A 172,520-nucleotide genomic window follows, 5' to 3' on the forward strand; every position below is an offset into this window, starting at 1 on the left:
AAAATTTGGTTCTGGTGGAGGAAATGTAACTGAAAGTTTTGGAAATGTTGTTTCAATAGCTGGTAAATTTGGAATGAGAAAAGAAGAAGTACCTGTTCTTGTAAAAATGGCAAAGGAATGGGTTGGAAAATCAGTTGAAGATTTAGGATTTCACTATGAAAAGATGATGCCAGATTATGATTTAAAAGAAAATTTAATGAGTACACTTATATGTATGTTTGATTCAGGATATACACTTCCTCAAGGTAGAGAAGTTATAAACTATTTTTATCCTTTAAATTATGGATTAGATGGAATTATAGAAATGGCAAAAGAATGTAAAAAAGCAGTTGCAGGAAATGCATCTGGAGATGGGCTTATCGGAATGGATCGTCTATATTTTTATGAAGCTGTTATTCAAGTCATTGAAGGGTTACAAGCTTGGATTTTAAACTATGCAAAACATGCAAAATATTTAGAGAGTATAGAAACAGATTTAGAATCAAAAAAAGAATATTCAGATTTAGTAGAGATATTAGAACATATTGCACATAAACAACCTCGTACATTTAGAGAAGCTCTTCAATTGACTTATACAATTCATATAGCATCAGTAAATGAAGATGCTATATCTGGTATGTCTATAGGTCGTTTTGGTCAAATTTTATATCCTTGGTATGAACAGGATATGGAAAAAGGACTAATTACAAAAGAAGAAGTTATTGAATTATTAGAACTTTATAGAATAAAAATCACTTGTATTGACTGTTTTGCTTCAGCAGGTGTAAATGGAGGAGTCTTATCAGGAAATACATTCAATACTTTATCTATAGGTGGGTTAAGAGAAGATGGTTCTACAGGAGCTAATGAATTAGAAGAATTATTATTAGAGGCAAGTATGAGATGTAGAACTCCTCAGCCTAGCTTAACTATGTTATATGATGAAAAACTTCCAGAAGATTTTTTAATGAAAGCTGTTGAATGTACAAAACTTGGTTCTGGTTATCCAGCATGGGTAAACAATTCAAATGGGACAACATTTATGATGAAGCAATTTGCTGATGAAGGAATGACTGTTGAAGAAGCTAGAGCATTTGCATTAGGTGGATGTCTGGAAACATCTCCAGGATGCTGGAAACAACTGACTTTAAATGGAAAGACATATTCTATTGCAGGTGGAGCAGGACAATCTGCTGGTTCTGGAGTTCACTTTATTGCTAATCCTAAAATATTAGAACTTGTTCTTATGAATGGTAAAGACCATCGTATGAATATACAAGTATTTGAACCTCATAATAAGCCATTAGATACTTATGAAGAAGTTGTAGAAGTATTTAAAGACTATTATAAACAAGCAATAAATGTTCTTGAGAGAGCAAATAATATTGAGTTAGATATATGGAGAAAGTTTGATACTTCTATAATAAATTCTCTATTAAAACCAGACTGTTTAGATAAAGGTCAACATATAGGAAATATGGGATATCGTTATAATGCAACATTAAATGTAGAAACTTGTGGAACTGTTACTATGGTTAACTCATTTGCTGCACTTAAAAAACTTGTATATGATGACAAAGCTTTTACAGTTGAAGAAATGAAGGATGCTGTATTAAATAATTTTGGATTTAAAGATGCATTAGAAGTTGGTAATTATTCTATGGCAGACCAAGTAAAAGTGGATAAGACTGGCAAATATGATGCTATTTATAAGGCCTGTCTTGATGCACCTAAATATGGAAACAATGATTTGTATGCAGATATGATTCTTAAAAATTATGAAATATGGCTAGCAAAAGTGTGTGAAGAAGCACAATCTTTATATGCTAAAAAAATGTATCCTTGTCAAATTTCTGTATCTACACATGGACCACAAGGAGCTGCTACTTTAGCTACCCCAGATGGTAGATTAAGTGGAACAACATATTCAGATGGTTCAGTTTCTGCATATGCAGGAACAGATAAAAATGGTGTGTATGCATTATTTGAATCTGCGACTATTTGGGATCAAGCAGTAGTTCAAAATTCTCAAATGAATTTAAAACTTCATCCTACAACTATTAGAGGACAACAAGGAACAAAAAAATTGTTAGATTTAACAAGAAGTTACTTGAGAAAAGGTGGATTCCATATTCAATACAATGTTGTGGACTCAGAAACTTTGAAAGACGCACAAAAAAATCCTGATAATTATCGTCAACTAATGGTACGTGTTGCTGGATTTACTCAATACTGGTGTGAACTAGGTAAACCAATACAAGATGAAGTAATTGCTAGAACAGAGTATGAAGGGGTGTAAAATATGAGAAAACATAGTGATTGTATGAATTTTTGCGCAGTAGATGCGACTAAAGGGATTTGTAGATTATCAAAACAAATGATTAATTTAGATGATGAAGCATGTTCAGAAATAAAAGTAATGCCAAAATGTAAAAATTGTAAAAATTTTGTTGATGCTAATGATGAAGGTATAGGTAAATGTGTTGGGCTAGAGAATGAAGATTGGGTATACTCAACATTAAACGCAATTACTTGTGAAGGGCATGTGTTTAATGAATAGTCAAAGACAATTAGAAGGAATGATTTTTGATATACAAAGCTTTTCAGTTCATGATGGGCCAGGTTGTAGAACAACTGTGTTTTTAAATGGATGTCCACTTAGTTGTAAGTGGTGTGCAAATCCTGAAAGTTGGACTGTTAGACCACATATGATGTTTAGTGAGTTGTCTTGTCAATATGAAAATGGATGTACTGTATGTCATGGTAAATGTAAAAATGGTGCATTGAGTTTTGACCTTGACAATAAGCCAGTCATAGATTGGGGCATATGTAAGAATTGTGAGAGTTTTGAATGTGTCAACTCGTGTTATTATAATGCGTTTAAATTATGTGCAAAGCCCTATACTGTAGAGGAACTTGTAAAGGTGATTAAGCGTGATTCTAATAACTGGAGAAGTAATGGAGGAGTAACATTTAGTGGAGGAGAGCCACTACTTCAACATGAATTTTTACATGAAGTGCTATTAAAATGTCATGAAACAAATGTGCACACTGCTATTGAAACGAGTGCATGTGTTTCGAATGAAATTTTTAATAATATATTTAAGGATATCGACTTTGCATTTATTGATATAAAACATATGGATAGAGAAAAGCATAAGGAACAAACAGGTGTATATAATGATTTAGTATTAGAAAACATATCAAATCTTGTAAACTCTGACTGGGGTGGAAGATTAGTACTTAGAGTACCAGTTATTTCAGGATTTAATGATAGTATAGAAAATATAAATGATATTATATCTTTTATGCATAAAAATAATTTAGTAGAAATCAATCTGTTACCATTTCATAGACTAGGAGAGTCAAAATGGATTCAATTAGGTAAAGAATATGAGTATTCTGATAAAGGAGATGTTGATGAAGAGCATCTTGAAGAATTACAGGACATATTTTTAGATAATGGCATAGCCTGTTATGTTGGGCATGAGACTGCTTTTTAGAAATAAATATCATGAAAATTAAATATTAGTTTGTAGAATGGAGTTATCGCATGAGTAAATTAAATTTGTTCTGTGATAGCTCCTTTTTACGTATCTTAATTAAGTATATTTTAACTTATTTTATATAAAGTTTATACTTTAAGTTAAAAATATGTACGAGAATAAAGGTATAAAAATACTCTTTTTTAGGTAATATTTGAGTATAAATAATATATTTAGAATATTTTTTTTTATAAGGAAATATCAACAAAAGGGAAAATACTAAGAATATAACCCTTACTATTCATGTTTTACTATGTAGTTCATCAAGTATTAATTAAAAATATAATGGACATAAAAAATATCATAAATATGTGATAAGATAAATATATAGAAATATTTTACTTATTTTTGGGTTGTTATATATTTAGGTACTGGGGTGATATAGTTGAACCAAGAAATATTTTTTAAAGTAATGAATGAAATATTGGAAAATATTGATGAAGGGGTACATTTTGTTAATAAAGAAGGGAAAACTATAATCTACAATGATTCTGTACAAAAAATGGAAAAAATGAATAGACATGATGTTTTAACTAATTCATTTTTTGATATAGTCAGCAAAATGAAAATAAATAGAAGTACACTAGTAGAAGTTTTGGAAAAAAGGGAAATTATTAAAGATAATATTCAAAAATATCTAGATAAAAATGGAAAAGAAATAACAGCAATAAATACTACGATACCAATTGATATTAAAGGAGAATTTGTAGGGGCACTTGAAATATCAAAGAATATGACAACTATAGAAAATTTATTAAACAGAAGCTATAAAAAAAATTTAATTAATAAAGTTGACAATAAACAAAAAAAGGGCTATGAATTTGATGATATTTTAGGGGAAAGTAATCTGATTAAAGAGGCAATAACAAAATCTAAGAAAGCTTGTAAGTCTGATGCCTCAGTATTTATATATGGTGAAACTGGGACAGGCAAAGAGCTATTTAGCCAGTCCATTCACTATGGAAGTAATAGAAAAAATTATCCATTTATAGCACAAAATTGTGCAGCTTTACCAGAATCATTATTCGAAGGAATACTATTTGGAACTGCTAAGGGAGGATTTACAGGGGCAATAGACAGGCCGGGTTTATTTGAGCAAGCTAACAAAGGGACATTATTATTGGATGAAATAAACTCCATGCCTATTATGTTACAGGCTAAATTGCTAAGAGTTTTGCAGGAAGGTTATGTAAGAAGAGTTGGAGGGACTAAGGATATACCTGTTGATGTAAGAATTATTGCAACAACAAATGAAAGTCCAAAAGTTATTTTAAATGAGAATAAAATGAGAAAAGATTTATATTATAGGCTTAACATAATAGATATAAAAATTCCTCCTCTTAGAGATAGAAAAGAGGATATATCTGTATTATGCAAAAAATTTATTTCAAAGTATAATAAAAAGTTAAATAAAAAAGTAGTAGGTATTTCAGATGAAGCTATCAGGGTTTTAAAAAATTATGACTGGCAAGGGAACATAAGAGAACTAGAAAACATAATTTATTGTACTATGAGTATGATGGAAAACGAGATACAAATAGAAACAAGCATGATTAATTTAAATGACTATTACAATCTTAAAGAGAATAAAGAGGGGAATACTTATTCTTTAAATGATTTAGAGAATAAGACACTTAATAATGTTCTCAGTGAGATAGAAGAGAAGTATATATATGAATCATTAGAAAAGGCATCATATAATATAACTAAGGCTGCATCAATTTTAGGTATGAATAGGCAAAATTTACAATATAAAATAAAAAAATATAATATTAAAGTCCTATAAAGAAGTAAAATAAAAAAGAAAAATAAAGGCGCAAAATTATTATAAAAGAGCAAATTTTTTTGCTCTTTTTTTATTTCTCAGAAAAAATATTATTTTTTATTTATGAAAATACATAACAAGATAATTATAGTTTCAACGTTCTAATAAATATTTATTTTTGTTTTGAAGTTGGCACGATTCATGCTTTAACTAATAATTAAGAATATAAATTTTTAGGAGGGTGTATATATGAGAAAAGTAAGAGTTGGTATATGGGGATTTGGAGCTATGGGGATAGGCATGGCTAATATGATTTTAAAAAAAGAAGGTATAGAAATAGTATCTGTTTGCAGTAGAAGTACTTCAGGTAAAAGTATGTATGATGTCCTAGGAATTGAAAGAGGAGAAAGAACAGAAGTTATTATCAATGGAAATTATGAAGAAGTTTTTAAAGAAAAAAGTGTAGATGTTGTTTTATTAGCAACTGATTCATTTACTAAAAAGGCTTTTGATAAAATAATGTTCTTATTAAATAGAAAAATAAATGTTATATCAACAGCAGAACAAATGGCATATCCACAAGCTGATGATGCAGACTTGGCTAAGAAAATGGATGAAGTTGCAAAAGAGAATGGAGTAAGTATTCTTGGAACAGGAATCAATCCAGGGTTTGTACTAGATTTACTAGTATTAGCGCTTTCAGGTACTTGTGAAGAAGTTAATAGTATAAAAGCGAAGAGGGTAAATGATTTATCACCATTTGGAAAATCTGTTATGGTAGAACAAGGTGTTGGAGTAACAAAAGAAGAGTTCATAAAAGGTGTAGAAAATAATACTATAGCAGGTCATGTAGGATTTGTAGAATCAATAAATATGATAGCTGATGGATTAGGGTGGAAACTAGATAAGATAGAACAAACAAAAGAACCAATAATGACTACAGTAGATAGAAAATCTAAGTACGGAGAGGCATTGGCTGGAAATGTTGCTGGTTGTAGACAATGTGGATATGGATATGTAAATGGAGACGTTTTAATTGAAATGGAGCATCCACAACAGATAATACCTGAAGCAGAAGGTATTAAAACAGGAGACTATGTATCAATAAAAGGGATACCAAATATTGATTTACAAATAAATCCTGAAATACCTGGAGGGGTAGGTACTTATGCAATGATAGTAAACTCTATTCCATTAATAATAAATGCTAGACCAGGCCTTAAAACTATGTTGGATATACCAGTACCTAGAGCAATAATGGGAGATATAAGAAATCAGATAGAAATTGAGTTAGAAGAAGAGTCAAAAGCAAATTAATAAAATAACAGTTAGCTGATAAGGGGATGAAAAAATGGATGCTAAAATTAATGATTGGGTTATTATACACAATATAGTGTTGACTCCAGAAGAAAGAGCTCCACAAGTTCCAGAGGATACTAAGAAAGTATCCTTAGAAATGTGGGTTAAAGGGTTTATACAAAAGGATGCCTCTATAGGTGATTTAGTAGAAGTTAAAACAATTACGGGTAGACTTGTAAAAGGTAATTTACTTAAAGTAAATCCATATTATACTCATGATTATGGTAAATGTATACCTGAGTTACTCCAAATAGGAATACAGGCTAAAGAAATATTATTTGGAGGTGTATATAATGAATAATGCAGCATCAATGAAAGATATGAGCTATCAAGCTGTCATGGGAAGAAACAATGAAATAATGAAAAACGCAATTGGATTGGATTACTCATCTTTTGAACAAGAAGGAATAGGATTTGACTATGAAAAAATGATGGGTGAAACAGGATATACATTACAAGATATTGAAGCAATTCAATCACAATATGCTGTTGGAAATACTCCTATAATAGAACTTAAAAATTTAACTAAGTTGGCTAGAAGATGTGCTCCAGAAGGTAAAGGTGCTAGAATATTTGTAAAAGATGAAGCAATGAATGCATCTGGTAGTTTTAAAGCAAGAAGAGCAGCTACTGCAGTATATCATGCTAAAAAAATGGGATATAAAGGTGTAATAGCAGCTACTAGTGGTAACTATGGAGCAGCTGTAGCATCTCAGGCAGCAATGCAGGGTTTAAAATGTATAATAGTTCAAGAATGTTATGATTCTAATGGTCTAGGTCAACCTGAGATTATAGAGAAAGCAAGAAAATGTGAGGCATATGGTGCAGAAGTTATTCAATTAACTGTTGGACCAGAATTATTTTATACATTCTTAGTCCTACTAGAAGAAACAAGCTATTTTAACGCATCGTTATATTCACCATTTGGAATTGCAGGTGTAGAAACTTTAGGATATGAGCTAGCTATTCAATTTAGAGAAAAATATAAAAAAGACCCTGATGTAGTTGTTTGTACAAATGCAGGTGGAGGTAATCTCACTGGAACAGCAAGAGGACTAATAAAAGCTGGTTCTCTTAATACAAAAGTAGTTGGAGCAAGTGTTGATTTAAAAGGATTACACATGGCTAGTGATAGTCAATTTAATAAAAAATCATTTACAACAGGACATACAGGTTTTGGTATACCATTCTGTACATGGCCTGATAGGTCAGATGTACCTAGGTCTGCAGCTAGACCACTTAGATATATGGACAGATATGTGTTAGTAAAACAAGGAGAAGTTTTCTATACAACTGAATTATTGGCACAGTTGGAAGGTATAGAAAGAGGACCTGCTGGAAATACATCTTTAGCAGCAGCATTTTCCTTAGCACAAGAATTGGATGAAGATAAAGTTGTAGTAGTACAAGAGACAGAGTATACAGGTGCAGGTAAACACATATGTCCACAGCTTACATTTGCAAAAGAAAATGGAATAGATATAAAATTTGGAAATCCAAGAGAAGAAATTGCAGGAGTAAACTTAATATTACCAGAAAGACCAGAATTATTAAAATGTGTTGATATCGACATAAATAAAATAAGAAAATCATTTATAAAAAATTGTATATCTCATAATGGTATTGATAATGTTAATAGTCTAAGTAATGAAGATATAGAATTTCTAATGAAAGAAGTAAAAAGTTCAAGAGATTTTGTTATTGATACGTTAGATAATTTATAATAATTACTATTTTTTAATTTAACATGAAATGAATAGTTGGAAAATTCACTTAAATTAATATGAATGGGGGAATGTTCATGAAAAAAAGAGAGGATGATTTTGAGGTTAGAAGAAAACATCTTCAGAAATTGAGCGATGATGAGTTAAAAGAAAGATTTTGGAGTTTAGCTGCCCAGATAGTAGAACCAATGATAGACCTTGGCAAAAAGAATACAACGCCATCAATAGAAAGGTCTGTTTTGTTAAGAATGGGATTTTCTTCTCTTGAGGTAAAACCTATTTTAGAAGGTGTTATGGAAAGAGGTCTTATAGGTAAGGGAGCAGGGCATGTAGTTTATAAGCTTGCTAAATCTAAAAATATATCAGTTAGAGAAGCTGGTTTATTATTAGTTAATGGTGAATATTGGGATGAAGTTACATGTTTATTTAGAGAAGGGGTAGAATCATGTTAAAGGAAAATAAAAAATTAGATATAGACTATATATTAAAAGATTTGGATAAATATAAACCAAAAAGAAGAGGTTGGGTTTGGAGAGAACACTTGGAAAATCTTGAAATGGGACCTTTTGAATATAAAGACTGTACAAAACCTTTAAAGAAGAGTGTAGGGTTACCATCATCTAAATATTTTAATAATATAGACCCTCAACCAAGCCCAATTATTACTACTGAAATAGCTTCTGGAAGATTTGAAGATGATATAAGAAGAATGAGGATGGCAGCTCATCATGGTGCTGACCACTTAATGGTCATTAGAACTGCTGGGCAATCACATTTTGACGGACTTATAGAAGGAACCCCTCAAGGTATAGGAGGTGTTCCAATAACAAGAAAACAAGTAAGAGCTCAAAGAAAAGCTCTTGACTTTATAGAAGAAGAAGTTGGTAGACCTATTAATTACCATTCATATGTAAGTGGTGTTGCGGGTCCTGAAGTAGCAGTAATGTTTGCTGAAGAAGGGGTCAATGGAGCACATCAAGACCCACAATATAATGTTCTATATAGAAATATAAACATGGTAAGATCTTTTGTAGATGCTTGTGAAGCTAAGCAAATAATGGCTTTTGCAAATATAGCTCAAATAGATGGAGCACATAATGCTAATGCTACTGCTAGAGAAGCATGGAAGGTAATGCCTGAACTTATGGTTCAACACGCTTTAAATTCTATATTTTCAGAAAAAATAGGAATAGATAAAAGTAATATATGCTTATCAACAGTGCCACCAACAGCCCCTCCAGCACCATGTTTAAGAATAGACTTACCTTATGCTGTTGCACTTAGAGAATTATTTAGTGATTATAAGATGAGAGCTCAAATGAATACTAAATATATGGAATCATCAACTAGAGAAGCAACAGTTACTCATGTATTAAATTTATTAACATCAGTCTTAACTAGAGCTGACATACAATCAACTATAACACCTGACGAAGGTAGAAATGTACCTTGGCATATATACAACATAGAAGCATGTGATACAGCAAAGCAAGCTTTAGTTGGCATGGATGGTCTTATGGATATGATAGAACTTAAGGATGTTGGAGAATTAAGATACAAAGCAAGAGAGCTTAAAGAAAGAGCTGTACTATATATGGAAGAAATCTTTGAAGTTGGAGGATATTTTGAATCAGTAGAACAAGGATTCTTCGTTGACTCAGGAAATTATCCAGAAAGAAATGGTGATGGTATATCTAGAAAAATAAAAGGCGGAGTTGGTGAGGGTACTGTTTATGAAAGAGATAAAGATTATTTAGCACCTGTAACTGCTCACTTTGGATACAATAATGTAGCTCAATATGATGAAAAAGCTATAGATAATCCATCAATATTAATAGATGGATGTACATTTGAAAATCCAAACAAAATAATATATATCGATGAACTTGATGATTTTGATAATGTAGAAAATAGACTAAAAGAATCAGAGGAATACAGAGGTGGAACTAAAATCAAACCTGAAATGGAATGGTGTGCAGATGGAATTGTGATGATAACAATGATGCTTCCTACTGATAAAAGAACAGCTGAGTTTGCAGCATTGGAATTTGTCAAAAAAATGAATTTACAAGAAGTTGAAGTTATAAGTAGAGAAGTTATGCATGAATCCGAAGGCACTAGGATAGAAGTGAAGGGAAGAGTTCCATTTGATATAGATTTAAATGACTTAGTAATACCAGAAGAACCTAAAGTACTAACTGATGAAGAAATAAGAGCAGATATAGAAGAAAAGCCTATGAAAATAGTTTCAGCTACAGTTGGAGAAGACGAACACTCAGTTGGTTTAAGAGAAATAATAGATATAAAACATGGTGGTATTGAAAAATATGGTATAGAATGTCATTACTTGGGAACTTCTGTACCTGTAGAAAAATTAGTAGACGCAGCAATAGAGCTAAATGCAGATGCAATACTTGCATCTACAATAATAAGTCATGATGATATTCATTATAAAAATATGAAGAAATTACACGATTATTGTGTAGAAAAAGGTATAAGAGATAAAGTAATGATTGCTTGTGGAGGAACACAGGTAACACCTGAAATAGCCATTGAACAAGGAATAGATGCTGGATTTGGAAGAAACAGCAAAGGTATACATGTAGCCACTTTCTTAGTTGAAAAAAGAAGAGAAATGAATAATAAATAATGGAGAATAAAAAAGTTTCTTTAAAAATAGATGTGTTGGTAGCTGAAATAGGAAGTACTACCACTGTAGTAAACGCTTTCCATAATATTGATTCTGATAATCCTGTATTTTCGGGTCAAGGTCAGGCTCCAACAACAGTATTTGAAGGTGGCGATGTAAGAAATGGCTTATCGGGTGCTATTAAAGATTTAGCTAATAAATTATCTGTAGATGATATAAAGTATAATGATATGTTTGCAACTTCTAGTGCAGCTGGTGGATTAAAAATGACTGTTCATGGATTAGTGTATGATATGACAGTAAAAGCAGCTAAAGAAGCTGCTCTAGGAGCTGGAGCTGTTATTCGTCAAGTAACATCAGGTAGAATTAAAAGAACTGATTTAAAGAAAATAAAAGAAATAAATCCCAACATAATCTTAATAGCTGGTGGAGTTGACTATGGAGAAAGAGATACAGCTATTTATAATGCTGAAATGATAGCTTCTATGAGTTTAGGTATACCAGTTATATATGCTGGTAATGTTGAAAATCAAGAAGAAGTAAGGTTAATATTTGAAGATACGAATTATAAGCTTTATATAACAGAAAATGTATACCCTAAAATAGATTTATTGAATATAGAACCTACAAGAAAAATCATTCAAGGTGTGTTTGAAGACCACATAACTACAGCGCCAGGAATGAGGTATATCAAAGAAATGGTTAATGAAAATATTACCCCAACTCCAGGGGCTGTAATGGAAGCTTCTAAACTTTTATATAAAAATATTGGAGATTTATTAACTCTAGATGTAGGTGGAGCAACTACTGATGTGCATTCTGTTACATATGGGAGTGACTATATTAATAAAATATTAGTTAATCCTGAACCTGTAGCTAAGAGAAGTGTTGAGGGAGATTTAGGTGTATATGTAAATATGAAAAATATAGTAGAAGTTATAGGCAAAGAAAATTTACAAAATGAATTATCTATAGATATTGATAAAGTAATAGATAATTATCCACCAATACCAAAATCAAAAGAAGAAATATTATTTGTGGAGAGATTGACAAAAGAAGCTGTTATTAAAGCTATGTTAAGGCATTCAGGGAAAATAAGAAATATTTATGGAACAACTGGAAAAACCAAAATTGCAGAAGGAAAAGATTTAACAGAAGTAAGATATATAGTGGGTACAGGGGGAGCACTTACTAGGCTCCCTAGTAGAATTAAAATATTAGATGGTATAACTAAATACAATAAAAATAAAGAATTACTATTTCCAAAGGAAAAAACAAAGATATTGATAGATAATGACTATATTATGGCATCTATAGGGGTTTTATCTAAAAAATACGAAGAAGCATCTCTTAAGCTCCTACTAAAAAGTTTAAACTTCAAGGAGGAAGGACTATGTACCCTAGATTAGAAATAGATATAGAAAAATTAAGACATAATGCTAAAGTAATTTTACAGAGTTGTCATGAAAGAAACATTAAAGTATCTTTCGTAACTAAATCATTTTGTGCACGAAAAGAAATAGTAGAAGCAGTATATAATGAAGGAATAGATCATATAGCAGATTCAAGAATACAAAACTTAAAAAAGTTACAAAATATAAATTTACCTAAAATACTAATTAGAATACCCATGATAAGTGAACTAGAAGAAGTTATCAATTATTGTGATATAAGTTTTAACTCAGAATTAGAAACTATAAAGAAATTAAATGAATTATGTGAAAGTAAAAATATTATTCATAATATAGTTCTTATGTTTGACTTAGGAGATTTACGAGAAGGGTATTTTTATGAAGAAGACCTCTTTAATAGTATAAAAGAGATAGTAAAACTAAAAAATATTAAAATAATTGGTATAGCTACAAACTTAACTTGTTATGGAGCTATTATACCATCTAAAGAAAATACAGGTAGGCTAGTAAGTATAGCTCAAAAGATAGAAGGTAAATTTGGAATAAATCTAGAAATAGTATCAGGAGGTAATTCAAGTTCTATACATTTAATGACAAGTAATAATATGCCAGAAGGTATTAATAATTTGAGAATAGGTGAATCTATTTTACTTGGTAGAGAAACGGCATACGGTAAAAATATAAATGGGACATATCAAGATGTATTCAAATTAATATGTCAAATAGTTGAATGTAAAGAAAAACCATCAGTTCCTATTGGAGAAATAGGAGTTGATGCGTTTAGAAATAAACCTGTTTATGAAGATAAAGGAATCTTAAAAAGGGCAATTATAGCCATAGGTAAACAGGACATAAATATTGACTCTTTAATTCCAATAGACACTGATATAGAGATATTAGGGGCAAGTTCAGACCACATGATATTAGATATAAGTAATACAAAATGTGATTATAAATTAGGCGACAATGTAGATTTTTTATTAACTTATGGAGGTATCATGTCATCTAGTACAAGCGAATATGTTTCAAAGAAAATTATAGTATAGTGTTCAAATAATTAGGAGGAAATTATTTTATGAAAGAGCGAGAATGTAGAAAAGCAAATCTGTTTGATGCAATGATACCAATTACTTGCTTGATATTATTTTTAAGTTTAGGGGTATTAATGTATGGCTCATCACCTCATGTACCACTAATAGGAGCTGCAGCAGTAGCAGGCCTTGTAGCTGTATATAGGCTTGGATTTAAATGGAAAGACCTAGAATTAAGTATGTTTAATAGTATAAAGATGGCAATGCAAGCAATCTTAATCATAATTATAATAGGTGTGCTTATAGGAACTTGGATAGTAAGTGGAGTAGTTCCATGTATGATTTACTGGGGACTAAAAATTTTATCACCAAATATTTTTTTAGTAGCATCCACATTAGTCTGCTCAATAGTGTCTCTTGCAACAGGGTCATCTTGGAGTACAATGGGTACAGTAGGCGTGGCACTTTTAGGAATTGGGCAAAGTTTAGGTATGCCAACTGGATTAATAGTGGGTTCTATAATATCTGGAGCTTACTTTGGAGATAAACTATCACCTTTATCTGAAACGACTAACTTAGCACCAGCAATGGCAGGAACAGATTTGTTTACACATATAAAATATATGTTATATTCAACTATACCATCATTATTAATTTGCCTAGTAATTTATGGTGTAATCGGAATGAAGTATTCAGGTCAAGCATTAGATATAAAACAGATAGAGCTAATTAGGTCTACATTAGATTCTACATTTAATACTTTATCACCAGTATTATTATTAGCTCCAGCAATAGTAATTGGATTGGTTATATTCAAAGTTCCTGCTATACCAGGGCTTATAGTAGGTGCTGTATTAGGAGTATTGTTTGCAGTAGTTTTCCAAGGAGAATCTATGAATGTAATATTAGATGCAGCACAAAATGGATATGTTTCATCAACACAAGTAGAAGAGGTAGATGCTTTATTGTCTAAAGGTGGGATTATGAATATGATGTCTACTGTATCTTTAACAATATGTGCCTTATCTCTTGGAGGTATTTTAGAAAAAACAGGCATGCTTGAAGCAGTAGCTTCTTCTTTACTAAGGTTAGCAAAGGGTGTATTTGGAACAGTATTATGTACAATGGTAACTTGCACAGTTACTAACATAATAGCAGGAGAACAATACTTGTCTATAGTTATACCAGGAAGAATGTATAATAAGGAATATAAAAAGAGAGGTATACATCCTAAGATGTTATCAAGAGCTTTAGAAGATAGTGGAACTTTAAGTTCTCCATTGGTACCATGGAATACATGTGGAGCGTATATAACAGCAACATTAGGTGTATCTGCATTAACGTATGGTCCATATGCATTATTAAATATCATAAATCCATTGGTATCTCTAGCATTAATTGCATGTAAGTTTAAAATAGCAAAAATAGAAGATGAACCTGAAACTTGTTTGAATTTTGATGTTTGATTATAGTATTTGATATATGTTACTTATTATAAAAAATAAAGGCCTAAACTTTGTGTAAATAATAAAGTTTAGGTCTTTATTAACTTTTTCTATAGATTTTAAATAAAAAAGAATGTCAAGCAATCTATAAAATATTACTGAATTTTTTCTCTTGGAATATATAATTTTGAATCTTCTGACTTATCTTTGCACTCACATTCAATTTTTTTATTTTTTTTCATAAGTACATATAAAGGTACTATCAATAACATTGCTCCTAATCCTATCAAAACCCTATTTTGAGTTATAGGTTTTGACATATCTTCAACCCAAGCTTGTTGTAACAGCCATAAACTACCTAATATAGCTACTGTTGGTATAACAGGGCCAAAAGGAATTTTAAATGAAGCCTAGATATCTGCTTTTTTTCTTAAAACTATTACGGCTAAACAAGTTGGTATGTATTGAGCAAATCTGGCAATTACACTCATTACTGCAAGCTGTTCAAAACTTCCAGTTAATACAAGTGGTATGCAGAAGATTAAAGATATTATTATTGCTACATATGGAGCATCATATTTATTTGTTTTTCCTATAAATGCTGGAAGAGAGCCTTCTTCTGCTAGAGCAGAACCACACTTGGGAGTTACTATTGAAGAACCTATATTTATTCCAAATATAGATATTAATGTTGCTACAGATATAAATACTTTACCATAATTGCCTAAAAATACGCTTGAAGCGTCTGCGATTGGAATACTATTTTCAAATAATTTGTCTCCAAGTATACCCATACAGACAACTTGAATTAAGATATAAATTATTGCACATATAAATATTGTAGTTATTAATGCTATTGGAAGATTTTTTTTAGGATTATCCATTTCTCCACTTGCTACAACAAATGATTCAAATCCAGTAAACGCGTAAAATACTAATATTATAGCTGGTCCTATACTAGAATTTACAACATTGCCTGAAGGAACAACATTACCAAATTTTATAAAGAATATTCCTACTATTACAAAAACTATTAATGGTACTAATTTAGCTATGGTTATTACATTATTCATTATCTTTGTACTTTTAATTCCAAATAAGCTGTTTATTGAAAGTAATGTTACTAATGCCACTGCGATATATCCTTTATATTCAGTAGCAGCTTCTGGCCAAAATGCACCTAAAGCTGTTGCAAATCCTACTGCTAGTGTAGACCATGATATGATTCTAATAACCCAAGACATTGTACCAACTTCAAAACCTATAAAATCACCAAATGCCTTTTTGGAGTATAAATATGCACCTCCATTTTTGTCAAACATACTTCCAGCCTCTGCAAAACATAAAAGTATTGATAGAACCAGAAGTGTAGCAAAAATATATATAAATATACTATTTTGGCTCGCTAGATTGTAAACTTTACCTGGTAGTAAAAATATACCTGAACCTATGATACTATTAATTCCTAATAATATCATACTAAATAACCCTAATTTTTTAGCTTTTTCCATATTAATTTATCTCCTATTCTTTTATTAATTACCATATTAATTAAAATATAAAGTATTCATTACATGCATCATAACTCCTATTGGAAGACAATCCTCATCTACATTAAATTTAGAGGTATGAAGAGGTGAAGTCAGTCCTTTTTCCTCGTTTTTGCACCCTAAATGGAAGAATGCTCCTTTGCAATGTTCTGTATAAAAAGAAAAATCTTCACCACCTAATGAAGGGTTTGCTCTCAGTATAAATTTTTCTTCTCCAAGTAATTCCTTAGTACTTGAAATAACAGTATCTACTAATTCCTTTTCATTTATAACAGCAGGGTAATTTTCATCGCTCACGTGTAATGTTCCAATACATCCAAATGCAGATGCTGTATCTTCAACAATTTTAGTAATCTTATTAATTACAAAATCTCTTGTCTCACTATTTAAAGTTCTCAATGTACCCTCTAATTTTACATCTTCACATATTACATTATGTGCATCACCACCATATATTTTGCCTATAGTCAAAACTGCAGCATTATTTGGTTCTAGGTTTCTACTTATTATGGTTTGTAGTGATGTAACAATTTGTGAAGCTGTGACTATTGCATCAATACCATTTTCAGGATACGCACCATGAGCTCTTTTACCCTTAACACTTATTTCTATAGTATCAACACTTGCATTTAATGTGTCGTATTTCGTTTCAATAAATCCTGTTTTAATGTGTGGCATGACATGAAGCCCAAATATATAATCAGCTTTAGGGTTTTCTAAACACCCATCCTCAACTAAGAACTTTGCTCCACCAAAACCTTCTTCTGCTGGTTGAAATAAAAATTTTACATTTACATTTAGATTATCTTTCATTGAATAGAGTACTTTGCATGCTCCAAGTAACATTGTTGTATGCGCATCATGACCACAAGCGTGCATTTTTCCATTATGTATTGATTTATAAGGTATATCGTTTTCTTCTTCTATAGGAAGCGCATCCATATCTGCTCTTATACAAATAGTTTTATCTGCATTTTCTTTTAAAATGTATGCCATAATTCCATTGTGTTTTGTAAATTCCATATAATCAATTCCTATTTCTTTTAAATAAGAAATGACTTTTTGTTTTGTAAGATTTTCCTCAAGAGCTAATTCTGGTATTCTATGTAATTCTCTTCTAACATCTATTAACCAAGGTTTTATAGAATTACAACTTTCTATTACAAAATCTTTTTCTAATTCTTTAACTTGATTTTTTAATTTTAAAGCTGGTTGCATTTTTATTCCTCCAATTACTTTTTATTGTCTTGTTAATATAGTTAAGCAATTATTATGCCATGTTTTTTTACTTAAGAATTTTGTTTTTTATAAAAATATTGAATAAAAAAAATCATTGCATTGTATGAAAAGTATGAAAAATAAATATTATATTGCAATTTTCAGTAAAAAATTTTGTTTTGGATAAAGATTGCACTATATATGAGTATTTATAAAAAAAATAGGAAAATTGTTATTTATCCTATTCCTATTAATTCCTATTAATTAGATAAAAATAGACTATAATTTTGATGTATTTAGCAAACAAAAAAATCTACTAAGGAGACAAACTATTCCCTAATAGATTTTTTATTTAATAGTTGATAAACTTATAGAGTTTCATACTTTAATTTACTATAAAAGATTTCTCCTTTTTGAGTTATTTTACTTCCATATCTTCCCGAATTACAAATTATAAATTCTTCTTTTTTTAGATATTCAAATATTTTTTTTATTTTACCTTCAGTAATTTGAATATTTTTATCTAGTAATCTTTGCAAAATTAGTCCTCTACCAATACCAACATCTGATTCTTTATTTAAAATCAACAATTCTAGTATATTTAAAATATCATTTTTATTATACTTTAGTTTTAATGAGGAATTCTTATTATCTAAAGTCCTTAAGTTTGGAGGTAAGTCCTTTTCAAGTACAATATCATCACACATAATATTTAAGTAAGATGTTACATTTTGGAGTTCTCTTATATTACCTTTCCATTTATAGTTTTGTATAAGTTCTTTTGCCTCTGGTGTAATCAATAACTTTTTATTAATTAAATCTTCCATAATAATTAAGATATCTTCTTTTCTCTCCCTTAAAGGAGGTATATTTATTGGAATTGTATTTAATCTATAATATAAATCCTCTCTAAATCTACTATTATCAATCATTTGTTCTAGGTTTTTATTAGTAGCTGATATGATTCTAACATCTATGTTAATTATATTATGAGAACCAACAGGCATTATTTGTTTTTCTTGGAGAACTCTAAGTAGCTTTGTTTGTAGTTCTAAGGGCATGTCGCCAATTTCATCTAAGAATATAGTTCCATTATTTGCTAATTCAAATAATCCCTGTTTTCCTTCTTTTAGCCCCCCAGTAAAAGTACCTTTATCATATCCAAATAACTGACTTTCTAGTAAGTTTTCAGGAACAGCTGCGCAATTTACTGCTATAAATGGCTGATTTTTTCTAGTTGAATTATTGTGTATAGATTGGGCTATGAGTTCTTTACCAGTTCCACTTTCACCTCTAATAAGTATACTTAAATCAGATTTAGAAACTTTTTTAGCTAAATCTATGCATTCAAGCATCTTTGGGCTATTTGTTTTTATATCTTTGAATGTATATTTCGCTATTTGCCCTTTTTCTCTTAATTTTTTAGTTAAATTTTGTTCCAGCTTTTTTATGTATGTTATTTCTTGTAAACTGTAATATGTACCCATTTTTTCATCTTTATTGTATATGTTTTTTTTATTTACATTTATATACTTTTTATCAAATATAATAACCTTGTCCAATATCTCTTTTTCATTTAATAAAACCTTTAAACTATCTATAAACACTTCTTGAATATATTTACCATAGATATCCTCTTTTATGTTTAAGATGTCTTTTACTTTACTATTATATGTATTTATTACACCATCTTTTGAAGTAAATAATATTCCATCTTTTGATAAGTTCAATATTGTATCTAATTCTTCTATCTTTAAAAACAGTTCTTTATATTTATCTTTTATACCTGTGTCTAAACTTATTATTTCTTCTGAGTATTTAACCAGATTAGATTGTATTTCTTTTGAGTCTATTTGTAATAAGTTTATTATTTCTATAAAGGTAGAAATATCTATATATCTATGACCTAAATCAAAAATATCTGAGATAGAACTAGGGACTTTTTCTGGAACTCCTGGAGTTATAGCTATCTTTATATCTTTATAATTATTTTCGTTCATATATGGAACTGGTCTAATATTAGTTACTCCAATCTTATAAAATAAGCTTATAGTCTCTAAAGTAGTTTCATCAGAATCATTTACAATTAAAGCATTTGTACCTTGTGGTAAGGATAATAAATCATATACTTTATCTTCCTTAAAAGTTCTTCTTATTACAATAACTTTTTTCTTGTCTAATATATTATTTATAATTTTGTCTAATCTTTCTACAGACATTACCAATATTACATCATCATTTATAATATCATCATTATTTATTTCATCTATAAAGTATCTGTTAATTTTTATGTAATCTCCAAAAACTAACTTTAAGTTATTTTCCAAAAAATCTATTAAATCTTTTCTGCTATCATTTACTAAAGCTACTGATTTTTTCATTGATTTCTCCTTATTTATATAATAAATAGTTTTTAATAATATTTACAGGAAGGTTATTTCCATAATCAATATATCTTATTGTATCTAAAATTGTACAAAACTTATATAATATTAATACTTAAACTATTAAACATTATTAATACTATAAAATAATTTAATTTTAATATCTTTTTTATATAACATCAATAACTTTATATCTAACCTTTTAAATTTAATAGCGTTTTATACAAAAAAGAAGGTGCCTAGATATGATTTTTTGAGAATCATACATAGAAACCTTCTTCCTTATAATTAAATCTTGTCACCAAATCCCCCTAATTGTTGCTTAAAATTCAAAATGTATGTATATTTTTCATTTCTATTCGATTAAATTATAATATACATCTAAAAAATTTATTTTAACAAATTCTATTGATAATACAATTTCATAAATATAGAATTATATTAAAATAAATAATATATGAAAATATATATGTATAAGTTTATTCTGCTTGAGTAGAATAGATTTGTCAAGATTAATTTAATTGTTATATTATCTTTTGTTAAAAATTAATCTAAATTAAAATATATAAATAGAATATTTTATACAATATATCATAAAAGGAGAATTTAATGAAAGCAGAAGAGACGAGCATATACCCAATTATTAAAAATAATTTAAATCAAGTATCCATTGTTGAATATAAAAAAGGGCAAAGATTTGTAGCATCAGATGAAGATTTGCAAGAAGTCTTTTTTATAATAGAGGGAGTTGCATTAGTAGAATGTTCCACTAGAGGAGGAAATAAATTTCTTGTTGATATTGTACCAGAAAATGAATTTATAGGTAAAATTAGTTATATATATGAACATAACTTGAAATGTGATATATTTGCAAAAACTAATATAAGATTATTTAGATTTAAAAAAGATGTATTTGATGAGTTATATCTTAAAAGAGATTTTATTGAATTATTTCACAGTAAATGTACAAGAAGAATATATGAGTTGTACAAAACTAGAATGGTAAGAGAATTATTTTCTTGTACGGAAGTTATTGCTTATTGTATCTTAAAAAAACAAGAGCATAGTATATGTAAAGCAAAGCATATTCGTAATTTTAGTGAAATTTATTCAATCAGTAGAAAGAGTAGATACCACTCCCTATTGAATTTAATTGAAAAGGGTATAATTAAAAAAATAGATAGCACATATGAAGTTTTGAATTATGATAAATTACATAGATTAGCCTTTGAAGTAAAGGAATTTTTAGAAGATAAATAGTTATTAATATTATTGTTATTTAATTAAAATATAATATAATAATTTATATAAAAAATAAAAAATAGCTTCACTGAAAACTAGAAATAATTTAGCTGTTTTCAGTGATACTATTTTAAAGTAATATATACTACTAAAATACACTATTGTTATTAATCAATTTCCTTAACTATGTTAATAGCCCATTTTTTAGATAATGCTCTAGGTACCCCAAATATAAATTTTACAACTTCTTCACTGTAAGTGAGTAGAACAAGGATGAATATAGGTGCACCTTTAAATGCAGCTATAAAAGTTAAAGGAAGTGAAGCTAACCACATACATCCTAATTCTAAAAATAGAGCATATTTAGTATCTCCACCACTTCTCAAAATACCAATTATAATTAATGTATTAAATGATTTTAGAGCCATTAGTATACCCATTATAAAAAATATTTTAGTTATATCAGAAGACAAGCTATCAGAAACACTGAACATCTTTAATAATAATGGGATATTTAAAATTAAAATAATTCCAAGTATTAAGCCAGCTAAAAACACTAGTATAGAAAATTTCTTAGCATATTCAATGGCTCTTTTGATATGGTCAGCACCAAGTTCATTACCAAGCATAATAGATGCACCAGATGCAATACATACAGCAGTCATTATAAAGAAGTTACCTGTACTAGTTGCTATTTGGCTTGCTGCTATAGCGGATGTACCTGCCCTTGAATAAGCAACAGAATACAGGACAGTTCCAACTGCCCATGCAGAGTCATTTACAAATATAGGGAAACTCTTTGATGAAAAAGATTTGATAAAAATCTTATCGATAGCCTTTAGATTTTTCAACCCAAATTTTAATATATAGTCTTTTTTATAAAAATACACATAAGTAAGCATTAAAATTAATTCGCATATTCTTGCAATTACAGTTGCTAAAGCAGCTCCTTTTACGCCTAATGCAGGAAGCCCTAAATTACCAAATATAAATCCATAATTTAAAATAACATTTGTTACAAGAGCAAATGCACTGCAAATCATACCCAACTTAGGATTCCTAACACCTCTAGAACCAGTACTAAACACTGTACTTATAGCTATCAATGGATAACTAAATACTGCGATACTAAAATAGTCTATACAAAGTCTTACAACCTCTGAATCATAAGAAAATATGTGTATTATTGGTTTTGGTGTTAGTAGAGCAGGGATAACAAATACAAAGCTTAAAGCAAGTGCTAATATACAGGTAAGACCTGTAACCTTTCTTATATTACTAATATCTTTTTTTCCATAAAACTGTGAAATAAAAACTCCAGCCCCGCCTGTAATACCAGACAGAGACATATTAAAAAGAAAGAAAAATTGGTTTGCAACTCCAACTGAAGCTACAGATACTTCACCTAAACTACTTATCATAACTGTATCTATTACATTTACAGATGTAGAAATTAAGTTTTGTATGATAATAGGTATACATAAAGATAGAAGTATCTTGTAAAACCTTTTATTTTCATCCTTTAAAGAAAACAATGCTTGCAAATAATCCTCTCCTTTTTACATAAACTCTTCCCACTCATCATATAGAGAGGAAAGTTCATTTTCTAAACTGATTTTTTCTTGACTGACTTCTTTAGCTTTCTCAGGATTAGAGTATACTTCTTCTTGACACAATAGCACATCTAATTCTTCAATTTTAAGTTCTAGTTTTTCAATTTCTTTTTCTATACTTTGCCTTTTTATCCTATTTTTCTTTTCTGATTCTCTTTGTTCTCTTTCTTTTCTTTTTTCATCTTTTATTTGAGTCCTTGTTTTTTCTTCTTTCTCTTCAACAATACTCATTTCTTGAACTTGTCTTTTCTTATCAATATAATAATCATAGTTACCTAAATATTCAGTAACTCCATCTTCATCTAAAACAAGAATCTTATCTACAACAGTATTTAGAAAATATCTATCATGTGATATTGTAAATATAGTACCATCATAATTAGTTAATGCTTCCTCAAGAACCTCTTTAGAATCAATATCTAGGTGGTTAGTAGGCTCATCTAACAATAAGAAATTTGCATTTGATAATATAAGTTTAAGTATAGCCACTCTAGCTCTTTCTCCACCACTTAATGTAGAAATTTTCTTGAAAACTTCTTCATCAACAAATAAAAATGCTCCTAACATATTTCTTAAAGTGGTTTGAGTAAGATGATTATTGTTTTCCCAAATTTCATCAATTATAGTGTTATCCAAATTAAGAGTTTTTTGTTCCTGATGGAAGTAAGAAACATGGACATTAGTTCCAAATTTAATATTACCATTAATAGGTTGTAGCTCATTAGTTATTATTTTAAATAATGTAGACTTACCAATGCCATTTGCACCTATAAGAGCAACTTTTTCTCCTCTATATATGTCTAAGTTTAAATCTTTAAAAAGTATTCTTTTTCCATATCCCATAGAGACGTCTCTAATTTGAAGGACATCATTCCCACTTTGAACAGATGGAGTAAATTGTATACGAGCTTTTTTTCTATAAGCTTCGGGCTTATCTAAAACATCCACTTTATCCAATGCTTTTTCTTTGCTTCTTGCACGTTTTAGGTGCTTTTCCCGACCATACGCTTTTAGTCTTTCAATAGATTCTTCTTGTTTTTTTATTTCTTTTTGTTGGTCTTCGAATTTTTTTAGTTCTAGTTCTTTTTCTATTTTAGACAGTTCAACAAATTTAGAATAGTTACCATTATATACTCTAAGTCTTTTATTGTGAATTTCAAAAATTCTATTTACAGCTTGGTCTAAGAAATATCTATCATGAGATATTAGCATAATAGTACCTTTGTATTGTTTTAAAAATACTTCTAACCATTCTATTGCTTCAGAATCTAAGTGGTTAGTAGGCTCGTCAAGTAATAATAAAGTTGGTTTTTTAAGAAGTAATTTTCCTAAAAGAACCCTAGTTTTTTCACCACCAGAAAGTATACTTATTGGTTTATCCATATCATTGTCACTAAATCCTAATCCTTTTAAAACTCCCTTAGCTTCAGACTTATATCCATATCCATTTAAATCTGAAAATAATTCCAACTTATGTGAATATTCATCCATGATTTTTTCTAAAATTGGAGAGCTTGTTTTTGTGCTTTCCTCAGATATTTTAACTTCCAATTCTCTTAAATAGGACTCCATATCTATCAAATCTTTAAAAACTTCCAACACTTCTTCTAAAATGGTATTATCCGAATAAAAATTGGTATTTTGTTCTAAATATCCGATTTCACAATCTTTAGAAGTGTAAATATCTCCACTATCATAGCCATAAATTCCTGATATTATTTTAAATAAAGTAGTTTTTCCAGTACCATTAATGCCAATTATACCAATTTTATCGCCTTCATTTACTGTAAAACTAATATTTTCCAATATAGAATCTATACCAAAACTTTTATTTAAGTTGTTACATGACAAAACAATCATAAATTTCTACCTCCTTGAACTATCTAAAATTATAATGTTTTGATATAATATAATCAAGGTTATATGTATTAGTTTTGAAAAAGAAATATTTTATTGTGAATCAAACAAAAAAGAGGACACTTTTAGGAGGTGAAAATGTTGGGAAATAAAAATATATCAATGGCAGTTATAAGAAGGCTCCCAAAATATCATAGATATCTTGGAGACTTATTAGATAGGGATATACAAAGAATATCTTCTAAAGAATTGAGTGATATAATAGGTTTTACTGCTTCTCAAATAAGACAAGATTTGAACAACTTTGGTGGATTTGGACAACAAGGGTATGGTTATAATGTAGAGGCCCTTCATACTGAGATAGGTAAAATACTTGGATTAGACCGACCATATAATGCAGTTCTTGTAGGAGCAGGTAACTTAGGACAAGCTATAGCCAATTATGCAGGATTTAGAAAAGCTGGATTCGAGATAAAAGCTTTATTTGATGCAAATCCTAGAATGATAGGTTTAAAGATAAGAGAATTTGAAGTGTTAGATTCAGACACTTTAGAAGAGTTTATAAAAAACAATGATATAGATATTGCTGTATTATGTATACCTAAAAATGGAGCACAAGAAGTTATTAATAGAGTTGTAAAAGCTGGAATAAAAGGTGTATGGAATTTTGCACCATTAGATTTAGAAGTTCCGAAAGGTGTTATAGTTGAAAATGTAAACCTAACAGAAAGCTTATTTACTTTATCATATTTGATGAAAGAAGGAAAGTAGACAACTTAAACATATTAATAATAAGTAACTATGAAGAGTATTGAGAAAGTCAGAAGATTTAATATTAAATCATCTGGCTTTTTAAAATATTAGGATAAAAGTTTAAATAATGTATGCAAATAAATAATATTAGGGAGCGTGAGTTTTGTGGAGGAATTATGGAAAAAAGCAATTGAATTTCATGGTCATGAATGTCCAGGTTTAGCTATAGGATTTAAAGCGGCACTTGCAGCAAGAGAATATTTAGGATGTAAACAATCAGGAGATGAGGAAATTGTATGTATTTCTGAAAATGATGCATGTGGAATAGATGGTATACAAGTTGTATTAAGTTGTACAATGGGTAAAGGGAATTTGCTGCTTAGAATGACAGGGAAATCAGTATACCATTTTTTTAATAGGGAAAATGGAAAGTCTATAAGAATATATGTAAAGTCAAAACCATTTGATATGGATAGAGAAGGGTATAAAAAATACTTATTGGAAAGTGAATTTGAAGATATATTTGAAATTACAGACACAAAATTAAGACTTCCAGAAAAGGCAAGAATATTTAAGTCTCTTAAATGTGAAGTGTGTGGAGAGTTTGCACCTGAGCAATATATAAGAATTCAAGATAGTAAGAAGGTATGTCTTGATTGCTTTAGCAAATACGAAAGATTTTATGAAGAGGGAAAAGAAACATCAAATTAAAGATATTAGGTTTATACATAACAATAAAAGAGTCAAAGAAAAGGATTATATACAATACTATTAAATTTATACAATAGAAATAAATGCTTTATTTCAATGGAGTAAAGTAATGATATTTAAAAGTAAATATTATTTAATTTATATATAATAAAAAGAGACTGATTAATATTGATAAAATCAAATTAAGCCAGTCTCTTTATGAATAACCAATTATTATTCTGGTTGAGGTGCATCTACAGGACAAGCTCCTGCACAAGAACCACAGTCTATACAAGAACCAGCATCTATAACATATGCGTCGTCTCCAGCTGATATACAGCTAACAGGGCATTCAGCCTCACAAGCACCACAGCTTATACAAGCGTCAGTAATTTTATATGCCATTTTGAAATCCTCCCTTTTATATGTATTGTAATTCAATAACATTATAACAAATATTATTGAATATAACAATTAAATTAATTCTACAACAAAAACTTTATTATGATATTCTTATTTTAAAGTTTTACAATAAAGTTTAATCTGCTTATATTTTTATTTATCTTAGAGAAGTTTACCTTAAAAATAAAATTAAAGTTTAAAAGCTATGTATGGAGTACATTTAAAAATGTTATACTTTTAAAAGAGTATATTTTATTAAGAATTTATTGCTTTAAAGGAGATTTAACATGAAAAATAAGTTAGTTTACATATGTATTATGAGTTTATTGTTATTTGTAGTAGGGTGTTCTAATAATTCTGAGAAGGAAAATAACATTAAAAAAGATTCTAATAATAATCAAAGTCAGGTTGAAGAACAAAAAAGAGAGCCTGTAAAACAAGATATAACTATAAGTTTTGCTGGTGATGTAACTATGGGAAACTATAAAGGTTCATCATACTATGGTAGTTTCGACCATGAATTTGAAAGACAAGGAAAAGATTATGATTATTTTCTTAAAAATGTAAAATCTATATTTGAAAAAGATGATTTAACAGTAGTTAACTTAGAAGGTCCTCTTACTAATGCATCAAAGGCGAAAGAGAAGAAGTTTGCATTTAAAGGCAAACCAGAATATATAAACATTTTGAAGTCTGGAAGTGTAGAGGCAGTAAGTGTTGCAAATAACCATTCAGAGGATTATTTTGAAGAAGGTATGAAAGATACAAAGTTCATACTGGATGAAAATAAGATAAATTATTTTGGTTTAGGTAAAGACGCAGTAATAGATGTTAATGGAATTAAAGTAGGTTTATTGGGATATAATGGATTGTCAACTGAATACAATGAAAAAAACTTAAAACAAATGGAAGATGATATTAAAGCCATAAAGGAGAAGTCAGATGTTGTTATGGTTTATTTTCACTGGGGAATAGAACTGGAATATTCTCCAGATAAAAAACAAAAAGATTTTGCTCATTATGCAATAGATAAGGGTGCAGACCTGGTTATAGGTTCTCATCCTCATGTAGTTCAAGGGATAGAAAAGTATAAAGATAAGTATATAGCTTACAGTTTAGGAAATTTTTGTTTTGGAGGAAATAAGAATCCTTCTGATACAGATAGCTATATATATCAACAAACTTTTACCTTCTCAGATAATAAACTATCTTCAATTAAAGAGCCAAATATAATACCAACAGCAATAACATCTAGTAGTTCTAGGAATAATTATCAACCAAAAGTACTAGATGGAAGTGAGAAAGATAGAGTTTTAAATAAGCTAGAAAAAATAAGTAAAGATTTAAATAATTAAAAGTGTAAAAAAAAATAAATATATATATTTATTTTAATAATTTATATTTTGTTTTAAAGTTGGGAAAACGTGGTATTAAATAAGTAGATTTTAATAGTTAAATTATAGTCAATTGCTATAATACTATCAAATCTACTTTTTTAATATAAAAATATAAGGGGGAATTTGTAATGGCTTGTAACACTTGTAAAATGTGCGAAAGTGCGGACAAGAAATTAGAAAGTTTTGTAGCTTCAAAGGATGTTGAAACAGCATTTCATAGAACAGAAGATCAAAAGGTTAAATGTGGTTTTGGACTTCAAGGAGTCTGTTGTAGACTCTGTTCAAATGGACCATGTAGAGTAACTCCAAAATCACCAAGAGGTGTATGTGGAGCAGATGCAGATACTATAGTAGCAAGAAACTTTTTAAGAGCAGTAGCATCAGGAGCAGCTTGTTATTTACATGTGGTAGAAAATACAGCTAAGAATTTAAAAAATGTTGGAATAACTAAAGGTGTTATTAAGGGAGAAAAAACATTAAATCAATTAGCAGAGATGTTTGGAATAGAAAGTGATGAAAAATACGATAAATGTATAAAAGTAGCTGATAAAGTTATAAATGATTTATATAAATCAAGAGATGACAAGATGGAATTAGTAGAAAAAATAGCTTATGCACCTAGAGTAAAAAAATGGAAAGAGTTAGGCATAATGCCTGGTGGTGCAAAATCAGAAGTATTTGATGCAATAGTAAAATCATCAACAAACTTAAACAGTGACCCAGTAGACATGTTAGTTAACTGTTTAAATTTAGGAATATCAACAGGGTTATATGGTCTTACTCTAACGAATCTTTTAAATGATGTTATGTTAGGAGAACCAGTTATAAGAATGGCTCCTGTAGGATTTAATGTAATAGATCCAGACTACATAAATATAATGATAACAGGTCATCAACATTCAACATTTGCAAATTTCCAAGATAGATTAAAAGATGAAGATGTTATAAAGTTAGCTCAATCTGTTGGGGCAAAAGGATTTAAGTTAGTAGGATGTACATGTGTTGGTCAAGACTTACAATTAAGAGGAGAACATTATCAAGAAGTATTTGCTGGTCATGCGGGTAATAACTTTACAAGTGAAGCTGTTTTATCAACTGGAGCAATAGATATAGTTCTTTCTGAATTTAACTGTACTATACCTGGACTTGAGCCAATAGCAGATAAGTATAAAGTAAAAATGGTTTGCTTAGATGATGTTGCTAAAAAAGCAAATGCAGAATATATAGAATTAGATAGAAGTAATTTAGATGAACTTAGTAATTCATTAATACAAAAATCACTAGAATCTTATAAGGAGAGAAGAGGAAGTGTTGAAATAGATATACCAAAAGACCATGGATTTGAGCAGTCTTTAACTGGTGTAAGTGAAAAGAATTTAAAAGCATTTTTAGGAGATTCATGGAAACCTCTTATTAATTTAATTGCAGAAGGAAAAATTAAAGGGGTTGCAGCTGTTGTAGGATGTTCAAATATGACAGCAGGAGGTCATGATATAAATACTGTTGAATTGACTAAGGAGTTAATTAAAAAAGATATTATAGTACTTTCAGCAGGATGTTCTACTGGAGGATTAGAAAATGTTGGTCTTATGTCACCTGGAGCAGAAGAATTAGCAGGGGAAAACTTAAAAGAAGTATGTAAGACTTTAGGAATACCACCAGTATTAAATTTCGGGCCATGTTTAGCTATAGGTAGACTTGAAATAGTAGCAACAGAGTTAGCGGCTGAGCTTGGAATAGATTTACCACAATTACCATTAGTGCTTTCAGCTCCACAATGGTTGGAAGAACAAGCATTAGCTGATGGAGCTTTTGGACTTGCTCTTGGTTTACCTCTTCATTTAGCATTACCTCCATTTATAACAGGAGGAAAGTTAGTAACAGAGGTATTAACAGAAAAATTAAAAGACTTAACAGGAGGACATGTTATAGTGAATCCAGATCCTAAATCTTCAGCTGATCAATTAGAACAAATAATAATAGACAGAAGAAAAAATTTAGGGTTAAAGGATGTGGAATGTAATGCATAGAATTTTTATAAATAAAGATTTATGTACAGGCTGTAAAAGTTGTGTATTAGCTTGTATGTTAAAGCATAATAAAGATTATAACATGTATACTCTTGATTTAGAAAATGTAGATAATGATAGTAGAGGGCATATAGAACTAGATAGCAAACATAATAATCCAGTTCCAATTCTTTGCAGACACTGTGATGAGCCAGAATGTGCTTTAGCATGTATGAGTGGTGCAATGCATAAAGATAGTCAGAGTGGAATCGTTTCATATGATGAAGAAAAATGTGGTTCATGTTATATGTGTGTAATGTCTTGTCCATATGGATTATTAAAACCAGATGATAGAAGCAAGCAAAACATACTTAAATGTGATTTATGTAAAGATGAAGAATATCCTAGATGTGTAGCTAATTGTCCAAGTGGTGCAATTGAATTACAGAAGGAGGAAAATGATGAATTATGTAGTGTTAGGGGCTAGTGCTGCTGGTATAAATGCAGCAAAAACATTGAGAGAATTAGATAAAGATTCTAATATAGTGGTAATTTCTAAAGATGAAAATATATACTCAAGATGTATGCTACATCATGTTATATCTGAACACAGAACTTTAAAGCAAATAAACTTTGTTGATGAAGACTTTATGGAGAAAAACAACATAAACTGGATTTCAGGTAAAACGGTTAAAGGAATAGATACAGATAAAAAACTAGTTCAAATGGAAGACATCGCTGTAAATTATGATAAGCTTTTAATAGCTACAGGTGCATCTTCTGCTATTCCTCCTATAAAGAATTTAAGAGAAGGAAATTTTGTATACTCTGTAAGAAACATAGATGATATTTATAAAATAAAAGAGAAGGCAGAAAAATCAAAGAAAGTTGTTATAATAGGGGCAGGATTAGTTGGAATAGATGCTTTAATTGGTCTATTTAAATATGAACAGCTGGATATTTCAGTGGCCTTTATGGAAAAATATATTCTAGATAGACAATTAGATGAATATACAGCATCAGTATACGAAAATAAATTTAAAGAAAAAGGCGTAAAATTTTATCCAAGTGCATCAATACAAGAAATTGTTTTAGATGATAGTAAAGATGTTAAAGGTGTTGCATTTTCAAATGGAGAAATTCTTGATGCAGACATGGTAATCGTAGCTACAGGAGTGAAACCTAATGCTGACTTTTTAGATGAAACAGGAATAGAATATGATAGAGGCATAATAATAGATGATAGATGCCAAACAACGCAAAAAGATATCTATGCAGCAGGGGATGTTGTAGGTAAAAATGCTATCTGGCCTATAGCTGTAAAACAAGGAATTATAGCTGCACACAATATGGTTGGAAAAGATAAAAAGGTAGAAGATGAATTTGCTTTTAAAAATAGTATGAATTTTATGGATATACCAACCATTTCTATAGGCATGAATACACCTGTAGATGATAGTTATAAAGTATTAACTAGACATGGAAATGATTGTTATAAAAAGTTTATTTTTAAAGATAATATAATCTATGGAGCAGTTATACAAGGAGATATTTCATATGTAGGTGTATTAACTTATTTGATAAAAAATAAGGTTGAAATATCTGATTTAGAAAATAGGATATTTGATGTGTGTTATGCAGACTTCTTTAACATAAAAGAAAATGGAGAGTTTTGTTATAGTGTATAATACATAGCTGAATAGAAGCTTATAAAGAATATAATAAATAGAGCTATTTTAATATAGAGAATTTTTACTTTATAAAAATCTTTACTTAAAGATAGCTCTATTTTTATAATTAAGTTCAAAATTTGATTAATTTATAAAAATATCTATTTTGAACAAGAATACATGTAATCTCTAGTTAGAGGTAAATCATTTTTTATGCCTTTAGTGAAAAGTATTTGATGTATATCTATAATGCCAGTATTAAAAGCAGCAGCACAAGAACAAAGATATAAATCCCACATTCTTATAAATTTATCATCAAACATTTCTTTAATCTTAGGAAGATTATCATAGAAATTTTCATGCCAAGATAATAAAGTTTTTACATAATGTAATCTTAAACTTTCAACATCTATAGTATGATAGTTATAATCGCTACAAATATGTATCATTTCTCTTAAGCTAGGGATAACTCCACCTGGGAAAATATATTTTTTTATCCAAGGGTCTCCATAAGATTCTTTTAAGCCACTTATATAGTGAAGCAAAAATAATCCACTATCTTTTAGGACAGCATTTACATTTTTAATAAAAAGTTCATAGTTTTCTCTGCCAACATGTTCAAGCATACCAACGCTAACAACTCTATCAAATGTAAGGTTTGATTCTTTAAGTTCTCGATAGTCCATAAGTTTTACTTCAAGGTAATCTTGAAGATTCTCTTCTTTAATTCTAGTATTAAACTCTTTAAATTGTTCTTCGCTAAGTGTAATTCCCACACCATGAATTTTATATTTTTTTGCAGCTTCTATTAATAGAAATCCCCATCCACAACCAATATCAAGAAGACTCATACCTTCTTCTAAATTTAGTTTAGTTAATATGTGATGAACTTTATTAACCTGAGCCTCGTAAAGATTATCATTATCATCTTTAAAATATGCACAAGAATAACTAAGTGTTTTGTCTAGCCATAAACTATAAAAATCATTTCCAATGTCATAATGAGCGTGTATTTCCTTCTTTTGATGTCTCATCGAATTAGATGAATGTAGCAAATGTTTTACAGCTGAGTTATCAATACTAAATTTGTCTATTTGTTTTAGAAGTAGATTTAAGGTTAAAAATAAATCTCCTTCAATTTCAATGTCTCTATTTATATAGGCCTCTCCAAGTGCTAAAGATGTACTTTTTAATAATTCAGATTTGCTAATATCATTATTTACAATAACTTTAAATTGAGGAGAGCTATCTCCAACTAGAAATTCTTCCCCGTCTTTAAGCCTAACTAGAAATGGTGTTTCATTAAATTTTTCTAAATAGTCTTTTAAAAAATTTTTTGTAATGTTCATATTACCAGCTCCTTTTAATGTAAATCCAGTAAGTTTTCCTTGCTTTAAAGTATATTATATTCCTTTTTTTTAAAAAGTAAAATTTTTTTTGTTGATTTTTCGTTGAATCAACTTTTTACTTTATAAAGGAATCTTATCTTTTAGTATTTTATTTATTTTATAAATTTTAGTATTGGATATAATATTCAATTAGTAGTGATATAATAACTTTAATTAATAATAAAGTTTTGAAGCAATTAGTCTGAAACTATTTAATAAAGGAGATATCAAATGGAAGTATATGCTTTAGTTGGGTCAAGTGGTACAGGAAAAAGTTATAAGGCACTAGAGTTTGCATATGAAAATGACATAGATTATATAATTGATGATGGTATTTTAATATATAGAAATAAAGTTTTAGAAGGTATATCAGCAAAACAAGCAAAGACTACTGTTGAGGCAGTTAAAAGAGCTATTTTTTATAATTTAGAACATCGGCAGAAGGTTAGAGAGGTAATAGAGAAGGAAAATATAAATAAGATTCTTGTTATAGGAACTTCAAAAAAAATGATTAATCAGATTGTAGATAGATTATCAATCGGAAAAGTTTATAAATTTATAAATATTCAAGATATAAGTACTAAATATGAAATAGAAATAGCAAAACAATCTAGAAAAGAAGGAAATCATGTAATTCCTGTTCCAGCAGTTGAAATAAAAAATATGACAAGTGGTCTTAGTATAAATCCATTAAAAAGGCTTTTTAGAAAAGGAAATAATATAAATATGGTCGTTTTAGAAAAGACAATTATAAGACCTACTTTTAGTTATATTGGCAAAGTTTATATTGATGCAGATGTAATTAAACAAATAATTGAATATGAAGTGTACAACTTTGGAAGCATTGATAGAATAAATAAAATCAATATAGAGAATTGCAATAATTTTATGAATATTTTTGTAAGTATAAATATCAATGATTTAGAAATTATAAAAAAAATTGAAAGTATGCAACAGATAATAAAAAAGTCTATTGAGAGAATGACTTTAGTTAATGTACAAAAAATAGATATTAACATTCATAAAATTAAAAAAATAAACTTCCTCCCATGTTAAAAAATAAACTGAAAAAATGATATACTAATTTGCAATAAAGTGTGCTATAATTAAACTGTAAATTTAGGAAATGGTTTTTCTAAATGGAGTATACATAATTATAACGTATTTATAAGGGGGCTTTCAAATGTCAGGAAAAGATGTAAATGTCTTCGAGATGGCGCAATCTCAAGTAAAAAATGCATGTGATAAATTAGGTATGGAACCAGCAGTTTATGAATTATTAAAAGAACCTATGAGAGTTATTGAGGTTTCAATTCCAGTAAAAATGGATGACGGTTCTATAAAAACTTTTAAAGGATTTAGATCACAACATAATGATGCAGTAGGGCCAACAAAAGGTGGAATAAGATTCCATCCAAATGTTTCAAGAGACGAAGTAAAAGCTTTATCTATATGGATGACTTTCAAATGTTCTGTAACAGGTATACCATATGGTGGAGGTAAAGGTGGAATAATAGTAGATCCATCAACTTTATCTCAAGGTGAATTAGAAAGATTAAGTAGAGGATACATAGATGGAATATATAAATTAATAGGTGAAAAAGTTGACGTTCCTGCACCAGACGTAAACACTAATGGACAAATAATGTCTTGGATGGTTGATGAATATAATAAATTAACTGGACAAAGTGCTATAGGTGTTTTAACTGGTAAACCAGTTGAATTTGGTGGTTCTTTAGGAAGAACAGCTGCTACTGGATTTGGTGTTGCTGTAACTGCAAGAGAAGCTGCTGCTAAATTAGGAATAGATATGAAAAAAGCTAAATTAGCTGTTCAAGGTATAGGAAACGTTGGTTCTTACACAGTTCTTAACTGTGAAAAACTTGGTGGTACTGTTGTAGCTATGGCTGAATGGTGTAAATCAGAAGGTTCTTATGCTATATACAATGAAAATGGTTTAGATGGTCAAGCTATGTTAGATCATATGAAAGAGCATGGTAACTTATTAAACTTCCCAGGAGCTAAGAGAATATCTTTAGAAGAGTTCTGGGCTTCAGATGTTGATATAGTAATCCCAGCTGCATTAGAAAACTCTATAACTAAAGAAGTTGCTGAATCTATAAAAGCTAAATTAGTTTGTGAAGCTGCTAATGGACCAACTACTCCAGAAGCTGATGAAGTATTTGCTGAAAGAGGAATAGTTCTTACTCCAGACATATTAACTAATGCTGGTGGAGTTACAGTTTCTTACTTCGAGTGGGTACAAAACTTATATGGATACTACTGGTCAGAAGAAGAAGTAGAGCAAAAAGAAGAAGTAGCTATGGTTAAAGCATTTGAATCTATTTGGAAAATCAAAGAAGAGTACAATGTTACAATGAGAGAAGCTGCTTATATGCATTCAATTAAGAGAGTTGCTGAAGCTATGAAATTAAGAGGATGGTACTAGAATTTACTCTTAATAAATAATAGGATATAATTATTTAATATATAAAAAGGGCTGTACTATGTACAGTCCTTAAAAGTTATATGACTCAAAGTGATTTGGGTCATTTTTTATTTTGTAGAACATATTAATGTAACTTATGAAAAAAATTAAATACAATTAGAAGCAATAAAACTAAAGTTGATGCAATTAAAATTATTTACTTTCAAAACATTTACAATGTAATATTAATGGGTTTTAGATAGAGTCTATATTTATGACTTAAACTAATTCTTGTCAATTGACGTGCTAATTATGAATAAGCTATAATTAAATAAAAATAGTTTTATAAACTTAATTGAAAAAATATTAAATAAAAATAAATATATTTCTAAAATAAATATGATTTAAATAAAAGAGGTTTTGTAAAGGAAATCAAAAACTAGTTTAACTTTAGTTAAATCTCCATGTTTATATATAATCAATACACATTGAAGTAAGATGGACATTTATTATTACATAAAAAGTCATAGAAAGAACTTAGAGAGCTAATTAAATTCAAATACAAAATACTAATAAATAAGTTAGGTGAAAATATATGGTTAATTCAATTCTAAATGGTATTTTTAGAACTGTTATAGTAAGTAGTTTAAGTATTCTTCTGATATTGATTTTCAAGAAAAATGTATTTAAAAGATTTAGTAAAAAATTTAATTATTACATATGGATGATAGTTGTTATTAAGCTGTTATTGCCCTTTACATACTATACCTTTACAATAAACATCTTGAGAAGCAAAGAAAATATCAATATTAATAATATTAATTTAGAGGGATTCAATAATATTTCAACTTTAAAGAATAGCATCTTATTGTATGCTTGGCTTATAACTGTAGTAATATATTTAATTTATAATATCTTTAAATACATAAAACTTAAAAACTTAATAAATGATTTATCCTATGATGTTGAGGATGAAGAAGTAATAAATCTTTATAAAGATATATTAAAAGAATTTAATATAACAAAAGATATAAAATTAAAATATTCTTATGAAGTTGAAACACCAGCATTTTTTGATTCATGTGTACTTTTACCACCACATGACTATAAGCTAAAAGAACTTGATTGGATTTTTAGGCATGAACTTATGCATTTCAGGAGTAAAGACCTTTGTCTAAAGTATGTAATGATATTTTTGAAAATAGTATATTGGTTTAATCCATTTGTATATATAATGGACAAACATATAGATTTAGATTGTGAACTTTATTGTGATGAAAGAGTTTTAAAGAATCGTAGTGAAGAAGAAAAACAAGATTATGCTCTAACAATTATAAATGCAATGAGAAGAGGTTCAAACATTTCAAATAAATTTGTGGCTGGATTACATAAACAATCTGATATTAGAAAAAGAGTAATGAATATGTTTAATGAAAAATATAAAAATGGTATTCTAATGGCATTAACTTTATGCTTATTATCTTCTATTACTTTTTTAAAGCTTAGTTCAACCAGTATTGTTAATTTAAATGTATTACCTAAAAATATGGAAGAAACACAAATTATTGGTAGTACAGTAGTTTTAACTTTACCATTTACATATGCAGATGCTCCTGAAAAAGTTAGAGAAAGATATAAAAAAAATTGTGAAGCATTGGGCATGATTCCTAAAGATTCTGATATTATAGATATCCCCATACAATATAATGATGTATTAATGAAATAGTTAAATTGTCTAGAGTTATCAATCAAATCTTCTTATAGATGCTCAATTATGATATGGGTATAGGAATTTATCCATATCAAATAATAAAATATAATTATTTAAGGTATAAAAAAGTTGTATTGTGTACAACCATTAAAAATTAGATGAATCAAAATTATTTAAGCCATTTTTCATCTGTTATTTATAATATTATGATACAACATCAAAAATAAAATTTGTAGATAATTATTTTAATTAACTAATGAAAATTGTGAGCTAATTATTGCTAAGTTATAATTAAACAAAGATTATTTATTATTATAACTTATGATAATTCAAAACAATAAGAAATAGATATATTAAAGAGTAAAGAATATCTAATAAAAACAAGAAATAATATATATTTAATATAATATTAAATGTATATAAATATTAAAATAATTTTATTAAATAAACATTTAAATTGAAAATTTAAAAACATTTTATGAAAAATTTAACAAATAATTAAACTTAAATATAAAATATTAAAAAATAAGATGGGTGAGAATTAATGACTAACTTAATTCTAAATGGGATTTTTAGAACTACTATAGTAAGTAGCTTAAGTGTTTTTCTGATATTGGTTTTTAAGAAAAATGTATTCAAAAGATTTAGTAAAAAATTTAATTATTACATATGGATGATAATAGTTATTAAGCTGTTGTTACCTTTTACATACTATACCTTTACAATAAATATCTTGAGAAGCAAAGAAAATATCAATATTAATAACATAAATTTAGAAGGCTTTAATAATGTTTCAAATTTAAAGAATAATATTTTTTTATATACTTGGCTTATAACTGTAGTAATATATTTAATTTATACTATATTTAAATACCTAAAACTTAAAAATTTAATAAATGATTTATCTTATGATGTTGAGGATAAAGAAATAATAAATCTTTATAAAGATATATTAAAAGAATTTGATATAACAAAAGATATAAAATTAAAATATTCTTATGAAGTTGAAACACCAGCATTTTTTGATTCATGTGTACTTTTACCACCACATGACTATAAGCTAAAAGAACTTGATTGGATTTTTAGGCATGAACTTATGCATTTCAGGAGTAAAGACCTTTGTCTAAAGTATGTAATGATATTTTTGAAAATAGTATATTGGTTTAATCCATTTGTATATATAATGGACAAACATATAGATTTAGATTGTGAACTTTATTGTGATGAAAGAGTTTTAAAGAATCGTAGTGAAGAAGAAAAACAAGATTATGCTCTAACAATTATAAATGCAATGAGAAGAGGTTCAAACATTTCAAATAAATTTGTGGCTGGATTACATAAACAATCTGATATTAGAAAAAGAGTAATGAATATGTTTAATGAAAAATATAAAAATGGTATTTTGATGGCATTAATTTTATGTTTATTATCTTCTATTACTTTTTTAAAGGTCAATTCAACTAGTATTACTAATTTAAATGTATTACCTGAAGAAGTATACTATTCAGAAACTACTAATAGAGCAATCATTGGATTTGTATCATTTACATATGCAGATGCTCCTGAAAAGGTTAGAAAAGAGCATAAAGAAAACTGTGAGAATTTAGGGAAGATTCCAAAAGATTCTGATAAAATAGAAGTTCATATAAAATTCTATAATAAATTAAAACCATAATCAAATTTAAAACAAATTATAATCAAAAAGTCACTTTTATATAAGTGACTTTTTACTTAGAATAAGTTAAAAAATTCACTATATTTCTAACTTTATAGAAGTTTTATTAAAAAATATACGATGCATAAAAACGCACAAAAAAACACATAAAACAATATTTATGCGTACTTTAGCTTCAAAAGGTACAAAATTCTTTACTTTTACAAACTCATATTATATAATGAAGTAAATAATGTATATTTAGGTGACATATTGGATAAACTAATTAATTATTATTTATTAATATAATGATACTATAAAAGTTATATAAAGAGGTTTACAAAAAAGTTACAGATAGAGCTTTTATTAATGTATTGTGTATTAGTATTTTATCCTTAGGTACTCTTCACCTACAAAATAGAATCATAAGATAATTATGGGAAAATTTTAGGAGGTTTATCGTGAAGAAAAAGATATTAATACCAGTATTTGCATCAGTTATGGCATTATCAGTAAGTTCAATTGTAAATGCAGATGAAATAAATGATTCATCTCAAAATAAAGATGATAAAACAAATACTGAATTAAATTTAGGCGAATATAAAGAAGTAAAATATAAAGTTGCAAGAATAAAAGATGGAGTAGCTATAAAGATAAGAGAAGAAGGTCAAGTTCAAAATATAGCTTATTCTGGAGATGAATTTACAGTTCTAGGAATTCAAGGAGAATGGGTTAAAGTTAAAGTTGAAGATGGCGAAGGTTGGTTAGCTACTAGATATGTAGATATATCTGAAGGGGTAGGATACACTAACGCTGATAAAGTAAACTTAAGAAAAGATAAAAGTGAAAATTCAGAAGTAATTGGAGAACTAGAAAAAGGAAGCTCTTTATTGGTTTTAGAGGAAAATGGAGATTGGTTGAAAGTTAAAGATGGAGAAACAGAAGGATATGTAAAATCATCTTATGTAACTGATAAAGCTCCAGTAATAGAAGAACCGCAAGTAGATCAAAATGTTACTCAAAATGGAGATTCTACAAACACAAATAACACTCAACAAAACAACACAAATAATAATCAACAAAATAATAATTCAAATGTGCCAACAGCTAACTCTAATGCAGTTCAAGCTGTACTTAATTTGGCTTATTCTAAGCAAGGTTGCCCATATGTTTGGGGAGCAGAAGGGCCAAATACTTTTGACTGTTCAGGATTTACACAATATGTGTACAGAAATGCAGTAGGAAAGAAGATACCAAGAACATCTAAGGCACAATCTAATTATGGACAAACTGTAAGTAAGGCAAATTTACAGCCAGGAGACTTAGTATTCTTTACAACTAATGGTTCTGGTTCTGTTAGTCATGTTGGTATATATGTAGGTGGAGGTAATATGATACATTCACCATCAACAGGAAAAACAGTTCGTGTAACTAGTATAAATTCAGCATACTATACAGCGAGATTTGTTACAGCAAAAAGAATCTTATAATCTATTTGTACTATAACAAATTGATAAATACATAAATACAAATGCTCTATATTATATTTAATTTAATCAGGAAATATAAAATGATTATATGTTAAATGCAATATAGAGTGTTTTTGTATTATCTTAAATTTTGATGTGGATTTATATTAATATTACTATTAAATAGTATTCTTTCCAGATAATGATTATTTGCGCAATACCTTGACAGGATAAGGTAAAGGTGATAAGCTACTAACAGTACAAAAATACTTTTAATTTTAGTTCAGAGAGGCTAAAAAAGGAGGACGAAAGATGTTAAAATCAAGAAATTTAATCCAACCAGAAGACTTTTCTATAGAAGAAATAGATGAAATATTAGAATTAGCTCAAAAAATAATTGACAATCCGTCAAAATATTCTCATATATGTGAAGGTAAACTATTAGCTACATTATTTTATGAACCATCAACAAGAACAAGATTAAGTTTTGAATCTGCTATGAACAGACTAGGAGGTCGTGTCGTAGGTTTTTCAGAGCCAAATTCATCATCTGCATCAAAGGGTGAAACTTTAGGTGATACGATGAGGATAGTATCTAGTTATGTTGATATAATAGCTATGAGACACCCTCAATCAGGTGCAGCTACAGAAGCATCAAAATTTACAGAAGTACCATTTATAAATGCAGGAGATGGCGGAAATCAGCATCCAACCCAAACACTTACAGATTTACTTACTATAAAATCATTAAAAGGAACTTTAGAAAATCACACAATAGGATTATGTGGTGATTTAAAATATGGAAGAACTGTACATTCTTTAGTTAAGGCTATGGCGAGATACAAAAATACTAAGTTTGTATTTATAGCACCTGAAGAACTAAAAATGCCAGACTATATAAAAGAAGCTATAAAGGGACATGCTTACTATGAAACTAATAATTTAGATGATGTTATAGGAAGTTTGGATGTTTTATATATGACTAGAATTCAACAAGAAAGATTTGAAGATAAATCAGAATACGAAAGACTAAAAAACTATTATATTTTAAATAAAGCTAAATTAGAAAAAGCATCTGAAAGTATGTTAGTAATGCATCCACTACCAAGAGTAAATGAAATAGATGTTGATGTAGATACAGATGATAGAGCTGTTTATTTTAAGCAAGCTAAATATGGAATGTTCGTTAGAATGGCATTAATAATAAAGCTTCTAGGTGTAAATGAAGGTTAGTAGTTACATTATATAATAGTGAAGTAAAGGAGATTTTGGGATGTATAAAATTCTAGAAAATATATACATAGGTGAAGATATGTATAGAATGAAAGTAAAAGGCGCTTTTGAAGGTAAGATGGGGCAATTTTATATGCTAAGAGCATGGGATACTTATCCAGTCCTTTCAAGACCTATAAGTATACATGATATAGATGAAGAAGGTATAACTTTTCTTTATAAAGTAGTAGGAGAAGGAACTCAAATTATTAGTAATCTAAAAGTAAACGATACTATAAAACTAGAGGGTCCTTATGGAAATGGATATAGTAAAGTTGATGGAAAAGTAGCTCTAGTAGGTGGTGGAATCGGTATAGCACCATTATATTTAGTTGCTAAAAACATAAAAGACTGCGATGCTTATCTTGGATTTAGAGAAGATGTTATATTAGAAAATGAATATAGAGAAGTTTGCAATGAGGTATATACAACAGTAGGAAATAAGTTTGTAACAGACATAATTGATGTAGAAAAATATGACTATATATTAACATGTGGGCCAACTCCAATGATGGAAAAATTGGTTAAAATGGTAGAAGGTACTAAAACAAGGATTATGGTGTCACTTGAAAATCATATGGCATGTGGAGTAGGAGCGTGTTTAGTATGTACATGTAAGACTACTAAAGGAAATAAAAAAACTTGCAAAGACGGTCCAGTATTTTGGGGAGAGGACGTGATTTTTAATGGCTAATTTAAACGTAAAATTTGGAAATATTGATTTTAAAAATCCAGTAATAATGGCGTCTGGGACTTTTGGATTTGGAAGAGAATATAATGAAATTTATGATATACAAAAACTTGGTGGTATAAGTAGTAAAGGTCTTACTTTAAATAAAAAACCTGGTAACAATGGTATGAGAGTTCATGAGACACCATCAGGTATGATGAACAGTGTTGGACTTGAAAATCCTGGAGTTCAAGGATTTATAGACAGTGAACTTCCTTTCTTCAGTGAGTTAGATTTAGTTAGAATTGCTAATGTTGGAGGTGGAACATTAGAAGATTATCTACTTGGGGTTAAGCTGTTAAATGATAAACCTATAGATATTATTGAATTGAACATATCTTGTCCAAATGTCAAAGCAGGAGGAATGGCTTTTGGTATAAAAAATGAAGTGGCAAGAGAAGTTGTTCGTGAGGTAAGAAACGCAACTAAACTACCTCTAGTAATAAAATTATCACCTAATGCTGAAGATATTGTGGGTATGGCAAAAGTTTGTGAAGAAGAAGGTGCTGATGGAGTATCTTTAGTTAATACTTTTAAAGCAATGTCAATTGATATAAAAAATAGAAAGCCAGTATTTGAAAATGTATATGCTGGATTATCTGGACCAGCTATAAAGCCTATAGCTCTTAGAATGGTACATGAAGTTTGTAAAAATGTAAATATACCAGTAATGGGAATGGGTGGAATAACTAAAGCTACAGATGCGATAGAATTTATAATGGCAGGAGCTACTTGTATTCAAGTTGGAACTGCAAATTTCATGAATCCTAAAATTGGGCTTGAGATAATAGATGGAATCAATGAATTTATGGATAGAGAAGGAATAAAGAATTTAGAAGAAATAAGAGGAATTATATAGGTTACAGGTATGACAAATAAGTACAATTAAAGCAAAGAATATAAATTAAAATAAATATAATTTTATAATATTTAACATGGAGGAAAAAATAATATGAGTAAAGTAGATGTAGTAGATATATTAAAGAAAAGTGATGCATTATTAGAAGGACATTTTTTATTATCTTCAGGAAAGCACAGTAACAGATATGTGCAATGTGCAAAGCTATTAAGATTTCCAGAGTATGCAGCTGAGGTATTAAATACAGTTGTTGAACAAATAAAAGATTTAGATATAGACTTAGTAGTTGGTCCAGCTATGGGTGGAGTAGTAGTTTCTTATGAGCTAGGAAGACAATTAGGAAAAGAAGCTATATTCACTGAGAGAAAAGATAATACAATGGAGTTAAGAAGAGGATTTGAAGTTAAAAAAGGTGCAAAGATAATAATTGCTGAAGATGTTGTTACTACTGGTAAGTCAACTATGGAAACAAAAAGAGTATTAGAAGCGTTAGGTGGCGAAGTTATAGGTGTCGCTTGTATAGCTGATAGAACTAATCATGACATAGGTATGCCTATATATAGTGCAATAAAACTTGATATTCAAGTTTATGAAGCTGATGAATGTCCTTTATGTAAAGAAGGAAAATTACCAGTTGTTAAACCTGGAAGTAGAGAATTTAAAGAATTAGGAATGTAATAACCAATTAATTAAATTTAACATTATTTTAGTAAATACAAATTTTTTTACTAAATAAATATCAATTTAAATATATAAATAAGATATAATAAACAGCTAGCTTTCATTTAAAAAGCTAGCTGTTTTTTGTTAAAAATATATTTACAAAACAGTAGCTGGTAGCAGTACAATATAATTATAAGATAAAAAATTATTATATATATTGGGGAGGGTTTCGGTATGAGTAATCAATTAAAGAAAAATCAAAAAAAGGTTGTATTTTTTGGTGTTGGTGCTGTTGGAGCTACCTTTGCAGAACAATTTTTAAATTCTAAATATGATTTTAAAATTCTTTGTGACCAAAAAAGAAAAAAAAGATATTTAGAAGAGGGTTTTATAATAAATGGAAAAAGATATGACTTCGATTATATAACTAAAGATGAATATAAACAAGAAGCTGATTTTATAATTATAGGTTTAAAATATAATAACCTAAAAGAAAATATAGAAGAGTTAGATGGATTAGTTGGAAAAGATACAGTACTAATGTCTTTACTAAATGGAGTTAATAGTGAAGAGATAATAGGAGAAAGATTTGGAATTGAAAAAATGGTATATTCATATGTAACAAATATAGATGCAAAAAAAATAGAAAATAATATTATACATACTACAGATGGAATAATTGTATTTGGAAATAAAGATAATAGTGAAGATAGAAAAACAGATATAATAACTGAAGTTTTTGATAGTGTAAATATAGAATATGTATTATCAAAAAATATTCAACGAGACATGTGGTGGAAATACATGGTTAATATTGGGGTGAATCAAACTTCAGCTATACTTGGCGCTTCTTATGGAGTATTTCAAGATTCTGAATATCTAAGAGAGTTAGCAAAATCTGCAATGAGAGAAGTGGTTGATATAGCTCGAGTAAAAGGTATATGCCTTACAGAAGATGATGTAGAAAATTCATTACATAGAATACTAGAACATTCAAGAGAAGGTAGAACATCAATGCTTCAGGATGTAGAGGCTCATAGACTTACAGAAGTAGATATGTTCTCTAAGAATATTTGTGAGCTTGGAAGAAAGTATAACATACCAACTCCTATAAATCAGACTTTTTTTTATATGATAAAAGTAATTGAAAGTAGATTTTAGAAAATTTTTAGAAAAAATTGAGGCTGTAAGTAAATCTGTGCAAAACAAATTTATCTACAGCTTTTTTAGTAGACATAATTGGTAAAAATGGAAGCAAACTGTCTTTTAGTAGAGTATCATGAAGCAAAAGTAAAAATCAAAGGTTTTATCAACATGGTTGTGTTCGCAGCTGTTATTCCTTCTTTAGCAAAAGTTTCTTTGACAGATTTAATCAGTCTTTTTGTACCAATTGTAGGTATGTTTGCAGTTTCTATTATTGGTATATTCCTTATGATGAAGGTGCTTCCAGGTTGGAAAATCATTGGTTCTAAACCTCTTGCTTTTGGAGTAGGATTCTGTCAGATGTTAGGATTCCCAACAACATATTTGATTTCAAATGAAGTATGTAATGCTATTGGAGAAACAGAAGAAGAAAGAACATATTTGATGTCTAAAATAATGCCTAAGCTAGTAGTTGGTGGTATGATTTCTATAGTGGTAGCTGGTATTATTGCACCAATGTTATAAATAAATTTTGTAATTGAATAGGAAGTAAGAAAAGGGATAACTATTTATTGAGGATAGGTTACAATATAAAAAGGATTCTAAAAGTCATAAAAGGCTTGTAGAATATTTTTTTATGTTAACTTAAATAATGAATATATCAAATGCGAATTAAAAAATATTTTTAATAGCTACAACTATTGGGATTACTTATTTTTATATTAAATACTATATCATAAAATAACAAAAAAATCAAGTCGAGTAATCTCTCTATTTCAGTGATATACTAGGTTTTAATAGTTTTTGATAAATATAATGTAACTAGAGGACAATCTATGTTTTTTAATTTTTTTGATTAAATTTACCTCTAGTTCAATACTTATAAGGAGAAATATTATGAATTTAAAAAAAGGATTAGATATTTTAGAAATTCCATCAAGTATATTAGGCAAAGATAAAGTTATATATATTCCAGTAATCTATACAGAAGATGAGGTAACTCTTGTTGATACTGGACTTCCAGGTCAAGGAGATTTAATAATTGATGCTCTTAATAATAGTAATACAAGTTTTAATAAATTAAAAAATATAGTAATAACTCACCATGATATAGACCATATAGGAAATATAAAATATTTAAGAGAAAAATCTAAAAATGATATAAAGGTATATGCATACAAAAGTGAAGTCAACTATATAACAGGGGAAGAAACCCCATTTAAACTTTGCATGTTAGAACAAGAAATAGATAGTCTTAATGATAAAATGCTTGATATGTTAAATGCTATGAAATTTGGATTTAAGTCATCATATACTACAGTAGATGTATCTTTAAACAATCATGAAGTTTTAAATTTAAGTGAAGAAGTAGAGGTTATACACACAGGTGGTCATACTAGGGGTCATATATGTCTTTATTTAAAAAAATCTAAAGTACTTATTGCTGGAGATTTATTAGAGATAAAAGATGGTAAACTTAGACCAGTTGATGTAATGCATAGTGATAAGCAAGAATTGATAAAAGCTATTAAAAAATTAAGTAACTATGATATAGAGGAAATAGTTTTTAGTCATGGTGGATTATATAAAAAAAACATAATAGAAACATTAAAAAATATAGTTATTGAATAATGTTACATGATTGAAAATACTATCCAGTTCTTTATGAAAAGTTTATTTAAACAATAATTAAATATGAATAGGAAAGAAACAAAAAATTTATAAATAATTACTTACTTAATATTTTGAGAATAAAAATATTACTGGAATCAGAAATTTCCAGTAATATTGAGTAAGAAAAAATATATTTACACAAATCTATAAACATTCTCAAAAAACTTATAATTTATTGTTAGCTTTAAATTATATTAATCTTTTATGCTATTTAAATTACTAAATACTTTTAACTCTTCAATGAAAATACTTGCTGCTTTTGATAAAGTTATATCTTTTGGAAAGATATATGAAAAATGTCTGTTATAGTTGCTTCCAAGTTCTATGACAGACAGTTCGTTGTTTAAAACAGGTAAGCTTGTTACGAGATTAGATACTATTGTAATTCCTAAATTATTTCTAACTGATTCTTTGACAGCATAATTACTTTCAAAGACCATCATACTTTTTGGAATAATTTCCTTAATGCTTAAAAACATATCTAAATAATCTCTAGTTCCAGAACCGTCTTCTCTAACTATCCATTTTTGATTTTGAAGCTTATCAAAACTAAAATCTTTTAATAAAGGGCTATTATACGGAAGTGCTAAAACCATCTTATCTTCAAAAAAATATTCTTGCATAAATGAGGGAGAAGAACAAGTCCCTTCAATAAGTCCAATATCTAAAATATAATCCTTAACATGAGAAGATACAATGGATGTATTTTCTATGAAAATTTCTACATCTATATCAGGATACTTTTGAGAAAATAGTGCAAGAAAATTAGGAAGAATATATTCTCCAATAGTTAAACTTGCGCCAATCTTTAAACGCCCAGTTATAGCATCTGAAACCTGATTTACATCGTGATATGTAACACTTAAAAGATTTAGTATTTCCTTGGCTCTTTTATATAATATTTGTCCACTTTCTGTAATAAAAATAGTTTTCTGTTTAATAGATCTATTTATAAGTACAACCTTAAAGTAATTTTCTAAGTTTTTAATATGTTTACTTACACTTGGTTGTGATAAATTTAGGTATTCACCAGCTTTGGTGAAGTTTTTATATTCAACAACAGCAACAAATGTTTTTAATTCTTCAAACAATTTTTTACATCTCCTTTGCATAATAAAAATTTTGTATTTTTTATCAGTTACTTACAGATAATTGTAATATATACATTAATCATTAAAATTATTAATCATTACGATATTATATATTTATTTTACTTATGGTTATTACAATTATATACTATTATTGTAAAGAAAACTATATTAATTAGAAGGTAGGTATATTATGTTAAAGAATAAAAGCAGTTTTACATTAAAGAATATAAAAGAAATATTACCTGGGTTGGTTGTATCTGTATTAGTAGGTTATATTAGTATATTTATTTCAACATTAATACCTAAAGTAGGAGCAGCATCAATTTCTATATTTTTAGGTATGTTTGTAGGAAATTTATTTTTAAATCAGAAAGTCTTTCAAAGGGGCTATAAATTTTCAGAAACAGATTTGCTATCATATTCAATAGTATTATTAGGAGCAACCCTTAGTATATCTACTCTAATAGATTTAAAAATTTCAGGTATATTGTTTATAATATTACAAATGACAATAACAATAGTATCAGCACTTTATATAGGTAAAAAGCTAGGTTTTGGTGAAAACTTTAGATTTCTTATGGCAAGTGGGAATGCAGTATGTGGTTCTTCTGCTATAGCAGCAACAGTTCCAGTAGTTAATGCTACAGACAAAGAAAAAGGAATAGCAATAACTATTGTCAATGTTACTGGTATATTTCTTATGTTTTTACTTCCAATAATATCTCAATTCTTATATAGTCATGAGCTTGTAAAAACATCAGCAATGATAGGTGGAACATTACAATCAATTGGTCAAGTTGTGGCAAGTGGAGCTATAGTTGGGGAAAATGTAAAGGATTTAGCAACTATTTTCAAAATAGTGAGAGTAATATTCTTAGTTGTAGTTGTTTTAGTATTTGGACATTTGAAAAATAAGTCTAACAGTGAAATTATTGAAGAAGAAAAAGATGAAATAAAAAAGAAAAAAATAAATATACCATGGTATGTAATTGGTTTTTTCATAACTTGTGCACTTTTTTCAATTAATATTATACCAAAAGAAGTATCTGTATTGTGCAAAGAAATAAGTAATAAATTTGAAATAATAGCACTAGCAGCAATTGGATTAAAAGTTAATGTAAAAGACTTAGTAAGACAAGGTAAAGCAGTTTCTTTATATGGTCTATTTGTAGGAACAATACAAGTTATATCAGCGATAGTTTTGATAAAAATATTTATATAGAATAGAAGTATTGATTATAATATCAATTTACTTAATCAAAATAATATGTTATTAATAACTGATAATATAAATAAAAAATGAATTCTAATAAGTGTAGATGGGTATAAGCTTATTGGAGTTCATTTTTTATTTATAGTGAAAATTTAAAGTAAAATATTATTTTACATAATAATAACATTATAAATTTTGAAATTACTTATCTTTGTGTTAAAATAAGAAAAATGCACATATCACAGTTAAGTATTTAAGTAGATAAATAAAATAAAAATATAAATATTAAGGAGATTTTTTATATGAATGTTTATGAAAAGAATAATGTAGTTATACTAGAAGGAGTAACAGATTTTGATCCAAAACATATATTTGAGTGTGGTCAATGTTTTAGATGGCATAAACAAGAAGATGGCTCATACACAGGAGTTGCAAAAGGTAGAATATTAAATGTAAAAAAAGAAGATGATAAAGTATATTTAAATAATACAAATTTAGAGGAGTTTAATAGCATTTGGTATAATTACTTTGATTTAGGGACTGATTATACAGAAATAAAAAACAATCTAAAAAGTATGGATGAATATTTAAATAAAGCTACTGAATTTGGATGGGGAATAAGAATTTTGAGACAAGATGGATGGGAAATGCTTATATCATTCATAATTTCTTCTAATAATAGAATTCCTATGATACAAAGAGCTATAGAAAACTTATCAAAAAGTTTTGGTAAATACATAGGTGAGTATGAAGGTAAAGAATACTATGCATTTCCAACACCAGAAGAGTTAAATAAAGCCTCACAAGAGGAAATAAGAGCATGTCAAACAGGTTTTAGAGACAAGTACATAAAGAGTACTACACAGGCAGTTATAGAAAATAATGATAAGGTATCTGAATATGTAAATTTAAGTACAGATGATTGTAGAAAAGAGCTTTTAAAATTTAATGGAGTAGGTCCAAAGGTATGTGATTGTATTGCGTTATTTGGTATGCAAAAATATGATTCTTTTCCAGTTGATGTGTGGGTTAAGAGAGTTATGCAAGAGTTCTACATAAATGAAGATATGAGTTTACCTAAAATGAGAACTTATGGGATTGATAAATTTGGAGAAATGTCTGGGTTTGCACAACAATATCTATTTTACTATGCAAGAGAGTTGGGTATAGGAAAATAGACTTAAGGGGGAAGGAATTATGGGAGTGATAGGCACAATATTTCTGTTCTATTTAATTATATCATATCTAGCTGGAGCCATAATTTCTGTAATTATATTACTTGAAAATAGAGATCCTGCAAAAACCATGTCTTGGTTATTGATGTTTATCATATTTCCTGGGATAGGGTTAATTATATATGCTATTTCGGGTAGAAATATTAGAAAACGAAAATTATTTAAAACTCAAAAACTAGCTAATAATATAAAAGAAAAGAAACTTTTTGATACATTAGAAAAGATAACAGAAATTGTTGAACTAGAAAAAGAATCTATAAGGCAAAATAAGCTTTTAAGAGATGAGGAAGATGGTAGCTATAGAAAAAGAGTCATAAGTATGCTACTAAAGACTGGGATGTTTCCATTTACTAAGAACAATAAAGTAGATGTTTTTGTAGATGGAAATGAAAAATTCAAGAGACTTATAGAAGATATAAGAGAAGCTAAAGACCATATTCATTTAGAGTACTTTATAATCAAAGACAGTGAAATAGGTAGGGTGTTAAAAGAAGAGCTTATAAAAAAAGCTAAGGAAGGTATTAAAATAAGAATTTTATATGATGATGTAGGGTGTTGGAGATTTTGGTTTAATAGAAAATTTTTCCGAGAAATGAGAGAAGTAGGTATAGAAATAGCAGCTTTTTTACCTACAAAATTCCCTATAATAGGAGGAAAGTTAAACTATAGGAATCATAGAAAAATTGTTGTTATTGATGGAATAATTGGATATACAGGTGGAATAAATATAGGAGATGAATATTTAGGAAAAAATGAGAAGTTTGGGTATTGGAGAGATACTCATATTAGAATTAAAGGAATTTCTGTATATATGCTTCAAATGACATTTTTGATTGATTGGTACTATACAACAAAAGAGGTTTTAGTTACTAAAAATTACTTTCCAAGTGTCGGAAATGTAGGTGAGAGTATGATACAAGTTGTAGCTAGTGGACCAGATAGTGATTGGGAAGACATTCATTATGCTTATTTTTCTGCTATATGTCAAGCTAAACAAAGTGTTTATATAGAGACTCCATATTTTATTCCAGATGAGAGTCTGCTGAAAGCTATAAAAAGTGCTGCGCTTAGTGGTGTAGATGTAAGAATAATATTTCCTAAAATTGCAGACCACAAAATAGTTAATATAGCATCTTATTCATATTTTGAAGAAATATTAAGAGCAGGTGGTAAAGTTTATTTGTATAAAAAAGGATTTATACATTCCAAAGTCGTAATAATAGATGATAAAATTGCTTCTGCAGGTACAGCAAATATGGACCTAAGAAGTTTCATGCTTAATTTTGAAGTAAATGCTTTTATTTATGATGAAGATGTTATTAAAGTAATGACAGATGATTTCTTTGAAGATTTAAGTCATTGTGAAGAACTTAATTTGGAGGTATTCAAGAACAGAAATATTGTACAAAAAATTAAAGAATCTGTAGCCAGATTGTTTTCACCAATATTATAAAAAATTATTAAAAAAGGTATTGAAAATTATGTGTGATTGGTATATTATAATAGTTGTTAGCACTCTAGTAGATAGAGTGATAATAAATAAAAAGTATATATATAAATCTACATATAAAAGTAGTATTAATTTAAAAATAACTAAAAACATAGGCAAACTAGTCTATACTTAATATTTTAGGAGGCGTGAATAATGAAAATAAGACCATTAGCTGACAGAGTAGTAATTAAAAAAGTGGAAGCAGAAGAAAAAACTGCAAGTGGAATAGTTTTACCAGGAGCAGCTAAAGAGCAACCTCAAATAGCTGAAGTTGTAGAAGTTGGACCAGGTGGAATAGTTGAAGGAAAAGAAGTAAAAATGGAATTAGCAGTTGGAGACAAGGTTATATTCCAAAAATATTCTGGAACAGAAGTTAAAATAGAAGGACAAGAGTATACAATACTAAGACAAAGTGATGTATTAGCTGTTATTGAATAAATATAGAATAAATTTATTAGGAGGGGTTTAAAATGGCTAAAGAAATTAAATTTTCAGAGGAAACAAGAAGAGCTTTAGAAGCTGGTGTAAATAAATTAGCAGATACAGTAAAAGTAACATTAGGACCTAAAGGAAGAAATGTTATATTAGATAAAAAATTTGGTTCTCCACTTATAACTAATGATGGTGTAACTATAGCAAAAGAAATAGAATTAGAAGATAGATTTGAAAATATGGGTGCTCAGTTAGTTAAAGAAGTAGCAACTAAAACTAATGATGTAGCTGGAGATGGTACTACAACTGCTACAGTTTTAGCACAAGCTATAATCAGAGAAGGTTTAAAAAATGTAACAGCAGGTGCTAACCCAATACTTTTAAGAAAAGGAATACAAAAAGCAGTAACAGTAGCAGTAGAAGAATTAAAAAATCAATCAAGAATAGTAGAAACACAGGAAGCTATATCTCAAGTTGCTTCTATATCTGCTGGTGATGAAGAAGTTGGAAAATTAATAGCAGAAGCTATGGAAATAGTAGGTAAAGATGGAGTTATAACTGTTGAAGAATCTCAAACTATGAATACTGAATTGGATGCTGTTGAAGGTATGCAATTTGACAGAGGATTTGTTTCTGCATATATGGTTACAGATGTAGACAAGATGGAAGCAGTTTTAAATGACCCATATATATTAATTACTGATAAAAAAATATCTAACATACAAGAGCTATTACCAGTTCTTGAACAAATAGTTCAACAAGGTAAAAAGCTACTAATAATTGCTGAAGATGTAGAAGGTGAAGCATTATCTACATTAGTTGTTAATAAATTAAGAGGAACATTTGATGTAGTAGCAGTTAAAGCTCCAGGATTTGGAGATAGAAGAAAAGAAATGCTTCAAGATATAGCTATACTTACAGGTGGTCAAGTAATATCAGAAGAATTAGGATATGATTTAAAAGAAGCTGATTTATCTATGTTAGGTAGAGCTTCATCTGTTAAAGTAACTAAAGAAAACACTACAATAGTAGATGGTTCTGGAGATAAAAAAGCTATAGAAGATAGAGTAAATCAAATCAAACATCAAGTAGAGCAAACTACTTCAGATTTTGATAGAGAAAAATTAATGGAAAGATTAGCTAAACTTGCTGGTGGAGTAGCTGTTGTAAAAGTTGGTGCTGCTACAGAGGTTGAGTTAAAAGAAAGAAAATTAAGAATAGAAGATGCTCTTAATGCAACTAGAGCTGCTGTAGAAGAAGGAATAGTAGCTGGTGGAGGAACTGCTTTTGTTAGTGTTATACCAGCAATAGGAACACTAGTTGAGAGTTTAACTGGAGAAGTTAAACTAGGTGCTCAAATAGTTAAAAAAGCATTAGAAGAACCATTAAGACAAATAGCTATAAATGCTGGTCTTGAAGGTGCTGTAATTGTACAAAATGTTGTTAACGCTGAAGCAGAAACTGGATTTGATGCTTTAAATGAAAAATATGTAAATATGATAGAAGCTGGTATAGTTGACCCAACTAAAGTTAGTAGAAGTGCTTTACAAAATGCTGCATCAATAGCAAGTACTTTCTTAACTACTGAAGCTGCTGTTGCTGACCTTCCTGAAAAAGAAGATGTAGGAATGCCAGGAATGGGTGGCGGTATGCCAGGAATGATGTAATCTTAAAATATTTAAAAATATAAATTTTAAGATAGAGAACTATTTTGACTTAGATTTTAGTATCTAAGTTGAAATAGTTCTTTTGTATATATTTAATTTTTTTGTGCATTTACAATTTTAATATATATATTTGGATAATTAGTATCTGGATTATAATAATATCTTTGAAGTTGTATTGTTATTTTTTAGGTTATGATGTTAGATATATATTAATTAAGGTATAATTGTTGATAGAGAATAAATCAAAGTTTAAAAGGATGCGATAATATGGACTTAAGAAAATTGCTTGAACAGGTTAAAAATGAAAACATTGATATAGATGTTGCATTAGAACAATTAAAAGATTTACCCTATGAAGACCTTGGATATGCCAATATAGACCATCATAGAGAATTAAGAAATGGATATCCAGAAGTAATTTATTGTGAAGGTAAAAGTGATGAACATATTTTAGGAATTATTGATAAAATGAATCAAAAAGGTTCTAATATATTGGGGACAAGATGTAGAAAAGAAACATTTTTAAAAGTTAAAGAAATTTATAGTCATGCTGAATACGAAGAATTATCTAAAATTCTTAAAATTCAAAATCATGCTATAGAGAATATTGGAAAAGGCAAAATTGTAATTGCAACAGGAGGAACTTCTGATATACCAGTAGCAGATGAAGCATATTATACAGCTAAATTTTTAGGTAATGATGTTGATAGAATATATGATGTTGGAGTGGCTGGTATACATAGACTTTTAAATAAGAGACACAAAATAGATAGTGCTAGAGTAGTAGTAGCTGTTGCAGGAATGGAAGGTGCACTTGCAAGTGTAATTGGAGGTCTAGTTGATGTTCCAGTAATAGCTGTACCAACATCTGTTGGATATGGAGCCAATTTTGGAGGATTAGCAGCATTATTGGCTATGTTAAATAGTTGTGCATCTGGAATATCTGTTGTAAATATTGATAATGGTTTTGGAGCAGGATATTTGGCAGCTATGATAAATAAATTATAATAGGTATATTGATATAAATTAAACAAAAATTATACGATGTTAATCTAATGTTTATTAGATTTTTCATTATTAAAACTGAGGAGAAATATATGAGTGAAAAAATACTTTATTTTGATATAGTAAGTGGTATATCAGGGGATATGACCCTTGCAAGCTTATTAAATTTAGGTGTACCTGAGGAAATTTTTTTGGAGGAAATTCATAAACTAAAAATGAGCGATGAATTTAATATAAATATAAGCTCAAAAAATGAAAGTGGAATATCAGGTATAACAGTAAAAGTAATTACGAAAGAAACACATATGCACAGGAATTTAGTGGATATATTTGAAATTATAGATGAAAGTGATTTAAATGAAAATGTAAAAGCTAATGCTAAAAAAATATTTATGGTAATTGGAGAAGCAGAAGCAAAGGTTCATGGAACTACAATAGATAAGATACACTTCCATGAGGTAGGAGCTATAGATTCAATTGTAGATATCGTAGGAGCATCTATATTAGTTGATTTACTTTGTATAGATAAGATTTATTCTAGTACAGTATCTGTTGGTTCAGGATTTGTAAAATGTGACCATGGAGTCATGCCTGTACCTGCACCTGCAACTATGGAAATATTAAAAGGTGTACCAATCAAATTAAATAATGTAAAAGGAGAATGTACGACTCCAACAGGAGCTGCAATAATAAAAGTTCTGTGTGATGAATTTGTAGAGGATTTTGAGTTTTCTCCAATAAAAATTGGATATGGAATAGGTCATAAGAAATTTGAAGTACCTAATATGTTAAGAGCAGTATTAGGAGAAAAAAAAAAGAAGAATTAATTTATGAAATTAGTGCAAATATCGATGATATGTCTTCAGAAGTATATTCTTATTTGTATGAAAAAATATTAGACGAGAAAGCGTTAGATATTTATACAGAAAGCATTTATATGAAAAAGAATAGACCTGCAACAAAAATATCGATTTTATGTAATAAAGTAGATTTAGAAAAATTTATTGAAATATTGCTTTTAGAAACTAGCACTTTTGGAGTACGATATAATGCTTACAACAGAGAAATTTTAGATAGAAAGTTTGTAAAATTAGACACAAAATATGGATTAGTTACAATAAAACTAGGGTATTACAAAGATAAATTAGTTAAAGCTACTCCAGAATATGATGAATGTAAAACTATAGCAAAAAATGAAGATATTCCTATAAAAAAAGTGTTTGCTGATATAAATTTTAGAATAAAAGAAGAATTTAGTGAAAACTTATTGACATAAGTAATAAATTTTGATAAATTAATACTCAGCTTTAATAAATAAAAGCAAACAGAAAAAAATATATAAAATATAAACTCACTCGTATATGCTCAGAGATATGGTCTGAGAGTCTCTACCAAGATACCGTAAATATCTTGACTATGAGTGAAATTATTATACCAAAAGACCTAGTTAAGTAAATGTGTAGGCTGAGTTATACTCCCTATATGTTGGCTATAAGATAAGGGGCATTTTGGAAGCCTGTATAGTAATTTCACTTTTGCTAGAAATTATGGAAGTTACTATACAGGTTTTTTGTGTAAAAAGATTTAATATAATTTAGACTGTATTGTGTTAAAATAAATATATATAAAAACTATATTATACAAGGAGAGATGGAAATTTATGAAACATGAATTAGTACTTGTAATAGATTTTGGAGGTCAATATAATCAGTTAATAGCTAGAAGAGTTAGAGAAAACAACGTATATTGTGAAATACTTCCATGTACTGCAAGCATAGAAAGAATAAAAGCAAAAAATCCTAAAGGGATAATATTTACAGGTGGGCCAAATAGTGCATACTTAGAAGATTCTCCAACAATATCAAAAGAAATATTTGAACTAGGAGTACCAATACTTGGTATATGTTATGGAGTTCAAATAATGTCTCATGTATTAGGTGGAGTTGTAAGAAAAGGCAATAAACAAGAAAAAGAATATGGAAAAACATCTATAACTTATGGAAAATCATCATTATTTGAAGGGATTACTACAAATAGTGTTTGGATGAGTCATACTGATTTAATAGAAAAGGCTCCAGAAGGATTTACTATAGTTGCAAATACTAAAGATTGTCCAGTAGCGGCTATGGAAAATGTAGAACAAAAACTATATGGAGTTCAATTCCATCCAGAAGTAGAACATTGTTTAGAGGGAGATAAGATACTTAAAAATTTCTTATACAATGTATGTGAAGTAAAAGGTGACTGGACTACAGATTCATTCATAGAAGATAAAATAAAAGAATTAAAAGAAAAAATAGGTGACAAAAAGGCCTTATGTGCTTTAAGTGGAGGCGTTGACTCTTCTGTTGCTGCAGTTCTTATTCATAGAGCAATTGGAGATAACTTGACTTGTATATTTGTTGACCATGGTTTACTTAGAAAAAATGAAGGTGACGATGTAGAAAGAATATTTAGAGAGAAATTCGATATAAATTTAATAAGAGTTAATGCAGAAGATAGATTCTTATCTAAACTAAAAGGAATTTCTGAGCCAGAAGCTAAGAGAAAGATAATTGGTGAAGAATTTATAAGAGTATTTGAAGAAGAATCAAATAAATTAGGAAAAATGGATTTCTTAGTTCAAGGAACAATTTATCCAGATGTTATAGAAAGTGGACATGGGAATGGTGCTGCTACTATAAAATCTCACCATAATGTTGGTGGAATTCCTGAAGATGTAGATTTCCAAGAAATAGTTGAGCCATTAAGAGAACTATTTAAGGATGAAGTTAGAAAAATAGGATTAGAACTTGGTATAGAAGAAGGATTAATATTTAGACATCCTTTCCCAGGGCCAGGTCTTGGAATAAGAGTTATAGGTGATGTAACTAAAGAAAAATGTGATATATTAAGAGAAGCAGATGCTGTTTATATGGACGAGCTTAGAAAAGCTGGTTTATATAGAGAAATATGGCAAGCTTTTGCAACATTACCAGATGTTAAGACTGTTGGAGTTATGGGAGATGAAAGAACATATGCTTATTTAGTTGGTTTAAGAGCAGTTACTTCTTCTGATGGAATGACTTCTGACTGGTATAAGATGCCTTATGATGTGTTAGAAAAAATTTCTAATAGAATAATTAATGAAGTTGATGGAGTAAATAGAGTAGTTTATGATATAACTTCTAAACCACCTGGAACAATAGAATGGGAATAATTAATAATGAGCTAGAAAGCCTTTAAATAGGGTATTTCTAGCTCTTTTTCGGTCTATTTTTTACTTGTTTTAATACATATCGTGCTGTGTAACTATTCTTTTGGACTATATTTATGTTTTCAATGGAATGCATAAAATTCAAAGTCATAATACATATTAGTTGAGTTAAATTTTGTGCTATAAATAATTATTTTACTCATAGTATTTTTCTTCTCTTTCAACTCCTGTATATAGTTTTGTAATCATTTGATAAAACAGGCTGATTTCTTCATTTGAATAATCCTGAAATATATTGTTTAATTTCTCAGTATGGAGTTCCTGTACTTTTTGTGAATATTCATCTGCTTTTTTTGTTAGCACAATAGAAGTATTTCTTTTATTATTGGGTTCATGTTCAATAGTTATAAAACCTTTGTTTTCAAGAGAAACAGCTAGTTTTTTTATATTTTGACGTGAAGACCCTAAGAGTTTCCCAAGATAAGTAAAAGTAGTTTTTTCATCAGCATGCTTTACCATTGTAAGAAGCATAAATTGTTTTAAAGTAAGATGTTCATCTGCTTTATCAAAAATAGTTTGTAATCGGTTTTGTAAAATAAATATGCTTGCAAAAATACCACGAACTTCATTATTTCTTTCACCACTAAAATTTCTAATCATGTTTTTAATTTGCATAAGATACTCCTTTCATGTGAAATCTACTATTTATATTATAGTAATAAGTTGCTATAGTGTAAATGGTAACTTATTACTATGGATTTATACAAAAGATTTTTCAGTTATACTAACTGATAACATTTAGAGTCTTTAAACACTTTACCTTAGGGAGGAAATTAAATGATAAAGAAAAAACAAATGACCTGGCTAAATATTTCAGCAACCATTATATTCATATTATTGCTAATCATTACAGTTTGTGGAATATTTTCATTTTCTATAGATAATAAATATGAAGCAATAAACCTATATGGGCAGGTTATTGAGATGTATGGTACAGGTATTTATCAATATGACTCATATTTCAAGGCACCTATATTGATAGGTTCAGACTTAACAATGATTTTAATTATCGTTCCAGTCATTGGTTCATACATATTTCGTGATATAGATACAGTAGAACAAAAAACAAATTTTCTAACAATTCTAGGCATCATTTTGTATTATGCTTTTAGTATTTCATTTGGAGTTGCACATAATCAATTACAACTAGTATATATTTTGTTAACTTCAATTTCATTTTTCACCCTATTTACTTTACTGCTAGAGCTTTATGGAATATCATTTTGCTACAACTGTTCTTTCTATTTAAGAAAGATAGAATTAGTATTTTTGATATTGGCAGGTGCTTCAAATATTATTGCATGGTTACCAGATGTATTACATTCATTATTTACAGGTAGTACACTTGAGAGCATAGAAATGTATACTACAGAAATTACTTATGTGCTTGATATGGGTATTATTAGCCCCTTAGTTTTTATTGTTATCTATCTATTAATAAAAAAGAAAAGCTATATTTCATTAGTCTTATATAGAATGATATTAGTAACATTAAAAGTTATTGGGGTAATGCTTCCAATACAAACTCTTGTACAGCTACGAGCAGGCATTTATATTCCAATTCCTGAATTGATTACGAAAGTTACTATTTTTGTGACACTTGCTATAATCTCTATCTATTTTGATAAGTTAAATAAAAAAAGAATTACAGTGATTCTGTCAAGTAATAATTTTTAGTTTTACAGGATTCAAGCTCAGAACAAGTAGAATACATCATCGTAAATTGTTTTTATCATATGCATTTTAAAAGGTATATGTCGTAATGACATATACCCCTTACTATTATATATTAATCATTAAACTTTAATTTTATGTTTAGTATTTTTGTTGTATTCTATTGATTTTCTATAAACCACTCATATACTGTCTGACAAAATTTTTCACTATTTAAATAGTAGCTATTATGAACATCATCAATTTCAACAAGCTTCTTTTTACAGCTCAACGAATTATAATAGCTATCAAAATACTTAGGTTTGAAATATCTGTCATAAAGCGTTTTAAAAACAAGTGTTGGAATGTTAACTCCATTCTTTATTACACTGTCTTGTGCGACAAAACATTCTAACATTGTATTCATTACCTTTGTGCTATTTTTCCAAACATTAGGGTTATTTTGCTCAATCATTTTGTAAAATGCATTGTCATGGGCTTCATTATAACCTTCATATTTAGGTGGTTTTACTGTTACATGAAAATTAGGAAGGAGTTTGAGGAAAAAGTTTAGTAATTTAACAGTGGGATAAGGATAACCTACTCCTGACGTATTTTTATAATCAACACAGGCAAACTGGGCAAAACTTTTTAACTTATTGCTTGTACATGCATAATACTGTGCAAACATGCCACCAATACCTGCATTTCCGTATAGATGTATGTTGGAAGAATAATTCTTTTCTATATATGCAATGACAGAGTCTAAGTCTTTTACAATTGAATTACGTGAAAAATCTTTCTCATTACCACCACTTTTACCTGTTCCTGAAAAATCAAATGCAAAGACATTTACATCATATTGGGAAAGAGGTTCGTATGCTAACTGTAAATCAAGCGTAGTTATGATAGGAGTATGTGTAACAATAATATTCATAGATGATTTTCCAGTAATGAATGCATTACAAAAAATCACTGTATTTCCGTTTGGTATTTTTATATGTTGCCAACTCATTTACTTTTCCTCTCTTTCATATATAAAATATTATAATAATCAAATTATAACTTATTTATTGGTCATATTTTATCACAGTTACATATTAAAGTCATTTATTTTTTAGTTGTATTATAAATATTAATAATAAATCAGTGTTTAGAATGAAATTCATATAATAAAAGTTATTTTCAGAATAATTAAAAAACCAGCTTTTAATTTTAGATTAGAATCTTGATACTTTTACAAAGGTAGTAGAGCAAAGAATAGTATTTGTACATTATGATAAACTATTGTTTTACTATCGTCGATATTTTAGATACAAAAAGCTTTTGAAGACCGAAGATAATAAATAATTCTTAATTCTAATATCAAATATTTAAAAATACTTAAATAAATAATGTAATTATGAATTGTAACAGAAAGATAGTTTGTGTTATATTTGTTGTATAATCTCTCCAAATTATGCAAGGCAAGGATATTAACAAGAGGCAATAAGGGGGATATTGGATTGGATAAAACAAAACAAAAATGTATACAAGTATTAGCAAGTGCTTTATCAGATAATCTGGCTTCAAATAATTTATTGAAAAAAGTAGATTTTAAATTTAGCATTTTTGATTCAATGAATAATGAAAATATCTATAGTCTAGATTTAATTTAAGTAGAACCTATAATTATATACTAACTTTGTATTTGCAAGATGTAAGTAAATTAAATATTCAATAAGATAGTTTCATTGAGTATTTAATTTTTTATATTACAATATAAATATGGAACAATATTAATAACAAATATTATTTTTAGTTAATATACTAATATATTTTAGGAGGTTGGGATGACAGAACGTGAAAAGATGTTGGCAGGAGAATTGTATGACTGTGGAGATAAGGAATTATTATGTCAATGGCACAAAGCCAAGGATTTAACAAAAGAGTATAATAGTTTGAAATCAGATGATAGTATTAACAAGGAACGTATCTTAACAGAACTCTTAGGTGGAAAGGGAAAAAATATATGGATTACTGCACCTTTTTATGTTGATTATGGAAATAATATTTATTTTGGTAATAATTGCGAAGTAAATATGAATTGTACATTTTTAGATGATAATGAAATCATAATAGGTGACAATGCATTGATTGCTCCTAATGTACAAATATATACAGCATTTCATCCAACTAATGCTAAAGATAGATTTGAGGAAAGAACTGATGATGGATTTAGTTTTTGCAAAACTATAACTGCACCAGTGAAAATTGGTAATGATGTTTGGATTGGTGGAGGGAGTATTATTTTACCAGGAGTAACAATAGGAGACAATGTAACTATTGGTGCAGGTAGTGTTGTAACAAAGTCAATTCCATCTAATACTATAGCTTATGGGAATCCTTGTTGTGTTATTAAAGAAAATAAGTGAAGGTTTAATAATATATTTAGTTATGAGATATTAGAGATATTAAGTGTCTCATTAAAATAAAAAGCTATCTTAAAATATAGGATAGCTTTTTTGATATAAGTATATAGAATTTGTTAGTCTTGAATAAATAGAAACATAAACTTAGATTATGGAATTTGTTTTTAAACAATATTCTACAGAAGTTTAAGGAAAAATATTACATAAATAAAATCAATAAAATGCTTATTAATGAATTATTATTGAAATATAAAGGAGTTTTGTTGAATATTGATAAGTAGAATATTATAATATAGTGTGAATAGTTTTTTGGTAATGAAATTTGTAGAGTTAGTATTTATGCTAAAAATGGACTTATAGTTTGGAGGACAAAAAATGAAATTATCAAGGTACGAAAAAAACAATATGGTTTTGTCTGTGGTTTTATGTGCACTTATTATTTCAATTCTTGTAATTACTGTTTTTACTACTGTAAAACTGTACAACATATCTAATAAGCAAACTAAAAACTATCTAAATGATGTATCTACACAAGTTGTAACAAATGTTGATAATCAAATTAAGTTTATTTTATCTGATTTAAGGCTAATGGCAGATTTTATTAAACAATATGAAGGTGATAGTCGATATGATTACTTAGCAAAAAGAAAAACTAGTTATAAATATTCTGATATTGGAATAATAGATTTAAAAGGTAAAACAAAGTTTTTAAGTGGAAAAGAAGCGGATTTAAAGAATACTATTTCATATAAAAAGGGGATAGAGGGAAAGGAATACACAGAACTTATAGAGTCAATAGATGTTGTACTCTACAGTGTACCTATATTTGATTATAAACATGAGGTATCTAGTATTTTAGTAGGTGTTTCTCAAAAAGAAAGTGTGAATAATATTCTTAGTATTGACAGTTTTAACGGAGAAGGAACTATTGAAATTGTTAATACTAAGGGGAAACCTCTCTTTATAGGTAAAAATAGTGAGTTGATAAAGGACCTTAGTCATAAATATAAAGGTGCTACAAATGAGCATTGGGTTCCCAAAATAATGGATGACTTTAAGAATGAAGAATCAGGAGAAATTACAATAACTTCGTCAAAAAATGTAAAGTGTCTGCTAACGTATCATCCAGTAACAAAAGATTTAAATGATTGGTATTTCATTCTTATAGTGCCTGAAGAAGCTGTTTTAGGTGAATTGAATAAATTAAACATTTTTACAATAATAATGACCTTTATAATTATTTTTATTATTGGAATTATAACATGGATTTTATATACTATTAGAAGAAAATACATAAAACAAATTGAAGATATTGCTTATTTAGATAATATAACAAATGGTATTAATTCAACAAAATTTAGTATGTTAATAAAACCTTTAATTTCAAAATCTCCTGATAATACTTATATGATGATAGCAATAAATATAAAGGATTTTAAGCTAATAAATGACTGTTTTGGTAGTGAAAAAGGAAATAATACACTTAAATATATTTATAATGTTTTAGAAAAAAATATTGCTAATGATGAGGAGTTTGTATGTCGGCATGATGCAGACCTGTTCTATCTATTTATGAAGAATAGACCAGTATTAGAAGTTTTAGAATTACTGTATAAAATAGAAGATGAGATTAATTATTTTAACAAAGGAAAAGAAAACCCATACTTTTTAAGAATATCAGTAGGTATTTACGCAATTGAAAATCATGACGAAGATTTAATTACAATACAAGACCATGTGAATACAGCAAGAAAAAGTTTTAATAAAGCACATAAAAGTGATTTTAATTTTTATAGTGATATAGAAAAAAAACGATTGATATTTGAAAAGGAATTGTCAAATTTAATGGAAAAAGCTCTTGATGATAAAGAATTTTTTATATGCTTACAACCAAAGATTGATATAAAAACTGGAAAGGTTAGTGGTGCAGAATCTCTTGTTCGTTGGAATAGCCCAGAGAAGGGGATGATTTATCCTAGTGATTTTGTTCCCATTTTTGAAAAAAGTGGATTTATATGTGAGTTAGACCTATATGTTCTTGAAGAAACATGTAAATTGATTTCTAAATGGATAAAAGAATGTAAGGAGTTATTAATAATTTCTGTTAATGTATCAAGACAACATTTAAAGGATAAATCATTCTTAGAAAAATATGAGATGATATGTATTAAATATAATGTACCTACATCTTTAATAGACTTAGAACTTACAGAATCTATTTTTTTAGAAAATCCAGAAGCAATTTGTGTAATAGATGATATCCACAGTAAAGGCTTTAAATGTTCTATAGATGATTTTGGATTTGGATATTCATCATTAGGGATATTAAAGGAGTTTAAAGTCGATATAATTAAATTAGATCGTTCATTTTTTGTTAGTAAAAATAATATAGAACGTGGTAAAGTTGTTGTGGAATCTATTATTGAACTTAGCAGGAGACTTGGTATGAAAGTAATTGCTGAAGGTATTGAAGAAGTTGAACAAGTATATTTCTTAAAAAGTATTGGATGTGATTATATTCAAGGTTATGTTTTTTCTAAACCATTATCAATACATGAATTTGAAGAATTCGCATATAATGGTGATAAAGTAAAAAATTTAACAATACCTAATGATTAGGTTTATAAAATTAAATATTTAGGCAAGTTATATAATTTAAATATATAGCTTGCTTTTTTTATTTGTATGTTTAAATCTACAGATATAGTTTTACTTTTAAGTAAAACTTTTAACTATTTTGTTGTTACCCATATAGTTAAAGATATGTAGCAGTTATTAGTAAAGCGTTGAAAATACTATGTAATGTTAAAATATATTGTAATTAGTAGGTGATATAAAGTTTTAAATATAAATATTATATTTTTTAATAAAAATATGTCTACAGATTTTGTAAAAACAATTTTCAAATATTGTAAGTTGTAGTTAAAGCTTTATTGTATTATTCTGAATATAGAAAGATAGTTACTATTTTTAGACATAAAAAAACTTAAATATACAGAATAACATAAAATTTGCAGTATTAATAACTCTAATTATTTTGAAAGGAGGGAAAATATGATAAGTGGAAGAATGTTACTCATTATGAATTTTCTAAAAGGAAAAGAGAAGACAAGTTATAAGGAAATTAGCCAACAATTAAGTATAGAAGAAAGAAAAGTTAGATATGACATAAATAATTTAAATATAGTTTTACAGTCATTAAATAAACCATTAATACAAAAAATAAATAAAGGTGTACTAATTATTCCTAAGAATTTCCAAGTAGTATATATAGATAATAATGAATATGTATTTTCTTTAACTGAGAGAGTATCTATTATGAAGATTATATCAATGTTTAAAATAGATAAGCTAAATTTAGAAAAGTTGAGCAAAGAATTCCAGGTTTCTAGAAGTTCAATTAAAAACGACCTTAATGTTCTATCAAGTGAATTAGAAAGAAACCAAATAACTATTACATATGATAAGACTTTCAAAATAAGTGGAGATGAAAACACTATATATAAACAAAGACTAAGTATATTAAAATTATATTCTTACCTATTTGGTAAAGAAAAGTCTGATTTAAGTGTGTTTGAGCAGTACTTAGTGAAAATTATTGAACAAATATTCAAGGGGATTTCCTTGAATAATATATATAATTGGTCAATAGATTTACTTTCCAAAATGGATTGGATTTTAAATGATGAATCTTTCACATGGTATGTTTCAAATATTTTTCTTTTTACATGGTACATACATTCAGATGAAAAACATCCTTTGGAATCTTCCTCATTAAGTGAACCATATTTTGAAAATAAATTTGACCAAGAATTTGAACAAATCATTCAAAAGAAATTGACTAAAGAACAAATTTTATTGTTAAAAAGTTTTGTGTTTTTTACAAATAAATATGCAAGTTTAAATGAAGATATGGATTTGATTAGTACAGAAATAATAGTTCAAGATTTAATTTACAATATGTCAGAAATATTGAGTGTTGATTTTAAAGAAGATATGATTCTTTATAAAGGATTGCTTAATCATATTGCCCCATTAATAGAAAGAATCAAGCAAAACATACAGATTTATGAAGAACTATTTCATGTAATACCAGATAAGTATCAATATGTACTTGAAGCTACTAAGGTTTCTGTACAAAAAAATAGGATGTTAAATCAAATAAAAAATGAAAATGAAATAATACTTTTAGCAATACACTTTTTAGGAAGTGTACAAAGAAATGAGAGAAACAATTATAAAAACATATTATTAGTTTGTGGATTTGGATATGGTGTAATTGCTATGTTAAAAGACACTCTAATAAATGATTATCAAATAAATATAGTGGATAGTATTCCAGCATATAAATTACAAGATTATAAGGAATGGGAAAATATCGATTTTATTATAACAACATCAAAGATAGTTGTAACTTTGCCTAAAGTAGTTATTGAGATTAATCCATTTTTGCAGGAAAACGATTATTTAAAACTCGAAGAAAAAGGAATAAAAAGAAAGAATGTCTTGACTAACTATATATCAATCAAAAAAAGGCTGGATTTCTTAGAAGAAGATGCTCAAAAAAGAGTATTGAGTATCATATGGCAGGAGCTTGGATATAGTGATGAGAGAATATTATCTAGACAGCTTAAATTAAGTGATTTAATAGGTGCTGATACTATCAGTATAATTGATAGAGAAGTTAAGTGGGAAGATGCTGTTAAAATTAGTTCAAATATACTTGCTAATTGTGATTTTGTATCAACACAATATGCTGAGAATATTATAGATATTTTAAATAATGTAGGTTTCTATGCTGTAAAAGATGAAGAGTTTGCTTTATTGCATGGAAATGACAGTTCATTAGTTAAAGTAAGTTCAATAAGTTTACTAATATGTAAAGAGCCAATTAGTTTTGGTGATAAAAAGGTTAAAGTTATATTTTGTTTAGCAAGTAGAGATAAGAAAGAGCAAATTCCAGCAATAATTAATTTAACTAAAATGGTTTATAAGACTAATTTTATTAGTATGTTAGAAAGTGCAAGGACAAAAGAAGAAGCAGAAGGTTTAATTCATAAATATGAGGAGGAGGTCACTGTATGAGTAAATTAGTCAATGTAAAATGCTCATTCAAAATGAAAGCAGATTCAAAAGAAGAAGCTATTACATCATTAGTGGATGTAGTATCAAAAGAGGGGTATTTAAGAGATAAAAATCAATTTTTAGAAGATGTTTTAAAGAGAGAGGAAACATTATCAACATATATTGGGCATGGTATAGGTCTACCTCATAGTCAAAGTATAGGTGTCAAAGATTCTTGTATTACAATTGGAAAGTTTGATGTTCCTATTGAATGGACAGAAGAAGGTGAAAAAGTAGACTTGATATTTTTAATATCAGTAACAAAAGATAATGAAAATAATCTTCATTTAAAGATTTTATCAAAACTGGCACGTTTATTGATGCATGAGAGTTTTAGAAATCAAATTAGAGGGGCAGATGAACAAACAGTTTATAATCTTATAAAAGAAAAGATAGGGGAGGAAGATTAAAATGAGGATTTTAAAGTTTTTACAAAAACATCTTATGACAGCAACATCATATATGATTCCATTTGTAGTTGCTGGGGGAATATTATTTGCTTTATCAGTAACATTAAGTGGACAAGCTGCTGTTCCTGAAACTGGATGGTTAGCTAAACTAAATCAAATTGGTGCTGCAGGTCTAGCTTTATTCATTCCAATATTAGGTGGATATATAGCATTTAGTATGGCAGATAAGCCAGGGCTAGCACCAGGTATGATAGGTGCATACTTAGCAAAAGAAGTAAATGCTGGTTTTATAGGTGGTATTATAGCAGGGTTCATAGCAGGATTTGTTGTATTACAACTGAAGAAAATAAAATTAGCTCCTACAATGAGAACTCTAGGTTCCATATTTATTTATCCTTTGCTTGGTACATTGATTACAGGTGGTATAATTGTATTTTTAATTGGAGAACCTATAGCTTCTTTTATGGCATGGATGACGAACTGGTTAAATGGAATGTCTGGTGTTTCAAAGATTCCTTTAGGGGGTATTTTGGGAGGAATGATAGCCTCTGATATGGGTGGTCCTATAAATAAAGTTGCTGCGACTTTTGCTCAAACACAAGTTGATACACTTCCATACTTAATGGGAGGAGTTGGAGTTGCGATTTGTATACCTCCAATTGGATTAGGGTTAGCAACATTATTATTCCCAAAAAAATTTAGTAAAGAAGAAAGAGATTCAGGAAAAGCATCACTTCTAATGGGATGTGTTGGAATCACGGAAGGAGCTATTCCATTTGCAACAGCGGACCCTGTTAGAGTAATTCCTTGTATTATGGCTGGTTCAATTATTGGAAATATTATGGCTTTTTTACTGGGATGTTTAAATCATGCTCCTTGGGGAGGATTGATAGTACTTCCAGTTGTTGATAACAGGTTGGGGTATATAGCATCTGTACTAACTGGAGCAGTTGTTGTCGCAATATTGATGAAATTAGTAAAGAAAGATGTAAAAGAAGATGAAGAAATTGAAGAAGATATAGATGATTCTATTGAACTAATATTTGAAGAATTATAGATATATAAAATAATAAATTAATTTATATAAAATTGTAAGAAAATTATATAGAACTATAAATTTAAAGGAGATAAAGATATGAAAATTGTAGCAGTAACATCTTGTCCTAGTGGAGTAGCCCATACTTATATGTCAGCTGAATCACTTGAATTATCAGCAAAAAAATTTGGTATAGAAATAAAGGTTGAAACTCAAGGAAGCTCTGGAATAGATAATGAGTTGTCAATTAAAGAAATTGAAGAAGCAACTTGTGTAATATTAACTAATGATGTTGAGATTAGAAATATGGAGCGTTTTAAAGGCAAGAAAGTAGTAAGAATGAGTGTGTCTGATATTATTAAAAAATCTGATGCATTAATTAAGAAAATAAAAGATACTTTTCAATAAAGTTTGATTTGTTTTACATATAACATAAAGATGTTTTTATTGAAAATTTTATTAAAAGCATCTTTGAAAACATCTTAAAAAATAGAATAAAAGGAGATATAGTAATGAAAAAATTACCAATAAAAACTGTCGTACAACGATTACTAGACTTACAAGAAGAGGGGAAAAGTGCAACACTTTTAGGGATTGGTCCTATGTCACCTAACTTGTTACAAGCGAGTTTTGAATTAGCAAAAGATGATGATTTTCCTTTAATGTTTATTGCAAGTAGAAATCAAGTAGATGCAGACGAGCTAGGAGGAGGTTATGTAAATGGTTGGAATCAAGAAACATTTACAAGAGATATTAAGAAAATAGCTGATGAAGTGGGATTTGATGGCTTATATTACTTGTGCAGAGACCATGGAGGACCATGGCAAAGAGATAAAGAGAGAAATGACCATTTACCTGTTGACAAAGCTATGGAATTAGGGAAAAAATCTTATTTAGCTGATATTGAGGCAGGTTTTGATTTATTAATGATTGACCCTACAAAAGACCCATTTGAAATGGGAAAAGTGATTCCATTGGATATAGTGTTAGAACGAACTGTAGAATTAATTGAATATTGCGAAAAAGAAAGAAAAAGACTTAATTTGCCAGAGATAGGATATGAAGTTGGGACAGAGGAAACAAATGGAGGCTTAACTTCAACTGAGACATATGAAACATTTATAACTAGATTAAAAGTTGAACTTGAAAAGAGAGATTTGCCAATGCCAACATTTATAGTTGGTCAGACAGGTACTCTAACTAGAAAAACAGAACAAGTAGGCACTTTTAACTTTAAGAATGCTTATGATTTAGCTCAAATGGCTAAAAAGTATGGAGTTGGGTTAAAGGAACATAATGGAGATTATTTGGATGATGTGACTTTATTAGAACATATACCATCTCAAATTATTGCGACAAATGTTGCTCCTCAATATGGTACTGAAGAGACTAGAGCATACTTAAAGCTAGCAGAAGTTGAAAGAAAACTAAAGGAAGAAGGATTAATTGAAAAGACTTCAAATATTAGACATGTTCTTCTTGTAGATGCTATTGAATGTGGACGTTGGAGAAAATGGGTGATAGGAGAACAGAAAAATCTAACTACTGAAGAAATCTTTAAGGATGAAGTTTTATCTAATGAAATATTAGATATTGCAGGTCACTATACATTCAATAATGATGATGTTAAAAGAGAGATAGAAATGCTTTATAGTAATTTAAGAAAAAATAACATCAATGGTCAAAGATTTGTTGTAGACCATATTAAGCGTCCTTTACGTGATTATGCAGAATGTTATAATCTAAAAGGTGTAACTACTAGAATTTTAAATAAATAATAGGACTTATAGTGGTAGGTATTGTTATACTAGGTATTTATAGTTATAATTATATTTGCCACTATTAAATTTTGGAGGACTAATATTTTGATTAATTTAATTTTTGATGTAGATGATACTTTATACAATCAGTTAACACCTTTTTATATCGCATATGATAAAGTATTTTCTTCAATAAAGAATATTTCTGTTAAAGATTTATATATCAGTAGCAGAAAGTATAGTGATGAGGTATTTCATTTGACTGAGAGTGGAGAGATGCCAATTGAAAAAATGCATGTGTATAGAATAATGAAAGCTTTTGAAGAGTTAGGAAACCCCATTACAGAAAAAGATGCTCAAAATTTTCAAGATGAGTATATATATCAACAATCACAAATAACTCTAATACCAGAGATGGAGCAAGTTTTGAATTTTGCTAAAGAAAAAAATATTAATATTGGAATTATAACTAATGGACCATCTTCTCATCAAAGAATGAAATTAAAGCAATTAAATATTGAAAAGTGGGTTGATGAAGAGAATATTTTTATTTCTAGTGAAGTTGGCTTTTCTAAGCCAGACATTAATATTTTTAGATTAGCTGAGAAATTTATGGGTTTAGATAGGGCAAATACATATTATATAGGTGACTCTTATAAAAATGATGTAGTAGGTGCTAAAAAAGCTGGATGGAAGAGTATCTGGATGAATCGTAGGGGGAATAGTTTAGAAGATTTGATTTATGAGCCTGATTTTGTAATTTTAGATTATCAAGAAATGAAATTGTTATATAAAAGATTATTTAAGGATGATTAACTATTGGCAAGATATGAATTTATTGATAAAATACAGAATTAAAAATGGCACTTTATATTTTTAAATTAACAACTATAAAATTATACACTAATGAAAAGGAAGATGATTTATGATAATTAACTTCCTTTTTTAGTATAGACTCTGATACAAGTATGTATAGAAATGAGTATTTTACTGAATTATAAATCTTATAATTTAAAAAATACTATGTAAGTTTACTTTAAAATTATATGAAATATATTTATTTATCAAAAAATAATAAATAAATGGAAAGTAATTTTATTAGGTATCAAAAAAAGCGAATAAAGTTCGGTATGGGGCGAATAAAAAAAATACAAGTAATATTTTTTTTAAAAAATTTCAAAAAAGAGTTGATAATATGTGTATATTAATATAAAATTTAAGGTGTATCATTCGTATAATGATACGAATGATTTAAAATGTAAAATAACTTATAAACGGAGAGGGGAAGTCTAATGAAAGTAGCAGTAGTTATGGGTTCAAAATCAGATTATCCAAAATTAGAAGAAGGGATAAAACTGCTTGAAAAATATGGAATAGAAGTTGTAGCAAGAGCATTATCTGCTCATAGAACACCAGAACAACTTTCAACATTCCTAAAAGAAATAGAAGATGATACAGATGTAATAATAGCAGCAGCAGGAAAAGCAGCACATCTACCAGGTGTAATAGCTTCACAAACTCTAATTCCAGTAATAGGATTGCCTATTAAATCATCAACTATGGATGGATTAGACTCACTTTTATCAATAGTTCAAATGCCAAAAGGAATACCAGTTGCAACAGTTACAATAGATTTAGGTTTAAATGCAGCTTTATTGGCATTACAAATAATGACTCTAAAATACCCAAAATTAAAAGAAGATTTGAAATCATATAGAGAAGAAATGGCACAAAAGGTGTTAGAAGACGACAAGAACTTAAGGGGGTAACAGAAATGTTATTATATGAAGGAAAAGCAAAACAAGTATATTCTACAGATAATGAAAACGAATATGTTGTTTATTATAAAGATGATGCAACAGCATTTAATGGAGAAAAAAAAGCAGAAATATCTTCAAAAGGTATACTAAATAATAAAATATCAACAATAATCTTTGAAATGTTAAAAGAAAATAATATAAATACACACTTTATAAAAAGTTTATCAGACAGAGAAATGCTAGTTAAGAAAGTAGAAATTTTACCATTAGAAGTGATAGTAAGAAATATTGCTGCTGGTTCTATCTGCAAAAGAGTTGGTCTTGAAGAAGGTGTAGTTTTCGATGAGCCAATCTTTGAAATAAGCTATAAAAACGATGATTATGGTGACCCAATGCTAAATGACGATTATGCAGTGGCAATGAAATTAGCAACTAGAGAAGAATTGAAATTCTTAAGAGAAGAAACTCTAAAAATAAATGAATTGCTAAAAACATTCTTCTTAAAATTAAACCTAAAGTTAGTTGACTTTAAAATAGAATTTGGTAAAGATTCAGAAGGAAACATAATATTGGCAGATGAAGTATCACCAGACACTTGTAGACTTTGGGATGTAAACACAAATGAAAAATTAGACAAAGACAGATTTAGAAGAGACCTTGGAGACCTTGTAGAAGGTTATATGGAAGTACTTTCGAGAATGAATAATAAATAGGAGGCAAATGTATGTGTGGAGTTTTAGGGATTTACTCTAATAAAGATGTAACTAAAGAACTATATTATTCTTTATATTCTATGCAACACAGAGGGCAGGAAAGCTGTGGTTTAGCTCTTTTAGATGATGGAGAAATTAAGTACAAAAAAGATATGGGATTAGTTGGAGATGTTTTTAAGGAAAGTGAATTATCTAAGTTAAAAGGAAATATAGGTATTGGACATGTTAGATATTCAACAGCTGGAGGAAGTCATGTTTCTAACTGTCAGCCTTTAGTTGGAAGTTGCAGAAAAAGACAATTAGCTATAGCTCATAATGGAAATCTAGTAAATGCAAATTATTTAAAAGATATGCTAGAAGAAGATGGATATATGTTCCAAACTAATTCAGATACAGAAGTAATTTTATATATACTTGCAAGATATTACAAAGGTGATATAGTAGAAAGTTTAAAAGTAACAATGGACTATATCAAAGGTGCATATGCCCTTGTAATAATGAGTCAAGATGAATTGGTTGCAGTTAGAGATCCACATGGATTCAGACCTCTTGTACTTGGTAAAAAGGGCGATGAATATATATTTGCATCAGAAAATTGTGCAATAGACATACTTGGCGGAGAAGTTATAAGAGATGTAGAGCCAGGAGAAATAATAGTAGTTAAAGATGGTGAATTAAAATCATATTTTTATTCAGAAAATTATAAACCAGTTAAGAAAAGTTGTATATTTGAACACATATACTTTGCAAGAAATGATGCAACTATAGATAATGTAAATGCATATGAGTTCAGAATTAAATGTGGGGAAAGATTAGCTCAAGATGAAAATGTAAAAGCAGATGTAGTAGTTCCAGTTCCTGATTCAGGTTGGCCAGGAGCTATTGGTTATGCAAATGCTAGTGGATTAAAAATAAGTGAAGGTCTAGTTAAAAATAGATATGTAGGAAGAACATTTATAAAACCTACACAAGAGGAAAGAGAAATAGCTGTAAAAATAAAATTAAATCCTCTTTCAACAGTAATAAAAGGAAAATCTATAATTTTAGTAGATGATTCAATAGTAAGAGGAACTACATCTAAACAGTTAGTAAAATCTTTAAGAGAAGCAGGAGCAAAAGAAATTCATCTTAGAATAACATCTCCTCCAGTAGCTTACTCTTGTTATTATGGAATAGATACTCCAAATCGCTCTAAGTTAATTGCATCAAGTAACAACGTAGAAGAAATGAGAGAATATATTGGATGTGATAGTTTAAAATTCCTAGATATAGAAGGAATGTTAGATGCAGCAGAACATAAGTCTACTTTCTGTAAAGCTTGTTTTGATGGAGAATACCCAGTTAAAAAAATTGATAAGGAGGAACTACTTTCATGTTAACATATAAAGAATCAGGTGTAGATATAGATGAAGGAAATAGAGCAGTAGACCTTATAAAAGGTAAAATTAAAGGAACTTATGATGGAAATGTAGTTGGAGATTTAGGAAACTTTAGTGGATTATACAGTTTAAAAGATTTTGTGGGAATGAAAGAACCAGTTTTGCTTGCATCTACAGATGGTGTTGGGACTAAGTTAAAAATAGCTCAAATGATGGACAAGCATGATACTGTTGGAATAGATTTAGTTGCAATGTGTGTAAATGATTTAATATGTCAAGGTGCTAAGCCATTATTCTTCCTTGATTATATAGCTCTTGGAAAATTAGTTCCTGAGCATATAGAAAAAGTAGTTGGTGGAATAGCAGATGGCTGTAAGATGTCTGGTTGTGCACTAATTGGTGGAGAAACTGCTGAAATGCCTGGAATGTATGGAGATGATGATTATGATTTAGCAGGATTCTCTGTAGGTATAGCTGACAAAGAAAAGATTGTTTCTGGAAATGATGTTAAATCAGGAGATGTATTAGTTGGTATATCTTCAAGTGGAGTACACAGTAATGGATTTTCTTTTATAAGAAAGATATTCTTAGAAACTTATGATTATAAGATGGAACAATATGTAGAAGAACTAGGAATGACAGTTGGGGAAGCACTTTTAACACCAACTAAAATATATGTTAAGTTAGCTTTAGATGTATTAGCTAAACATGATATAAAAGCTATAGCTCACATAACTGGTGGAGGGCTTATAGAAAATATAACAAGAGTTATACCTAAAGGATTAGGATTAGACATCAATAAAAAATCTTGGGAGAAGCCTCCTATATTTAAAATGATAGAAGGTTTTAATGCTGTAGATGAGAGAGAACTTCATAAGAGTTTTAACATGGGTATTGGACTAGTTTTAATAGTAGATAAAGAAAATGCCAACGATGTTGTAAACTTTATAAATAATAGAGAAAATGACAATGCTGCTTATGTAGATAAAAAGTATAGTGAATTATTAGAAGATAAAGCATATATAATTGGTGAAGTAGTAGATAGTCATGAAGGTGTAGAATTATGCTAAATATAGGAGTTTTGATATCTGGTGGAGGAACAAATTTACAAGCAGTTATAGATGGTACTGAGTCTGGAAAAATAAAAGGTCAGGTTAAAGTAGTTATCTCAAGTAAGCAAGATGCTTATGGTTTAGAGAGAGCTAAAAATCATAACATAAAGGCAATTTGTGAAACTAATGAAGACAAGATAATAGAAATTCTTAAAGAAAATAAAATAGATTTAGTAGTTTTGGCTGGTTATTTAAAAATAATCAGCCCAAAGCTGGTTAATGAGTTTAGAAACAAAATGATAAACATACATCCATCATTAATTCCTTCATTTTGTGGGGCTGGATTCTATGGAGAAAGAGTCCATCAGGGAGTAATAGATTATGGGGCTAAAGTAACTGGTGCTACAGTTCATTTTGTGGATGAAGGTGCTGATACTGGACCAATAATAATGCAAGATGTAGTTAAGGTAAATCAAGATGATGATGCAAAAACACTTGCAAAAAGAGTGTTAGAAGTTGAACATAGGATTTTGGAAGAGAGTTTAAGTCTTTTTTGTGAAAATAAATTAAAACTTCAAGGTAGGAGAGTGTTTATAAATGAGTAAGAGAGCTTTAATAAGTGTAACTGACAAAACAGGTGTAGTTGAATTTGCTAAAGAATTAAATAAGTTAGACTATGAAATTATATCTACAGGAAATACTTTTAAGACATTAAAAGAAAATGGAGTTAATGTAATGCAAGTTGAAGATGTTACAAACTTCCCAGAAATATTGGATGGAAGAGTAAAAACATTAAATCCATATATACATGGTGGAATACTTTATAAAAGAGACAAAGAATCTCATGTAGAAACTGTGAATGAACATAAAATACATTCAATAGATTTAGTAGCTGTAAATCTATACGATTTTGAAGGAACTTTAAAAGCTGGGAAAAGCCACGATGAAATGATAGAAAATATAGATATCGGTGGACCATCTATGATACGTTCTGCTGCTAAAAACTATAAAGATGTAATAGTAGTAGTAGATATAAAAGATTATGATTCTATAATAGAAAAATTAAAAACAGAGACAATGACATTAGAAGATAGAAAAAAATTATCATATAAAGCTTTCTCAACTACAGGAAGATATGATGCTTTAATATCTAGCTATTTTGCTGGAGAAGTAGGAGATACATATCCTGACATATTAAATTTAACTTTCCAAAAAGAACAAACTTTAAGATATGGAGAAAATCCACATCAAAATGGTTTCTTATATTCACAATCAAATGCAAAAAATCCAATCTTAAATTATGAACAACTAGGTGGTAAAGAACTTTCTTTCAACAACTTAAATGATTTACATGGTTGCTTAGAAGTTATGAGAGAATTTAAAGACAGTGAAGAAGTAGTTTCAGTAGCTATAAAACATGCTAATTCATGTGGTGTAGGATTAGGAAAAGATGCTTTTGAAGCATATACAAAATGTTATGAAGCAGATAAAGTATCAATCTTTGGTGGAATAGTAGGAATAACTTCCACTATAGACAAAGCTACAGCAGAGAAATTAAATGAAATATTCTTAGAAATAGTAGTAGCATACGATTTTGAACCAGAAGCATTAGAGATACTTAAACAAAAGAAAAATCTAAGAATCTTAAAATTAGCTAAGATAGAAAATAGTTTACAACCATATGAAATGAAATACTTAGATGGAAAATTATTGATACAAGATAGAAACAATACATTAGCAGAAAAAAGTGAAAATGTAACAAAAGCAAAACCAACAGATGAGCAACTTAAAGACATGGAATTTGGTATGAGAGTGGTAAAAAATATGAAGTCAAATGCAATTGCAATAGTAAAAAATGGTCAAACTCTAGCTCTAGGTTGTGGACAAACATCAAGAATTTGGGCATTAAAAAATGCTCTTGAAAATAATAAAGATAAAGATTTTACAGGAGCTGTTTTAGCATCAGATGCATTTTTCCCATTTGATGATTGTGTAACATTAGCTCATGAATATGGAATATCAGCAGTAGTTCAGCCAGGTGGTTCTATAAAAGATAAAGATTCAATAGAAGCTTGTGATAAGTATGATATGGTTATGGTATTTACAGGAATAAGACACTTCAAACACTAAGGAGGATATTATGAAGATATTGGTTGTAGGCGGTGGCGGAAGAGAACATGCTATATGCTGGAAATTAAGCAATGAAAAAAATGTAGAAAAAGTTTATTGTGCGCCAGGTAATGCAGGAATCGCAAATGTAGCAGAATGTGTAAATATAGGTGATACTGATGTAGAAGGGCTTTTAAAATTTGCCAAGGATAACAAAATAGGTCTAACAATAGTAGGTCCAGAAGTACCACTAGTTATGGGAATAGTAGATGAATTTGAAAAAGAAGGTTTAAGAGTATTTGGACCTAATAAAAAATGTGCTCAACTTGAAGGAAGTAAAGCTTTTTCAAAAGATTTTATGATAAAGCATAACATACCTACTGCAAAATATAAAGAATATACAAACTTAGAAGAAGCTATATCAGAAATAGATAGCTTTGGGTATCCAGTAGTAATAAAAGCGGACGGATTAGCTGCTGGAAAAGGTGTTGTAATACCTGAAAATAGAGAAGATGCTATAGCAACTTTAAAAGAAATGATGTCAGATAAGAAATTTGGAACTGCTGGAGATAAAATAGTAATTGAAGAATTTTTAAAAGGTATAGAAACTTCTATCTTGGCATTTGTAGACAATAATACAATAGTTCCTATGGCAAGTGCAAAAGACCATAAAAAGGTAAATAATTATGAACAAGGACCGAATACAGGTGGAATGGGAACTTTTTCACCTAGTGAAATCTATACAGAAGAATTAGCAAATAAAGTAAAAGAAACAGTACTAGAAAAAACATTAGAGGGATTCAAAAAAGATGGACTTAACTTTAAAGGTATTTTATTTGTTGGTCTTATGATAACTGATGATGGAGAGAAAGTACTTGAATATAATGTAAGATTTGGAGACCCTGAAACACAATCTGTTTTATTTAGATTAGAAACAGATTTACATGAAATAATGGAAGCTATACTTGACAATAAGTTAAAAGACATAGAAATAAATTATAGTGATGATGAAGCTGTATGTGTTATGCTTACATCAGGAGGGTATCCAGACAGTTATGAAAAAGGAAAAGTTATAACTGGTCTTGAAAATTTAGATGATGATATAGTAGTATTCCACAGTGGTACTAAGATGCTTGACGGCAATTTAGTTACTAATGGGGGAAGAGTAATTGGTATAACTACAAAATCAGCTACAGTTAAAGATGCAGCAGAAAAAGTTTATGAAAATATAAAAAAAATAAACTTTGAAGGAATGCATTATAGAACAGACATAGGTAGATAATTTTTCTAAAATGGAGGATAAGGTATGTTGAATACTGGAAATAAAGACTCAATGGTTAGAAGAGTACTAGTTGAAAAAAGAGAAGGTTTTGACCTTGAGGCTAAAGCTTTAAAAAAGGATTTAGTGGAAAGCTTGCACATAAGTAGTATAGAAGATTTAAGAATATTAAATAGATATGATGTAGAAGGAATATCAGAAGATGTTTATGAAAATGCAGCAAAGACAATCTTTTCTGAGCCAAATCTAGATGTAGTATACTATGAGGAAATACCAGAATTAAATGGAGAAAGAGTATTTGCAATAGAGTTCCTACCTGGTCAATATGACCAAAGGGGTGACTGGGCAGCTCAATGTGTCCAAATAGTAAATCAAGGTATAAGACCTGCCATTAATACAGCAAAGGTTTATATATTATCAGGTAAAATAACTGATGAAGAATTTAGCAAAATAAAGGATTACTGCATAAATCCAGTGGATAGTAGAGAAGCATCTTTAGAAAAACCAGAAACATTAAAAATGGAAACTGAGATACCAACAGCAGTTGAAATATTAGATGGATTTATAGATTTAAATGAAGACGGATTAAAATCATTTGTAAGTGACAAAGGATTAGCAATGACTTTAGGAGACTTACAACATGTTCAAAAATATTTCAAAGATACAGAAAAGAGAAACCCAACTATAACAGAAATAAAAGTTCTAGATACTTATTGGTCTGATCATTGTAGGCATACTACTTTTATGACTGAAATAGAAAATGTGAAAATAGAAGATGGTAAATTTAATGATATAGTAAAAGAAGCATATCAAATGTATCTTAACTCAAGAGACAATGTATATGTAAATAGACATAAAGATATATGCTTAATGGATATAGCTACAGTTGCAGTAAAAGAATTAAAGAAAAATGGTAAGTTAAATGATCTAGATGAAAGTGAAGAAATAAATGCATGTAGTATAAATGTGGATGTTGAAGTTGATGGAAAGATGGAAAAATATTTAGTAATGTTTAAAAATGAAACTCATAACCATCCAACTGAAATAGAGCCGTTTGGTGGAGCAGCTACTTGCCTAGGTGGAGCTATAAGAGACCCATTATCAGGAAGAAGTTATGTTTACCAAGCAATGCGTGTTACAGGAAGTGCTGACCCAAGAACAACTTTAGAGGACACTTTACCTGGAAAGCTTATGCAAAGAAAAATAACTACAGAAGCAGCTCATGGATATAGTTCATATGGGAACCAAATAGGTCTTACAACTGGACAAGTTGCAGAAGTATATGACGAAAACTTTGTTGCAAAAAGAATGGAAATAGGTGCAGTTATAGCAGCAGCACCAAAAGAAAATGTAGTAAGAGAAAGACCAGAAGCAGGAGATGTAATAGTTCTTCTTGGAGGAAAAACAGGAAGAGATGGTTGTGGAGGAGCAACTGGTTCATCTAAAGAGCATAGTGAAGAATCAATATTGACTTGTAGTGCAGAAGTTCAAAAAGGAGATGCTCCTAATGAAAGAAAAATACAAAGATTCTTTAGAAATAAAGAAGTTGCTCAAATGATAAAAAGATGTAATGACTTTGGAGCAGGTGGGGTTTGTGTTGCTATAGGTGAGATTGCTGATAGTTTGGACATAAACTTAGATTTAGTGCCTAAAAAATACGATGGGCTTGATGGAACTGAACTTTCAATTTCAGAATCACAAGAGCGTATGGCAGTAGCTATAAAAAAAGAAAATAAAGATAAATTTATACAATTAGCAGTAGAAGAAAACTTAGAAGCTACACATGTAGCTACAGTAACTGATACAGGATATTTAAGAATGTTCTGGAATGGAAAAGCAATTGTTGATATAAATAGAGAGTTTTTAGATACAAATGGAGTGAAACAAACTACTGATGTCCATGTTACTAAAGTAGATGAAGAAAACACATTCTTTAGCTCTAATGAAATAGTAAAAGATGTTAAGTGTGCAAGTATGAAAGATAAATTTACAAAAGTATTATCTGACCTTAATGTTTGTTCTCAAAAAGGATTAGTAGAGATGTTTGATAATACAATTGGTGGAAATACAGTACTTATGCCATTTGGTGGAAAGTATCAAGCTACTCCAACTCAAGGTATGGTTGCTAAGATACCAGTTCTTGGTGGAGAAACTAATACTTCTACAATAATGACTTATGGATATAATCCAAAAGTAGGGAAATGGAGTCCATTCCATGGAGCTTTATATGCAGTAGTAGAATCTGTATGTAAATTAGTTGCTATTGGAGGAAATTACAGTACAACAAGACTTACATTCCAAGAGTACTTTGAAAAACTTGGTAACAATCCAGAAAAATGGGGCAAACCATTCTCAGCACTTTTAGGAGCATTTTATGCACAAAGTAAGTTTGAAATACCTGCTATAGGTGGAAAAGACAGTATGTCTGGTACATTTAAAGATATTGAAGTTCCACCAACATTAGTTTCATTTGCTGTTGATACAGTAGATGCTAGAAAAGTAGTATCTCCAGAATTTAAAAAAGCAGATTCAAAAGTAGTAATGTTATGTGTAAATAAAGCAGAAAATAATGTTATAGACTTTGAAGAACTAAAGAAAAACTTAGATAAAGTAAGAGAACTTATACATGAAAATAAAGTTTTATCAACATATGCATTGGGATTTGCAGGTGTAGGTGAAGCAATAAGTAAAATGGCTTTTGGTAACAAAATAGGATTTAAGTTTAATGAAGAAGCTGAAAAAGTATATACAGATGATAAATTATTTGAAGCTAGTTATGGAGATATAGTACTTGAATTAGCAAATGATGATTTAAGCATGTTAGATGGATATAATTACATAGTGCTTGGAAGTACAGTTAAAGATGCTAGTATATTCATTAAAGGTGAAGAACTTTCATTAGATGAATTATATAAAGCACATTGTAGTACTTTAGAGCCTATATTCCCAACTAAAACAGAAGAAGTAAAATCAAAAATAGAGACTATAAGCTATATATCACAAGGAGAGGCTAAAAAATCATCATTAAGTATAGCTACTCCAAGAGTATTTATACCAGCATTCCCTGGAACAAACTGTGAATATGACTCTGCAAGAGCATTTGAAAGAGCAGGGGCTAATGCAAATATAAGAGTATTTAAGAATTTAACTTATAAAGACATAGAAGATTCTATAGATACAATAGTGAATGAAATAAAATCTTCTCAAATAATAATGTTACCAGGAGGATTTAGTGCTGGTGATGAGCCAGATGGTTCTGGTAAATTTATAGCTACTGTATTTAGAAACCCTAGAGTTCAAGAAGCTATAAATGAGTTTTTAACTCAAAAAGATGGTTTGATGTTAGGTATCTGTAATGGATTCCAAGTATTAATTAAGTTAGGTTTAGTTCCATATGGAGAAATAAGAGTTCCAAGTGAAAGTGCACCAACACTTACTTACAATAATATTGGACGTCATCAAGCTAAGATTGCTAGAACTAGAATTTCATCTAATAAATCTCCTTGGCTAGCTCAAACTAATGTTGGAGATATTCACAATATAGCTATTTCTCATGGAGAAGGTAAATTTGTTGCTAGTGAAGATGTTATGAGAGAATTAATTGCTAATGGACAAGTAGCAACTCAATATGTTAATTTTAATAATGAAGCTACTTATGATATTGAATTTAATCCAAATGGTTCATTCTATGCTGTTGAAGGTATAACTAGTGCTGATGGTAGAGTGTTTGGTAAAATGGGACATTCTGAGAGAATTGGTGAGGAAGTATTTAAGAATATCATAGGTGAGAAAGACCAAAAGATATTTGAATCTGGAGTTAAGTATTTTAGATAGGATTCTGGTAATTAATTGGTAATTAAAACATATGTTTTAAATATTTAGATTTAGAGAGATGTAATAATGTGATGATAATCATTTAATGTTACATCTCTTTTTCTATTTATATAAAAATAATATATATTCTACCTAAGTCAAAATATAAGCTATGTTATAATTAAGTATTAGGTAGATTTGAATATTTATTGAGGGGGTAAAAACAGTCAATGAAAATATTAATAACAGGGTCTAATGGTCAATTAGGGAGAGAATTGGTCAATCAATTAGAATCAATTAATCAAAGTATAAAACAAGTAAAATATGATATATTACCTACAACAAGAGATGATTTAGATATATCTAATCAAACTAATGTAGATAGTTTTATAACATATAATAAACCTGATGTAATTATAAACTGTGCAGCATATACAAAGGTCGATGCATGTGAAGACAATATAGAAACTTCATATAAAATAAATTCTTTAGGAGCTAGGAATTTAGCAATAGCATCAAAAAAAGTGAATGCTAAACTTGTCCACATATCAACTGATTATGTATTTAATGGTATTTCTAAATATCCATATAAAGAAGATAATAAAACTGAACCTAATTCTGTTTATGGAAAAAGTAAACTTATGGGAGAAAAATTTGTGGAACAATTCTCACATAAGTACTTTATACTGAGAACAGCATGGCTATATGGTGATGGAAATAATTTTGTAAAGACTATGATAAAATTTTCTAAAGAAAATAAAGAAGTTAATGTCGTTGATGACCAGTTTGGGAGTCCAACAAGTACAGTAGACTTAGCAAAGGTTATAATAAATATTATGGAAACAGAGAATTATGGAGTTTATCATGCCACATGTGAAGGTGAGTGTAGTTGGTATGATTTTGCTAAAAAGATATTTGAGTTAAAAAATATAGATATAAAAGTAAATCCAATTAAAAGTAAAGATTTTAAGAGTAAAACTCAAAGACCACAATATTCTGTACTTGATAATTTTATGCTGAAATTAATTGGATTAAATTCATTTAGAAAATGGGAAGAGTCTATAGAAGAGTATTTAAAAGAATATGATATCATTAGAAGGTAAATATTCTATTTATAAAAAATAAAATAAGATATTACGTAAAATATAAATATTTCTTTTATTTATCCGATAATCATTATATGACAAAGTAAATTTAAGGATGGAATAAATATGAAAGGAATTATTTTAGCAGGAGGGTCTGGAACAAGACTATATCCTATAACAAAATGTATATCAAAACAAACACTTCCAATATATGATAAGCCAATGATATATTATCCAATGTCAGTTCTTATGTTGGCAGGGATACAAGAAATACTTATAATATCTACACCAAGAGATATAATAGCTTTTGAGGAACTATTTGGAGATGGAAGTTCATTGGGACTTAAAATAGCATATGCAATTCAGGAAAAACCAAATGGGATTGCAGAAGCATTTATAATAGGAGAAGAATTTATAGGAAGTGATAGTGTTTCTCTTGTATTAGGTGATAACATATTTTATGGGTATGGATTTAGCGAAAGATTAGAGAATGCAGTTAAAAGAACTGGAGCAACCATATTCGGATATCATGTTAGTAATCCAAATGCGTTTGGTGTTGTGGAATTTGATGAAGAGTTTAATGTTTTATCAATAGAAGAAAAACCTAAAATACCTAAATCTAATTATGCTATACCAGGGTTATACTTTTATGACAATGATGTTGTAGAAATAGCAAAGATTGTTGAACCATCAGATAGAGGGGAACTAGAAATAACTTCAATAAATAATGAATATCTAAAACGAGGAAAACTAAAAGTAGAACTTTTAGGAAGAGGTATGGCTTGGTTGGATACTGGTACACATAAGGGGCTATTAGATGCTTCTAATTATGTTGAAGTAGTTCAGACAAGACAGGGATTGTATATAGCATGTTTAGAAGAGATTGCATATACAAAGGGATATATAAGTAGAGAGAAGTTAATTGAACTAGCTAGACCACTGATAAAAACTGAGTATGGCCAGTATCTATTAAAACTAGCCAATGAAGATATGTAATATGAAATAAAATTTATCATAAATTTTATTTCAATAAAGGAGTTTATTGTAATGGTAAAATTCAATTTTATAAAGACAAAAATAGAAGGGCTATATATAGTCGAACCAAATGTGTTTTATGATAATAGAGGATATTTTTTTGAGAGTTATAATAAAAAAGATTTTATGGAGTTTGGACTTGATATGTGTTTTGTTCAAGATAATGAATCTAGCTCAAGGAAAGGCGTATTAAGGGGAATGCATTTTCAAAATAGATATCCTCAAGGAAAATTAGTTAGAGTTACAGAGGGAGAAGTTTTCGATGTTGCAGTTGACTTAAGGAAAGATTCACAAACATTTGGAGAGTGGGAAGGAGTAATACTGTCTGATAAAAATAAAAAGCAATTTTATATTCCAGAAGGATTTGCACATGGATTTTTAGTTTTATCAGAAAAAGCTGTATTTAGTTATAAGTGTACAAATTATTATTATCCAGAATTTGATAGTGGTTTTATGTGGAATGATAAGCAAGTATCGATTGATTGGCCTTTAGAAGGAATTGAAGAAATATTCTTATCAGTAAAGGACAAAAAACAAAAAAGTTTTAAAGATATCTGTATAGAACGTTAATAAAATTTATTAGAATTAATATTTAGGAGAAAAATATGAAAAAAATACTGATAACAGGAGGAGCAGGATTTATTGGGAGTAATTTTGTACATTATATGCTTAATAAGTATCTAAATTATTCTATTGTTAATCTAGATTTATTGACTTATGCTGGTAATTTGGAAACATTAAAAGAAGTACAAGATAAGCCCAATTATAAATTTGTTAGAGGAGATATTTCAGATAGAGAGCATGTCTATAAATTATTTGAAGAGGAAAAGTTTGATATAGTTGTTAACTTTGCGGCAGAATCTCATGTAGATAGGTCAGTTGAAAATCCACAATTATTTATACAAACAAATATTATAGGAACACAAGTACTTTTAGATGCATGTAGAACATATGGGATAAAAAGATATCATCAGGTTTCTACAGATGAAGTCTATGGTGATTTACCAATTGATAGAAGGGATTTATTCTTTACAGAGAAATCAGCTATTAATCCAAGTTCCCCTTATTCAGCGTCTAAAACAGCAGCAGATTTATTGGTTAACTCTTACTATAGGACATATGGACTTCCAACAACTATATCTAGATGTTCAAATAATTATGGGCCATATCATTTTCCTGAAAAATTGATACCGCTTATGATTTTAAATGCTTTTGAAGACAAACAATTGCCAGTGTATGGAAATGGAGAAAATATAAGAGACTGGTTACATGTATACGACCATTGTACTGCTGTAGATTTAATAATACATAAAGGAAAAATTGGTGAGGTTTATAATATAGGTGGTCATAATGAAAGAAGTAATATAGAAGTAGTAAAAATTATATTAAATATTTTAGGTAAATCTGAGGATTTAATATCCTATGTAAATGATAGACCTGGTCATGACTTAAGATATGCTATCGACCCATCTAAAATAGAGAATGAGTTAGGTTGGAAGGCAAAATATGATTTTGATTCAGGTATAAAAGAAACAGTTAAATGGTATATAGAGCATGAATATTGGTGGAAATCTGTTCTATCAGTTTAATTTTGAAGTTTATAAAATTTAGAAAGGGGAGTTTTATATTGAATGAGATAAGTTCATTAATTAATATATTGGCATTAACTCAATTATCTGGTAGCAACACTACAAATCAGTGTAACTGTACATATAATAATTCATCTGGATTTGACATGGTTATGATGACATTGTTAAAAGCATTGTCACAAAATAATCAACAGACTTCTAATGGATATAATTTATTGTCTAATTCTGAAAATTTATTTAACGAGCTTGATAATGCAGTAAATAATACATCTAGTAGGTTTATAGATGTTGATACAAAAGATAAAAATTTAAAGTCAAGAATTGAAAGTGCTGTAGAGCAAGCATCAAAAAAATATAATGTGGATGCGAACCTTATAAAAGCAATAATTAAAGTTGAATCAGATTTTAATCCAAATACTGTATCTTCTGCTGGTGCGAAGGGTCTTATGCAACTTATGCCGGAAAATTGCAAAGATTTGGGTGTTACAGACCCTTTTAATATAGAACAGAATATAGATGCTGGAACTAGACACATTAAGGAATACATTGATATGTTTGGAGGGAGCATAGAAATGGGATTGATGGCATATAATGGTGGTCCTGGAAGGATGAAAAGCAGAGGGGTAGAATCAATTTCTGACCTGTATAAAATGCCAAAAGAAACACAAAATTATATTCCTAAGGTTATGAAATATTATAGAGGGTAGGCTTTATTATGGGTATAAATATAGATAAGCTAAACATAAGTCCAAGTAGAAATATAGAGGTTAAAAAACTAAAAGAGAATAATAAATTTTCTGATAACTTAAACTCTGTAAAACAATCTTCTTCAATGGAAGATATAAAACGAAATCTGGAAAGTGTAAAAAAGGCGGGGGAAAGGCTTGTACTTACTCAAAACTATGGTGATATTAGTATATACAAAAATGCAGTAAAAGAATACCTAAAATCTGTTGTAGATAATATGTATTCACTTGATAAAAATAGCAGTTTTTGGGAGCATCAATACTATAAGAATGTAAAGATTGTTGATGATAAACTTGAGGATATGACTAGTAAATTACTTAGTGAAGAAAAAGAAAACATAGATATTGTTTCTACTGTTGATATGATACAAGGCTTGTTGATAGATATGTATAGATAAGGTTATACAAGGAGAAAAGTTTTATGAATAGCAAAAAAGAGGATATATATGAATTGAATTTTGGGCAACTAATAGAAGAAAAGACTGGCGTTATAGAAGAAAATCAAAATGTTTTTAATGCAAAAGTAAATGTAGCTGTTTCTATAGGAAATACAACAGAAACAATAAAAAACATATTAGAATTAAAAGAAGGTTCTATAATAAAACTAAATAAGAATGTGGATGAAAAATTAGATATATATGCAAATGATAGATTGTTTGCTTATGGAGAAAGCATTATTACAAATGAGAAATTATCTGTAAGATTATCTAAAATAGAAGATTCAGATATAAATTAGCATTTTAAATAGTATCCCTTTAAGCTGTTCTGTATGAATTTAGCTAAGGGGATATTTTTATAAAAAATTTAAAATATGTTTGAATCATATAAATGTTTTTATTTTTTGAGCGATAACTAAATTATAAGTATGTAATTTTGGAGGTGAAAATATGGATATTAAAAATGTAAGTTCAAATATTGTAATAAATAATTATTTAAAGAATACATCAGGTGTAAAAAAAGTGGAAGAAGTTCAAAAAACTAGTAAAACAGACAAGATAGAGCTATCTAAAGTTGCAAAGGAAATGGCAAGTGTATCAAATATGAGTGATGAGACTATTAGAAATAAAAAAATCGATGAAATAAAAAATGCATTGGAAAATGGAACTTACAAAATAAAACCAGAAGAAATTGCGAAAAAAATGATAGAGGATATGCGAGGATAAAGTCATGATTACAGACTTAAAAGTTATAATATATGAAGAAAAAAAGATACTTAGTAATATGATGGAATTATTAAAAGAGCAATTTGACTATATAGTTGCAAAAGATATAGAAAATTTAAATAGGTTAAATCCTAAATTAGAAGATATTAGTAGGGAACTTGCATCTATAGAGATAAAGAGAAGACAACTTTTTAATGAAGATATTTCAATGAGTGAAGTTGTTGAAAATAGTAATGATGAATATCTAAAAGAAATATATACAGATTTAAAGCATATTATTGTTTTAGCTAAAAATCAACAAGAATCAAATGATTCTCTCATAAAGAAAGAACTGATTTTTACGAAAAAAATGATTAATTTTATAAAACCAGTTGATAAACAAACTACAACTTATAATTCTTATGGAGATATTAGAAAATAAATGTTGGGAGGAGAAATATGGCAGGATTATTTTCCATTTTAAATACAGCTAATTCAGGAATGAATGCGCATCAAAAAGCAATACAGACAATTTCTCATAATATAAGTAATCTAGATACAGAAGGTTATTCTAGGCAAAGGACAGAATTTGCAACAAATAGTCCAATGTATATGCCTAGCTTGAACAATGCAATTGGAAGAGGTCAATTAGGTACAGGTGTACATGTAACAAATGTAACAAGGGCTAGAAATAGTTTTTATGATTATCAATTTAGAGCAGAAGCACATAAATATGGTAATACAGTTTCAAAGTATGACTATTATAATACTATAGAAACTATAATAAATGAACCATCAGACTATGGAATATCTGCAGGTATAGACGACCTTTTTAAAGGATGGGAATCATTAGCAAAGGATATAAATAGTGATAGTAAAAAAAGTCTAGTGGTAGAAAATGCATCAAATCTGGCAACTTTAATAAGTGAAAGTTATAAGAAGCTTAATAAGTTAAAGGGAGATATAGATGATAATATAAACTCTGAAATAAAACAAATAAATGACATGTTAAAAAGTCTTGAAGATTTGAATAAATCTATTGATGTTATATCTGGTTCTGGCTCTACTCCAAATGATTTGCTTGATGAAAGAGATAGAATATTAGATTCCTTAAGTTTTAAACTAGACCTTGAAAATGGTGATGTTAAAAATATGCTTGCAGATGGTAAATTAGAACTTAATGAATTAAAAAATGTAGATGGAACTTGGAAAACAGGTGTATCAGGAACTTTACAAGGCTTGTTTGAAATGCATGGTAAAATTGATACATATAAAAGCGATTTAAAAGATGTATCTGATGGATTAGCTAAACAGATAAATGATGTTTATAATACATCTGCTGGAATAACAGTAACAGATTTTTTTATAACTTCAAATGTAGATGGTGAAGATATCATAAAGGTAAATCCAGCTATAAAGAGTAATCCAAATGAATTAAAGCTTACTGCTGATGAGGCTTCAAAGATTGCTAAGCTAAAGGATGAAAAAATAGATATTGGGGTAGTTGGTGGAAAAGTAAGTACGATAAGTGACCACTATAAAGCTTTTGCAGAATCAATAGGTTTAGATTCTAAAAAAGTGAATCAAGATGAAGTGAATCAACGTAAAATTATAAATAATATTGATAGTTCACGAATGAGTGTTTCAGGTGTATCTTTAGATGAAGAAATGACAGAGCTTATAAAAGTACAACGTTCCTATCAAGCTAGTGCAAAAGTTATGTCAACAGCTGTGCAACTGTTGGATGTTGTAATAAATGGAATAATTTAATAGAAGGGGGAACTTATAATGAGAGTTAGTACAGGTATGATGTCTAGCAGTTATCTAAACTCGCTACAAGATAATCTACAAAGATTAGATAAGGTTAATAGACAAGTTAATACAACAAAAGAAATAAACAAACTATCCGATAATCCATATAAAGCAATAAAAATATTGAACTCAAAAAGTGAAATAAAAACTATGGAGACTTATGTTGAGAATTGTAAAGATACAGGAGATTGGTTAGAAACTACTGATACTGCATTAGATCAGCTTGGAAAATTATTATCAGATATAAAGAAAACTTTGGTGGCAAGTGGTGATGGTGCATATTCAGATGATGAACTAAAGACTCTTAGTAATGAAACTAATGAAAAAATGAAAGAAATTGCAAATGCTTTAAATGCAACACATGAAGGAAAGTACATATTTTCAGGTTCAAATACAGGTGTACCACCTGTTGAATGTATAGATAATGCTGACGGTTCAGTGAGTTTAAAGTTTAATTCTAGTCTAAATCTTAATAAATTAAATGACTCTTTGAGTATGGATATAGCTCAAGGGATAAGTGTAGATTATAACGTTAAATTGAGTAGTCTTGGATTTGACCCAACACAGGCTGACCCCTTTAAAGAGTTAAATAATATATCAAAAAAATTAGCAAATCCAGATGCGGATGCTATAAAAGAGCTGACAACAACTTGTTTAGGTGACATGGAACAACTAATAGAAAATACAGTGAATGTTAGGTCTATATATGGTACAAAAGCAAATACAGTAGAGGCTATGAAGGAAAAAAATAATGATAGTTTGATACAGTTAAAGGATATTCTGTCACAAAATGAAGAAATAGATTATGGAGAAAAACTTGTTCAATTAAAGGCAGCAGAATTAACTTATCAAGCTTCACTACAAACAGGAGGAAAGTTATTTAATGTATCTATATTAGATTACATATAGTAAAATAACGCAGATATGATGAAGGTTACATTAAAAAAAGGGATACTAGGATTTGAAAATTTAAGAGAATACAAGCTTTTAGATATAGAAGATAATGATATTTTAAAAGAGTTTAATTCTACTGAGGAAGATTGTATCGGATTTATTGTTGTATCCCCATTTGAAATTATTAAAGAATATGAGATAGTCCTAAATCAGGATACAATTGAAAAACTAGAAGTGAAATCTCCAAATGATATTATGTTATTGAACATAATCACTCTTGGACAGACGCTTGAAGAATCAACTGTGAACATGAAAGCTCCTATAGTAATAAATGTAAGAAATAATTTTGGAATGCAAATAATTTTACAGGATGAGAAATATTCAATAAGGCATCCATTACTGAGAGGTGATGGTGGATGCTAGTCATTTCAAGGAAAAAAGATGAAGCAGTACTTATAGGAGAGAACATAGAGGTCAAAGTTGTAGGAGTAGATGGAAATAATGTCAAACTAGCCATATCAGCTCCTAACAATATAAATATACTAAGAAAAGAAATATATGAGAAAGTAAAGAGTGAAAATATAAAGGCTACAAATAAAAATATAAAAATTTTAAAATCATTAAAATAAAATTCTTGGAGGAAGTAATATATGTATGGAGAAAACCCTTATAGTTCTTATAAGCAAAATGCTGTTTTTATGGCATCAAAGGAACAATTGTTGCTTATGCTTGTTGATGGGGCAGTAAAATATACAAAAATAGCCAGAGGAGCTATTGTAGATAAAAATACACAAAGAGCACATAGAGAGCTTATAAGAGTACAGGATATATTTACAGAATTAATGGTTACATTGGACCAAAATGCAGGACAATGGGCAAAAGATATGTACAAAGTTTATGATTTTGTAAGATATGAACTTTCAAGAGCCAATATTAGAAAAGACATTCAGATAATAGATAATGTGTTACCTGTAATAGAGCAAATTAAAGATACATGGCATGAAGCTGATAAAAAAAGCAAAGAAGAAAGAAGTAGGTATAAATAATGAATTTAAATTTAGATAAACTAAATGAGTTATCAAAAGAAGAACTACTATTAATGCTTGTAGATGCTACAGTAGAATATACTAATATATCAAGAGTAGCACTTTTAAATAAGGATTATTTGAAAGCACATAGTGAACTTGTGAGAGTTCAAAATATATTTACAGAATTAATGACTACATTAGACCAAAATGCAGGACAATGGGCAGAAGATATGTATAAGGTTTATGAGTTTATAAAAGCTGAATTAATAAGAGCTGATGTAAATAAGGAGATTAAAATAATTGATGAGATATTGCCAATAGTAGAACAGATTAGAGATACATGGCATGAAGTTTATAGTAAATTAGAAGTATAATTATGGATGGGGGGATAAATATATGTCAAGTATAAGTCCTATAAGAGTTACAGGCCTTTCAGGAAATTTTGATATGGAAGGTATAATAGAAGCTAGTATGACAAGAGATAAGGAAAAAGTTGATAAAGCGAAACAGGATCAACAAATAGTTAAATGGAAACAAGAAATATATAGAAATATTATACAGGAATCAAAGGATCTTTATGATAAGTATTTAAGTATAGAATCTCCTAACAGTATAGTAAGTAAAAATGCATACTCTGCTACAAGAATAACTAGCTCTGATGAAAGTATTATAGTAGCAAAAGGGTCAGCTGGTGCAGAGAAAATAAATTATCAATTTGCAGTTTCTCAAATGGCTGAACCAGCAAAAGTGACTATTAAATTAAACTCAAGTGACCCTATTGTTCAACAATTCCCACCAAATGCTAGTGGAGCTAGTTCTTTAACTATAGGTGGTGTAAATGTACCAATATCTGAACAAGATACTACAAGTACTATTGTAAGTAAGATAAATTCACTTTGTGCAGATAGCGATATAAAGGCTTCTTATAGCGAGATGACAGGTGAATTGATTATTTCGAGAAAACAGACTGGTTCGTCATCAGAGCTTGATTTAAAAGTAACTGGAAATGATAATTTAGCTCAGCAAATTGCTACTGATAATGGTATTACATTTGGAACTGATACTAGTGGAAGTAAATTTGCAGTGGTACATGGAAAAAATCTAGAAGCTGATGTAACTGATGAACAAGGAAGAGTAACACATATAAGTAAAGAACAGAACTCATTTAAAATAGATAATATTGATTACAATGTAAATTCAAAAGGAAATGCTAAACTAGTTTCTGTTACTGATACTGAAGAAGCTACTAAAAATATGAAGGCATTTGTAGATGACTATAATAAGTTGATGGATAAGGTTTATGGACTAGTTACTACTAAAAAGCCAAAAGATTATCCACCTCTTACAGATGACCAAAAAGAAGATATGACAACTGAAGAAATAGAAAAATGGGAAAAAAAGGCTAAAGAAGGTATACTTAGAAACGATGATGAATTAAGAGCTTTTGTTGAAGAGATTCAATCTGCATTTTTTGGAGATGGGAAAAATATTTCTGTATTAAGTAAATTAGGTATCAATGAACATGAGAATTATAATAAAAAAGGTCAAATATCATTTAATGCAGATGCTTTTTCAAAAGCGCTTATAGATGATAGTGACAAGGTGTACAAAACTTTAGCTGGATATTCTTCAAATTATGATGATAAGGGAATGTTTGAAAAACTGAAAGATATCGTATATGATTATTCAGGAAGTTCATTTTCTAAATTTGTTAAAAAATCAGGTATAGAAAAGACTTCTTCTGCCAGTGAAAATGTGTATTCAAAACAAATTGCAGAGCAAGAAAAAAATATAAACAGACTAGTTGAAAAAATGAATGATAAAGAGAAAAGACTTTATGCTAAATATTCAGCTTTGGAGTCTTTATTAAATCAATATTCTTCCCAAATGAACTATTTCTCACAAGCACAAGGTAATTAGTTATGGATAAATTAGAAGAAAAAATAAACTTATATAAAGATATATCTTTACAAATTATAACCTTGATTGAAAAAGAGGAGTATAAAAATATAAGTAATAGATTAAATGAGAGACAAAATATTATAAATAGTATAAGTGAAGTGGATAAAAATGACTTTATACAGTTTTATAATGATATGGAATTAATTGAAATTGATGATAGAATAAGAAATTCTTTACAAGAACAATTGTCAGAAGTAAAAAAAGAGTTACATGAGTACAAGCTTACTAAACAAGTAAACACAATGTATTATAGCTTAAATAGAGAAAAAGTAAATATTTTTAATAAAAAAGTATAAAGTTATAGGTTAACTTGTCCGATGATATAATTGAAGAATTAATATAAAGGTTAAAAGTAGAAATGACAAGGATGTCAACTATACTAAGGAGGGTAAAATAATGAGAGTTAATACAAATGTAAGTGCTTTGGTAGCAAATAATCAAATGGGAAGAAACGTAAATGCGCAAAGTAAGTCTATGGAGAAGTTATCTTCTGGGGTTAGAATAAAGAGAGCTGCTGATGATGCTGCTGGACTTGCAATATCTGAGAAAATGAGAGCTCAAATAAAAGGTTTAGACCAAGCAGGAAGAAACGTTCAAGATGGTATATCTGTTGTACAAACAGCAGAGGGTGCATTAGAAGAGACTGGAAACATACTACAAAGAATGAGAACTTTATCAGTACAATCTTCAAATGAAACTAATAATGCTGAAGAAAGAGAAAAAATAGCTAATGAGTTATCACAACTAAAAGATGAAGTTGAAAGAATATCAAGTTCAACAGAGTTTAATGGTAAGAAACTACTTGATGGAAGTTCTACAGAGGTAAGATTACAAGTTGGAGCTAACTATGGAACAAATGTTGCAGGTACATCTTATAATAACAATGAAATAAAAGTTGCACTAGTAAACACTGCAAGTATAATGAGTTCAGCTGGAATAACTAGTTCTACAATAGCAAGTATGAATGTAGATGGAACTTCAGGAACTGAGGCAGCTAAACAAATGGTATCTAGCTTAGATGCAGCTCTTAAAGAATTAAATACATCAAGAGCAAAATTAGGGGCACAACAAAATAGACTAGAGTCAACTCAAACTAACTTGAGTAATACTTTAGAAAATGTTACAGCTGCTGAATCAAGAATAAGAGATACAGATGTAGCTTCAGAAATGGTTAACTTATCTAAAATGAATATATTAGTTCAAGCATCACAATCAATGCTTGCTCAAGCTAATCAACAGCCACAAGGAGTTTTACAATTATTAGGATAAAATAATTTTGTATATTGGATAGAGAAGAAGAGTAGGGCTTTGCTTTACTCTTTTCTTTTTTAGAAAATATAGCTTTGAAAGGAAAATATATATGTTACTTAGTATAGTCATGATTGTCAAAAATGAAGAGAAGATACTTGAAAAAACTTTAAAATCATTAACCACATTAAGAAAATCTATAGACAGTGAACTTATAATAGTCGATACAGGTTCTACAGATGACACTATAAAAATATCTAGAAAATACACAGAGAAGGTATATGTTCATAATTGGAATAATGATTTTTCTAGTATGAGAAACATATCAATATCATATGCCAAGGGTGAATGGCTACTTATATTAGATGCAGATGAAATACTAATTGATTCTTCAACTATTGTAAGATTTTTTAAAGATGGACTTGATAAAAAATTTAATTCTGCATCTATACAATTAAAAAATCTTTATTCATATGATAAAAAATCATATGGATATTGTTCAGTACTTAGACTTTTCAAGAATGTTGATTTTAAATACCATGGGAAAGTTCATGAACAACCAATGTACAAAAATCCTATATTTAATAATATTGCTGACTTTGAACATTATGGATATTTGTTTGAAGATGAAGAAATAAGGTTAAATAAAGTAAAAAGAAATGAAAAATTATTGTTTGAAGAGTTAAAAGAGGATGAGAGATCTCCATATATAAATTACCAATTAGGGAAAAATTTTATTATATTAGGAAAATATCAAGAGGCTTTAGATTATCTTGAGAAGTCTTATGAATTATACTCTAAACTAGAATCGGCACCTGGTTACTTGATAACAAGCCTTGTAAAAACATATTTATACTTAGGAAAACATAAGAAGTGTGAAAAATTATGTTTAAAGTATATCAAGAAAGATATGAATAATATTGATATATATTATTATGTTGCACGAGCACAAGTTGATTTAGGTAAATACGAGAATAGTATAGATTCGTATAAAAGATATCTTTATTTATTGGATAATTATGAAATAAGTACACAAGCAAATAGCTTATTTTCAGATACTGATACTGTAGGGCTTAGAGATGAGGCTATTATTACATTGATAAAGGTCTATTATAAGCTTGAAAAATATGATTTAGTGATTTCAGAATATGATAATATTGAAGATATAGAAAAAAAGAAAAATGTGTATTTTAGCTTATTTATGTCCTTATATAAATTGAATAGATTTGAAGATATAAAAAACTATTATAAGGAAATTCCAAATTCTAAAGTTGAAAGAAATAGTTTTTATAGAAATATAGAAGAATTTATAAATAATATAAAAGATGATGAAAAAGAGGCTGTATATAAAAGCTTTTGTGATATTGAAGGTAATTATGGACTTTTAAATCAGATAAGAACAAATAAACATGTATCTGTAGATACATGCAAAGAAATACTAAATGAAGAGAAAGAAATAATTTATGCATGTATTATAAAAATAGCTTTTGAAGAAAAAATTGATTTACTAGATATTTTTTATGATATGGAATATGTTTGGATAGAGAAATATCTAAAATATCTTTTAGCATTGGAAAGAAGTTTTAATTTAGAATTATATAAGTACATAATTAGTCGTCCAAACACATCAGAAATAGAAAAGATAAGAGTATATAAAGTTATATCGAAAGTAGTTTTAGAAAATATTAGTTTAAGTGATGAAAAGTATAAGGATATTTTTTATCTTTATATAATGTACTCTTATAAATACATAAAATACATATATAGTAATCTAAGTGATTTTGAATTAATAAAGTTTGTGTGTAATGATTTAGATAAATTTACTATAGAATTTAAGAATCTACTTGATACTAAGAACAAAATAAATGATGCTAATGAAAAATTAGAATATATAAATACTATGAGGAAATTATTAAATGAATATCCTTTTTATAACAAAATAATAAAAATACTTATAAATGAATTAGAAGAAAATACAAAAGAAAGTCAAGAATTTAAAGAATTAAAAGATAGATTTATTATTAGTATAGAAAATATGATTGAAAATGGCAAAATAAATGATGCAAAATTATTGGTAGAAGACTATTCAAAAACATTTGTAGATGATGTCAAAATTTTAAATATAAAAGGGATTTTATATATGTTTGAAAATAAACTTGAGAAAGCTGATTTTATGTTAAAAAAGGCGTTATCATTAGATGTAGAAAATGAGGATACTATATATAATATAGAATACCTAAAAAGTTTAAAATAAATTTAAAAATAGGAGACTTAGAGAATGAGCATACCAATAACCGTTAATGAAGAATCTAAAAATATAATAAAAGATTGGCAATATACGTTTGCAAATGAAGATATAAAATTTACCAGTATAATAATATTGACATATAATCAAATAGAATATACCAAATTATGCATTGAAAGTATTAGAAAATTTACGCCAAAAAATAAATATGAAATAATAATAATTGATAATAACTCTTCAGATGAAACAGTGGATTGGCTAAAGGAACAATCAGATATAAAATTTGTATATAATAATAAAAACTTAGGGTTTCCAAAAGGGTGCAACCAAGGTATTGAGTTAGCTAAGGGTGAAAACATATTATTATTAAATAATGATGTAATAGTTACTCCTAATTGGCTTTATAATTTGAATAAAGCTTTATGGTCACAAGATAATATAGGAGCTGTGGGTCCAATAACAAATGCATGCTCATATTATCAACAAATTGATGTGGATTACAAATCAATTGAGGATATGTTTATATTTGCACAAAAAATAAATAAATCTAACATCAATTCATGGAAATATAGAGTTAAATTAGTTGGTTTCTGTATGTTAATAAAGAAATCTGTAGTAGATAATGTAGGTGTTTTAGATGAGCTATTTACACCTGGAAATTTTGAAGATGATGATTTATCTTTTAGAATGTTAGAAGAAGGATACAAATTATTATTATGCCAGGATACTTTTATACACCATTTTGGAAGTGTATCTTTTAAAGAAAATCGTAATAAATACACAGATATAATGGATATTAATAGAAGAAAATTTGAGACTAAATGGGGCTTTAATCCAGAATACAGTGGAATGATACGAACTGACTTAATTTCTGAAATAGATTGTAATGTAGAGAAAAATATCAATGTTTTAGAAATAGGTTGTGGTGTAGGAGCTACTCTTTTAGAAATAAAAAATATATATAAAAATTCATCCATATATGGAATAGAAATAAGTGAATCAGCAGGTAAATTAGCAAAAAACACTGGAGAGGTACTGATAGCAGACATAGAAAAAGTACAATTAGATTATAATAAAAATTTCTTCGATTATATAATATTGGGAGATGTACTTGAACATTTAGTTAATCCATGGAAGATAGTCAATGACCTAAAGAGATATCTAAAGAAGGATGGTCATTTGATATCAAGTATACCAAATATTATGCATGTGTCCGTTTTAAGAAACCTTGTGCAAGGTAATTTTACATATACTGATTCAGGAATTTTGGATAGGACTCACTTAAGATTTTTTACATTAAATGAGATAATAAGAATGTTTAATGATAGTAATTACATAATAGATAGTATTAGTGCTACTAGAATGAGGCTTTCAGAGGATGACAATAGATTCATCGATACAATGTGTAAAGAAAGCCATAAAGATATGAGAGAACAATATGAGTGTTATCAATATATAGTAAAAGCTTCTAACTGTGTAGATACTAGAAGATATTCTAGCGTTAGTATGGTTAATTTAAAATATGCTTTAATGAGAATTGATAATGAGTTAGATGTGGATGATAATTTAAGTTATATATTTGATAATTATAATATAACTGAACAATGTTTTATTGATGATATTGAATATTTAGTTGATATGTTTTCAATAAATAAGACAACTATACTAAATAGATTGGGTGCTGAGGCATTTAATAGAGGTCTGGGTGATTTTAGCATAAGTATGTTTATGATGGCTTTAAATATAGATAGAGATAACATTGACACAATATACAATATAACTACTGTATTGTGTGATTTAAAAGAATTTGAAATTGCTTATGACTTAATTAAGAATAGTAGTGAGAAAGTACAGAGTGAAAGTGATATACAAGATATACTTTATTTTATTGAAGGAAGAAAGAAATATGAATAATGAAAAGATATGTTTTATAACCTGTGTAAATGATGAAAGACTTTATGAGGAATGTCTTGTATATATAAATAGTCTAGATATTCCAAAAGATTTTAGTATAGAAACAATTGCTTTGAGAGGAGCTAATTCAATTTCATCTGCTTATAATAAAGCTATGAGAGAAGTAGATGCTAAATATAAGGTATATTTACATCAAGATACATTTATAATTAATAAAAACTTTATATATGATATTTTAGATATATTTAATAAAAATATTGATGTAGGAATGATTGGTGTAGCTGGAGTGAAAGACATACCTGTAAGTGGAGTTTGGTGGGATTCTAATAATAAAGTGGGGAAAGTATATGATAGTCATACAGGTAGAATAGATATTTATGAATTTAATAGCTTTGAAGGAGATTTTGATACAGTCATGGCTATAGATGGATTAATTATGATTACTCAGTATGATATATTATGGAGAGAAGATAAATTTGATGGATGGCATTTTTATGATTTGTCACAAAGTATGGAATTCAATCAAAATAACTACAAGGTTATTATACCAAAACAAGATAAACCTTGGTGCATGCATGACTCTGGGATAGCAAATATAAGTAATGGCTATGATGAATATAGGATAGAATTTGTAAAAGAGTACATAGAAATTGATTTGCATAGAGAAAATTTTTATGAATTTGATAAGAATAAAGCAAGTACCATACTTAAGAATAATAAGTATGTAGTGGATTGTATGAAAGATGAACTTGAGAGAGAATTAAAATTAAAGAATTATAGAACTGTTTTAGACATTGTTTCTAAAGTTGCTCGTTTTTCTGTTTTTAATCATACTGGTTTGTATTCTTGTGAAAAATGTGAAAAGGCATTATTAGAATGTGCCAATAATTTACCAAAAGTAAATAATATAAAATTATTTAAGAAAAAAGATTTCAAAAGAAAGAGAGTATTACATGTTTTAAGTGAAGTATACTCAACAGGTGGTCATACAAAAGTAGTTAAAAATTGGATCAATAGTGATAAAGATTCTGTTCATTCAATTGTAACTACATGGCAATCAAAGACATTGCCAGATTGGTTATTAAAATCAGTAAATGATAGTGGTGGTGAAATTATATCTTTGGATTCAATTTCAGATGACTATTTAGAAAGGGCTGTGGCTTTAAGAACAATAGCTTACGATTGGGCTGATATAGTTATTTTATATATTCATATGTGGGACACAATACCTGTTCTAGCTTTTGGAATTGATGGGAAAATACCTATTTTATATGTTAACCATTATGATAGTGCTTTTTGGCTAGGTGCAAGTATTGCGGATGTTGTTATTGATTTTAGTGAAGTTAGTCAATTAGTTACATTGAATAAAAGAGGCATAGAGAAGTCTGAAATATTACCAATTCCACTAAAAGAAAAAGAATTGTTTTCAAAATCTGAAATTAGAAAGCAGTATGATTTGGATGATGATGTAACAATAATTTTAACTATTGCTAGTGAAAGAAAGTATAATAGTGTAAATGATATTAATTATTTTAAAATTGCTAAAATGATAATCGAAAATACGGATGACACGATTATTATTGTTGTAGGAGTTGATACAAACAATATCTATTGGAAAACATTAAATAGTGTTACAAATCATAGAGTTTTATGCTTTGGAACTATGAAAGAGATAGATGATTTTTATAAAATCTCAGATATATATCTAGAATCTTTTATGGTGGGAAGTCATATTTCAAAATTAGATGCAATTTTATATGATTTAATTCCTGTTAAATTCAAAAACGAAGTTTCACCAATTTTTACAAATATGTGGGATTTTATAGATAAGTTTGATTATAATAATATCAAAGAGGTTATAGATATGATAAAAAGATATAACACTAATGAATTTGATAGGAATGAGCTAAAAGAAAAACAATCAGAAATAAAACATTTTGTTGTAGATAAACACTGTGTTGAAATAAAAAGTTATATAGACAAAATATATAATGAAGCTAATTATCATAAGGTTAAGTATAATTTACATAAAAATTATGAAATTGAAAACTATCAATTATTTGTAGCCTTATATGGTCATATAGTAGAAAATAAAACGAGTTATAGGTGATAAAATGTACAATATCTGTATCAAACAATTTGAAAATTTTTTTCAGGAGGATTGGGATTATTTTGTAGAAAATAAATCTATAAATGGGACATTCCTTCAAACTCGAAATTTCATTAATTATCATAAAGAAGACAAATTTTCTGACCATTCACTAATGATATATAAAGGTAAAGAGATAATAGCAGTTGTACCTGCATGTGAAGTTTATGAAAATGATGAAAAAATATTTTTTTCTCATTTAGGTAGCACCTTTGGTGGTATTTTAATAGGTCATGATTTCAATGATATAAAGCATGTAAAAGCTATTACAAGTACAGTAGAATTATATTTAGAAGAAGAAAATTTTAATAAAGTATTTCTAAAAAATGCATCGAGAATATTTTGGAAAGAGGATGCTTCATTGTTAGAGTATTTTCTATTTAAGAATGGTTATATGTTTTATGATGAATTAAGTATGTTTTTAGAAGTAAATAAGTATAAAGAAGATATATTAAGTAACTTTAGTTATAGTAAAAGAAGAGATTTTAAATATTCTTTAAAGAACAATCTTATTTTTAAGAGAGTGTATGATGATAAAGATGTAATCTCTTTTTTTGAATTATTATCTAACTGTTTAGATAGAAAAGGGGCTAAATTGATACATTCAATAGAAGAACTATTGGACTTTAAAAATAATAGATTAAAAGACATTGTAGAATTTTATGCAGTATATATTGGTGATATTATGATTTGTGGGAGTATGGTATTTAACTTTCAAGGAAGAGTTTACCATACTCAATACTTAGCATCAAATTCAGCATATAATAAATATTATCCAATGATATTTTTAAACTATAATCTGATTAAAAATGCCTCAGATAGAAACTTTAAATATTTTTCATTTGGAATTAGTACTCTAAATAGAGGAAAATATTTAGATGAAGGTTTGGCTATATTTAAAGAAGGTTTTGGTTCAAGTGCTGTTTGCAATAGGACATATTATAAAAATATAAATAAGTAATACTTATACTTTATAGAATTTCTTGATTGTAGTAAATCTATAGTATTTTAACTTTTACAGAAAAATAATTAACTTATAAAGAAGGTTTGTATATGAAAAGATTAATGATTTTAGGCTCAATTAAGTATTTTGAGAATATTGTTATGTCAGCTAAAAAAGAAGGAATATACACAATTGTTTGTGATAATAGAATTGATACTCCTGCAAAAAAAGTTTGTGATGAAGCAATAGATGTTGATGTATTTGATTTTGATAAAATAAAAAATATAGCCATAGATAAAAAGATAGATGGAATTTTGACTGGATTTACAGATTCTTTAATGAAGCCATATGTTTATATTGCAAATGAATTAAATTTACCATGTGTGATTTCTTGCAATCAACTTGAGTCTGTAACTAATAAGGCTGTTATGAAAAAATATTTTAAAAACAATGGAATACCTACAACTGATTATTGTATTCTTGAAAGTTTAAAAGATTTAGAAAAAATACAAGGGTTAAATTTTCCGCTTGTAATAAAACCTGTTGATGGTTATGGTTCAAGAGGTGTATATTTTGTATCAAATATAGAGGAATTAATAGAAAAATTTAAATATTCTAGGAAAATTTCACAATATGGAAAAGTAATAATTGAGGAATTTTATGAAAGTGAGGAAATACAAGGACTAGCTTGGATCCATAATGGAGAGTCACATGTATTTTATATCGGAGATAGAGAACTTGTAAATATACATGTAGGGAGAGCTGGAAAGCCAGACAGATTACTATATCCATCAAAGTATTGTTTTCAGTATGAAGAAGAAATAAAATCGATATATCAAAAGATAACAGAGGCTTTTAATATAAAGAATGGACCTCTTTATGTTCAGATGTTAGTGGGGGAAGATGGAATAAAGGTATCTGAAGTTATGCCAAGATTACCTGGAGGATGTGATTATTTAGCAATTTCACAGATAACAGATTTAGATATAGGAAGGCTATTTGCAAATTTTAGTGTGAATAATGACATCGATTTTAATGAAATAAAAAAATATAATATGCATTTATCAAAGTGTGCATACGCATTACCAATATACATAAGGCCTGGAACAATAAAGACGATAAATAATATAGATAAAATAGAAAAATTAGATTATGTAACTCAATTTCTATTACTAGTAAAAGACGGAGATACAATAGGATTATATGAGGATGAGAGACAGGATTGTGGAAGGATTTATGGAATAGCAAATAATATATTTGATGCAAATATAAAGAAGAAATATATTCATGAAATGATAGAAATACTTGATGAGAATAATGAGAATATGATAGAAAATTTTTAAATAAGGGAGCATGGTAGATATGAAGTTAATAACTCATGAACAAATTATGTCATTGAATATATCTCAGAAGCAAGGATATGAGTGGATAAAAGAATCATTTTTAACAAAAAAAGATTGTCAGTTACCACCAAAAATAAGTATGGTAGAACAAGGGCATGTATTTTACAATGTAATGCCATCTTTAAATCATAATCATATGATTGGTGGAATAAAAATGGTTACAAGATTGCCAGGAAGAAATCCAAGTTTAAATTCAGATATATTTCTATATGATATGAAGAATGCGAAACTAAAGGCTATTTTAGATGGTAATTATATTACAGCATTTAGAACTGCTGCCGTGGCTGCTCTAGCGATTGATACTTTTGCTAAAAAAGACTTTAATACTATTGCTATTATGGGGTTAGGAGTAACTGCTTCTTCTATAATGAATATGCTTTTGTATACCCTTAAAAATAGAAATATAAATATAAAGTTGCTTAGATATAAAGACCAAGCACAGTCGTTTGTACAAAAATATAAGGATAATGACCAGTTTAGTTTTAAGATATGTGATACACATAAAGAACTCATTATGGATTCAGATGTGGTAATTTCAACTGTTACGTATACAGATGAATACCTTTCAGAATTTGAATGGTTTAAAAAAGGTGCTTTACTATTACCTGTACATGTTATGGGCTTTGGAAATGTAGATTATTTATTTGATAAAGTATATTTAGACGATTATAATCATTTGAAACATCTGGAAAATATAGATAAATACAAGTATTCATGTGAATTTCATGATGTTCTAAGTAAACAAGCACAAGGAAGAGAACTTGATGACGAGAGAATAGTGTCTTACAATATAGGCCTATCAATACATGATATATTATTTGCAAGTAAAATCTATGAATTATGTGAAACTCTAAATTGTGAGGAGATAGACTTAAAAGAGCCAAAGGACAAATATTGGATGTAGTATATTTTTTATTAACGAGAATTTATTGTAAATTAAAATATGAAGTAATATCTTATTAAAAAGTTATTATAAACAGGGTAGGGACATTTATGGAAAAGTACAATTTAATTAAGTTTGAATCTATTGGAAGTGAGGACGTAGGAAGTTTAATTGCATTAGAATCAAATAAGGCTATACCTTTTGATATAAAGAGAGTGTATTACATATATGATGTACCACATCGTGTAAGGAGAGGTTTTCATGCTCATAAAACCTTAGAGCAAGTGTTAGTTTGCCTAAATGGAAGTGTTAAGATAAGATGTTTTGATGGTGTGAGAGATACAACCATTGTTCTAAATAGAAATGATGTGGGACTGTATATAGGACCAGGGGTATGGCGTGAAATGTTTGATTTTGATGAGAAAACTGTTTTAATTTCAATAGCTTCTGAATACTATAATGAAGATGATTATATCAGAGATTATGAAGAGTTTTTAAAATACATAGATATTATCTAGTTACTATGCATACAGATATCTTATTAATTAAATGAATTTAGCATAGCCACATAGATAATAGATAGATAAGGGTGTAACTTTATGTTAGTTAAGTTTAATAATTTATTAGAACAATTTAAAATCCATAAAGAAGAATATGAAAAGAAGGTTATGGATGTAATGGAAAGTGGATATTATATCCTTGGAAAAGAAGTAAAGTACTTTGAAGAAGAATTTGCTAGATATGTAGGTAGCAAATATTGTGTAGGTTTAGCTAGTGGTTTAGATTCACTGATAATTGCATTTAGAGCATTAGGGATAGGTAAAGGCGATGAAGTAATAGTGCAATCAAATACATATATTGCTAGTGTCATGGGAATAAGTATAAATGGAGCTAAACCAGTATTTGTAGAACCTAACGAGTATTATAATATAGACTCATCTAAGATAGAAAAAAAGATAAATAGTAAGACAAAAGCTATATTAGTAGTACATTTATATGGTCAGGCAAGTAAAATGAAAGAGATACAAGAATTATGTGAAAAATATAATTTGTATTTAATTGAAGATTGTGCTCAATCTCATGGAGCTAAATATGATGGAAAAATGACAGGGACATTTGGAGATGTAGGATGTTTTAGCTTTTATCCAAGTAAAAATTTAGGTGCATTTGGAGATGCAGGTGCTATTGTAACGAGCAATAAAGAAATAGCTGATAAAGTGAAAGTGTTTAGAAATTATGGTTCAGAAAAGAGATATCATAATAAATTTGTTGGATATAATTCAAGATTGGATGAAATTCAGGCAGGTTTGTTAAGAGTAAAACTTAAATATCTTAATGAAATTGAAAATGAAAAGTCAAAAATCGTACATAGATATCTTAATGAAATTAACAATTCAAAAGTTATACTTCCAAAAATAGAAAAGAACTGTACACATGTATGGCATTTATTTGTTTTACAAGTTGAAAAACGAGAGACATTTATGAAATACTTAAATAAAAATGGTATAGAGTCTATAATACATTATCCTATACCACCTCATTTATCTGAAGCATATTCTTATTTGGGATATAAAAAGGGAAGTTTTAATATAGCTGAGAATTATTCGAATAAAGTTGTTAGTATACCTTTATTTGTTGGTATGAAAGATGAAGAAGTTAGCTATGTAATTAAAATTATAAATGAATATTAAATGAATTGTAATAATACCATAAATAAATTTTTTGTGTATAGTTTATTTAAGATTCGTTAATTAATATTTTTAGATATTGATATATTATATAAATAAAATTGAAATATATGGAAAAATATACAATAAAGATGAGATTTGTCTTATATTTTTCTAAAATAAAAATATTTTCAGATAATTTATTATAAAATTGTAGAATATAGTATTTATAATCTGTATAATTAATAATAACTAAGTTTTTAAAATAAAATGTTTAAGTATACATAAAAAAAATATTTAAAAAAATTGTTATTTATTGTATACTTAAATTAAAACTAAATAGGCAAAACTAGATAAATCTAGTGACGCAAAGCTATAGGGGCTAAGGTTTGTATATACGAACTATGTCAGCCAGTTGCCAAAAAGAATCCTAAGTATACTGTATATGTAGAATTAGTCGAAAATGACTGCCTTTTTGGCAGTCATTTTGTTGCTAAAGTTCACTTTATTACAGTAGAAAATATAAATTCTAACATATTTTACCAAGTATAAGTAAAAATAAAAATGCACTATCTAGAAAAGTTGCTATTTTACAAAAAAGAGCAACTTTACGTAGAAATATTTAAATACATATTAAAATTTTTTTTTATTTTCATTGAGGTTAATTAAAAAAAGATTTGTTTTATTACTAAAAAATAAATCGTTATATTGAATATAATAGAAATGTAATAAATTTAGATGGGTAAAGAAGTCATTTTTTGTAATATAGCAACTTCAACTTTAATCACTAAATATAGTAGATAAATATATTTTGAGGAGGAGTGAGTATGAATACATATGACATTATAAAAATGGGATTAGATGCAACTAATCTAAGAAGTCAGGCAATAGCGAATAATATAGCAAATATAAATACTGAAGGCTACAAAAAACATTACGTAACTTTTGAAGAAACATTAAATGATGCCATACCTAAAATAGAAGAAAAAACAGACAATTCCAAGGGATTAAGAGTGGATGGAAATAATGTGGATATAGAAGAAGAAAAAGTAAATCAAGCAATGACAACGTTACAATACAATGCTTTGATAGGTTTTGCAAATGGTAAAATAGCAATGACCAAATCAATAATAAGTGGGAGGTAATTAGAAGATGAGTGTGTTCAGTGGAATGGAGATCTCTGCTAGTGGTTTAACAGCAGAAAGCTTGAAAATGGATATCATATCATCTAATGTAGCTAACATAAACGCTACAAGAGGTCCAAATGGAGAAGCATACAGAAGAAAAATTGTTTCCTTTGAAGAAAACTATGATAACAAATTAGGTATGCTAGGAGTAAAAGTCACATCTGTTGAAGATGATAAATCACCTCTTAAAGAAGTATATGACCCATCTCATCCAGATGCAAAGCCAAATGGATACGTAGAATATCCAAATGTAAATATATTGGTTGAAATGACAGATTTAATAACAGCTTCACGAGCATATGAGTCTAATATAGATACATTAAATGCTCAGAAGTCTATGATAGCAAAAGCACTGGAAATAGGAAAGTAGGGATAAATTATGCCAATTACACAAATTAACAATTTAATGCAAGGTGCAAAGTTAGATAATTTAATTGGAGAAACAAAACCATTAAATTTTAATAATAAAGAAGAAAAAAAGAATTTCGAAGATGTAATAATGGACACTATAGATAAAGTCAATTTTCAGCAAGTTACAGCAGATAATATGAAAGAAAAATTTATAAAAGGCGAAGATGTTTCTATGCATGAAGTTATGTTAAAAGGTCAAGAAGCACAACTATCTATGCAATATTTAATAGAAGTTAGAAATAAGATTCATGATGCATATCAAGAAATGAATAAAGTACAAATTTAGCCTTTTGAACAGGAGTAATAATCAATGATAGCCAGTTTTAAAAATAAGATTAAGGAGCAAGTTGCTAAATCTAGGACAAAAATAAGTTCTCTAAAAAAGGGAACTAAGATAGCATTAGGTATAGGGATTGTTGCTATATGTTTAGCGCTAGTATTTACAGCAATATCTGCAAGCAAAAATAAGTATGCAGTCTTATTTTCAGAACTAGATGTTCAAGATGCTGCAGATATATCAGCAGAATTAGAGTCTAGAAAGATAGATACCAAGGTAAAAGGAAGTACAATTTATGTTCCTAGAACAGAAGTTGATAAGTTGAGATTAGAGTTAGCTCCAAGTTTGACAAGTGGTTCTAAAGGATTTGCACTTATGGATGATAGTTCATCAATAGGTCTTACTGATGAAGAGTTTCAAATTAAGAAGCAACGAATGATACAAGGAGAAATAGAAAAAACAATTAAGAGTTTTCCTCAGGTGGAAGATACTAGAGTACATATAACATTTGGTGAGTCTTCTGTATTTGAGAAGGAAGCTGTTCCAGGAAGTGCAGCAGTTTATTTGATGCTAAAGCCAGGAACTACTTTAGAGAAAAATCAAATAAAATCTGTTATGGCACTTGTATCAGGAAGTGTTACAAATATACCAGAGAAAAATGTTCAAGTTATTGATAATAAAATGAACTTATTATCTGAAGGCATCTTAGATGATGAAGAAGTTGATGAAAACAATCAATCGATAAATGGTGCTATTAGTATTGATAAAAATAAGGCATCTGAGCAGGCACTAAATAAACAATTAGAAAAATCTATTTTAGACATGTTAGAACCAATATTTGGTACCGGAAAAGTAAAAGCTACAGTAAATGCTGATTTGAGTTTTGATACAGCTGAAAAAACTGAAATAAAAATTGACCCTGATAAAGTTGCTATAAAGGAAACCAGGTCAAAAAATTCATCTAAATCTGCGACAAATAATGTCCAAGGTGTAGATGCTAATATGAATAACCAAGGAAATAAAAATGGTACTAATACAGAAGATAGTTTGGATGAGAGTTTTGAATATGAAACAGGTAAGATTGAAACTCATACTATAGTTGCGCCTGGAGAACTTAAAAGATTGACAGCTTCTGTTGCTATAGATGGAAAAATAGCTAAAGGTGTTCAAGCTGATGTGGAAGATATTGTTAATAATGCTATAGGCATGGATGGAGTTAGGGGAGATACTCTTAGCGTTGTTTCAATGGTATTTGACCCTAAAGGTAAGGCAGAAGCTAAACAAGAAATGGAAGATATTAAAAAAGAAGGATTCAAAAACAATATAATAAAAGCAGTTGTTGGAGTAATAGCAGTTGTTGCAGTAGGTGTTATTGGATACTTGATATATAAAAAGAGAAGCGAACAAGAAGATATGGATTATGAAGATGAAGTTTATAGTACTAATTCTAATTCTATTGATAAGAAAGATAATCCTCTATTAGGGGATGACCCAGAATTGACATTAGAGGAAGCTGTTAAAATGTATGCAGAAGAAAAACCAGACCAAGTCACAGAGATAATAAAAACTTGGTTAAATGAGTAAGGGGGATAGAAAGTGTCCGCGGAAATTACAAATGTTAGTGCGTTTGATTTAAGTGATATAAGTGAAAATGATAAGAAAGAGAAGGTAGAAGGTGAAGGTTTAAAAAAAGCCGCTGTACTGTTAATGACATTAGGTCCAACTGTGGCTAGTGATATAATAAAAAGTCTACCAGATAAACAAGTTCAAAAAATAGGTTTGGAAATTGCAAATATTTCTTCAATAGCTTCAAAAGAAAGAAGAGAAATATTAAAAGAGTTTGTAGAAATAAATAAAGCGAAAGATTATGTTATAGAAGGCGGGCTTGAATATGCCAAAGAATTGTTAAGTAATGCTCTGGGAAATGCCAAAGCAAGTAAATTACTTGAAGGTATATCAATAGATACAAGTACAAAACCTTTTAAACATATTATAAAACTAGATGTAAGGAAGATATTAGAAATACTTAGAAATGAAAGTGCACAGACTATAGCTATTTTACTTGCACATATGGAACCTGAAAATGGTGCAGAAGTTTTAGCTTATTTAGATTTTGATTTACAAAATGAAGTAGCTATGAGAATAAGTTCAATGGGTTCAATATCTCCAGATGTTATAAGTGTAATTGAAAGCTCATTAGAGGATAAATTACATTCAATAAGTGGTGAAGATTTTAAAGACTATGGAGGAATATCTACATTAGTTCAAATATTACTTAATTCTGATAGAAAAACAGAAAAGAATATTTTAAATACTATTGAAGAAAAAGACCCAGCCTTAGCAGCTCAAATTAAATCTAATATATTTGTATTTGAAGATATTGTCAAGTTAGATGATATAAGCATACAGAAAGTACTGAAAGAAGTAACTATGAAGGATTTAGTATATGCTTTAAAAGGTGTGGATGATGAAATATCAGATGCTATATATAGAAACCAATCTTCTAGAGCAGCAGAAGCACTTAAAGAAGAAATGGAAATGGTTGGTGTCATAAAGGTTACTCAGGTTGAAGGTGCTCAACAAAAAATAGTAAGTATTGTAAGGAAACTTGAAAGAGAAGGTGCCATAACTATTGTAAGGAATTTTGGTGATGACTTTGTCGAATAATAAAATTATTAAAAGTAAAAAAGCATCATATAAAGGAGTGCTGGACTTATCTATAATAGATAAAGCTAGATTGGGAGAATCAAATATAAACGAGGATAATGATTGTAGATTTAGAGATGAAGTAATAAAAGAAGCTATAGAATCTGCTGAGATAAAAAAGAATGAGATATTGGAAGAAGCAAAAATAAACGCACAAAATATAGAAAAGCAAGCATATGAAAAAGGATATAGTCAAGGTCAGAAAAATGGATATGAGGATGGATATAAAGAGTCGTATAATGAGTATACCCAAAAAGCTAAAGATGAAGCAGATTCTATAAGAAATCAGGCAAATTTAATCTTATTACAAGCTAATGAGAAAATGACTGAGTACATAAAAGAAAAAAATAAAGAGATTATAAGACTTGCTATCAATATGGCTAGTTCTGTTCTAAAAAAGCACTTTGAAGATGAAAAATCTATGAGTGATTTGTTAAAGCAAATTATTCAAGATTATGAAGGAAGTAGTTCATTCATAGTAAGATGTAATTCTTTCTATAAAGATAATATAGAGAAAGAGTTTGAATTATTCAAAGAAGAAACATCATTAAAGTCGAGTGTATTTGTTATTGCAGATGATAGTATAGATAAAGGAAATGCTATTATACAAAAGGAAAATGGAAGAATAATAGTTGGTATTGATTGTGCTATGGAAAAACTAAAAGAAGAATTGCTTGGTGAATAAATTATGTATAAAACTGATATATCTATAGATTTTGACAAAATAAATAAGAAAATAGAAAATTTAGAACTCACTATATCAGAAGGTAGAGTTAAGAAGATAATAGGACTTACTGTAGAAGTTGAAGGAATAAAAGCTTTTGTTGGAGAGTTATGTGTTATATATAATCAAGTCAATAAGCCAGTGAATTGTGAGGTAGTAGGATTTAAAGATAAAGAAGTAATATTAATGGCATTAGGAGAGTTAACATTAATATCACCTGGTTGTAAAGTTATTTCTAAGGGGATACCTCTAAGTGTTATGTGTAGTGATAATTTACTAGGTAAAGTACTTGATGGTCTTGGAAATCCTATAGATAACTCAGAAGTTGTTTTAGGAGATAGATACAACTTGAATAATGAACCTCCTGACCCAATGAAGAGAAAAAAGATACGAAATATAATGGAAACAGGTGTAAGAGCAATAGACGCATTTACTACTTGTGGTGAAGGACAGAGAATAGGAATATTTGCAGGAAGTGGAGTAGGTAAGAGTACAACGCTAGGTATGATTGCTAGAAATGCAAAAGCTGATGTGAATGTAATTGCCCTTGTTGGAGAAAGAGGAAGAGAAGTATTAGACTTTATTGATAAAGACTTAGGTGAAGAGGGAATGAAAAAATCTGTTGTTGTATGCGCAACATCAGATAAAGCACCATTAGTTAGACTTAAAGGTGCCCTTACAGCCACTGCAATAGCCGAATACTTTAGAGACCAAGGGAAAAAGGTAATACTTATGATGGATTCTGTGACTAGATTTGCTATGGCGCAAAGAGAAGTAGGAATAGCCATAGGAGAGCCACCAGCACAAAAAGGATATACACCATCTGTATTTGCAATTTTACCAAAACTCATGGAGAGAACAGGGACATCAGATAAAGGCTCTATAACCGCTTTTTATACAGTATTAGTTGATGGAGATGATTTTAATGAGCCAATAGCAGATACTACAAGAGGAATACTTGATGGTCATATAGTTCTATCTAGAGATTTAGCTAACAAGAATCATTATCCTTCTATAGATGTTTTAAATAGTTTAAGTAGACTTATGAATGAAATTGCTTCAAAAGAAGATATAAAAGTAGCATCATTTGCAAGAGATATGCTCTCTGAATATAGAGAAGCAGAAGATTTGATAAATATAGGTGCATATGCTTCAGGTACCAATAAAAAAATAGATGAAGCAATCTATTATCATGAGCATATTATCAATTTTTTAAAACAAGGGATAAATGAAAAGAGTTCTTTTAACGAAACTATAAGTAGTTTGAAAAGAATATTTGAATAAATAACTTAAAAAAATATTTGAATAGGTTGTGATAGAGTTGGATAAGAACTTTAAGTTTAGATTGCAGAAGGTTTTAGACTTAAAAATGAAAGATGAAGAGAAGATAAAAATGGAATTTGCTAAGATTCAACAAAAAAAAATAGATATAGAAAATAATTTAGAAAACCTGGAAAGTAATTATATCAAGTATTCAATAAGTAAAAATAATGATAGTATTCAAAATCAAAAAATAACTATTAACTATTTGTTAGCTTTAAATAACTCTATAAAAGATTTATCAGAGGAATTGGACAAGTCAACAAATGAACTTGAAAAGGCTAGAAAACAACTTATAGATAAGCAGATAGAAAGAAAATCATTAGAAAAACTAAAAGAAAAAAAATATGGCCAATATTATAAAGAAGAAAATTTAAAAGAACAAAAAACTAATGATGAGTTTGCAAGCATGAGTTATTTGAGAAAGAGACAAGTTCTATAAGAAGAGTAGGAAGTGAGGATATTATTGTATGAAGATACAAGCAGATTCTTATAATGTTATCAAAGATATTGGGAGTAAAAAGAGTTCATCCAAGAATAAAGATGTGAAAAATGATAAATTTGAAGATAATCTATATAAGGCAACAGACAATAGGAAAGTTGAAGACAAAAAAGAAACAAGTAATCAAAATATCAGCTCAAATAAATCAGAAGATAGTGATAATGAGTGTCATTCAGATGTAGATAAAAGTAATCACTTAGAGGATGAAAGTACATATGAAAAAGATTGTAGTAAGAATAATGAGATTTTACAACAATTATTGACTCTTTTAAAAAATAATAATGAAAAAGATAAAGATATAAATTCTATATTGAATGGTATGGAAAAACTAAACATATCGGATGAATTGAAACAAGGGCTTAAACTTAATAAAAATATATTGAATAATATTGTAAAGCAAAATGCAGAGTTAAATAAGGCTGACATGAATAACTATAATGATATGCAAAATTTAGACATGATGAAGTTAAGAGAGTTTTTAGATAATAATGTTAATGAAAACTTTGAAGTAATTAGTAAAACTACAGAGGATGATAATAAAAGCATAGATTTATACAACTTTGATAGTAATAGAATGGATAACCTTAATTCAAATAAGAAAAGAGATGATAACTCTGATATTTTGGAAAAACTAGCAGGTATTAATGGAAATAAAAGTGGAAACTTTGGTCAAGTAATAAATAAAAGCATGGATATAAACAAAGTTAAAAATGATAATGTTGACTTAAAACATATAGAATCAAATGTTATGGATGATTCTATCAAAGCTATTAAACATATGAAAACAAATGACATCCAAGAATTAACAATTAGATTAAGGCCAAAAGAATTGGGAGATATGAACATACAATTATTGAAAGATAACGAAAGTATGAAAGCTGTTGTGACTGTTTTTAATAAAGACGTATTTGACTCTATAAATAAAAATATAACAGATTTAAAGCAACATCTTGAACTTACGAATGTAAATATAAAAGATGTATCTGTGCAAATGCATAGTGATAATAGAAGTACATCAGATACTTTTGATAAAGCATTTGAACAACAGAATAGACAAAATAACCAAGAAAATATGAATAAGCAAAATACAAATAATAAGCGTAACAATATGGTCATAGAAGATGAAATTAAAGAAAATATTGATGATGATAGAGTAGATTTATTAGCTTAATAAGGGGGAAATACTGTATGTATGGAGTGGCAACAGCTTTAGCAGGGGTTCAAGGAAACTATAGGTCAAATAACTTGAGCCAACTTGAAAGAAATATTAATGATATTGCTAATAAACAAGTTCGAAGTAAAGGAAATCAGACAGTAACAGATAATGGAACTCCAATTATAGGACAGGGTGATGATGCTGATAAAGACTTGTTTATGAAAATACTTGTAGCACAAATGGGTAATCAAGACCCAATGAATCCACAAGACCCAACAGAGTATGTATCACAATTAGCTCAGTTTGCAACTTTAGAAAAGATGTCAGCTATGAACGACAAGCTAGATATACTCTTAGCTTTAAGTAACTCTACTCTAATAAACTCTGCTTTGAGTATGGCAACGTCATTAATTGGTAAAGAAGTAGAAGTATCCGGAGAAGAGAAGGAAGATGAAAACATTGTAGGTGTAGTAAAGTCTACATATATAAAAGATGGAGAGGTACACTTAGAACTGAAAGTAGATGGTAGTGATAAAACTGTAGATGTTAAATATGAAAAATTACTTAAAATAGGAGAAGTAGATACAACTTCAGGAGAAGAAAATAACCCACCAGAGCAAGAATCTCCTGAACAAGAATAATATTAAATTAGAAAAGAGGTAAATTCATGATAAAAGCGATGTATTCAGGTGTAAGTGGAATGAAAGCAAATCAAACTAAACTAGATGTAATAGGTAACAATGTAGCAAATGCTGGGACTACTGCTTTTAAGAAAAGTTCAGCTAGAATAACAGATTCATTTTATCAAACTGTACTATATGCAAGTGCTCCAACAGCTGCATTAGGGGGAACAAACTTAGGACAAGTAGGTGTAGGTAGTAAGATATCAAGTATAAATAAAGATATGACACAAGGAAATGTACAGCCAACTAATAGACCATCAGATTTAATGATAGATGGAGATGGGTATCTTCCAGTAGTAAGGCAAGGTACAGTTATGTATACAAGAGATGGTTCTTTTAACTTAGATACAGGATTTAAAGCAACAGCTGGACCTCTGAACGGTGTCAAAGGTGGAAGACTTGTAAATGGAGATGGGTATATGTTACAAGGTGAGGTTTATAAGGGTACATATAATGCTACTACTGGTGAATTTACTAAAAATGCTACTGCAGAAGGAAAAGAACCCATTGTAATTCCTCTTCAAAGTATAAGTCCTAAAGATGGTACAGTACAAAATGTACTGGAGTACAATATATCAAAAGATGGAACAGTAGAATTTTTATTGAGTGATGGTCAAAGAACTCAGTTTGTGTATGATATTCCTGACAATTCTGAAGTAGGAAAAGTACCAAATCCTGCAATAGCAACTAATGATGGAAAACTTCAAAAAGTACAAACATATGTATTCCAAAATCCAGCAGGATTAGATGCAGAAGGAGGAAACTTATACAAGCCATCAGCAAACTCAGGAGACCCACAAATAGCAGGAGCTACAGGAACAATAATACAAGGAGCAATAGAAGCTTCCAATGTAGACATAGCAGAAGAATTTACAGAAATGATAATAGCAAGTAGGTCTTTCCAAGCAAACAGTAAAATAATATCTACATCAGATGAGATACTTCAAGAAATAATAAGTCTTAAGAGATAGTAGGTACATAGTATGATAAGAGTAACAGACTTAAACGGAAGAAGCTACATATTAAACTCAGACCTTATAGTAAGAATTGACTCCGTTCCAGAAAGTAGAATATTACTTACAACAGGAGAAAAAAATCTTGTAAAAGAGTCTGTAGATGAGATAGTAGATAAAGTGATAAAGTATAAAAGGAAAATAAATGTAGGTTATATTAGGAGCGAAAAGTAATGAAAAAAACAGATTCACTGACATTCATTGGACTAATATTATCTACAGTATTAGTTTTATTTGGAGCAGTAAAAGGAAGTAGTTCAGGATTAAAAAGTTTCTTTGATTTTTCATCAATATTAATAACAGTATTTGGGTCATTTGGAGCGTTGATGATTACATTTACTATTGATGACATGAAACTTATAAAAAATGCATTACAATACTCATTTAAAACAACAAGTATATCAAGATTAGACTTATTGAATCAATTTAAAGCACTTTCAAAAAAAGCAAGAAGAGAAGGTCTTTTGTCAATAGAAAGTGATGTAATGAAAATACAAGACCCATTTATGAAAAAAGGATTAGAGTTATGTATTGATGGTCTGGAAGTCAATGAAATAAGGTCTATATTAGAATTAGAGATAGATTCTGTTGAAGATACAAATAACAGATATTCAAAGATATTTAAAACTTGGGGAACATTTGCACCTGCATTTGGAATGTTAGGGACTCTAATCGGTCTTATACAAATGCTATCTGACCTTACGTCACCAGATTTGATTGCTTCTGGTATGGGAAAGGCGTTAATTACAACATTTTATGGTTCTCTACTTGCAAATATTGCTTTAAATCCAATTGCATATAACATAGATGAAAAAACGGAAAAAGAAGTTTACATAAAAGAGATGATGCTGGAAGGTATAATAAGCATACAATCTGGTGAAAGCAGTATAGTAGTTGAGGAACGTTTAGCGACATACCTTTCAAAAACTGAAAAATTACAGTTTATGAAATCCAATAAAAATACAGAAAGAGCAATGAGTAATGGCGCGTAGAAAAAATAAAAAAAAAGATGAGATAAATCCAGATGCATGGTTGGCCACTTATGCAGACACAATAACTCTAATTCTTACATTTTTTGTACTTCTATATGCAACATCAGTTGTAGATATGGAAAAATTTAAAAATATATCAAATGCATTAAAAGGTCAGTTTTCTGGAGTAAGTATGTTTAACACAGGTTCAAGTACAAGTGCGAAGTCTCCAATAGATAGTGGTTTAGTGGATAAAAATGATAAGTCAGATTTAGAACAAGATTTAAAAGATAAGGTTAATAATTCTAACCTGCAAAATAGTGTAACAGTTAAGGATGATAGTAGAGGGATTTTATTAGAGTTAGATGACTCAATCTTATTTGACTCTGGGAGTTCGGAGTTAAAAGTTGATAGTAAAGCTACTCTAAATAAAGTATATGACATGATAAAAATGATGAAAAATAAGATAGTTATAGAAGGTCATACTGATAATGTACCTGTAAAATCAAGTACACATGAGTCCAATTGGGATTTATCTTCTAGTAGAGCAGTAAGTGTTGTAAGATACTTTGTAGAAGAAAAGGGCATGGACCCTAAATTGTTTTCAGCAACAGGATGTGGAGAGTATCAACCTTTAGTTTCAAATGATACAGCAAAGGGAAGAGCTGAAAATAGAAGAGTTAATATACTTATAACTATCGACTAGGAGGAAGAGTTTTGTTCAAAAATAAAAAAATTATTCTAATTATTTTGATACTGATTGTTTTCTCAGCAGGAGCAGGGTTTTTTATATTAGGTAAAGGTGGAAGTGGACAAATTGATAAGATTATAGGTTTGTTTATTCCAACAGGAAAAGCTAAAGATGAAATAAAGACAGAAAATCTTGATTTAGAAGAAATGGTATTGAAGCTAGCTGATGAAGGTGTAAGATATTTAAAGGTGTCAATAACTGTATCTTATGATGCTTCATATAAAGATATAGAAAAAAATACACCTTTAATTAGAGATAATATTATAAATTGCCTTATGGCAAAAAGAGCAGATGATTTTGCTGCTGAAAACCTAAATAATATAAAAGATGAAATAAAAAATACTTTAAATACAAATTTAGGTGGAAATGTAATACAAAGCATATATTTCACAAATATAGTAGTACAATAAAAGGATGGTAAGACATGATACTTTATTTATTAAAGATATTAATATGTATTCCAATAATTTTAATATTGATAGTCTTATCTTTAAAAATTAGCCAGGGAACTTTATTAAAAAAATACAATGACAAATATGTAAAAATACTAGACATTGTAAGTATAAATAAAAACAATAGCATAATAATTTTAAAAGTAGGTGAAGAAGGATGTATTATTGCATCTTCTTCAGCTAGTATGAATAAGATAAAAGATTTGACCAAAGAAGAAATATCAAAAATAGAAGATGACATTAAAGAGAGAAATTTTAAAATCCAAGATTTTAAAATGGAAAAAATCAAAGCAAAATATGATTTCAGTAGATATATTGGAAAATTTACAAAAAAGGAAGATAAGTAAATGGAACTATTATCAAAATTACCTTTGGCTGACGTACCATATACAAGTTCAATGCAATTGTTTTTATTTCTAACGGCATTAATGTTTTTGCCATTTGTAATGTTCATGATGACAAGCTTTGTTAGAATAGTCATAAGTTTATCATTTTTGAAATCAGCATTAGGAGCACAACAAGCAATTCCAAGTCAAGTTTTGGTAGGGCTTGCGATAGTATTGACAATATTTATAATGAGGCCAGTATTAAATGAAATAAACGAAAAGGCATTACAACCATATATGAAAGAAGATATTACTATGGAAAAAGCCATGAAAGAAGCAGAAGTACCTATTAAAGAGTTTTTACTAAAGCAAACTAGACAAACTGACTTAGATTTATTTGTAGAACAAGCAGGGTTAAAAGAAAAAAAATTAACTCGTGAAAATATACCCTTATCTGTTGTAGTTCCAGCTTTTGCAATAAGTGAACTAAAAACTGCTTTTCAAATAGGTTTTTTAATATACATACCATTTTTGATAATAGACCTTGTTGTAGCAAGTGTTTTAATGTCTATGGGAATGTTTATGTTACCTCCAGTTATGATATCATTACCATTTAAGTTGTTATTATTTGTAATGGTGGATGGATGGAACTTGATAGTAAAAACATTGATATTGGGATTTGGATAGGAGAAAAATAATATGAGCGAATTTATGATAATGAGTGTTCTTAAAAATGGTATGTTTACAGGAGCTATGATTGCAGCTCCAGTACTTATTGTTTCTCTTGTAGTTGGACTTTTAATAAGTGTATTTCAAGCTACAACTCAAATCCAAGAGCAAACTTTGACATTTGTACCAAAACTAATAGCAATTCTTTTGGTAGTAGCTATTGGTGGAAGCTGGATGTTACATACTCTTATTAGTTTTACTTCTGAGATATTCAATATGATGTCTCTTATAACTAAGTAAGTAGGATACATATGATTTTTGTATTTATTAGAATAGTAGCCTTCTTTGGAACATTGAGAATGCTATTTCCAGCTGGTACGCCTGCTTTATTTAAGTCACTCTTTGCAATCATTATATCAATATTGATTTCAAGTACTATGCAAATTGGATATGTAACAAATATAGACAATATTGTAATGTTTACTTTATATGGTATAAATGAGACTATAACAGGGATTATTCTTGGATATATAACGAATCTATGTTTTTACAGTATCAGAATGGCAGGTTCTATGATGGACCAACAGATGGGATTATCAATGATTAATATGTTTGACCCAAACTCAATGACTCAAACAACTCTAATTGATAATCTTATGAACTGGACAGCAATTATGATATTTTTTAGCATGGATGGTCACCATATTTTAATTCGAGGTATAAGGTATAGTTTTGAGTTAATTCCAATAGGAAAATCATTTGTAGATAATAATATAGATTATATAATAAACATATTTGTGCAGTGCTTTATAACTGGGTTTAAAATAGCAATACCTATTGTACTTTGTCTGCTTATGGCAGATTTTATATTAGGTCTTATATCAAGAAGTGTACCTCAACTAAACGTAATGATAGTTGGTATGCCATTAAAAATATTGGTTGGTATAGCATTATTTATCATATCAATACCTTTAATTGTCAACCAAATAAGTCATTTATTGAGTCAAATACCAAAGATGTATGAGGGAACTTTTGCACTAGCCCCTATGTTTTTTATGGGTTCAACAGACAAAACAGAAGACGCTACTCCAAAGAAAAGGGGAGAACAAAGAAAAAAAGGTAATATAGCAAAAAGTAGAGAATTACCTGTTGCAATGACCTTATTTGCATTCACTTTGTTAGTCCCTACATTATTTTCATATGTAGTGGACACACTTAAATCTTCACTCAATCATTTTTTAAGCGTGAATTTTTATATGAACATAAATTATTCAAACCTAGAAAACTTAATTATAGTAGGATTAATTGATTTTTTCAAGATATTTTTGCCAATAGCTATTCCATTTTTGGTCTTAGGTGTAGTAGCTAACCTATTTCAAGTGGGAATATTATTTACTGGGGAAACTTTGAAACCAAATTTATCAAAATTAAATCCAATTAGTGGATTCAAAAACATGTTTTCTATGAGAAGTTTATCAACTTTAATAAAGGATACAGCAATTATATCTGTCTTAGCTTACATAGGATATAAATTTTTTCAAGATAATTATTTAGATATCTTAAAACTAGGTAATATATACTTACCAACTTTAATGTATACAGTTAAAGACTTAGTATATTCCATATTAAGTAAAATTTGTATAGCTATGATAGTTATAGCAGTTGCAGATTATTTTTATCAAAGGTATAGTCATAAAAAACAACTGAGAATGACAAAACAAGAAGTTAAAGATGAATATAAAAACTCAGAAGGAGACCCAGAAATAAAAGCTAAGATAAAACAAAAACAAAGACAAATCTCATCTCAAAGGACTATGCAAGCAGTACCAAGCGCTACTGTAATAGTAACTAATCCAACTCACTTATCTATAGCAGTGAGATATGAAAAAGGGAAGGACCAAGCTCCAGTAGTAGTGGCAAAAGGTGCAGACTATTTAGCTTTTAAAATAAGGGAAATCGCAAAGGGAAATGACATCCCAATAATAGAAAATAAACCCATCGCTAGGTTGTTATATAAGCAAGTAGAAATAGACCAAGAAATTCCAGAGGACATGTATCAAGCTTTTGCAGAGATATTAGTAGCAGTATATAAAATCAAAAATAGATACAAAGTCCCAAAAAGGTAGGATAAGTAATGAATAAGTTTAATCTAAAAGAACATATGGACGTAATAGTGGCTTTTGGTGTTGTAGGAATTGTTCTTATGATGATAGTGCCATTACCTACATTTATATTAGATATTTTACTGGCAATTAACATAAGTTTATCTGTGCTAATTTTATTAATGACATTATTTACAACAAATGTACTTGATTTATCTATATTTCCAACAGTGTTACTTGTTACAACACTATTTAGATTGGGATTAAATCTTTCATCAACTAGATTAATTTTAACTCAAGGATACGCAGGTGAAGTTATAGAGGCATTTGGAAGTTTTGTTGTAGGTGGAAATTACGTAGTAGGGATAATTATATTCCTAATTATATTAATTGTTCAATTTGTCGTTATAACTAATGGTTCTGGAAGAGTATCTGAAGTAACAGCTAGATTTACGTTAGATGCCATGCCAGGGAAGCAGATGAGTATAGATGCAGATTTAAATGCAGGAGTTATAGATGACAAAACTGCTAGAAAAAGAAGAAAAGAACTCCAACAAGAAGCTGATTTTTATGGTTCTATGGATGGTGCAAATAAGTTTGTAAAAGGAGATGCTATAGCAGGTCTTATAGTAACAGCAATAAATATAATAGGAGGAATTGTAATAGGAGCTGTAATGCTAAACATGACTCTTATGGGTGCAGCTCAGACTTATGTAAGACTTACTATAGGTGATGGACTTGTAAGCCAGATACCAGCTCTACTAATATCCACATCAGCTGGTATAATCGTAACAAGAGCTTCGACTGATGAAAACTTTGGTGACTTAGTAGGTAAGCAATTAACAGCAATACCAAAAGCAGTAATGATGACTGGTTGTGTTTTAATTATACTTGGTATGATGCCTGGATTACCCAAGCCAGCGTTTTTTTCACTGGGAATAGGTGCAATAGCAGCAGGTTACTTCTTAGGAAGAGAAAAGAAGGATACCTTAGAAGATTTAGATTTTGAAAAACCTGATATGGTAAATCCAGACAAAAACGAAGTAGAAGATGTAACAAACTTAATAAATGTAGAAGCTATAGAAGTAGAAATTGGATATGGCTTAATATCTTTAGCTGATGAATCAGCAGGAGGAGATTTACTTCAGAGAATAGCATCAATAAGAAGACAATGTGCCATAGACATGGGTATAGTTGTACAACCTATAAGAATAAGAGATAATTTACAACTAAATCCAAACCAATATAACATAAAGATAAAAGGTAATGTAGTTGGTGGATATGAGATAATGCCTAATATGGTTTTATGTATGGACCCTATGAATCAAGGTTTTAATATATTTGGAATAAAGACAATTGAGCCTACTTTTGGAATAGAGGCACTTTGGATAGAAAGTGATAAGGTAGAAGATGCAGAGTTAAAAGGTTATACAGTTGTAGATTCATCCACAATACTTATAACCCATTTACTAGATATAATAAAATCCAATGCACATGAGTTACTGGGAAGACAAGAAGTTAAGACTATTATAGATGCAGCAAGAGAAAATTATAGTGCTGTAGTTGATGAGTTGATACCAGACTTAATGACACTTGGTGAAGTTCAAAAAGTACTTAAAAATCTGTTGAGAGAAAAAGTAAATATAAAGGATAGGGTTACAATCCTTGAAACACTTGCAGACCAGTCCAGAAACACAAAAGACATAGAGCTTCTTACTGAATATGTGAGAATAGCTTTAGCTAGAAGTATTTGTACGAATTTGGTGGATGAAGATAAGTCAATTGTAGTGGCTACATTATCTCCAGAAACAGAGGAATTGGTATCTAATAATTTACAAAGGTCTGTAAATGGAACTTATCCAGCTGTTGACCCAGAAAACACAAACAAAATATTTGAGAGTATACAAGATGTAATAGGTAATGTATATTTCAATCATAATATACCAGTAATAGTAGTATCACCAAAGATAAGAGCACCATTTAGAAAACTAGTTGAGATTGTATATCCTAATTTGACTGTACTATCATTAAATGAAATACCTAATGATGTTAAAATCAAAGCAGAAGGTGTGGTGAGCATATATGATGACGAAAAAGTATACAGCTAATACAATTCAGGATGCTATGAATCTAGCCAAAATGGAATTGGGTGACAATATTACATTAATAGATAAAAAAGAAGTAAGAAAATCTGGAATACGAGGTATTTTTTCAAAGAGAGATATCGAATTAACTGTTGGATGGGAAAAGAGAGATAATGTAGAACAAAATGACTTGAAACGAGAAGTAGAACAATTAAAGTCAATTATAAGTAATATGGGGTTTGATAATAAGAATGACAATGATATAGATAAAATATGTAAGAACCTACTAAATCTAGAGTTAAATGAAGAAATTGTAGAGTCCATAAGAACTGACTTACAAGAAATGAAGTTCAATGGAATTGATACAAGTAAAAATTTAGTAGAAAGTCTAAAGAAAAAGATTAAAATAGAAAATCCAACGATAAATGGGAAAATCGCTCTAGTTGGACCACCAGGAGTAGGTAAGACAACTACAATAGCAAAGTTAGCCGCAAAATTAGTATTTGAGGAAAATAAAAAAGTAGGTGTAATAACTATAGATACCTATAGAATTGGCGCTGTGGAGCAGTTAAAGATATATACTGACATAATGAATATTCCTTTTAAAGGAGTAATAAGCCCTGATGAGATGGAGTTGGCACTTGATGAGATGAAAGATTGTGATGTTGTATTAATAGATACTACAGGTAGAGGATATAAAAATTCTATGCAAATATTAGAAATCAAAAATCTCATAGATAAAGCTGAAACTGATAATATACACTTAGTTTTGAATTGCACAACAAGAGAAAATGATACAAAAGCAATTATAGATTCATATAGAAATGTGAACTTTAAAAGCTTAATAATTACAAAGCTGGATGAAACAATCACATATGGTTCCATCTTTAACATAGTGAATTATGCACAAAAACCAATATCGTATATTACAATAGGGCAAAGTGTTCCTGATGACATTATAAAACCTAATGAAGATAAGATTATAAGATTACTATTAGGAGTTGAAAGTATATGATTGACCAAGCTCAAATCTTGAGAAAGATGGCAATAGAAAAAAGAGGACTTGATGAATTTATAGTGGAGAATGGGAATGCACCTAAGATAATTACAATAGCTTCTGGGAAAGGTGGTGTTGGAAAGAGTAATCTCGCTACAAATTTGTCTATCTGTTTGACTAGGCTTAATAAAAAAGTTCTTATATTAGATGCAGATATAGGAATGTCAAATATAGATATAATAATGGGTGTAAATGTAAAAGGTACGATAATTGATGTAATTAATGGAGAAAAAAATATAGAAGATATAATTTCACGTACTAAATATGGTGTGAATATAATTTCTGGAGGTTCTGCACTTAATCATATAGAAGATTTTACAGAAGCTCAAAGAAATAAGTTTATACATAGCATAGAACAGATTCATGATGTCGATTTTATAATAATTGACACAGGTGCTGGTATGAGTAAAAGTCTATTGTCATTTATATATTGTAGTACTGAATTTTTCTTAATAACAACTCCAGAACCAACATCATTAACTGATGCATATAGCTTACTAAAGGCCATAAGTAATTTTGGGATAAAGAGAAGTGCAAACATAATAATCAACAGGGTAATAAATTTAGAAGAAGCAAAATCTACATACAACAGAATAAAGATGGTTGTAGACAAATTTTTAAATCTTAATTTAGAGTTATATGGATATATAATAGATGATAAAAAAGTAGGAATATGTGTAAAAAAGCAGATACCATTTATTCTGGAATATCCTACAAGTAGCGCTTCAAAGTGTATTATATCTATAGCAAAGAGAATGGTAAGTCAGTCAAGAGAAGATATTGATGAGAATAAGGGTCTACTAAGAAAAATGTTTAGTATATTTAAAAGCTAAGGAGGCGTAGTTAATGAATAGAGAAGAATTAATAAAAGAGAATATGCCTCTTGTAAAGAGTATAGCAAGAAAATTTTTTATACCTGGGAAAGGCTTTGAATATCAAGATTTAGTAAATAGTGGAGTTATTGGATTGATTGATGCAATAAATAAGTTTGATGTTGAAAAAGGAGCAAAATTTTCTAGTTACTCTTATATAAAAATAAAATCAGCTATATTAGATGAAATTAGAAATCAAAGTCCAATCTCTAAGCATAATTTAACTAAAGTAAATAAATATAATAGAGTAGTAGAAAAATTGCAGGCTGAGTTATTAAGAGAGCCAACTTCATATGAAATTGCGAATGAATTAAATATTTCAGAAAAGGAACTTTATGATATCGAAAATAATATAGACATGCTAAATATTGTATCATTAAACCATGTAATCTTTGAAGATACAAATGAAACTGTACAAGATACAATAAGTGACAGAGATGAAGATATTCCAGCAAATGTAATAGAGGAAGAAGAAAAACTAGAAATTTTATCTCAAGCAATTTGTAATTTAAAGGAAAAGGAAAAATTAATACTTTCACTGTACTATTATGAAGATTTAAATCTAAAGGAAATAGGAAAAGTGCTAGGTGTTTCAGAATCAAGAGTTTCACAACTCCACAGAAAATCAATAAGAAACTTGAGAAGCAAAATAAAAGAACTTAAATATTCTATATAGATGGTGATTGATGTGATGATACAAATTATATTAATAGTAGTGTCTATTTTGATAATAGTAACTATAATAGCAAATTTACATAAGGAATCGAAAAACAAAGATAACAGGTACTTTGACAAAATATTTGAACAGGAATATGAGGCAAATGATAGATTGATAGTTGCAGAAAAAAGAAGATTCTTTTTAGATAAAGTACTTGCTGAAATAAGAAGTAATAATCATATAAAAGTTTATGAAAATTATAACTTAATAAAAACTAATGAAGAAAAAAAAGACAGTATCTTTATAGAATCAAGACAGGAAATAAAACAAGAAAATGAGCTATCTCTTAAAGTGAAACATCTTATAAATTCTGGTTATGATGATGTGGAAATATGCAAGATGCTACATATTGGAAAGGGTGAGCTGTCATTAATAAAGAGTTGTTACAAAATATAAGAATATTATTATTTGATAAAAAAGTACTTTTAGGAATAGGAATTGGTATATTAATATCGACTTTATGTATAATGCTTTTTAGTAATAATGATATGAGCAAAGCAGAGATAGAAAAAAAGGCCAGAGCATTAGGGATGAAATATTCAAGTGAGATGAAAGTTTTAGAATAAATAATCTTGTTAAACAATTTACGAAAAAGGAGGTCATAATGTGATAAGAGGATTATATACAGCAGTTTCGGCTATGATAACAAATCAACAAAAGCAAAATGTTGTTGTCAATAACCTAGCCAATATGGACACTAATGGATATAAAAGTAAACAGCTTTTAACCAAGAGTTTTGATTCATTGAAATTAGAAGCTTACAATAACTACGCAAATGGAACTAAACAAAAGCAAGAGATAGGTGAAATAAGTCCAGGTATTTCCATGGATGAAACTATTACAAATTTTAACCAAGGTCCTATAAAGCAGACTGATAATAAAATGGATGTAGCTATTCAAGGTAAGGGGTTCTTTTTGGTTAGTGATGCAGCTGGGAATCAGTTTTATACTAGAAATGGTAATTTTAGGACAGATAATCAAGGAGACCTTATAACTAGTGAAGGATACTATGTTCTTGGAACAAATACTGTAACTGGTGCTGTGGGTCATATAAATGTAGGAAATAAGAAATTTGAAGTAGCAAATGATAATACAATATCACTGGACGGAAATGCTATGTACAAATTTAATATGGTAGATTTTAATGACTATAATAAGCTAAAAAAAGAAGGCGATAACCTGTATTCTGGAGAAGGAGCTATAAAAGCAAATAATGCATATACAATACAAAATGCTATAGAGTCATCTAATGTAGATATGGTATCTGAAATCAATAATATGATGACAATTTCAAGAGAATATGAAGCAAATCAAAAGATAATTCAAGCTATGGATTCTAAATTAGCAAAAATAGCAAGCGAGATTGGTTCAGTAAGATAGATAATAGGAGGTGAATTTTTATGTACACAATGTTTTATACTAGTAAAACAGCTTTATCAGCAAATCAAAGTAAACTAGATATAATATCTAATAATATAGCAAATACTGATTCCACAGGATATAAAAAGCTAAATATGGAATATTCTGATTTAGTAGATGAAGTACTAAATAGACCATCTTACCCGACAAATGGTAAAGATATATCAACTGGAACTGGCTCTAAAGCCTCAGCTCCTATGAGAAATTATGAACAAGGAGCATTAGCTCCAACAAATAGTAAAAGTGATTTGGCAATAGATGGAGAAGGATTCTTTAGAGTCATAAGAAATGATGGGACATATGCATATACAAGAAATGGTGGATTTAATGTAGATGCTTTAGGTAAGATTGTAGATGATAGTGGAAATATACTAGATGTCCAATTTGATGCAGGTTATAACTACAATAATACAAATATAACTGATACAAACTTAACCGTTTCAAGAAATGGAGATTTATTTGTAGATAATAAAAAAATAGGAACGATAAATTTGTATGAGCCTACAGGAACTCAAAATTTTATATCTGAAGGAGATAGCCTATTTGTTGCAACTGATGCAGGAGAAGTCAAACAAGTTGGAAAAGTTGATATAGTTCAAGGCTACAGAGAAAGGTCAAATGTTTCTTTACAAGAAGAATTTGTTGATTTAATAGCTACTCAAAGAGCATTTCAAATGAATTCAAAAGGAATAAAGACAGCTGATGAAATGTGGCAAATAGCTAATAATTTAAGAGCTAAATAATTATGTAAGGTGAGGAATATTCATGTATGATATGAAAGATTATGATTTCGGCAAACCTCAGAGTTATTCAAGAGAAAATTTAACTTGCTTAAATTTTTTATTAGCTGAATTCTGTAAAAAATATAAAAACTATATAGTTTATGAACTTAAGTGTAATTCTAGTATGGTGGTTGAGAATATAGACCAAGTAAATTATCAAACTTTTTTAGATAAAGTGACATCTTCATGTTTAGTAGTACAAAATTCGATGGAACCTATTATGAAAAACTTTTCTTTTAGAATAGATAGAAGTGTAGCTGATATGTGGATTGATATAACATCTGGAGGAAATGGAGTTACAATAGATACTAACAGAGAACTTACAGAACTTGATAAGAAATTACTTTTACATCTTATGGAGGATTTAGTAAGAAATATGCATTTATTTGAAGGCTTTGAAAACATACAAGTGTTAGATACACATACACATATTAATTTACCACAATTGTGTTCACCAACTGCACCTGTATGTGTTGTAGATTTAAAAGTGCTAAATGATAATAAGCATATTGGTAATGTTTCACTTTGTTTCCCATACAATGCTTTAGAGGCCGTTTTGGAAAATATTTCTGTAGTAGAATTTTTAGATATGGATGCAGGGGATAATTCAGAGGAATTCACTAAGAAAATCTATGATAGTGTATCTAATATAGAATTATCAGTTATTGCAGAGATAGGTAAAGTATCAATTAATGTTGAGGATTTACTTAAACTAGAAGTTGGAGATGTAATAGTAACAAATAAAAAGATAAATGATTATATAGATGTATATGTAGAAAATTCAAAATCATACACAGCAACACCAGGATTTATATCAAGTAAAAAGGGTGTGAAAATAAGTGATGCTGTCAAAAAAGAGGTGTAGTTATGGATAATAGTAATCTTATTTCAGATGAAGAAGCAAAAATGTTACTGAATGATAAAATTGAAAAAGAAATTAGTGGAGATGATGAATTAGCTTTAGAAATTTCTGAAACTAATAGAAATAATATAGATAGAATACTTGACCTTAAGTTAGAGTTATCTGTAGTTATAGGAAGAACTAAGATGAGTTTGAGAGATATTTTAAATCTAAATAAAGGTTCTCTTATTGAACTTGATACTTTAGCAGACCAAGATGTAGAAATACTAATAGACAATAAAGTACTGGCTTATGGAAAAGTGGTAGTGGTAGACTTAAACTTTGGTGTAAAAGTAACAAGTATAGTAAGTGAAGAGGACATGGTAAAATCTCTTGTTTAGAAACAAAATCAATTAATACTTATGGCATGAGGTGGTATTTATTTTAAACTTAAATGATGTAAAGAAAGATATATTAAAACTCAATAAAAAAGACTCATGTGTTCTATATAATGAATCTATCGATAATATAAATAATAATTGTATATCAAGTGGATTAAACTTTTTAAAAGAAGCAAGAGATTTAAGCCCAAATGATGTAGATATTTTAAATCTTATAGGTCTTGTAAACCTACTAAAATGTAATTTTGATGAGGCTGTAGAAAGTTTCTATAAGAGTTCCCTTTGCGAAAAAACTGCTCTGTGTGAAAAGTATATAAATATGCTTACATCTGAGGAGTTTTTAATTTTCTTTGAAAAATATAATCAGCTTATAAGATTCATAAATAAAGGAATGTACAAAGAAGCTATACAAGGTTTTAAATTTATAACTGAGCAATATAGTGACTTAATAGAGCCTTATGAGTTACTTGCTTTGATTTATGATAAAGAAGAAGATTACATAAAATTTGATGAATGTTTAGAAGTTTTAAAAAGAATTGATAAAGAAAATCATTTATTAAACCAAGAGAATAATATATTAGATACATATAATAAAAAAATTAAAAGTAATGCAGACGTAGATATTTATGAAAGTGAATTTTCACATAAAAATATTAAACACTCTAAATTTGATGGAACTAAAGATGTTGTTAAGAAAGATAATATAACTGAAAAACAGAAAAATTTAACTTCTAATGAGAAAAAAAGTATTAAAAAAAATAAATATCTACATTTAGCAATAATATTAGGTATATTATTAATAGGACAAAATATATATAGCTCTTATAAGATGAATAATTTAAAAAATCAGATGTCTGAAAACACTAGTGTTAAAAATGAAGAAAAACTAAATTCTATCTTAAATGATAAAGAAAATAAGGATAAGACTTCTAATGCAAATAATAATGATAGAAGTGATGACAAAGAAGATGTAAATTCTGAAAAAAATACTGTAGACAATGAAAGTGATAAAAATACTGATTTATTTACAGAAGATGAATTGATGTCTAAAGCGAATAATTTAAAGAAGGAAAAGAAAACCAAGTCCTCTATACAATTATATAAAAAGGTAGTAGATACTGGTGAAAATAAAGGCAATACATCAGAGGCAACTTATCAAGTAGCTATTCTTAGTGAAAAATTAAAAGACTATAATACTGCTGAAGAATATTATAAAATGTATGTAGAAAATTACTCAGAAGAAGATGCCTATTTTGATGAATCGTATTATAATTTAGGTATGATGTATTATAATAAAGGTGATTTAAAAAACTCTAAATTGACATTAAAAAAACTAGTTAATAAGGTTCCTAATAGTATGTATAATAACTCAAAGGTAAAGGAAATTTTAAAAGAGGAATAAAAAAATAACTAAGAAAAATAAATTATTTTATTTTAAAATAATTTGTTTATAATATATTGACATACTATTTTAAAAAATTTAAAATAGTAATTATAAAATGAGGAGGGATAAAAATGGAGTTTGAAAAAGGAAGTATTTCAATTCATACAGAAAATATTTTTCCTATAATTAAAAAATGGTTATATTCTGATAAGGACATATTTATAAGGGAGCTTATCAGTAATGCATGTGATGCAGTAAGTAAACACAAAAGACTTATATCATTAGGAGAAATATCAGAAAATAATCCATCAGATTATAAAATTACTGTATCTGTAAATAAAGGTGAGGGTACACTTAAATTTATTGATAATGGAATAGGTATGACTGAGGAAGAAATAAAAAAATACATAAACCAAGTTGCCTTTTCAGGTGCAGAAGATTTCTTTAATAAATATAAGGATAAAATGGAAGAGTCAAATGACATAATAGGTCATTTTGGGTTAGGATTTTATTCTGCATTTATGGTGTCTAAAAAAGTACAAATAGATACACTTTCATATATGGAAGGAGCAACTCCTGTAAGATGGATATCTGAAGGTGGTACAGAATATGAAATATCTGAATCAGATAGTAGACATGACAGAGGAACTACGATAACACTATTTATTGATGATGATAGTAAGGAATTTTTAGATGAATTTACTGTAAGAGGAATAATAAACAAATACTGTTCTTTCCTACCAGTAGAGATATATTTAGAAGATGTTGAAAGGTTAGAAAGAGAAGCTAAGGAAGCTGAAGAAAAAGCTAAAAAGCAAAAAGAAGATGGAAAAGAAGAAGAAGTTATAGATGCAAAGGTAATTGAACCATTAAATGATACTAATCCTTTATGGCTTAAATCTCCAAAGGATTGTACTGATGATGAGTATAAAGAGTTTTATAGAAAAGTATTCAATGTATTTGATGAACCTTTGTTTTGGATACATCTAAATGTTGATTATCCTTTCAATTTAAAGGGTATACTTTATTTCCCTAAATTAAAAAATGAATTTGAATTGACAGAAGGAAAAGTAAAATTATATAACAATCAGGTCTTTGTAGCTGACAACATAAAAGAAGTTATACCAGAGTTTTTACTTTTATTAAAAGGTGTAATAGATTGCCCAGATTTACCACTAAATGTATCAAGAAGCTTCTTACAAAATGATAGAGATGTAAGTAAAATTTCTAAACATATAATTAAAAAAGTAGCAGATAAGTTAAAATCTCTTTGTAAAAATCAAAGGGAAGAATACAACAAGTTCTGGGATGATATACAAATATTCATTAAATATGGTTGTTTAAAAGATGAGAGCTTCTATGAAAAAGTGAAAGAATGTATATTATTTAAAACTATTGATGATGAGTATATAACACTTCAAGATTATTTAGAAAAATGTAAAGAAAAACATGAAAATAAAGTATTCTATGTAAGTGATAAAGAGCAACAATCACAATATATAAAATTATTTAAGGAATATGACCTAAATGCTGTGGTATTAAATTCATCAATAGATACTCATTTTATTTCATTTATGGAATACAAAGAAAATGGTGTTAAATTCAACAGAATAGATGCAGACCTTTCTGATGTATTAAAAGACAAAAATGAAAATAAAGATAGTGAAGAAAATAAAGAAGAGATAGCTAAGATAGAAGGGTTATTTAAAGAAGCTGTCGGAGAAAGAGTGAAAAATTATTCTGTAGAGGGATTAAAAAACGAAGAAACTCCAGCTATGATTTTAGTATCTGAACAATCTATTAGAATGGCAGAAATGCAGTCAAGATTTGCTGGAATGGATTTAGGAATGAGCTTTGAGGAAGAAAAGACTCTTGTAATAAATGAAAACAGCCCGATTATCAAAAAATTAGTTTCTCTTAAAGATGATGAAGAAAAGAAAGATAAAGTAGCACTTATATGTAATCAAATAGCTGATTTAGCTTTACTTTCTAATAAAGAATTAAAGCCAGGAGAATTAGATTCATTTGTACAAAGAAGTAATAAACTTATGAATATGTTAATAGAGTTATAGACTTAAAATATAGGAAAATAAAGTTTAAAAAATTTGTATGATACAAAAATGAAAAGAGTTGTCTTAAGATGATTGAAATTATCTTTAGATAACTCTTTTTTATTTTTATAATTTTTAGTTAAGTTTTAATCATTTAACGGTACTTCAGCAAGAAATATATTTGATTAAATAGAGTTAACTTGATATGAAATAAAATAATACATATAATTAAGTAAAAGATTATTTTATAAATTATGTTTCAATACATAATTATACTTTTATTAAAAAATAAAGTTATTACTAAAGTAGAAAAATAGGAGGTTTTAGCATGAATTTTAATTATAGTTTGCCAGTAAATATTTTATTTGGAAGAGGAAGAATTAATGATGTAGGAATAGAAGTATCTAAATATGGTAAAAAAGTATTAATTGTAACTGGGAAAAACAGTACAAAGAAAACAGGGTTACTTGATAAGACAATAGATTTGCTAAAAGGTGCTAAAGTAGAATATGAAGTTTTTGATAGAGTAGAGCAAAATCCTCTTATAACTACTATATATGCAGGCGTAGAAGCTATAAAAGAAACTGGTTGTGATTGTGTTTTAGGTCTTGGTGGTGGAAGTATAATGGATGCAGCTAAAAGTATAGCTTTTTCTTATAAAAATCCAGGTGATTTAAATGATTACATATTTGGAATTAAACAAGGTGAAGAGGCCCTACCTATAGTTTTAGTTCCAACAACATCAGGCACAGGTAGTGAAGGGAATTGTTTTGCAGTGCTTACAAATTCAGATACTAAAGATAAAAAATCTATAAAAAAGAATAGCATGTATGCAAAAGCCTCAATAATTGACCCAGAGCTTATGGTAACAATGCCAAAACATATAATTGCATCAGTTGGATTTGATGCACTTGCTCACAACATAGAAGCATATCTTTCTAATGGAAGAAATCCTCTTGCAGATGTACAGGCTATCTATGGGATTGAACTTATATCAGAAAGCTTAGTAAATGTATACAATAATTCTGATGATTTAGAAGCTTGGGAGAAAATAACACTTGCAAGCACTATTGGTGGGATGACAATTGGTACAGCTGGAACAACTCTTCAACATGGAATGGAGCATCCTGTAAGTGGTCTTAGAGATGTAATGCATGGAAAAGGGCTTGCAGCTTTAACACCAACTATTGTAGAAAGTTCATGGGATAGTGATATTGAAAGGTTTGGAAATATATCAAAACTATTGGGTGGAACTTGTGCAGAAGATTGTTCAGGTGCAGTTAAAAATTTCCTTAAAAAGATAGATTTAGATATAAAGCTAAGTGACTTAGGTATTGTAAAATCAGATATTGATTGGTTAACTGATAACTGTATGAAAATATCTGCTGCAAATATTAAGAGACATCCAAAGACTTTTAATAAGGAACAAATAAGAGAAATATACTATAAATCTTTGTAAATTAAATTTATAAATTAAATTTTAGATAAAAATTGGTTGTGTTAGTTGTTATAAGTAAATAAACTTGTAATTAGTTAATGCAAAAAAATAAATTTATCTCAAATGTTTATTTTACTTTCTGATAAATAAAGAAACTTAAAAAGGGGAAGATTAACTAAGTAATATTTTATAAAAATCTTCATTTTAAAAACTTTAAGTAGAGGTGAAATAAATGTTTAATCCTAAAAGAATAATATTTGAAAAGGGTAGCTTAGATACTAATATTGGGAAAAACATATATGATAAATTTAAGGATAAAAAAGATGTAGAAATAATTAAGATATCATCAAATAGGGTTAAGGAACATATCCCAGGAGAAAATCTATATGAACAATATAGAAATGGAAAACAAACAATGGTAGTTGGCACTAGGAAAAGCTTAAAATTTCAAACATGTAAACCTTCTGCTAATTATCAACTACCACTTGTCAGTGGATGTATGGGAAGATGTGAATATTGTTATTTAAACACACAACTAGGTGATAAACCCTTTATAAGGGTGTTTGTAAATATAGATGAGATACTTGAACAAACAAAGAAGTATATTGAAGATAGAAAACCACAAGTAACCATATTTGAAGGAGCAGCTACATCAGACCCTGTTCCAGTAGAGCCATATACTAATTCATTGAAAAAGACAATAGAGTTTTTTGGAAAAGAAGAAAAGGGAAGATTTAGATTTGTTACTAAATACAGTGATGTAGATAGCTTGTTGGATGCTGAGCATAATAACCATACAGAGATAAGATTTAGCATAAATACACCTAGAATTATAGATGGACATGAGCATTATACAGCTTCTGCAAAGAAAAGAATAGAATCAGCTGTAAAGCTTGCAAAAGTTGGATATCAGATTGGATTTATAATAGCTCCTGTGTTTTTATATGAAGGTTGGGAAGAGGAGTATAGAAGTCTGATTAGAAGTATAAAAGAAGCTCTTCCAAAAGATTTTGACAGAAAAATTATATTTGAAGTTATATCTCATAGATATACAACTAAAGCTAAAAATAGAATATTAGAAATTTATCCAGACACATTATTGCCAATGGAAAATGATGATAGAAAGTTTAAATATGGTCAATTTGGATATGGAAAATATGTATATACTAAAGAGCAGTTGGATGATATGAAGGAATTTTTTAGTAAAGAAATAAATACAGTGTTTAAAAACAATTTAATAAAATATATAATATAGCAAATCTTCAAATAAGATTTGCTATATTTTATTTTTACTGCAATACTTTATGTTTACAATAAAATATTGTAATTGTCATATAGCCTATTATTAATATTACAATATTTAACATAGAGTAGAGAACTAATAACCACTTATGATATTACTTAGAAGTGGGAGAATACTTGTCTAAAGACAAGTTAAATAAGTTTAAATAATCTTGTTGGTAAGTATTGTAAAGATTAAAAAAGGCACTGTATATCAAGAAGAATTTTTATGATTTTGATAATATAAATATAGAAGCTTAAGATAACTATAAGGAGGAATTATAATATGCATGCATGGGAATCCATTCAAACTACACTAGAATTGATAGAAGAAAGGTTATCAGAAGAAATATCTATTGATGATTTAGCAAATGCAGCTAATTTATCACCATTTTATTATCAACGATTATTTAAAAGGTTAGTTAATAAGACCGTAATGGAATATATAAAGCTTCGTCGCCTTGCAAAAGCTTCTGAACATTTAGCAGAACATAAGAATCGTATACTTGATGTAGCCTTAAATTTTGGATTTGAAAGTCATGAGACATTTACACGTGCTTTTAAAAAAGCATATGGATTAACTCCAGAGGAATATAGAGCAAATCCAGTAAAACTTAATCAATTTGTTAAGCCAGAATTAATTTTAAATTATATTATGGTTGATGAAGGTGTGCCACTGATTGCTGATGATATAGTAATTGAAGTAACTCGCAGAAGATTGAGTAACCCAAGGACTTTTATTGGAATAGAAAAAGAAATACCTATTTGCCAGTTGATGGGTGGTGAGACAACTGGCATAGCGATAGCAAAGGAATTATGGATGAAACTTGGAAGTCAAAAACACAATATACCAAATAAAATCCCAGGTGGAAATGAATTTGCTGCTCTTTATATGGGAAGTGCAAAAGAAGGTAATTGTATGTATATGGCAGGTATAGAAGTGGAGCCAGGTACATTGGTGGAAGGATATAGTATTTTTGAGTTACCTGCTAAAGAATATTTAGTGTGTGGATTTGAAGCAGAAAATTTTAATGAGTTAGTTGATTCAGCTGTTTTTAAAGCGGATAAGTTTATGGAAAGATGGATGAAGAATCATAATTTAATAGCCACTGATTTTGCGATTGAAATGTATTATCCTACTACACCTGAAGTGGCATATATGGAACATTGGACTATTCCAGTGTCTATTGAACAATAGAAAGGGTGATGAATATGGATTGGCAAGATATGTTTTTTCAAGATAATAAACCAACCTTTGAACAAATCAAAGAATTTATTAATAGTCCATTGTGGGACAAGCTAAATAGTATATTAAGTTCAACATATAGTGTGGAACCAAAACTCGAGTATAGCAAATGTTCAATGCAAAGAGGTTGGAATGTAAAATACAAAAAAAGAGGAAAGTCATTATGTACCTTATATCCTCAAGAAGGTTCCTTCAAAGCTTTAGTCATTGTAAATGAAAGTAATAGAGTTGAGGTTGACTTATTTATTAATACTTGTTGTGATTATATAAAGCAATTGTATAATGAGATAAAATTCTTTAATGGAAGTAAGTGGTTAATGATTCAAATAGATAGTATGTCAGCATTAAATGACACACTTGAGCTTATTAAATTTAGAGTTTAATATATAAAACAGGGTGACTTATATACTCATCCTGTTTTTATATATTAACTTTTAAAAAATATTTAAAATATAATATGGTAGATACACCATTTCAAATTCTTAATTATTTTTCTAAGCAATATAGTTTTAATTTTATCATCTATTAATTGTAATATTGAAATTATTTAGTTTTTTATAAAATTATAATTTAAACTAAAAATTTTTGTAAACATACTATAAATGGCTCAATCAATATAAAAGTAATTTAGAACTTGAAAACATTAAATTAGCAGCTTTGATAACTAAGATATATGAAGAAAAGAATGGGTTTTTTTGACTCTTTAAGGATGACTATGCAGTTAAACTGAGAGTATAAACTTAATGTCAATCACAAGAGAGTGTACAGACTAATGAGAGGCGTAGGTTTAAGGTCTGTTTGTAGAAAAAAGAAATTCAGTTATGTTAAATGTAAACCAGAAGTAATCGCTGGAAATGTATTAAGTAGAAAATTTAGTGCAGATAAAACCTATCAAAAATGGTTAACAGATGTAACTGAATTTAAATTAACCAATGGGACGAAGGCCTATTTAAGTGCAATTCTAGATTTAGGCGATAGAAGTATAATTTCATATGTTATTGGAAAATCAAATAACAATAACTTGGTGTTCGAAACTTTTGATAAAGCAATAGAACTATATCCAAATGCAAAACCTATTTTTACATGTTTTAACTGTATAAAACAGTGGGTACAGTTCACGAAAGAGTAGCTTTAGTTTTGAACTAAAAGTTAAGTTCAAAAAGAATAATCAATAATTTCTGGACTCCACTCTACAACAATAAATTATAGTCCTTCTTGATTTTTATTATACCACAAAATGTAAAATAACGATTAGATTTTGAAGAGCTACTTCTATATCCATATTTAAATTTATGAAGTCCTTTATTAGATTGATTTTTGCCGATTTAACTGTTCTATATAAATTAAACTAAGAAATTATTTTACTTAAAATAAAGTAAGGTATGTATTATTTTTATTATACCATAAAACATAAAATGGCTATTTTTAGATTGATATAAATATATAATAATCTGTTTTAGATAAGAATGAGCTAAAAATTAAATGTAGAAATATTATTTTAAAAACCACTTTTTTACATCTAATGAAAAGTGGTTTTTAAAATGAGCAAATTATTAAAATTTACATAAAAAGTAATTTTATTTTACTTATATACCATAAGGACTACTCTTCTATATATTAAAACAGATATTTTATCAATATTATGGACAAATATAAAAAGCCTCTATGTCTAGAGATTTATGTATTTATAGACTAGTTAGAACTTTCATCATAGTTATTAGTTTTGTACTCTCTAGTAAATAAGAATGGTAAAAACAATATAGCATCAACTAGAATACTCCATAATAGTGATTCTAATGTAAATATAGATTCGGTACCTCCTTTAAGTATAATATAAACATTGTTATTTACTAAGTGGATTAATATTGGTGCCCAAAGGTTTTTGGTCTTCATATAGGTATATCCTAAAAATATTCCTATAAAGGTACAATATGATATATGGGAAATAACACAATAAAATGGGGTTTCGGGACTGTACAAAGTGACACAAAGAGGCAAATGCCAAATTCCCCATATAAAACCTAAAATTAATACACCAAATTTTTTGCCATAAATCTTTTGTAGTCTAGGTTGAAGAAAGTATCTCCATCCAAATTCTTCTCCAAAAAATAAATTAAAACCAAAACATAAATTTATAATTATATTTATAAATACTGTGAAAAATTTATTTACAATATTAATTGATAAACCTTCTTTATCAATAACACTTCTAACTATAATTAATATCAAGAATATTAATAGAATACCTAAAACTTTTTTGAAATTTTTACTTAAAGATAAATTTAAAACTTCAAATTGAAATTCATTGTAAAGAACAACCGCTAAAAGATAAAAAGATGTTAATGTATCTATTGTTGAAGAAATAATACTACTATGGATTAAAAATGTTTCAGCTATAGATATTACTATTCTCACAATTGTAGTTATAGCAAAAAACTTTAAAAATTTATCCACTGTTGAATCAAACTTGTAATTAGAAACTTTTTTTAGGACAACAATTGCTGAAAATGCAGGAATATACATAAATAATACAGAGAAGCTTGATATAAGTTCACTATTATTTGGTTTTGATATTGACCAAAATAAAAATATTGATGTAAAAGCAATCAGTAAAAAATTTATTAATAAGAAATAGTTTATTTCTTTTTTTATTATCTTGATATTATTTGACATATTAATTCCCCTTATCTTAAATTTTAAAATTATATATAATAACAAATTTTATATAGAAATAAATATATGTAGCAAATATTGAAAACTAACAAAAATATTTTTATATATTATTAAAGAACTAAAAAAAAGTTTGTAATGATTGTATATTATATGATTAAGTTATTTTTCTGCATTCTTTACAATTAAGTCCGCATGTGTTTTTCTCCTGCATATTAATAGCGCCCCAATTAGCAAATTGTCGCAAAATAGGTACAATACTTTTACCTTTATCCGTTAATGTATATTCAACTTTTGGAGGAATTTCATTGTATTGTTTACGATGAACAATACCATCAGACTCTAAATCTTTTAATGATTGAGCTAGCATAGTATTTGTAATTCCATCTAATTTTCTTTTTATACTACTATACCTAATTGGATTATCAACTGCTAACATACATATAATAGGTAATTTCCACTTTCCACCAACAACATCTAATGCGTAACGTATAGGGCAAGTTAATTCTTCAGCATTTTCAGTTATATTATTTTTATTATCTAAACTCATTTTAATTCACTCCTCAATTCCAATAGTATCTTTTTTATACTCTATCAGAAAAAACTGCATACTTGTTTTTTTCTTATTTTATATTAAAATTATATCAAAGGATAATCCTTAATACAAGTATTTAAAAGGGGTGTAAAAATTATGAAAGTATTAGAATTTTTGAACAAAGCAGGAGTTTATTATTTAGCAACAGCTGATGAGAACAATCAAGCACATGTGCGTCCTCTAGGATTTGCTATGGAATATGATGGCAAACTTACATTTTGCACATCTAATCAAAAAGATATGTTTAAGCAACTTATTTTTAATCCAAAGGTTGAGCTTTGCTGTATAGACCAAAAACTTAATACTCTACGTATTTTGGGTGAAGCAGTATTCGTTACATCAAAAGAAACACAAGCTAAGGCACTTGAAATAATGCCAAGTTTAGGTCAGATGTACTCTGTAGGAGACGGTAAGTTTGAAATATTTTCTATTGATAAGGCAAAAGTTAGTTGTTGTTCAATGAGTGGTAAAAAGATTGATGTAGAGCTTTAATTATAATAGAATCTACATTCATATTGAAAATGAAGAAAACGCTATTACTGAAATGTCGATAAATTTAACTTAAATTCAATAAAAAAGATTTTTAAATAGTGAATGTATAAAAATATTTAGTTATTAGAGTTGTATTTCAACAATGACATATTGTCTTGAATAATTACATAATAAAAATAAGAACAATTAAAATTTGTTTTCTGATGAAGTAAACTTTCTTAAAAAAAATATTTTAACTACGAGTGACTTTTCTTAAATATGAAGAAAATATGATAATTATAAAAAATTGCTACTTATTATTTGTATATTTTTTCATATAAATAATAAGTAGCATAACTTTATAAATTAATAGTGATAGAATATAAACTAATAGATAAGATATAATTTTAAAAGGAGTGATATAAAATGAGCAAATATAGTTCTTTATGGGAATATGTCAAGAAAAATGGTAACCAATCATTTAAATTAACTTTTGAAGAAATAAAAGATATTGCAGGAATAGAGATAGACCATTCGTTTTTAAAATATAAAAAAGAATTAAATGAATATGGATATCAAGTAGGAAAAATCTCTTTAAAAGAGAAGACTGTTATTTTTAATAAAATTGATTAATATATTAATAATTACATATAATAAAATAATTTGTATTGACTAACATTAAAATTAAAAATAAAGTAAATCTTATATAAGACTTACTTTATCTTTAGGTGATACCTTTTTAAGTTTTATACTATAAGGTATATATAAAACTGCACCTATTAAAAATGTTATAATTTCTGTTACTGTCATAGACCATATTAGCCCATCAAGTCCATAAAAATAATTAAGTAATATTACTATAGGTATATACAATCCACCTTGGCTTATAGACATTATACCTGTTTCAATGCCTTTTCCTGATGCTTGATATATTGTCATAAATAAAGATGTAACTCCATTGAATAAGGCAGATACTAACATAGCTACCAATACATACGTTCCTATTTCAATAACTGACGTATCAACTGAGAATGTTTGTATTACTTGAGTTCTAAATATATAAACAACTCCTGAAAATACAACTGCGATTACAAATATGAATAAAGCAGAATACTTTATACTTTCTTTTAAACGAGGTATATTCTTATTAGAAAAATTATATGCTATAAGTGGCATTACACCTAAAACAATACCCATAACAAAGAATTCTGGAATTTGAGCAATTCTAAGTGCTATACCAAAACTAGCAACTATGTTATTTCCATATTGCATAGAGTAGTTATTGGATAATAATGTAGTCACAATTAAGAAAGAGCATTGGATTAATTGGGATACACCAACTTTATATATTTCAACTTGACTGTTTATGCTGATTTTTATGTAATGTAAAAAACCTCTAAGGTTCTCGCTTTTAACATTTAAATACCAAACATAATAAGCACTAGATGCAATGTTAGAAAGTATCATTGATAATGCAGCACCATACACATGCATATTAAGAACTAGTATAAATAAAACATCTAATATGATACTAACTATTACACTTATAAACATACCATACATAGATTCTTTTGATGCACCTTCAGACCTTACAATTTGTTCAAGAGAGAAGTTCAATATAATAGAAAATCCGCCAACAAATAGTGTAATTGCATATTGTTTTGTATATTCAAATGTAGTCATATCGGAACCTAATAATCTAATAATAGGATTCATTAGTAAGTAGCCAATTAGACCTATCAATAGACCTGTTATAATACTTGCATAAAAAGTATATCCAGCAATTTTCTTGGCTTCATCACTATTATTTTGTGCAATTAGCCTAGTTATGAATGTACTACCACCAACTCCAAACATATTTCCAAAAGCCATTAGAATTGTAAATATAGGGAGTCCCAATGTTATTGCACTAAGCATAGCTGTGTCATGAACTAAACCTATAAAGTAGGCATTAATTACATTATAGATAGTTCCAGCTGACATTCCTATCATCATAGGAATAGATAAATAAAGAATAGTTTTTTTTATTGGTTCTTCTTTTAAATATTTAATGTTTGATTTTTCATTTTCCATGTTATCCTCCTAAATAATATGATTTATAATGATAAGGCACCTTATGAAATATATTATACAGGTACCTTAATAATTTTGCAACATATTTATTAAGGTACCTGTATATTTATTTTATATTTAGACAACATATGGATTTAAAAATGAGGTTTTTGAAAATAGGAGTTATTTTAATGAATATGGAATGTAGGGTATTAAAGAGATGTATAAGACTTTAAAATAAATAAAAGAGTAAAGTGATAAGATAATGAATATCTAACCATTTACTCTTTTTGTTTTATTTATTTAACTCTTTTTATTTTGAGTTTTAGAAGTGAATAAAATATACAATAACTATGGTTTCTTTTATATTTTATGACTACAATACATTTTATTCAAAGTAAAATAAATCTTCAAATTTTTTATCTAGAGCTATACATAAAATAAGTGCTAATTTTGCTGTTGGATTAAACTGACCTGTTTCTATTGAACTAATAGTGTTTCTTGACACGCCGACCATTTCAGCTAGCTGACTTTGAGATAATTTTTTCTCTGTTCTTGCTATTTTTAAGTGATTTTTTAATATTAATTCTTCATTCATATTGCTTACCTTAATGATGATAAAACAAAATTAGTTAATGAGAATATAGTTGTAATTAAGAAACCAATAGCCAAAATTAAATTCTTTTTTTCATGTGTGAATTGGTATTTTGCTATATTTTCAGCAAGACCAAATGTCCAAAATAAAGCAGATACTGCATCACTCTTTTGTCCAATAAAGGCGTTAAATATTACAATGAAAGCGAAGACACATATGAAAATTGAATATCCTATTTTTCTGCCTTTATTTTCAATATACTCTAAGCCTTCATCTTTAGTGGATTGACGACTCTTACTTAAAATTTCTTCTTTATTCATGTAAGATACCTCCTATTTGGATGCCAAGTTTACTTGGTACTTTTATTATACTTATGACAAGTTTACTTGTCAAGAACTTTGACAATAAAACTTGAAATGAGTATAATAAAAATCAATAAAAAAAGACAAACTTAATTAAATTAAAAATGTCTTTTTTATTGAAATACTATAATAATATTCTATTGAACTAATAACCAAATTTAAACTTAGAATCTAACATACAGTCTTTATTATCTTAGCAGGGATACCTGCAACCACAGTATTTGGAGGTAAATCATTTGTGACTACTGCTCCTGCAGAAACAACAGTATTTTCACTTACTGTAATACCTGGCATAATCATTGCTCCTGCACTTAACCAAGCATTCCTCTTTATAACTATGGGTGTAGACACAGTGGAATGTCTTTCTGAGGGCTCTAAAGGAGGGTTTATTGTTATAAGATTTACCTTAAGGTCCAATCAGTACATCATCTGCAATTGTAATTCCACTTCTATCCATGAATGTACAAGCATGGTTAATAAATACATCCTTTCCAACTCTTATATTTTCTCCAAAATCTGTATAAAATGGTGGTATTAAATATAGGCTTTCATCAACATTAACACCTGTAAGTTTAGAAAACAATTCCCTTATTTCCTTTTTAGTATGATATGATTTATAAACTGTACAATATCTCTACATAAAACTCATTATGTTTTACTCAATTCTTAAATAGAGTATACTACTTGGAGTTAACTACAACACAAGCCTTTTTTATTATTTAAGAATAAATAATTAATTTTTATTAAAAAATCTATAATTAAATATTAATATTAGTATTGTTCATATAGAATGATTCATCATGTATGTAAATTAAAGTTTACATATTTCAAACTTTGCTTTGTAGAATCATTGAGTTTAATACTTTATAATTGAAATATAATTATTTTTACCTTGAAAGGAGTTTAATATATGAATTTAGGAGACAAGATTACAAAACTAAGAAAGAAATATAATTATTCTCAAGAATTGTTGGCTGAAAGACTAAATGTATCTAGACAAACTATTAGCAAGTGGGAATTAGGGCAAGCTAAGCCAGACTTAGAAAATATAAAAAATATATCAAAGCTATTTAATATTACTTATGATTACTTAATCGATGAAAGTAATTTATGTTCTAAAGATGTAACTGATAATATTAGTAAGGATGTTGACTGGACAAAAGCATGGAGCTCTAAGTATCCTATTTTAGAAACATATGTTGACATAGAAGGGATAGAAAAGTATCAAATAGCTATTGAAGAATTATATTCAAGATTTGAAAAGGAATACAGGATGAGCAATGAGAATAATGTACTCATATTAAAAGATATTTTATACAAGACGTTTAAAAAACATGATAAATAAAAAATATATTTGGATATATTCATATGTGGTTTTGTATAAAAATGTGGAAATGATTGGAATAAATAAAAAATTATATAAATTGAATTTAAAAATATATTTAAGCAGGTATCTAAGATACCTGCTTATTTGTTTCTCTATGGTTGATTTTTTCATCAAAAGTCAACTTCAAATCGCTTGTTAGGTTTATGTATTTAAGGATATAATTATACAAAGGAGGCGTTGATATGAATGAATTAAACATTGCAAAAACACTAATTTTAAAGCGTAAAGAAAAAGGAATTACACAAGATGAACTTGCAAATTATATAGGTATCTCTAAAGCTTCTGTGTCTAAATGGGAAACTGGGCAAAGTTATCCTGATATCACTTTTTTACCACAACTCGCGACATATTTCAACATTACAGTTGATGAATTAATTTGCTACGAACCACAAATGATTAAGGAAGATATTAATAAACTATATCAGCGATTGTGTAAAGATTTTACTGTTAAACCATTTGATGAAGTTATGGATGAAATAAGAGAAACCATAAAAAAATATTATTCATGCTTTCCTTTGATTTATCAGATGGGTATTTTGATAATTAATCATTATGACCTTGTAGATGAAGAAAAACGTGAACTATTAATTAGTGAAGCATTAGAAATTTTTATTCGAATACGAGAAACAAGTGATGATATAGAAATTTGTCGTCAGTCAAAAGGTATGGAGGCAACTTGTTATATCTTGTTAAATCAACCTATAGAAGTTATTGATTTATTTCAAGATAGCAATTTTCCCATGGTAAATGAAAGCATACTTCTTGCACAGGGACAAATGATGAATGGTCAAACTAATGAAGCTAATGAAACGTTACAGATTGGAGCATATCAGAATCTTACATTATTAGTTCAAGATTTAGTGGGACTTCTGCAAAACTCAGATAAATCACAAATTGAAGAAATAGAAAGACGTATTTTAATAATTTCAGATACATTTGACCTTAATGAATTATCTCCTGGTGTTATGTTTTCTGTATATTTGACTCAGATACAAATGAATTTAATACATGGAAATACTAAAGGAGCTATTAAGTCGTTACAAAGATATGTAGATTTGGCAATAAGTGATATATATCCAATTATGCTACATAGTGATGACTTTTTTAATCATATTGATTGCTGGATTTCTGAGATTGGAACAGGTATTACACGTGATGATACAATTGTAAAGGCAGGTATTGTTGCTGCTATTAAGAATAATCCTATGTTCTCTGTATTAAATGAGAACAAAGAATACAGATTTCTTATAGAAAAATTATCTTTATTGGAGGAATAAGATTATGGAAAATTTAATGGAATATCTACCACTTTTACTTCCTGTTATTATTTTAAATTTAATACTTGTAATTACTGTACTTATTCATATAATAAAACATCCAAATTATAAAATTGGTAATAAGGCAATATGGATTATTTTAGTGCTATTTATAAGTATAATAGGTCCAATTTTATATTTCACTATAGGAAGAGGTGATGAATGATGAATATTGTTTCAATAAATGGGTTATCAAAAAGTTTTGGTAATCGAAAGATAATAGATAAGCTAAATCTTACTGTACCAGAAGGGTCAGTATTTGGATTTGTAGGTAAGAATGGTGCAGGCAAGACTACAACAATGAAAATGGTGCTTGGGTTACTTGAAGCAGATAGTGGAACTATAAATGTTTTTGGTGAGAAGGTGACTTATGGAAGAACAAGTTCTAATCGCCATGTAGGTTATCTACCTGATGTTCCAGAGTTTTATAACTATATGAGACCACTTGAATATCTTTCTCTTTGTGGAGAAATCACAGGGCTTTCAAAACAAGAAATAAAGTTAAGAAGTGAAGAGTTGTTGACACTTGTGGGACTTGGAAATGAAAAGAAACGAATAGGTGGATTTTCTCGTGGAATGAAGCAACGTCTTGGGATAGCTCAAGCATTACTTTCACGCCCTAAATTACTTATTTGTGATGAACCAACAAGCGCACTTGACCCTGTTGGGAGAAAAGAAATATTAGATATTATGTTTAAAATCAAAGACTCAACAACTGTAATATTTTCAACACATATACTGTCTGATGTTGAAAGAATTTGTGACCATGTAGCTATATTAAATAACGGAAGCATTGCTCTTAGTGGTACACTTTCAGAAATAAAAAGTATGCACGGAAAAGATAGACTTTTATTGGAGTTTTCAAGTAATGATGAAATCCAAGCATTTAAGTCTAGTAGTAGCATTAAATCCTTACTTAAAGATTCAGAAGAGACTAATATGGAAATTATTTTCCATGGTAAAGATATAAAATCAATACAACAAACAGCCATATCTACACTTGCAGAAATGAATCTTTGTCCAATAAAGATGGAATTAATAGAATTGTCACTTGAAAATTTATTTTTGGAGGTAGTAAAGTGAGAGAATACATAGCATTTACAAAAAAAGAATTTGTAGAGAACGTAAGAAATTATAAATTATTTAGTTTGATTATTTTATTTTTAATATTTGGAATAATGAGTCCTCTTTCTGCTAAATTTATGCCAGACTTGATTGCTCATTTTGCCCCAACTTTAAAAGTTACTTCTCTACCAACTGCTTTAGATTCTTGGACACAGTTTTCTGGCAATATTTCTGGTCTTGGAATGAGTTTAACTCTAATTATTTTTTGTAATATTTTATCAAACGAATATTCTAAAGGGACACTTGTCATTATGTTGACTAAAGGATTGTCACGTTCGTCTGTAGTATTGTCTAAATTTTCTATTACAGTAATTATTATGACCATTGGTTTCTGGCTGAGCTTTTTATGTACTTATGGTTATACAATGTATTTTTGGCCAACTGCAAATCTTAATCATGTTGTATTTTCAGCATTTAACTTATGGATAATTGGTATTATGTATATTACTATATTAATTCTTGGATGTGTACTATTTAGACCAGCATTTGCAAGTGTATTACTTGTATTAGTAGTAACTCTTGTTTTGAGTTTAATTTCTATTCCTAAACAGGTTGCACCTTATACACCTAATTTCATATTATCAAAAAATATAGATTTGATTTCAGGGAAAGTGACGGCTCCAGAATTTATTATTCCAATCATTGTAACAATCATTATTTCAATAGTGTGTCTGTTATCAGCTGTTATTTTATTTAATAAAAAACCAGTTTAATGATATCTTTATTATAAATGTAAATAGCACTGTATTGTGTAAAAATATACTTAGTAATATATAAGAATATATCTAAGTAAAAAAGACTTGAACTTAAGTTTCAAGTCTTTTTTTGTTTTAGTCGTACTCATTATATTTTATAATAATTAAATTATTAGCTTAAGGAATTGTTTAAAAATAAAAAAGGAGATAGATTATAATCTAGTGATTATCAGTTATTTAAGATATGCTATAGTATATAGAGCCTAAACTAATAAAGAATTAAAAAATGTAGTAAGGAGTTAAAATAATATTGTTTTTATTAAATAAAGATAAGAATCTTTAATTGTGGTAAAATATACTAAAAAATTACTTTAAAAGTGATAAAATTAATTCAAGTAAATATTTTAAAGGGGTGTAGATATGGAAAAGTCAAAAGTATATTTTTGTGACTTATACTCAAATTCGCAAAATAAAAATGTGCCAAACAATGTAAAAAGATTATTTGATACAGCAGGATTCAAAGATTTAATAGAAAAGAATGACCAAGTAGCAATCAAACTTCACTTTGGAGAAAAAGGAAATACTACATATATGAGTCCTGTAGCAGTTAGACAAGTGGTTGATAAGATTAAAGATTGTGAAGGAAAGCCATTTTTAACAGATACAAATACATTATATACAGGGAGTAGAACAAATTCTGTAGACCATCTTACAACAGCTATAGAAAATGGTTTTGCCTATGCAGTGGTAAATGCGCCAGTAATAATTGCAGATGGATTGTACAGTAGAAATTATGAAAATGTACAAATAGATAAAAAACATTTTGAAAGTGTGAAAATAGGTGGCGAAATTTATAATTCTTCTGCAATGATAGTAATGAGTCATTTTAAAGGTCATGAAGCAGCAGGTTTTGGAGGAGCATTAAAAAATTTAGCTATGGGGTGTGCAAGTGCAGCAGGAAAGCAAATGCAACATTCTGATGTTACGCCAGTAGTAAAAGAGAAGAAGTGTGTAGGATGTGGAAAATGTGTTAATTCTTGTCCTACAAAAGCTATAAGTATAGTAGATAAGAAGGCAATTATAGATTCTGATGTGTGTTATGGATGTGGAGAATGTCCAACTGTCTGTCCAACTAGAGCAGTAACTATACAATGGGAAAGTGACTCAGATGTATTTGTTGAAAAGATGGCAGAATACGCTTATGGAGCAGTATCAAACAAAAAAGATAAGGTAGGATATATAACTTTTGTTATGAATGTGACTCCACTTTGTGATTGTGTGCCTTGGTCAGGTAGACCGATTGCACATGATATAGGAATATTAGCATCAACAGACCCAGTAGCGATTGAACAAGCATGCTATGATTTGGTTTGTAAGGAAATGGGTCATGATGTGTTTAAACATGAGCATCCTCATGTAAATGGAACTAGAATAATAGACTATGCATGTGAAATGGGAATGGGAAATAAAGAATATGAATTAATAAAATTATAAGAATAGTAGGACTTAAATGCATATAATTATTGTAAGAGAAATTTAAAAGTATCAAAGGAGTATGCATTTATGAAAATTTACTATGAGAAAGAAAATAGCAAGAAAGCTAATGTAAACAATATTCCAAGTGTATTTGCATTTAATTTTCTAAGAAACTTTTTAACTAGCAAAGAGTATGAGGAAACTAGAAAAGAATATTTTATAAATAATCTAACAAAAAGTCAGGTTAATCAAGCTATGAAGGATTTAAAATGGCTATTTAGAGAGTATGAAGGTTTAGAGGTTGTTACAATAGAAAGCTTGGATGGAGTTAAGACAAGGATGGTTTTGTAAGTTAATAAGGATAATATTTAATAAAAAATACTGCTTTAATAGTGATATGTATAATATATTATATGAATACTATTTTGAGGCAGTATTTTTTTTGTTTAATAGTAAACTTATATGCAAAATAAGGTTGACCAATAATTATTGCCTATGTAATACTATATATAATAAGTAAACTATATAAAGGGTATAGGTTGACGAATAGGAGGGTATATGGAAAAATACATAATTAAATTAAAAAATAAAGTCTTGGATGGAAAAGAAATAAATTATGAAGAAGCTCTTAATTTAATAAGCCTTGATACAAATAACAAAAATATTTTTGGTATATTATTAAAATCTGCAAATGAAATAAGAGAAGCTTTTATGGGAAGAAGAGTGGATTTATGTACAATAATGAATGCTAAGTCTGGCAAATGTAGTGAAGACTGCAAATTTTGTGCACAATCATCCCATTATAAAACTGGGGTAGATGAATATTCATTGCTCGAGTACAATGAGATTTTAAAGAGAGCCAAAGAAATGGAAAGTAAAGGAGTACATAGATTCTCTTTAGTTGCAAGTGGTAAAGGTATGACAGGAAAAGAGTTTAATGATATTTTAAATATCTATGAAGGATTAAGAGAAAATACTAATTTAAAATTATGTGCATCTCTAGGAATTATAGATTATGAGCAAGCTAAAAAGCTAAAATTAGTAGGTGTGACTACATATCATCATAATGTCGAGACATCTAAAGATAATTTTGATAATATATGTACAACACATACTTATCAAGACAGAATAAGAACAATTAAAGAAGCTAAAAGGGCTGGATTAGATGTATGTGTAGGTGGAATAATTGGGATGAATGAAAGTAAAGAACAAAGACTACAAATGGCTTTTGAAATACGAGAATTAAATACCAAATCAATTCCAATAAATATTTTAAACCCTATTAAGAATACTCCTATGGAAAATTATGATGTATTAGAGCCTATGGAAATATTAAAAACAACAGCAGTATTTAGATTTATAATTCCTAATGTATACATAAGATATGCTGGTGGAAGGCTATCTTTAAAAGGGTATGACAAAATTGGATTTAATGGTGGTGTAAATTCTGCAATTGTAGGTGATTATTTAACAACTGTAGGAAATGGAATTGAAAATGATAAAAAAATGATTATAGAACAAGGACTTGAACTTTAATAAAGATTACTTAAATTAATTAATGTACTTTTAAATAATTATAAAAGTATATTAATTTTTTTTTGTATATTAATATAAATATTAAATTTGAATTTATAAATTGCAATATTATGAAAAATAACAAAATTTGTATAAAGTAGTTGCAAAGCGAAAAAAGATATGATAGTATCTAGGTAACCGGTTAAGTAAAACGGTTTCCTAAATTGTGGGGGTGAACTTCTTGAGTATAACTATAAAAGAGATTGGCGAATTGGCTGGTGTTTCCAAAACAACTGTATCAAAAGTCATTAATAATAAAGATGAAAATATAAGTCAAGCAACAAGAGAAAAGATTTTAAAAATAATGAAGGAAAAAAATTATGTTCCAAATAAATTAGCACAAAGTTTAGTAACTAAAAGAACAAATACAATAGGACTTCTTATACCAGATATACGAAATCCATTTTTCACAGATGTATCAAGAGGTGTGGAAGATAAAGCTAATGAGGAAGGTTATAATATAATTTTATGTAATACAGATGAAGATGCCAAAAAGGAATATGAAGGGATAAGAACATTATCAGAAAGAATGATAGATGGAATTATATTTGCAGCATCATCAAATACAAACTGGAAAGAGGCAAATTACAAAGATATAAAAATACCAACAGTATTAATCGATAAGAAAATAAGTATGAATAAAGAAACCTTAAAAGGCATAGTTAAAATAAATAACTTTGAGGGTGCATATATAGCTACAAAACATTTATTAGATATTGGAAATAAGAAAATAATATACTTGAGTGGTCCACTTCAAAATGAAATAGCAATAGATAGATTAGAAGGATATAAAAAAGCTTTAACTGAGTGTAATTTAGATTACAATTCTAATTATGTATTTGAAGGAAAATATAAGATTGAATGGGGGCAAGAATTTATAAAAAAATTAGAAGTGATAGATTTTAATGCGATATTTTGTGCAAATGATTTAATTGCAATAGGTGTTATCAGAGGTCTTCAAGAAAGAGGATTAAATATACCAAACGATGTAAGCGTTGTGGGATTTGATGATATTCAAACTTCTAGTTTAATAAGTCCTCCACTTACAACAGTACGACAACCATCTTATGATATAGGATATAAAGCCAGTGAAATATTAATAAATTGTTTAAGAGGAGATAAGAAAGAATCCTTTGATGAATTAATTTTTAAGGCAGAACTAGTGATAAGAGCTTCAACTAAAGAAAGTAATTAACAGCATGAAAAGCATAAATAGATATGTAAAGGAGTAACGTAATGGGAAACATAGTTGTCATAGGAAGTGTAAATATGGACATGGTATGTTCTGTAGATAAAAGACCAGAAAAAGGAGAAACAATACTAGGTAATAGCTTTTTTACATCACCTGGGGGAAAAGGTGCTAACCAAGCAGTTTCAGCATCTAAGTTAGGTGCAAATGTAAAAATGATATCTTGTATAGGGGAAGATAGCTTAGGCGAAGAATTGATACGAAATTTTAAAGAGAATAAAGTTGATTATAATTTGATAGCTAGAAATAATCAAAAAAGTTCTGGTGTTGCTGTCATAACACTATGTGAAAATGATAATAGTATTGTTGTTGTGCCAGGAACAAATGAACTAGTAGATATAAACTTAATTAAAAAGAATGAAGAAGAGATAAAGAATGCAGATATAGTATTACTACAGTTAGAGATTCCACTAGAAACAATAAAATATGTAGTAAATTTCTGTTTTGAAAATAATATAAAGGTTTTATTAAATCCAGCACCAGCAATAAGATTAGATGAAGATATAATAGAAAAAGTAACCTATTTAACACCAAATGAACATGAATATAAGATAGTTTTTGACACAGAGGAAAGTATAGAAGAGGTATTAAAAAAACATCCAAATAAACTTGTAGTAACAGAAGGCAAAAATGGAGCTAGATTTTATGATGGTAAAGAAGTAAAACATGTGTCTTGTATAAATGTTGATGTTCAAGATACTACAGGGGCAGGTGATACTTTTAATGGAGCATTGTCAGTAGCGATAACAGAAGGCAAAGACTTATATACAGCAGTAGGGTATGCTGTAGTAGTGTCAGGACTATCTGTAACAAAATTAGGTGCTCAATCTGGAATGCCTTATAGGGAAGATGTTGAAAAATATTTAGATATTAATAAATAAAAATTAAAATTGTTCAAATCTAAAACTATTAAAAATGGAGGGTAATTATGAGAAAAATTTTATCTTTAGGAATTGTTGCAACACTAGCAGTAGGAATGTTAACAGGATGTTCAATGGATGGACCAGGTAAATCAGAAAAGAAGGATAATTCAGCTAAGAAAGATTTAACTATAGGGGTATCTACAATAACTCTTCAACATCAATTTTTTATAGACATTGATGAAGGGATAAAAGAAAAAGCTAAAGAACTAGGTGTAAAAGTCATAGTAAATGACCCAGACCAAGATGTAGCTAAGCAAACATCAGCTATAGAAGATTTTATACAACAGGATGTAGATGGAATGATAGTACTTGGAACAGATAATTCAGCTATAGTACCAGCTGTAGAGGGAGCATTTGAAAAAATGCCTGTAGTTACAGTAGATGCTGTATTAAATACTGAAAATATTACAAGTTATGTTGGAACAGTTAGTTACGATGCTGGTAAAAAATTAGGCGAATACACTAAAAAGTATATAGATGAAAACTTAGGTGGAAAATCAGAAATTGCAATAGTAACAGATTTAAAATCTCAAATACAAATGCAAAGAATAGATGGGTTTAAAGAAGCATTAAAAGGTTCAGCTAATGTTAAAATATTAAACTCACAACCAGGATATGATAGAGAAGAATCTCTTAATACTGTAGAAAACTTAATTCAATCTAATCCAAATGTAGATATAATATATGCAACAGCTGAAAATAGTGTATTAGGAGCTAAAGCTGCACTTGAATCTGCAAAAAATAAGGATGTTAAGATTGTAGGATTTGATTTAACTGATGAAGCAGCAACTGGAATAACAGATGGAACTGTTCTTGCTATGATTCAGCAACAACCTAAAGAAATGGGACGTTTGGCAGTAGAAGCAGTAGTAAAGGCTATAAAAGGTGAAAAGGTAGAGAAAAATATACCAGTACCAGCCTTACTTTATGATAAAGAAAATATAAAAGACTTTAAGAATTAATAAAAAATAAGATTATTTAAAAGAAATCCTATCTAAAAAGGAGTGTCATTATGAGTAATATAATTCTAAAGTTAAGTAATATTGCTAAGGAATTTCCTGGAGTTAGGGCGTTGGATAATGTTAATTTTGAGTTATTTCATGGCGAAGTTCATGCACTACTGGGTGAAAATGGTGCTGGTAAATCAACAATGATAAAGATTTTAACTGGTGCACATGCAAAGACTGCTGGTAAATTTATTTTTGAAGGAAAAGAGATAGAAAATATATCACCAGATATTTCTAAAAAAATAGGTATAAATGCCATATATCAAGAATTAACAGTATTTGATGAATTGACAGTAGCACAAAATATTTTTATGGGAAAAGAAATAAATAGCAAGGTCTTAACTAATGATAAAAAAATGAATGAAGAATCTAAAAAGATTTTTGACAATATGGGAATAGATATAAATCCAAGTAGCTTAGTCAAAGAACTTAGTATAGCTCAAAAGCAAATGGTTGAAATAGCAAGAGTTTTATCATCAGAAACTAAGGTATTGATAATGGATGAGCCAACATCTTCAATAAGTAAAAAAGAAACTGAGATACTTTTTAGACTTATAAATGATTTAAAGAGTAGTGGAGTTAGTATAATATATATTTCTCATAGAATGGAAGAACTTTTTGAGATTTGTGACAGAATAACTATAATGCGAGATGGGAAAACGATTTCGACTTTGAATACCAAAGAAGTATCATCTGAGGAAGAATTAGTTAATTTAATGATAGATAGAAAATTAGACCAATTTTTCCCTAAAAGAAAGGTAGAAATCAAAGAAGAAATTATGAGGGTAGAAAATCTAACTAAAAACAATGTTTTTAATAATGTCAGCTTTAATATAAGAAAAGGAGAAATTTTAGGAATAGGTGGATTAGTTGGAAGCAAGAGAAGTGAAATCGTAGAGGCTGTATTTGGACTTAGAACATATAGTTCTGGGAAAATATATTTAAATAATAAAGAAATTAAATTTAAAACACCATCGGATGCAATTGAAAATGGTTTAGGTTTGATAACAGAAGATAGAAAAGGCACTGGATTATTTTTACAGATGAGTGTCAAAGAAAATACAACTATGGCAGGATTAAAGAAAGTATCTAAATTTAAATCAGTTATAGATAGAAAAAAAGAAAAAGAAGTTTTAGAAAAATACATAGAAGCTTTAAAAATAAAGACTCCACATATGAATCAGGTTATACAGAGCTTAAGTGGTGGTAACCAACAAAAAGCTATAATAGCCAGATGGCTTTTATTACAACCAGACATATTAATTATGGATGAACCGACTAGAGGTATAGATGTAAATGCTAAAGCAGAGATATACAATCTAATGGGTGACTTGGTAGAGGATGGCGTAAGTATCATAATGATATATTCAGAGATACCAGAGTTGATATCAATGAGTGACAGGATAATGGTTATGAGAGAGGGCCATATAAGTGGCTTTTTAGAAGGTGAAGAAATGGTTGAAAATAATGTATTAAAATTGGCTTTTGGAGGTAAAATTAATGAGTTCAATAACTAAGCATAAAGAAAATGCTTCATCTCCATTATTATCAAAATTAACAAGTGTATTTAAAGACCAGGGGAGTGCAGCTATAGGACTTGTAATAATTTTTATAATAATGAGCGTAGCTTCATCTAATTTTTTAACTTTAGATAATTTAATTAATGTTGGAAGACAAATATCAATAAATGCAATTCTTGCAGTAGGGATGACTTTTGTAATAATTACAGGAGGAATAGACTTAAGTGTAGGAGCAGTAATTGCTTTAGTAGGTACATTTTGGGCTACAACAGTAGTGAATTACAATGCACCTGTATGGGTTGGTATGTTACTGGCATTAGCAATTGGAACAATACTAGGTATCATAAAAGGTGCAATTATTTCGACACAAAAATTACCACCATTTATCGTAACTTTAGCTATGTTGACAATAATAAGTGGAGCAAGCTTTGTGTTTACAGGAGGGAGACCTATATCAGTAAACACAGATGCATTTAAGATGCTTGGTAGAGGATATGTTGGACCAATACCAATACCAGTTATAATTATGATTATAGTCGTAATAGCAGGACATTTTCTCTTAAAAAGAACTGATTTTGGACGCCATGTACATGCTGTAGGTGGGAATGAAGAAGCAGCTAGACTATGTGGAGTAAAAGTAAATAAAGTTATAGTTAAAGTATATGCCTTAGCTGGATTATTAACAGCTTTAGCTGGAATAATATTATCTTCACGTTTAGCATCAGGTTCACCAACTGTTGGAGATGGAGCCGAATTGGATGCTATAGCAGCAGTTGTGCTTGGAGGTACTAATATGATGGGTGGTTCTGGTTCTATAGTAGGTACATGTATAGGTGTTGGAATAATAGGAATATTAGGAAATGGATTAAACCTATTGAGTGTATCTTCATATAATCAGATGATTATAAAAGGTTTGGTAATGTTATTTGCTATATGGATAAATAACATAAAATTAAAAAAATCAGCTAAAGTAAAATAATAAATATTACTTAACTAGTAAGTTATAAGAATTATTAGTTTTGCATAGATGCTAAATAAAAAGGATAGGTATTAAATAAAAAGAAACATTGTAATTTAAGCAGAGGATATTAACTTTGAAATCTTAAATGTGAAAATAAATCTTGGGAGGAAATATGAAAAAAATTCTCTTAGATACATTAAATAGCAATAAAAAAGAATATATAGACTATTTAAAAAAGCTTGTAAGTATCAAAACCGAAGATGTAGGTCATGGAATACTAGGTGGATTTGAAAAGGAAGGTCAAGAATATATTGAAAAACTTGCAAATTCCATAGGTTTTAGTGTAAATAGGCAAGAAATGAGCGAAGATTTAATTAAAAAGGCAAAAGACATATATAAAGAAGGTAATCTAGGTCACAATTATGATGATAGATATAATTTAATATGTGAGTACAGTGATAATTTGCCTGGAAAGACAATAGTTTTTAATGGTCATGTAGATACTATGCCACCTGGTGATATAAAAAAATGGAGATATAATCCATATTGTGCTACAGAAGATAAAGGGAAGCTTTATGGACTTGGAACTGCAGATATGAAATCTGGTCTAATAGCTTCAATATTAGCTGTAAAACTTATAAAAGATAGTGGCTTAAATATACCTGGCAATATAAAGGTAATGTCAGTGGTAGATGAAGAAGGCGGAGGAAATGGAACTATAAATGCAGTTATGAATGGAATTGATGGAGATTACTGTGTAATTTGTGAACCATCAGAGAAAGACATAATAATTGCACATATGGGATTTGTATTCTTTGAGGTTGAAGTTAAAGGTGTATCTCTCCACTGTGGAAGTAAGTGGGAAGGTGTAAATGCTATAGAAAAGGCAATGTTATTACTCCAAGATATAAAAGAGTTAGAACATAATTGGCTTATGAGATATAAACATGCTTTATTACCTCCACCTACAATAAATCTAGGCGTAATAAATGGTGGAACAGCAGGCTCTACTGTACCAGATAAATGTGTATTTAATTTATGTGTACATTTCTTGCCAAATACAATGAGTTATGAGCAAGTTGTGGAAGATATAACTAAGGTTATAATGACAAGAGCTGATGGAGATTTGTGGCTTAAAGATAATAAACCAGAGATAAATATATATCAATCAGGATTAGGTTTTGAGATGGACAAGCAATCTGAATTTATAGTTAATACTCAAAAGATATTAGAAGAAACCTTAGAAAGAAAGCTAAATATAAAGGGGTCAACGGCTGGAAATGATGCAAGACTGATGAAAAACTTAGCTAAAATCCCAACACTAATATTAGGGCCAGGTTCAATAGAACAATGTCATTCAATAGATGAGTATGTTGAAATTCAAGAGTATTTAGACAGTATACTTATGTATGCCAGTCTAATATTAAACTTATAAAAGTAGGAGGAATATATAGATGAAAAAAGTATTAATAGTAGGGGAATCGTGGGTAAAAAATATAACTCATATAAAGGGATTTGACACATTTGTTACAACACATTATGAAGAAGCAGTAAAATGGTTAAAAGAAGCAGTAGAGTCTGGAGGATATGAAGCAGTTCATATGCCTGCACATGTAGCAGCAGACAGTTTTCCATATAAATTGGAAGAGTTAAATGAGTATGATTGTATAATATTATCTGATATAGGTTCTAATACATTCTTATTATCTAATAGTACATTTATAGATTGTAATAGTAAACCAGATAGACTTGAGTTAGTTAAAGAGTATGTAAATAGCGGTGGAGCATTAATCATGGTAGGTGGATATATGTCATTTACAGGTATAGATGCAAAAGCTAGATTTGGAGAAACTGCTATCAAAGATGTATTGCCAATAACAATGATAGATAAAGATGATAGGGTTGAAAAACCAGCAGGAATAACTCCAGTCGTTGTTGATTCTGAACATCCAGTTTTAAAAGATATACCAAAGGAATGGCCACAGTTTTTAGGATATAATAAGACAATAGCTAAAGATAATTGTCCTGTGCTAGCGACTATTGGAGGAGACCCATTTGTAGCTGTTGGCGAATTTGGAAAAGGAAAATCTGCTATCTTTAGTTCTGATTGTGCACCTCATTGGGGTCCAAGAGAATTTACTGATTGGAAATATTATAATAAATTATGGGTTAATATGCTTGATTGGTTAACATGCTAAAAATTTTATAAATTTAAAAGACCTCTTACTTGATAAAGTGTAATTTACAAGTCAAGAGGTTTTCTTATATAAAATGATTATAATATAGAAGCTATTTAAAAAATAATTATTTTATATAATCAAATAATATAATTATTAGTCTTATGGAGGAGAATATGGTTAATATAAATGATTCAAATAAAAAATTTATAATGGATTATATAGATAAAATACAAGGAGAGTTAAGAGATATATCAGATAAAATATGGAAAAATCCAGAACTTCAATATAAAGAATATTATGCTTCAAACTTACAAAAAGAATATTTAAAAAAACATGATTTTAGTGTAGATGAATTAGAGGATATGGATACAGCATTTGTAGCTAGCTATGGAGAAAGTAAGCCAGTTATAGCAGTTTTAGGTGAATATGATGCATTAGATGGTTTGTCTCAAAAAGTATCCATTACAAAAGAACCTATTTCAGATGGTGGTGCGGGTCATGGTTGTGGACATAATTTACTTGGTACGGGTTCAATAGGAGTTGTAATTGCAATAAAGGAACTAATCAAACTAAAAAAATTGAAAGGAACTATAAAATATTATGTATGTCCAGCAGAAGAAGATTTGTCAGGAAAAGTATTAATGATAAAAAAAGGTTTCTTTAATGGAATTGATTGTGCATTTAGTTGGCATCCATTTGATATAAACACTCCAATAAGAATTCCAACTCTTGCTAATTATTCTGTAAAGTTTAGATACAAGGGTGTTAGCGCACATGCAGCACAAGCTCCTTATAACGGAAGAAGTGCACTTGATGCAGTGGAACTTATGAACATAGGCTGTAACTATTTAAGAGAGCATATATTTGATAGCTGTAGAGTTCATTATGTAACTACTAATGGTGGAAAAATGCCAAACATAGTTCCAGACTTTGCAGAAGTATGGTATTACATAAGAGGAGTTAAAATGGAGCATGTAAGAGATGTATTTGACAGAATTGTTGATATAGCAAAAGGAGCAGCATTGATGACTGGTACTAGTATGGAATATAATATTGTAAGTGGAGTATATGACTATATTCCAAATACAATATTAACAGATGTTTTATCAAAAAACATGAAATTGATAGGAGTACAAAAGTATGATGAAGATGACTACTATTTTGCAAAAAAATTAGTTGAAACAGTTTCTATAGATAAAAGAATTAGTGTGTCTAGTGTATTAAGTGGAAACAAGGAAATTACTAAGATGAATCTACATGATGAAGTTACAGATGATACCTTTACTCATAATAACTGTATATCACTATCATTAGATATTGGAGATGTTAGTTACATAACTCCCACAGCACAATGTTCTTGTTCAGTTTGGCCTATTGGTATTTCTGCTCATACATGGCAATCTTGCGCTAGTGCAGGTTCTGACATGGGATTTAAAGCGATGTTGTTAGCATCAAAATCTATAGCATGTTCAATAAATGATGTAATGCTTGATGAATCTATTGTAGATAAAGCAAAAAAGGAATTAAAAGATACTTTAGGCAGTTTTGAATATACTCCAATTATTTAAAAATTAACTTAATGTAAGTAAGATTGAATTGTATGAATTAGTATAAATATATATTGAGAGCCATAGGAACGATTAATTCTAAGACACAAACAAAAGTAAAAATAATTGATTATGATGGTATACATATACTTTAAAAGAAATACAGGAAAGTTATTTACCAGGGTTGAAGGAAAAGAATTTAATTTCAGGCTCAATAAAAGGACTTATAATTTATAAGTCCTTTTATTATATTTATTCTTTGTTTGTAATTAATTTGATTATCTTAGGCTCAGTTAAATTATAGATTCCTCTGAGAAACAGCATGTAATCTATTATTAAAAATATGTAAGAATAGTTTATAAATATTTGGTTTTCAATATTATTTATTATATCCATTTTATTGATGGATGAGGAATGGCTCTGCCTTCCTTAATTACAGATGTTGTAGGGAAACCGATTGTACAGGCATCAAAGCCATATTCATCTGTTGGTACTCCTAAAATATCGCAAAAATCTTTATTATTACTTAATCTTCCTATTACACTAACAAGTTCAAAACCTAATCCTAAAGCAGTTGCTTTAAGCCACATATTCTGCATAACATGAGATAATGACTTTTGTTCTATGGCTGGTATTCCACGACGTTCTGCCACAATAATAAGATAAGGTGTTGACCCTACACCAAGAACCCCTTTTTTAACTTGCATCTTTAAAGAAGTAATGAAGGATTGTAGAGCGATGTCGTTCTCAGCCTTCTTCTCATGGGTTGATATTTGAGTTTTAATAACATCAACAAGAATAGTTTTTATTTTATCCATTTGTAAACTGTTATTAGAGATAACAAAGAAATGTCTGAAATCTGTTTGTTTTGCTACTGCAAGTATTGCATAAGGTGCAAGTCTTCCAGTTTCAATTATTTTTTCAACCAGTTCTTTTGAAGGTACTTCTTTTGTAAAACTTCTTATGGATCTTCGAGTTCTTAATAGCATATCCAAAACTTCATTAACATTGTTTTTATCTAAATTGTTCATTTTTATCCTCCATTAATACTATTCTTAAGATATCCCATAATGCATCCATATAAAGGCGAAATTTTAGGTCATATTAAACATTTACTTCAAATCAATTTGCTATTTTTTATGAACACATTGTTGATTAATAATCTATATGTATATTATAATATGTATATTGATTTATGCAATGAACAATAATATTTAAATTGTTAAGTAATAAACATTTAATATAAAATTGTCAATTAAAATTAAAAAAATTTATATAGAACGAGGAAATAATTCATGAAAAAAGTATCTGTTGATAGAAGAACAATACGTACTAAAAAAATGATTAGGTCTGCATTAGCAGAGTTAATAGATGAGAAAGGATTTAACAATATATCAGTTACTGACTTAACTCAAAGGGCAGATATAAATAGAGGAACCTTCTACCTGCATTATGTTGATAAGTATGACTTGTTAGAGAAAATTGAAAATGAAATAATACAGGAAATTGAAGAAGAGACTAAGCACCTTGATTCAGTCAACATGATGAACATGGATGCCTCAAATGAACCTCTTCCATTTATGGTAAAGCTTTTTGAATATTTTAGAAAAAATTCAGTAATTATTAAATCTATTTTAGGTCCAAAAGGTGACCCTACCTTTGAAAGAAAAATAAAAAAATTTATTGAAATCAATCTGTTTGAGAAACAAAAATTAAAAAATTTTAACATAGATGAGGCAATAATTTCGGAAGAATATTTTATACAATATATACTTTCAGCGGACTTAGGTGTAATTCAATATTGGCTTGAAAAAAACATGAAAGAATCTCCTGATGAAATGGCACTGATACTTGCTAGAATGTCGTTACTTGGTCCATTAAGAGCAGTAGGTATTCGTAAAGACTCATAAAAACCATCAGAAAAATAATTCTAAACAATGAATTATAATTTTATTAATGATATAATAATAATTAATAAAAAATAGAGAAATAATGACTTGTTCAAATGCAAAGGATATACTACTGTTAAATGATATAAGTAACTTAGAGATAACACATAGTAAGTCAAAAGGATATATAACATTAGTAAGTAAAAAAGAGTAAAAACTTACATAATGTACTATATAATAAATGATTTAGAAAATAAATATAATGAGTTTATAGATAACAAAGTAAATATTTATGTAAGTCACAATACTTTTTATAAACCATAAAGAAGTATTGAGAATATAAAAGAGTTAAATGTGATATTTATAGATATAGATTGTTACAATACAAATTATAATTTATTATATAAAAAGTAGTACAAGAAGGAGTATTTATGTTTGGATATGTTAAAATAAACAAAATGGATTTAACATTTAGAGAATATGACCATTACAAAGCTTATTATTGTGGGTTATGTAAATATCTAAAAAGAAATCATGGAGAAATCTCAAGGTTTTCTTTAAACTACGATATAACATTTCTAATTATTCTATTAACCTCAGTATATAAGCCAGAGTCTATAAGTACAGAAGAAGTGTGTGTAGTCAGTCCATTTAAGAAGAAAAAGATAATAACAAATGATATTACCGAATATGCAGCAAGTATGAATGTTCTTTTAACGTATTATAAATTGGAAGATAATTTAATGGATGATAAACGCATAAAAGATAAATTAGCATATTATATATATAAAAACAAATTAAACTTAGCCTATGAGAAATATCCTGAAAAAGCTGAGTATATAAAGCAACAATTAAATGAATTAAATAAGTTGGAAAAGGACAAAAATATAAATATAGATGAAGTGTCTAATGTCTTTGGAAATATAATGGGAGAAGTATTTGCATATAAAAAAGATGAAAATGAGAGAAATCTAAGAATGATAGGCTTTAATATAGGTAAATATATATATTTACTAGATGCATATGAAGATTTAGATGAAGATTTTAAGAAAGGAAGATATAATCCTTTTATAGAATATATAGATAAAAATGATGAGTTAAAAGAAAAAGTAAAAAAAATAATTGTAACATCATTAGGTTTTTTAGCTAGGGGAATTGATAATTTAAATCTAAATAAAAACGTTGGAATAATAGAAAATATAATTTATTCTGGAGTTTATTTAAGATACATGAATATATTAGAAAGTAGAGGTGGAAAGAATGTACAGTAATACTTATAATAATGAAAATTTTATGAGAGCAAGAGCTTTTATGGAAAATAGTGAATTTAAAAAAGCCTATGATTTTTTAAAAACATTAACTGACAAATGTGCAGAGTGGTATTATCTAACTGGTTTTTCTGCGATGAATATTGGATATTATGAAGAAGGAGAAGACTTCTTAAAGAGAGCAAAATTCATGGAGCCTGAAAATCAAGAATACAATGATGCACTTAGAAGTTATACACAATATAGAAATGAATATAACAATAGAGCTGATAATTATAATAGAAGAAGACGTAATGATTTAGATGGATGTTGTTGCTGTTGTTGTGATGACTGTTGTTGCTGTCTAGGTGATGATTGTTGTGAAAACTGCGCTAAACTTTGGTGTCTAGATTCCTGTTGTGAATGTTTTGGTGGAGATTTAATATCTTGTTGTTAGGATGATAAATATGAGTATAAAAGTTGCTTATGGAGGAGTTTTATTAGCATTAAATGTGATACTGTTAACTCTTACAAATATTATTCCTGTAAATACATTGTTTATTATGGGGTTAGCATCGCTTTTAGTATCAATTGTAATAATGGAATGGGGATTTAAAAGTGGAATTGCTTTTTATATAGGTTCTGTAGCATTAGGATTTATAGTAATGGCAAGTAAATCTCAATGGATTGTATATTCTCTTACTTTTGGGATATATGGTATTGTTAAATATTTTATAGAAAAAGATAGGTCAATATATATTGAGTATTTTATGAAAGTAGTATTTGCAAATATAATGATAGTTATATTGTACTTTATATTAAGGACAATAGTTTATATTCCAATAAATATTATTATAGTAGCTTCATTTGAGGTAGCCTTTATAATATACGATTATGTATATAGTTCTTTTATAGATTATTACAATAATAGACTAAGAAAGATGTTATTTAAAAATAACAACTGACTTAATGTTTTACTTTAGAATGGTTTTAATTTTTATATGAATAATACATTTGCAAAGGGACATTGAAATATAAAAATAAAATTAACATATGTATGAGTTTATTTAATAAAAAAGGCTTTGATTTTTATATCAGAGTCTTTTTATGTTGTTATACAAACTTTTAATGTTTTAGCAATAACAATTTTTATATTTGAAATAGATACTTACCATCTATGAACTAAAATATATAATATGAATAAAAATAAAGGATATCACTTCAATGATGACATCCTTTATTATAATAAGACTTTTGTTGTATAAGTCTTTAAAAGAGCTAATATAAATTAAATATCTACCATATTCACATCTGTAGATAAAGAATAGATAATGTCTTTTCTTTCTACTATTATTTCAACATTTTTAGAAATTTCCTTATTAAGTGATATTTGAGCCAAAAGTTCTTTTGTAGGATTTATTGCGATTGGATTTCCAACTCTTTTTAGCATATTTATATCGCCATTAGTATCTCCATAAGCGTACGAATTTGATAGGTCTAAATCATATTTTACAACAAAATCATTTATAGCGTTATTTTTACTTATAGAATCCCACATTGGTATGACTGTTCCTGTAAATATATCATCTTCAAATACATAATCACTTCCTAAGAAGTCAGTTACATTGTATTTTTTAGCCATTTTTTCAACCAAAAACCCAGGGCTGCCAGAAATAAAGATAACTATGTGACCTTGATTTAAATGCCAATCTATTCTTGAACGTGTGTATTTATAAACTCTATCTGCTTTTAATTTAATTACTTGGTCACTTGTAAAATTAATGCAAGTTTTGTCTAAGCCTTTTAAGGAGTCAACATAAAGATTACATATTTCTAGTAAGTAATCATCATAGTTGCCTTGTCTTTTATCCCAATCCATAAATGTATCTCTGGCGTGTTTATACCAATTTTTTTGGTCAATTATATCATATTTAATTAATTTCTTAAAATGTTCAACCATAAGAGAGTCCCTATAAAGAGTACCATCTATATCAAAAAAAGCTGCTATATTTTTCATAAAAACCACCTCAATTAATCATTTCCTTATATTATATTATAAATTATACCTAAGTTGTTAAAATATATGTATAATAATTTATATATTAAAAAACAAAGATTTTAAATTTTAAAGGACGTGATTGTATGAATTTTAATTTTGCAAAGGTTACAAATTCTAGACTTATGGGGAGCTTGGGTCTTATAATAAATTGGATAGACAATAAAAACAATCACTTTTGTCAATATTTTTTATTGGATGCAGAAGGATTAGGTCTGGCGGATTATGTGAGTTTAAAAAATCCAACACAAGAAGAAGCTTATAGGGAAGAAGAAAGATTAATGGGTGGATTTGGCTCAGATAGAATTGGATTAACAGAGGAGGAATCTCTGTTTTTAGTATCTTATTTTGGAAATAAGAATATTTGTTATAACAAGATATTGCCAGGAGATAAATGTGAATACATTGACATTATAAAAAATTATAAAACAGATTTAACTATAGAAAAATTATATAATAAAATATGTAAAAGAGTTGATGAGGAAGTTGAATTCATAAACTATATGACTATGAGGTTTATAGCATGGGATAGAGAAAGCTTAAGATACTTTTCAGGAAGTGAAGAGATTGCAAATATGCATATTACAAATATCAATGGTACATTACTTAAAAATACAGTAAGTAATAAAGGACAAGGTAGGTATATTAGTGAGGCTTTATATGAAGATAATGATGGGTATTATACATGTAAAATAGCCTTTTGTATAAGTAAATGTAATGATACTGGTTTTAAAATCAATTCTATGCTAGTAACAGATAAAGAGCCTATGTACGATTTTGAAGTTTTTGATGAAATTTCTAAGAGTGAATTTGTAAGTGTATATAGCGTAAGTTCACCTGAGGAATTTGCAAAAGTATTTTATGAAGAAAATCCGTTCTTATTAAAAAGTAATATGAATGAAGGTATATTTTTTACTAGATTTAATTTTAATAATGACCATGTTAAAGAAAATGTATATATAATAAATAATGATATGAAAGCTATATATTACTTAATGGGAAACAAGTTTTTTATAGGGACTTATAGTGATAATGATTGTAATTGTATTAATGAAATAAGTCAGTCTAATTATAGCAAATATATTAAATTTGAAGAGAAATTTTTCTTTGAGCAAAATGCTTTATACGATTTTGCAGAGTCAGATTCAATAGACTTTGATGATTTTTTGGAATAGTATATGATTTTTGACATTATTTAAGCGAGATTAACTGAATTTAATCTCGCTTAAATTTATTTCTATAATATTGGGGGAATATTATGAGGAATACATTTATTATTGTGGTCAATTATTAAAATTTTATACAATTTATATAAAAATATTTTATTTCTTTTTTTTATAATATTTGCCAATATTGGTTTTTAGCATACCGTATCTAAACATATTACTAGATATATAGGGAGTAAGATATATTTTATGATTGTTATATGATGAAGCAATGAAGTTTTATAATGAAAATAAAATAATCTTAAAGAGTCATGAATGATAGTTATAATAGAATTACTAGCTTTTATTTATTTGTAAATATATTAGAATCATACCAGTTCCAGAAAAGTAAAATACACATATTTTATTCAAAATAATGCCTACTATAAACAAGATAATGACTTGTTAGAGTCATTATAACATAGAGTTAGTAAACTTAAGTTGAGAACTGCCAAATAAATCCAAAAAATATGAGAAAGAGTGTAGACCATGTATCCTTGACAATCTAAAAGAGAAGAAAATGCCAGCATGTTTTTTTGTATAGTTAATGAAGATATAAGTGATGTAATTGATTACTCCATTCAAGGATTTGTGGGTTACTTCCATAAACATCAAACAAATAGTGATATGTAGGGATATTTTTTAAGTACTAAGTTAAATGTAAATAAAAAATCAGATAAAATTTTATTTTATCTGATTTTTTATTTACATTTATTTTATTAGATTATGTTAATATTTTTTGACTAAATAAAAGGATATTCAATCAAAATTTTATACCTATAATAATATTGGGGGAATATTATGAGGAATACATTTACTATTATGTTCAATTATTAAGGTCTTATACAATTTATTTAAAAAATAAAAATATTTTACATTTCTTCCTCATCAAACTCCTCAATATTAGTTTGTGGCATGCCTTGTATAGACATATTACTAGAACCATAAGGAGTCGGATACATGTTAGAATGCATATTACTAGGCATAACTACAGGCATACCATTCATTGTATTATGACATATAACACCTGGTATCATCATAAGTACATTAGGAGGCATATTTTGATTACATGATAAGTTAGGAATACCCATGTTATTCATATTATATCCCATATTATTCATGTTGCCAGACATGTTATTCATATTATACCCCATATTATTCATGTTGCCAGACATATTGTTAGGCATACCCATATTGTTATTCATGTTACCAGACATGTTATTAGGCATACCCATATTATTATTCATGTTACTAGACATGCTGTTAGGCATACCCATATTATTATTCATGTTACCAGACATGTTGTTAGGCATACCCATATTGTTATTCATGTTACCAGACATATTAGTGGGTACACCCATATTGTTCATATTATTAGATGTATTATAGTTCATGTTGTTAGGCATATTGTTTGGAGTAGATGTGTTGTAGTTCATATTTCCAGATGTATTATTTGTGTTAGGCAAGTTGTTTGGAGAATTACTACTTTTAGGATAATTATTTACGCTATTAGGATAAATGTTACTTATATTCTGATTATTAGGTATTTTTGTATAACCACTAGGGATTTGTGGGTCATTTCTCAACTCATCTTGAGGAATTTCTTCATTAGTAATATAATCTGCATAATTAGCAGGGTCTAAGTAAGGCATGTAGCTAGTATCTAAGTTCTTTTTTTTCTTATTACTCATATTAAACTTGCACCTCCTAGAAAAACTATAAAAAAGTTTACAAAAACTTATTCTAATAATATATATATTAAAAAACTCCATAATATGTGCATTCTAATTATTATTAAATAAATAAAAAAATATTGTTGCGAAATTAGATATAATAGCATATAATGAACATATGAACAGTTATTCATATATTAAAATAATGGAGGATTATATAATGAGAGAAGAGATAAATGATTGTAATTGTAATATAATACATGAGGAAATAGTAACAGAAGCTAAGTCAACTATGCCAGATGAAGAAATGTTATATGATTTAGCAGAATTATTTAAAGTATTTGGAGATACTACTAGAGTAAAGATATTATATGCATTATTTGCAAATGAAATGTGTGTATGTGATATAGCAAGTTTATTAAATATGACTCACTCTGCAATATCTCACCAACTTAGAGTATTAAAACAGGCTAGGTTAGTAAAATTTAGAAGAGAAGGAAAGACGGTATATTACTCATTAGATGATAGCCATATAAGTCAAATATTTGACTGTGGATTAAATCATATTAGAGAGACTTATAAATGATAAATGAGAGGAGTGAATATATATGGAAGCAAATAATATAATTAAAAAGGAATTTGTATTAGGAGGATTGAATTGTGCGCATTGTGCAGAAGAGATTAACAACAAAGTTTCTAAGCTACAAGAGGTTAAGTCTTCTAATCTAAATTTTATAAATAAAAAACTTACAGTAAATATAGAAAATAGTTTTGATGAAGAAAATACTATAGAAAAGATAATAGAGATAATAGATTCAACAGAACCAGGACTTAATATACAAATAAGCTCTAAAGACAATGCAATAGCCAACAAAACATCAGCTAAAAAGGAGCTTATATTAGGAGGGTTAAATTGTGCACATTGTGCAGAAGAGATTAACAACAAAGTTTCTAAACTAAAAGAGGTTGAATCTTCTAATTTGAATTTTGTAAATAAAAAACTTACAGTAAACATAATAAGTACTTTTGAAGAAGATGCTGTTATAAATAAAATAAAAGAAATAATAGACTCAACAGAACCAGGGCTTGATATACAAGTAGAGTCTTCTGACAAAACAAAATCTAGAACGGTTGAAAAGTCAGAAACTGTGAGCGATACAAATAAAAAAGAATTAATTCCACTTATAATAGGAGCTCTTGTATATATTTTTGGTATATATCAAACAGCAACAGGATTTGAAAGTCAATTTAGCAATATAGTATTTATAGTTGCTTATGTGATAGTAGGTGGAGATGTACTTTTAAGAGCAATAAGAAATATATCAAAAGGAAGAGTATTTGATGAAAACTTCTTAATGGCTCTAGCAACAGTAGGGGCATTATTAATAGGAGAACTATCAGAAGCAGTAGGAGTTATGCTTTTCTATAAGGTAGGAGAGTATTTACAAGGTGTTGCGGTTGGAAAGTCTAGAAAGTCTATAACTTCACTTATGCAAATAAGACCAGATTATGCAAACCTAAAAGTTAACTCTGAAGTGAAAGTAGTATCTCCAGAAGAAGTAAATATAGGTGATATAATAGTAGTAAAACCTGGTGAAAAAGTGCCATTGGATGGTGTAGTAGTAGATGGAGTATCTATGTTAGACACTTCTGCACTTACAGGTGAGTCTGTATTAAGAGAAGTTGAAAAAGGAGACGAAATTTTATCAGGTGTTATAAATAAGAATGCTTTACTTACTATTGAGGTTACAAAAAGCTTTGGAGAGTCAACAGTTTCAAAGATACTTGACCTTGTTGAAAATTCTAGCATTAAAAAATCAAAAACAGAAAATTTTATATCTAAATTTTCAAGATACTATACTCCAGTAGTAGTTATAGCTGCTTTATTGATAGCATTTGTACCACCACTTGTTATTTCAGGTGAAGTATTTAGTGATTGGCTATACAGAGGGTTGATATTCTTAGTTGTTTCTTGTCCTTGTGCATTAGTTTTATCAATACCACTTAGTTTCTTTAGTGGGATTGGATTTGCATCTAAAAATGGAATACTTATAAAGGGAAGTAATTACTTAGAGGCTTTAAGAAGTGTAGATACAGTAGTGTTTGACAAAACAGGAACTCTTACTAAGGGTGTATTTAATGTAACTAAGTTAAATCCTGTAGGAATATCAGAAGAAGAATTATTGCAATATGCAGCTCTTGCAGAAGTAAATTCAAATCACCCAATAGCAAAGTCTATATTAAGCTACTATAATAAAAAAATTGATTTAAATACAATAGATAGTTATGAGGAAATAGCAGCCTATGGAATCAGAGTAAAATACAATGGTCAACTTATATTGGCAGGTAATGAGAAACTTATGAAAAAGGAAAATATATTCTATTCACCAGCTAAAGAAGTTGGAACAGTAGTGTATATTGCTGTTGATAAAATGTATAGAGGTTATATAGTTATATCTGATGAGATAAAAGAAGATAGTAAAAATGCCATAAGAAGTTTAAAATCAATAGGAGTAAAAAAAGTTGTAATGTTAACTGGAGATAATGAAAAAGTAGCAAAAAACATTGCTAAAGAGTTGGAGTTAGATACAGTTTACTCTAATTTACTTCCTAATGAAAAGGTAGATAGACTAGAAGAGTTGTATGAAGGTAGAACAGAAAAAGAAAAAATAGCTTTTGTTGGTGATGGAATAAATGATGCACCAGTTTTAGCCAGAGCGGATGTTGGTATAGCAATGGGAGGTTTAGGTTCAGATGCAGCTATTGAAGCAGCAGATGTGGTACTTATGACAGATGAACCAAGTAAAATATCTAAAGCCATTGAAATAGCAAATAAGACTAATAAGATAGTATGGCAAAATATAATATTTGCTCTAGGTGTAAAAGTTATAGTTATGGCATTAGGAGCTGGAGGAATAGCTACTATGTGGGAGGCTATATTTGCTGATGTAGGGGTAGCACTTATTGCAGTACTAAATGCTATGAGAGCTATGAGATAATATGTAAGTTAAAAATGAATAGATTATAATATTAAAAGATAGATAATAAAAGAAGAAGTATTGATAAGTTTATTCTAACTGTATTAATACTTCTTCTTTTATTATTATATTTATTTACATTTATTTCTATATTCTTATTTATTGTCTGTATTTTCTACTGTATTTTTTCAATTTATATAGGGATAATTCTATTATAACTGTTGAATTTGTATATAGAAATATTTAAAATATTAATAGTTAAGATAAGCAAATGTGATTTTTTATAAAAAATTATAAATATATTAAAATTGATTGAGACTATGGTATTACTACATTATGATGGAATATATGACAATGGAAATTAAAAAAACTCAAAAAAATAATTTAAAAAGTGTTGACGAATTATTTTTAAGGTGATATAGTATTACTTGTCCTTAAGAAAAGGGCAAACATGAAAAATGAACTTTGAAAATTAAACAGTAGGTTAATTTATAAAAACAAGAAACAAACCATAAAGCCAGATATTTAGATAACAATAGTATCTGAGCCTGATAAACTTTTATTTGAGAGTTTGATCCTGGCTCAGGATGAACGCTGGCGGCGTGCCTAACACATGCAAGT

General features: G+C 28.4%; 165 protein-coding genes, 1 rRNA gene, 2 pseudogenes and 2 riboswitches (1 of these 170 only partly in view). Of the genes and pseudogenes, 147 read left to right on the forward strand and 21 right to left on the reverse strand.

Annotated elements, in window-relative coordinates; translation table 11 throughout:
* From hpdB to nhaC, 12 genes are all read left to right on the forward strand, one after another.
* Positions 1-2,278, forward strand: the 3' portion of a protein-coding gene (gene hpdB, locus IC173_RS10000; protein WP_227434570.1) for a 4-hydroxyphenylacetate decarboxylase large subunit. 431 nt of this gene lie to the left of the window's left edge; 2,278 of the gene's 2,709 nt are visible here — the last part of the coding sequence; the start codon falls outside the window, past its left edge; its stop codon occupies positions 2,276-2,278.
* A 3-nt stretch (positions 2,279-2,281) separates the two neighbouring features.
* Positions 2,282-2,539, forward strand: coding sequence for a 4-hydroxyphenylacetate decarboxylase small subunit (hpdC, locus tag IC173_RS10005; RefSeq protein ID WP_227434571.1), 258 nt, complete (start codon positions 2,282-2,284; stop codon positions 2,537-2,539).
* Positions 2,532-3,482 (forward strand): 4-hydroxyphenylacetate decarboxylase activase, encoded by a 951-nt coding sequence (gene hpdA, locus IC173_RS10010; RefSeq protein ID WP_227434572.1) that lies wholly within the window; start codon positions 2,532-2,534, stop codon positions 3,480-3,482. Before hpdC ends, hpdA begins: the two co-directional genes overlap by 8 nt.
* A 454-nt stretch (positions 3,483-3,936) precedes the next feature.
* On the forward strand, positions 3,937-5,310 hold the full coding sequence (locus IC173_RS10015) for a sigma 54-interacting transcriptional regulator (protein ID WP_227483572.1): 1,374 nt from the start codon (positions 3,937-3,939) through the stop codon (positions 5,308-5,310).
* A 228-nt stretch (positions 5,311-5,538) separates the two neighbouring features.
* Positions 5,539-6,606 (forward strand): 2,4-diaminopentanoate dehydrogenase, encoded by a 1,068-nt coding sequence (gene ord / locus IC173_RS10020; RefSeq protein ID WP_227434573.1) that lies wholly within the window; start codon positions 5,539-5,541, stop codon positions 6,604-6,606.
* A gap of 34 nt (positions 6,607-6,640) precedes the next feature.
* Positions 6,641-6,949 (forward strand): 2-amino-4-oxopentanoate thiolase subunit OrtA, encoded by a 309-nt coding sequence (gene ortA / locus IC173_RS10025; protein WP_227434574.1) that lies wholly within the window; start codon positions 6,641-6,643, stop codon positions 6,947-6,949.
* Positions 6,942-8,372 carry a 2-amino-4-oxopentanoate thiolase subunit OrtB gene (gene ortB / locus IC173_RS10030; protein WP_227855488.1) on the forward strand — a complete coding sequence of 477 codons (1,431 nt, stop codon included), beginning with the start codon at positions 6,942-6,944 and terminating at the stop codon, positions 8,370-8,372. Before ortA ends, ortB begins: the two co-directional genes overlap by 8 nt.
* Positions 8,373-8,449: 77 nt before the next feature.
* Positions 8,450-8,824 (forward strand): ornithine aminomutase subunit alpha, encoded by a 375-nt coding sequence (locus IC173_RS10035; protein WP_227434576.1) that lies wholly within the window; start codon positions 8,450-8,452, stop codon positions 8,822-8,824.
* Positions 8,818-11,022, forward strand: a complete 2,205-nt coding sequence (gene oraE / locus IC173_RS10040) for a D-ornithine 4,5-aminomutase subunit OraE (protein ID WP_227831444.1) — start codon at positions 8,818-8,820, stop codon at positions 11,020-11,022. Before IC173_RS10035 ends, oraE begins: the two co-directional genes overlap by 7 nt.
* A complete protein-coding gene (locus tag IC173_RS10045) occupies positions 11,022-12,431 on the forward strand; it encodes a GlmL-related ornithine degradation protein (RefSeq protein ID WP_227831443.1) in 1,410 nt (469 codons plus the stop codon). Before oraE ends, IC173_RS10045 begins: the two co-directional genes overlap by 1 nt.
* The gene (orr, locus tag IC173_RS10050; protein WP_227855489.1) at positions 12,416-13,480 is read left to right on the forward strand and encodes an ornithine racemase Orr; all 1,065 of its coding nucleotides are present in this window, start codon (positions 12,416-12,418) and stop codon (positions 13,478-13,480) included. The genes IC173_RS10045 and orr overlap by 16 nt, the downstream gene beginning before the upstream one ends.
* A 29-nt stretch (positions 13,481-13,509) precedes the next feature.
* Positions 13,510-14,931, forward strand: a complete 1,422-nt coding sequence (nhaC, locus tag IC173_RS10055) for a Na+/H+ antiporter NhaC (RefSeq protein WP_227434580.1) — start codon at positions 13,510-13,512, stop codon at positions 14,929-14,931.
* A 134-nt stretch (positions 14,932-15,065) separates the two neighbouring features.
* Here nhaC and IC173_RS20970 read toward each other — a convergent pair whose 3' ends face one another.
* The 4 genes from IC173_RS20970 to IC173_RS10070 all read right to left on the reverse strand — a co-directional run bounded on the left by IC173_RS20970 (position 15,066) and on the right by IC173_RS10070 (position 20,059).
* Entirely contained in the window at positions 15,066-15,230 is a 165-nt protein-coding gene (locus IC173_RS20970) for a hypothetical protein (RefSeq protein ID WP_413927547.1), read from the reverse strand.
* Positions 15,231-15,320: 90 nt separating this feature from the next.
* A complete protein-coding gene (locus IC173_RS10060; protein ID WP_413927548.1) occupies positions 15,321-16,421 on the reverse strand; it encodes an APC family permease in 1,101 nt (366 codons plus the stop codon).
* Between the two features lie 36 nt (positions 16,422-16,457).
* Positions 16,458-17,678: a M20 family metallopeptidase gene (locus tag IC173_RS10065; RefSeq protein ID WP_227855490.1), complete on the reverse strand. Its 1,221-nt coding sequence runs from the start codon at positions 17,676-17,678 to the stop codon at positions 16,458-16,460.
* A 368-nt stretch (positions 17,679-18,046) separates the two neighbouring features.
* Positions 18,047-20,059, reverse strand: coding sequence for a sigma 54-interacting transcriptional regulator (locus tag IC173_RS10070; RefSeq protein ID WP_227855491.1), 2,013 nt, complete (start codon positions 20,057-20,059; stop codon positions 18,047-18,049).
* Positions 20,060-20,671: 612 nt separating this feature from the next.
* Between IC173_RS10070 and IC173_RS10075 the strand changes: the two genes are divergently transcribed.
* On the forward strand, positions 20,672-21,322 hold the full coding sequence (locus tag IC173_RS10075) for a Crp/Fnr family transcriptional regulator (RefSeq protein ID WP_227434583.1): 651 nt from the start codon (positions 20,672-20,674) through the stop codon (positions 21,320-21,322).
* A gap of 149 nt (positions 21,323-21,471) precedes the next feature.
* Here the strand turns inward: IC173_RS10075 and IC173_RS10080 are convergent, their stop codons facing one another.
* Together IC173_RS10080 and abc-f are read right to left on the reverse strand one after the other, a co-directional pair.
* A complete protein-coding gene (locus IC173_RS10080) occupies positions 21,472-22,848 on the reverse strand; it encodes an MATE family efflux transporter (protein WP_227855492.1) in 1,377 nt (458 codons plus the stop codon).
* Between the two features lie 15 nt (positions 22,849-22,863).
* The gene (gene abc-f / locus IC173_RS10085; RefSeq protein ID WP_227855493.1) at positions 22,864-24,777 is read right to left on the reverse strand and encodes a ribosomal protection-like ABC-F family protein; all 1,914 of its coding nucleotides are present in this window, start codon (positions 24,775-24,777) and stop codon (positions 22,864-22,866) included.
* 135 nt (positions 24,778-24,912) lie between these two features.
* Between abc-f and IC173_RS10090 the strand changes: the two genes are divergently transcribed.
* Together IC173_RS10090 and IC173_RS10095 are read left to right on the forward strand one after the other, a co-directional pair.
* A complete protein-coding gene (locus tag IC173_RS10090; RefSeq protein ID WP_227434586.1) occupies positions 24,913-25,545 on the forward strand; it encodes a redox-sensing transcriptional repressor Rex in 633 nt (210 codons plus the stop codon).
* A gap of 147 nt (positions 25,546-25,692) precedes the next feature.
* A complete protein-coding gene (locus IC173_RS10095; protein ID WP_413926949.1) occupies positions 25,693-26,238 on the forward strand; it encodes an FmdE family protein in 546 nt (181 codons plus the stop codon).
* A 213-nt stretch (positions 26,239-26,451) separates the two neighbouring features.
* On the opposite strand, the gene IC173_RS10100 is transcribed toward IC173_RS10095, so the two are convergent.
* The gene (locus IC173_RS10100) at positions 26,452-26,622 is read right to left on the reverse strand and encodes a DUF362 domain-containing protein (RefSeq protein ID WP_009888017.1); all 171 of its coding nucleotides are present in this window, start codon (positions 26,620-26,622) and stop codon (positions 26,452-26,454) included.
* Between the two features lie 284 nt (positions 26,623-26,906).
* Between IC173_RS10100 and IC173_RS10105 the strand changes: the two genes are divergently transcribed.
* From IC173_RS10105 to IC173_RS10120, 4 genes are all read left to right on the forward strand, one after another.
* Positions 26,907-27,974 carry a CapA family protein gene (locus tag IC173_RS10105; RefSeq protein WP_227483538.1) on the forward strand — a complete coding sequence of 356 codons (1,068 nt, stop codon included), beginning with the start codon at positions 26,907-26,909 and terminating at the stop codon, positions 27,972-27,974.
* A gap of 170 nt (positions 27,975-28,144) precedes the next feature.
* Positions 28,145-30,046 (forward strand): anaerobic carbon-monoxide dehydrogenase catalytic subunit, encoded by a 1,902-nt coding sequence (gene cooS, locus IC173_RS10110; protein WP_227434598.1) that lies wholly within the window; start codon positions 28,145-28,147, stop codon positions 30,044-30,046.
* Positions 30,039-30,512 carry a 4Fe-4S dicluster domain-containing protein gene (locus IC173_RS10115; RefSeq protein ID WP_227434599.1) on the forward strand — a complete coding sequence of 158 codons (474 nt, stop codon included), beginning with the start codon at positions 30,039-30,041 and terminating at the stop codon, positions 30,510-30,512. Before cooS ends, IC173_RS10115 begins: the two co-directional genes overlap by 8 nt.
* On the forward strand, positions 30,487-31,713 hold the full coding sequence (locus IC173_RS10120; protein WP_227434600.1) for an NAD(P)/FAD-dependent oxidoreductase: 1,227 nt from the start codon (positions 30,487-30,489) through the stop codon (positions 31,711-31,713). Before IC173_RS10115 ends, IC173_RS10120 begins: the two co-directional genes overlap by 26 nt.
* A gap of 143 nt (positions 31,714-31,856) precedes the next feature.
* Here IC173_RS10120 and IC173_RS10125 read toward each other — a convergent pair whose 3' ends face one another.
* Positions 31,857-33,044 (reverse strand): SAM-dependent methyltransferase, encoded by a 1,188-nt coding sequence (locus IC173_RS10125; protein ID WP_227434601.1) that lies wholly within the window; start codon positions 33,042-33,044, stop codon positions 31,857-31,859.
* Positions 33,045-33,314: 270 nt separating this feature from the next.
* Between IC173_RS10125 and IC173_RS10130 the strand changes: the two genes are divergently transcribed.
* From IC173_RS10130 to IC173_RS10185, 12 genes are all read left to right on the forward strand, one after another.
* Positions 33,315-34,139, forward strand: a complete 825-nt coding sequence (locus IC173_RS10130; protein ID WP_227483537.1) for an ATP-binding protein — start codon at positions 33,315-33,317, stop codon at positions 34,137-34,139.
* A 127-nt stretch (positions 34,140-34,266) separates the two neighbouring features.
* Positions 34,267-35,532 carry a Glu/Leu/Phe/Val family dehydrogenase gene (gluD, locus tag IC173_RS10135; protein WP_227434603.1) on the forward strand — a complete coding sequence of 422 codons (1,266 nt, stop codon included), beginning with the start codon at positions 34,267-34,269 and terminating at the stop codon, positions 35,530-35,532.
* A gap of 574 nt (positions 35,533-36,106) precedes the next feature.
* Entirely contained in the window at positions 36,107-37,237 is a 1,131-nt protein-coding gene (locus IC173_RS10140) for a M56 family metallopeptidase (RefSeq protein ID WP_227855494.1), read from the forward strand.
* Positions 37,238-37,766: 529 nt separating this feature from the next.
* On the forward strand, positions 37,767-38,897 hold the full coding sequence (locus tag IC173_RS10145) for a M56 family metallopeptidase (protein WP_227855495.1): 1,131 nt from the start codon (positions 37,767-37,769) through the stop codon (positions 38,895-38,897).
* Between the two features lie 440 nt (positions 38,898-39,337).
* Positions 39,338-40,366 carry an NlpC/P60 family protein gene (locus IC173_RS10150; protein ID WP_227483535.1) on the forward strand — a complete coding sequence of 343 codons (1,029 nt, stop codon included), beginning with the start codon at positions 39,338-39,340 and terminating at the stop codon, positions 40,364-40,366.
* Between the two features lie 291 nt (positions 40,367-40,657).
* Positions 40,658-41,578, forward strand: a complete 921-nt coding sequence (gene pyrB, locus IC173_RS10155) for an aspartate carbamoyltransferase (RefSeq protein ID WP_227434607.1) — start codon at positions 40,658-40,660, stop codon at positions 41,576-41,578.
* Positions 41,579-41,618: 40 nt separating this feature from the next.
* Positions 41,619-42,311, forward strand: coding sequence for a dihydroorotate dehydrogenase electron transfer subunit (locus IC173_RS10160; RefSeq protein ID WP_227434608.1), 693 nt, complete (start codon positions 41,619-41,621; stop codon positions 42,309-42,311).
* A complete protein-coding gene (locus IC173_RS10165; protein ID WP_227855496.1) occupies positions 42,304-43,206 on the forward strand; it encodes a dihydroorotate dehydrogenase in 903 nt (300 codons plus the stop codon). The genes IC173_RS10160 and IC173_RS10165 overlap by 8 nt, the downstream gene beginning before the upstream one ends.
* Positions 43,207-43,299: 93 nt before the next feature.
* A complete protein-coding gene (pyrE, locus tag IC173_RS10170; protein ID WP_227434610.1) occupies positions 43,300-43,884 on the forward strand; it encodes an orotate phosphoribosyltransferase in 585 nt (194 codons plus the stop codon).
* Between the two features lie 219 nt (positions 43,885-44,103).
* Complete coding sequence (locus tag IC173_RS10175; protein WP_227434611.1) at positions 44,104-45,030, forward strand: ketopantoate reductase family protein; 927 nt, start codon at positions 44,104-44,106, stop codon at positions 45,028-45,030.
* 87 nt (positions 45,031-45,117) lie between these two features.
* The gene (locus tag IC173_RS10180) at positions 45,118-45,537 is read left to right on the forward strand and encodes a hypothetical protein (RefSeq protein WP_227855497.1); all 420 of its coding nucleotides are present in this window, start codon (positions 45,118-45,120) and stop codon (positions 45,535-45,537) included.
* 372 nt (positions 45,538-45,909) lie between these two features.
* The gene (locus IC173_RS10185; RefSeq protein WP_227434613.1) at positions 45,910-46,644 is read left to right on the forward strand and encodes an MBL fold metallo-hydrolase; all 735 of its coding nucleotides are present in this window, start codon (positions 45,910-45,912) and stop codon (positions 46,642-46,644) included.
* Positions 46,645-46,880: 236 nt separating this feature from the next.
* On the opposite strand, the gene IC173_RS10190 is transcribed toward IC173_RS10185, so the two are convergent.
* Positions 46,881-47,777: a LysR family transcriptional regulator gene (locus IC173_RS10190; protein WP_227855498.1), complete on the reverse strand. Its 897-nt coding sequence runs from the start codon at positions 47,775-47,777 to the stop codon at positions 46,881-46,883.
* Positions 47,778-47,967: 190 nt separating this feature from the next.
* Between IC173_RS10190 and IC173_RS10195 the strand changes: the two genes are divergently transcribed.
* The 8 genes and pseudogenes from IC173_RS10195 (at position 47,968) to guaA (ending at position 58,020) form a co-directional block, all read left to right on the forward strand.
* Positions 47,968-48,999: a YeiH family protein gene (locus IC173_RS10195; protein ID WP_227434615.1), complete on the forward strand. Its 1,032-nt coding sequence runs from the start codon at positions 47,968-47,970 to the stop codon at positions 48,997-48,999.
* A 293-nt stretch (positions 49,000-49,292) separates the two neighbouring features.
* Positions 49,293-50,168: a DNA glycosylase gene (locus tag IC173_RS10200; protein WP_227434616.1), complete on the forward strand. Its 876-nt coding sequence runs from the start codon at positions 49,293-49,295 to the stop codon at positions 50,166-50,168.
* Between the two features lie 19 nt (positions 50,169-50,187).
* The gene (gene cls, locus IC173_RS10205) at positions 50,188-51,678 is read left to right on the forward strand and encodes a cardiolipin synthase (protein ID WP_227855499.1); all 1,491 of its coding nucleotides are present in this window, start codon (positions 50,188-50,190) and stop codon (positions 51,676-51,678) included.
* A 192-nt stretch (positions 51,679-51,870) separates the two neighbouring features.
* Positions 51,871-52,155: a co-chaperone GroES gene (gene groES / locus IC173_RS10210; RefSeq protein ID WP_227434618.1), complete on the forward strand. Its 285-nt coding sequence runs from the start codon at positions 51,871-51,873 to the stop codon at positions 52,153-52,155.
* Positions 52,156-52,187: 32 nt separating this feature from the next.
* Complete coding sequence (gene groL, locus IC173_RS10215; RefSeq protein WP_227434619.1) at positions 52,188-53,816, forward strand: chaperonin GroEL; 1,629 nt, start codon at positions 52,188-52,190, stop codon at positions 53,814-53,816.
* A gap of 267 nt (positions 53,817-54,083) precedes the next feature.
* Positions 54,084-54,824 carry a nickel pincer cofactor biosynthesis protein LarB gene (gene larB / locus IC173_RS10220; protein ID WP_227434620.1) on the forward strand — a complete coding sequence of 247 codons (741 nt, stop codon included), beginning with the start codon at positions 54,084-54,086 and terminating at the stop codon, positions 54,822-54,824.
* Between the two features lie 140 nt (positions 54,825-54,964).
* Positions 54,965-56,097: pseudogene (gene larC, locus IC173_RS10225) on the forward strand (nickel pincer cofactor biosynthesis protein LarC).
* Between the two features lie 59 nt (positions 56,098-56,156).
* Positions 56,157-56,258: riboswitch (purine riboswitch) on the forward strand.
* A 223-nt stretch (positions 56,259-56,481) separates the two neighbouring features.
* Complete coding sequence (guaA, locus tag IC173_RS10230; RefSeq protein ID WP_227434621.1) at positions 56,482-58,020, forward strand: glutamine-hydrolyzing GMP synthase; 1,539 nt, start codon at positions 56,482-56,484, stop codon at positions 58,018-58,020.
* 192 nt (positions 58,021-58,212) lie between these two features.
* Here guaA and IC173_RS10235 read toward each other — a convergent pair whose 3' ends face one another.
* Positions 58,213-58,692, reverse strand: coding sequence for a MarR family winged helix-turn-helix transcriptional regulator (locus tag IC173_RS10235; RefSeq protein ID WP_227434622.1), 480 nt, complete (start codon positions 58,690-58,692; stop codon positions 58,213-58,215).
* Between the two features lie 162 nt (positions 58,693-58,854).
* Here IC173_RS10235 and IC173_RS10240 point away from each other — a divergent pair, with 162 nt between their 5' ends.
* Positions 58,855-59,754 (forward strand): hypothetical protein, encoded by a 900-nt coding sequence (locus tag IC173_RS10240; RefSeq protein WP_227855500.1) that lies wholly within the window; start codon positions 58,855-58,857, stop codon positions 59,752-59,754.
* A gap of 157 nt (positions 59,755-59,911) precedes the next feature.
* Here the strand turns inward: IC173_RS10240 and IC173_RS10245 are convergent, their stop codons facing one another.
* Positions 59,912-60,745: a serine aminopeptidase domain-containing protein gene (locus tag IC173_RS10245; RefSeq protein ID WP_227855501.1), complete on the reverse strand. Its 834-nt coding sequence runs from the start codon at positions 60,743-60,745 to the stop codon at positions 59,912-59,914.
* 490 nt (positions 60,746-61,235) lie between these two features.
* Between IC173_RS10245 and IC173_RS10250 the strand changes: the two genes are divergently transcribed.
* The 80 genes and pseudogenes from IC173_RS10250 (at position 61,236) to IC173_RS10640 (ending at position 138,274) form a co-directional block, all read left to right on the forward strand.
* Complete coding sequence (locus IC173_RS10250; protein ID WP_227836190.1) at positions 61,236-61,388, forward strand: hypothetical protein; 153 nt, start codon at positions 61,236-61,238, stop codon at positions 61,386-61,388.
* A gap of 174 nt (positions 61,389-61,562) precedes the next feature.
* On the forward strand, positions 61,563-62,144 hold the full coding sequence (locus IC173_RS10255; RefSeq protein ID WP_227434625.1) for a sugar O-acetyltransferase: 582 nt from the start codon (positions 61,563-61,565) through the stop codon (positions 62,142-62,144).
* 372 nt (positions 62,145-62,516) lie between these two features.
* Positions 62,517-64,760: an EAL domain-containing protein gene (locus IC173_RS10260; RefSeq protein ID WP_227483468.1), complete on the forward strand. Its 2,244-nt coding sequence runs from the start codon at positions 62,517-62,519 to the stop codon at positions 64,758-64,760.
* 435 nt (positions 64,761-65,195) lie between these two features.
* Positions 65,196-67,226 carry a PTS sugar transporter subunit IIA gene (locus IC173_RS10265; RefSeq protein WP_227836188.1) on the forward strand — a complete coding sequence of 677 codons (2,031 nt, stop codon included), beginning with the start codon at positions 65,196-65,198 and terminating at the stop codon, positions 67,224-67,226.
* Complete coding sequence (locus IC173_RS10270) at positions 67,223-67,675, forward strand: PTS sugar transporter subunit IIA (protein WP_227434628.1); 453 nt, start codon at positions 67,223-67,225, stop codon at positions 67,673-67,675. Before IC173_RS10265 ends, IC173_RS10270 begins: the two co-directional genes overlap by 4 nt.
* 1 nt (position 67,676) lies before the next feature.
* Positions 67,677-68,732, forward strand: coding sequence for a PTS fructose transporter subunit EIIC (locus IC173_RS10275; RefSeq protein WP_227434629.1), 1,056 nt, complete (start codon positions 67,677-67,679; stop codon positions 68,730-68,732).
* 78 nt (positions 68,733-68,810) lie between these two features.
* A complete protein-coding gene (locus tag IC173_RS10280; protein WP_227434630.1) occupies positions 68,811-69,119 on the forward strand; it encodes a PTS fructose-like transporter subunit IIB in 309 nt (102 codons plus the stop codon).
* A 104-nt stretch (positions 69,120-69,223) separates the two neighbouring features.
* Positions 69,224-70,489 carry a class II D-tagatose-bisphosphate aldolase non-catalytic subunit gene (locus tag IC173_RS10285; protein ID WP_227824848.1) on the forward strand — a complete coding sequence of 422 codons (1,266 nt, stop codon included), beginning with the start codon at positions 69,224-69,226 and terminating at the stop codon, positions 70,487-70,489.
* Between the two features lie 87 nt (positions 70,490-70,576).
* Positions 70,577-71,287 carry an HAD family hydrolase gene (locus IC173_RS10290; protein ID WP_227855502.1) on the forward strand — a complete coding sequence of 237 codons (711 nt, stop codon included), beginning with the start codon at positions 70,577-70,579 and terminating at the stop codon, positions 71,285-71,287.
* 476 nt (positions 71,288-71,763) lie between these two features.
* Positions 71,764-72,240 (forward strand): 5-(carboxyamino)imidazole ribonucleotide mutase, encoded by a 477-nt coding sequence (gene purE, locus IC173_RS10295; protein ID WP_003420964.1) that lies wholly within the window; start codon positions 71,764-71,766, stop codon positions 72,238-72,240.
* Positions 72,241-72,245: 5 nt separating this feature from the next.
* Positions 72,246-72,944: a phosphoribosylaminoimidazolesuccinocarboxamide synthase gene (gene purC, locus IC173_RS10300; protein WP_227483465.1), complete on the forward strand. Its 699-nt coding sequence runs from the start codon at positions 72,246-72,248 to the stop codon at positions 72,942-72,944.
* Positions 72,945-72,955: 11 nt separating this feature from the next.
* Positions 72,956-74,323: an amidophosphoribosyltransferase gene (gene purF / locus IC173_RS10305; RefSeq protein ID WP_227434634.1), complete on the forward strand. Its 1,368-nt coding sequence runs from the start codon at positions 72,956-72,958 to the stop codon at positions 74,321-74,323.
* Positions 74,317-75,393 carry a phosphoribosylformylglycinamidine cyclo-ligase gene (gene purM, locus IC173_RS10310; protein ID WP_227434635.1) on the forward strand — a complete coding sequence of 359 codons (1,077 nt, stop codon included), beginning with the start codon at positions 74,317-74,319 and terminating at the stop codon, positions 75,391-75,393. The genes purF and purM overlap by 7 nt, the downstream gene beginning before the upstream one ends.
* Positions 75,387-75,980 (forward strand): phosphoribosylglycinamide formyltransferase, encoded by a 594-nt coding sequence (gene purN / locus IC173_RS10315; protein WP_227434636.1) that lies wholly within the window; start codon positions 75,387-75,389, stop codon positions 75,978-75,980. Before purM ends, purN begins: the two co-directional genes overlap by 7 nt.
* Positions 75,973-77,505: a bifunctional phosphoribosylaminoimidazolecarboxamide formyltransferase/IMP cyclohydrolase gene (gene purH / locus IC173_RS10320; RefSeq protein ID WP_227434637.1), complete on the forward strand. Its 1,533-nt coding sequence runs from the start codon at positions 75,973-75,975 to the stop codon at positions 77,503-77,505. Before purN ends, purH begins: the two co-directional genes overlap by 8 nt.
* Positions 77,506-77,515: 10 nt before the next feature.
* Positions 77,516-78,766, forward strand: coding sequence for a phosphoribosylamine--glycine ligase (gene purD / locus IC173_RS10325; protein WP_227483464.1), 1,251 nt, complete (start codon positions 77,516-77,518; stop codon positions 78,764-78,766).
* Positions 78,767-78,790: 24 nt separating this feature from the next.
* Positions 78,791-82,597 (forward strand): phosphoribosylformylglycinamidine synthase, encoded by a 3,807-nt coding sequence (locus tag IC173_RS10330; protein ID WP_227483463.1) that lies wholly within the window; start codon positions 78,791-78,793, stop codon positions 82,595-82,597.
* A gap of 209 nt (positions 82,598-82,806) precedes the next feature.
* Positions 82,807-83,679, forward strand: a complete 873-nt coding sequence (gene rfbD, locus IC173_RS10335; RefSeq protein ID WP_227483462.1) for a dTDP-4-dehydrorhamnose reductase — start codon at positions 82,807-82,809, stop codon at positions 83,677-83,679.
* 108 nt (positions 83,680-83,787) lie between these two features.
* Positions 83,788-84,657, forward strand: a complete 870-nt coding sequence (gene rfbA, locus IC173_RS10340; protein ID WP_227434641.1) for a glucose-1-phosphate thymidylyltransferase RfbA — start codon at positions 83,788-83,790, stop codon at positions 84,655-84,657.
* Positions 84,658-84,708: 51 nt separating this feature from the next.
* Entirely contained in the window at positions 84,709-85,266 is a 558-nt protein-coding gene (gene rfbC / locus IC173_RS10345) for a dTDP-4-dehydrorhamnose 3,5-epimerase (protein ID WP_227483461.1), read from the forward strand.
* A 35-nt stretch (positions 85,267-85,301) separates the two neighbouring features.
* Positions 85,302-86,285, forward strand: a complete 984-nt coding sequence (gene rfbB / locus IC173_RS10350; RefSeq protein ID WP_227483460.1) for a dTDP-glucose 4,6-dehydratase — start codon at positions 85,302-85,304, stop codon at positions 86,283-86,285.
* Positions 86,286-86,323: 38 nt separating this feature from the next.
* Positions 86,324-86,992: a lytic transglycosylase domain-containing protein gene (locus IC173_RS10355; protein ID WP_227434644.1), complete on the forward strand. Its 669-nt coding sequence runs from the start codon at positions 86,324-86,326 to the stop codon at positions 86,990-86,992.
* An 8-nt stretch (positions 86,993-87,000) separates the two neighbouring features.
* A complete protein-coding gene (locus IC173_RS10360) occupies positions 87,001-87,429 on the forward strand; it encodes a YaaR family protein (protein ID WP_227434645.1) in 429 nt (142 codons plus the stop codon).
* A gap of 23 nt (positions 87,430-87,452) precedes the next feature.
* Positions 87,453-87,767: a FliM/FliN family flagellar motor switch protein gene (locus tag IC173_RS10365; protein ID WP_227434646.1), complete on the forward strand. Its 315-nt coding sequence runs from the start codon at positions 87,453-87,455 to the stop codon at positions 87,765-87,767.
* A 151-nt stretch (positions 87,768-87,918) separates the two neighbouring features.
* On the forward strand, positions 87,919-88,194 hold the full coding sequence (flgM, locus tag IC173_RS10370) for a flagellar biosynthesis anti-sigma factor FlgM (RefSeq protein WP_227483459.1): 276 nt from the start codon (positions 87,919-87,921) through the stop codon (positions 88,192-88,194).
* 4 nt (positions 88,195-88,198) lie between these two features.
* Complete coding sequence (locus IC173_RS10375) at positions 88,199-88,615, forward strand: flagellar protein FlgN (RefSeq protein ID WP_227483458.1); 417 nt, start codon at positions 88,199-88,201, stop codon at positions 88,613-88,615.
* A gap of 17 nt (positions 88,616-88,632) precedes the next feature.
* Positions 88,633-89,943: a flagellar hook-associated protein FlgK gene (gene flgK, locus IC173_RS10380; protein WP_227855503.1), complete on the forward strand. Its 1,311-nt coding sequence runs from the start codon at positions 88,633-88,635 to the stop codon at positions 89,941-89,943.
* 18 nt (positions 89,944-89,961) lie between these two features.
* Positions 89,962-90,894 (forward strand): flagellar hook-associated protein FlgL, encoded by a 933-nt coding sequence (flgL, locus tag IC173_RS10385; protein WP_227434650.1) that lies wholly within the window; start codon positions 89,962-89,964, stop codon positions 90,892-90,894.
* A 15-nt stretch (positions 90,895-90,909) separates the two neighbouring features.
* Complete coding sequence (gene fliW / locus IC173_RS10390; protein WP_227483456.1) at positions 90,910-91,302, forward strand: flagellar assembly protein FliW; 393 nt, start codon at positions 90,910-90,912, stop codon at positions 91,300-91,302.
* Complete coding sequence (csrA, locus tag IC173_RS10395; protein WP_095892764.1) at positions 91,296-91,508, forward strand: carbon storage regulator CsrA; 213 nt, start codon at positions 91,296-91,298, stop codon at positions 91,506-91,508. Before fliW ends, csrA begins: the two co-directional genes overlap by 7 nt.
* A gap of 21 nt (positions 91,509-91,529) precedes the next feature.
* A complete protein-coding gene (gene fliS, locus IC173_RS10400; RefSeq protein WP_227434652.1) occupies positions 91,530-91,925 on the forward strand; it encodes a flagellar export chaperone FliS in 396 nt (131 codons plus the stop codon).
* Positions 91,925-92,281, forward strand: a complete 357-nt coding sequence (gene fliS / locus IC173_RS10405; RefSeq protein WP_227483455.1) for a flagellar export chaperone FliS — start codon at positions 91,925-91,927, stop codon at positions 92,279-92,281. Before fliS (IC173_RS10400) ends, fliS (IC173_RS10405) begins: the two co-directional genes overlap by 1 nt.
* A 22-nt stretch (positions 92,282-92,303) precedes the next feature.
* The gene (gene fliD / locus IC173_RS10410; protein WP_227483454.1) at positions 92,304-93,827 is read left to right on the forward strand and encodes a flagellar filament capping protein FliD; all 1,524 of its coding nucleotides are present in this window, start codon (positions 92,304-92,306) and stop codon (positions 93,825-93,827) included.
* 2 nt (positions 93,828-93,829) lie between these two features.
* A complete protein-coding gene (locus IC173_RS10415) occupies positions 93,830-94,165 on the forward strand; it encodes a flagellar protein FliT (protein ID WP_227434655.1) in 336 nt (111 codons plus the stop codon).
* A 100-nt stretch (positions 94,166-94,265) separates the two neighbouring features.
* Positions 94,266-95,138: a flagellin gene (locus IC173_RS10420; protein WP_227434656.1), complete on the forward strand. Its 873-nt coding sequence runs from the start codon at positions 94,266-94,268 to the stop codon at positions 95,136-95,138.
* A 91-nt stretch (positions 95,139-95,229) separates the two neighbouring features.
* Positions 95,230-97,371, forward strand: a complete 2,142-nt coding sequence (locus IC173_RS10425; protein WP_227483453.1) for a glycosyltransferase — start codon at positions 95,230-95,232, stop codon at positions 97,369-97,371.
* Positions 97,372-97,395: 24 nt separating this feature from the next.
* Positions 97,396-99,276 carry a bifunctional glycosyltransferase family 2 protein/class I SAM-dependent methyltransferase gene (locus tag IC173_RS10430; RefSeq protein WP_227483452.1) on the forward strand — a complete coding sequence of 627 codons (1,881 nt, stop codon included), beginning with the start codon at positions 97,396-97,398 and terminating at the stop codon, positions 99,274-99,276.
* Entirely contained in the window at positions 99,269-101,386 is a 2,118-nt protein-coding gene (locus IC173_RS10435; protein WP_227483451.1) for a glycosyltransferase family protein, read from the forward strand. The genes IC173_RS10430 and IC173_RS10435 overlap by 8 nt, the downstream gene beginning before the upstream one ends.
* Before the next feature lie 4 nt (positions 101,387-101,390).
* The gene (locus tag IC173_RS10440) at positions 101,391-102,386 is read left to right on the forward strand and encodes a peptidoglycan bridge formation glycyltransferase FemA/FemB family protein (RefSeq protein WP_227483450.1); all 996 of its coding nucleotides are present in this window, start codon (positions 101,391-101,393) and stop codon (positions 102,384-102,386) included.
* A gap of 92 nt (positions 102,387-102,478) precedes the next feature.
* Entirely contained in the window at positions 102,479-103,711 is a 1,233-nt protein-coding gene (locus tag IC173_RS10445) for an ATP-grasp domain-containing protein (protein ID WP_227483449.1), read from the forward strand.
* Between the two features lie 19 nt (positions 103,712-103,730).
* Positions 103,731-104,675 (forward strand): ornithine cyclodeaminase, encoded by a 945-nt coding sequence (locus IC173_RS10450; protein WP_227483448.1) that lies wholly within the window; start codon positions 103,731-103,733, stop codon positions 104,673-104,675.
* Positions 104,676-104,764: 89 nt separating this feature from the next.
* A complete protein-coding gene (locus IC173_RS10455; RefSeq protein ID WP_227483447.1) occupies positions 104,765-105,172 on the forward strand; it encodes a sugar 3,4-ketoisomerase in 408 nt (135 codons plus the stop codon).
* A gap of 81 nt (positions 105,173-105,253) precedes the next feature.
* A complete protein-coding gene (locus IC173_RS10460; RefSeq protein ID WP_227855504.1) occupies positions 105,254-106,345 on the forward strand; it encodes a DegT/DnrJ/EryC1/StrS family aminotransferase in 1,092 nt (363 codons plus the stop codon).
* A gap of 308 nt (positions 106,346-106,653) precedes the next feature.
* A riboswitch (cyclic di-GMP riboswitch) is annotated at positions 106,654-106,744 on the forward strand.
* A gap of 404 nt (positions 106,745-107,148) precedes the next feature.
* Complete coding sequence (gene flgB / locus IC173_RS10465; RefSeq protein ID WP_227483445.1) at positions 107,149-107,466, forward strand: flagellar basal body rod protein FlgB; 318 nt, start codon at positions 107,149-107,151, stop codon at positions 107,464-107,466.
* Positions 107,467-107,473: 7 nt separating this feature from the next.
* Positions 107,474-107,878 carry a flagellar basal body rod protein FlgC gene (flgC, locus tag IC173_RS10470; RefSeq protein WP_038811378.1) on the forward strand — a complete coding sequence of 135 codons (405 nt, stop codon included), beginning with the start codon at positions 107,474-107,476 and terminating at the stop codon, positions 107,876-107,878.
* 9 nt (positions 107,879-107,887) lie between these two features.
* On the forward strand, positions 107,888-108,205 hold the full coding sequence (gene fliE / locus IC173_RS10475; RefSeq protein ID WP_227434668.1) for a flagellar hook-basal body complex protein FliE: 318 nt from the start codon (positions 107,888-107,890) through the stop codon (positions 108,203-108,205).
* 24 nt (positions 108,206-108,229) lie between these two features.
* Positions 108,230-109,780 carry a flagellar basal-body MS-ring/collar protein FliF gene (gene fliF, locus IC173_RS10480; RefSeq protein ID WP_227483443.1) on the forward strand — a complete coding sequence of 517 codons (1,551 nt, stop codon included), beginning with the start codon at positions 108,230-108,232 and terminating at the stop codon, positions 109,778-109,780.
* Positions 109,781-109,792: 12 nt separating this feature from the next.
* A complete protein-coding gene (fliG, locus tag IC173_RS10485; protein WP_227855505.1) occupies positions 109,793-110,863 on the forward strand; it encodes a flagellar motor switch protein FliG in 1,071 nt (356 codons plus the stop codon).
* On the forward strand, positions 110,847-111,587 hold the full coding sequence (locus IC173_RS10490; protein WP_227483441.1) for a FliH/SctL family protein: 741 nt from the start codon (positions 110,847-110,849) through the stop codon (positions 111,585-111,587). Before fliG ends, IC173_RS10490 begins: the two co-directional genes overlap by 17 nt.
* A 3-nt stretch (positions 111,588-111,590) precedes the next feature.
* Positions 111,591-112,910, forward strand: a complete 1,320-nt coding sequence (fliI, locus tag IC173_RS10495; protein ID WP_227434672.1) for a flagellar protein export ATPase FliI — start codon at positions 111,591-111,593, stop codon at positions 112,908-112,910.
* Between the two features lie 28 nt (positions 112,911-112,938).
* The gene (gene fliJ, locus IC173_RS10500; protein WP_227483440.1) at positions 112,939-113,388 is read left to right on the forward strand and encodes a flagellar export protein FliJ; all 450 of its coding nucleotides are present in this window, start codon (positions 112,939-112,941) and stop codon (positions 113,386-113,388) included.
* Positions 113,389-113,416: 28 nt separating this feature from the next.
* Complete coding sequence (locus tag IC173_RS10505; RefSeq protein WP_227434674.1) at positions 113,417-114,619, forward strand: flagellar hook-length control protein FliK; 1,203 nt, start codon at positions 113,417-113,419, stop codon at positions 114,617-114,619.
* Positions 114,620-114,636: 17 nt separating this feature from the next.
* Positions 114,637-115,245, forward strand: coding sequence for a flagellar hook capping FlgD N-terminal domain-containing protein (locus IC173_RS10510; protein WP_227434675.1), 609 nt, complete (start codon positions 114,637-114,639; stop codon positions 115,243-115,245).
* 26 nt (positions 115,246-115,271) lie between these two features.
* Positions 115,272-116,258 (forward strand): flagellar hook-basal body complex protein, encoded by a 987-nt coding sequence (locus IC173_RS10515; RefSeq protein WP_227483438.1) that lies wholly within the window; start codon positions 115,272-115,274, stop codon positions 116,256-116,258.
* 12 nt (positions 116,259-116,270) lie between these two features.
* Positions 116,271-116,474, forward strand: coding sequence for a flagellar FlbD family protein (locus IC173_RS10520; RefSeq protein ID WP_054268815.1), 204 nt, complete (start codon positions 116,271-116,273; stop codon positions 116,472-116,474).
* Complete coding sequence (locus IC173_RS10525) at positions 116,474-117,292, forward strand: motility protein A (protein ID WP_227434677.1); 819 nt, start codon at positions 116,474-116,476, stop codon at positions 117,290-117,292. The genes IC173_RS10520 and IC173_RS10525 overlap by 1 nt, the downstream gene beginning before the upstream one ends.
* Positions 117,282-117,977, forward strand: a complete 696-nt coding sequence (locus IC173_RS10530; protein WP_227855506.1) for an OmpA family protein — start codon at positions 117,282-117,284, stop codon at positions 117,975-117,977. The genes IC173_RS10525 and IC173_RS10530 overlap by 11 nt, the downstream gene beginning before the upstream one ends.
* An 11-nt stretch (positions 117,978-117,988) precedes the next feature.
* Positions 117,989-118,432, forward strand: coding sequence for a flagellar basal body-associated protein FliL (gene fliL, locus IC173_RS10535; protein WP_227434679.1), 444 nt, complete (start codon positions 117,989-117,991; stop codon positions 118,430-118,432).
* A 14-nt stretch (positions 118,433-118,446) separates the two neighbouring features.
* Positions 118,447-118,821 (forward strand): flagellar biosynthetic protein FliO, encoded by a 375-nt coding sequence (locus IC173_RS10540; protein WP_227434680.1) that lies wholly within the window; start codon positions 118,447-118,449, stop codon positions 118,819-118,821.
* Entirely contained in the window at positions 118,822-119,487 is a 666-nt protein-coding gene (gene fliP, locus IC173_RS10545; protein WP_227434681.1) for a flagellar type III secretion system pore protein FliP, read from the forward strand.
* 12 nt (positions 119,488-119,499) lie between these two features.
* Positions 119,500-119,769 (forward strand): flagellar biosynthesis protein FliQ, encoded by a 270-nt coding sequence (gene fliQ, locus IC173_RS10550; protein WP_009888090.1) that lies wholly within the window; start codon positions 119,500-119,502, stop codon positions 119,767-119,769.
* Positions 119,770-119,780: 11 nt separating this feature from the next.
* Positions 119,781-121,595: a fused FliR family export protein/FlhB family type III secretion system protein gene (locus IC173_RS10555; RefSeq protein ID WP_227855507.1), complete on the forward strand. Its 1,815-nt coding sequence runs from the start codon at positions 119,781-119,783 to the stop codon at positions 121,593-121,595.
* A gap of 8 nt (positions 121,596-121,603) precedes the next feature.
* A complete protein-coding gene (gene flhA / locus IC173_RS10560; protein WP_227434683.1) occupies positions 121,604-123,679 on the forward strand; it encodes a flagellar biosynthesis protein FlhA in 2,076 nt (691 codons plus the stop codon).
* Entirely contained in the window at positions 123,657-124,670 is a 1,014-nt protein-coding gene (gene flhF / locus IC173_RS10565; protein ID WP_227434684.1) for a flagellar biosynthesis protein FlhF, read from the forward strand. Before flhA ends, flhF begins: the two co-directional genes overlap by 23 nt.
* Positions 124,667-125,545, forward strand: a complete 879-nt coding sequence (locus tag IC173_RS10570) for a MinD/ParA family protein (protein WP_227483433.1) — start codon at positions 124,667-124,669, stop codon at positions 125,543-125,545. Before flhF ends, IC173_RS10570 begins: the two co-directional genes overlap by 4 nt.
* Before the next feature lie 13 nt (positions 125,546-125,558).
* Positions 125,559-126,260, forward strand: a complete 702-nt coding sequence (locus tag IC173_RS10575; RefSeq protein ID WP_227434686.1) for a sigma-70 family RNA polymerase sigma factor — start codon at positions 125,559-125,561, stop codon at positions 126,258-126,260.
* 15 nt (positions 126,261-126,275) lie between these two features.
* Positions 126,276-126,698 carry a flagellar protein gene (locus IC173_RS10580; protein WP_227483432.1) on the forward strand — a complete coding sequence of 141 codons (423 nt, stop codon included), beginning with the start codon at positions 126,276-126,278 and terminating at the stop codon, positions 126,696-126,698.
* A complete protein-coding gene (locus IC173_RS10585; RefSeq protein WP_227434688.1) occupies positions 126,683-126,868 on the forward strand; it encodes a flagellar protein in 186 nt (61 codons plus the stop codon). Before IC173_RS10580 ends, IC173_RS10585 begins: the two co-directional genes overlap by 16 nt.
* A gap of 40 nt (positions 126,869-126,908) precedes the next feature.
* Positions 126,909-127,682, forward strand: a complete 774-nt coding sequence (locus IC173_RS20975; RefSeq protein WP_227834866.1) for a flagellar hook-basal body complex protein — start codon at positions 126,909-126,911, stop codon at positions 127,680-127,682.
* A gap of 20 nt (positions 127,683-127,702) precedes the next feature.
* Positions 127,703-128,464, forward strand: coding sequence for a flagellar hook-basal body complex protein (locus IC173_RS10595; protein WP_227434690.1), 762 nt, complete (start codon positions 127,703-127,705; stop codon positions 128,462-128,464).
* 22 nt (positions 128,465-128,486) lie between these two features.
* Positions 128,487-129,368, forward strand: a complete 882-nt coding sequence (locus IC173_RS10600) for a FliM/FliN family flagellar motor switch protein (RefSeq protein WP_227483430.1) — start codon at positions 128,487-128,489, stop codon at positions 129,366-129,368.
* Positions 129,369-129,370: 2 nt separating this feature from the next.
* Positions 129,371-129,745, forward strand: coding sequence for a FliM/FliN family flagellar motor switch protein (locus IC173_RS10605; RefSeq protein WP_413926673.1), 375 nt, complete (start codon positions 129,371-129,373; stop codon positions 129,743-129,745).
* 31 nt (positions 129,746-129,776) lie between these two features.
* Positions 129,777-131,147, forward strand: coding sequence for a tetratricopeptide repeat protein (locus IC173_RS20980; protein WP_227483429.1), 1,371 nt, complete (start codon positions 129,777-129,779; stop codon positions 131,145-131,147).
* Positions 131,148-131,260: 113 nt separating this feature from the next.
* Positions 131,261-133,201, forward strand: a complete 1,941-nt coding sequence (gene htpG, locus IC173_RS10615; RefSeq protein ID WP_227483428.1) for a molecular chaperone HtpG — start codon at positions 131,261-131,263, stop codon at positions 133,199-133,201.
* A 307-nt stretch (positions 133,202-133,508) separates the two neighbouring features.
* The gene (locus IC173_RS10620) at positions 133,509-134,639 is read left to right on the forward strand and encodes an iron-containing alcohol dehydrogenase (protein WP_227483427.1); all 1,131 of its coding nucleotides are present in this window, start codon (positions 133,509-133,511) and stop codon (positions 134,637-134,639) included.
* A 211-nt stretch (positions 134,640-134,850) separates the two neighbouring features.
* Positions 134,851-135,873: a spore photoproduct lyase gene (gene splB, locus IC173_RS10625; RefSeq protein WP_227483426.1), complete on the forward strand. Its 1,023-nt coding sequence runs from the start codon at positions 134,851-134,853 to the stop codon at positions 135,871-135,873.
* A 312-nt stretch (positions 135,874-136,185) separates the two neighbouring features.
* Positions 136,186-137,097 carry a helix-turn-helix domain-containing protein gene (locus IC173_RS10630; protein ID WP_227483425.1) on the forward strand — a complete coding sequence of 304 codons (912 nt, stop codon included), beginning with the start codon at positions 136,186-136,188 and terminating at the stop codon, positions 137,095-137,097.
* Between the two features lie 14 nt (positions 137,098-137,111).
* Positions 137,112-137,528: a DUF3788 domain-containing protein gene (locus tag IC173_RS10635; protein WP_227824810.1), complete on the forward strand. Its 417-nt coding sequence runs from the start codon at positions 137,112-137,114 to the stop codon at positions 137,526-137,528.
* A gap of 362 nt (positions 137,529-137,890) precedes the next feature.
* A pseudogene (locus IC173_RS20985) lies at positions 137,891-137,947 on the forward strand (hypothetical protein); the annotation flags it as partial.
* A gap of 42 nt (positions 137,948-137,989) precedes the next feature.
* Entirely contained in the window at positions 137,990-138,274 is a 285-nt protein-coding gene (locus tag IC173_RS10640; protein ID WP_413927147.1) for a DDE-type integrase/transposase/recombinase, read from the forward strand.
* Positions 138,275-138,837: 563 nt separating this feature from the next.
* Here IC173_RS10640 and IC173_RS10645 read toward each other — a convergent pair.
* Together IC173_RS10645 and IC173_RS10650 are read right to left on the reverse strand one after the other, a co-directional pair.
* Positions 138,838-139,818: a CPBP family intramembrane glutamic endopeptidase gene (locus IC173_RS10645; protein WP_227824808.1), complete on the reverse strand. Its 981-nt coding sequence runs from the start codon at positions 139,816-139,818 to the stop codon at positions 138,838-138,840.
* Positions 139,819-139,972: 154 nt separating this feature from the next.
* Complete coding sequence (locus IC173_RS10650) at positions 139,973-140,365, reverse strand: winged helix-turn-helix transcriptional regulator (protein ID WP_227824807.1); 393 nt, start codon at positions 140,363-140,365, stop codon at positions 139,973-139,975.
* Between the two features lie 141 nt (positions 140,366-140,506).
* Between IC173_RS10650 and IC173_RS10655 the strand changes: the two genes are divergently transcribed.
* Together IC173_RS10655 and IC173_RS10660 are read left to right on the forward strand one after the other, a co-directional pair.
* A complete protein-coding gene (locus IC173_RS10655; RefSeq protein ID WP_227434700.1) occupies positions 140,507-140,902 on the forward strand; it encodes a pyridoxamine 5'-phosphate oxidase family protein in 396 nt (131 codons plus the stop codon).
* A gap of 405 nt (positions 140,903-141,307) precedes the next feature.
* A complete protein-coding gene (locus IC173_RS10660) occupies positions 141,308-141,514 on the forward strand; it encodes a hypothetical protein (RefSeq protein WP_021382829.1) in 207 nt (68 codons plus the stop codon).
* A 69-nt stretch (positions 141,515-141,583) separates the two neighbouring features.
* On the opposite strand, the gene IC173_RS10665 is transcribed toward IC173_RS10660, so the two are convergent.
* The 5 genes from IC173_RS10665 to IC173_RS10685 form a co-directional block, all read right to left on the reverse strand.
* Positions 141,584-142,954, reverse strand: a complete 1,371-nt coding sequence (locus tag IC173_RS10665; RefSeq protein ID WP_227855508.1) for an MATE family efflux transporter — start codon at positions 142,952-142,954, stop codon at positions 141,584-141,586.
* A gap of 367 nt (positions 142,955-143,321) precedes the next feature.
* Positions 143,322-143,531 carry a helix-turn-helix transcriptional regulator gene (locus IC173_RS10670; protein ID WP_021382875.1) on the reverse strand — a complete coding sequence of 70 codons (210 nt, stop codon included), beginning with the start codon at positions 143,529-143,531 and terminating at the stop codon, positions 143,322-143,324.
* Between the two features lie 5 nt (positions 143,532-143,536).
* A complete protein-coding gene (locus IC173_RS10675; RefSeq protein WP_227434703.1) occupies positions 143,537-143,848 on the reverse strand; it encodes a DUF6442 family protein in 312 nt (103 codons plus the stop codon).
* A 213-nt stretch (positions 143,849-144,061) separates the two neighbouring features.
* Positions 144,062-144,307 carry a hypothetical protein gene (locus IC173_RS10680; RefSeq protein WP_227855509.1) on the reverse strand — a complete coding sequence of 82 codons (246 nt, stop codon included), beginning with the start codon at positions 144,305-144,307 and terminating at the stop codon, positions 144,062-144,064.
* Positions 144,297-144,473, reverse strand: a complete 177-nt coding sequence (locus IC173_RS10685; protein ID WP_227434704.1) for a hypothetical protein — start codon at positions 144,471-144,473, stop codon at positions 144,297-144,299. Before IC173_RS10685 ends, IC173_RS10680 begins: the two co-directional genes overlap by 11 nt.
* A 327-nt stretch (positions 144,474-144,800) precedes the next feature.
* On the opposite strand from IC173_RS10685, the gene IC173_RS10690 reads away from it, so the two are divergent.
* The 16 genes from IC173_RS10690 to IC173_RS10765 all read left to right on the forward strand — a co-directional run bounded on the left by IC173_RS10690 (position 144,801) and on the right by IC173_RS10765 (position 160,872).
* The gene (locus IC173_RS10690; protein ID WP_227831398.1) at positions 144,801-145,235 is read left to right on the forward strand and encodes a helix-turn-helix domain-containing protein; all 435 of its coding nucleotides are present in this window, start codon (positions 144,801-144,803) and stop codon (positions 145,233-145,235) included.
* Between the two features lie 224 nt (positions 145,236-145,459).
* On the forward strand, positions 145,460-146,554 hold the full coding sequence (locus IC173_RS10695) for a helix-turn-helix domain-containing protein (protein ID WP_227434706.1): 1,095 nt from the start codon (positions 145,460-145,462) through the stop codon (positions 146,552-146,554).
* A 4-nt stretch (positions 146,555-146,558) separates the two neighbouring features.
* Complete coding sequence (locus IC173_RS10700; protein ID WP_227855510.1) at positions 146,559-146,759, forward strand: PLD nuclease N-terminal domain-containing protein; 201 nt, start codon at positions 146,559-146,561, stop codon at positions 146,757-146,759.
* Positions 146,756-147,676, forward strand: a complete 921-nt coding sequence (locus tag IC173_RS10705; protein ID WP_413926951.1) for an ABC transporter ATP-binding protein — start codon at positions 146,756-146,758, stop codon at positions 147,674-147,676. The genes IC173_RS10700 and IC173_RS10705 overlap by 4 nt, the downstream gene beginning before the upstream one ends.
* The gene (locus IC173_RS10710) at positions 147,673-148,431 is read left to right on the forward strand and encodes an ABC transporter permease (protein WP_227855511.1); all 759 of its coding nucleotides are present in this window, start codon (positions 147,673-147,675) and stop codon (positions 148,429-148,431) included. Before IC173_RS10705 ends, IC173_RS10710 begins: the two co-directional genes overlap by 4 nt.
* A 402-nt stretch (positions 148,432-148,833) precedes the next feature.
* Positions 148,834-149,907, forward strand: a complete 1,074-nt coding sequence (locus tag IC173_RS10715) for a DUF362 domain-containing protein (protein ID WP_227824802.1) — start codon at positions 148,834-148,836, stop codon at positions 149,905-149,907.
* Positions 149,908-149,976: 69 nt separating this feature from the next.
* The gene (locus tag IC173_RS10720) at positions 149,977-150,240 is read left to right on the forward strand and encodes a hypothetical protein (RefSeq protein WP_227831395.1); all 264 of its coding nucleotides are present in this window, start codon (positions 149,977-149,979) and stop codon (positions 150,238-150,240) included.
* Between the two features lie 207 nt (positions 150,241-150,447).
* Positions 150,448-151,425, forward strand: a complete 978-nt coding sequence (gene bioB, locus IC173_RS10725) for a biotin synthase BioB (RefSeq protein WP_227855512.1) — start codon at positions 150,448-150,450, stop codon at positions 151,423-151,425.
* Positions 151,426-151,636: 211 nt separating this feature from the next.
* Entirely contained in the window at positions 151,637-152,659 is a 1,023-nt protein-coding gene (locus tag IC173_RS10730; RefSeq protein ID WP_227434712.1) for a LacI family DNA-binding transcriptional regulator, read from the forward strand.
* A 41-nt stretch (positions 152,660-152,700) separates the two neighbouring features.
* On the forward strand, positions 152,701-153,594 hold the full coding sequence (rbsK, locus tag IC173_RS10735; RefSeq protein ID WP_227855513.1) for a ribokinase: 894 nt from the start codon (positions 152,701-152,703) through the stop codon (positions 153,592-153,594).
* A gap of 47 nt (positions 153,595-153,641) precedes the next feature.
* Positions 153,642-154,598: a substrate-binding domain-containing protein gene (locus tag IC173_RS10740; protein WP_227434714.1), complete on the forward strand. Its 957-nt coding sequence runs from the start codon at positions 153,642-153,644 to the stop codon at positions 154,596-154,598.
* A gap of 50 nt (positions 154,599-154,648) precedes the next feature.
* Positions 154,649-156,160 carry a sugar ABC transporter ATP-binding protein gene (locus IC173_RS10745; protein WP_227855514.1) on the forward strand — a complete coding sequence of 504 codons (1,512 nt, stop codon included), beginning with the start codon at positions 154,649-154,651 and terminating at the stop codon, positions 156,158-156,160.
* The gene (locus tag IC173_RS10750; protein WP_227434716.1) at positions 156,144-157,142 is read left to right on the forward strand and encodes an ABC transporter permease; all 999 of its coding nucleotides are present in this window, start codon (positions 156,144-156,146) and stop codon (positions 157,140-157,142) included. The genes IC173_RS10745 and IC173_RS10750 overlap by 17 nt, the downstream gene beginning before the upstream one ends.
* 154 nt (positions 157,143-157,296) lie before the next feature.
* Positions 157,297-158,559, forward strand: coding sequence for a M20 family metallopeptidase (locus IC173_RS10755; protein WP_227836503.1), 1,263 nt, complete (start codon positions 157,297-157,299; stop codon positions 158,557-158,559).
* A gap of 19 nt (positions 158,560-158,578) precedes the next feature.
* Positions 158,579-159,322 (forward strand): glutamine amidotransferase, encoded by a 744-nt coding sequence (locus tag IC173_RS10760; RefSeq protein ID WP_227434718.1) that lies wholly within the window; start codon positions 158,579-158,581, stop codon positions 159,320-159,322.
* Between the two features lie 164 nt (positions 159,323-159,486).
* Positions 159,487-160,872, forward strand: coding sequence for a M20 family metallopeptidase (locus tag IC173_RS10765; RefSeq protein WP_413927549.1), 1,386 nt, complete (start codon positions 159,487-159,489; stop codon positions 160,870-160,872).
* 365 nt (positions 160,873-161,237) lie between these two features.
* On the opposite strand, the gene IC173_RS10770 is transcribed toward IC173_RS10765, so the two are convergent.
* Positions 161,238-161,882, reverse strand: coding sequence for a nitroreductase family protein (locus IC173_RS10770; protein ID WP_227855516.1), 645 nt, complete (start codon positions 161,880-161,882; stop codon positions 161,238-161,240).
* A 264-nt stretch (positions 161,883-162,146) separates the two neighbouring features.
* Here IC173_RS10770 and IC173_RS10775 point away from each other — a divergent pair, with 264 nt between their 5' ends.
* From IC173_RS10775 to IC173_RS10790, 4 genes are all read left to right on the forward strand, one after another.
* Complete coding sequence (locus IC173_RS10775) at positions 162,147-162,761, forward strand: TetR/AcrR family transcriptional regulator (protein ID WP_227434721.1); 615 nt, start codon at positions 162,147-162,149, stop codon at positions 162,759-162,761.
* A 410-nt stretch (positions 162,762-163,171) separates the two neighbouring features.
* A complete protein-coding gene (locus IC173_RS10780) occupies positions 163,172-164,011 on the forward strand; it encodes a DUF5685 family protein (RefSeq protein ID WP_227434722.1) in 840 nt (279 codons plus the stop codon).
* A complete protein-coding gene (locus IC173_RS10785; RefSeq protein ID WP_227434723.1) occupies positions 164,001-164,444 on the forward strand; it encodes a hypothetical protein in 444 nt (147 codons plus the stop codon). Before IC173_RS10780 ends, IC173_RS10785 begins: the two co-directional genes overlap by 11 nt.
* A gap of 10 nt (positions 164,445-164,454) precedes the next feature.
* Positions 164,455-164,952, forward strand: coding sequence for a hypothetical protein (locus IC173_RS10790; protein WP_227831388.1), 498 nt, complete (start codon positions 164,455-164,457; stop codon positions 164,950-164,952).
* A gap of 323 nt (positions 164,953-165,275) precedes the next feature.
* Here IC173_RS10790 and IC173_RS10795 read toward each other — a convergent pair whose 3' ends face one another.
* Positions 165,276-166,004, reverse strand: a complete 729-nt coding sequence (locus IC173_RS10795) for an HAD family hydrolase (protein WP_227434725.1) — start codon at positions 166,002-166,004, stop codon at positions 165,276-165,278.
* A 125-nt stretch (positions 166,005-166,129) separates the two neighbouring features.
* Here IC173_RS10795 and IC173_RS10800 point away from each other — a divergent pair, with 125 nt between their 5' ends.
* Both IC173_RS10800 and IC173_RS20990 read left to right on the forward strand, forming a co-directional pair.
* On the forward strand, positions 166,130-167,218 hold the full coding sequence (locus IC173_RS10800) for a hypothetical protein (protein WP_227434726.1): 1,089 nt from the start codon (positions 166,130-166,132) through the stop codon (positions 167,216-167,218).
* Between the two features lie 478 nt (positions 167,219-167,696).
* Positions 167,697-167,792 (forward strand): DUF6485 family protein, encoded by a 96-nt coding sequence (locus IC173_RS20990; protein WP_227855519.1) that lies wholly within the window; start codon positions 167,697-167,699, stop codon positions 167,790-167,792.
* A 328-nt stretch (positions 167,793-168,120) separates the two neighbouring features.
* On the opposite strand, the gene IC173_RS10810 is transcribed toward IC173_RS20990, so the two are convergent.
* Complete coding sequence (locus tag IC173_RS10810) at positions 168,121-168,939, reverse strand: hypothetical protein (RefSeq protein ID WP_227855517.1); 819 nt, start codon at positions 168,937-168,939, stop codon at positions 168,121-168,123.
* A gap of 202 nt (positions 168,940-169,141) precedes the next feature.
* Here IC173_RS10810 and IC173_RS10815 point away from each other — a divergent pair, with 202 nt between their 5' ends.
* The 3 genes from IC173_RS10815 to IC173_RS10825 all read left to right on the forward strand — a co-directional run.
* Positions 169,142-169,507, forward strand: coding sequence for an ArsR/SmtB family transcription factor (locus IC173_RS10815; RefSeq protein WP_003421083.1), 366 nt, complete (start codon positions 169,142-169,144; stop codon positions 169,505-169,507).
* 22 nt (positions 169,508-169,529) lie between these two features.
* Positions 169,530-171,920 (forward strand): heavy metal translocating P-type ATPase, encoded by a 2,391-nt coding sequence (locus IC173_RS10820; protein WP_227855518.1) that lies wholly within the window; start codon positions 169,530-169,532, stop codon positions 171,918-171,920.
* 538 nt (positions 171,921-172,458) lie between these two features.
* Positions 172,459-172,520 (forward strand): 16S ribosomal RNA (locus IC173_RS10825); the annotation flags it as partial.

Origin of the sequence: Clostridioides sp. ES-S-0048-02 (assembly GCF_020658495.1) — a bacterium.
GTDB lineage: Bacteria > Bacillota > Clostridia > Peptostreptococcales > Peptostreptococcaceae > Clostridioides.

Coding starts and splice junctions, on each gene's coding strand:
- hpdC (WP_227434571.1), top strand. CDS start 2,282: ATGAGAAAACATAGTGATTGTATGAATTTTTGCGCAGTAGATGCGACT.
- hpdA (WP_227434572.1), top strand. CDS start 2,532: ATGAATAGTCAAAGACAATTAGAAGGAATGATTTTTGATATACAAAGC.
- IC173_RS10015 (WP_227483572.1), top strand. CDS start 3,937: ATGAATGAAATATTGGAAAATATTGATGAAGGGGTACATTTTGTTAAT.
- ord (WP_227434573.1), top strand. CDS start 5,539: ATGAGAAAAGTAAGAGTTGGTATATGGGGATTTGGAGCTATGGGGATA.
- ortA (WP_227434574.1), top strand. CDS start 6,641: ATGGATGCTAAAATTAATGATTGGGTTATTATACACAATATAGTGTTG.
- ortB (WP_227855488.1), top strand. CDS start 6,942: ATGAATAATGCAGCATCAATGAAAGATATGAGCTATCAAGCTGTCATG.
- IC173_RS10035 (WP_227434576.1), top strand. CDS start 8,450: ATGAAAAAAAGAGAGGATGATTTTGAGGTTAGAAGAAAACATCTTCAG.
- oraE (WP_227831444.1), top strand. CDS start 8,818: ATGTTAAAGGAAAATAAAAAATTAGATATAGACTATATATTAAAAGAT.
- IC173_RS10045 (WP_227831443.1), top strand. CDS start 11,022: ATGGAGAATAAAAAAGTTTCTTTAAAAATAGATGTGTTGGTAGCTGAA.
- orr (WP_227855489.1), top strand. CDS start 12,416: ATGTACCCTAGATTAGAAATAGATATAGAAAAATTAAGACATAATGCT.
- nhaC (WP_227434580.1), top strand. CDS start 13,510: ATGAAAGAGCGAGAATGTAGAAAAGCAAATCTGTTTGATGCAATGATA.
- IC173_RS20970 (WP_413927547.1), bottom strand. CDS start 15,230: ATGTCAAAACCTATAACTCAAAATAGGGTTTTGATAGGATTAGGAGCA.
- IC173_RS10060 (WP_413927548.1), bottom strand. CDS start 16,421: ATGGAAAAAGCTAAAAAATTAGGGTTATTTAGTATGATATTATTAGGA.
- IC173_RS10065 (WP_227855490.1), bottom strand. CDS start 17,678: ATGCAACCAGCTTTAAAATTAAAAAATCAAGTTAAAGAATTAGAAAAA.
- IC173_RS10070 (WP_227855491.1), bottom strand. CDS start 20,059: ATGAAAAAATCAGTAGCTTTAGTAAATGATAGCAGAAAAGATTTAATA.
- IC173_RS10075 (WP_227434583.1), top strand. CDS start 20,672: ATGAAAGCAGAAGAGACGAGCATATACCCAATTATTAAAAATAATTTA.
- abc-f (WP_227855493.1), bottom strand. CDS start 24,777: ATGATTGTTTTGTCATGTAACAACTTAAATAAAAGTTTTGGTATAGAT.
- IC173_RS10090 (WP_227434586.1), top strand. CDS start 24,913: ATGTTGGGAAATAAAAATATATCAATGGCAGTTATAAGAAGGCTCCCA.
- IC173_RS10100 (WP_009888017.1), bottom strand. CDS start 26,622: ATGGCATATAAAATTACTGACGCTTGTATAAGCTGTGGTGCTTGTGAG.
- IC173_RS10105 (WP_227483538.1), top strand. CDS start 26,907: ATGAAAAATAAGTTAGTTTACATATGTATTATGAGTTTATTGTTATTT.
- cooS (WP_227434598.1), top strand. CDS start 28,145: ATGGCTTGTAACACTTGTAAAATGTGCGAAAGTGCGGACAAGAAATTA.
- IC173_RS10115 (WP_227434599.1), top strand. CDS start 30,039: ATGCATAGAATTTTTATAAATAAAGATTTATGTACAGGCTGTAAAAGT.
- IC173_RS10120 (WP_227434600.1), top strand. CDS start 30,487: ATGAATTATGTAGTGTTAGGGGCTAGTGCTGCTGGTATAAATGCAGCA.
- IC173_RS10125 (WP_227434601.1), bottom strand. CDS start 33,044: ATGAACATTACAAAAAATTTTTTAAAAGACTATTTAGAAAAATTTAAT.
- IC173_RS10130 (WP_227483537.1), top strand. CDS start 33,315: ATGGAAGTATATGCTTTAGTTGGGTCAAGTGGTACAGGAAAAAGTTAT.
- gluD (WP_227434603.1), top strand. CDS start 34,267: ATGTCAGGAAAAGATGTAAATGTCTTCGAGATGGCGCAATCTCAAGTA.
- IC173_RS10140 (WP_227855494.1), top strand. CDS start 36,107: ATGGTTAATTCAATTCTAAATGGTATTTTTAGAACTGTTATAGTAAGT.
- IC173_RS10145 (WP_227855495.1), top strand. CDS start 37,767: ATGACTAACTTAATTCTAAATGGGATTTTTAGAACTACTATAGTAAGT.
- pyrB (WP_227434607.1), top strand. CDS start 40,658: ATGTTAAAATCAAGAAATTTAATCCAACCAGAAGACTTTTCTATAGAA.
- IC173_RS10160 (WP_227434608.1), top strand. CDS start 41,619: ATGTATAAAATTCTAGAAAATATATACATAGGTGAAGATATGTATAGA.
- IC173_RS10165 (WP_227855496.1), top strand. CDS start 42,304: ATGGCTAATTTAAACGTAAAATTTGGAAATATTGATTTTAAAAATCCA.
- pyrE (WP_227434610.1), top strand. CDS start 43,300: ATGAGTAAAGTAGATGTAGTAGATATATTAAAGAAAAGTGATGCATTA.
- IC173_RS10175 (WP_227434611.1), top strand. CDS start 44,104: ATGAGTAATCAATTAAAGAAAAATCAAAAAAAGGTTGTATTTTTTGGT.
- IC173_RS10180 (WP_227855497.1), top strand. CDS start 45,118: ATGGAAGCAAACTGTCTTTTAGTAGAGTATCATGAAGCAAAAGTAAAA.
- IC173_RS10185 (WP_227434613.1), top strand. CDS start 45,910: ATGAATTTAAAAAAAGGATTAGATATTTTAGAAATTCCATCAAGTATA.
- IC173_RS10195 (WP_227434615.1), top strand. CDS start 47,968: ATGTTAAAGAATAAAAGCAGTTTTACATTAAAGAATATAAAAGAAATA.
- IC173_RS10200 (WP_227434616.1), top strand. CDS start 49,293: ATGAATGTTTATGAAAAGAATAATGTAGTTATACTAGAAGGAGTAACA.
- cls (WP_227855499.1), top strand. CDS start 50,188: ATGGGAGTGATAGGCACAATATTTCTGTTCTATTTAATTATATCATAT.
- groES (WP_227434618.1), top strand. CDS start 51,871: ATGAAAATAAGACCATTAGCTGACAGAGTAGTAATTAAAAAAGTGGAA.
- groL (WP_227434619.1), top strand. CDS start 52,188: ATGGCTAAAGAAATTAAATTTTCAGAGGAAACAAGAAGAGCTTTAGAA.
- larB (WP_227434620.1), top strand. CDS start 54,084: ATGGACTTAAGAAAATTGCTTGAACAGGTTAAAAATGAAAACATTGAT.
- guaA (WP_227434621.1), top strand. CDS start 56,482: ATGAAACATGAATTAGTACTTGTAATAGATTTTGGAGGTCAATATAAT.
- IC173_RS10235 (WP_227434622.1), bottom strand. CDS start 58,692: ATGCAAATTAAAAACATGATTAGAAATTTTAGTGGTGAAAGAAATAAT.
- IC173_RS10240 (WP_227855500.1), top strand. CDS start 58,855: ATGATAAAGAAAAAACAAATGACCTGGCTAAATATTTCAGCAACCATT.
- IC173_RS10245 (WP_227855501.1), bottom strand. CDS start 60,745: ATGAGTTGGCAACATATAAAAATACCAAACGGAAATACAGTGATTTTT.
- IC173_RS10255 (WP_227434625.1), top strand. CDS start 61,563: ATGACAGAACGTGAAAAGATGTTGGCAGGAGAATTGTATGACTGTGGA.
- IC173_RS10260 (WP_227483468.1), top strand. CDS start 62,517: ATGAAATTATCAAGGTACGAAAAAAACAATATGGTTTTGTCTGTGGTT.
- IC173_RS10265 (WP_227836188.1), top strand. CDS start 65,196: ATGATAAGTGGAAGAATGTTACTCATTATGAATTTTCTAAAAGGAAAA.
- IC173_RS10270 (WP_227434628.1), top strand. CDS start 67,223: ATGAGTAAATTAGTCAATGTAAAATGCTCATTCAAAATGAAAGCAGAT.
- IC173_RS10275 (WP_227434629.1), top strand. CDS start 67,677: ATGAGGATTTTAAAGTTTTTACAAAAACATCTTATGACAGCAACATCA.
- IC173_RS10280 (WP_227434630.1), top strand. CDS start 68,811: ATGAAAATTGTAGCAGTAACATCTTGTCCTAGTGGAGTAGCCCATACT.
- IC173_RS10285 (WP_227824848.1), top strand. CDS start 69,224: ATGAAAAAATTACCAATAAAAACTGTCGTACAACGATTACTAGACTTA.
- purE (WP_003420964.1), top strand. CDS start 71,764: ATGAAAGTAGCAGTAGTTATGGGTTCAAAATCAGATTATCCAAAATTA.
- purC (WP_227483465.1), top strand. CDS start 72,246: ATGTTATTATATGAAGGAAAAGCAAAACAAGTATATTCTACAGATAAT.
- purF (WP_227434634.1), top strand. CDS start 72,956: ATGTGTGGAGTTTTAGGGATTTACTCTAATAAAGATGTAACTAAAGAA.
- purM (WP_227434635.1), top strand. CDS start 74,317: ATGTTAACATATAAAGAATCAGGTGTAGATATAGATGAAGGAAATAGA.
- purN (WP_227434636.1), top strand. CDS start 75,387: ATGCTAAATATAGGAGTTTTGATATCTGGTGGAGGAACAAATTTACAA.
- purH (WP_227434637.1), top strand. CDS start 75,973: ATGAGTAAGAGAGCTTTAATAAGTGTAACTGACAAAACAGGTGTAGTT.
- purD (WP_227483464.1), top strand. CDS start 77,516: ATGAAGATATTGGTTGTAGGCGGTGGCGGAAGAGAACATGCTATATGC.
- IC173_RS10330 (WP_227483463.1), top strand. CDS start 78,791: ATGTTGAATACTGGAAATAAAGACTCAATGGTTAGAAGAGTACTAGTT.
- rfbD (WP_227483462.1), top strand. CDS start 82,807: ATGAAAATATTAATAACAGGGTCTAATGGTCAATTAGGGAGAGAATTG.
- rfbA (WP_227434641.1), top strand. CDS start 83,788: ATGAAAGGAATTATTTTAGCAGGAGGGTCTGGAACAAGACTATATCCT.
- rfbC (WP_227483461.1), top strand. CDS start 84,709: ATGGTAAAATTCAATTTTATAAAGACAAAAATAGAAGGGCTATATATA.
- rfbB (WP_227483460.1), top strand. CDS start 85,302: ATGAAAAAAATACTGATAACAGGAGGAGCAGGATTTATTGGGAGTAAT.
- IC173_RS10360 (WP_227434645.1), top strand. CDS start 87,001: ATGGGTATAAATATAGATAAGCTAAACATAAGTCCAAGTAGAAATATA.
- IC173_RS10365 (WP_227434646.1), top strand. CDS start 87,453: ATGAATAGCAAAAAAGAGGATATATATGAATTGAATTTTGGGCAACTA.
- flgM (WP_227483459.1), top strand. CDS start 87,919: ATGGATATTAAAAATGTAAGTTCAAATATTGTAATAAATAATTATTTA.
- IC173_RS10375 (WP_227483458.1), top strand. CDS start 88,199: ATGATTACAGACTTAAAAGTTATAATATATGAAGAAAAAAAGATACTT.
- flgK (WP_227855503.1), top strand. CDS start 88,633: ATGGCAGGATTATTTTCCATTTTAAATACAGCTAATTCAGGAATGAAT.
- flgL (WP_227434650.1), top strand. CDS start 89,962: ATGAGAGTTAGTACAGGTATGATGTCTAGCAGTTATCTAAACTCGCTA.
- fliW (WP_227483456.1), top strand. CDS start 90,910: ATGATGAAGGTTACATTAAAAAAAGGGATACTAGGATTTGAAAATTTA.
- csrA (WP_095892764.1), top strand. CDS start 91,296: ATGCTAGTCATTTCAAGGAAAAAAGATGAAGCAGTACTTATAGGAGAG.
- fliS (WP_227434652.1), top strand. CDS start 91,530: ATGTATGGAGAAAACCCTTATAGTTCTTATAAGCAAAATGCTGTTTTT.
- fliS (WP_227483455.1), top strand. CDS start 91,925: ATGAATTTAAATTTAGATAAACTAAATGAGTTATCAAAAGAAGAACTA.
- fliD (WP_227483454.1), top strand. CDS start 92,304: ATGTCAAGTATAAGTCCTATAAGAGTTACAGGCCTTTCAGGAAATTTT.
- IC173_RS10415 (WP_227434655.1), top strand. CDS start 93,830: ATGGATAAATTAGAAGAAAAAATAAACTTATATAAAGATATATCTTTA.
- IC173_RS10420 (WP_227434656.1), top strand. CDS start 94,266: ATGAGAGTTAATACAAATGTAAGTGCTTTGGTAGCAAATAATCAAATG.
- IC173_RS10425 (WP_227483453.1), top strand. CDS start 95,230: ATGTTACTTAGTATAGTCATGATTGTCAAAAATGAAGAGAAGATACTT.
- IC173_RS10430 (WP_227483452.1), top strand. CDS start 97,396: ATGAGCATACCAATAACCGTTAATGAAGAATCTAAAAATATAATAAAA.
- IC173_RS10435 (WP_227483451.1), top strand. CDS start 99,269: ATGAATAATGAAAAGATATGTTTTATAACCTGTGTAAATGATGAAAGA.
- IC173_RS10440 (WP_227483450.1), top strand. CDS start 101,391: ATGTACAATATCTGTATCAAACAATTTGAAAATTTTTTTCAGGAGGAT.
- IC173_RS10445 (WP_227483449.1), top strand. CDS start 102,479: ATGAAAAGATTAATGATTTTAGGCTCAATTAAGTATTTTGAGAATATT.
- IC173_RS10450 (WP_227483448.1), top strand. CDS start 103,731: ATGAAGTTAATAACTCATGAACAAATTATGTCATTGAATATATCTCAG.
- IC173_RS10455 (WP_227483447.1), top strand. CDS start 104,765: ATGGAAAAGTACAATTTAATTAAGTTTGAATCTATTGGAAGTGAGGAC.
- IC173_RS10460 (WP_227855504.1), top strand. CDS start 105,254: ATGTTAGTTAAGTTTAATAATTTATTAGAACAATTTAAAATCCATAAA.
- flgB (WP_227483445.1), top strand. CDS start 107,149: ATGAATACATATGACATTATAAAAATGGGATTAGATGCAACTAATCTA.
- flgC (WP_038811378.1), top strand. CDS start 107,474: ATGAGTGTGTTCAGTGGAATGGAGATCTCTGCTAGTGGTTTAACAGCA.
- fliE (WP_227434668.1), top strand. CDS start 107,888: ATGCCAATTACACAAATTAACAATTTAATGCAAGGTGCAAAGTTAGAT.
- fliF (WP_227483443.1), top strand. CDS start 108,230: ATGATAGCCAGTTTTAAAAATAAGATTAAGGAGCAAGTTGCTAAATCT.
- IC173_RS10490 (WP_227483441.1), top strand. CDS start 110,847: ATGACTTTGTCGAATAATAAAATTATTAAAAGTAAAAAAGCATCATAT.
- fliI (WP_227434672.1), top strand. CDS start 111,591: ATGTATAAAACTGATATATCTATAGATTTTGACAAAATAAATAAGAAA.
- IC173_RS10505 (WP_227434674.1), top strand. CDS start 113,417: ATGAAGATACAAGCAGATTCTTATAATGTTATCAAAGATATTGGGAGT.
- IC173_RS10510 (WP_227434675.1), top strand. CDS start 114,637: ATGTATGGAGTGGCAACAGCTTTAGCAGGGGTTCAAGGAAACTATAGG.
- IC173_RS10515 (WP_227483438.1), top strand. CDS start 115,272: ATGATAAAAGCGATGTATTCAGGTGTAAGTGGAATGAAAGCAAATCAA.
- IC173_RS10520 (WP_054268815.1), top strand. CDS start 116,271: ATGATAAGAGTAACAGACTTAAACGGAAGAAGCTACATATTAAACTCA.
- IC173_RS10525 (WP_227434677.1), top strand. CDS start 116,474: ATGAAAAAAACAGATTCACTGACATTCATTGGACTAATATTATCTACA.
- IC173_RS10530 (WP_227855506.1), top strand. CDS start 117,282: ATGGCGCGTAGAAAAAATAAAAAAAAAGATGAGATAAATCCAGATGCA.
- IC173_RS10540 (WP_227434680.1), top strand. CDS start 118,447: ATGATACTTTATTTATTAAAGATATTAATATGTATTCCAATAATTTTA.
- fliP (WP_227434681.1), top strand. CDS start 118,822: ATGGAACTATTATCAAAATTACCTTTGGCTGACGTACCATATACAAGT.
- fliQ (WP_009888090.1), top strand. CDS start 119,500: ATGAGCGAATTTATGATAATGAGTGTTCTTAAAAATGGTATGTTTACA.
- IC173_RS10555 (WP_227855507.1), top strand. CDS start 119,781: ATGATTTTTGTATTTATTAGAATAGTAGCCTTCTTTGGAACATTGAGA.
- flhA (WP_227434683.1), top strand. CDS start 121,604: ATGAATAAGTTTAATCTAAAAGAACATATGGACGTAATAGTGGCTTTT.
- flhF (WP_227434684.1), top strand. CDS start 123,657: ATGACGAAAAAGTATACAGCTAATACAATTCAGGATGCTATGAATCTA.
- IC173_RS10570 (WP_227483433.1), top strand. CDS start 124,667: ATGATTGACCAAGCTCAAATCTTGAGAAAGATGGCAATAGAAAAAAGA.
- IC173_RS10575 (WP_227434686.1), top strand. CDS start 125,559: ATGAATAGAGAAGAATTAATAAAAGAGAATATGCCTCTTGTAAAGAGT.
- IC173_RS10580 (WP_227483432.1), top strand. CDS start 126,276: ATGATACAAATTATATTAATAGTAGTGTCTATTTTGATAATAGTAACT.
- IC173_RS10595 (WP_227434690.1), top strand. CDS start 127,703: ATGTACACAATGTTTTATACTAGTAAAACAGCTTTATCAGCAAATCAA.
- IC173_RS10600 (WP_227483430.1), top strand. CDS start 128,487: ATGTATGATATGAAAGATTATGATTTCGGCAAACCTCAGAGTTATTCA.
- IC173_RS10605 (WP_413926673.1), top strand. CDS start 129,371: ATGGATAATAGTAATCTTATTTCAGATGAAGAAGCAAAAATGTTACTG.
- htpG (WP_227483428.1), top strand. CDS start 131,261: ATGGAGTTTGAAAAAGGAAGTATTTCAATTCATACAGAAAATATTTTT.
- IC173_RS10620 (WP_227483427.1), top strand. CDS start 133,509: ATGAATTTTAATTATAGTTTGCCAGTAAATATTTTATTTGGAAGAGGA.
- splB (WP_227483426.1), top strand. CDS start 134,851: ATGTTTAATCCTAAAAGAATAATATTTGAAAAGGGTAGCTTAGATACT.
- IC173_RS10630 (WP_227483425.1), top strand. CDS start 136,186: ATGCATGCATGGGAATCCATTCAAACTACACTAGAATTGATAGAAGAA.
- IC173_RS10635 (WP_227824810.1), top strand. CDS start 137,112: ATGGATTGGCAAGATATGTTTTTTCAAGATAATAAACCAACCTTTGAA.
- IC173_RS10645 (WP_227824808.1), bottom strand. CDS start 139,818: ATGTCAAATAATATCAAGATAATAAAAAAAGAAATAAACTATTTCTTA.
- IC173_RS10650 (WP_227824807.1), bottom strand. CDS start 140,365: ATGAGTTTAGATAATAAAAATAATATAACTGAAAATGCTGAAGAATTA.
- IC173_RS10655 (WP_227434700.1), top strand. CDS start 140,507: ATGAAAGTATTAGAATTTTTGAACAAAGCAGGAGTTTATTATTTAGCA.
- IC173_RS10660 (WP_021382829.1), top strand. CDS start 141,308: ATGAGCAAATATAGTTCTTTATGGGAATATGTCAAGAAAAATGGTAAC.
- IC173_RS10665 (WP_227855508.1), bottom strand. CDS start 142,954: ATGGAAAATGAAAAATCAAACATTAAATATTTAAAAGAAGAACCAATA.
- IC173_RS10670 (WP_021382875.1), bottom strand. CDS start 143,531: ATGAATGAAGAATTAATATTAAAAAATCACTTAAAAATAGCAAGAACA.
- IC173_RS10675 (WP_227434703.1), bottom strand. CDS start 143,848: ATGAATAAAGAAGAAATTTTAAGTAAGAGTCGTCAATCCACTAAAGAT.
- IC173_RS10690 (WP_227831398.1), top strand. CDS start 144,801: ATGAATTTAGGAGACAAGATTACAAAACTAAGAAAGAAATATAATTAT.
- IC173_RS10695 (WP_227434706.1), top strand. CDS start 145,460: ATGAATGAATTAAACATTGCAAAAACACTAATTTTAAAGCGTAAAGAA.
- IC173_RS10700 (WP_227855510.1), top strand. CDS start 146,559: ATGGAAAATTTAATGGAATATCTACCACTTTTACTTCCTGTTATTATT.
- IC173_RS10705 (WP_413926951.1), top strand. CDS start 146,756: ATGATGAATATTGTTTCAATAAATGGGTTATCAAAAAGTTTTGGTAAT.
- IC173_RS10715 (WP_227824802.1), top strand. CDS start 148,834: ATGGAAAAGTCAAAAGTATATTTTTGTGACTTATACTCAAATTCGCAA.
- IC173_RS10720 (WP_227831395.1), top strand. CDS start 149,977: ATGAAAATTTACTATGAGAAAGAAAATAGCAAGAAAGCTAATGTAAAC.
- bioB (WP_227855512.1), top strand. CDS start 150,448: ATGGAAAAATACATAATTAAATTAAAAAATAAAGTCTTGGATGGAAAA.
- rbsK (WP_227855513.1), top strand. CDS start 152,701: ATGGGAAACATAGTTGTCATAGGAAGTGTAAATATGGACATGGTATGT.
- IC173_RS10740 (WP_227434714.1), top strand. CDS start 153,642: ATGAGAAAAATTTTATCTTTAGGAATTGTTGCAACACTAGCAGTAGGA.
- IC173_RS10745 (WP_227855514.1), top strand. CDS start 154,649: ATGAGTAATATAATTCTAAAGTTAAGTAATATTGCTAAGGAATTTCCT.
- IC173_RS10750 (WP_227434716.1), top strand. CDS start 156,144: ATGAGTTCAATAACTAAGCATAAAGAAAATGCTTCATCTCCATTATTA.
- IC173_RS10755 (WP_227836503.1), top strand. CDS start 157,297: ATGAAAAAAATTCTCTTAGATACATTAAATAGCAATAAAAAAGAATAT.
- IC173_RS10760 (WP_227434718.1), top strand. CDS start 158,579: ATGAAAAAAGTATTAATAGTAGGGGAATCGTGGGTAAAAAATATAACT.
- IC173_RS10770 (WP_227855516.1), bottom strand. CDS start 161,882: ATGAACAATTTAGATAAAAACAATGTTAATGAAGTTTTGGATATGCTA.
- IC173_RS10775 (WP_227434721.1), top strand. CDS start 162,147: ATGAAAAAAGTATCTGTTGATAGAAGAACAATACGTACTAAAAAAATG.
- IC173_RS10780 (WP_227434722.1), top strand. CDS start 163,172: ATGTTTGGATATGTTAAAATAAACAAAATGGATTTAACATTTAGAGAA.
- IC173_RS10785 (WP_227434723.1), top strand. CDS start 164,001: ATGTACAGTAATACTTATAATAATGAAAATTTTATGAGAGCAAGAGCT.
- IC173_RS10790 (WP_227831388.1), top strand. CDS start 164,455: ATGAGTATAAAAGTTGCTTATGGAGGAGTTTTATTAGCATTAAATGTG.
- IC173_RS10795 (WP_227434725.1), bottom strand. CDS start 166,004: ATGAAAAATATAGCAGCTTTTTTTGATATAGATGGTACTCTTTATAGG.
- IC173_RS10800 (WP_227434726.1), top strand. CDS start 166,130: ATGAATTTTAATTTTGCAAAGGTTACAAATTCTAGACTTATGGGGAGC.
- IC173_RS10810 (WP_227855517.1), bottom strand. CDS start 168,939: ATGAGTAATAAGAAAAAAAAGAACTTAGATACTAGCTACATGCCTTAC.
- IC173_RS10815 (WP_003421083.1), top strand. CDS start 169,142: ATGAGAGAAGAGATAAATGATTGTAATTGTAATATAATACATGAGGAA.
- IC173_RS10820 (WP_227855518.1), top strand. CDS start 169,530: ATGGAAGCAAATAATATAATTAAAAAGGAATTTGTATTAGGAGGATTG.